The following is a 230686-nucleotide window of genomic DNA, read 5'->3' as shown; positions in this document are numbered from 1 at the left end:
ACAATCAGGCCACGCTGACCACGACCGATCGGCGAGGCCAAATCCAGCACGCGGGCCGTCAGGTCTTCCGTTGAACCGTTGCCTCGCTCCATACGCAAACGTGAATTTGCGTGCAGCGGCGTCAGGTTTTCAAACAGAATTTTGCTGCGGGCATTTTCCGGTTTGTCATAGTTAACTTCGTTAACTTTTAATAGCGCAAAATAACGTTCACCTTCTTTCGGCGGGCGAATCTTACCAGAAATGGTATCGCCAGTGCGGAGGTTAAAACGTCGAATTTGGCTTGGGGAAACGTAGATGTCATCAGGGCCGGCGAGGTAGGAACTGTCTGCGGAGCGGAGGAAACCAAAACCATCCTGCAATATTTCCAGTACGCCATCGCCAAAGATATCTTCACCACTTTTCGCGTGCTGCTTGAGGATAGCGAAAATAATATCCTGTTTACGCATGCGAGCCAGATTCTCCAGCCCCATATTTTCGCCAAGAGTAATCAATTCAGATACTGGCGTATTCTTTAATTCGGTAAGATTCATAATGGTGGGTTCTTAAACTCGGGGTAAATCTCGAACTATTAACGTGAATGGTATGGCAGGAAACCCATGCCGCTTAACAGCCTTCAACCACCAGCAACCCGTGCTGCGCAGGCTAAATAGCACTGACGCTGTATAAACACACGGCAAGAGATCGAAGACACCTTAAAACCAATTAATGTAAAACTGTCAGATTACCGGATCGAAATAATAACTTTATGTAAAGTGATGATTTTTTGATCCTGGTACAGAATAAATCTTTAGATTCTAACTTCAGGCTCAAGCCCAGAGGGGCTCAAACTATAGGTAAGTACGATATGCAGTATCGATGAATCTAGCATGCTTCCCGTTGGGCGTCCAGCGGTCAGAATGAGAAAATCTCACAGTCCGCTGTCGCCCGGGAACAGAATTGCGTAACTAATTACAGATTGGCGTTCAGGAACTCTTTTAACTGACCTTTGGACAGCGCGCCCACTTTGGTTGCCGCCACTTCGCCATTTTTGAACAACAACAGAGTAGGAATACCACGGATGCCGTATTTCGGTGCTGTTGCCGGGTTTTCATCGATGTTGAGCTTGGCAATCTGCAACTTGCCTTCGTACTCATCGGCGATTTCGTCGAGAATCGGAGCAATCATTTTACAGGGACCACACCAGTCTGCCCAGAAATCAACCAGTGTCACGTGCGCTGACTGCAATACGTCTGTCTCGAAACTGTCGTCTGTCAGATGAATAATTTTATCGCTCATGTTTTACTCCGCAGGATTATCGCTATCCAGTTGGTGTAGCATTAACCAACTATAGGTTGACTTTATTTCACTGGATACGCTTTCGTAAAGCAATAGTTAACTGATATTCTACCACGCTATGAGCAAAACACACTTAACCGAACAGAAGTTTTCCGACTTCGCACTGCATCCGCAGGTTATTGAAGCTCTTGAAAATAAAGGCTTTCATAACTGCACACCCATTCAGGCGCTGGCTTTGCCGCTAACGCTGTCTGGTCGTGACGTGGCTGGTCAGGCGCAAACAGGAACGGGCAAGACGCTGGCATTTCTGGCGTCTACTTTTCATCATCTGCTGACTCACCCCGCACCTGCCGACCGCCAGACCAACCAACCCCGTGCCCTGATTATGGCGCCGACGCGCGAATTGGCTGTGCAGATCCACTCCGATGCAGAAGCGTTGGCAAAACTGACCGGGCTGCGCCTGGGGTTGGCTTACGGCGGCGACGGTTACGATAAACAGCTAAAAGTATTGGAAGATGGCGTCGATATCCTGGTTGGGACGACGGGCCGCTTAATCGATTACGCCAAGCAGAATCACATCCATCTGGGTGCCATTCAGGTTGTGGTACTGGATGAAGCCGATCGTATGTACGATCTGGGTTTCATTAAAGATATTCGCTGGCTGTTCCGCCGGATGCCCGCTGCGAATCAACGTTTGAACATGCTGTTTTCCGCCACACTGTCATACCGTGTGCGCGAGCTCGCGTTCGAGCAGATGAACAACGCAGAGTACGTTGAAGTTGAACCGGAACAAAAAACCGGGCACCGCATTAAAGAAGAGCTGTTTTATCCGTCCAACGAAGAAAAGATGCGCCTGCTGCAAACGCTCATCGAAGAAGAGTGGCCGGATCGTTGCATCATATTCGCCAATACCAAACATCGCTGTGAGGATATTTGGGGCCATCTGGCGGCAGACGGCCATCGTGTTGGCCTGCTCACAGGCGATGTGGCACAGAAAAAACGCCTGCGCATTCTGGACGATTTCACCCAGGGCAACCTGGATATTCTGGTTGCAACCGATGTCGCCGCACGCGGTCTGCACATTCCCGCTGTCACCCACGTATTTAACTATGACTTACCGGATGACTGCGAAGATTACGTCCACCGCATCGGTCGTACCGGTCGCGCGGGAGCGAGCGGGTGCTCTATCAGCCTTGCCTGTGAAGAGTACGCGCTGAATCTACCGGCTATCGAAACCTATATTGGTCATCGCATTCCGGTGAGCAAATACAACAGCGACGCCCTGCTGACCGAGTTACCGCAACCGAAACGCCTGAGCCGTCCGCGTTCCGCCAGCGGCCCTCGCCGTCCTGGTGCGCCTCGCCGCAGCGGTGCGCCTCGTAACAATCATAACCGTAAACGACCGGGTTGAGTGGCCGATATGCCAAGCGCTTCTTCTCTCTATGCCGCGATTGATTTAGGGTCTAACAGCTTTCACATGCTGGTCGTGCGTGAAGTGGCAGGCAGCGTACAAACGCTGGCACGCATCAAGCGCAAAGTCCGGCTGGCCGCCGGACTTGATGGCAATAACCGGCTGTCGTCAGAAGCGATGCAGCGCGGCTGGCAGTGTCTCGCGCTGTTTTCTGAACGGTTACAAGACATTCCGCCGCAACAAGTGCGCGTTGTCGCCACGGCGACGCTGAGGCTTGCGATTAATGCCGATGAGTTTTTGGCGCGCGCCAGCCAGATTCTTGGCCTGCCGATTCAGGTTATTAGTGGCGAAGAAGAAGCCCGGTTAATTTATCAGGGTGTTGCGCATACCACCGGAGGCCCGGAGCAGCGTCTGGTCGTCGATATTGGCGGCGGCAGCACCGAGCTTGCAACCGGAACCGGATCTCAGCATACACAACTGTTTAGCCTGCCGATGGGCTGTGTTACCTGGCTTGAGCGCTATTTCACTGACCGTGACCTCACACAGGCGCATTTCGACCGCGCCGAGCAAGCGGCTCGAGACATGCTGCGCCCGATAACAGCGGCACTGCGCCAGCAAGGTTGGCAGATTTGCGTCGGCGCGTCCGGCACGGTGCAAGCGTTGCAGGAGATCATGGTGGCGCAGGGGATGGATGAATACATCACCCTCGGTAAATTACGCCAGCTCCGGCAGCGCGCGATTCAATGCAGTAAGCTTGAAGAATTAGAGATTGAAGGGTTAACGCTGGAGCGCGCGCTGGTGTTCCCAAGCGGTTTATCCATTCTGCTGGCGATTTTCCAGGAACTGGATATCGACTCCATGACCCTTGCAGGCGGTGCGCTGCGCGAAGGTTTGGTTTACAGCATGCTCCGGTTGCCGATAGAGCAGGATATTCGCCATCGCACGTTACATAACCTGCAACGTCGTTACCTGTTAGATAGCGATCAGGCGCAGCGGGTGAAAACGCTGGCCGATAATTTTCTACAGCAGGTTGCGCGTGACTGGCAATTAGACAGCCGATGTCGGGAGCTACTCGCCAGCGCTTGTCTGGTGCATGAAATCGGTCTGGGGGTTGATTTCCGTCAGGCACCGCAGCATGCAGCTTACCTTATCCGCCACAGCGATTTACCCGGTTTTACGCCCGCACAGAAAAAACTGCTGGCGACACTGCTGCAAAACCAGAGCAACACCATCGACCCTATCCCGCTGACTCAGCAAAATGCGCTGCCGGCGCCGATGGCCCAGCGGCTCTGCCGCTTGTTACGGCTAGCGATTATTTTCGCCAGCCGCCGCCGTGACGACACGCTACCTGCAGTGCGTCTGCGGGTTGAAGGCGAAACCCTGCGGGTCATTTTACCGGCAGGGTGGCTGGATAAGCACCCGCTGCGGGCGGAAACCCTGTCGCAAGAAAGCCTGTGGCAAAGTTACGTCCACTGGTCACTCGTTATTGAAGAACACGCCATTTAATGTCATATGGGGTAACAATTCGTTACCCCTTTCTTTTATAAGCCTGCCTGAACTGTGACTCCCCTTACGGGAAAAAAGAAATACAGGATGTATTTTTATAAAACACCGTTTCTGTGTGCATGCAGCGCTTCGTCCGGACCGAAACCTGTACAATCACCCGGTGAATACCCGCACCGGGTTCAAAAGATTATCTGGTTAAAAAACGAAGGAACAAGGATGAAAAACATCATATTTTTACGACGTACTGTACTGGCGTCGATGGTATCGGTATGCCTGCTCAGTACCTCGGCACTGGCAGCAGCAACCAGCGCACAAGCACCGCAGAAATTACAGGTGCCGACCTTATCCAGCGATGACCACAGCGTGGTGCTGGTATGGGATGCGCCGGAAGATACCTCAAATATCAGTGATTACCAGATCTACCAAAATGGTCAGTTGGTCGGGCTCGCCAGCCAGAATAATGACAAGAACTCGCCGGCAAAACCCTACATCAGCGCTTTTTATAAGAGTGACACCAACAGTTTTCATCGCCGCATCGTAGTACAAAACGCCAAAATCGACGGCCTGAAAGCCAGCAGTGAGTATCATTTTACTGTCCGGGCGGTGTATGCCGATGGCACCACCTCCGCTGACAGCAATGCCGTGACCGCAACCACCACCGCAGTACCATCGGTCATTGATATCACCAAATACGGTGCGAAAGGTGACGGTACCACCCTCAATACCAGCGCAATTCAAAAAGCGATTGATGCCTGTCCCGTCGGCTGCCGTATCGATGTGCCTGCCGGGGTGTTCAAAACCGGCGCACTGTGGCTGAAAAGCGACATGACGCTGAACCTGGTGCAGGGAGCAACCTTGCTGGGCTCTGACAACGCCGCCGATTACCCTGACGCTTACAAAATTTATAGCTACGTCTCCCAGGTACGCCCGGCCTCCTTGTTGAATGCCATCGACAAGAACAGCTCTGCCGTTGGCACCTTTAAAAATATCCGTATCGTCGGTAAAGGCGTGATTGACGGCAACGGCTGGAAACGCGCGGCCGATGCAAAAGACGAGCTGGGCAATAGCCTGCCACAGTATGTGAAGAGTGATAACAGCAAAGTCAGCACCGACGGGATTCTGGCGAAAAATCAGGTTGCTGCCTCGGTAGCAACCGGCATGAGCAAAGCTGATGCCTATAGCCAGCGCCGCTCAAGTCTGGTGACGCTGCGCGGCGTGCAAAATGTTTACGTGGCTGACGTCACCATTCGCAACCCGGCGAACCACGGCATTATGTTCCTGGAAAGCAAGAACGTCGTGGAAAACGGTGTGACCCACCAAACCTATAACGCCAACAATGGCGACGGCGTTGAATTCGGCAACAGCCAGAACGTGATGGTCTTCAACAGCGTGTTCGATACCGGTGATGACAGCATCAACTTCGCCGCAGGCGTTGGTCAGGAAGCTCAGAGTCTGGAGCCTGCGCAAACGGCGTGGCTGTTTAACAACTACTTCCGCCACGGCCACGGCGCTGTCGTCCTCGGCAGCCATACTGGTGCGGGTATTGTTGATGTCTTAGCGGAAAATAACGTGGTCAGCCAGAACGATATCGGTTTACGCGCCAAGAGCGCCCCAGCCATCGGCGGCGGTGCTCACGGTATTGTTTTCCGTAATACCGCGATGAAAAGCCTCGCTAAACAGGCTGTTATCGTCACGTTAAGTTATAGCGACAGCAACGGCACCCTTGACTATACCGCTGCCAAAGTGCCTGCTCGCTTCTATGACTTCACCGTGAAAAACGTCACCGTGCAGAACAGCACCGGCAAGAGCCCGGCGATTGAAATCGTCGGTGACAGCACGAAAGGGATCTGGCACAGCCAGTTTATTTTCAACAACATCAAATTCAGCGGCGTTTCGCCCACCTCTATCAGCGACCTGAGCGACAGTCAGTTTAACAACCTGACGTTCAGCAACCTGACCAGCGGCACCTCGCCGTGGAAATTTGGCACGGTGAAAAACGTCTCGGTAGACGGCAAACTGGTGACACAGTAAGGCCTCGGCCCACTGAACACGATACCAACGCCGGGCACTCTGCCCGGCGTTTTCTTTTTATCGTATTTCATGGCGATCGCCGTGCGGTATGAATAGATATCACGCCTACCGTTGACGCGCCGTTACTCCTTGTCTCTGGCCTTCGCCAGTTGCGCGCGCAAATTGGCCAAATGGTTTTGCCCTTTTTGCATGCGCTCTTGCGCGCTCACCACCTTGCGCTCGGTTTCCCACATCACATCATCCTGCGGTAACTCCAGCAAAAATCGGCTGGGTTCCGGGCGAATCAGCTCGCCATACTGACGTCGCTCGCGGCACAGAGTAAACGTCAGCTCTTTTTGCGCCCGCGTAATGCCGACGTAAGCCAGCCGCCGCTCCTCATCAACATTGTCTTCATCGATGCTGGTTTGGTGTGGCAGTAACCCTTCTTCCATGCCCACCAGATAGACATAAGGGAACTCCAGGCCCTTCGAGGCATGTAACGTCATCAGTTGCACCTGATCGCGCTCTTCTTGCGCTTCGTTGCGATCCATCATGTCGCGCAGGGTGAAACGCGTCACCACCTGCGTGAGCGTCATCGGCTCGTCAAGATCGCTACCCGCGAGCATTTCCGTCATCCAGGTAAACAGCAGGTTGACGTTCTTCATGCGCATTTCTGCCGCTTTCGGGCTGGGTGAGGTTTCATATAACCAGCTTTCGTAATCCAGCCCACGGATTAAATCACGCACGGCGTTCACCGGCTCACGCTCTGACAGCCGGGCGATGTCCGCCATCCAGCCGGTGAAACGCTGCAATGATTCGAGCCCGCGCCCGCTAAGGCGCTGGGCCAGCCCGACATCAAAGCTGGCGCTGAACAGGCTGCGATTACGCTGGCTGGCCCACTCCCCGAGCTTTTGCAGCGTCGCCGGGCCAATCTCCCGTTTTGGCGTGTTGACGATGCGCAAGAAGGCGCTGTCATCATCCGGGTTGGTTAATACCCGCAGATACGCCAGCAAATCTTTGATTTCCGGGCGTGAGAAAAATGACGTGCCGCCGGAAATACGATAGGGAATACGGTTTTGCATCAGTACCTTTTCAAATAGCCGGGACTGATGGTTGCCGCGATACAAAATGGCGTAATCGCCGTACTGGGTTTTTTGAATAAAGTGATGAGCGATAAGCTCGCCGACCACCCGCTCGGCTTCGTGATCTTCATTGTTGGCGGTGATGATTTTCAGCACCTCACCGTAACCGAGCTCGGAGTAAAGCCGCTTTTCGAACACATGCGGATTATTGGCAATCAGGATGTTGGCCGCTTTCAGGATGCGCCCGGAAGAACGGTAATTCTGCTCCAGTTTGACCACCTGCAACTGCGGGAAATCTTGCTGCAACAGCGACAGGTTTTGCGGGCGAGCGCCGCGCCAGGAGTAAATCGACTGGTCATCATCACCGACCACGGTAAAGCGCGCCCGGCTGCCAACCAGCAGTTTCACCAGTTCATACTGGCTGGTGTTGGTGTCCTGATATTCGTCTACCAGCAGATAACGCAGGCGGTTTTGCCAACGCTCGCGCACCTCCTCATTGCGTTTTAGCAACAGCGTCGGCAGCAGGATGAGATCGTCAAAATCCAGCACATTACAGGCGCGCAGGTGTTCGTTATACAAACGGTAGCAGTGCGCAAACAACCGGTCGCGTTCAGAGCGCGCGCCAGCCGCCGCCTGTACCGGGTCAATCAGGTCGTTTTTCCAGTTCGACAGCGTTGAAATCAGCTGTTGCAGTTGGTCTTTATCCTGCTGTAGCCACGGTTCAGTCAACTCTTTGAGCAGCGCCAGCTGGTCCTGATCGTCAAACAGCGAAAAGTTGGATTTCATGCCCAGCGCAGCGTATTCGCGCTTGATTATCTCAAGCCCGAGCGTATGAAAAGTGGCGATCAGCAGGCCCCGCGTTTCCTGCCGCCCCAGCGTTTGCGCCACACGCTCTTTCATTTCACGCGCCGCTTTGTTGGTAAAGGTGACGGCAGCAATGTGGCGCGCCTGATAGCCGCAGGCGCGAATTAAGTGGGCAATTTTTTGGGTAATAACGCGGGTTTTTCCCGACCCTGCCCCCGCTAAGACCAGACAGGGCCCGGTCACAAATTCAACGGCGTGTTGTTGGCTGGGGTTCATGCGCATGGTGAGTTACCCGACTATCAAACAGAAAGGGAAGTTAGCAGAGGCTGAGTGTAGCAAAATCCCGCCCTAGGGTGAGCACCATTCGCCAATGCCTGAAGACGCCCCGCATTTCCTTTCAAGGAATGCGGGTGGTAGGCTGTGGCGTCTAACCTTCGCTTTCTCTTAGCTCAAAGGAGCGCAACGATGGCAAATACCGCAGCAGCACTGCACATTCTGGTGGATACCGAGCAACAGGCCACCGATATTCTGGCTCAACTGGAAAAAGGCGCGGATTTTCAGCAATTAGCAAAAAAACACTCCACCTGTCCGTCAAAGCGTAACGGCGGGGATTTGGGGGAATTCCGCAAAGGCGATATGGTGCCGGATTTTGATAAAGCGGTGTTTTCCTGCGAACTGCTCAAGCCTTTTGGCCCGGTGAAAACCCAGTTCGGCTATCACATTATCAAAGTGCTGTACCGCAATTAAAGTGCTCCACCGCGATTAAGGAAAAGGCGGCGATTGCCGCCTTTTCGGTCAACCTAACCCATCGTCATCAGGCTCGCATTGCCGCCCGCCGCCGCCGTGTTAATACTCAGCGAGCGTTCTGTCAGCAACCGCTCCAGCACAATATCCGTTTCGCCGCAGGCAAACCCCTGCACGCTGACCAGCGGCCCGTCGCGCTGCGCCAGTTGCTCACACAGGTGGCGCAGCTTGTCGGCATCGCCATGAAACAGCGCCGCATCAATCGCATCAATCGCATCAATGTAGTCATCATCGGCCAACGGGTCGCGACAAAACGCCAGCCGCGCCTGTACAGGCTCCGGCAGTTGTTGATATAACGCCTGCCGCTCGGGTGTATCGAGCCACAGCGCCCGGCTGCCTGCCGCCAGCACAGCGGCCAGTTGCACCAGCGCGTCATCATCGTTATCGGCCACGCACAGCACCTGCTCACGCGGGTGCAGCGTGTAGGTATTGCGCTCACCGGTCGGCCCCGGCAATTGCCAGCCCCGGCCAGTTTGCGTCAGTTCGCCGTAACGCTGGCAGCAGGCAACCACACCGTCACGCTGTGTCTGGCGCGCCCAGTGTTCCAGCGCGCCCAGCGCTGGCTGCCAGGCGGGATGCAGCCCCGGCGCGACCGGCGCGTACGCTTCATGATGGTCAGCGTGCAACACGCGAGCCGCCGATGGGCAGCGCGACAATAACCGGTAGAGATACAGCGGCCCACCGGCTTTTGGCCCGGTGCCCGAGAGCCCTTCGCCGCCAAAGGGCTGCACCCCGACCACCGCGCCAACCATGTTACGGTTGACATACAGGTTGCCGACCTTCGCCTGCGCGCTCACCTGCGCTATCGTTTCATCAATACGGGTATGCAGCCCCATTGTCAGGCCATACCCGGCGGCATTAATGTGCGCTATCAGCGTATCCAGCTCGTGGCGGGCATAACGCACCACATGCAGTACCGGGCCAAACACCTCATGGCGCAGTTCCTCAACGCTTTCAAGCTCAATCAGCGTTGGCGCAATGAAATGACCGCGCGCCCATTGTGCTTCGTCTGCGGCATCGGGCGAGGCCGCCTGATACACCGTGCGCCCACGGGCACGCAGCGCCTGAATATGGCGCGCTATCTGCTGTTTGGCCTCTGCATCAATCAGTGGCCCGATGTCGGTCGTCAGGCGGTCAGGGTTGCCCATGCGGTATTGCGCCATTGCGCCTTGCAGCATCGAGAGGGTCTTTTGCGCCACTTCCTGTTGCACACACAACAAGCGCAGCGCCGAGCAACGCTGACCGGCGCTGTCAAACGCCGACGTCATGATGTCGGCAACCACCTGCTCGGTGAGCGCAGAAGAATCGACAATCATGGCGTTGATACCGCCGGTTTCGGCAATCAGCGGTATCGGGCGGCCCTGCGGGTCAAGCCGCCCGGCCAGTGCACGCTGCAACTGCGCGGCCACCGCGCCGGAACCGGTAAACATCACGCCGCGCACCCGTTCGTCTGCCACCAACGCCGCGCCAACGCGCGCCCCCTCGCCCGGCAGCAATTGCAGCGCATCCACAGGCACGCCAGCCTCATGCAGAATGCGCACCGCCTGGGCGGCAATCAGCGGCGTTTGCTCGGCGGGCTTGGCCAGCACGCTATTGCCAGCGGCAAGCGCGGCGGCAATCTGGCCGGTAAAGATAGCCAGCGGGAAATTCCACGGGCTGATGCACACCACCGGCCCTAATGGGCGATAATCATGATTATTAAACCGCTCGCTCACCTGTACGGCGTAATAACGTAAGAAATCCACCGCTTCGCGCACTTCGGCAATCGCGTTCGCCAGGGTTTTCCCGGCCTCGCGCACCAGCAAGCCCAATAACTGCTGTTGTTGGTTTTCCATGTCATCGGCTGCACGCAATAAAATCGCCGCGCGCTGGTGGGCAGGTGTGGCGAACCACAGCTCCGCACCACTGACTGACAGCGCCAGCGCAGCGGCAATCTGCGCGGGGCTGGCTTCCTGCACATAACCGACCACATCACCGGTGTTAGCCGGGTTGATGACCGGAGTCGTTTCACCACCGTCATCACCGGTTTGCCCCAATACAGGGGCGGTGCGCCACGGCTGCGACACACTGGAGAGTAAGGCGCTGGAGAGTGACGCCAGCCGATGCTCATTAGATAAATCCAGCCCGGCAGCATTGCGCCGCGCCCGGCCATACAGCGCGCGCGGCAACACAATACGGGGATGCGCCAGCCCTATCTGGCCTTCGTGCTCCGCCAGCGCCTCTACTTCGGCAACCGGGTCTGCCACCAGCGCATCCGGCGTTACCGTTGGGTCAGCAATACGGTGAACAAATGACGTATTCGCACCGTTTTCCAGCAAACGACGCACCAGATAAGCCAGCAGGGTTTCATGGCTGCCGACCGGTGCGTAAATCCGGCATGGACGATTGAGTTTCCCTTCGGCGAGCGGGCCAACCACCTGGTCATACAGCGGTTCCCCCATACCGTGCAGGCACTGAAACTCATACTGCCCCGGATAGTAATTATTGCCCGCCAGATGGTAGATGGCGCTCACCGTGTGAGCATTGTGGGTGGCAAACTGCGGATAAATCAGATTCGGCACCGCCAGCAAGCGGCGGGCACAGGCCAGATACGAGACATCGGTATACACCTTACGGGTATAGACCGGGTAGCCCTCCAGCCCGTCGATTTGCGCGCGCTTGATTTCACTGTCCCAATAGGCCCCTTTCACCAGCCGCACCATTAAGCGGCGCTGACTGCGGCGCGCCATATCAATCAATGCGTCAATCACAAACGGGCAGCGCTTCTGGTAAGCCTGAATCACAAAACCAATGCCGTTCCAGCCCGCCAGTTGCGGCTCAAAGCATAAACGCTCCAGCAGATCGAGCGACAGCTCCAGCCTGTCAGCTTCCTCGGCGTCAATATTAATGCCGATGTCGTACTGGCGCGCCAGCAGCGTTAGCGACAGCAGGCGCGGGTACAACTCGCTCATCACCCGCTGATACTGCGCCCGGCTATAGCGTGGGTGCAGCGCCGAAAGCTTGATGGAAATACCGGGGCCTTCGTAAATACCGCGCCCGCAGGCCGCCCGGCCAATGGCATGAATAGCCTGCTGATACGCAGCCAGATAAGCGCTGGCATCCTCGGCGGTGAGCGCCGCCTCGCCCAGCATGTCGTAAGAGTAGCGAAAGCCGCGCTCTTCACGCTTACGGGCATTGGCCAAGGCTCTGGCAATATTTTCACCGGTGACAAACTGCTCGCCCATTAAACGCATCGCCATATCGACGCCTTTGCGCACCAGGGGTTCGCCGCTTTTGCTAATCATGCGGTTCAGCGCGCCGGAAAGATGCGACTCGTTGTGGGTCGCCACCAGTTTTCCGGTGAGCAGTAATCCCCAGGTGGCGGCATTCACAAACAGCGAGGCGCTGTGGCCAAGATGCGCCTGCCAGTTGCCGTGGCCGATTTTGTCGCGGATTAACGCATCTCGCGTCGGTTTATCGGGAATACGCAGCAAGGCTTCCGCCAGACACATCAACGCCACACCCTCTTGCGAGGACAGCGAAAACTCCTGCAACAGCCGTTGCACCATGCCGCTGCGACCGCCAGCGTTCTGCTCGCGCAGTTTTTCCACCAGCGAGGCGGCTTGCGCACTGACCGCCTGCGACAATGCCACCGGCATGCGCGCCTGTTCGAGTAGCATCGGCACCATTTCGGTTTCCGGCCGCCGGTAAGCTGCCGTAATCGCCGAGCGCAACACCGACTGCGTCAAGACCTGCCCGGCAAAAGCTAAAAACGGCGTATGGGTTTCTTCTTGCGCCGATTGCGGCATAATCTCTGTCACCTCAAGTGGCTCCTGGCCGGGAGCAAGAGGGATTTCAGGGGTGTCAGCACCACTTTCCAGGCGTTCGAGATAGCTGAAAATGGCTTGTTTAATCAGCCAGTGCGGGGTGCGATCAATGCGCTGTGCGGCGGCTTTGAGGCGTTCACGCGTGGCCTCATCGAGTTTAACGCCCATCGTGGTGGTGCCCATACCCACTCCTGTTAGAAGAAAGTCGTGTCAGTAACAACGTCATGTCATTCACAACGCCGTGTTGAAAGGCAACGTTACTATCCGGCATGTTGCAACCTTGTGCAACCTTGTTAACGTTTTATCTTTTTCATCACATTTTCGTACCCAATCCACCGTCATACCCGGCAGGGAAGAAAGGGAACAAGGCTTATAAACGGCGACCTTTCGACGCACGGATGAAAAGGTACAACCCGGTGAAACCTGACGATTTTCGTCATTACACTGGGTACTCACGGACTCGCATCACAATGGAGATAATCATGACCACCCTGAGCACACCGCTGCTGGTCACTTTTCTGGTGTACATTTTCGGCATGGTATTGATAGGCCTGATGGCTTACCGCGCCACCCACAATTTTGGCGACTACATTCTCGGTGGCCGCCGCATGGGTAGCGTCGTCACGGCGTTATCCGCTGGCGCATCCGACATGAGCGGCTGGCTGCTGATGGGGCTGCCGGGCGCAGTGTTCCTGTCCGGTATTTCTGAGAGCTGGATAGCCATTGGGCTGACCATCGGCGCTTATCTGAACTGGACATGGGTGGCTGGCCGCCTGCGCGTACACACCGAAATTAACCACAACGCGCTGACCCTGCCGGATTACTTTAGCCACCGCTTTGAAGACAAAAGCAAGCTGTTGCGGGTTATCTCTGCGCTGGTAATTCTGGTGTTTTTCACTATCTATTGCGCGTCTGGTATCGTCGCGGGCGCACGGCTGTTTGAAAGCACCTTCGGCATGAGCTACGACACCGCGCTGTGGGCCGGGGCCGCCGCCACCATCGCCTATACCTTCATCGGCGGTTATCTGGCCGTCAGTTGGACGGACACCGTCCAGGCCAGCCTGATGATCTTCGCCCTGATCCTAACGCCAATCATCGTTATCCTCTCCGTTGGCGGCGTAGCGCCCTCACTTGCGGTTATCGCCGCTAAAAACCCGGCCAATCTGGACATGTTCAAAGGCCTGGATACCATCGCAATCCTGTCATTACTGGGCTGGGGGCTTGGCTATTTCGGCCAGCCGCATATTCTGGCGCGCTTTATGGCCGCCGACTCGCATCACACCATTCGCAACGCCCGCCGCATCAGCATGACCTGGATGGTGCTGTGCCTGGCCGGGGCCGTCACCGTCGGGTTCTTCGGCATCGCTTATTTCACCGGCAACCCCTCGCAGGCAGGCAATGTCAGCCAGAATGGTGAGCGGGTGTTTATCGAACTGGCACGCCTGTTGTTCAACCCGTGGATAGCCGGTGTGCTGCTGTCCGCGATTCTGGCGGCGGTGATGAGTACACTCAGTTGCCAGTTGTTGGTCTGCTCGAGTGCGATTACCGAAGATTTATACAAGCCATTTTTGCGTAAAAACGCCAGCCAGCGAGAGCTGGTCTGGGTTGGGCGCGCCATGGTGCTGTTAGTCTCAGTCATAGCCATTGCGCTGGCGGTCAACCCGGAAAACCGGGTGCTGGGGCTGGTCAGCTACGCCTGGGCCGGATTTGGTGCCGCATTCGGCCCGGTTATCCTGATTTCCCTGCTGTGGCCACGCATGACGCGCAACGGCGCGCTGGTCGGGATGTTGGTAGGGGCCGCCACCGTGATTATCTGGAAACAGTACGGCTGGCTGAAACTGTATGAAATTATTCCCGGCTTCCTGCTGGCATCATTATCGATAGTGGTCGTCAGCCTGCTGGGCCGCGCACCGTCTGCGGTTGTTACCGCACGTTTTCAGCAAGCCGAGCAGACGTTTAAATCCGCACCAGCAGACGCCTGATGAGAATATATCCATCTAACCCTAAATAATTCGAGTTGCAGGAAGGCAGCAACGCAGCGAATCCCCAGGCGCTTACTCAAGTCAGTGACTGGGGTGAGCGAGGAAAGCTAACGCACCTGCAACCTGAAGTATGACGGGTATATAGCTATATGGCCCGAATCGGCGGGCCATATTATTTTGACCAACGTCATACGCTCTTTCTATATTAAGCTGAAAAATACCTGATGTATTTAACAACACTATTTCCGTATTAATGGAAACTTTTCATATCGTTATACTTCCCTGCCACAATCATAAAAAAATGATATGTTGCATATCTGTTTTTTATCAATACAGAATAGTTGTACTTATGTAAAACCTTTGCTATAAATTCACTCCAGCACAAGGATGTGTAAGTTTTTCAATAAAAGATATCTTATTAATAAAAGACATAAAGCACATTAATAATGTCAGGTCGTATCAGCCCCGAATCAACCGATGAGAATGATGAAATTAATCCGTTACGCGGTTTATTTTTCTACACGACCTTTTTATCAATGCCGAAGACTGGTAATTAACAGAATAATATTCAATACCGCACCCAAAAACCTTATCACTATATTATCTGCCCGTGGTTATATCATTCATCCCATTGCTTTTAGCGAACATAAAAAACAATTTGGCGGAATTCACTGCTCAACCCAAATTCTATCATTCTGAGGACTACCATGAAGATAAATAACCCTGGATTGCTACCCATTCTGGCGTTGATAGTGAGCACTATCGGTATTACGTCTGCGGGCGTATTTGTGATATTCAGCGAAGTTGATGCCACTGCGACATTGATGTTACGTATGTTTCTGGCTGGGGGGATAACGTCGGCGATTGTCACGTGGTCAGCTGAAAAAGGCAATATAACGGAAGGGCCAAACCATAACGCCGGGAAAGGCAAAATGATCGCCTTATTAGTTTTGTCTGGCATCATATCGACAATAGATTTGCTGTCTAATCATTGGGCGTTAAAAATGACCAGTCTGGCAAATGCAGCGATATTAATGAATCTTTCACCTGTTTTTGTTGCACTACTCTCCTTCTTATTTATGAAAGAGAAAATAGGCACATTTAAACTCTTCGCATTGACATTAACTATTGCCGGAGCCTGCCTGTTGGTCTTCGATGGCAATGCATCCATAGCAATGACCCCGAAATCAATGGCGGGTGATCTCTTAGCCATTAACTCGGCGCTATTCTATGCTATCTATCTTATTTTTACGAAATCGCTGCGTGATTATTTCACCTCGAAGAAAATTATCATTTGGAATAGTTTTACTTGTGCCATTTTATTGCTGCCTTTAGCGCTGGCAACCAGTCAAACTATTCTGCCAAGTTCTCCCACGGGTTGGGCCATTATTATTTTATTAGCGCTCATCAGCCAATTATTAGGCCATGGTTTAATGGCCTATGCGCTCAAACATGTAGATATTCTGCTTGCCTCTATCTCGACATTGGCTCGCCCGGTGATTGCGATTCTGTTCGGTTTTTTCATCTTCGACGAAAAACTGGCGCCCTTACAATGGCTGGGAGTGGTAACAGTGTTGATCGGTATCTGGTGGTATAAACGCCCCACGACAGAATCGCGGGTTGTTGCTCAAGCCAAAGCCTAAATAAGCGACAAAAAAACGGGGTGCCAAGGCACCCCGTTAATATTTATCGGCGACAGGTAAAATTAACCCGCGACGGCAATGCGTTTCATATCGGTCATGTAGCCACGCAATTTTTTACCGATCACTTCAATCGGGTGATTGCGGATAGCATCATTCGCATCACGCAGTTGGGCGTTATCCACCGCTGACGCGGCAACCGGTTTACCCAAATCGCCCGGTTGCAGGCTGTCCATAAATGCCCCTTTGAGCAAAGGCACGGCGGCATTGGCGAACAGGTAGTTACCGTATTCAGCGGTATCAGAAATCACCACGTTCATTTCGTACAGGCGCTTACGAGCAATGGTGTTGGCAATCAGCGGCAGTTCGTGCAGTGATTCGTAGTAGGCAGATTCTTCGATGATACCGGAGCTCACCATGGTTTCGAACGCCAGTTCTACACCGGCTTTCACCATCGCAATCATCAGTACGCCGTTGTCGAAGTATTCCTGCTCGTCGATTTTACCTTCGAACTGCGGCGCGTTTTCAAACGCGGTTTTGCCGGTTTCTTCACGCCAGGTCAGCAGTTTCACGTCATCATTGGCCCAGTCAGCCATCATACCGCTGGAGAACTCGCCAGAGATGATGTCGTCCATGTGTTTCTGGAACAGCGGTGCCATGATGCCTTTCAGCTGTTCAGACAACGCGAACGCACGCAGTTTAGCCGGGTTGGAGAGTCTATCCATCATCAGGGTGATACCGCCCTGCTTCAGCGCTTCGGTGATGGTTTCCCAGCCGAATTGGATCAGTTTCTCGGCATAGGCCGGGTCAACACCTTCAGCCACCAGCTTATCGAAGCTCAACAAAGAACCGGCCTGCAACATACCACACAGGATGGTTTGCTCGCCCATCAGGTCAGATTTCACTTCCGCAACAAAAGAGGACTCCAGTACGCCCGCGCGATGGCCACCGGTTGCCGCAGCCCAGGCTTTGGCAATCGCCATGCCTTCGCCTTTCGGGTCATTTTCCGGGTGAACGGCGATAAGGGTCGGCACGCCGAAACCACGTTTGTACTCTTCACGCACTTCAGTACCCGGGCACTTCGGCGCTACCATGACAACGGTCAGGTCTTTACGAATCTGCTCGCCGACTTCAACGATGTTAAAACCGTGGGAATAGCCCAGCGCCGCGCCTTGTTTCATCAACGGCTGAACTGCCTGCACCACTGCGGAGTGCTGTTTGTCCGGCGTCAGGTTAACCACCAGGTCGGCCTGCGGGATCAGCTCTTCATAGGTGCCGACGTTAAAGCCGTTCTCGGTTGCCTTACGCCATGAAGCACGTTTTTCCGCAATCGCCTCAGCACGCAGCGCATAAGAAATATCCAGACCAGAATCACGCATGTTCAGGCCCTGGTTCAGGCCCTGAGCGCCACACCCCACGATCACCACTTTCTTGCCTTTCAGGTAGCTGGCTTCGTCCGCAAACTCATCGCGGCCCATAAAACGGCATTTGCCCAGTTGCGCCAGCTGCTGACGCAAATTCAGTGTGTTGAAGTAATTGGCCATGCGAGGTGCTCCATTTGATATCGTATTGGGTGTTTATCGAAAGCGGCGCTTGCCGCTGTCACAATGTCATTATCATATGACAGGAAATACATTGCTTAAATTGATATATTAACAACGTCATATTGCAAGAATTGCAACATCATAACGAGAGAGCACGCATGGATTTACGCGATCTGAAGCTGTTTTTGCATTTGGCAGAGAGCCGCCACTTTGGTCGCACCGCCAAAGCGATGCATATCAGCCCTTCCACGCTCTCACGCCAGATTCAGCGGCTCGAAGAAGACCTCGGTCAGGCGCTGTTTTTACGTGATAATCGCACCGTGCGCCTGACGGATGCCGGCGAGCACCTCAAGACCTTCGCGCAGCAAACCCTGCTGCAATATCAGCAATTGCGTTTCGTGTTACAACAGCAGGGGCAGTCACTCAGTGGTGAACTGCGGCTGTTCTGCTCTGTTACCGCCGCCTATAGCCATCTGCCGCCGATTCTGGATCGCTTCCGGGCGCGCCATCCGCTGGTGGAAATCAAACTCACCACGGGCGATGCCGCCGACGCGCTCGACAAAGTTCAATCCAATGAAGCGGATTTGGGCATCGCCGGGCACCCGGAAAGCCTGCCTGCCAGCGTCGAATTTATGCCGATTGGCAGCGTTCCGCTGGTATTGATTATTCCGGCGCTGCCTTGCCCGGTGCAAACCCAAGCGTTACAGCCTCAGCCAGACTGGTCGCAAATTCCGTTTATCTTGCCGGAGCACGGCCCGGTGCGAAAACGTATCGACGTGTGGTTTCGTCGCCAACATATTACCAATCCGCCGATTTATGCCACCGTTTCCGGCCACGAGGCGATGGTGTCGATGGTGGCGCTCGGTTGCGGTATCGCTCTCATTCCTGATGTGGTACTTGAAAATAGCCCGGAACCGGTGCGTAATCGGGTGTCGATATTAGAAGCTCAGGCTATGGAACCGTTTGAACTGGGTGTCTGTGTACAAAAAAAACACCTAACCGACCCGTTAATAGCGGCCTTTTGGGAAACCTTACAGGAAAAATAATAATGAAACGAACGCTTGCAACGTGGCTGCTGCCACTGCTGCTGGGAGGCGGTGCGCTTCCGGCATTGGCAGCCAGTTTTCCCTGCCAACAGGCAACATCGGCACAAGAAAAGCTGATCTGCCAGATACCGGCACTCAGTCAGTTAGATGACGAACTGGGAAAGGAATGGCAAAAATCACGCGCGTTGCTCACCGGCAACCCGGAGCGCGACGCACAAGATAAAAGCCTGACGCAATTCCAACGCAGTTGGCTGACCCGCCGCAACAGTTGCCGCGACGAAGCCTGCCTGCAACAAAGCTACCAGCAGCAGCTCAGTCGCTTGCGCTACCTGAACGATGTCACCCAGCACACGCTGCCGGACGCCATTACGCCCGCGCGTCGTAACCGCTGCTTTGATGGCGATTACAGCTACGAATATTACCTGCAACTCTCCGCGCAGGAATACGCCGAGCTCAGTGATTACTTCAAAGAGATGTATGACCAGAAAGCGCCCTATCATCTCGCTAACCTGACGCTCAATAATGAAGACGGCGAACTCACCGCCAGCGGTTCCGTCGCCTTTCGCTATGCCAATAAACTGGACGATTTCACCCTGACGGCACGCCAGATGAGCGACACTCAGGCGATTGGCCTGGCCGAAGGCAGCTTTGGCGGGCAGAAAAAGCTACTGCTCACCTGCGTCGATAACCGCCAGTTGCAAATCACGGTATTTGATGCCGCCGGTGAAGGCTATCTGTTTGATTATTTGATGGTAAAGGGGAAGTAATGCAGCCATAACCGGAAAGAGGCATGTTGCTAAATTGATAAAAAAGGCAACGTTAGCGCAATTCTTTCCAATACCCGCCATGCCGCCAGTGATTAAGTAAGCATCTCGTCATTTCTAATGGAAGGAAATCGAATGTTTACGACATCATTCTGGCCCGCTGCCCGTGCCTACCATATCCATATGGTCGATATCCCCTTGCCCGACTCGCTCTCGCCTGTCGCGCTCAATCTTATTCATCCTGTTCAAATTGGCGGCAACCATGACCCATTCAGTTCTGGCTGGTGATATGGCGCAAGCCATGCAATTTCTGCGGCAATACTCACCTCACCACCAGCGTGCAGAAACTGACTTATTACTTAGTCGTCTTGGTAAAACCGTTGATATGCTCGAATATGATCAGAAAATCAAAGGGTTCACACTATGATTGCGTTCTCGAACGGCTTTTTACTCAGCCTTTCACTGTGCCTTGACATTGGCATCGCCAATATCGCCATGATAACTCTGGCCATGCAGCGGGGATATTTTCATGGTTTCTCGCTGGGTGTCGGCACATGTATCGGTGATTTAACCTATGCGTTACTGGCGCTCGCCGGCATGGCCGTGCTGCTCCAGTATGACGTTGTGCGCTGGGTGTTGTGGATTGGTGGTGGCGCGATGCTTTTGTGGTTCGCGGGGAAAATGCTCATCACTGCGCTTCGAAAAACGGTGGAATTGAACGTGAAAGAAACACACCAGTATCGTTCATTGCTGCGCGAATTCGGGCGGGGAATCCTGCTCGCGATGTCCTCTCCTACGGCTATTCTTTGGTTTGCCACGGTGGGAGGCGCGCTCATTTCCCGGATGGGTCAACACAGCATCACCACCTCTGCCTGGTTTTTAGCGGGGTTCTTTATTGCAGGAGTGTTCTGGACTTGCGTGCTATGCCTCATCGGTAGTTTTGGCGGTAAACTATTGGGACATCGTTTACTGAAGTATTCCTATATTGCATCGGCATTCATTTTCAGCTACTTCGCTATTTATGTCATCGTATCAGGCTATCGGGAATTTATTGTGCGCTGATCCGACTTGCGAAATATAGTAATGGGGCGTCGTCCCCATTACTTTACGAAAAGAATTAATAAAATGACTCTGGTCGTAAAATCCAAGCGCAATGGCTGTATCAATCGGATGAATATTTCGTCGCAACAAATTACGCGCCTGATGCAGACGTAACTGCATATGATATTGCAGCGGAGGCATACCGATACGCTGGGTAAAAAGACGAACAAAATGATATTTACTTAACCCGGCAATATGAGCCAGTTTTTCCAGTTCAGGTTTGACATTAAGGTGCTCGCGTAAATATTCAATAACCAATCCGATTCTCTTTTCATCATTCCCTTGCAACACGGCGTGTGTTTCAAGCAATTCACCACACAGCACCATTAACTCCTGCTCTTGTTCCTGACTCACACTGGAATCTTGACGAGCAGAAGAGGTAAAACGACATAATGAATGAAATAAACGTGGGTTATTGAGAATACCTTCACGTAAAAACGGAGCCTCGTGATCGCTACGCAGATTATCTTCATCCGCCAGGGTTTTGATGACTGACTGAGGCAGGTGAACGCTGACAAAATCCACACTTTGACTGCCAAAACGCGATGCCTGGATCGTTCCAGGATTATATAGCGTCACCTCACCGCTTTTAACGAAAGCCGTTTTCCCTGACAGCCAAATTTCCTCAATACCCGTCAGATTCGCACTGATAACATATTCATCATGTAAATGTCTGGGAAACCCAGAATGACAGGCGATGACCCTGGAGCATTCGATTCCATTTCGACTGAACCATTCGGTTGATTGTAACGCCAATGCCTGATACCTCATCCATGAAGAGTTAATGAATATTAATCACTCTATAAAATCATTTACTGGTCAGAATTTCAACTACATAGAATTTCAGCTACACAGAAATTCAACTATACAGAAATTCAACTACAGGCTTATTTCGCTCGGCGTCTAAATAACATGCGCCCGGCGGCGTAACACCGCCGGGCATATAAGGCGAGGCGCACGGAAACACGCGAATAGAAACGGGCTTGTGTCAAAGAGAGGTATGACCCCAACGCGCCCGGCCATCTCGCTAACCTGATGCTTAATCACCCTGATGTTTAATCACGATGACCGTCAGGGCTATTTATTTGATAGTGACGGATTTGATGGTGCCGGATTTAATGATGAAGGGAAAATAACCTTCAACGACTCAACCAGCGCTCATCCATAAAGGCGGGGCTGATTTTCTCGGGCTCCGCTGCTTTTTTCAGCATTTCAATCTTCATCAGATAGTGGTAGAGCGGTTCCAGTTGCGTAAACCCTGTCGCGAGTATTGAGGCGAGTTCCCCGCTCAACACCGGTTCCAGATCTTGCCGGGTTGCCATCACCGCGAACGATTTACGGTTGTACCAGTGTGCCAGTTCCGCTGGCTGCTCTTTAATCAATGGCCGTTTGTAACTCTCCCCGACCAACTCAAACTCACCACCAAGACATGCCGCTACCGTCAGAAAACCCTGTGGATTATCGCGCACCGTCTGCCGGAACAACTCCATGGTGGCACGGCTGGCGCTGTAATAGCCAAGACCATAGCGCCAGTCCGTTGGGGTCAGCTCGAAAAAATAGACCGGTGAATCCGTCCAGTCTTTCGGCGTGCGTTTGAAGGTAAACCACATTTTGTCGCGGTAGCGGGATTTGTCGTGGGAAAAACGGGTATCGCGGTGAATACGGGACAACGTTTTGCCCACCGCCGGGCGAGTCTCGATGTGATCGTCAATTTGCAGCATGGTGATGGAGAGGGTTTCCACCAGCGCGCGAAACGGCGTCAACAATTGGTTTTCATACGTTTGCCGGTGATCTTCAAACCACTCTTTACTGTCTTGCTGGCGTACCTGCTGTAAAAACGTCAGCGCCTGGGGGGGAAAGCCGTTAAATCCCGTTGCCATGATGTGATGTCCTTGACGAATGAGACATCAAGCCTACCGCAGTGCGGCTCAAAATAACATGCGCCCGGCGGCGTCACACCGTCGGGCGCATGAGGTGAGGCTAACTGACGCTAGCCTTGCAGGAAGAAACGAAACGCCGGGTTTTGCGATTCGTCATGGCACTCGTAACCGAGCGCCTGAAGATGTTGCTCAAACGCCGGGTCGTGCTCGGTGCGCTCAAATCCCGCCAGCACCCGGCCAAAATCGGTGCCGTGGCTGCGGTAATGAAACAGCGTAATATTCCAGTGCGTCCCCAGCGTGTTGAGGAATTTCAACAGCGCGCCCGGTGATTCCGGGAACTCAAAACTGTAGAGACGCTCTTTGAGCGGCTTGGAAGGACGGCCACCGACCATGTAGCGCACATGCAGTTTCGCCATCTCGTCATCAGACAAATCCACCACCTGATAACCGCCCGCCTGCAACTGTGACAGAATTTCATGCCGCTCTGCGCTGCCGCGCGTTAAGCGCACGCCAACAAAAATGCAGGCGTTATCGGCGTGAGCATAGCGGTAGTTAAATTCGGTGACAGATCGCCCGCCCAGCAACTGGCAGAATTTGAGAAAACTGCCTTTCTGCTCGGGAATGGTGACAGCCATCAGCGCTTCGCGCTGCTCGCCCAGCTCACAGCGCTCGGAAACATAACGCAAGCCGTGGAAGTTGACGTTCGCCCCCGAGAGAATATGCGCCAGCCGCTCGCCCTGAATGTTGTGCTGCTGGATGTATTTTTTCATGCCAGCCAGCGCCAGCGCACCGGACGGCTCGGCAATGGCGCGCACATCTTCGAACAGGTCTTTCACCGCCGCGCAAATGGCATCGCTATCGACCGTTATCACATCATCCAGATATTCCCGGCACAGGCGGAAGGTTTCGTCACCAATGCGTTTTACCGCCACCCCTTCGGCAAACAGCCCGACGCGCGGCAAGTCCACCGGCTGGCCGGCATCCAGCGCAGCGCGCAGGCAAGCGGAGTCTTCGGCTTCAACACCGATAACCTGAATCTGTGGCATCAGCTGTTTGATAAGCACCGCGACGCCCGCCGCCAGCCCGCCGCCGCCGACCGGTACAAACACCCGGTCGAGGTGCGCGTCTTGCTGCAACAGCTCCATCGCCAGCGTACCCTGCCCGGCAATCACCGCCGGGTGGTCAAACGGCGGCACAAAGGTCATGTGTTGCTGCTGTGACAGCGCAATGGCTTTGGCTTTGGCTTCATCGAAGTTCGCGCCATGCAGCAACACTTCGCCGCCAAAATCACGCACCGCATCGACTTTAATGTCTGCGGTGGCAACCGGCATCACAATCAACGCCCGAATACCCAGGCGGCTGGCGGATAACGCCACGCCCTGCGCGTGGTTCCCGGCCGATGCCGTCACCACGCCGTGCGCTTTTTGCGTCTCGCTCAGGCTTGCCATCATGGCGTAAGCGCCACGCAGCTTAAAGCTGTGTACCGCCTGGCGGTCTTCACGTTTGACCAAAATGACGTTACCCAGGCGCGATGACAACTTATCCATCGGCTCCAGCGGCGTCACTTGCGCCACTTCGTACACCGGCGCGCGCAGTACCGCGCGCAGGTACTCCGCACCGCCGGGTTCGGCGGGAAGCGGTTGAGAAACTGCCATGATGGTTAGCCTCCGAGTTTGCTCTTATCGCGTACCGCGCCTTTATCTGCGCTGGTGGCGAGACTGGCGTAAGCACGCAGCGCGAACGACACCTGACGATCGCGGTTTTTCGGCGTCCAGGCCGCTTCGCCACGCGCCAGTTCCTGCTCACGACGGCGAGCGAGCGCCTCATCATCCACTTCCAGCGCGATGCTGCGTTTCGGAATGTCGATGGCAATCATGTCGCCATCCTGCACCAGCCCGATGGTGCCGCCATTGGCCGCTTCCGGTGAGGCATGACCAATAGACAAGCCAGAGGTGCCGCCAGAGAAGCGCCCGTCGGTGATAAGCGCACAGGCCTTGCCCAATCCCATCGATTTTAAGAAACTGGTGGGGTACAGCATTTCCTGCATCCCGGGGCCGCCTTTCGGCCCTTCGTAGCGAATCACCACTACGTCGCCAGCCACCACACGGCCACCCAGAATGGCTTCAACCGCATCATCCTGACTTTCATACACTTTTGCCGGGCCACGGAACACCAGACTGCCTTCGTCTACCCCGGCGGTTTTCACAATGCAGCCATCTTCAGCCAGATTGCCGTACAGCACCGCTAACCCGCCATCCTGACTGTAAGCGTGTTCGCGCGAACGGATACACCCTTCCTGGCGATCGGTATCCAGCGAATCCCAGCGGCAGTCCTGCGAGAACGCCTGCGTGGTGCGAATCCCTGCCGGGCCAGCGGCAAACATCGTTTTCACCGCTTCGTCCTGGGTGAGCATCACGTCATAAGTTGAGAGCGTTTCCGGCAGCGTCAGGCCCAGCACGTTTTTCACGTCGCGGTTCAGCAAACCGGCGCGATCCAGCTCACCGAGGATACCCATCACGCCACCGGCGCGGTGTACATCTTCCATGTGGTATTTCTGGGTACTCGGTGCCACCTTGCACAGCTGCGGCACTTTGCGTGACAGACGATCGATGTCATCCATGGTGAAGTCCACTTCCGCTTCCTGCGCCGATGCCAACAGGTGCAGTACGGTGTTGGTGGAGCCGCCCATGGCGATATCCAGCGTCATGGCATTTTCAAACGCCGCTTTGGTGGCAATATTGCGCGGCAGCGCGCTGGCATCGTCTTGCTCGTAGTAACGCTTGGTCAGCTCAACAATGCGTGTTCCCGCATTGAGGAACAGTTGTTTGCGATCGGCGTGGGTGGCCAGCAGCGAGCCGTTACCCGGCTGAGACAGCCCCAGCGCTTCAGTCAGGCAGTTCATCGAGTTGGCGGTGAACATGCCAGAGCAAGAACCGCAGGTCGGGCAGGCAGAGCGTTCAATCTGGTCGCTGTCGGCATCGCTGACATTCGGGTTCGCGCCCTGAATCATGGCATCCACCAGATCCAGCTTGATGAGCTGATTAGAGAGTTTGGTTTTCCCGGCTTCCATCGGGCCACCGGAAACAAAAATCACCGGAATATTCAGGCGCAGCGAGGCCATCAGCATGCCTGGGGTGATTTTGTCGCAGTTAGAAATACACACCATGGCATCCGCGCAGTGTGCGTTAACCATGTACTCTACCGAGTCGGCAATCAGCTCGCGCGAGGGCAGCGAGTACAGCATACCGCCATGGCCCATCGCTATCCCGTCATCCACCGCGATGGTGTTGAACTCTTTGGCAACACCGCCCGCCGCTTCAATCTGCTCGGCGACCAGTTTACCCAGATCGCGCAGATGAACGTGGCCGGGAACAAATTGCGTGAACGAGTTCACGACCGCAATGATAGGTTTGCCAAAATCGGCGTCGGTCATTCCTGTGGCGCGCCACAGGGCTCGCGCTCCAGCCATGTTACGACCATGCGTGGTGGTGGCTGAACGGTACTTAGGCATACTCTGATTACTCCAGTTTAAACGGGTAGCCGGTGGCGAGAGCGCCACCGGAAAAAGTATTCTGTGATAACGAATTAACGATTGACCGGATCCAGCCAGCCCCATTTGTCTTGCGTTTCGCCGCTAAACAGGCCAAAGAACGCCTGCTGCAATTGTTTGGTGACGGGCCCGCATTTGCCGATACCAACCTGAATACCGTCTACGCTGCGCACCGGAGTGATTTCCGCCGCCGTGCCGGACATAAAGACTTCATCCGCCAAATACAGCGATTCACGCGACAGCACCTGCTCACGCACCTCAAAGCCTTTGTCTTTCGCCAGCTTGATGATGGCATCACGGGTGATGCCCGGCAGCGCAGCAGACGTAAACGGCGGGGTGAAAATCACGCCGTCTTTCACTTCAAACAGGTTTTCGCCTGCGCCTTCCGACACATAGCCGTTTACATCCAGCGCAATCCCTTCCTGATAACCGTGACGACGCGCTTCGCTGCCCACCAGCAGAGAAGAGAGGTAGTTACCGCCCGCTTTGGCCGCCGTCGGAATGGTATTGGCAGCCACACGATTCCATGACGACACCATCGCATCAATACCTTGATCCAGCGCTTCTTCGCCCAAATAGGCTCCCCACGGGAAGGCGGCGATAATCACATCGGTGCTATAACCCGCTGGCGGGTTCACGCCCATACCCACATCGCCAACAAACACCAGCGGGCGAATATACGCGCTGGTCAGGTTATTACGGCGCAGCGTTTCGCGGCACGCTTCCATCAGCTCATCGACACTGTAGGAGATCGGCATGCGGTAGATTTTGGCCGAATCATGCAGGCGCTGCATGTGCTCACGGTGGCGGAACACCACCGGCCCTTTGTGAGAGGTATAGCAGCGCACACCTTCAAACACCGAGGTGCCGTAATGCAGCGCATGGGACATCACATGAACTTTGGCGTCAGCCCAGGGAACCATTTCACCGTTGAACCAGATATAGTCTGCTTTTTTCGTCATTGTTAATCTTCCTTACCGGTGCCTTCAGGCACGTATCTGTTGTGATGTGAGCGGCTGGATCTCGACACACGCAATGTCCAGCAGTTTGCTTAATTGGGTTGACAATAAATCGACCGGTCGCTGGCTGGCAACGGTCATTTCTATTTGCACCTGATCGCTACTCAACGCCTGGGTCATATTCATGGCGCAAACCTGAAAACCGCGATGGCGCGCCACACGTAATACGCGCTCCAGCACTTCGGGACGATAGCGGGCCTGAATGGAAAGCTGATGATGTGTCATGGGAAAGTCTCCTGCCATTATTCTGTTTTATCAAGCATGGTTTCGTTGCCAGCACCTGGAGGCACCAGCGGCCAGACATTCTCATTCTCGTCGATGGAAACATGCAGCAGATAAGGGCCGTCGCTGTTTAGCAGCGCATCCAGGGCGGAATCAATCTGGTCTTTACGGGTAATGTGTTGGCCGGGGATACCAAAGGCGCTGGCCAACATCAGGAAATCGGGGTTATCGGAAAGGTTGGTCTCACTGTAGCGCTCATCAAAAAATAACTGCTGCCATTGTCGTACCATCCCTAAGCGCTGATTATCCAGCAACAGGATTTTTACGGGCAGGCGTTTTCGTTTAATGGTGCCAAGCTCCTGTACATTCATCATAAAAGAGCCGTCGCCGGAAACACAGATAACCGTATTCTCCGGGCGGGCAACCTGTGCGCCAACCGCCGCAGGCACGCCAAACCCCATGGTGCCAAGCCCGCTGGAGGTGATGAAGTTTTCAGGCCGGGTAAAGTGCATGTGTTGGGCGGCCCACATCTGGTGCTGGCCAACATCGGTAGTGATAACGGTCTCGGCAGGCATACGATCTGCCAGCGTGCGCAACAGCGCCGGGGCATAAATCGCCTCGCCGGGATGGTCGTAACGCCATGGATATTCGGCTTTCATCATCGCCGCCTGTTGCTGCCATGCGGCGATATCGAGCGATTGCTGTAATGCTGGCAATAATTGATTCAAATCGCCATTAAGCGCGACGTGTGCCTGACGCAATTTATTCAGTTCCGCCGGGTCGATATCCATATGAATAACGCTGGCGTGAGGGGCGAACGCACTGAGCTTGCCCGTTACGCGATCATCAAAACGCGCCCCTATCGCCACCAACAGGTCACACTCTTGCACCAACAAGTTTGCCGCCCGCGTACCGTGCATCCCCAGCATGCCGAGGTAATATGGATAGTCATTGGCGACTGCACCTAACCCCTTGAGTGTCACGACCGCCGGGATCTGCGTGGTGTCGATGAACGCGCGCAGTGCCGGAACCGCCTGCGCCATGCCAACGCCACCGCCGATGTACAACACCGGTTTTTTCGCCTGCGCCAGCATCGCACGGGCTTCTGCTACACGGTGGGCAGAAAACGGCATGCTGTCATCTACCGGCATAAAGCAGGGGGAAAACTCGCCCTGTGCCAACTGAATATCTTTCGGGATATCAATCAGCACCGGCCCCGGGCGGCCGCTGCGGGCAACGGCGAAAGCCTCAGCCATAATTTCCGGTAACGCCTCTATCGACTCCACCAGAAAACTGTGTTTGGTACATGCCAGAGACAATCCCAACACATCAATTTCCTGAAAAGCATCGGTGCCTATCAGCGCGGAACCAACCTGACCGGTAATGGCGACAATCGGTACAGAATCCAGCAGAGCATCGGCCAGCCCGGTTATCAGATTCGTCGCGCCGGGGCCGGATGTGGCAATACAAACGCCAACGTTACCGGTCGCGCGCGCATAACCAATCGCCGCCATAGCGGCTCCCTGCTCATGGCGGCACAGCAGGTGTTCGACACCGCCGTCATACAAGGCATCATAAACCGGCATAATCGCGCCACCTGGATAACCGAAAACGGTCTCCACTCCCTGCGCCCGCAACGCTTGTACCACCCACTGTGCGCCATTCATAGTTATTTCCCCGATTCCATCTGAGGAAAACAGCATTTTATGCTACCGGACATGCTCTGCTCCCTTATTGAGATTATCGGCCCATAAAAAAACCCCCGACCTTTCGGTGCGGGGGTTTTCTTGAATTCGGCCTTGATTTTTAAGCCATTCTTCGTCCAAGTGCAGCCCCGCACGGTGGGTTAATAATCACCACCACGCTAATCACGACTAGGCTAATCACTAGGTTTAGGGCTTTCATTTCAGGTTGTTCATTAATCTATTGTCGAACGAATACCTACAGAGTTATCACAGCGAGCACCTCAATGACAACTCTTTTTTCTGTGCCGTTCGGAAAAGGAAACAGCTCATACATGAAAAAAATCTTACTATTCATAAAGTAACTCTACGCATTAGCCATTGCACTTTTTGTTGTATCACAGACATACCTCTTGCGATTTCCGTGCTCGTACCCGCCCTACAGCGAAAGTGAAATACTGTAACCGTCCCCGCAATATGGTGTCTTACGGCTGAAACAACGATCTTTTCTTCGATAACGGCTCGCATCTCGGTAGTTGCAATGATGCATCAACCTTATCAGCGCGACATGATGCGCCTTGTTGCAAGGAGGGAACGAGAATGACACTGGCCATTACCTATACACGCGCCACTATCGGCATGCAGGCGCCTGAAGTCTCCATCGAGGTACACATCAGTAATGGATTGCCCGCACTTACGCTGGTCGGGCTACCAGAAACCACCGTCAAAGAAGCAAGGGACAGGGTACGCAGCGCACTCATCAACTGCGGCTTTACCTTTCCAGCCAAGCGCATTACCGTCAACCTGGCACCTGCCGACTTACCTAAAGAAGGGGGACGCTATGATCTGCCTATTGCGCTGGCGATTCTGGCCGCCTCTGAGCAGATTGCGGCAGAGAAGCTGGCACAGTTTGAGTTTCTTGGCGAGTTGGGCCTCTCTGGCCATCTTCGGGGTGTGTATGGCGCAATTCCAGCCGCACTGGAGTCGCACAAAGCCAAGCGAAGTCTGATTCTGCCTCACGACAATCAAATGGAAATGGCGCTGGTTCCCCACTGCCATACCTTACTCGCCAGTCATCTATTAGAGGTGTGCGCATTTTTACAAACCGGAGAAGCATTGCCAGCGGGGAAGGATATGGGCAATGTGAATCAGGCCAGCGATTGCCACCCGGATCTCAAAGAGATAATTGGCCAGGAACAAGCGAAAAGAGCATTGGAAATTGCCGCCGCCGGTGGCCACAACTTACTGCTGCTTGGCCCGCCTGGAACAGGAAAAACCATGCTGGCAAGCCGCCTGCCGGGGATATTGCCAGAGCTGGATGACGATGAAGCCCAAGAGAGCGCGGCCATTAATAGCCTCATCAATCTTCAACCCAGTTTATCTCAATGGCGAAGCAGACCGTTTCGGGCCCCGCACCATACCGCCTCGATAACAGCGCTGGTTGGTGGCGGCGCGCTTCCCAAGCCCGGAGAAATCTCACTGGCCCACAATGGCGTCTTATTCTTAGATGAATTACCGGAATTTGAGCGCCGGGTATTGGATTCACTGCGTGAGCCGCTCGAATCAGGGGAAATCGTGATTTCACGTACACGCGCAAAAGTGTGTTATCCCGCCCGTTTTCAGCTTGTGGCGGCAATGAACCCCAGCCCGTCAGGACACTATCAAGGGATGCATAGCCGCATGCCTGCACAACAAATTTTACGCTACCTGAATCGATTATCTGGCCCATTTCTGGACAGATTTGATCTATCGATAGAAGTTCCCCTGCTTGCACCTGGAATATTGCGCCAGCAGACACGCAGCGGCGAAAACAGCGCGGAGGTAAGGGAGAGAGTGATTCAGGCACGCCAGCAGCAACTGACGCGTTCAGGGCGCATTAACGCACATATGAAACCTGATGATATTATTCATTACTGCAAACTAAAAAGCGAAGATGCAGCTTATCTGGAAGAGGTCATGAGCAAATTGGGACTCTCAGTGAGAGCATGGCACCGGATACTGAAAGTATCGCGCACCATCGCCGACCTGAGCGGAGAAGAGCATATCCAGCGAAAACATGTAGCGGAGGCGCTAAGTTACCGCAGCATGGACCGTCTACTCATTCAGTTGCACAAGAGTCTTGCATAGATTTGGCACTATGTTCGGCAATAACGGGCGGGCTAAAACGAAAATGGGGCAAACGCCCCATTAAGATTAATCATCGCTTTCCGTATATTCTTCAACGGTATCCATCTGCGGCTTGCCGCCAGATAACGTATGAAAGCGTTTCGGACGACGAATACGGGCAGTATACTTGGCCCAGATTTTTTCCAACTCAGTCTCAGCAGCACGCTCACCACGGCACACGGCTACAAACTGGTTTTCTTCATCTGTTACCGGCTGACGCTTGCCCGTATCAAGTTCGTTGAATGCTTGTCCATAACGTTCCAGCAGTTGGGCTTCTTTAATCGTAAAGTCACCATGCCGGGAAAAACCACGTGGATAGAATTTGTTATCAAAAAAACGACTGTTTGTTGAGAAGCTTTCCGCCATCTTACACGCTCCTAATTCTCATATGGTCGTGCCGTTTATGGCGCGGAGTATTAGATAGGCTTGACTTCCTGTAAAACAAAACATTTAAATCATGACGATAAAATTTTTTGGAGATAAAAATGGATACCGACTTACTCAAAACCTTTCTGGAAGTCAGCCGGACGAGACACTTTGGCCGGGCAGCCGAATCCCTCTATCTCACACAATCCGCCGTTAGCTTTCGTATCAGACAACTTGAAAATCAACTGGGCGCACATCTGTTTACACGCCACAGAAACAATATCCGTCTGACCCCTGCTGGTGAGCGCTTACTACCCTATGCAGAGAGTCTTATCGGCACATGGCAAGTCGCCAAGAAAGAGGTCGCGCGCTCCCAGCAGCATAGCCAACTGGCTATCGGTGCGACGGCCTCATTGTGGGAAGCCTTTTTAACACCATGGCTAAACGAGCTTTATCAACAGCGCCCATTACTACAATTAGAAGCACGAATAGCCCCTCGCCAGACACTCATAAAAGAGTTGCACGAGCGCCAACTCGATTTACTCATCACGACAGAATCCCCCAAAATGGATGAGCTTTCCTGTCAATTACTCGGCAATTTTTCGCTATCTTTGCTGGGTTATTACACTAATGAATCCGCAGATGAGCTACCTTATATTAAGCTCGAATGGGGTGCTGACTTTCACCAATATGAGAGCCGTTGGCTGGCGGGCGATCAGATACCCTCATTAACGACATCATCTGCACATCTGGCAAGACAACTTATGGTGACGCTTGGTGGCTGCGCATTTCTTCCTAGCGATTGGCTGACGCTTTATCCAGACCTACACCAGATCCCTAAATCAGAAACGATCGTTCGCCCCTGCTACGCTGTGTGGCTCGAAAGCAGCGATCAGCAAGAACTGATAAGGCAATTATTAAAAACTCCCGTCAACACCAAAGTGTGACCCATAGAAAGCCCTGTGGGCTTTCGGAAACTTTTCTCAGAAATGATGAAACCAATGAAGTGACAGGTCGATTTGTTTCCCAATAAGGGAGTTTGTGGGGAATGAGTGAAAACAAAAAACCCTTCACGTAAACGTGAAGGGTTCATGTTTGGCAGGGGCGGAGAGGCTCGAACTCCCAACACCCGGTTTTGGAGACCGGTGCTCTACCAATTGAACTACGCCCCTAAATAGGGTGGCGGTGCGGACGGGACTCGAACCCGCGACCCCCGGCGTGACAGGCCGGTATTCTAACCGACTGAACTACCGCACCACCGATTCTGTATGTTATCGAAGAGGTCATTTCGATAACCGGTGCTATTACACCATAATTTAATGCCTGGCAGTTCCCTACTCTCGCATGGGGAGACCCCACACTACCATCGGCGCTACGGCGTTTCACTTCTGAGTTCGGCATGGGGTCAGGTGGGACCACCGCGCTATCGCCGCCAGGCAAATTCTTTTTATTCCGGCCGTTATACTCCGCTTTCGCTTCCACATAACCACCCGAACCAATCTCTGAACAAGCTGAATCTATTCTCTGCGTCTCTCACCAAAACACCTTCGGTGTTGTAAGGTTAAGCCTCTCGGGTCATTAGTACTGGTTAGCTCAACGCATCGCTGCGCTTACACACCCAGCCTATCAACGTCTTCGTCTTAAACGTCCCTTCAGGGGCCTCAAGGGCCCAGGGAAGACTCATCTCAGGCGAGTTTCCCGCTTAGATGCTTTCAGCGGTTATCCGTTCCGAACGTAGCTAATCAGCGGTGCTCCTGGCGGAACAACTGACACACCAGAGGTTCGTCCATCCCGGTCCTCTCGTACTAGGGATAGATCTTCTCAATCTTCCAACGCCCACGGCAGATAGGGACCGAACTGTCTCACGACGTTCTAAACCCAGCTCGCGTACCACTTTAAATGGCGAACAGCCATACCCTTGGGACCTACTTCAGCCCCAGGATGTGATGAGCCGACATCGAGGTGCCAAACACCGCCGTCGATATGAACTCTTGGGCGGTATCAGCCTGTTATCCCCGGAGTACCTTTTATCCGTTGAGCGATGGCCCTTCCATTCAGAACCACCGGATCACTAAGACCTGCTTTCGCACCTGCTCGAGCCGTCACTCTCGCAGTCAAGCTAGCTTATGCCTTTGCACTAACCTCCTGATGTCCGACCAGGATTAGCTAACCTTCGTGCTCCTCCGTTACTCTTTGGGAGGAGACCGCCCCAGTCAAACTACCCACCAGACACTGTCCGCAACCCCGATTAGGGGCCCCGCGTTAGAACATCAAACATTAAAGGGTGGTATTTCAAGGTTGGCTCCATGCAGACTGGCGTCCACACTTCAAAGCCTCCCACCTATCCTACACATCAAGGCTCAAGGTTCAGTGTCAAGCTATAGTAAAGGTTCACGGGGTCTTTCCGTCTTGCCGCGGGTACACTGCATCTTCACAGCGAGTTCAATTTCACTGAGTCTCGGGTGGAGACAGCCTGGCCATCATTACGCCATTCGTGCAGGTCGGAACTTACCCGACAAGGAATTTCGCTACCTTAGGACCGTTATAGTTACGGCCGCCGTTTACCGGGGCTTCGATCAAGAGCTTCGCCTTGCGGCTGACCCCATCAATTAACCTTCCGGCACCGGGCAGGCGTCACACCGTATACGTCCACTTTCGTGTTTGCACAGTGCTGTGTTTTTATTAAACAGTTGCAGCCAGCTGGTATCTGCGACTCCCGTCAGCTTCGTCCGCAAGGGACTTCACCAACAGGAGCGTGCCTTCTCCCGAAGTTACGGCACCATTTTGCCTAGTTCCTTCACCCGAGTTCTCTCAAGCGCCTGAGTATTCTCTACCTGACCACCTGTGTCGGTTTGGGGTACGATTCAATGTTACCTGATGCTTAGAGGCTTTTCCTGGAAGCAGGGCATCTGTCACTTCAGTACCGTAGTACCTCGTCATTACGCCTCAGTGTTAACAGCAGACCGGATTTGCCTGGTCCACCCACCTGCACGCTTAAACCGGGACAACCGTCGCCCGGATGACATAGCCTTCTCCGTCCCCCCTTCGCAGTAACACCAAGTACAGGAATATTAACCTGTTTCCCATCGACTACGCTTTTCAGCCTCGCCTTAGGGGTCGACTCACCCTGCCCCGATTAACGTTGGACAGGAACCCTTGGTCTTCCGGCGTGCGGGTTTTTCACCCGCATTATCGTTACTTATGTCAGCATTCGCACTTCTGATACCTCCAGCAGCCCTCACAGGCCACCTTCACAGGCTTACAGAACGCTCCCCTACCCAACAACACATAAGTGTCGCTGCCGCAGCTTCGGTGCATGGTTTTAGCCCCGTTACATCTTCCGCGCAGGCCGACTCGACCAGTGAGCTATTACGCTTTCTTTAAATGATGGCTGCTTCTAAGCCAACATCCTGGCTGTCTGGGCCTTCCCACATCGTTTCCCACTTAACCATGACTTTGGGACCTTAGCTGGCGGTCTGGGTTGTTTCCCTCTTCACGACGGACGTTAGCACCCGCCGTGTGTCTCCCGTGATAACATTCTTCGGTATTCGCAGTTTGCATCGGGTTGGTAAGCCGGGATGGCCCCCTAGCCGAAACAGTGCTCTACCCCCGAAGATGAATTCACGAGGCGCTACCTAAATAGCTTTCGGGGAGAACCAGCTATCTCCCGGTTTGATTGGCCTTTCACCCCCAGCCACAAGTCATCCGCTAATTTTTCAACATTAGTCGGTTCGGTCCTCCAGTTAGTGTTACCCAACCTTCAACCTGCCCATGGCTGATCATCACCGGGTTTCGGGTCTATACCCTGCAACTTAACGCCCAGTTAAGACTCGGTTTCCCTGCGGCTCCCCTCTCGGTTAACCTTGCTACAGAATATAAGTCGCTGACCCATTATACAAAAGGTAGCACGCAGTCACCCTGATAAATCAAGGCTCCCACTGCTTGTACGTACACGGTTTCAGGTTCTATTTCACTCCCCTCGCCGGGGTTCTTTTCGCCTTTCCCTCACGGTACTGGTTCACTATCGGTCAGTCAGGAGTATTTAGCCTTGGAGGATGGTCCCCCCCATATTCAGACAGGATACCACGTGTCCCGCCCTACTCATCGAACTCACGACCTGTGCATCTTCGTGTACGGGACTGTCACCCTGTATCGTGCGCCTTTCCAGACGCTTCCACTGACACACAAGCCGATTCAGGTTCTGGGCTCTTCCCCGTTCGCTCGCCGCTACTGGGGGAATCTCGGTTGATTTCTTTTCCTCGGGGTACTGAGATGTTTCAGTTCCCCCGGTTCGCCTCACACACCTATGAATTCAGTGTGTGATAGTGTGTCGAAACACACTGGGTTTCCCCATTCGGGTATCGTCGGGTATAACGGTTCATATCACCTTGCCGACGCTTATCGCAGATTAGCACGCCCTTCATCGCCTCTGACTGCCTAGGCATCCACCGTGTACGCTTAGTCGCTTAACCTCACAACCCGAAAGTGTTTCGGGATGCAAGTTTTTGAGAGACTCGAACAACACATGCATTCGCATACACATGCTGTCGTTTCAATTTTCAGCTTGTTCCAGATTGTTAAAGAGCAGAATACTTCGCAGCATACTGTTTCCAGTACACTCTGAAGTCATTCGTTAATGGTGGAGCTATGCGGGTTCGAACCGCAGACCTCCTGCGTGCAAAGCAGGCGCTCTCCCAGCTGAGCTATAGCCCCATCGTAGTGAGTACAACCTTTTTCAGCCCCGCGCCGTGCTCTCGCACCCTCGCGAAACTGGTAGGCCTGAGTGGACTTGAACCACCGACCTCACCCTTATCAGGGGTGCGCTCTAACCACCTGAGCTACAAGCCTATAAGGTTTTACTGCTCGTTTTCTTCATCAGACAATCTGTGTGGACACCACGCAGACTCTTCACTCGGTAAGGAGGTGATCCAACCGCAGGTTCCCCTACGGTTACCTTGTTACGACTTCACCCCAGTCATGAATCACAAAGTGGTAAGCGCCCTCCCGAAGGTTAAGCTACCTACTTCTTTTGCAACCCACTCCCATGGTGTGACGGGCGGTGTGTACAAGGCCCGGGAACGTATTCACCGTAGCATTCTGATCTACGATTACTAGCGATTCCGACTTCATGGAGTCGAGTTGCAGACTCCAATCCGGACTACGACGTACTTTATGAGGTCCGCTTGCTCTCGCGAGGTCGCTTCTCTTTGTATACGCCATTGTAGCACGTGTGTAGCCCTACTCGTAAGGGCCATGATGACTTGACGTCATCCCCACCTTCCTCCGGTTTATCACCGGCAGTCTCCCCTGAGTTCCCACCCGAAGTGCTGGCAACAGAGGATAAGGGTTGCGCTCGTTGCGGGACTTAACCCAACATTTCACAACACGAGCTGACGACAGCCATGCAGCACCTGTCTCAGAGCTCCCGAAGGCACACCCGCATCTCTGCAGGCTTCTCTGGATGTCAAGAGTAGGTAAGGTTCTTCGCGTTGCATCGAATTAAACCACATGCTCCACCGCTTGTGCGGGCCCCCGTCAATTCATTTGAGTTTTAACCTTGCGGCCGTACTCCCCAGGCGGTCGATTTAACGCGTTAGCTCCGGAAGCCACGCCTCAAGGGCACAACCTCCAAATCGACATCGTTTACAGCGTGGACTACCAGGGTATCTAATCCTGTTTGCTCCCCACGCTTTCGCACCTGAGCGTCAGTCTTCGTCCAGGGGGCCGCCTTCGCCACCGGTATTCCTCCAATCTCTACGCATTTCACCGCTACACCTGGAATTCTACCCCCCTCTACGAGACTCTAGCCTGTCAGTTTTGAATGCAGTTCCCAGGTTAAGCCCGGGGATTTCACATCCAACTTAACAGACCGCCTGCGTGCGCTTTACGCCCAGTCATTCCGATTAACGCTTGCACCCTCCGTATTACCGCGGCTGCTGGCACGGAGTTAGCCGGTGCTTCTTCTGCGGGTAACGTCAATCGACAAGGTTATTAACCTTGTCGCCTTCCTCCCCGCTGAAAGTGCTTTACAACCCGAAGGCCTTCTTCACACACGCGGCATGGCTGCATCAGGCTTGCGCCCATTGTGCAATATTCCCCACTGCTGCCTCCCGTAGGAGTCTGGACCGTGTCTCAGTTCCAGTGTGGCTGGTCATCCTCTCAGACCAGCTAGGGATTGTCGCCTAGGTGAGCCATTACCTCACCTACTAGCTAATCCCATCTGGGCACATCTGATGGCAAGAGGCCCGAAGGTCCCCCTCTTGGTCCGAAGACGTTATGCGGTATTAGCTACCGTTTCCAGTAGTTATCCCCCTCCATCAGGCAGTTTCCCAGACATTACTCACCCGTCCGCCGCTCGTCACCCAAGGAGCAAGCTCCTTTGTGCTACCGCTCGACTTGCATGTGTTAGGCCTGCCGCCAGCGTTCAATCTGAGCCATGATCAAACTCTTCAATTTAAGTTTGATTGTGTTTTCCGAAGAAAACGGTGCTCAAAGAATTTACTGTTTATTCGTAATGAATTAACTGTTGTCACTCTTCAAGACTTTCACAAAAGTTTTTGCGAAGTGTCCTGCGAGTGCCCACACAGATTGTCTGATTAATTGTTAAAGAGCAGTGCGACCGGCCTGAGCCTGCTGTCGCGAGGTGGCGTATACTACGCTTTCCTCATGAAGAGTCAACGTTTATTTTCGTTTTCTCTTTGCTGACACCGCGTTGCGTTGCCGCTGTTGCCGTGTCAGTGGAGGCGCATTATAGGGACTTCCTGCGGCCTGACAAGCCCTAAATTTCAAAAATAATATCGACCGCTCAATATTCACGCAGAAGAGGTGAGCAGGGTCAATTTTTCGAGCGAATTAAAGCCATAACGGCGTAAAACTGGCCAAAGCGTCGCAACTTTAGGTGTAATCGACAAACAATAAGCGAGATTCTTCTCTGTTGAGTATTTGGGGTTATCCAAATGATCTATCAACCACGCGGTTCTGCGTGCGATAGCAGAGCCGGAATCCACCAGTCGGGTTCCATCTGGCAACACATGCTGTAACTCTTCGGTCAGCAGCGGAAAATGGGTACACCCCAGCACAACCGTGTCCGGCGGTTCTAGCAATTTCAGCCACGGACGCAAAATTCTGCGCAGCGCTTCCTCGGAAACAGACTCGCCTTGCAGTTTAGCCTCAGCAAACTCAACCAATTCTGCCGAGCCCAATAGCAAGATCTGGCAGTCATGAGCAAAACGTGAAATCAATTCATGAGTGTAAGAGCGTTGCACCGTTGCGCGGGTAGCAAGTAAACCGACAACCCCGTTGCGGGTCAGTTTCGCCGCAGGCTTCACCGCAGGAACGACACCGACCACCGGGAAATCAAAACGCGCACGCAGTGCGGGCAATGAGATAGTGCTGGCGGTATTGCAGGCAATAATGACTAAGGATAAGGGGTGCTGCTTTTCTACCGCTTCGACGATAGAAAGAACACGTTCGATAATAAACTGCTCAGGCTTTTCCCCGTAGGGAAAAGCCTCATTATCAAATGCGTAGATATAATGTAAGTCCGGCAGTAAATTGCGAACTTCATCATAAACAGACAACCCGCCCACACCAGAATCAAATACCAACACGGTGGGGCGGGGAGGTAAATCAGAAACTATAGCTTCCGGTAAGATAGTATTCTCGCCCTGCGGTTCGGTAGCCATACGCCGTCTCATAATTCTTATCAAACAGGTTGGCTATTCTACCACGAACCGTGAGATGAGAGGTGACGGGATATGATGCTGCGATATCAACCGTACTATAGCTAGGTAACTGGCGCTGTGTAGATACATACTCATTGGTATTGTTATCATAACGCTTACCGAAATATTGATAACTTACATCAACATCGACATCAGCAACCTTCCAACCAAGTTGATATTTAGCCTGTTGTTTAGCACGGCGTGCAATAACTTCGTTATCCTCATCCCGTCTGGCATCAAGATAGCCCAACGTAATTTGATGATTGAAGATTCCTGTATCAAATTGCCCCGTCCATTCCACCCCTTGTAAGGTTGCAGCTTTAACGTTGCTATAAACACCATTAAATGTCACAGGATCAGACGAATAGGTAAGTAAGTTGTTTACTTTGTTGTGATACGCAGACAAGCGCCAGTTCAAATAGCCGGTTATTCCCTCAACTCCTGCTTCCCATTGTTTGGACTCTTCGGGCTTCAAGTCTTTGTTAGGCATAATATTAATGTATTTTTGCCCAAACATCTGTCCTAAAGTCGGCGCCTGAAACCCAGTTCCATAGGAAAGGGTCAGCCTATAATCAGGCAGAAAATCCCAGCCAGCAGCTGTTTGCCAGGTACCGTGCTGACCAAACTGTTCGTTGTCATCGCCACGTACGGAACCCTCAACCGTAAAAGCGTTTATTTGCTGTTGGGCCGTTAGGTAAACACCGGTATTATCTCTTTTATAATCATCAGACTCTCTGGCAGCTGTATTATAATTTACGCCTTCGGAAATTAATTTTTGCTGCTGCCAATCGATCCCCGCACTGAGCATACCTTGACCAATTCGGTATGTATTTCCCCATTGCAGATTGCGTTGCTCCATATTATCCAGAGAGCTAATACCGTCGTACCGCCCTTCTGTATTCAGATAATTGATGAAACGATATTTTTGATAACTCGCTACCAGCTGTGAAGCGAAATCGCCTTGAATAAAGCGCACACCCGTATTGTAAGAGTGGTTATAAATTTGCTGCTCGTTTGTGCTGTTAGAGGATAAAGCATCATAATCGCTGTTCGCGCCGTAACCATATCCACGGATAAATGCAGACCATTGTTCATTAAAACGATGATCTACACCGCCCCAGAACGATTTATTACGCCAGCCATCTCTATCGCTGTCTGGGCCGTATGTTGATGACTCTGGCTGAACATTGAATCCTTTTGTATCTTGATATGCCCCAGCCAATGTTAATGTTGTGTTATCACCAATTGCCTGGCGCAAGCTGCCGTTATATTGCTGGTAATGATTACTACCAATCCCGGTTTCCAGCGTCCCACCCTTTTTATCTGACTGCGTGATGACGTTGATAACGCCACCAATCGCATCCGCACCATAAACGGCAGAACGAGGGCCTCGGATAAATTCAATTCGTTGCACTAACGACATTGGTATTTGATTAAAATCCGCAACACCTGTAATACCGGGTTTCGCCAGCGGAATACCATCAATCAAAACTAACGTATGACGGGCCTCTGAACCGCGAATATAAATAGAAGCACTTTGGCCAAGGCCTCCATTCTGCGCGATATCCACACCGGGTAGACGTTTTATAACCTCTAACACATTTTTCGACTGCCAGCGGTCGATATCGTCCCGCGTCACCACGGTGGTAGGGGCCAGTACGGAGGAAACGGGTTGGGGGAAACGGTTCGCCGTTACTACCATTGCGTCACGGCTCGTTGACTGTGTGCTGTCGTTACTCTGCGCCCACCCTGAAAATGAGGCAGTTATCGCCGCTGCCAGCAGCGTTATTTTTTTATTAAACATAGTTAAAGATGCATCCAAACTAAATTGGCGGGATGCCGCACCCTCATGATAGATAGCACGCGATAATCATGAACATTGCGACGTATACCGGCAGGTCTTCGGGCTTGGGTGCTGCCATGACTGGCAATAAGACGATGACTTCCCATCCTTCAGGACAGTGTCTGCACAAGGCTATCGCCTGCTATACCCCTTACCGCTGCGCGTCAGCTCCAGATTTGCACTGGATTCCCTTTTCACTTGCAATTAAGGCCGGACGCCCATGCTACGATCGCTAAAAGTAGATGTCTAGACTTCCATTTATTGGCGAAGTAACTAAACAACAAGGCTGGACATCATTGCCAGATACCCTACAATCGCGCCCTGACAACATTCCTGTTGTGCTATTTCTGTTGTGCTAATAGTGCAAAGCCAATGTTTTCAGCGCCCACATTCCCTTTATTGACTGCTTTTCGGATGAGACCCGCATGACGCCAGATATCCTGCCCATCGACCAGTATGACGCCCAACTCGAGGAGAAAATCGGACGTCTTGTCACCCTGATGGCCCCTTTTGGCGCGCCTGCACCTCGCGTGTTCCGCTCGCAAGTCAGTCACTACCGGATGCGGGCGGAGTTTCGTATCTGGCATGAGGGGGATGACCTCTACCACATCGTGTTCGATCAGCACACCAAGCAACGGATCCGCGTCGATCAATTCCCTGCCGCCAGTGAACTCATCAACCGCCTGATGCCCGTCCTGCTCGATGCCCTGCGTAGTGACCCGGTGTTGCGCCGTAAGCTGTTCCAGATTGACTACCTCTCGACACTGAGTGGCGAGATTGTGGTGTCACTGCTCTATCACAAAGCACTGAATGAGGAGTGGCAGCAGCAAGCCAGCGCCCTGCGAGACACATTGCGTGAGCAAGGTTTTGCGCTGCAACTGATTGGCCGGGCAACGAAAACCAAAATCTGTCTGGATCGTGATTACGCGGATGAGCGTCTGCCTGTCGCTGGCCGGGAGATGATTTATCGTCAGGTAGAAAACAGCTTCACCCAGCCGAATGCCGGGGTGAATATTCAAATGCTGGAGTGGGCGCTTAACGTTACTGCCGGTTCAAAAGGCGACTTACTGGAGCTGTATTGCGGTAACGGCAATTTTTCGCTGGCGCTGGCACGCAACTTCGAGCGGGTGTTAGCCACCGAAATCGCCAAGCCATCAGTGGCTGCCGCACAGTACAACATCGCCGCCAATCACATTGATAACGTGCAGATTATTCGTATGGCGGCAGAAGAATTTACGCAAGCGATGAACGGTGTACGCCAGTTCAACCGTTTGCAGGGCATCAACCTGAGTGACTACCACTGCGAGACGATTTTTGTTGACCCGCCACGCAGCGGCCTTGATGAAGATACGGTGAAACTGGTGCAGGCTTATCCACGCATTTTGTATGTGTCCTGCAACCCACAAACCCTGTGCGACAACCTGACAACCCTGAGCCAGACTCACCGTATCAGCCAGTTAGCGCTGTTTGATCAGTTCCCCTACACCCACCATATGGAGTGCGGCGTCTTACTGGAACGATGCGTCTAGTGCGTGTCGCTCTCTTGTGCGGGCTTGCGCGCCCGCAACTTCGCCACCAGCCATAGTGCCAGCGCCACACACAAGACAGAAGGCACGAAATTCGAGCCGATTTGCGGATATTCCGCCCGTACAATCGCGCTGTACAGTAACAGGCCGAGTAAGAAGCAGCCCGCCGCCAGCATCGGAGTGCCTTGCGGCATGGCGTGGTGCATGTAGCGCTGGTGCAGGCAATAAACAGACAGCACCAGCGCAATTAACGGAAAAATGGAAAAGGGCACCGGCGAACTGAACACCGCAATAAAAGAACCGTTAGCAGACAAACCCGCCAACAGCGCCAATACCAGCGTGCCTTTTTCTGACTGTTTCTGCTCTGTCATCATGCCTCCTCTGATTATCCTTCAGGATAAGAGCCAAAGCCTTTACCCTGCTCTTTGCGATACCAGTAATAAGCGCCTTTGGCAATCATGCGCAGTTGCAATACCAAACGCTCTTCCAAATGCCGCCGTTGTTCGGCATCCACGTCCAGCGCCTCGGCGCCCGCGCTAAAGACAATCGTCACCATCGCTTCTGACTGTGCTTCGGCGAAGCTGCGCGGAATATGATTTTCGACTTCAAGGTAATCGGCCAGTTCCGCAATAAAATGCTGAATTTCCCGCGCGACAGCCGCACGAAACGCCGCCGATGTACCAGAACGTTCACGCAGCAACAAACGAAACGCGTTTGGATTGTTACCGATAAACTCCATAAACGTCGAGACCGAGGTGCGAATCACGCTGCCGCCGCTTTTGACAATGCGCTGCCGCGCCTGGCGCATCAGTTGCCGTAGCATCAGGCCGCTTTCATCGACCATCGTCAGCCCCAATTCATCCACATCGCGGAAATGGCGATAAAACGAAGTGGGGGCAATGCCTGCTTCGCGGGCTACCTCACGCAAACTCAGGCTGGCGAAGCTACGTTCAGCGCTTAACTGGCTGAATGCCGCTTCGATCAGGGAACGGCGCGTCCGTTCTTTTTGTTGTGCTCTGACACCCATTATCCTGCCCAACTTCATCGCTCTCCTTAAGTGAAGAAAAGCACTATAACAAACTTTAGTTGCCACATACTGCGGCAAAGTTTGCCATAGTAAAAGTGTGATCCGCCTTTCCCCCACAGAGATGAGGGATGATTGGGTTATCCGTCGGACGATGTTACAATCGCGTTAGCAATTTGTATAAAAACAAGGTGGTTACTACCATGTCGATACAACAGCAATACGATTACGATGCCATCGTGATTGGGTCAGGCCCCGGCGGCGAAGGCGCTGCTATGGGGCTGGCGAAACAAGGCGCTAAAGTCGCCGTGATAGAACGGCACTACAATGTCGGCGGAGGATGCACCCACTGGGGCACCATCCCCTCAAAAGCCCTCAGACACGCCGTTAGCCGCATCATCGAATTCAACCAAAACCCACTCTACAGCGATAATGCTCGTGTCATTAGCTCTTCGTTTTCCGATATTCTGCGCCACGCCGATAGCGTTATTGGCCCAACAAACCCGTATGCGACAGGGGTTTTATGAGCGTAATCATTGCGAGTTGTTCTCCGGCGAAGCGCGGTTTATCGACGCCCATACCCTCGCGGTTTACTACCCGGACGGCTCTCACGACGCGCTGACTGCCGCCCATATTATTATCGCCAGCGGATCGCGCCCTTATCACCCGGCGAGCGTCAATTTTGACCATCCCCACATCTACGACAGCGATTCGATTCTCGATCTGGACTACGAGCCTAAACACGTCATCATCTACGGCGCTGGGGTGATTGGTTGCGAATATGCATCGATCTTCCGTGGCTTAAACGTCAAGGTTGATTTAATCAACACCCGCGACAGGCTGCTGGCGTTTCTGGATCAGGAAATGTCGGATGCGCTGTCATACCATTTCTGGAACAACGGTGTGGTTATTCGCCACAACGAAGAGTTTGACCAAATCGAAGGCGTCGATGACGGGGTCATCGTACACCTGAAGTCCGGCAAAAAAATGAAAGCAGATTGCCTGCTGTATGCCAACGGACGAACCGGTAATACCGAAAACCTGGGGCTGGAACAGATCGGGCTGGAAACAGACAGTCGCGGGTTGCTCAAGGTCAACAGCATGTATCAAACCGCGCAGGCTCACATTTACGCCGTCGGCGATGTGATTGGTTATCCAAGCCTGGCGTCAGCCGCTTACGATCAAGGCCGCATCGCCGCACAAGCCATCACCAAAGGAGATGCCACCGCCCATCTGATTGAGGATATCCCAACCGGCATTTACACCATTCCCGAGATAAGCTCTGTCGGCAAAACCGAACAAGAGCTAACGGCGATGAAAGTGCCCTACGAAGTGGGACGTGCGCAGTTCAAGCATCTGGCGCGGGCGCAAATCGTCGGCATGAACGTCGGCAGCCTGAAAATTCTGTTCCACCGCGATACCAAACAAATTCTTGGCATCCATTGTTTTGGCGAGCGTGCGGCCGAAATTATTCACATCGGCCAGGCCATCATGGAACAGAAGGGGGAAGGCAACACCCTCGAGTATTTCGTGAACACCACCTTCAACTACCCGACCATGGCCGAAGCTTATCGGGTAGCGGCGCTAAACGGATTAAACCGGCTGTTTTGATTGCTGCTCCATATAGAGCTGCATGTGTTCACGAACAGACTCGGCCAGTTGCTCATAACGGCCACGTAGCGGCGAGCCCGGACGATACACCAGTGCAATGGTGCGTTTGGGCTCAGGTTTATGGCAAGGCAGGTAGCACACGCCGTCACGGATTTTGTCTTGCGGCACCGCCAGCGACGGCAACAGTGTGATACCGCTACCTGCCGCCACCATGTTGCGCAGCGTTTCAAGACTGGTCGCGCGAAAATGGGTGTCCTCATCTGCTCCGGCCTGAAAACAAAAACCCATCGCCTGATCGCGCAGGCAGTGGCCATCTTCCAGCATCAGCAGTTTTTCCCCAGCCAAATCAGACATGGCCACCCGCTCGCGGTTAGCCCATGGATGCTCTTGATAAATCGCCAGTTTCATTGGTTCATCAAACAACGGTACTTCAATAAAGGCTTCGGTCTCTTTCACCATCGCCAGAATCGCGCAATCCAGCTTACCGCTATCGAGCTGGGCTAACAGTTGATGGGTCTGGGCTTCATGAAGATACATCTCCAGCTTCGGGAAACTGCGATGCAGCATGGGAATAATATGAGGCAACAAATAGGGGCCAACGGTCGGGATTAAACCAATATGCAGCGGGCCTGACATGGTTTCGCCTTGCTGACTCGCCATCTCTTTGAGTACCTTAACTTCACGCAACACCGTTCTGGCTTGTTCAACCAGTAGCAACCCAGCCTGAGTAAACAACACCTTACGACTGGTTCGCTCCAACAGCATTACACCCAACTCATCTTCCAGCTTGCGAATCTGGCCACTCAGCGTGGGTTGGCTGACGTGGCATGAGTCCGCCGCCCGCCGAAAATGGCGGTGCTCTGCCAATGCCACCAGATACTCTAAATCCCGAATATTCATGCCTTCATTCCCCTAAACATGATAGTCCCTAGCGATAAATAGAATAGCAACGAACGATTAGCCCTATCAACTTCTGATAGTGAATAATGATGTCAATACGTCGAGTCCAGATGAATGACGGATTTCGCCAAACAGAATTTTTCGACAAATTAGAGACTGAAATATGTTTGCAAGCCAAGAAGGCAAAAAAATTCCCGCTGTCACCTTTCATACCCGACAAGGCGATCAGTGGGTTGATGTGACGACCGACGAACTGTTCAACCATAAAACCGTGGTCGTCTTTTCTTTACCAGGGGCCTTTACACCAACATGTTCTTCCAGCCATTTGCCACGCTATAACGAGTTGGCTGCCGTATTCAAGCAGTTTGGTGTTGATGCGATTCTGTGCGTTTCCGTCAACGACACCTTTGTGATGAATGCCTGGAAAGCTGACCAAAACGCAGAAAATATTACCTTTATTCCTGACGGCAACGGTGAATTCACCCGTTCAATGAATATGCTGGTCGAAAAAGCGGAAATAGGCTTCGGCCCCCGCTCCTGGCGCTACTCGATGCTGGTTCGTGACGGTATCGTAGAAAAAATGTTTGTTGAGCCGAATAAACCAGGCGACCCGTTTGAGGTTTCCGACGCCGACACCATGCTGAAATACCTGGCTCCACACTATAAGGTACAAGAATCCGTTGCCCTGTTCACCAAGCCCGGTTGCCCGTTTTGCGCCAAGGCCAAACAGTTGCTTCAGGACAACGGCATACAGTATGAGGAAATCATGCTGGGCAAAGATGCCACCACGGTCAGCTTGCGAGCCGTGACCGGGCGCAGCACCGTACCGCAGGTGTTTATCGGTGGCCGACACATTGGCGGAAGTGAAGAACTGGAAACGTTTTTGAGCGCCTGAGCTCAAGCATCGCCACCCTGAATATATGAACTCCGGGCCCTGTCAGGCTCTGAATGTGTAAGCTGTAGCTGTATAACTTTTTCAAGCCAACGAAACTTTGGCGGGCCTCGGCCCGCCCTTTTTTTCACTAACGTGAAAGACGCAAAACATCAACACCCAAACACAGAGAACCTGACGGGCGTTTATGTTATGCGTATGCGGCAAACATCAGGCGGAAACAGCCGGGCGCACACCCAGTGTATGGCAAATGGCATAGCTCAGTTCTGCACGGTTCAGCGTGTAAAAATGAAAATCTTTCACCCCTTCACGGCTAAGAATCTTCACCATATCCATAGCAATTGATGCACCGACCATTTTGCGGGTTTCCGGGTCATTATCCAGCCCTTCAAACATCGCGGTCATCCAGTTTGGCACCCGCACGTTGGTCATGGTGGCAAAACGCTGTAATTGTTTGAAATTCGAGACGGGTAGAATACCCGGCACAATCTCTACATCGATACCGGTCGTCACGCAGCGGTCACGAAAGCGCAGGTAGCTTTCCACGTCGAAAAAGAACTGGGTGATGGCACGATTAGCGCCAGCGTCGATTTTACGTTTCAGGTTAATCAAATCCGCCTGAGCGCTTTTCGCCTCCGGGTGAACTTCAGGGTAGGCGGCGACAGAAATATCAAACTCACCCACGTCTTTAAGCAACGACACCAGATCGGCTGCGTACATTTCTGGCTTGCCGCCGCCCGCCGGTAAGTCGCCGCGCAACGCCACGATATGGCGAATACCGCTGTTCCAATAATCTTGCGCAATGGCTTTTAATTCGTCACGCGTCGCATCAACACAGGTTAAATGCGGCGCGGCCTCAAGACCGGTGCGCTCCTTAATCCCTTTGATAATGCTGTGGGTGCGATCGCGCTCACCCGAATTAGCGCCATACGTTACCGAAACAAACTTAGGCTTCAGGCTACTCAGACGGTCAATAGAGCTCCACAGCGTTTCTTCCATCTCGCTGGTACGCGGCGGGAAAAATTCAAAGGAAACATTAATCCGGCCCTGCAATTCTGCCAGATTCTGGTTCAGCGCTTCCCGATGGTTCGCGTGGAAAAAGCTCATATCCTTACCTCAATTCGCCATGTTTATCGTTATTTTTCACAAACGTCTATACGTTTAGACGTCCATATAGAAAATGACCGAATCCGCTTAAAGAGTCAACGCTTTTCACGCTGACGAATGCTGATGTTTACTCATCGAACATGAATAAAATTCATAATGCCGGAAGATGCGCCAGCCTCGGTCATCACGGGTGAGACGGTGGGTGCAATACCGGGAAGACATTTTTAGTATTGGCGGAAAACACGCCTCACGCCACTGAAGCAGACGGCATCACGCCATTGGTGATCCTGTTTCACAAAGCTATGTCTCACAAAATCAGTCTCACAACGCTATGCCCGACAAAGCGATGCCTCCTAAAACCAGTCTCACAACGCGATACCTGACAAAACCATGTCGCCTAAAGCTTCCTCGTCTAAATCCTCGTCGTTTATCCCGCTCCTGGATGATCGGCTTGCCAAGTTAAAATGGTATGGTACAGTACCACACATTGTTAATGAGACGTGAGTGAATGATAATGGCAATGCCGACTACACCGGCCCACCGCACAGCGAAAGGCGCACAACGGGTTCATGACTTGATCGTTGTCGCCGCTGAACAATTTCTCGAACATGGGTTTGAGGCCGTAGCCGTGGATAACCTGATAGCGCGGGTCGGGGGGTCGCGTCGTAACGTTTATAGCCATTTTGGCGGTAAAGAGGGGTTGTTTAAGGCCGCTATGCTCCATGTCAGTAACGAAATGGCAAAACCACTGGACAAACTTACGATAGCGGGCCGTGAGCCTGAAGAGGTGTTACCGGCATTTGGCCGTGAATTGGTACGTACCGCACTTTCGCCGCGAACGCTGGCAGTGCATCGCCTGCTGACGAATGAAGGTGGCCGTTTTCCTGAGATAGCACAGGAAATGCTGGCTGCAAGCTACCTGAAAATTCTCGATAAACTGGCGGACTGGATCGCCACACACCAGGCAAAACCGGCCAGTAAAATCAGTAACGCGTTCCCGGCCAAGGTATTAGCCGAAAAATTTATGAGCATGACCTCAAGCGACATCAAGCTACGCGCCATTGTCGGCTTGGTTTCCCTCCCGTTGTCCGATGAAGACATCGACAACATCGTCAATCACGCAGTTGATATTTTTCTCCACGGTATAACCGCCCGATAACAGCAACGTCGCGGGCGGCGACCGGGTGAGAAGACGTTGCAGTGCTGTTTACCAAAAGACCCGAGCCTTCAATTTACTGACCTTTGGAGCAACACGATGAAAGCTGTACGCCTGCACCATTTCAATACCACACCTGCGATTGAAGAAGTGCCCGTACCTGAGATTGCAGCCGATCAGGTCTTAATTCGCGTTGAAGCCGCCTCGCTTAACCCGCTGGATACGCTTGTCGCATCCGGTGTCGCCCGGCAGTTCTTTGAGATGAGATTACCCCTCACACTGGGCACCGATCTTGCCGGAACCATAGAGCGCGTCGGCTCCGGCGTCAGATCAGTGGCAAACGGGCGATCGGGTTATCGCCTGGACAGATGCGGGTCTGGGCGGTGCGCTGGCTGAATTCGCCGCCGTCCCCGCCGCATGCTGCGTACCGCTGCCGCCCGCGTTATCAGCCATCGAAGGGGCCGCCCTCCCGACCGCCGGGATCACGGCCTGGCACGCCTTATTTTCCAGCGCTGGCCTGAAGGCAGCAGAAACCGTGCTTATCCACGCAGGCGCAGGCGGCGTCGGTAGCTTTGCCATTCAGTTCGCACGCCACGCAGGCGCGCATGTCATTGCGACGGCTTCCGGTGATGGCGTGGAGCTGGCTCGTCGTCTGGGAGCGGAGACCGTTATCGACTACAAGATGCAAGATTTCACAACTTCGATACCGCCAGTCGATGTGGTGTTAGATCTGGTGGGGGGTGAAACACAAACCCGCTCTTATCAGGTGCTGCGACAATCCGGTCGTTTAGTTTCCACCGCGATGCCGCCGGACGACACTCTCGCCAGAGAGTACGGCGTTACTGCCACCATGTTTTATGCCAAACCCTATAGCAGCGGTTTGCAGGCACTCGCCACGCAGATTGCTCATCAAGGCGTGCGGGTGGTGATTGATAGACATGTACCGCTAGACACCTTTGATGATGCCTGGAACAGGCTTCTTTCCCGACAAGCGCGCGGAAAAATTACCGTCGCACTCGACTAACCGATAACGCAGTCCCAAAGGAACAGAAATCATGACAACCACACACCATCTCGGCGGTTCATTCACCCTGCCGGGCACATCGTTCACCCTCAAACGAATGGGTTACGGCACGATGCAACTGCCCGGGCCACATGTCTGGGGCCCCGCTCGCGATAAAAACGCCGCTATCGCCGTACTGCAAGAAGCGGTCGCACTGGGAGCAAATCACATTGATACTGCGGAGTTTTATGGCCCCGGCGTATCCAACCAGCTGATTCGCGAAGCGCTCCATCCTTATACCGACGACCTGACCATCATCACCAAAATACGGCTTCGTGCGCGGTGAACAGGGGTCATGGCACCCTGACCTGACGCCCGCAGGGCTGACTCGCGCCGTTCATGAGAACCTCACAAGCCTTGGGTTAGAGGCGCTGGATGTGGTGAATCTACGCGTGGGGGGTGCGCACGGGCCGGATGAACACGCTATCGCCGCGCCGCTGGACGTACTCATCGGGTTGCAACGACAGGGGCTCATTCGGCACATCGGCCTGTCAAATGTTTCCCCATCGCAGTATGCCGAAGCGGCATCGATGACGAACATCGTCTGTGTACAAAACCAGTACAATCTGGCACATCGCCATGATGACGCCTTTATTGACGCGCTGGCGGCAAAAGGCGTGGCCTATGTTCCCTTCTTCCCGTTAGGGGGATTTTCACCGCTGCAATCCATGGTGTTAACGGAAGTCGCGCAAGCCCAGGGTATCAGCGCCCGGCAGGTTGCACTGGCGTGGTTGCTACAGCGCTCGCCCAATATTCTGGTTATCGCGGGCACATCATCCGTGCATCACCTGCGGGAAAACTTCGCGGCGACGCAGGTGGTTCTGTCACCCGAACAGATTGCACAGCTAGACGAGATTGCCGCCAAAACGCCAAACCCCGCCTGATGCTGAACGTCTGCCGACAAAAAAGCCCGCCGAAGCGGGCTTTCACTTTCAATAACGCAGTATTACACATCTGACAGTTACACATCTGACAGTTACACACCGGGCAAAGCGTTATAACAGCTGCGCCAGACGGTTGAGATCGGACTGAATCGCCCCGGCGGTAACGTCCCGACCGGCTCCCGGCCCGCGAATGACCAGCGGATTATCACGATACCAGCGGCTTTCGATGGCAAACACGTTATCACAGGGCAGCAGGGCGGCCAGCGGATGATCCGGTCGCACGGCTTCGACGCCAACCCGCGCTTTGCCATTCACATCAAACCGGGCGACATAACGCAGCACTAACCCCAGCTCATTGGCGGCTTCCAGCCGTTGCAGCATCTGTTCATTCAGGGACTCGCCCTCTTCAAAGAACTGATCGACCGAGATATCTGCACAACCAGCGGGCACCAGTGACTCAACGCGCACCTGATTCGGCTCAATCTCATAACCCGCTTCACGCGCCAGAATCACCAGTTTGCGCATCACATCCTGCCCGGAGAGGTCAACGCGCGGATCGGGCTCCGTCAGCCCTTGCTGCCAGGCTTGATCGACCAAATCGGTAAAGGGCACCGTGCCGTCAAACTGCAAAAACAGCCACGACAGCGTGCCGGAAAAAATGCCGCTGATAGCCAGAATACTGTCGCCGCTTTCACGTAAATCGCGCACGGTATAGTTAACCGGCAGGCCTGCACCGACGGTGGCGTTATACAACCAGTGTCGGCCGGTTTTGGCGAACGCATCGCGGATTTGACGATAATTATCGCCCCCCGACGCACCGGCCAGCTTGTTGGCGCTGATCACATGGAAACCGTAACTGGCAAAATCCAGATACAGGTCGGCGACCGACTGGCTGGCGGTCACATCGAGCACCACCAGGTCATCATAGGGATGGGCGCGCATCCACAAAAACAGCTCGTCGTCATCACGCTCCTGCGCTTCATCGCCAAAAAACGCCAGCACCCGGCTGGCATCCAGCCCATCGTAATTCAGCAAACTGCGCGAACTATCGACCACGCCAGCCAGCGTAAACTCAAAACCGGTGCGCGCCGAAATCAGGCTTTGCTCGCGGGCAAACAGCTCCAGCCAGCGCGAGCCGATGTTACCTTTGCCAAACAGCACCAGGCCAATACGCTTTTCTGCACGGAACAGCGAGTGGTGCAGGCCGCGAATCAGATGCTCCGTCGGCCCAACGCGCAACACCGCCACCAGGCTGATGCCATCTTCCGCCTGCCAGACAAACTCAATCGGCTGGTCATGCAGTTGCTGATAAAAACGGTGGCTGTGCAGCGGATTACGGCACACGCCCGCGCCCACCATCGCCACCAGCGACAGCCCCTCGCGCAAATGCAGTGACATCGGCAACGCCGCCTGTTCCAGCACCTGCCAGGCGCTGCGCACCACTTCAGAGGTGTAGCACAGTTGCAGCAGGTTGCGATCCTGATGTACCCCCAGCGCCAGCGGCCTTATCTGGGCTTTTTGCAACAGTTGCTCAACCTCTTTCTGCGCGCGCGCAAAATCGTGAGACGCAGGAATATTGAGTTCAATCAGGCACACATCATCATGACTGGTGACAATTTTCGCGCCGGTGCCCGATGCCAACACGCGCTCGATTCGGGTTGAGCCTTGTTCAGGCTGGTAACTGCAACGCAGTTGCAGGTCGATATCGCTGCCGGAAACCGGCTGTAATGTGCGGGCATGCAAAACCGGGGCCGCCAGTCGCGCCAGTTCACTGGCTTCATCGAGGCGCAGCAACGGCAACAGGCAGGCATCTTTCACTTTACGCGGGTCAGCGCTGTACACCCCGGCAACATCACTCCAGATGGTAACGCGCTCAACTCCCGCCAGCGCACCAATCTGGGTAGCGGAATAGTCACTGCCGTTGCGCCCCAGCAACACCGTTTCACCCGCCTCATTGCGGCTGATAAACCCGGTGATCACCAGCCGCTGACCGGCATGCTGCGCCAGCAGTTGTTGCAGCAGTGGCCAGGAAAGCCCTTCGTCAACCTGCGGCTGTGCGGCGCGTTCGGCGCGTAAAAAAGCTCTGGCGTCCAGCCAGTCGGCAGGCAAATTGCGCAAACTCAGCACGGCCGCCATCAGCCGGGCCGACCAAATTTCGCCATGCCCGACAACTTCGGCGTATACCGCATCGGTGATATTGCCATCCAACAACGCGGCCAGCCGCTCAAGGTCACGGATGAATGCTTGCGTCAACGCGGCTGCCGCTTCCGCTGGCAGCAACCCGGCGATTAAATCGCTCTGATAGCGGCGCAGCGACTGCTGCACCTGATGGGCAGAAAGGCGATCCGTCTGGCTGAGGGTCAACCAACTGATTAACTGATTCGTGGTACTGCCTGCGGCAGACACCACCATCAAATCACCTGGGCGGCTGTAGTCCGCCATGATACCGGCAACACGTTGATAGCACTTCACATCAGCCAGGCTGCTGCCGCCAAATTTATGCAACTGCCGTCCTTTGACCGCAGATCCCCCTAACGCACCCATTATTACCCCTTGACTGCTGACTGAAAGGCCCGGTCGAGATCGGCAACCAGATCGTCACCGTCTTCAATACCCACCGAAATACGCAATAACGTTTCCGAAATCCCCGCAGCGGCCCGCGCTTGCGGCGCCATGCCCGCGTGCGTCATGGTGGCGGCATGCGAAATCAGGCTTTCTACGCCACCGAGTGACTCTGCCAGAGTAAACAACTCCAGCGACGATAGAAAACGGCGCAGGGTATTTTCATCACCGTTCAGCTCAAAACTCAACATCGCGCCGAAACCGGACTGCTGCCGACAGGCAATTTCATGACCGGCGTTCTCTGGCAACGAAGGATGATATAACGCTTTCACCAACGGCTGATGCCGTAAATACTCCACAATTTGCAGCGCGTTTTTCTGCGCCGCCGCCATACGCGGCGACAGCGTGCGTAAACCGCGCAGCAGTAAATAGCTGTCGAATGCCGCACCGGTGACGCCAATATTATTGGCCCACCAGGCAAGCTCCGTCACCACCTCAGCATCGCGGGCGATTACCGTACCAGCCACCACATCCGAGTGCCCATTGAGGTATTTGGTACACGAATGCACCACCAGATCCGCCCCCAGTTTCAACGGGTTTTGCAGCGCAGGGCTCAGGAAGGTGTTATCCACCACGCTTACCGCCCCTACGTCACGCGCCGCCTGGCAGATAGCCGCAATGTCCACCACGCGCAGCAACGGGTTACTCGGGCTTTCTACCAGTACCAGCTTCGGTTTTTCCGCCAGCGCAGCGCGAAGCTCGGCCTCATTACCCTGATCAACAAACTTCACCCGGAACACACCGCGCTTACTCAGGCTATCGAACAGACGATAGCTGCCACCATAACAATCGTGAGGAGCGACCAGCAAATCACCCGGGCGCAGAAATACGGTGCATACCAGCAGAATTGCCGACATACCGGTGTTGGTTAACACCGCACCCGCTCCGCCTTCCAGCTCCGCCAGCGCGCGTTGCACCACATCGCGGGTCGGATTGCCGCGCCGCGAGTAGTCATGGGCTCTGGGTTCATTAAAACCGGTGAAATTATAGGTGCTGGAGAGATGAATAGGGGGAACAACGCAGCCGTACTGCTCGTCATTGTTTAACCCACTGCGAACTGCAATAGTAGCCTGTTTACGCGTCATCGGTGCTTTTCCTGACTGGTGCAGATGTGAAGAAGAGTAGAGTAAACCCGGACAATATAGACGTCAATACATCTGGACTTCTAAACTTCTTTGCGTATAGATTGAGCATCCCTATAATAATCGTTAGAATTATGGTGTTTTATGCCAGTGACTGTTTTCATCACGATCAATATTTAAGGTATCCCATGGCTGAGTGGAATGGCGAATACGTAAGCCCATACGCTGAACACGGCAAGAAAAGTGAACAGGTTAAAAAAATCACCGTATCTATCCCTTTAAAGGTGTTAAAGATACTGACAGACGAACGCACCCGTCGCCAGGTCAATAACCTGCGTCACGCAACCAATAGCGAGTTACTGTGTGAAGCGTTTTTGCACGCTTTTACCGGCCAACCTTTACCGAATGATGATGATCTGCGTAAAGAACGCAGTGATGAAATTCCTGAAGAGGCGAAGGTGATTATGCGTGAGATGGGGATTGACCCGGATACCTGGGAATATTGAGCGGCGTCAGGCTCGCGCGAGTACAGCATGCGGGCCGCATCCAATAAAAACGACAGCGATATAAGCAACAACGACACAAACAACAAAGGCACCCGCAGGTGCCTTTGTTTTGGTGGAACGGTTCGCCTTCGAACCGTTTTGGTTGGACGCCATAACAGCGCCAACCTCGCCACCGCGATAATTACTTCTTGCTGCCCGGAACGCTGAAGCGTTTGTTGAAACGCTCAACACGGCCACCGGTGTCAACAACACGCTGTTTGCCGGTAAAGAACGGGTGGCAAGCACCGCACACGTCCAGGTTCAGGTCATGAGCAGCGGTGGAACGGGTTTTGATGACGTTACCGCAAGAGCAAGTCGCGGTAATTTCAACGTAATTCGGGTGAATACCTTCTTTCATGGGAAACCTCTGTTAAGGCCGTGTCGCTATCCAGCCCTGTTCCGCCAGACACCACACGAAGTTGTCTATAGTGAATGTTCACGCCCTGACAACAAAACCCGCGCGGCTGCGCATGTCATGTGCAATACAGGGTGTGAAGGCGGCGGATCATACAGAAATTAGCCAGCCGATGCAATCTATCGCACGGCAACATCGCACGCGACAACCATTGCACAAGTCGCCACCGCACAGTACCGTGGCAACGATTGTACGCTAAGAAAAACTGTCGCGTGTACTACCACAAAGACGGCTCACGACACGAGACGATAGCCAACCCCGGATGACACCTTTGAACACCCAGACTCTGTCCATCGTTCAGGTTGCCCTGCCAGTGCCGCTGGCGCGCACCTTCGATTACCGACTTCCTGACGGTTGCGCCACGGCTGCACCGGGAATGCGCGTCAGTGTGCCTTTCGGCCACCGTAAAATGACCGGCATTATTACCGCACTGAGTCACCAGAGTGAACGACCTCCAGAGCAACTTAAAGCCATCAATGAGGTGCTGGATGACGCCCCGCTCTACCCTGAAAGCTTATGGCAAATGTTGCAATGGGCGGCGCAGTATTATCACTACCCTTTGGGGGAAGTGTTATTCCATGCGCTGCCGGTGTTACTGCGTCAGGGGAAACCGGCACACAGCGCCCCACTCTGGCAGTGGTTTGCAACAGAACAGGGTCGCGCGACCCCGCTGATGACGTTAAAACGAGCCCCCAAGCAGCAACAGGCGCTGGCTGCGCTATTGCAGGGGCCGCTCTACCGTCACCAAATCGCCCAGAGCGGCCTTACCGAAGCGCCCCTTCAGGCCCTGCGCACCAAAGGGTTATGCGATTTGCGTGCGCAGGTGCAGCCCCGGCAGGATTGGCATGGCGCGTTTAGTCTGGCAACGGAGCGGTTACGGCTCAACACCGAACAAGCCACGGCAGTCGGCGCTATTCGCAGCGAAGACGATCGTTTCGCCGCCTGGTTGCTGGCGGGGATTACCGGCTCGGGCAAAACCGAAGTTTACCTCAGCGTGTTAGAAAATATCCTGGCGCAGGGTAAACAGGCGCTGGTGCTGGTGCCGGAAATCGGCCTCACACCCCAGACCATTGCGCGTTTTCGCGATCGTTTCAATGCGCCGGTCGAGGCGCTGCACTCAGGGCTCAATGACAGCGAAAGGCTCTCAGTCTGGCTGCGAGCCCGTGCAGGGGAGTCAGCGATTGTTATTGGCACCCGTTCTGCGTTGTTTACCCCCTTTGCCCGTCTGGGCGTCATCGTGATTGATGAAGAGCACGACAACTCCTACAAGCAGCAGGAAGGCTGGCGTTACCACGCCCGCGATCTGGCGGTCTTTCGCGCGCGACAGGAAAACATTCCCGTCGTGATGGGCTCCGCCACCCCCGCGCTGGAAACTCTCTACAACGTGCAGGTAGGAAAATATCGCCAGTTGCGTCTTAGCAAGCGCGCCGGTAACGCGCGACTGGCACAACAGCATTTACTGGATTTGAAAGGATTACCGCTTAACTGTGGTTTGTCGCAGCCGTTAATCGAACGTATCCGTCAGCATCTGGCCGCAGACAATCAGGTGATTTTATTCCTCAACCGTCGCGGCTTCGCGCCGGTGGTACTGTGCCATGAGTGCGGCTGGATAGCGGAATGCCAGCGTTGCGACAGTTACTACACATTACATCAGCATCAGAAAATGATGCGCTGCCACCACTGTGACAGCCAACGCCCCATACCGCAGCAGTGCCCGCAACTGCGGCTCAACTCATCTGGTGCCGGTGGGACTCGGGACTGAACAACTGGAGCATGCCTTACCGGCGCTCTTTCCCGACACGCCTATCACCCGTATCGATCGCGATACCACCAGCCGTAAGGGAGCGCTGGAACAACAACTGGCCCATGTACGTCAGGGCGGCGCCCGCATTCTGATAGGCACCCAAATGCTGGCCAAGGGCCACCACTTTCCCGATGTGACGCTGGTTGCGTTGCTGGACGTTGACGGCTCGCTGTTCTGCGCCGATTTTCGCGCCACCGAACGGTTTGCCCAGCTCTATACACAGGTGTCAGGGCGGGCAGGGCGCGCGGGCAAAGCCGGTGAAGTGGTTTTACAAACGCACCACCCTGAACATCCGTTGCTACAGACCCTGCTACACCAGGGCTATGATGCGTTCGCCAGCCAGACCTTAAAAGAGCGCCAGAGCGTTTTTCTGCCGCCATTCACCAGTCATGCGTTATTCAGAGCCGATGACCATGATAACCAGCAAGCCAGTGTGTTTTTGCAACAGTTACGCAATTTGCTCGATGCCAGCCCGCTGCGCGACGAGTCACTGTGGGTCATGGGGCCGACACCGGCGTTACAGCCCAAAAGGGCCGGCCGCTTTCGCTGGCAGTTGCTGTTGCAACATCCATCGCGCACCACACTACAGCGGCTGATTCGTACCACGCTGGTACTGATAGAAACGCTGCCGCAAGCACGCAAAGTAAAATGGGTGCTGGATATCGACCCGACGGATAACTGACAGAGCAAGCCCGCCGATTCTGCACCACGGCTCCGGCACTGCGCCACCGCCAATCGCTGTTTTTGCGGCGCGTACCGAAAAACCATGCATCGGCACGGCAAGGGCGTAAATTATTTGATAAACCTTGCCTTTAACCTGTTAAGCGCGGTGGTGAAAGCAGTATGCTGATTGCAGTGCATAGGCCAATCACATACCTATTTCCAGCATAACGGCTTACCTGGCGGTGTTCGCTCTGTGCGCAGGAAAACTCAGCGCACAGGGAAACGAGCCCCGGTCTGCCCACGCTCGCGCGGTTTCCACGCCAAAAGCGGCATTCCGGCTACGGGTTGTACACTCATCCAGCAGAGCACACGCCCATTGACCACAGCCTGAAGAGCGCGCCAGGTCACACTGACGCAAGGAGAAAATACATTGGAGCAGAAAAAATTTACGCCACCTGCGACCATGAAAGATGTCGCCGACAAAGCAGGCGTCTCTACGGCAACAGTGTCACGCGCGTTAACCAGCCCGGACAAAGTCTCAGCCCTCACGCGTAAAAAAGTCGAGCAGGCGGCACAGGCCGTAGGCTACTCGACGCAAAATTTATCCCGCAACCTAAAACGGCATGAATCACGCACCATTCTGGTACTGGTGCCGGATATCTGCGATCCCTTTTTTAGCCAGATGCTGCGTGGCATTGAAGAAACGGCGGCGCAACGCGGCTATCTGGTCTTGATTGGCGATTGCGCCTACCAGCGTAACGGCGAACGAACGTTTGTTGACTTAATCACCGCCCGTCAAATCGATGGAATTTTGCTGCTGGGCTCGCCGCTGCCGTTTGATGTCAGCAAAGAGGAGCGACGCCACCTGCCACCGATGGTGATGGCGAACGAGTTCGCCCCCGAACTCGATATGCCGACCGTACATATCGACAACCTCACCGCCGCATTTGAGGCCGTCTGCTATCTTCATCAGTTGGGGCATCGACGCATTGCCTGTATCGCAGGCCCTGAGCAGATTCCACTCAGTGAATATCGGCTACAGGGGTATATACAGGCGCTACGGCGCTGCGGGTTAACGGTCGATAACCAATATATTGTTCACGGCGATTTTAGCTATGACGCCGGTGCCAAAGGGTTGGCTCGGCTAATGTCGCACCCTACCCCGCCTTCGGCGCTGTTCTGCCATAGCGATATTATCGCGCTGGGCGCGCTGACTCAGGCGCGAAAAATGGGCCTGGACGTGCCGCGCGATCTGTCATTGATTGGTTTTGACGACATAGAACAGGCCAACCACTGCTTTCCGGCGCTGACGACCGTCTCCCAGCCGCGCTATGAAATCGGGCGAGAAGCGACGCTATTACTGCTGGCGCAATTGCAGCAACACAAGGTGCGCAGAGGGTCGCGCCTGATGAGTAGTCAATTGATTATCCGCGACAGTACCGCTGTACCGGCATCACAGGTTACAGGCTTTAAGAATTCAGGTGCTGGTCAAATATTTTAGGGTTCAGTAACATGGCGACCTGTTACTTATTTTCTTCGCAACGAAACGATTGTGGCACAACGAGACTATGTCAGCCGGGGACGCTCTGCAACGAGCCGGAAAAAAACATCCAACCGCAAACGGGGAGGCTCCTCAGGCGTATCCAAAACCATGATGGCGCTGGCGGTTGCCGTGTTGGTCACATTCGCCGGTGGGCTTTACTTCATCGCACACAATAAATCGGACGACTCGCCGGTTTTGCCGCGTCAGAGCAGCAAAGGCAACGGTTTGCCGCCTAAACCTGAAGAGCGCTGGCGTTATATTAAAGAGCTGGAAAATCGCCAGATTGGTGTTACATCGCCAACAGAGCCATCAGCGGGGGGAGAAATTCAATCGCCAGGGCAACTGACCGATGAGCAGCGGCAATTGCTTGACCAGATGCAGTCAGACATGAAGCGCCAGCCAACGCCGCTCAGTGAGGTGCCGTATAACGACCAGAGTCAGGCACCGGCTCGCACAGCCCCTAAATCACAAATGGTGATCCCCGCCGCACCGGGCGGTAACACCGTGACTCTGCAACCGAGTACGCCACGCGCCGCGACACCGCCGGTACCCAGTGTGCGTCACGCCGCGCCTGCCGCCAGCGTACAATCGCCTGCGGCCAGCGCGCCAAAAGCACCGGTGGCCGAGGTGCGTAAACCGGAACCGCCGGTCAGAGAGAGCGCCAAAGCTGAGAATGCCAAATCAGACAACGTTCGGCCTGAAACGTCAAAAACCGATAAAGCCAACGCCACGAAACCCGAGGTTAAGCCTGAAGCGAAACCAGAGGCTAAACCTGAGGCCAAACCGGAGAAAGAGCAGCGCTGGATGGTGCAATGCGGGTCGTTTAAAACGGCGGAACCGGCTGAATCCGTTCGGGCAGAGCTGGCATTTGCCGGTGTAGAAAGCCGCATCACCAACAGCGGCGGCTGGCACCGGATCATCCTTGGCCCTTATAACAACCGCGCTACAGCCGATAAAATGGCGCAAAAACTCAAAGGAATGGGCCAGTCTAACTGTATCCCGTTAGCCAGCGGGGGTTGAAAACCCTCCCCCCTCACCCCATGTTTACCGTCAATATGCCCCGCGTTCGCGCGGGGGCCTTTCTCTCAGTAACGGGGATACACTCGTGACAACAATTGTAAGCATACGCCGCAATGGTCTGGTGGTAATCGGCGGTGACGGCCAGGCCACATTAGGCAACACCGTAATGAAAGGGAATGTGCGCAAAGTGCGCCGCCTGTATAACGACAAAGTGATTGCCGGATTCGCTGGCGGCACTGCGGATGCCTTTACCCTGTTTGAATTGTTCGAGCGTAAGCTGGAATTACATCAGGGCCATCTGGTGAAAGCGGCGGTGGAGCTGGCGAAAGACTGGCGTACTGACCGCATGCTACGGCGTCTGGAGGCTTTGCTGGCTGTCGCGGATGAAAATGCCTCGCTGATCATTACCGGTAATGGTGATGTGATTCAGCCGGAAAACGACCTGATCGCCATTGGCTCCGGCGGCCCTTATGCACAGGCCGCCGCCCGCGCCCTGCTGGAGAACACCGACTTGAACGCCCGTGAGATTGTCGAGAAATCTCTGGGTATTGCCGGTGATATCTGTATTTATACCAACCAGTTCCACACGATTGAAGAATTAGCCTCCAAGGCGTAAGGACCCCACTATGTCTGAAATGACTCCGCGCGAAATTGTCAGCGAGCTTGATAGCTATATCATCGGCCAACATCAGGCAAAGCGGGCTGTCGCCATCGCCTTGCGTAATCGCTGGCGCCGTATGCAACTCGAAGAGAGCCTGCGCCATGAAGTCACGCCCAAAAACATTCTGATGATAGGGCCGACCGGGGTGGGTAAAACCGAAATCGCCCGCCGTCTCGCCAAGCTGGCTAACGCGCCGTTTATCAAGGTGGAAGCGACAAAATTCACGGAAGTGGGTTATGTGGGTAAAGAAGTTGATTCCATTATTCGTGATTTGACCGATGTTGCGGTCAAAATGGTGCGCCAGCAGGCCATGGAGAAAAACCGCCATCGCGCGGAAGAACTGGCAGAAGAACGCATTCTGGATGTGCTCATTCCGCCAGCCAAGAATAACTGGGGGCAGCCGGAAGAGAGCAACGAGCCTTCCGCCGCGCGCCAGGCTTTTCGCAAGAAATTGCGCGAAGGTCAGTTGGACGATAAAGAGATAGAAATCGAGCTGGCGGCCGCTCCTGTTGGGGTGGAAATCATGGCACCGCCGGGCATGGAAGAGATGACCAATCAGTTACAGTCCATGTTCCAGAATCTGGCGGGTCAGAAACAAAAAAGCCGCAAGGTCAAAATCCGCGAAGCCTTCAAACAGTTAGTGGAAGAAGAAGCCGCCAAGCTGGTGAACCCGGAAGAGCTGAAACAGCAGTCTATCGAGGCCGTAGAGCAGCACGGTATTGTCTTCATCGATGAAATCGACAAAATCTGTAAGCGTGGTGAAAGCTCAGGCCCGGATGTGTCCCGCGAAGGGGTACAGCGTGACCTGCTGCCGCTGGTTGAAGGTTGTACGGTCTCGACCAAACACGGCATGGTGAAAACTGACCATATCCTGTTTATTGCCTCCGGCGCATTCCAGGTCGCCAGCCCGTCAGATTTGATCCCGGAATTGCAGGGTCGCTTGCCGATTCGTGTTGAATTGCAGGCTCTGACGACAGAGGATTTCGAACGCATTCTGACCGAGCCCAGCGCATCGCTCACCCGCCAATATCAGGCACTGATGGCAACAGAAGGCGTCAGCATTGCGTTCACGCCGGACGGTATTAGCCGAATCGCTCAAGCCGCCTGGCAGGTCAATGAGCGCACAGAAAACATTGGGGCGCGCCGTTTGCATACCGTTTTGGAGCGTTTAATCGAAGATGTGTCCTACGGTGCCAGTGAAATGAACGGCCAAACCGTGACCATTGATGCAGATTATGTGAGTCGTCACCTTGACGAGTTGGTAGCAGATGAAGATCTGAGCCGATTTATCTTATAATCCGTGTTCACGGACTGCACTGATGACTCAACAGTGGGAGGCCCATGCCTCCCACTGTTGTTTTTGTCAGCATTATCAGGCCTGCGATTTCAAAACGGTTGCATGTAATCTGTATGAAAAAAGACGCTTTTTGAACGGACGAAGCTTCTCTGAACGGATGAAACTTCTCTGAACAGATGAAGCGTCTCGGAACAGCACATCGCCTGCGCCGTAAGAACGTTGACTGCTGTTGCTGGCAACATACGCTGCCAGCAGCGCCCTGACACTCATTGATACCCTGACCGATTAACGCCATGACCCAACTGACACATAGCAGTAAAACCCAAGCCTGGTTAGACAGCCTGCGGCCTAAAACGCTACCGCTCGCCTTCGCTTCGATTGTAACCGGTACAGCGATTGCTTTCTGGCACGGCAGCTTTAAGCCCGGTGTCGCATTGCTAACGCTGATTACCGCCGGACTGTTGCAAATTTTATCCAATCTGGCTAACGACTATGGCGATGCCGTAAAAGGCAGCGACAAACCCGATCGCCTGGGCCCATTGCGAGGCATTCAAACCGGTGCCATCAGCCTGCCGGAGTTACGCCGGGCGTTATTCATCACCGTAGCGCTCACCGCTGTTGCAGGCAGCGCGCTGGTGGTACTGGCGTGCGAAAAACCCGTGGATATTGTGGTGTTCCTGTCTCTGGGCGTGTTGGCGATTCTGGCGGCGATTACCTATACCGTCGGTAACAAGCCCTATGGCTATATCGGGCTTGGCGATATCTCGGTACTGATTTTCTTTGGCTGGTTAAGCGTTGCCGGTTCCTATTACCTGCAAACCGGCTACTTCGACACCATCGTCATTCTGCCCGCAACCGCCTGCGGCCTGCTGGCGGTTGCTGTATTAAATATCAATAACCTGCGTGATATTGACAGCGACAGAGAGAATGGCAAAAACACGCTGGCCGTGCGCCTCGGCGCGCATAAAGCGCGTCGTTACCATATGCTGCTGTTAATGACCGCACCGGTTTGTCTGGCGCTGTTCGCCACGCTGTACCTGCATACGCTGGCAGGCTGGATGTTTATTCTGGCCCTGCCGCTTTTGGTACATCAGGGGCGCTATGTGATGCGCGAGACAGCCGCATTCAGCATGCGTCCCATGCTGGAGAAAACCGTTAAAGGCGCGTTGCTAACCAACCTGCTGTTCGCCGTCGGCGTGTTATTGAGTTGATGGCCGCCGCCACACGAACTTCTCAACGGTATGTCGGCATCGACAAGACGCCGGTATCAACAAGACGCTGTATCGGCCGGTGCTAAAAAACCGGCCTATCCCTGACGCCGGTCAAACCACTGTTGATGATTTTGCCAACAGTCAACAGAAAGGGATATACTCCCCCCACATTCTCAGCGGCGACAGACGTGGCTCCTATGAAATACGATACTTCCGAACTGTGTGATATCTATCATGAAGAGGTCAATGTCGTTGAACCTCTTTTTTCCAATTTTGGCGGGCGTAGTTCATTCGGCGGCAAAATCACTACGGTGAAATGCTTTGAGGACAACGGTCTGTTGTTCGATGTGCTGGAAGAAAGCGGCGCAGGTCGGGTACTGCTGATTGATGGCGGCGGCTCGGTCAGGCGCGCATTGATTGATGCTGGTCTGGCGCGGCTGGCAACCCAGAATGAATGGGAAGGCATCGTGGTTTACGGCGCGGTGCGCCAGGTTGATGAACTGTCCGAGCTGGATATCGGTATTCAGGCGATGGCGGCAACACCCGCAGGCGCAGCCAGCGAAGGCATCGGCGAGACAGACATCCGGGTGAATTTTGGCGGCGTGACGTTCTTCTCAGGCGATCACTTGTATGCCGATAACACAGGCATCATCCTGTCTGAAGACCCGCTCGATCTGGAATAACATGTCCAGACGTAAGATACGGGTATTACCGCCGCAGCGGCAATACCCGCAGAGATTACACTTCTTCCATCTTACCCAACAGCACACGCAGACGTTCCTGCCATGCCTGTTGTTCCTGCTTTAGTTGGTCGTTCTCGCGCACCAGAGCATCGCGGCTATCGGCTACGCTCTGCACTTCCTGCGACAACGTGTTGTTCTTCTCTTTCAGCTCTTCGATTTCCATCTGCAACAGCGTGATCGTGTCAATCGCCTGCTGAACTTTCGCTTCCAGCTTCTCAAACACTTCAAATGACATAACTTCAAACCCCTTTTGATCGCACGGCCTAGGCCGGTTAACGCAGACGTCATCACGAACAGATGAACCTCAGACGTTTGATCGCCGAATCTGATATTCATTGACCGCACAGCCGTCCCTTGACGGGCATAAACGTCTGACAAGTCAGCACATGATGATTGTATGTAGCCGGTCCAGAGCTGTCCAGCAACACCATAGGCAAAACCATAACTCTGCCTGCTTTTTCGCTGACAAGCTATCGGCATCGCCCCAAAAGATCTTTTGCCATCGTTAACGGGCGGTCATGTTAATGGATTCAACATTTGCGTTAACAGAATCTCGGCCACGAAAAATCCGAATTCTCACAAAATGGCGTTGATGACGCGAACTCGCTCATTTTCTTGACGCGTCACACACATTTTAATTTCGATATTTCTCGTTTTCGAACATTAACGATAAATTCACATCCGAAATACAAAAAGAGCCTGGCCGTTACCGTACTCGGCTCAACGAGACCAGCCTGATACGCAGGGTTCACCGCATGGCCTTGCATCCTCTTTCCCTACTGTAAACCCACAGGTGGAAACAAGCATCATGAGTCAATCTGAACTTTCCTCCCTTAAAGGCCAGTGTATTGCCGAATTTCTCGGCACTGGCTTATTGATCTTTTTTGGCGTTGGCTGTGTTGCGGCACTCAAACTGGCAGGTGCCAGTTTTGGATTATGGGAAATCAGCATTGTCTGGGGGTTGGGCGTCGCGATGGCGATTTACCTGACCGCAGCGGTGTCTGGCGCACATCTTAATCCTGCCGTGACCATTGCATTATGGCTGTTCGCCTGCTTTGACGGGCGCAAAGTGCTGCCTTATATCGTCTCTCAGGTGGCTGGGGCATTTTGCTCGGCGGCGCTTATCTACGGCCTGTACCATAATTTGTTCGATAACATCGAACAAACCCACAACATGGTGCGCGGCAGCGTGGAAAGCCTTGATCTGGCAGGCATTTTCTCCACCTACCCGAACCCGCATATTTCGGTACTTCAGGCGTTTTTAGTGGAGATGGTTATCACCGCTATCCTGATGTGCCTGATTCTGGCGCTCACCGATGACGGCAACGGTATTCCTCGCGGCCCGCTGGCGCCTTTGCTCATCGGCATTCTGATCGCGGTGATTGGCGCATCCATGGGCCCGCTCACAGGGTTTGCCATGAATCCGGCGCGCGATGTCGGCCCTAAACTGTTTGCCTACCTGGCAGGCTGGGGCAAGATAGCGCTCACCGGCGGTCGTGATATTCCTTATATTCTGGTACCGATTTTCGGCCCGATTGTCGGCGCTTGCCTCGGCGCGCTCGGCTACCGCGCCCTGATTGGCCGCAACCTGCCTTGTGACGTCTGTGCGGCTGACAGCGACAGCGCACCTTCAGCTCAAACCCGTAAGGTCTAACCCTCTCCCCGAACAGGATTACGTTTATGAACCAGGAAAAAAAATACATTGTCGCACTCGACCAGGGAACGACCAGTTCACGCGCCGTCGTATTGGATCATGACGCGAATATCGTCAGTGTGTCACAGCGGGAGTTCACCCAAATCTACCCGAAAGCCGGCTGGGTAGAACATGACCCGATGGAAATCTGGGCCTCACAAAGCTCAACGCTGGTAGAAGTATTGGCGAAAGCGGGTATCAGCAGCGATGAAGTCGCTGGTATCGGTATCACCAATCAGCGTGAAACCACGGTTGTTTGGGAAAAAGAGACGGGTAAACCTATCTATAACGCCATTGTCTGGCAGTGCCGCCGCTCTGCCGATATCTGTGAAAAGCTCAAAAAAGACGGGATGGAGGAGTACATCCGCGCCAACACCGGCCTGGTGGTTGACCCCTATTTCTCCGGCACCAAAGTGAAGTGGATTCTCGATAACGTAGCAGGCGCGCGTGAGCAAGCAAAGCGTGGCGAATTGCTGTTCGGCACCATCGACACCTGGCTTATCTGGAAAATGACGCAGGGCCGCGCGCACGTTACTGACTACACCAACGCCTCGCGCACCATGTTGTTCAATATCCACACGCTGGACTGGGATACGCGCATGCTGGAGGCGCTGGACATCCCACGCGCCATGCTACCGCAGGTGCGCCCCTCTTCAGAGATTTATGGCCAGACCAATATTGGCGGTAAAGGCGGCACCCGTATTCCTATCGCTGGTATTGCAGGCGACCAACAGGCGGCATTATACGGCCAATTGTGTGTTCAACCGGGGATGGCGAAAAATACCTATGGCACCGGCTGCTTCTTGCTGATGAATACCGGTAAAGAAGCCGTTCGCTCCAGACACGGCCTGCTGACTACCATCGCCTGCGGCCCGCGCGGTGAAGTGAACTATGCGCTTGAAGGCGCGGTGTTTATCGGCGGCGCGTCCATTCAATGGCTGCGCGATGAGTTAAAACTTATCAATGACGCCATGGACTCCGAATATTTCGCCACCAAAGTGAAAGACACCAACGGCGTTTACGTGGTGCCTGCGTTCACCGGCCTGGGCGCTCCCTACTGGGACCCGTATGCGCGAGGCGCTATCTTCGGGCTCACCCGTGGCGTCAATGCGAATCACATTATTCGCGCGACGCTGGAGTCTATCGCCTATCAAACGCGCGATGTGCTCGACGCCATGCAAGCCGATGCCGATACCCGTCTGCAATCATTGCGGGTCGATGGCGGTGCCGTCGCTAACAATTTCCTGATGCAGTTCCAGTCGGATATTTTAGGTACACGCGTCGAACGCCCGGTTATCCGCGAAGTCACCGCACTGGGTGCTGCGTTCCTGGCGGGCCTGGCCACCGGCTTCTGGAACGATCTGGATGAGGTGAAAAGCAAAACCGCGATTGAACAGGAATTCCGCCCCAGCATTGAAACCGTTGAGCGTAACGTTCGCTATCGTGGCTGGAAAAAAGCGGTAGAGCGCGCGCGCGCCTGGGAAGATCACGACGAGTAAATCACGCCATACTTTGATCGGGCGCGGCTATCGCGCCCGTTTTTCAGCGCCGTCAGCCATCTGCCATTTCCCCGCCTGTGCTACCATTACGCCCCAATCTCGTCTTTTCTTATCCCCCTTTTCAGGACTGCTATCCATGAAACGTGAATTAGCCATCGAATTCTCTCGCGTTACTGAAGCGGCTGCGCTTGCCGGTTACAAATGGCTTGGGCGCGGAGACAAAAACGCCGCCGATAACGCCGCCGTACAAGCGATGCGTATTATGCTCAATCAAGTCGATATCAATGGCCGCATCGTCATTGGCGAGGGGGAAATTGATGACGCGCCGATGTTGTACATCGGTGAACAGGTCGGTACAGGCCATGGCGATGCGGTAGATATCGCCGTTGACCCGATTGAAGGCACGCGTATGACGGCAATGGGCCAGGCGAACGCGCTGGCGGTACTGGCCGTCGGTGAGCAAGGCGCTTTTCTCCATGCACCTGACATGTACATGGAAAAATTGATCGTCGGGCCACAGGCCAAAGGCGTTATCGACCTCGACCTGCCGCTGGAAGAGAACCTAAGACGCATCGCCCAGCGGCTTGAAAAACCCTTGAACGAACTGACGGTGATCACGCTTGCCAAGCCGCGTCACGACACGGTCATCGCCGACATGCAGCAGCTTGGGGTAAAAGTCTTCGCCATTCCTGACGGTGATGTCGCCGCCTCGATTCTGACCTGTATGCCCGAAAGCGAAGTTGATGTGCTCTATGGCATCGGCGGCGCGCCTGAAGGTGTGATTTCAGCGGCGGTCATTCGCGCCCTGGATGGCGATATGCAAGGCCGCCTGCTGGCTCGCCATCAGGTGAAAGAAGACAACGAACACAATCGTCAGCTCGGCGAACAAGAACTGGCGCGCTGCCGCGAAATGGGCATTGAAGCAGGCAAGGTGCTGATGTTGAGTGATATGGCGCGTAACGACAATGTCATCTTCTCCGCTACCGGTATCACCAAAGGCGACCTGCTCAACGGTATCGCCCGGCGCGGCAACATCGCGACGACCGAAACACTCTTGATTCGCGGCAAATCCCGCACTATTCGCCGCATCAGTTCCACCCATTATCTGGATCGTAAGGACGCCGCGCTGCACGAATTTTTGCTGTAATGGTGCCGCAGCCGCACCGATTAAGCGCCGGGCCGCGATTGGCGGGCGCAAAAATCGAAGCGGGCGAAAGGTTTCACAGTTGTTAAAAGATAGCGTATGGTGAGGGTCGGGCAGCAAGCGGCCCTGAACGTCGCGTGATAACAACAGGAGCATGACATCATGGCAGAGTGGGTAACAGGCAAGGTCGTTGCCGTTGAACACTGGACGGAAAATTTATTCAGTCTGCGGCTAAGTGCGCCAGTCGCCCCGTTTAGCGCCGGGCAATTTGCCAAGCTGGCGCTTGAACTGGATGGCGAGCGTATACAGCGGGCGTATTCCTACGTTAATGCCCCCGATGATCCGCTACTGGAGTTTTATCTGGTCAACGTGCCGGAGGGCAAATTGAGCCCGCACCTGCACCGCTGTCAACCGGGTGATGAGGTGCTGGTCACGCAAGACGCCGCTGGCTTTTTCGTGCTGGAAGAAGTACCGGACTGCGACACGCTGTGGATGCTGGCAACCGGCACAGCGATTGGCCCTTATCTGTCTATTTTGCAGCAAGGCCACGACCTGGATCGCTTTCAGCACATTGTGCTGGTTCACGCCGCACGCTTCGCGCGTGACCTCAGCTACCTGCCGCTGATGCAACACTTACAGCAGCGCTACCCGGATAAACTGCGTATCCAGACCGTCATCAGCCGCGAGGAACAACCCGGCTCGCTGACCGGACGCTTGCCGACGCTTATCGAAAATGGTGCGCTCGAAGCCGCCGTCGGCCTGCCGCTTAACGCACAGACCAGTCACGTCATGCTGTGCGGTAATCCGCAGATGGTCAGGGATACCCAGCAATTGCTAAAAGACACGCGCCAGATGGCCAAGCACTTACGCCGTCGTCCCGGCCACATCACTAGCGAGCATTACTGGTAATTTCAGGCAGGTTCTGTCAGCGTTCGCTGTTACGCAACCGCAGCGGCTCACTGTGTGCGCCAAAGCGGTTCGCCCCTGAGGTGCCCGCTAGCAGCCCGCACTCCAGCAGCATCATGACCGCAATCAACACCGGTATAAAACGCTCAACCAACCACTGCACCAGCGCAGGCAGCATTGCCCAGTTACCGCTTCCCAGCATCCAGGCCACTATCAACAGCAGCGCCCAGCTACCTTTGCGATCGCGATCATGTAATCTTTTCACCAGCATTGCCGCCAGAGGCCACATCAGCACCACCAGCGCAAAGGCGGCCTTCTGTGTCTCAAGCCAGCCAATATCTGCCAGTACAAACAGCACCGCCATCAGTACCAGCACGAATACCATCCCCAGCCAGAAATCCCGGCGACCCAATCGGCCGCGAAATGAAAAACACCATTGTTGTATTGTCATCACGTTTATTCCTAAATGCTGTGCTACGGCAGGATTTTACCTTAAATCCATACGGGTTTTTCATCGCGCGTTTTGACAATCGCTCACAGATCCCGTTTTAATCACACAGCATATCCGCAACACCTGACGATGCAGACTGTCTTATGACAAAAATTGATGATGACAACAACATGATGAAAAATACCCTGCTGATACTCTGCTGCCTGTCAGTCAGCCTGCTGTGCCCGCCTTTCGTCAGGGGGGATACGCTCTTTCAACCGCGCGCGGCGGCCACGGCGCCGTATCTGTTACCCAGCGCCCCGACATTTGATATGAATCTGTTGCAGTTCCGCACCCGCTATAACCTGAGCAACCCTTCTCTGCCGCTTGGCGAGTATAAAGTTATCGATACCGGTGATGACTCGCCCGCGCTGATTCGCGCGGCCAGCCGCATCAATGAGCGTCTTTATTCATCCACGGCGCTGGAAAAAGGCACCGGAAAAATTAAAACCCTACAGATAACCTGGCTGCCAAAAGCGCGCGACCCCGACCAAAATGGCCGCCGTAAACAGGCCATCGATTATATGGCAGCCTTGCTACGCACCTTTATGCCGTCACTCACCGGCGAGCAAAGTCTGAAAAAAGTGGAAACGTTGCTGGAGAAAGGCAAAGGACAACGGTTTTACCAACAGACTGAAGGCGCACTGCGTTATGTCGTGGTTGATCACGGCGAAAAAGGGCTAACTTTCGCTGTTGAACCGATTAAGCTAACACTATCTGATTCGTGATCGCCTCGATAATTAGGCACGAAAAACAGAGCCACCACGCTATTTCAACTCTATACTATCGGCAGTTCGATACACTCGTCAGACTGGCTGCCTGACGCAGCCATGAATTGATTAACTGGCAATATGCCTGGAGGAAACAAGATGCGACATCCCTTAGTCATGGGCAACTGGAAGCTAAACGGCAGCACCAGCATGGTTCAAGACCTGATCGCCGGTTTGCGCAGCGAACTGAGCACCGTCACCGGTTGTGGCGTAGCCATTGCGCCGCCAGCCCTTTATCTGGATCAGGCCAAACATCAACTGGCCGGCAGCCGGATGTGCGCTGGGTGCCCAGAATGTGGACGTCAACCTCGCCGGTGCGTTCACTGGCGAAACCTCCGCTACGATGCTCAAAGACCTTGGCGCGAAATACATCATCATCGGCCACTCCGAACGTCGCACCTACCACCATGAAAGCGATGAGTTCATCGCGAAAAAATTCGCCGTATTAAAAGAAGCCAGTTTGATTCCGGTACTGTGTATTGGTGAAACCGAAGCGGAAAATGAAGCGGGCCAGACCGAAGCCGTCTGCGCACGTCAGTTGGACGCAGTGCTGAACACGCTGGGCGCAAAAGCGTTCGACAACGCAGTCATTGCCTACGAACCTGTCTGGGCCATCGGCACCGGTAAATCCGCCACTCCGGCACAGGCACAGGCGGTGCACAAATTTATTCGTGACCATATTGCCAGCCAGGATGCGGCCGTGGCTGAACAAGTGATCATCCAGTACGGCGGTTCCGTCAACGCATCTAACGCGGCAGAGCTGTTCACCCAGCCGGACATTGACGGCGCATTGGTTGGCGGCGCGTCACTGAAAGCAGATGCCTTCGCGGTTATCGTCAAAGCAGCGGCACAAGCCAAAGGGCTGGAATAACTCCCTTGCAGAGGCCGCCGATGCAATGGTGGCCTCGTCAACGGCTCTATATCGGAGCCGTTTTATCACCGCGCGAGTTTCTCCCCATCGTTATTTTTGCAAACGATAAACACCACTAAAACTGACATTCATTCCGCCGCACTCATTATTATCCGCGACAATCAGATGGCCGCTGGTTATGCGCATCACTCCGGCACACTCAAATTCTTTTGCTGGCGTCCCCCATTCCAGCTTATCGCTTGCTGGTCTGGCCGTCTGGGAAAGGCTGCCCATGTGTACAATTTCCTCACCGGAGGAAGACATGCCGCCACGCCAATACGCGCGGCCTTTTATGCGCAGCGTCCCGTTGTTTCCTTGCGCCAGAGTAATAACGTTCTCGCCATTACGCCATGTACCAAGCCAATCGCGGAAAACGGGGGCGGCAGTGGCCTGTTTTTCAACAAGACCTGATTGCAGCCAACCGACAAAGGTACTCTTCTTACCCTGATACCACACGCACGACCAGCCATCACGCTCTTGTGCGACCAGCACGCTATCCCCTTCTATCAGATAGGCTTTTTGCTGACATAACGCCTGATTCGCCGGGCAGCCTTTATCCGTATCATCATCATAGAAATAGGCTTTATTCCCCTCAGAGGCTTTGATTTTGGCACGGGCATACTGCCCGGGGTAATCGGGGAAATAGCCATCACGGCACATCGCCATGTCATAGTCAGACTGAGCCGCCAGACATGGCAATGAGGCCAGCAACACGGCACCCGCTATTATGGTTTTCACGGTATATCCTCCTTCGTCAATACAGGTTTATACCGCGCATGATACCGACGTCTCAGTGCCTGCCCCAATGCCTGGAAGACATAAAAAAACCGGGCAAAGCCCGGTTAAAACATAAGAATCAGACACAACAGACACAAAAGGAGGGCCGTCAATCAAGCCAGGGAGGAGAGGGAGAAGACACCCCGGCCAGGTTTACAACGCATTATTTAAACAGAACCGCATTGCCATGCAGCGTATCGTCGCCCTGAACGGCAGTTATCTGAAAAGATTTAGCACCGGCGGCATCCGCTTTGGCAGCCAGTTTCGCTTGCAGGCTATCCAGCGTGTTGGCAGTAGCAGAAACACTGCCGACTTCCTGGCCCTGTGGGTACTGTACTTCGGTCGCAGCGAAAGAACCTGCAGACAGGGTGCTCAGTACGATGGCAGCAAAAAGAGTTTTCATGTTCATGATAATTTCCTTCATTTTAAATTTTCGTTTGGGTTGTTCGTAAATGACAAGTCAATTATCACATTGGTTACTATTTGCGGTTTCACAAAAAGTGCGATCCATATCACACCCTTATGCAACTAAAATGAAAAATTCATCTTTTCATAGCGTTAGCTAAGGAAATGTTAGTTAAGAAAAGATTAGTTAAGAAAATTTTCGTACCTGACTGAAAACGTCCACCGCAGGCTACTGGCATCTTGGGCTGGCGGCAGAAGGCCTGGCGCAAAGTTTAAGGTGGAGGCTGAGGCTGAGGCTGAGGCGAAGAAGAACAGTCGATGGGGTTTACAGACAAGCGGTATGAAATGCGCCACCGGTCAACACCGGTAACGCAAGGTAACACTGATTGGACGCGATGACACATCATCCCGCCTCAGGGATGGCTCCACATGGAAGGGTAACTTTCTCCCTTATCATTCACCGCCACCACGCGGTAGTAATAGCCGCCGGAAGGGGCAGTCACGTTATCACTGTAGGTATTGGTCGTCACGGTCGCGATAGTCTGATAATTCCCCGCCTCGCTGCCGGAGCGCTGGACAGCGTAACGTGTCGCGCCAGAGGCGGCCGACCACGATAACGTTGTCACCCCTGCGCTGGTTTGTGCTTTGAGGTAGAGCGGGGTCGCCGGTACCGGTGCCGCATCACGGGTACTCTCCAGATACAACACCACACTGCTGCGTGGCGCAACGGTGATGGTGCCGGACTGGGTGCGCTGTGATACCAAATCCTGTGCGGCATTAAAACCAACCGGTGTTTTTAGCGGATAACTGTTGCGGCTACTGACGTTAAGCCCCATCAGGTAGTGGCCAAAGCGTAAGGCATAGAAATCCGCCTTACCCCGGAAGGGATCGCTGACGGAGGCGTCCGATGGCGTCGCACCCAACGGCAGAATCTCTCCGGCATACGCATTGTTGGGCGCATTGGGCGGCACATACTGATTCTGTTCTGGTTTATCTATCATATTGGCGCGGGTATAACTGGTGGTCGCGCGAAAAAGCGGTGTGGTTTCCAGCACGCCGTACTGATCATACCCCGGCGTACTAAAGTGAAAACGCGCCAGAGCATTGATACCCGTCCCCGCTTTAGCCTGCCAGTAAGCGCTTAACCACAGGCGCTCATCACCTTTTTTCAATGCAACGATGGCATTGTCTTCATCCACCCAGGCAAAATCAGGCTGGCCGTCAGTCATCGGCAAACGTGCGCCGCTGTCGCTGGCGGTTTTAATGGTTTGGTAATCAGCAAACACATCCAGCGCTTCAAACGCCGACTCCGCCCCGCTCAGGCTGGCAAAAAACTGCCCATCTTCAAGCATTTGTTTGGCATAACCGATGAGCGTGGCATCGTTACTGGCCGCAGCAACCCGCAACCCTTTTGCCCGTTCATTGGTATTGAGCGAGTCAACATAGGCGATATAACCGGCAAAATTACCGTCACTTTCATGCGCACCGCGCCAGGCCAGTAAGCCTATCGCCTCCATTGCCCGATAATTATTGCCATTCACAACATCGATAGCCGGGCGGCGAAACGGTGCCCGCGCCTTTGCCATTTTCACCATTTGCTGGCGAAAATCATCGCTACCGGTCACGCGAACATATTCCGCCAGATAGGACTGCAATTCGCCATAACCCGCACCGACATATCCCCATTCACGGGTTTGGCCCTTATCCGTCACCTGATAATAGGCACTGCCGTAAGGCGCACGGCCACCGCCATCCGGCAGGTCATTTCCCGTCCAGGGCAGCAGGCCCACCGCCTCTCTGATGTAACGTTGTGCCGTTTTTTCAGCGAATGCCCGGCGGTCGTTTAACACCAGCAGGCCTTTATTGGCAAAGTAGATACTGTTGCTGGCAATCATTGACTGATTGGTTAACGTGCGCCTGTCCTGAAGGCGGCCAAATTCACGGCTGGCAAACAGCATATCAGCCCAGGCGGTGCGTCGGGTTTTTGTGCCGCCGCTGCCATAACTGACTGACGCGTCGAGGATAGCCGGTGTCAGGACATCACGCAGGTAATAGATAGCCTGTCCTTGCACGCCAAAGCTGCCACCCCAGCCTTTTACCGTGGCGTTGTCAGCATAGTATTGCGTTGCGTAAGCATCCAGCCCGGCAACAACCTGGCTTATCACCGCCGGATTCTGTTCACCTTTCAGCCCGGCCACCGAATAGGCACGGGCAAGATAGCGCAGGTCATTCCCTGAAAGATTGGCCGTTGTCGGCGCGCTGGCAAGCAGGCTGGTAATGCGATTATTCATGGCGTTACGAAATGAACCGTTAACACCTAAAATCTCCTCCCCCGGTGAAGTGCGTGCCACAACGGAAGGTTCACGGCCCTGAGGTTCTGCCGAGACATCCAGAAAGGGATCAACGTGTGTATAAGCACGGTAAACCCCGCGACTGGGCGTATTCATGGCGTACTGATAGGGGCTGGCAGCATCAGGCCCTCCGGCTCCGAACGGATAGAGCCGACCGGTAGAAACGATTTTCAGGGTTATCGTACTGCGGCCTTTGGTCATCGTATAAGGCAGCAGCGTGGTGGAGTAAAAGAAGCGGCCCGGCAAGGGTTTATGCCAGTGAGCCACATTCAGTGGCATGTAGTCACCCTCATGTCGGTAGCCCACCTGATACTCCACCCCCTCCTTGACCACATACAGGTAAAGCCGACCGATAGCGGAATTAACATCATCATCACCCCACAGTTTGACAGACACATAGTTGCGCAACTGGGGGTCTACCTTCATGGTAAACGTCAAACTACCGCCATACATTCCGGCCGGGCTCAGAGGCAGTAACTGGCGCGCAGGCTCTGCCAATCCCCCAGTCAGTGTCTGGCTGCTGGCATCAGCAAAACCGTGATTTTTCTCTGATACGCTATCACCAAAGCGTATCTGGTCAATCGTCCCGGCAGGCAACGCGGCGGTCTGGTCGGTTTGTGCCGCCACCGCCGGGCTGGTGAGTATCGAGGCCGATAACAGTGATGCGGCCAGCACGACCGCTTGCCAGTACATACGGAACATCACGCTCTTTTTTTGCATATTTCAGTCCTTTGGTTGTGAGCCATCATCCTTGGGTTATATTCAGTGACAATGACGGCATATAATTACCAATGTAATATTTTTATTTATTATTATCACGAAACTTTATTTCCTACGCTATTTACACACCGGCACCAGCGGTTAACCCGCATGCGAAATCCGCTATCGCCACGTCTTATGCCCCCTGCCTTGCTCATCATGCAGAAAACATCGTGCCATTACTGAAATAATAACGTTATTTATGAGTGCCAGATCACAGAAAATCGGCAGCCCGATTCAATAAAAAATGGATTATATGAGCGACGCTTAAGGTAAAAATGGAAATAATTTGTCAACTAATAAAGCAAAAAGTTTCTTAAATAGATAAAAATAATCACTCTGGAAAAGTAAGTGGTAAAAACGTTACCATATATCCCATCAAACAGACTTCCGTGCTAAAAGACATAAAAGTGATAACAGGGGGACATATGTTAGAAATATTTGATGTGAGTTTTAGTTTAATGTCAAATAACAAGCTAGACGAAGTGTTTACGCTACGTAAAGAGACATTTAAAGATAGGCTAGACTGGCAGGTAAACTGTATTGATGGCATGGAATTTGACGAATATGATAATGAGAATACGACCTATCTTTTAGGCGTTAAAGAGGGAAAAGTCGTTTGCAGTGTCAGGTTTATCGAAATGAAATACCCAAACATGATTACCGGCACGTTTTATTCTTACTTCAACACACTCTCTCTTCCTGAAGGGAACTATATTGAATCCAGCCGCTTTTTTGTTGACCGCGATCGGGTAAGACATCTTATCGGCACACGTAACCCAGCCTGCCTCACGCTCTTTCTTGCCATGATCAATTACGCCAGAAAATATCACTACGACGGTATACTGACGATTGTCAGTCATCCAATGCTCACGTTATTAAAACGATCAGGCTGGCAAATTTCGATAATAGAGCAAGGATTATCCGAAAAGCAGGAGCGCATTTACCTGCTACTGCTGCCCGCCGACGATGAAAGCCGCCTTGCGCTGATTGAGCGCATTACACAAATGACGGCTGTCGAAACCGAGCGGCTTACGACTTTGCCTTTGTTGGTTCCACTGGCTTGATAAGATTCATCTCAACGCCAAGCCTGATTGCATGCTTGGCATTTAACACACCCAGCTTTTTAACGACATTACCAATATGAAATTTTACCGTACTGGTGGTAATGCCAAGAATAAGCGCAATTTCCTGATACGTTTTTCCCATGCTGGCCCAATATAAAATTTCATTTTCCCGCACAGAGAAAATATCCGCTTCCTCTGTTTTTTGATGATGTTTATTACGACTCATCTCTCTATACAGCGAAGTGATTTTTTCATGGGCGGAAATCAGCAACATTTGCAGCTTATCTTTATTATTATGAATGACGTCTTCCATTTCCTGACTACGGTTTTCTTCAATCATAAAAGATAATGTGGCCAGATTATTGCCTGGATCGTGCAAGACAAAGGTATAACCACTAACGATGTCATATTCTCTCGAAAGGTTAAATATTTTCGAGAATTTCAGTTTTGAACTGATCATCAGCTCATCATCCCAGGAGAATGGCGAGATTTTATTGATAGCCGTCAAAATGACAGGATCAATATGCTGATAGTTATTGTCCCGATATATTTCGACCCACTCCGGCGGATAATTAGAGATAATGACCACATCGGTAGGTTTCTTCTTATTCATGATCAGATAGGCGTACTTAAGCTCGCCATAGCGCTTTAACTTTCTGTTAAGATAGCTCTGTATTGTGCTATTGATGAAGTCAACGTTAGAGAATGATATAGACATCTAACTCTCCTAAAACCGAGTACGCAACTCAACCTGACCATAACGGCACGAAAGTATAGTATCAACCTATACCTAAGTCTAACTATCTTTCCCGATTCAAAATCTTTAGAATTTTCAGAAAATAACATAAAGCACCAAATAAAAAAATCTGCTCCCTTTTAAAGAGCAGAAAGCCAAATTGGCATGCACCAGGGAATATCTGTTAGTTTTTTCATTCCGTGATAAATAAATTTGATCGTGCAGGAAGTCGGTTATCAGAGCGCCTCGCGTGCAACGCTAACCAGCACCTTCTATCTGCAACAGGTATAAATGCGGAACGTATTGTTATTAACCCTTCTCTCTCTTACCGCTGCGTTGTCGTGGCTAAGAGAGAGAAAGGTCATTTTCTTCTCTCATCTTCTTCTCTCATCACGCCCGCTATTTTCATCTCCCCCTCATTTCCCGATACACCTATTATTTGCAGCATCACTTTACCCGTCGCCAGCTCTTCGGCAAGGTTTCGCACATCATCGCCATATAGCAAACATTCAGAGTGAAAATACGCAATATTGCGGCCATTAGAAGATACTATGGCCGATCTATCGCATTTCTGTAACCGCCGCCATCGCTCGCAATCTCAAACAAAACGCAGGCCTGCGACGAGTTTTATACTCGCATTCAGAAACACTGAATGAAGGGGAAGGAAATGGAGCACACGCTGGTCAGTCATGATGATGAAACCTTGCACACGCTGCTGCGAGATAAACTGGTTGCGATTGGCGTTGATAATGGGCGAATTAAAGCTATTTTTGAGGGTTGTGCGCTGTTCGGCGCGGAAGGCGTACTGGATTCGATTAATATCGTAAGCCTGATTGCGGTATTAAGTGACCACTGTGAGGCCACTTATCATCTGAAGGGGGATTTGTTCAATCTGGCGGATGAGCGCCTCTTTGATGCCTTCCAGACGCTCGATAGCCTGACCGGTTTTCTGCGTGAGCGACTCCATCATGGCTAATCCGGTTCACACACCGGTTTTAAGCGACCCCATCACCGATGGCTACCTCGAAGAGGTCGCCATTGATGAGATTGCCCGTCGCATCGCAACACCGTTTTATGCCTATAGCGCCCGCCAGTTACGCCAGCAGCTCACACAGCTCTGGCAGTACCTGCCGCACGAAACTGCCATTTATTACTCGCTGAAAGCCAACCCCACGCTCTCCATCGTCAAAACGCTGGTCGAGCAGGGGGCCGGATGCGAGGTATGTTCGCCCGCCGAGCTGGAAACCGCCCTGGCCGCCGGGGTGTTACCTCAGCATATTCTCTATGTCGGCCCAGGGAAGTCGGCGGCGGCGTTGACCCGCGCGATTGATTGCGGCATTCGCGCCATTGTCGTGGAATCCGTCACCGAACTGGACAACATCAACCATCTGGCCGCGCAAGCGCACACCGTACAATCGGTGGCACTACGCATTAACCCCGATTTTAGCAGTGAACATGCCCGGCTGGTGATGAGCGGCAAAGCGACGCAATTCGGCATGACGCTGGCAACCGTGGAGACGGTACTCGAGGCGTTGCACCGTTGGCCACACGTCAACCTTTGCGGTTTTCATATTTATCTGGGCACGCGGATCCTGCACGCTCAGGCGATCGCTGATAATACGCGCAATATTCTGCAACTGGCGCTGACATTGCGCGAACGTTACCGCTTAACGCTGGACTTTGTCGATGTGGGCGGCGGTTTCGGCGTGCCCTATTACCCCAAAGAAACGCCGCTGGATTTGCCTGCGCTGGGCGAGGCCATGACCCCGATTATGGCGGCATTCCGCCAGCAAGCGCCCGGCACTCAAATCGTCATCGAACTGGGGCGCTACCTGGTTGCGCAGGCGGGTGTCTTTGTCACCCGGGTCAACACGCTAAAAACCGCCGGTGGTAAAACCTTCGCCGTCTGCGACGGCGGGGCGAATTGCCACAGTGCCGCCGCCGGGCTAAACAGCCTGCGGCGTAAAAATTTTCCGCTGCTGCGGCTCGGCGATAATCACGGGCGTCCGCTTCAGACTTACCAAATCAGCGGGCCGCTGTGTACCCCTACCGATTTGCTGGGCGATAACGTGCAACTCCCGGCACTGGACGTTAATGACCTAATTGGCATCACCCATTCGGGTGCCTATGGGCTGACGGCATCGCCGGGCGCGTTTTTAAGTTTTGGCGCGCCTGCGGAGGTGATGGTCGATGGTGCGCGCCTGACGCTCATCCGCCAGCCAGAAACCACCGCGCAGTTGTTAGCTCGCCAGCAACCGATCGCGCTTGATGCCCCTCAGCCCGCCCAGGAGCCATCATGACGGTATGTTTTCAGCCCGATGACGTGGTGTGGCGCACGTTTCACGATGAGGCGGCGGACTTGCTGGCTCCGCACGCGAATGCGGAGCTGATGGCCGACTATTTGCAGGCATTTTTCCACTCCCATCATGACCCGCGTCAGCCGCAGGCAGACACGCTCACCCGCTGGCTAAACAGTGAGTCACACAGCTTTAGCGCCATGGCGCTGGCACTCTTGCCCGAACTTCAGGCGCGTCGGCCAGTGATATCCAGCCAGCTTGATATGGTGGTGCTGGCGCACTGGACACCGGATAGCGAGCTCGGATGCGCTGTCACCAATGCGTTGATTCACGCCTGTGACGCGCCGCAGGCATTTGGCTTCTCAGTGTGCGATCGCGCGCTGGCAGCCCCGCTGTTCGCACTCCAGGCCATTAATGACGCGCTGGCAGATGGCCCGCCGACAGAGGCTGGCGATCATCACGCAACGGCTCTGTTGCTGATTGCCGATCAGGCCAACGCGCCCTACGCCAGCGGCGCGCTGGACGCGTTAACGCCACAAAATACCGCTTGCCTGATTCGGCTGGAAGCGCGCCCGCCGCAACAGGCTTGCGGTCTGGTGTTTGAAGGCTATTACCGCCAGCCCTACAACGCAGACGGGCCGACCGCCAGCACATTGGCGTCGCTACTGGCGCAGATAACGCCATCCCCCTTATCCGGCGCGGATAACTGGCCGCTCACGCTGGTTGCAAGCCCTGCCCTGCTGGCGGCGGTGGCGGATGAAAGTATGCCAACGCTTGCGCTGAACGAGACCCTGCTGTGCGCCGCGCCATTTATTCGCCTGAAACAGCAGGCCCGGCCAGGCTGCCGCTATTTGCTGCTGGTGCAGGAAACACGCCACCTGACGGCGTGCGTTTTACGCTATCAACCTGACGGCGACAGGCGCTATACGCCTTCCCCTTTCAGATAAGGATGCATCATGACAAACATTACCCACCTGACCGTCTGGCTTGACCGGGCAGCCAAAGAAGCCGCCAACAAGACGGCGATTATCGACCCGGAACGTGAAATCAGTTGGTTCATGCTGCGCCTGCAAGCCCGCCAGCTGGCTGACTATCTCGGCGCTCAGGGGGTAGAAAAAGGCGACCGGGTGATTGTCTATATGCCCAACTCGCTGACATTTGCGCTCTATTTCTGGGCGTTACAATATCTTGGCGCTATCTTCATCCCACTGAGCCCCGAAACCAAGGCCGATAAATTAAGCTGGCTGGTGGACAATGCAGGTTGCCGATTGCTGATTGCCGATGCCGCCCTTGGCGACGAGATTGCCAAAGCGCAGGCCAGCGAACACTGGCAACACTACAATCGACAGACGCGGGTCTGCGTCAGCCAGGAGATAGCCGATACACTCGTCTGCGAGCCCTACCGCATCTGCGAGCACCAACAGCCCGCTGGCATCGACCTTGATTTAGCCTGCATTATTTATACCTCCGGCTCCACCGGCCAGCCCAAAGGGGTGATGCTCAGTCGCCGTAACATGATAACCGCCGCCAGCGCCGTGTCAGGCTACCTGCAACTGCGTGGCGATGACCGCATCATGCTGATGATCCCCATGAGTTTCGACTACGGCCTGTATCAGATGATCATGGCCGCCGTGGTGCAATGCACCCTGATTATCGAGCCTGATTTCCGTCGCCCGTTGCTGTCGCTGCAACGGATGGTGGCGCTGCGGGCGACGGTGTTGCCGATTGTCCCGACCATGCTGCGCCTGATTACGCCGCTGGCATCACGCTATGACTTCTCTGCCCTGCGTACCGTCACCAATACCGCCGCCGCCCTGCACCCAACAGACATCACGCGGTTACAACAGCACTTTCCACAGGCGCGCATCTATTCGATGTACGGGCTGACCGAGTGCCACCGCTGTACCTATTTACCGCCGGAATACCTCGACAGCCACCCGCAAAGCGTTGGCATTGCCATCCCGAATACCGAACTGTGGGTGGTGGACGACAGCGGCAAGCGCCACACCCGTAACGCCACCGGCGAGCTGGTGATTCGCGGCGCAACCGTGATGTGCGGCTACTGGCGTAATGAAGAAAAGAGCCGTGAGAAGCTGCGCCCCGGCCTGCTGCCGGGCGAGCAGGTGTTATACACCGGCGATATCTGTCGGCTGGATGAAAACGGGCTGCTCTATTTTATTGGCCGACGCGACGACATGCTGAAAAGCTGCGGCGAAAAAGTTTCGCCGAAAGAGGTGGAAACGATACTCAGCCGCCACCCGCAGGTGGCTCAGGTGGCCGTTATCGGCGTACCGCACGCCGTTTACGGTGACGAAATCGTCGCCTGCATCGTGCCACAGGGTGAACTGAATGAAAAAGCACTGCTTGGCTGGTGTAAAAGCCAGATGGAGTCGCACATGGTGCCGCACCGTATCTGCCTGATGGCGCAATTCCCTGTTAACCCTAACGGCAAGGTTCACCGCACCCTGCTGCAAGAACAACTGGTTGCAAGCCGCCCAGCGGCGCAACGCAGCCCGGCCTGATGGAGCCCGAGTTATGTCAGCAAAATCACCTGAAACCGGCGCCAGTGTGCTGCCCGATAACGCCACAAGCTATTACCCCGATATCGTCAAAGCCATCGGCATGGTGCTGGAAACCGATGACCTGTCAGAGCTGCACCCGCATACCGATCTGGAGCGGGATCTGGGGTTTGAGAGCGGCATCTTCATTGAGCTGATGATGTACCTCGAAGAGATGATAACCGGGTTATCGATTGACCCGGTGATGCTGGACACCCAGCACATCACCACCATCGACTCGCTTGACCGCTTCATCCACGCGCAACGGGAGCAGGGGTTATCGTGCACACCGTAGCCGCATGGCAGTATCTGGTCGCCCTGTTTGCGCGTTTTGATGGCGTGCAGAGCATCGCTGCCTATAGCGTGAGCGGCGATATCCGTTACCACCAGCTCTACCACAGCGCCCTGAAACTGGCGGCGCAACTACAGGCCCACCATCAGGCGAGCAGACGCCAGCAGCCTGCGCCAGTGCTGCTGTACGGCCACAAACACCCGGCCAGTCTGGTGGGTTGGTGGGCCTGCCTGCTCACCGGCCACCCGGTCGTGCCGGTAGAAACGGATAACAGCGCCGAACGGCTGCGCTTTATCGCCGACGGTATTCAGGCAAGCCTGCTGTTAAACGCGGGCGAGCACGCTGCCCCGGAGTGTGGTGTGCCGGTTATCCGCGCCACTGTACTGAGTGAAGCGATGATACCGGATACCGGCACCTCGCAGACGCTCACCGCACTCTGCCAGCGCATGGAGCAGGCCTTTGGCCATAACGGGGTGAGCGGCATGGCCTACATCATGTTCTCTTCCGGCACCACCGGCGCGCCCAAAGGCATTCAAGTCAGCTACCTGAATCTGGCCCATTTCGTGCGCTGGGCCACGGCGCACTTTGCCGAGCCTGGCCCGGTCAGCGGCAATATTCGCTACTGCTTTGACGTCAGCCAATACGAGCTATGGCTCGCCTGGTATTACCGCCAGCCGCTGTGTGTGCTGGATTACCGGGATGTCATCAACACCCGCAAAATGATCGCCCGTCACGCCGATGCCGGGACGCAAACCTGGGTCAGCACGCCGTCACTCACACGTAACTACCTGCGTGATAAAGCGTTTTGCCAGCAAAACCTGCCTGCGCTTCGCCAATTTATTTTTTGCGGCGAAGTGTTAAGCAAAGAGCTCGTCATGGCGTTACAACTGGCGTTTCCCGGCTGCCGCCTCGTCAACACCTATGGCCCGACCGAGTGTACCGTGGCGGTCAGCGCCTGCGACATCACGCCAGCAATGCTGAAGTGCGACGCGCCATTACCGCTCGGCACCGCGCGGCCCGGCGTCACGTTGCGTATCGCAGGCGAGCCTTCGGGCACGCGCGGTGAAATCATCATCACCGGTGATGCCGTCAGCGCAGGCTATCTCAATGCCAGCCCGGCACAGCAGGCGCGCTTTTTTACCGATGCCAACGGCGTGCGCGGTTATCGCACCGGTGATATCGGTTCACTGCGTGATGGCCTGCTCTATTTTCATGGCCGGGAAGACAGCGAGCTGAAAATTCAGGGCTATCGCGTTGTTATCAGCGATATTGAGAATGCGCTGCGCGAGCATCCGCTGGTACACGATGCCATCATCACCCCCTGGCTTGTACGCGGCATTGCGCAAGGGTTGCAGGCGTTCGTGCTCGCTGACCAGCCTGATATTTTCCCGCAGTTGGCCGACTACCTGCGCCGGTATTTCCCCGTCTATATGGTGCCGAAATTCTGGTATCCGGTAGAGGAAGCGGCGCTTAACCACAACAGTAAGCTGGATCGCCTGCGCGTCACAGAACAGGCAATCGACAAGGGTAAACGCTATGTTTTCGTCAGTTCTTGACCCGATACAAACGCACATCCGCCTGCAACCACAGCAGTTGGCGCTCATTAACGACAGCGGCAGCTACAGCTTTGCCACTCTGGGGCTGCGCATTGAGGCTATCCGCCAGGCGCTGCGCGCACATAAACCGCGCTGCGTACTGATTTACGGCCACAAACAGCTTGATGCCGCCGCCGCCATGCTCGCCTGTGCGTTTGAGGCAACACCCTTTACCTTTGCCGATATCGCCAACCCCGCCGAACGTATCGGGCGGATAGCGCACGTAACACAGGCTGATTTGATACTACTGACCTGTTTACCACCAGAAGGTTGTGTGTTGCCCTCACTCGCCACGCTGATGACCGACACACTGACCCATGGCGAGCCATTGGGCCCAACGTCAGCAACGACGCTCTCGACACTGCTGTATATCCTGACCACATCAGGCACAACTGGCGAACCCAAAGGGGTGAAAATCAGCCATGGCAACTATGAGGCGCTGGCACGCTGGGCGTTACCATTACTTCACCCCGTACCACAAGGAGCGCATGTTAACCATGCCTGTCTGTCATTCGATTTGGGAATAATGGATGTGTTCCTGACCTTGGCTGCCGGTAAAACCCTCATCATGCTCGACCACCGTAATAACATTCTCCCGCGTAAGAATTTGTCATTACTCACCTCCCCGCGCACTCAGATAGACAGTTGGTTCTCCACTCCTGGTTTTCTTGAATTAATGTGTGCCGATGCACAATTTAACCAGCACGCGCTTCCCAACCTGAGAAAAATTGCCATTGGCGGTGAGGCACTACTTCCCGACCTGGCCGAAACACTCCATAAACGCTTTCCTCTGGCAACGATTCTACATTGCTATGGCCCGACAGAAGCTGCCTGCATGACCCATGCCGCACCGATAGATGTGGAGAATCTCCCCCCATCACCGCCACTCTCTCTGGGGCACACCTGTGGCGATACTCGATTGAGTATTATTGATGGACAACAACGCCTTGTCCCCCATGGTACCGTGGGGGAAATCGTGCTGCATGGCCCGCAAATCAGCCCAGGTTACTTACCAGAATCTGACCCGCGTAATGCGTTATTTGGCGACGGCCCCATCGGGCGCTATTACTGTACCGGCGATCAAGGGTATCTCGACAACCACGGCCAGCTCTTCGTCAAAGGCCGTGACGATGGGCAGATAAAATGGCAGGGACACCGTATAGAAAGCGGTGATATCGAATCGATTACCCGTCAGTTAGACGCGGTACAACAAGCCGTGCTATTAACCGAAAAAAACCACAACGCCGTCAAAGACCTGATTTTGTGTCTGCACCTTGCGCCGGACACCGCCGAGCGGCGGGCCAGCCTGCGCCATGAACTGGCACAGCGTTTACCTGCCTATATGGTGCCGCGCATCCTTCATTTTACCGGCCCGTTCCCGCTCACGTTGCACGGCAAAACCGACCGGGTGGCGTTAATGCGCCAGTATCAGGCCGAGGTCGCGGCCATGGGGTAAAGACCGTGAGTTAAAGGCCGTGTGTCAAAGACCATGAGTTAAAGGTCATGCGATAACAGCAAAAATCACATCATGACCTGCAAGCAGGAATAAAAAAAAATACCGGCTATCGGTAGTCTGTCATAAAGGATATTGACGGGGGAAAAGTCGTGAAATTCAGCCATCTGGGATATATCGTCAGGAATAGCGATACCACCATTGCGGCCATGGCCACCTTTTTTCCCCATATTGCTGTGCATCGTAAAAAAGTCACCGCCCAACAAATTTACGTGACCTTCATGAATACCGCCGATGGCGATATGCAGATAGAACTGGTAGAACCCCTGCCGGAAAACCGGCTGTTAACCGGGCTGCTGGAAAAAGAGAACAAAGCCTGCCTGCCCTACCACATCTGTTTTGAAGTGAACAACTTTGAGCAAAAGTATCAGCAACTGCGCGCAGAAGGCTGGCTGGCGTTAACGCGCCCGTTCCACGCCTACCCGCAGGGCCCGCTGGCCAGCCACTTGTATAAACCCGAGGCCGGTATCATGGAGATTATGTCTGGCAGCACCCAACTGATTGCGTTGGGAGAAACCGCATGAATGACACCGAACGTTTCCTGCTCCCGCTCAAACAGCTGGTTGAAGGCACGCTGCACGAAGGGCGTCACCTCGGTGGGCAAATTGATATCGACCCGGATAAAGCGCGTATTACCGCGCAATACTCGCTCGCGCCAATGCTCAACACGCTTGGCGTGCCCGCTGATTTTCAGCCGGTCAGTTGGCTGACGGAGTCGGGGCTCGCGCTCAAGGCGCTGCCGCTGCCATTACGCTGCGAACTGTATGAATCTTTTGGCTATATTGACCCCAATTTACTGTTTGCCGCACCGGGGCCAGGCATGGCGGCGCTGGTCGTGGAAAGCATGGGCACTCAGGCGCAGCAGGAGGCGTTCTTCGCCACATTTAAACGGGCGCTCACCTGGAGCAGTTTTGCCATGACCGAGCCCGAGGCCGGCAGCGATGCCCAGCATATCCAAACCCAGGCGGTGAAAACCGATGGCGGCTGGCTTATCAACGGTGAGAAATATTTGATAGGTAATGGCGTCGTGGCGGACATCGGCGTGGTTTTTGCGCGTACTGCCCCCGGGCCGCTGGGCATCAACGTGTTTATCTTCTCGTCACGCCACGATGAGGGGGTTCAAGCCGAACGCATCCCGATCCACGGCGTGCCCGGTTGCAATGTGTCGCACCTGCGTTTTCGCAATCTATTCGTGCCAGACAGCGCGCTGCTGGGGCAACACCTGAAACCGACCGAGCGCTTTGCCCGTTCGGCGATGGTGACATTCGATTCGCTGCGCCCGTGCGTCGGGGCGATAGCGCTAGGTATTGCTCGTGCGGCGTTGGATCTGTCACTGCAACAGCGCTGGTCGAGCGCTCGTAGCCAGTGGCGGCAAAAAGCACAGCGTCAGTTGCAGGCGGCCCTGTCTCAGGCCCGGTTGATCTGCGCACGCATCGAGCGAGGCGAGCCCTGCGGGCGCGAAGCGGGGTTGGCCAAAATCACCGCGACTCGCATCGCAGAGCATGTGGTGTTGAATGTCGTACACCACGCGCCACCCGCAGCACTGGCGCAATACCCGCGTCTGGCCAAAGCGTTACGCGATGTCAAAGCGCTTGAATACACCGAAGGCACGACCTTTATTCATCTGCTCAATCACGCTTACCGGGGGGCCTAACGTGGTGCCGCAGGTTATCGACAACGTGCGCAATATCGGGCAGGACGACGTGATACAGGAAAACGGCGTGCTAACCGTCGCGACACAGGCTCGTCGGCTGACGCCGGAACACATCGCCCGGCTCGGCCCTTGGCTGCGGCTAAACCAGCTCGACGAACGCCGCCCCTGGTTTATCCACTCACCTTGCCACAGTGACGCCACCGGATTGCATGCCGCTCAGGTCATCTCGCTCTGTCGCCAGTTCTGTCACACGCACTCTCGCGCAAGCCTGTTGTACGAATATTGCGGCGTGCCCTATCAGTTTCGCACCCCGTTACTGCAAAGCCTGCTCTATGCCGCACCCGGGTTCCAGCACAGCCAGGGCATGAAAGCACGGGGAGAGGCACTGTCTGCACGCGCGCTCGCCAGCGTTTTAGTTGATAACGACAACGCGGTTTTGTATCTCAACGACCCGCTGATACGCATCCGCGCCGACGAGGACGCCACGCCGGTAACATACCGCTACAGTACGCTGCGCCGGAGGCCATGATGTTCCAGCGCGTTTGGCTATCGCCCGCTGCATTTATCGCTCTCTCATGGCCGATGACGACAACCCCCTGTTTCACACCGTCAGGAGCGTGCGCGTGCTAGGACACCTTGAGGCAATAGAGGTCTCGTTTCCCCCTGTCGTCCAGTCACTGAACGAGGTTGCCGGGGAAGTTGGCCTCAACCCGCTGGATATCCGCATGTTTGAGCGTTTTTATGGCCTGCGCCGCTTTCATGGCGGCCCCGGTACGCTCGACGATTTACTCACGCCGGTGATAGTGCAAATGCAAGCCCGTCAGCCACAGGCGTTTGCGGCCATCAGCCACGTTGTGCATTGCCATACCGTACCGGGAGTGCGGGTGTTTGAACACGCCAGCCACTCACCCGCCTGGCTCAACCATTTTCCCGCGCACGTTGAATTCGCCAGCCTGACGATGGGGCACTGTGCCACACCGCTGACGGCAGCCGACTGGCTGCTCAAACAACTGGCGCCCGATCAATTTGGCCTGATGCTCATCGGCGAGAAAGCGTTTCATCCACGCGTAAAACTGATTCGTGACACCACGTTGATGGGAGAGGCAGCCTGCGCGGTGCTGCTCACCCGTCACGGCAACGGCCCGGCGATCCTCAGCCGCTATACCGGGCAGGATGGTCGGTTTAGCGTGCAAACCGGCTTTGATGCCGATGAGACGTCTGACTTCGGCCAACACTACATCGATTTCACCCGCCAGCATCTTTATGCCGCGCTGGATAAAGCGGGACTGAGTATTGATGAGCTGGACTGGATAGCGCCGCACAATGTCAATCGGTCATCCTGGCATCGGCTGGCGCAATTGCTGCCTTTTCCGCGCGAGCGCATTTTTTTGGATAACGTTTCTCGTTACGGCCACTGCTTCGGCGCAGATCCCTTCATCAATTTGCGTGAGTTACAACAGCAACGCCTGTTGCAAACGGGCGATAAAGTGCTGCTGATAAGCGTTGGTCTGGGAGCCACGTACTCGTCATTATTGGTGCAGGTTTAACCCTGACGGCGGCAAGCAACAGAATACGCATCAGGATGCAATATCGGGCAATACAACGGGGCAATTCCCGATAAGGTTATTCCCGGCAGGGAAAATAGTAAGCGAGCGATACAATTAATCATTTTCACGATTAATCATCTATACCCCAAATCATTCGCGTTGCGAGACAGCGGCAAGTGGGCGAAGGGTGAGGCCCATTGATGGGCCGAGTCACGCAGCCAACGCGCCTGCGACTTGACGTATGGCGGGTATATAACACGGTATGACCACCCTTTTATCTGACAGGCAGGACGACATGAAGGCTCTTACGTTCAGTAATGTATTAAAAGAATTAGACGCGCTGGGCGAAAAACTGCGGTGCGCGGCAAGCGAAGCAGAATCAGACCGCGCACGGGCGCTGTCCTGTCTGGAAGATGAGCTGCTTTATACCATCGCTTATATCGGCATCCCGCCGCAGTTTATTCCATTTAAAGGGTGGGATTATCAGGCTTGTCACTACAGTGACCACATCAGTATGCTGGAATATTTAAGCCGTTTTGACGCCAGCGGCCTGATGATGTTGCCTGGCGCATCACTGTCAGCCAGGGCCGTGACCACGCTCGGCACGCCGGAGCAGCAAGCGTTCTTTTTCTCTCGTTTTAATCAGCCGCCATGCTGGGCGTTTTTCGCCGTCACCGAACCGGAATTCGGTTCAGATACGCAGGCTATCGCGTCCTCACTCACGGCGACAGACACCGGGTATCGGCTGAATGCTCATAAGAAATTCATCGGCGGCGCGCAACTGGCCTCGGTAGGTCTGGTATTTGCGCGAGAAGGCAATACGCAGCGTCTGGTGATGGTAGAACCGCAGCAGGCTGCCGATAGGATGACCATCACCCCATTGGAGCAGTTTGGCTTACAAGGCTCCAATCTGACTGAAATCGTCATCCGCGATCTCCCGGTCACGCCAGAGCAGATTTTGGGTTACGAACGTAAAGGGCTGAATCAGGGATTGAATGCGCTGGGGCAGGTGTTTGAGCGTCATCGCCCGATGGTCAGCGCCATGGCGTTAGGCACCGCGTACGGCCTGATGCAGGAATTGGATAATCACGCGCGCAAGCCCGATGACCAGCGTTGGCTCGCCCAGCAATGGCGTACCTATCATCTGTTGCGCCAGCAGCTGGAGAGCATCGCACTACGCTATCAGTCCGGCCAGTCGCAATATCACACCACCAGCCAGTTAAAACGCCGCAGCACGTTATTTGTTGAAACGCTGGCGCATCGCATGCCGCATGTATTAAGCGAATCAGCCTGGCTTGAGAATACCGCCCTGCGACGCCGTTGCCGCGATGCGATGGCCTTTGAATACATGGAAGGCACCGCCCATATCCACCTGATGAACAGCTTCCGCTGCTATACCGCCAGGGGAGGCGTCTGTGCCCACGTATCTTGACCCGCGATTAATATTGCATCGCCAATTTTCGCTGCCAGACACGCCACGCCACCATGAAGTGACACCGGCGCAGGAGTATTATTGGCATGATTACACCACCAGACTGTTCGCCAGCAATGGGCTACGCTGGCAGGAACAGTTGGTCAATCCGCAGCGATATGCCAAGGTGGTTAGCGACTTAACCTCATTTATCAATATGATAGGCCAGCTGCTGCCAGAGTATCAGGCCGGTCACGACACATCCCATATCGATAGCGTCTTAATGGCACACTGGACGCCGGATGTGCATCTCGGCAGCTCTGTGGTGAACTATGTAATTGAAGCGCTTAAGCTACCGGCTTGTCTGGCATTAACCATCAGCGATCGCGGGCCGGATGCCGCCCTGTTTGCCTTTGCCAGTATCGCAAACTGCCAGCAAGACGATAACCATGACGCCTTGCTGTTAGTCGCCGATCAATGTCATCTGTTATACCACTCATCGCTGATGACCGCGCTTAACCCGCAAAGCAATGCCTGCCTGTTCTCTGTCAGCGGTCATGAGCAGCCCTTGCGCTACCAGGGTTTTTGCCGCCATCCGTTGCCTGACGCCGCGCCGTTAACGCCCGCTGTACAGCACCTGTCCCAGCGCTTTTCGCTGCGCGCCGAGCGATTATGCGTCATTGCCGACCCCGTCCTACTGGCTGACCTGCCCGCCACCACGCCCGGCATCGCCACCAATCCACGGCTGGTGTGCGCAGCGCCGTTTGTGGCACTGGCGGAGCACTACCAACCCGGTCAGGATTATTTATTACTGGTACAACATCAGCACAACCTCAGCGCGCTGGCGCTACGAGGGGTGGCATAATGCGCCTGACGCACTTTGTCACCTGGGTGCCGCAAGCGCGTATCACAGCCCAGGACATTATTGGTGCCGCCGGTGCCAGCGCATCGGAAGCGCGGATTTTCTCACAGCTATTCGGGTTTCGGCAGGTTGCCGCACTGCCGCCAGAGCTGACGCTGGCAACCGTATTCTCCCGGCTACTGACACAGTTACAGCAACACTCTCCTCAACCGCAACGCCCCGTCGATGCCCTTATTTACGCACACGGTATGCCCGTGCAGTCTGCGACAGACTCCGACTGGCTCACACAGCTTGGCCGCACACACCCGTTTGTTGATTCACTCGCCCCTTGCTACGAACTGGATCAACAAAATTGCGCCACGCTGTTTTGGGCGCTGGCGCTGGCGCAACGGTTACTGGCGCAAAAAAAAGCGGCCAGAGTCGCGATCATTGCCGGAGATAGTTTCGCCGCCTACCCAATGCAGGAGCGCTATGTGCCCGGGTGCTCGCTTGCGGGTGACGCATTTGCCGCACTCCTGCTTGAAGAACAGGGTGATGGTTTGCAGCTAGGGCCCATCTTTATGAGCCAACGGATGGAGTTTCACGAGGGGCTATATGGTGATGAGCGGTCGCTGAAAGCGTTTTATCTGGCGCATGATGACATGGTAAACACTGCGCTATCAGGCTCTCTCTCCTCAGGTACGGAGATAGAGCGACAGCAACTTCATCTGCTGCCTCATAACGTTAACCGATTAAGCTGGCTCAACTATTCCCGACGCCACCAACACCCGCTGGCAAACATTTCTCTGGGGCTGATGCCAGATATTGGGCACTGCTATACCGTTGACCCGCTCCTGTTGCTCCCAAGCGCACTGCCTGCCATCCGGCAAGGAAAACCCCATGTGATGCTGTCTGTCGGCCTGGGAGCCTGGATAGGCAGTTGCCGGATAAGCGATGCCGGGCCCCGCCATTGACACCGGCTCACCCAAGAGACTTTGTTAAAAATTATTTATCAGAGCAATATTCAATTTCAGACAACAATGAATAATTACGTTATGCATAATAGCAATCAGGGAAGGCTTTGCGGGCTTGCCAACAAAGCGACAAGGATGTAATGAACCTTCTGCCTGAAAACAGGGAAGCACGCTCAGGTAGATTCGGCCAGACAAGGACCCGACTGGCCGCTGGTTCCTCCTGACACGGGATGTCAGGCTGACATGACAAGGATAATGAAAGGAAAAAGGAGAGAGGAATGAGAGCGTTGCTTTGTTCCGCGTTAGCGCTGCTGCCATTGACGGTGGCCTGTTCGCCAACGAATCAGCAAAATGTGGATGTGCCCTCCTTTACGACACTGGATGTCAGCCGAGGCTTAAGCGTCACTCTGGTTTGCGGAAAAGGAAACCGCGTGGAGGCCAGCGCCAGACAGGATGTGCTGGAAAAGCTGGTCATCCGCTCTCAGGGACAAAGCCTGGTTATTGAAAATCGCTCCAGCGATGACAGCATCCTGCGTAGCCACAGCGCCGATGTCACCATCACGCTCAATGCCCCGATTGATACCCTGATTGCGCAAGCAGGGGTAAAAGTCACTGTTCCGGCCTGTGCTGTTTCGCCAGAAAAACTCGCCGTCAAAGGCAGCATGGGCGCCGCCGTGGATGTGGCGGGCAAAACGCAGCAACTTGACCTGTCGCTGGCAATGGGGGCCTCGTTCAATACCGCAGAGAAAGCCTCATCCAGCCAAACCGCTTTCTCGGCACAGAACGCCGTGGTGAATATCGCCATGGGCGTGGATGCCAGGCTGTGCCACGTCGACCAACTGAGCGGCACAGTCACCACCGGTGCCCGTGTGCGCGTTGCGCCACAAACGCATGTTCAAACCAGCAGCGACATTGCCAGCGTGATAGAACGCTCGGGTTGCTAACCCACCCAGCCGGTATCTGTTACCGTTACCAGACGCCAGCGCGCCGATGATGGAACCTGTTGCCCAGACAGGCAACACGTCAGGGCAATCGGCACCCATGACGCTGGTGTATTTTCACTTGCCGCAGACAAATTTGCCGCAGACCGATGCGATAACGCCTCATCAAACGTCTCAGTGACGCCACCGGGGTAAACCCATCGATCGGTCAGCACACAATCGATACGCTCGTCGTTATCCCACACACAGAGCTCGCCGTGAGGGTCACGCAAACAGCGAAACGACGAGAGAGGCTTACGTAACCCCATCCCCAGCGCCTTGAGATAGGCTTCTTTATGGCTCCAGAGTTGAATAAACGCAGGCAAAAAGGCGCGGTCATCCAGCGTGGCCAGCTCATGCTGCTCATCCGGGTGGAAAAAACGCTGGGCAATGGCGCGCTTACGTGCAACCTGCCCCTGACAACGTTCAACATCGACACCGACCGGGATACCCTCAGCGAAGGCAAACGCCACGGCCCCCTGTGTGTGCGACAGGTTAAACTGAATATGCGGGTAGTGGGGTAAGAACGGCTTGCCGTAACGATCGCGGGCGATTTCCAGCGACTGAGGCGACCGTTGGCATAAGGGCGCCAGCAGCCACAATAGCACCCCATGCGCCAACTCTCGCAAGGTCAACGCCGCCTCATCAGAGCGCTGTAGCGCCGCCCGTGCGCGCTGGGCCATCAGCGGCTGTTCCAACTGCGGCTGGGAGAGAATGATACAGTGCGCATCAGGCCATGAGCGCACGGTCAACTCATGCCAGTGGCAAGAAGATATTAACGACGCAACCTTCTGCATCTTTACGATTCTCCAGCGTCAGGTGGCCATCATGCCCCTCAACAATCTGACGACACAGAATCAGTCCGATACCGCTGCCATGTGTCTTGGTGGTATAGAACGGCACAAACAAATTCTCAATGTTTGCCACCCCTTTGCCTTGATCGATAATTTCAAGGTGCAATTGACGGGCCATCACCTTCCAGCGCAGTTGGATTTCACCGTGGCCGGGTTCCATCGCTTCATCCGCATTCTTAAGCAAATTAATCAGCATTTGCTGCATCTGGTTGGCATCTATCGGCACGATCAGCGGTGACTCGCCATGAAAAACCAATGGGCGCTGCGGAAACAGCGAAGCCATTTGCATAATCAGCGCCGTCATATCGCACGGCTGTTTGTTAGCGGGCGGCAACCGGTTTAACTGGCGATAGCTGCCGACAAAGGTGATCAGCTCGCGGGCACGGTTATTGATAATCTCCATGCCATTAATCAAATCCGCTGCTGCCGGATGTTGATTGTCCTTACGGAACATATGTAACAGTGTCTGGCTGAGAGAGGCGATGGGCGTCAGCGAGTTATTGATTTCATGGCTAATCACCCGCAACAGGTTTTGCCAGGTTTTCTGCTCTTCATTGCGTAACAGCTTGCTGACATCGCTAATAAACAACAGATGATTTTGCCGCCCGTCTTCAATAAATGAATCGTGGCGAATCTGGAACATGCCGCGCGTACCGGGGAAACGCCAATCCACCGGTTCCGCACCGGATGATTGCTGCAACAGTCCCTCCAGACCAAACTCCGCCGACGGTTGCCCCACCAACAGCGACAGCGGTTTATTTACCAGCGCTGCCGCCGCCTCGTTGCACCAGATGATATTCCGCTGTGCATCCAGCGCGAACACACTGATATTGATATTGGAAATGACCTTGTGCAGCACATAGTAGGTTTCTTTTTGTTGCTGACGACTGCGCGCCATCGCGCCAGAAAGCTGGTTAATTTGTCGAATCAGGTTATCAAATGCCCCTTTGCCCTTCGTTACCCCACGCAGGCTAAAATTTTCCTGCTCCAGCGCTTCCAACAGGTTAGACACCACATGAATTTTCGCGTTGAGCCGCTCGGAAAAGGTGAAGCTGCTGTAGATAAGGCACAGAAAAATAATAAATACCGTCAATAATTTTAGGTATACCGACTGATCGGGGAACAACCAGAGCAGAAAATACCCCAGCAAGCCTGCGATCGCCGCAACATTGAATGACAACAGGTGAGGTGGCTCAAAAGAGGAGTCGAGTTTACTCATGGTTAATTTTGTATTTTTCCAGTCGTCGGTAAAACGCGCTGCGACTTAGCCCCAGCGAATGGGCGGCTTTGATAGCATTACCATCAAATTTCGCCATACGCTGGCACAATAGCCGCTCTTCAATATCAGCAAGCGTAGCATCAGCCGACAATTCCAGTGCCACCCTCGCCACTTTAGGCGATGCGGCTGGCAGCGAAGGGAAAATATCATCGCTGTTTAAACGAGCAGCGCCGCACAATAATACCGCGCGCTCCAGTAAATGGCTGAGTTCGCGGATATTTCCAGGCCAGTGATAACCATACAAAGCGGACTGCCCTGACGCACCGAGTGCGGGTGCCGGTTTATTGTATTTTTTGGCATAACGCTCAATGAAGTTCAACGCCAGCGGCAGGATGTCATCACGCCGCTCCACCAGCGACGGCACCCGCAGCTCAATGGTATTAAGCCGGTAGTATAAATCTTGCCGGAAAACCCCCTCCGCCACTCTGGCCGCCAAATCCGCATTGGTGGCGGCAATAATACGGCAATGGGTTTTCAGCGTACGCGATGAGCCCACGCGCTCAAAGCTGCGCTCTTCCAGAATCCGCAGCAATTTACTTTGCTGAGTCAACGGCAGGTTGCCAATTTCATCAAGAAACAGCGTGCCTTTATCCGCCAGTTCAAAGCGCCCGACCCGGCTTTCCCGCGCATCGGTAAACGCCCCTTTTACATGGCCGAACATCTCGCTCTCAAACAAATTCTCGTTGATGCACCCCATATTTACCGACACCATGCTCTCTTCACGGCGTGGCGAGAGCTGATGAATGATGCGCGCCAGCAGGCTTTTCCCGGTACCGTTCTCGCCCAAAATAAGAATATTGGTTTCCGTCGCCGCGACTTGCTCAACAATGCGCATCAACTGCTTCATCGGGGCAGACTCCACCACCCATTCGCCGTTAAAGGTATCTTCCAGCTCCAGCTTGAGCAGCGCATTCTCCTCTTGTAGCCGTTTACCGGAACGCTGACTACGGCTAAACGAGATTTGCTGACGAATCACATTCAATAAACGCTCGTTGTCCCAGGGTTTCTGAATGAAATCCACCGCACCTGCCTGCATCGCACTGACGGCAATATCCACACTGCCCCAGCCGGTCATTGCCACCACCGGCAGGTATTCGTCGTAGCGCCTAATCTCTTCAAGCAATACCAATCCTTCCTGACCCGAGGTGGTATCACGCTGGTAATTCATATCCATCAGGATTAAATCAAAATCATGCTGGGATAATTGAACAGGAACCTGATCAACTGAAGAAGAGAGCGTCACCTGATACCCTTCCATGGACAGCAGCATCTGTAAGCTGGCCAGAATGTGTGCGTCATCATCGACAATGAGGATATGTTGCTTATCCGTCATGTGGGTCCTTAATTGCGCTAATTCATACTGACTTTTATGCCAAGAGAGCCTGAGCAGACCACGTCGGCTAACCGGCTCACCTTACAGCATAATCGATTCGTGGTAACAGTTAACGGCCTGGCGGCGGCAAACTGGAGCATCCGGCGGTATCCTGCCATGAGCGCCTGCGCCAACGCTACTGACAGAATACGTTAACGCCCGATTATTCGTAGCGGATCGCATCTCCAGGCTTCATCATGATGACGCGCCGTGAGGGAATCCAGGTGGCCAGTGCGACGATAACAACGATGAACAGCGCAACGCCAACAAACAGTAATATAAAATTACCTCCACCATCGCCATACACCCGGTTAATTTTAGGCGCAGCAAAGATTGCCAGCGGTAGCCCAAGTGCCAATCCCGCAAACAATTGTCTGAGACCTGAAAACATCAACATGCGAAGCAACCGGGTTGGCGTAGCACCTAGCGCCTGACGAATACCAATTTCCTGAGTCCTCTGATTGATTGCATGCTGTGTTACACCATAAATCCCGCTCGCGGCCAGTACCATAGCTGCGGCACCAAAGAGTAAAAAGAGGTTAGTCACAAATTGGACACCCACCGTATTACGGGTGAGCTGATCACTTAAGGTTTGAGGCTGAGAATGATCCATCATCGGCCCTATCTGATTTAACGTATCTGCAAGCGATGATGAAAACCGTAACGGTTGTGATGCTTTAAGCATCACTGTCAGCGGTTGGTTGGCCTGGCGCAATTGCAGCAATGAACGATACACCGTCGGGCGAGTTTTAAACTCACTGAAAGGACGACCATGAATGACATGGGAAACCACCCCAACAACAGTAAACCAGCGGTAGTCATCACCATCACGAAAACGCAGTCGCTTACCAATGACATTTTTCTCTTGTGGCCAATATTTATTGGCAAATGAATCACTGACAACTGCAACCGGTAAGGTGTCATCAGCATCGGTCTGGGCAAATTCACGCCCATTGACTATTTTGACGCCAATCGCTGTCAGGCTACCCGGCATTAACCGCACATCATTAACGAGCGAATAAGCCAATGTTTCCTGACCGGATGCCACTCTATCTTCAGTCACCACTTGATGGGGCAGAGTAAATTGTCCAGGTGCGCTAGAGGTTTAATGCGGCTGCCTGAACTCCTGAGATAGCACCAATCTGACTCATCAGGTTCACGTACAATCTCTGGCGGCTGGGATCGTCGGGATAACTCTCTTTATCAAGCGTTATTTTGGCCACTAAGAAAGGATCTATCGGTACACCATAATCCGCCCGGGTAGCACGCATCACTAATAACAATAACAGCACGCTAATACAGAGTATTGAACAAGACAGCGCCACCTCAACGATAACCAACGTTCGGCTAAAACGTCCCACTCTGCGCCCTTGATCGCTATTCGCACCATCACGTAAAGCATAAGCAAATTTACCGTTAGCAATTTTCCATGCAGGTAATGCGCTGGTCATAAGAGAGGTTGCAATGATCAAAATGACTGCATCTAAAATTACATTGCTATCTAAAGACAAATGCCACCAGACGGGTACTTTATTCGGTACAAACTTAGGGAATATATAATTAGTAATCTCAAGTCCCCATGATGCTAATAACACACCTATCACACCGGCAACTGAGCTAATAATCAAACTCTCCCATAGCATTTGCATTACCAGCCGGAATGTTGGGGAGCCCAGTGCGACACGAATAGCAATTTCTCGCGACCGTTGATTTGAGCGCGCCAATAATAAATTACCGACGTTAAAACAGGCTAATAGCAGAATAAACCCTACAGCAGAAAGCATGACAAAAAACGTCTGTGCAGTTTCTTCCCCGGTAAAATTCTCTTGAAAGGTAAGCGTTTTAGCTGAAATGCCTTTATTAACCGTAGGATATTGATGTGCAATGTCCTGCATCAAGCTATCCAGTTCAATATTAGCAACTTCAGTATTAACGCCTTTTGCCAGATGAGCAAATACAAACACCTCTGGTGCCTGCTCCCTCTCTAATATGGTCACTGGCTCCAGGTGAGAAGGTAGCCAGAGATCATGGTAAAACGGGAAGGCAAATCCTTTAGGCATCACGCCGATAATGCGGGTCGCGGTGCCATTAATTTTAATAATCTGATTAAGAATATCACCCCGACCATTAAAATAACTCTGCCACAATAAATAGCTGATTACGACTACACGCTCTGCATCTGGTTGCATATCCTGCGCAGAAAATGGGCGACCAATAAATGGTGACACACCCGTATAACTGAACATTTCTGGCGTATTATAGACTGCAATATAGCGAGCTGATTTTTCACTATCTTTTATATCAACATATTCGGCATGAAAATAACTGACATCCGTTAATTTGGTCGTTTTCTGCCGAATATACTGATAATCAAGAAAGTTCATTCCCGCATCATTTAACGCCTCACTGTCTATTTTCGGCGTTACCATCACCATCCCCTCACCTTTTGGATAAGGCAGGGTTTTATACATAATGGTGTTAATCACCGAATACATATACAACGCCAGCCCAAGCCCACAGGCCATCACCGTGATGGTCAGTACGCTAAATCCTGGGCTTTTCAGCAGCAGGCGCAGGGCGTAACGAATATCGAACCAGAAATTCATGGGTTATACCGCCTGTCGTAGCTGTCCGTTTTCACCATCGGCCACCACCTGACCGTCAGAGAGCACGATGGTTCGCTGGGCACGCATCGCCGAACGCGGGTCATGCGTCACAATACAGATGGTGGCGCCATCCTGATGTAATTCGTCCAGAATATTCATGACCGCTTCAGCATTGGCGGAATCCAAATTACCGGTCGGTTCATCCGCCAGCAGCAGTGAAGGCCTGCCGACAATCGCACGCGCGACAGCGACGCGCTGTTGCTGGCCGCCAGAGAGCTGTGAGGGGTAATGCCTCACCCGATGGGACATATTGACCTTCTCGAGCGCTTGAATCACTCGCTCTTTTTGCTCGGCGCGGGACAAGTCATTACGGTAGGTCAACGGCAGCGCGACATTTTCAGCAATAGTCAGATCGCTGATAAGGTTAAATGACTGAAAAATGAAACCAATTTCTCTATTACGCAACCGAGCCATTTCCCGGCGGCTAATGCGCTCAACATCCGTGCCATTCAATCGGTACTGACCCTCTGTTGGGGTATCGAGCAGCCCCATTATCGACAACAGCGTCGATTTCCCACAGCCGGACGGCCCCGCGATAGAGACATATTCACCCGTGTGAATAGAAAGGTTTATCTTGCTAAGGGCATGCGTTTCGATTTCATCGGTAAGAAAAATTTTATGCACATTATCAAGTTGCACCAGCACCGTCATGGGAAATCCTCAGTGTATAAATAGAGTCAGCCTTCCTGAGGCCGAGGGTATTTTACAGGTCGCTGCGCACCCACATTTATCTCTGGTTTTAAAAATCGCTCACTAACATTAAAAATATCGCCTGGCCGATGATTTTATCGGGTCTCGGCCCCTATCATGCAGCGAGGGGCGCAGAATCACAGCACAAATCATGCCAGACCGCCGCTTCAGGCCAGATACCGGCAGCATTTCGCAGTAAATGCCCCAAACACCGAGCAAATCACCGATTGCGGCCACATGTTCAGGTGACGCCCAGCCCCGGCGCAGTTATCCCGCCTGCCATTTACGAGACAGAAAATCCCATATCCGATATGCACCCGTCCCAATAATGGGACGAGTTACGTATATCCGTAATCATTTATGTTTAAAAACAACACCATAAAAAATGGCACGTTATTTGCGAAAGAAGGCATGTGTCGATCGTCAATGAAACGGGCGACACATCTGACAAGGGACAATAACTAACCATCGACCTCGCCGCTGTACGGACTGTTGGACTGTGCTGGACCAGACACGGGGAATTTATTTTGGGGATGACACCATGAGCCTGCAAACGACTTACGCCCATACGCTGGATAACGACATATTCAATAATAATCTCATTCAGGATATGTACCGCCGTCACCCTAACTTGCGCAAAACGCTGGCTGCGAACAATAAAGCAACCAGTCTGGCAAGTATTATTGACTACATCATCGACAATATTGGCAATAACATCACACTGGAAGATCTGGAAGCAGTCAGCGGTAAATCAAAGTTCGATATTTGCCGTCTATTCAATCAGGTCTACAACATCACGCCTATGCGCTGGATCTGGCGGGTACGCCTGACGCTGGCAAAAGAAATTATCCACATCTCGCCAAACTGGTCACTGACCGATATTTGCTACGCCTGCGGTTTTTCATCCCTGCCGCATTTTTCACGCTGCTTTACCAAAACCTACAACATCCCACCGCTGAAATACCGCAAAGCCGTCTCTCAGGAAAGAGAAAACGAACTCCCTCGCACCCTGAGCAACATGAGTTTCGATATCATCTTCGGCAAACAGCGTCACCTGTTCTCTCGCCATGTACTGCTGGATAATATCCAGAACCTGTGTAACTGAGCGTTGATAGCGACAATGTCAGCCACACGGTCGCCTGATGTCGCCGTGTGGGGCTAGCAAAGCGCAGCGCTATTGCCTTGATAAATAGGTTGCTTCAATGCGGCGGCAGTTCCATTGTCGCGTGCCAGAAACGCTAAAATACGCTGATGTACTTCGGTACTGCGCAAAATACCGAGATGCCCCAATCCTTCGGTATAGAACACTTCACTATCGGCAAACGCCTGATAAATCACGTGGGCCATATCAGGGTGGACGCGGGCATCTTGCTTGTCATGGCAGATAAGCACCGGGCATCGGAGCGTGCGGTACAGTGCAACGCCGACATTATCGGGATGTACACCAAAGCGCCGTGCATACAGCGCTTTCATCGGTATCGCTAATGCCGACGAGACCGATGCGCCCGCCAAAAAACGGTCAATCATCTTGCCGAAATTATCCGGGCTTGCCAGCAGCACCAGTCGCCTGGCCGCCAGGCCCTGCGCCAGTGCCAGGCTGCATACTAGGCCGCCGCTGGAATGGCCAATAACCGCCTCAAACGGTCCGTAGTGCTGCCCTAACACCGTTAATAACGACGCCAACTCATAATTAGACACCCGCTTTCCTTCGGACAAGCCGTGAGCCAACAGGTCAGGCATCACCACCGCGTATCCCTGCGCTTTTAACGCCTCACAGAGCGGGCGAAACATGATGCCGCGCCCTTCCCAGCCATGAACCAGCAACACGGTTTTTAGCGGTTTATCGACAACGGGAGCCCAGTGAAACACACACACGTTCTTGCGCTGAAAACGCAGCGTGGTTTGCACAAATCCGGCCAGATAATCTCTGTCCATCTGCTTGTAGGAGATATAACGGGTCGTTTCAAACAGGCGCAACAAGTAGCGCGCGGCCAACTGCAATGAGCAACGCTCCAGCAACCACAGGTCGGCCAGCCGTAGCGCGCGGCACAGACGAATATAGTGAGTCTCCGGCGTAATCTTCACTTTCAGTAACAGCGACGGGCGGCGCTTCATTTTTACCAGCAGCCGGTAATAGGTGTAGTGAATGACCGTTGCCAGCCACATCAGCGGATAGCACAGGTTATACAGCAGCATCCCGCTCTCCCAGCGCTTTGGCCAGCAGCCGGTATTCACGCAAAAATACCGTGGCATACAACAGATTAAACAACACGATCAGCACCGCAATCATACGAATATTATCGAAATAACGTGCCGCCGCCAGCGCCACCGCAACCATTAACAGCTCCAGCAACACGGTAAAAAGCAGCACTCGCTTACCGCGCTCTAGCTGTTCTAACAGCGTCTGCAATGCCGCAACCAGCGAGGTGAGAAAAAAGGTCGGTAACAGCAAAACAAGCAGCGTCTGACTTGCCTGGCGAATGGTCGCATCATTGGAAAACCCCGCCACAATGCCGCCGCCGCTCCAGCACAACGCAAGCGTCAGTAAAAAATAAACCAGTGCAATCATCCCGACGCCGCTATTGAGCAGCCGCACCTGCTGCGCCAGTACATGGGTTTTTAGACGCTGGTTAAACAAAATGGCGATCGCAGAGCCGATTGCCACCGCCGGAATGATAAAAAAGGCGCGCAGCTTAATCACAATCAAGAACGCGGGCAGGTAGCCTTCGCCCAATTTGGCCACCAATGGAAACAGCGCCATTGAGCTAAAAAACACCACCAGCATGGAGAAAAACACCGGAATGCCCGCATCTGCCAGTAGCGCTAACAGGCGTGGGATAAAGGCTCCGGGGCGATCATCCGGCACCGGTGTCGTCACCCGACCAAGCGCCATCACCGCCCACGGCAACAGCAGCAATGCCGGTATGCTGTTTGCCAGCAATACCGCATCAAATCCTAACTGATAGACATGAAACCCGAGGTAGCACCCGGCGGCATTGAACAACACATAGCTACACATCAGGCTCATGGCCTGCACTGTCCGCCCCTGGCCGCGTAACGCCGCATTAACGACCTCAAGCGCCAGAAACGGTGCCATAGAGAGAAGATAGCCTGGCGCGGCGCTGCGCATCAGCGAGAGATCGTCACTATTCATCCAGCGCGCCAGCGGTGTCGCCAGCAACCAGCACAGCGCCGCAACCAACAGCGTTGCCACCACCCCGGCGACGGCCAGTAAAAAACTGCTCTGGCGGATACGCTGACGCGGCCAGTCATGGCGCGATCGGGCGCTAAATACCTGATTGGTAATCGCCAGACACTCCATAATGGCGATAAACAGAAAGTTGAAAGGCTGTAAAAAAGAGAGCGTGAGCAGCGTCTGGCTCTGTACGCCATTACCCAGAATGGCAATTTGCAGGTTTTGCGACAATGACACCACCACGGCAGTGATCATCATCGGCCAGGCCAGCGCTAAAATATGCCGGATATCCCCGTTAGCCGTCGGCGCAGCACGGGATACTACGCGAGAAATCAAACTCATCGTTCCCTATCCTTGTGTGATGTTCAGACTGCCGTCAGGCAACTCGCCTTGCCATAGACGCTATAGAGCATCATGGAGAGATAAGACAGGCTGTGGGTGTTGCCGAGCAGGAAACCATGCCCGCCCATCATTTTTTCCGCCTCATTGTTTAGCTGAGTTATCTGGTAGTGATCATCTTCAAGGCCAGCCCAGTCAGCCTGTTGTAAACGCAAATGCTGCTGCTCCAGCAACAGGGCCGCTTTCCCGGCAACATCAGCGAAACTGGCTTTAATCAGTTGATGTCGGGTGGTTTTAGTACCGAAACTGCTGCGCTGGGATAAATGCTGCCAGCTCATTGTCTGCATCCGGGCCAGCAGGCCAAGGCGGGCGGCACACACCAGCACGGGAAAAGCGGCGGGCAGCGTCAGCGTTTCACGACGTTGCACCACCTCAAAACCGAGGTGGTTAAGTACGCGGTCAAACACTGGCTGTTGCTGGCCCTGCGGCGCGGATGCCTCGATAGCCTTAAGGTGATAGTCGAGCGGATGAACATAACCGTCGGCAGACGCAGCCTCAGGCTGTAACAGGCAGGCCAGCGCTTGCGCCAGCGTATTATCTTTAAAGGCCTGCCAAACCTGGGTGAGCTGTTCAGCTGACATGCCGCACCTCCTGCAACACATTGGCGTTAAGCCAACCTATCAAGCTGCCAACGGTGGTAAACGCATCCATGTTGATTTGATCCGGGTCGAACAACAGCCCGTCGATTTTATCCTCGAGCGTGAGTAGAAATTGCACGAACATCACGGAATCCAGGTCGAGATCGTTATCAAAATCCGTATTCTCATTAATCTCCAGCGTGTCGTTTTCCATCACTTCGCGTAACGCCTGTTGAATAGTCGTAAATACCGCAGACATACCTGTCTCCTGTTAACTGTCAATTTGCTGTATCAGTGCGCAGGAGAGCGTGACACCCATCCCCATAGAAAAACAGAAATAGTTTTTTGCGCTACCGGTGGTCTTTTTCATTAGTGAAGAAAAATTAAACAATACGTCCGAACAATACAGATGCCCGTAATCAGAAACCTGCTGGCTGAATAACCGTTCACCCATATTCAGACGCAGCGCCATCTGGTTTAACAACGGCACATTAAGATTGCAGGGAACAAAATAATCGATTGCATCCATGTTAAGGCCGCTTTCGCTTACGGCCTCGGCCACAAAAAGACATAACGCATCGAGCAGGCACGCATTGAGTTGCGCCTTTTCCTGGCGGCTCATCTTGCCTGGATTCTGATAGAACTGGCTCAAATGCCTGACGGCCGTAAACGTCACCCGATAAGAACCAGGGCTCGCATTAAACAGCGCCGCAACCGGTAATTCACCCTGAAGCCCAACCGAGAAGCGGTTAATTTCAGGGTGGAATGCTTTCTCACCGGTTAATAACAGCAATGGCTGCTGTCGGTAACGCCTGCTCTGCCTGAACAAATGCAAGGCCGATAACGCCGATGCACAATGATTCAAACTGAATGTGACCGCCTCCCACTGCGCTAACTGCTGGCGATTGAGCATGTCATCAAGCCAGGTGCTGTCAAACAGCGTGTTATGCGTTTGCGTTTTCGCATACACCAGCAACCCACGCTGTTCGCGCAGCGAAGGCCTGTCGGCAAGCAGCCCGGCAAGCGTCTCTTCCAGCATGCACTGATGGCTGGCCGGGTGCATCGGCACCGTGCGCAACTGGTAGAGCTTCTCCATCACTCGCCGCTGCCCGTCACGCAATTGATGAGATTCGCCAAGCGCCTCTAACGGTATGCGCTGAATTTGATCCGGTGCGGCATGATGAATAGCATTCAGGCAAAACAAATCAGTTTGCGATGAACTTCCCACCATTTATGCCTCAATTACGCCTATATCTGACATTTCACGACACTTTGCCAACACCCAGATTTTGTTTTTATCCGCAATTGCCGAAGCGGTTTTTTCAGCACGCTTTTCGTTTCAAAAATGGGATTATGCTAGCGAAATATGGGATTGGGTGGTAAAAACAGCCAAAAAATCGGCTCAATAGTGGGACGACGGCGCAAAGATAGCGGGAAAGAGCTGAAATGCGGCCCCTCACAACGCGAGGGGCACGGCAGATATGCAATACGTCCTGCATATTCTTCTTTGTCAATTTTTTCTTTGTCGATTTCTTCTTTGTCGATAGGTTCACTGATGCCGTGCAGGATGATGGGTCACAGCATTTAACCGGTGGCTATCGCGTTTTATTTAACTCACGGCCCATTTTTTTATAAAAGATATTTTGAGTGTCGTTTTATTGCTACGAAAAATAGCCTGGCTTTTTCAGCACTGTTTTATTTTTACCCGGTAAACGCACATCCTGAACAATCACAATGCCAAAAAAGATAAATGCCACACCAATCCATTGCGCCGTTGATAACTCCTGATGGAGAAAGAAAAAACCCAGCAAAAGCGCCACCAGCGGGCTAAGAAAAGTCAGCATCGACATGATAACCGGCGCATTGGCCTCAACGCCGGAAAACCACATAAAATAGGCCAGTAACGAGCCTGGAATAGCCAAATAGACATAGCCCGCAATATTGCTCAGGGTAATAATATCCGGCAAAGGCTCGGTCAGCATGTGGATTGGCAAAATGACCAGCCCTCCGCAAAATAGCTGCCAGCCGGTAAAAGTCAGCATCGTCATACCCGCTGGCCGCCCCCACTTTTTCGTCAACACAAGGCCCGATGCCATACTGAAGGTTGCTAAAGCCGCCGCGATTAATCCGGCGTGGTTAAGCGGGGAGCTCGGTAATGAAATCAGCAGCACAATCCCTATCCCTCCCGCTACAGCGGCAAAAATGTGCTTTTTCAACACCGGTTGGGTGAGTAAGAGAAAAGAGAGCAGAATCACAACCAATGGTTGCAATGCACCCACTAACGCCACCACGCCCCCTGGCAGGCGGTAAGCGGCAAAAAACAACATCACAAAGAAAATACCAATATTTAGCGCACCTAAAACGAGCAGCCGCCATAACCAACTGGCCGGTGGAAGCGCTTTGCCGAAAATAAGAATAATACCGGCGGGTAATGCACGCATCAGCGCAGCTAACAGGGGTTTATCTGCGGGAAGAAATTGCGTGGTCACAAAATATGTCGTTCCCCAGACACAGGGAGCGTAGAAAGCAAAATCCTTGATCTTCACGAGACAAACCTTCCTTAAATGTTCCTGTCCACGGCAAGAATCAGCGTGCAAACGGCTGCCCACAGGCAGCCACAGCAACCGACCGGAGGCGCACATCCCTGTGCTATGGGTAAACAACACTGTATATTACGATTTCGTAATATACGCATTCGTAATTAACATGTCAACAACATATCACATTGAATATTTTTTCCTGCAATATTACAGTAGCTACGCCGCAGCCCATCTGCGACCTTTAATAAAAAGGAATATTTTTATTACTATTCAAGGATATAAACACAATGGCTCGTTATCTTGAAGTCTCTGATATTGTTCAACAATGGCGTAATGAACGCCCAGACCTCAATGTAGAACCGATGTTAGTGATTGGCTCACTGTCTCGCGTTAGCCTGCTTATCGATCGCGCTCTGGATAAAGTTTTTAGCAAATACAAACTCAGCGCCAGGGAATTCGACATTCTGGCGACGCTAAGAAGACATGGGGCACCTTATGCCATCAGCCCATCGCAAATTGTTAATGCGCTGATGATTAATAACAGCACCTTAACCAGCAGGTTAGATAGGCTGGAGCAAGCAGGCTGGTTACGCAGAATGCCGATTGAGGGCGACCGCCGCTCCGTTAATATTCAGCTCACCGATGAAGGTTTCGCCCTGATTAACCGCGTGGTTGAAGAGCATGTGGCCAATGAGCGCGAGATTTTATCGCCATTCAGCGAAGAAGAGAAAAACCTGCTGCGCGGCCTGCTAGGACGATTTGAAAAGCATCTGCTCAATCATCACTAAACGCAGACTGCCAATATGCAAAAAAGGGCACCATATTGATGCCCTTATTCCAGAACCTGAGCACGTTACTTCGCTGATTTATCCAGCAACAGCGGGTTGGCTACCTGCGGCAGACCGGCATTGCCGGAAGAAATCAAACCGCTTTCTACGTAGCTGAACAGTTTTTCACGGGTATCGGTAATATCCAGATTACGCATCGTCAACTGGCCGATACGATCGTCCGGCGAGAAGACCGACTCGCCCTTCTCCATCGTCAGACGTTCAGGTTTGTAGGTCAGATTGTCTGATACGGTGTTCAAAATGGAATAATCGTTACCACGGCGCAATTCCAGCGTCACCTCACCGGTAATCTCACTGGCGACCCAACGCTGTAGCGCATCACGCAGCATCAGTGCCTGCGGGTCAAACCAACGCCCCTGATACAGCAGACGCCCCAACTGGCGGCCATGGGCATGATACTGTTCGATAGTATCTTCGTTATGAATGCCCGTCACCAAACGCTCATAGGCAATATGCAGCAATGCCATCCCCGGCGCTTCATAGATACCGCGACTTTTCGCCTCGATAATACGGTTTTCAATCTGGTCACTCATGCCAAGGCCATGACGTCCACCAATACGGTTGGCTTCCATCATCAATTCCACATCGTCAGCAAACGTCTGGCCGTTCAGCGCCACCGGCTGACCACGTTCAAAACGCACCGTCACCTCTTCTGCCACGATGCGCACAGCCTCATCCCAGAATTTTACGCCCATGATCGGGTTGACTATCTTCACGCTGGAATTCAGGAATTCCAAATCTTTCGCTTCGTGCGTGGCACCCAGCATGTTGGAGTCGGTGGAATACGCTTTTTCTGCCGACATTTTGTAGTCAAAGCCCGACTGCGTCATAAACTCGGACATCTCCTGGCGGCCGCCCAGTTCATCGATAAAATCGGTGTCCAGCCAGGGTTTGTAGATTTTCAGTTCGGCGTTGGTGAGCAGGCCATAACGGTAGAAACGCTCAATATCGTTGCCTTTGTAGGTACTGCCGTCACCCCAGATATTGACGCCGTCTTCTTTCATTGCGGCGACCAGCATTGTGCCTGTTACCGCACGGCCTAGTGGGGTGGTGTTGAAATAGGTCATACCGCCGGTGGTGTTGTGGAACGCCCCGCACTGAATCGCGGCAATCCCTTCGGCAACCAGCTGTTTGCGGCAGTCGATCAGGCGGGCATTTTCCGCACCATACTCTTTGGCGCGACGCGGAATCGCCTCATAATCGTCCTCATCCGGTTGCCCCAGATTTGCGGTATAGGCGTAAGGCACCGCGCCTTTCTGACGCATCCACAATAATGCGGCGCTGGTATCCAGACCACCGGAGAAAGCAATCCCAATCCGCTGGCCCACCGGAAGATGTTTCAAAATCGTCGTCATAACTATTAATCCCTGCTTGATTTCGATGGCGTTAAGCTTAACAGCCCTGCCGCCGGTTTACGCAATATCTGGTGATGCACTGAAGCACGCACTACGCCGCACACGTAACATGCTGACGAAAACCCATCGCACACCAATGCATATTTATGCAAAATTTATGATTGATAATTTAAACATCTTTTCCGGCATACCGGAAGAGAGGAGGACATTTTTCAGGAAAAAAATTCGCGCTGTCGGCTTAATGACGACAGAAAAAATGCCAAAAGCAGCTGATGAAGCCGCGCGCACGCCGCAAAAATAACTAGAGTGGCAAGCGAGCCCAGCCATGCAGCAACATATACACGCCAACCAATGCAATCAGCAGGCTGGAAAAATAAGGCGCTCGGCGCGCCAGCGCAGCAAACCCCGGCCAGCGGCGGCTGGCATGGCGAACACTTAATGCGGCCCCCACACCAACGGCAACCAGCGTTAGGGCAAGGCCAATACTAAAGCACACCACCAACGCTGCGCCCAGCGTAAAAGCCTTCACCTGAATACACAACAGCAACACGGTAATCGCTGCCGGACACGGAATCAAACCACCGGTTAAACCAAATAACACAATCTGAAGGTTGCTCGCTTCTTGATTTGCAAAGCGCCGACGTATTTCATTCGCATGCGCTCGTTCATGCGCATCCTGATACTGCGCATCGGCCGGTGTGCGGGGGGAATCATGGTCGTGATGGTCGTGATGGTCGTGATGGTCGTGATGGTCGTGATGGTCGTGATGGTCGTGATGGTCGTGATGATGATCATGCTGATGGTGCCGCCACAACCACTCTTCACGCCAGGTGCGCCACGCCATCCACAACGCCGTGACTAAAATAATAATACCAGACACCAGTTGCAGCCAAGGCTCCGCACTCTGAGCGGTAAAACGCTGACTGAGGTACATACCGCCAAGCGCAATCAACCACACAACGGCGGTATGAGATAAAGTGGCCGCCAGCCCCAGCATCACCGCTTGTCGCACCGTTCCTCGGATAGCCACAATAAACGCCGCCATCATCGTCTTGGAATGCCCGGGCTCCAGGCCGTGTAATGCGCCTAATAACACGGCACTGGGAATAAATAACCAGGCGTTTGCGATACCCTGCTGCAAAAGTAAGGAAAAATCCGTCATAGTTAGCGTCCGAAGCAGTCGGTCACGCGGTGGCCGTCTGAAAGTGAAATGATGAAATATACTATACCCCAGTATAGTGCCAGACAAGATGGGAGACGGTATGCCACATACCATTCATGACAAGAAAAAACTGCTCACGCGCGTCAGACGCATCAAAGGTCAGGCTGAAGCATTGGAAAAAGCGCTGGATAGCGGGGAACGTTCTTGTCTGGACATCCTGCAACAAATCGCGGCTATTCGGGGAGCGGTCAACGGCCTGATGGGTGAAGTTTTAGAAGGGCATATCCGCAGCCATCTGATGAATGAAGAGGCTGATCCAAGCGAGCGCAGCGCCGATTTAGAAGCGATTGTCAGCGTTATTCGCTCTTATATGAAATAAAGAACGCGTTTAATAGAAGCTATCGGAAGTGACGTTTATCGCCTGCGCCCGCAAGGAAACCAGCGGGCGCATCGCGGGCAATAAGGGAGTAAGTATAGCGCTATCTCTCCTTCATGGGGATGAGGAAACTTTGATTACGCGACCCATCGCCCAATATTAAAACAACGTTTCATTTGAAATTCGTTTCTTTGCTATCCTTGGCGGCACAACGCGCCACTTCCTTTTCTTGATGATTGCTGGAGATATTATGGCCAAGAATGTTGCCATTCTGTTGGCTCCTGGGTTTGAAGAAGCAGAAGCGATTATGGTGATTGACGTTTTGCATCGTACCAAGCTGAATGTCACGCTGCTTTCCTGCCACGACCGACTGGAGCTACACAGCTACCACAATATTCGTATGTTCGCAGATGCGCTGCTGGAACGAAAAATGGACCAGTTATTCGATGCTGTCGTGATCCCAGGCGGCCCGCAAGGTACGGTAAATCTCGCCGCCAATCCGATGGTGACAGAATTTATCCGCCGTCACGATGAAGCAGGCAAGCTCATTTGCCCACTGTGTTCGGCCGCAGCCAGAGTGCTCGGCGGCAATCAGTTGCTCAAAGGGCGCAATTACGTCTGCTCCGGTGACTTATGGCAAGATGTCACCGACGGCGTGTATGTTGACCAAAAAGTGGTAGAAGACGGCAACCTGATTAGCGGTAAAGGGCTGGGCGTGGCTTTCGATTTCGCCTTTACCATCGCCAACCGCCTGAGCGACGACAAGGATGACGTCAACTTCCAGGTTGAACACATTTACTACGATTCCTGGCGAGTGCCCGCCTGACAGCACCCCGAATACCAGAGTGCCGGTGCAAGCCACCGTCACTCTGGTGTTTATCGTATCGGCCATCGAAAAAGCGGGCCAACGGCGTAGTCAGTTAGAACAAGCCAAGCGGTTTATCCGAGTAACTCACCAGCAGGCATTTGGTTTGCTGGTAGTGTTCAAGCATCATTTTATGGGTTTCACGCCCGATGCCTGACTGTTTATAACCACCGAAGGCTGCATGTGCCGGATAAGCATGGTAGCAGTTAGTCCAGACGCGGCCCGCCTGAATACCGCGCCCCATGCGATAGGCAATATTGGTATTCCGGCTCCACACCCCGGCCCCCAAACCGTAGGGGGTATCATTGGCGATAGCCAGTGCCTCTTCCGGCGTTTTAAAGGTCGTCACCGCCAGCACCGGGCCAAAAATCTCCTCCTGGAACACCCGCATACTGTTCTGACCAAACAGAATGGTCGGCTCAAGATAGTACCCCTGCGCCAAATCGCCTGGCAGCACTTTACGGTGGCCGCCGGTGAGTACCTCAGCCCCTTCTTTCTTGCCGATATCAATGTAGTTAAGGATGGTATCCAACTGACCTGACGACACTTGCGCGCCCATCATGGTCTGATTATCCAGCGGATTACCGACGCGAATCGCCTCTACCCGTTTGATAGCGCGCTCCATGAAACGCTCATAAATGGACTCCTGAACCAGTGCGCGGCTTGGGCAGGTGCAAACCTCGCCCTGATTAAACGCAAACAGCGTAAAGCCCTCCAGCACCTTATCAAAGAAGCTGTCCTCCCTTTCCATAACATCGGCAAAGAAAATATTTGGCGATTTCCCGCCCAATTCCAACGTAACAGGAATCACATTTTGCGCGGCATAGCCCATGATCTGCTGGCCGACTTCGGTAGACCCGGTAAAGGCCACTTTTGCGATACGCGGCGACGTTGCCAGATATTCGCCAATTTTTCCGCCTGCGCCATTCACCACATTGATGACGCCGGGCGGCAGCACATCCTGAATCAGCTCCATCAACAACAACACTGACAGCGGCGTCAATTTGGCCGGTTTTAGCACCACACAGTTGCCTGCCGCCAGCGCAGGCGCCAGCTTCCAGCACGCCATCAACAGAGGAAAGTTCCAGGGGATAATCTGCCCGACCACCCCCAACGGTTCATGGAAATGGTAGGCAACCGTGTCATGGTCAATCTCGCTGATAGCGCCTTCCTGAGCACGGATACAGGCGGCAAAATAGCGAAAGTGATCGATGCCAAGCGGCACATCGGCATTGCGAGTTTCACGAATCGGCTTACCGTTATCCCAGGTTTCGGCACTGGCCAGTAATTCCAGATTCGCCTCCATGCGATCGGCGATGCGGTTAAGGATTTGCGCGCGTTCACGTGTTGATAATGCCCCCCACTCCGCGCTGGCTTTATGTGCGGCATCTAACGCATGGTCTACATCCCGATTACTGGAGCTGGCCACCTCACATAAAGGCAGACCGGTTACAGGGGTGAGATTGACATAGTATTCGCCGCCGGATGGCGGTACCCAGGCACCGCCAATAAAATTGTCGTAACGCGCTTTGAGCGCCAGTGCGGGCCCGAATTCTCCTGGCTGCACACGATTTCCTGTTGTATCTATGGCCATTTCTGTCTCCTTTTATGAGAGTCATGGCAGGCCGCCGTTCACGATACCGATATGCATGCCCGCCTTGCCGTGGCCTAAGCCCTTAAGCAGGAGCATTCGGCCATATACCTTGAGTAACAGATAAGTCCTGACAGAAAGAGATGATTAAATCGTATACAGCGTTATCACATTGTAAAAGCCCGCCTGCGATGAAAAATGCCACTCTTCGACGCAGCGCACAGTTTGTTATTAACCGATAAATACCCTGACCATGAGTTATGCGTAGCGTTACGCAATCCTGGCAAAACAAGGTGGTAACAGACTCTCCTGCGGGATAAAAGTTCGCATCAGCGCTATGGCGGTGAAATTATGACGGTGAAATAATGTTGGCACAGACTTATAAAGCAGCAGGCACACGCAGTGAACAGTGATGATATTCAAGACGCAGCCGACGTGCAGAGTCCCGTCGGCGCCAGTCAGCGCATCGTCTGGCATCAGGGTACATTGAGCAGGTCGCAACCAGACTGGCTGGCAGAGGAAGTTCCGGTAGCGCTGGTTTACAACGGCATTTCACACGTCGTCATGATGGCATCGCCAAAGGATCTGGAAGCATTTGCGCTGGGGTTTTCCCTGTCAGAAGGCATTATTCAATCACCGCAGGACATTTACGGTATTGATGTCACGTCAGCCTGCAACGGCATTGAAGTGCAAATAGAGCTCTCCAGTCGCCGTTTTGTCGGCCTTAAGGCGCGGCGCAGAGCCATGGATGGGCGCACCGGCTGCGGCGTCTGCGGGGTGGAACAGTTAGCGGAGATAGGCAAGCCCGTCACGCCGCTGCCCTTCACGCAAACATTCTCCCTGTCACGGCTGGAACCGGCGTTACGCGCGCTCAAAAATGTTCAGCAGGCCGGGCAATTAACGGGTTCTACGCACGCTGCGGCCTGGCTGTCACCTGAAGGTGAGTTGCTGGGTGGCTGTGAAGATGTGGGCCGCCATGTCGCCCTGGATAAGCTGCTGGGCGTGCGTGCCCGCCAGCCCTGGCAACAAGGCGCAGCATTGCTATCAAGCCGCGCCAGCTATGAAATGGTACAAAAATCCGCTATGTGTGGCGTTGAGATAGTCTTTGCCGTTTCCGCAGCTACCTCGCTGGCGGTCGATGTTGCCGAGCGCTGTAACCTGACGCTGGTTGGCTTCTGTCGCCCCGGGCGCGCCACGGTGTACACCCACCCAGAACGGCTGACAGAGTAAGCGGCGGCCTGGAAATAACTTAGAACGATTTATTGTTAAGTTGGTTAAATTTGTTATAAGTTTTTGTAATTTAATAACAATCATAAGAAAATGAGCATGCACCGCTACGAATTAATCATTTTCAAGATCATTTAATTAACTATAATGAACTTAACGCTTACGCGGTGCTAACAAAGTGATGTGCCGCACACTGTGCACGATAACGATTTGCGCGCGATGACAATTTGCGCACGACACGACAACAATGGAGATGCTAAACATGAGTTATTCACTGCCATCCCTGCCTTATGCTTATGACGCCCTGGAGCCGCATTTTGACAAGCAGACGATGGAAATCCATCACTCCAAACACCACCAGGCTTATGTCAATAACGCTAACGCAGCGCTGGAGTCTCTGCCGGAATTCGCCGCTCTGTCTGCCGAAGAGCTGATCACCAAGCTGGATCAACTGCCTGCTGACAAGAAAGGCCCGCTGCGTAATAACGCCGGTGGCCATGCCAACCACAGCCTGTTCTGGAAAGGCCTGAAACTCGGCACCACGCTGGAAGGCGAACTGAAAGCCGCGATTGAGCGTGATTTCGGCAGCGTTGACGAGTTCAAAGCAAAATTCGAGCAGGCTGCCGCAACCCGTTTCGGTTCAGGCTGGGCGTGGCTGGTATTAAAAGACGACGGTAAACTGGCTGTGGTTTCTACCGCCAACCAGGACAGCCCTCTGATGGGTGAAGCCGTTTCTGGCGCGAGCGGTTATCCGCTTGTGGCACTGGACGTGTGGGAACATGCTTACTACCTGAAATACCAGAACCGCCGCCCGGACTACATCAAAGCCTTCTGGAGCGTCGTAAACTGGGACGAAGCCGCCAAACGCTTTGCCGAAGCGAAAAAATAAATAACTCGTAACAATCTATTTTTCAATGAAAAATGATTGATGCTCAAAACCCGGAATAACGCTCGTTATGCCGGGTTTTTTCTACTTTGTTTTCCAGATCACAGCGACAACATCAATTATCGCCTAAATAGCTTTCATGACATTACAGTGAAACCATCGTATAGGGCCCAAATATCCGCCAGCGATGAAGGGGGTATTTATAAAAACCATAAAACCCATAAAATTCATAAAAGCTATGACAATGAATATATAAAGTTTCCGTCTGGCTCGCCGATAGACTCTGCGTGCTCTTGTCATTGTCTGTAAGCGACCATCAGCATGGCAATATCTCATCCATACTCTAATTTAATTAGATTTCAAGACGCAGGAAGGCGTCAGTTCGGTATATACCCGTACCGATACCGCTCACCAACGGGGATTTTTAAAGTCTGATGAGCGTCAGGCCTGAGTAGCGCTCACCAGTAGGATATATTACCTCAGGGATTCAACCTGAAACCTTACTTACTCAGCCTATTAATGATGGAAGAAAATCAATGGCTATAAAACTCGAAAATATCAAAGTCGGTAGGAAATTGGGGCTCGGGTTCGCTCTGGTTCTGTTACTGACCGTTATTATTGCTGCCGTTAGCGTCCGGTACATTGAAACATTGAAAGGCCGTTTTGAAAAAGTTATTTTCAGTAATCAGATTAATAGCGAAGTTAGTGAAGCCCGTTATTATCGCGCAGTTTATGCCAGTGGTTATAATGCCGAGAGCCTGAAAGAAAACAGCAAACATATTGATAACATCATTACACTGATATCTTCAACGCAAGATAAATCCTGGCGCGGCGATTATAACGATCGGCTGGATAATATCAGCAAGTTGATTAATCAGTATAAAGAACGCCGTAAAAACTACACCGATGCCGTCGCCAAAAAAGATGACGTGCGTAAAAGCTGGAATCTTTCTGACTCAGAGAAACCACTCAAACAAATAGAGCAACAGGTTGCCGGTAATCTTACGCTACAACTGCAACTGACCGCTCTGCATCAAAAACTGGTTAACGTACGTTACCTGGTGCGCGGCCTGCTGCTGTCGCTTAACAGTGATGCAGAAAAACCGCTCATTACCGCACTGGATGATGCGCAAACGGCATTAAATCAATTTATTCAAGCCCTTAGTCCTGAACAACAGGCCATTATGGCTCCCGTTGTGTCTACGCTCTCTACCTATAAAACGCAGGTGATCGCCTACCTTCCTGCCTATCAGATAGAACTGGAGCAGGGAAAGCTGTTGGGCGACACCGCCAATTTGCTCATCGACACCGCGAATAAAATGGTGAACGATGAAACCCGCGCGACCCAACAAGACATCAGCGACGCGGAATGGCAAATTGCTGCGACGGCATTGATCACACTGGTGCTGGGCATTTTGATAGCCTGGTATATTTCGCGCCAGATTACCCATCCGCTCAATAACACCGTGGCGATTGCGGAGAGCATTGCCACCGGCGATTTAACCGTCAATATTGAAACCACCCGCCGTGACGAACTGGGCATGCTATTTGACGCCATGGCCAAAATGAAAGCGAATCTGCACAACATGATTGATGACATTCGCATGGGGGTCAGCCAGATAACCACCGCCGCCAGCGAGATAGTCACCGGTAATAACGATCTCGCCGCCCGCACGGAATCACAGGCAGCATCCGTCGAGCAGACAGCGGCCAGCATGGAGGAGCTGACCTCTACGGTGAAACAAAACGCCGCCAACGCGCATCAGGCCAATAAACTGGTGCTGGATGCCACCCAAACCGCGCAAGAGGGCGGTAAATTGGTCGCTGACGTCGTACAAACCATGGCCGACATTGAAGGCAGTTCCAAACGCATTGCAGAAATCACGTCTGTTATCAATGGCATCGCTTTCCAGACCAACATTCTGGCGCTTAACGCAGCCGTAGAAGCCGCGCGTGCCGGTGAACAAGGCCGTGGTTTTGCTGTTGTGGCGAACGAAGTGCGCAACCTGGCGCAGCGCAGCTCTCAGGCGGCGAAAGAGATTGAAGGGCTGATCTCCACCTCGGTCAATCAGGTGACAAAAGGTGCTCATCTGGTACATACCGCCGGGAAAACCATGCAGGAAATTGTCACTGCCGTCACACACGTGCATGACATTATGGGCGAAATCACCGTCGCATCCGATGAACAAAGCCGAGGAATTGCACAGGTTAATCAGGCGATTGTCGAGATGGATAGCACCACGCAACAAAATGCGGCGCTGGTTCAGCAATCATCTGCGGCAGCCAACTCGCTGGAAGAACAAGCCGTTATCCTTTCCAACACCGTTTCGGCATTCCGCCTCTCTTCAACGCATGAGCTGCCTTCAGCCAGCCACGGCTTACCGTTTGCCAGCCACCACACCTCATTACCCTACAGAAAGTAATCAGGGCGTAAGCCGATAAGCTAAAAAAACAAGGGCAACCAACAGGTTGCCCTTATTACAGCCGTTAGTGCCGACCACATTGACTCACTCAGTGAGGAAGAAAGTTCTGTGCTTTCAGCGCGGCGTACAATTTTTGCTGCTGGTTAGCAATATCGGTCATCATGCCGTTGTACTGCTCCACCTGCTGCGGCGTGTGGAATTGCACACCGGTGTTGCCAAACACGGCCTGATTGCCTTGAGCCTGAAGGTAATCCCCCACTTGCATCACACTCTGGGCGAAAGCCGTGCTGGCAGGCACCACCGTTACCATGGCGTTGGCTGGCAACGAAACGGCGCGGTTATAAACCTTGTCGTAAACGGCCTGCAATTCCTCGCTTTGTTTCAGCGCATGGCGTGCCGAGTCAGCCTGGGTTTTGGCGCTTTGCACCTGCGGGCTCAACATGTTCAGCGCCCCGAGTGACTGGCGTAAATTATCGCGCTGGGTCATATAATCTTGCGGAACACGAATGCGTGAAACCACCTCCAACACCGGAATCAGGCTGCCAGCCAACGCTTGATCCAACTGCTGATTAAACGACGTCATCACGGCGTAATCCTGAGTAAAACGACCAAAGCTTTGTTTTTGCTGTTCAGACAACACCGGTAATTGACGTCCTTCCTGCTGTGAAATGCCCTGTAAGAAGGTGGTAAACGCCTGACGCGCTTCTTTATCTTTGTCGCCACAGGCTGACAATTGCAACGCCGCTACCAACATAATCACTGGCAGCAGCCAGCGCGAACGGTAATCCGCCAACATCATTACGACTCCTGTTTTATTTCACCACCATAACCCGGCCACACCCCGTGTTAGCAGGTTATCACTGTTATTCAAACCCGAGGCCCTGCACCGCGCACCTTGACGAACGCGGCATCCGGGCGGTTTCTCGCTAAGACCTTGCCAAAGGAGGCGAGCGGGCGCTCTATTCTACGCCGGATCGGTACAGACGACGTACAGAATCCTCCCTTTTGCCGAAATCTGCCGCGCCTGCCCTCAACCACGAGCCTTTGGCAGGCCGCCGACCTTGCCCAACAACATCGCACACCCTTCCGATTTTGCACGTAATTTGCACGTAAAAGGTGCAGCGGCGCTGACTCATACAACCGGCCTGCGTGTTGAGGCCACAGCGGATAAAAAAATAACACGTTGATTAATAAACAACAAACCGGCCTGACTCGCCAGGCACCTCGATAACCAGCGCACGTCGATAGTCAGTTTGCAATGTGGCAGGCTTCTTGCTTAATACATCCTCAGGCAGGAGCGATAGCGGGCAACCGGTGTCGCCAGACAATTTGGAAATGGGTAACTAGGGTTCCGGCTGTGATGGCGCAGGTCCGAGAGTTACCGACCGCCCTCTGGCGGTTACACGGCGGGATAAAAGCCCGGGAGGATACAGCGAGTCGATGCTCGCCGCCCTCCTGCTGTTTTGCTGTTTATGCTTGCGCCCAACGTCAGAGGACATCTCACCATGAAAACCCTTCAACGCGTCTTACTTCTTTGCGCCCTGGCGCTGTGTAGCCTTGGCGTACAGGCCGAAGGCAAACCGGCCTTCAAACTGTGCTGGTCTATTTATGCCGGGTGGATGCCCTGGGACTACGCCCAGCAACAGGGCATCATCAAAAAATGGGCCGATAAATACGGTATCGCCATCCAGTTCGTGCAAGTGAACGACTATATCGAATCCGTTAATCAATACACCGCTGGCGGCTTCGATGGCTGCGCCATGACCAACATGGACGCGCTCACCATCCCGGCGGCAGGCGGCGTAGACAGCACCGCACTGATTGTCGGTGATTACTCAAACGGCAACGACGGTATTCTGATTAAAGGCACCAATAACCTCACCGCCCTGAAAGGCAAGCCGATTAATCTGGTGCAGCTATCGGTCTCTCACTACCTGCTGGCGCGCGCGCTGGAAAAAAACGGCATGAGTGAGAAAGACATCAAAGTGGTGAACACGGCGGATGCCGATTTGGTCGCCGCCTTCGGTACGCCGGATGTACACGCCATCGTCACCTGGAACCCACTGCTGGCAGCCGCCAAACAACAACCGGGTAGCCAGTTGGCCTTCTCATCAGCGCAGATCCCCGGCGAAATCCTCGATTTGCTGGTCGTCAACACCGCCACGCTGCAAAAGCACCCGGAGCTTGGCAAAGCGCTGACCGGTGCCTGGTATGAAACGCTGCAAGCGATGTCCGGCGACAGTGACAGCGCCCGTCAGGCCCGCACCGCGATGGGTCAGGCCGCCGGAACCGACCTGCCCGGCTTTGATGAGCAGCTCGCCGCCACCCACTTGTTTGCTACGCCACCACTGGCCCTGAGCTTTGTCGAAAGCGCCCAGCTCAAAACCACCATGCAGTCAGTGGCCGAGTTCTCGTTTCGTCACGGCTTGCTTGGCGACAACGCGCCGGGCGCAACGGTCGTCGGGGTCAGCACCCCCTCCGGTGTGTGGGGCAACACGGGCAACATCAAGCTGCGCTTTAGCGATGAGTTCCTGAAACTTGCCGCTGACCACAAGCTGTAAACAGAGGGGAATGTCGGATGCGTAAACTGATCAACTACCAGCCGCTCCCGCTGACACGCGGCATGATGGGGTTTCTGCCATTACTGGCGCTGTTGCTGGTCTACCTGATGGCATCCGACGCCAGGCTGTCGCTCAACGCCGCCGACAAACTGCTGCCGGGCTTCAGTGCCATGAGCGATGCCATTCACCGCATGGCGCTGGAGCCCAACGAGCGCACGGGCGAATACCTGCTGTGGAGCGATACCGCCGCCAGCCTGCTGCGCCTGTTAACGAGCGTTGGCTTAAGCGCCCTGCTGGCGCTGGTGTTTGGCCTGCTGTGCGGCGCGCTGCCGGTGGTGCGCGCCACGCTCTCACCGCTGATAACGCTGTTCGCGCTGGTGCCGCCGCTGGCGGTGCTGCCGATTTTGTTTATCTGCTTTGGTTTGGGTGAAGTCGCCAAAGTGGTGCTGATAACCATCGGCATCACGCCATTTATTATCCGCGATTTACAGCTCTACATTCAAACGCTGCCGCGCGAGCAACTGGTGAAAGCGCAAACGCTCGGCGGCCACAGCGGCCAGATCCTCTGGCGGGTGATCCTGCCGCAGCTGATGCCGCGCCTGCTTGATGCCGTGCGTCTGTCACTCAGTTCTGCCTGGCTGTTTTTAATTGCCGCTGAAGCGATTGCCGCCACCGACGGGCTGGGATACCGCATATTCCTGATGCGCCGTTATCTGGCGATGGACGTGATTTTGCCTTACGTCGCCTGGATAACGCTGCTGGCCTTCCTGCTCGATGCGCTGCTCAAACTTATCAGCCGTCGCGGCTGGCCCTGGTATTACTCGAAATAAGCCGCCGACAACAAGAGAGCCAGAGAAGCTATGTCGTTATTAACGCTAAAAAACATTCGCAAAGAGTACGGCAGCCAGGTGGTGCTGGAGCGGCTTAACGTTTCGGTTGACGAAGGGGAGTTCGTGTCGATTGTCGGCGCCTCCGGCTGTGGCAAAACCACCTTTCTCAACATGTTACTGGGCACGGAGCACCCCAGCAGCGGCCAGTTACTGCTGGATGGCAAGCCGATGCCGCAAGAACCGGATGAACACCGGGGTGTGGTGTTTCAGCGCTATTCGGTCTTCCCCCACCTCAGCGTGGTGGAGAACGTGATGCTCGGCGCGGAGTTTGCCAAAGCCCGCTGGTTAGGCCGGGTGTGGGGAGCCAGGCGTCAGGCCATCCGCGATGAAGCGATGGCGATGTTGCATCAGGTCGGTCTGGCGCAAGCCGCCGAAAAATACCCGCACCAGCTATCCGGCGGGATGCAACAGCGGCTGGCGCTGGCACAGGCGCTGCTCAAACGCCCGCGCATTTTGCTGCTCGATGAACCGTTCGGTGCGCTCGACCCGGGCATTCGCGGCGAAATGCACCAGCTCATCAGCCAGTTATGGCAGGAACACCGTCTGACCATTTTTATGATAACCCACGACCTGAAAGAGGGGTTCTCGCTCGGCACCCGGCTGTGGGTGTTCGACAAGCTCCGTCAGGATACGCACGCCCCCGATGCCTGGGGAGCCAGTATTACCTACGACCTGCCGCTCGATCGCGCCCCTGCCGGTGTGCGCGCCTCGGTGGGCGAATTGATGAACGGGCGGCGTCACGTCGCCTGAGAGGAGAACATCATGAACGATTTTGACATGAACGCGTGTTACCAGACCGAGCTGCCCGCCGGGTCGCACTGGTCGCTGATTATGCGCCGGGGCACCGCGCTGACGCTGACCGATACCAGCGGCGGAGCCAACGTCGGCATGCTGTTTTATAACCCGGAAAACCCGCTGGAGCGCTACAACGCGCCAGACAGCCTGAAATGTCAGCACACCTTTAGGCTAACCAGCGGCCATTGCCTTTATTCCGATATGGGGCGCATTTTCTGCGCCATTGAAGCCGACAGCTTCGGCTGGCATGAAACCGTCTGCGGCGCGAGTCACGCACAGCAGGTCGCACACCAGTTCGGCGAGCTGAACTACCAACAGGCGCGTAACGATCGTCATCAGAACGGTTACGACAGTTTTCTGGTCGAGCTGGCGAAATACGGCCTTGGCAAGCGCGACATGGCCGCCTGCGTTAACTTTTTCGCCCAGGTTGCCAGCGATGACGACGGCAACCTGACGCTGGCGCGTCAGGGTCAGGCCGGGGCCAGCGTCACGCTGCGTTTTGCCATGGACACGCTGGTGATTCTGCACACCTGCCCGCACCCACTGAGCGATGCCCGCACCTATCCGCGCCATCCGGTGTCGATAGCCATTGACCACCGGCGCGCACCGCTGCCCGCACACTGCCTGGAGCGCCCGGAAAACCAGCGCGGGCTGCGCAACAACACGCTCTACTATCTGGCTGAACAACCACAAGGAGTCTGATGATGATAACAACCAGTCCCCGCGACCCGGCCACGGCGGTCTATCGCTCCACCATTGAGGCTGGCGACTACTGGCTGCACCGGCTGGACGCTGGCCAGACGCTGCGCATTACCGATCTTGAAGGCAATCAGGCGGCGGATACGCTGTTTTATAACGCCGACGACACCGCCGAGCGCTATAGCGTCACCGATACCCTGCGCGGCCAGCGCAAAGTGTTTCTCACCACCGGCAGCATTCTGCGCTCTAACGAAGACCGGCCAATGCTGGAAATCGTCGCCGATACCTGCGGACGGCATGACACCCTCGGCGGGGCCTGCGCCACCGAGAGCAACACCGTGCGTTATGATCTGGAAAAGCGCCATATGCACGCCTGCCGTGATAGCTGGATGCTGGCTATCGCCCAACATCCGCAATTTAACCTGACCAAGCGCGACATCACCCACAACATCAATTTTTTCATGAACGTACCGGTGACGCGCGACGGCGGGCTGACCTTCGCCGATGGCATTTCCGCCCCGGGCAAATATGTGGAAATGGTGGCGAAAATGAACGTGCTGGTGCTTATCTCCAACTGCCCGCAGTTAAATAACCCGTGCAATGGCTACAACCCAACGCCGGTGGAGATTGCCATTTGGCAGGACGGGGACACCGGCCAACGCACACAATAAGCCCCCACGCCGGACTCCCCCAGAACACCAGACCGGAAACGCCACCCGGCGCAAGCGCGACGCGCGGGACGACCCGCACCATGCGTCCAACACCCCGCAGGACGACCTGCCCGCAAGAGAGCTTGTCATGTTTGAGCGCGTACTGATTGCCAACCGTGGCGCAATTGCGGTGCGTATTATCCGCACCCTGAAGAAAATGGGCGTTAAAGCCATTGCCGTGTATGCCGAAGCCGACCGCCATTCGCTGCATGTGCGTCAGGCCGATGAAGCCTGGTCGCTGGGCGACGGCCCGGTGCGCGACACCTATCTGGATCAGGAGAAATTGCTGCGCATCGCCGCCGCCAGCGGCGCGCAGGCTGTTCATCCCGGCTACGGTTTTCTCAGCGAAAACAGCCAGTTCGTTACCCGCTGCGAACAGGCGGGGCTGGTGTTTCTTGGCCCGACCGTCGCACACATGGCCGCCTTTGGCCTGAAACATCGCGCCCGCGCACTGGCACAGCAGAATGCCGTTCCGCTGTTACCGGGCAGCGGCCTGCTCACCTCGCTGGACGCCGCCTGCGAGCAGGCGCGCCACATCGGTTATCCCGTGATGTTAAAGAGCACCGCCGGGGGCGGCGGCATCGGGATGCAGCGCTGCGATGACGAACCGCAACTGACCGAGGCCTTTACCCGCGTTAAACGGCTGGCGGGCAACAACTTTGCCGATGATGGCGTGTTCGTGGAAAAATTCATCGCCTGCGCCCGCCACATCGAAGTACAGGTTTTCGGCGACGGCCAGGGCAACGTCATCGCCCTTGGCGAGCGCGACTGCTCCGCCCAGCGTCGCAACCAGAAAGTGCTGGAAGAGACGCCCGCCCCCGGCCTGAGCGACGCGGTACGCGCCGAGCTGCACGCCACCGCCATCCGGCTGTGCCAGGCGGTGGGGTATCGCAGCGCAGGCACCGTGGAGTACGTCTATGACGAAAACGCCAAACAGTTCTGGTTTTTAGAGGTCAACACCCGCTTGCAGGTTGAGCATGGCGTCACCGAAATGGTGTACGGCGTGGATATCGTGCAGTGGATGGTGGAGCTGGGCGCAGGCTGCCTGCCGCCGCTGCCACAGCTTGTCACCACCCCGCACGGCCACGCTATTCAGGTGCGCGTTTATGCCGAAGACCCGGCCAAACAGTTCCAGCCCTGCGCAGGCTTGCTCAGTCAGGTCGCGTTTCCAGAGGCGCTGCCTGGTCTGACGCTGCGCATCGACCACTGGCTGGACAGCGGCAGCGAAGTGTCGCCGTTCTATGACCCCATGCTGGCAAAAATTATCGTACACAGCGACAGCCGCGACGCCGCCCTCGACGGTATGACGCGAGCGCTGGACGCCACATCGTTGTACGGCATCGAAACCAATCTTGCCTGGCTGCGCCACCTGCTGACCCTGCCAACGGTCAGACGCGGAGCCATCATCACCGCGACGCTGGGCAGCGTGGCATGGCAACCGGCAACGCTGGATGTCCTTGGCGGCGGCACGCTCACCACCGTGCAGGATGCCCCAGGCCGCACCGGATACTGGCATGTCGGCGTGCCGCCTTCCGGCCCGTTCGATACCCGCTCTTTTCGCCTTGGCAACCAGTTGCTGGGCAACACGCCGGACGCCGCCGGGCTCGAAATTACCCTGCGCGGCCCGACGCTGCGTTTTAACCACGACTGCGCCTTTGTGATTACCGGTGCGGCCATCGCAGCGCAGCTGGATGACACCCCGCTGACCGGCTGGCAGGTGTATGCCGCCCGCTCCGGGCAAACCCTGACCCTCGGCGCCATTGACGGGGCCGGTTGCCGCAGTTACCTGCTGCTGGCAGGCGGGCTGGCTTGCCCGACCTACCTCGGCAGCCGCAGCACCTTTACGCTTGGCAAATTCGGCGGCCATGCCGGTCGCGCGCTGCGCGCAGGCGATGTATTGCATCTGGCCGCCCCTGCGCTCACGCACCTTGATGCAGCGCTGCCGCAACCGGACTGGCACAACCACTGGCAAATCCGCGTTATCTATGGCCCGCACGGCGCGCCGGACTACTTCACCCCGGACGACATCGACACCTTCTTTGCCGCCGACTGGCAGGTACACTACAACTCCAGCCGCACCGGGGTGCGGCTGATTGGCCCGAAACCGCAGTGGGCGCGCACCGACGGCGGGGAAGCGGGGATGCACCCGTCTAACATTCACGACAATGCCTACGCCTTCGGCACGGTGGACTTCACCGGCGATATGCCGGTTATTTTGGGGCCGGACGGCCCATCGCTGGGCGGTTTCGTCTGCCCGGCTACCGTCATCCAGGCCGATTTATGGCAACTCGGCCAACTCAAAGCCGGTGACAGCCTGCGTTTTGTGCCCGTCACCCTGGCGCAGGCGGATGCACTGGCACGGGCCGCCGAAGCCGACCTTGCCGCCTGCCCGAGCACCAGCACCAGCACACCAGCCACGATTACCTCACCGGTGCTGTATCAGCGCCCCGCCAGTGACGATCGCCCCGCCGTTACCTGCCGCGCCGCCGGTGACAGCTTTGTCCTGCTGGAATATGGCGAGCACCGGCTCGATATCGCCCTGCGTTTTCGCGTCCACGCCTTAATGCAGTGGCTGGAGCGCCACCCGCTGCCCGGCATACAGGAGCTCACGCCGGGCATCCGCTCGCTGCAAGTGCACTTTGACAGCCTGCAATGCCCGCGCGAGCCGTTGCTGGCGCACCTGCGGCACGCCGATGATGCGCTCGGCAACCTGCAACACGCCACCGTGCCCTCTCGCACCCTGTGGCTGCCGTTAAGCTGGGATGATGCGGCCTGCCGCGAAGCCATCACCCGCTATACTCAGTCGGTGCGCCCCGGCGCGCCCTGGTGCCCCAGCAATATCGAATTCATCCGCCGTATCAACGGGCTGGATGATGTGGCGCAGGTTAAAGACATCGTCTTTAATGCCCGCTATCTGGTGATGGGACTGGGGGATGTCTATCTGGGCGCACCGGTCGCCACCCCGATTGACCCCCGCCACCGTTTAGTCACCACCAAATACAACCCGGCCCGCACCTGGACGGCGGAGAACTCCGTCGGCATCGGCGGCGCGTATCTGTGTGTATACGGTATGGAAGGGCCGGGCGGCTATCAGTTTGTTGGCCGCACCTTGCAGATGTGGAACCGCGATCGACAAACCGATGCATTCCAGCAACCCTGGCTGCTGCGTTTCTTCGATCAGCTTCGCTTTTACCCGGTCAGCGCAGAGGAACTGCTGACCATTCGTGAGCGTTTTCCGTGGGGAGATTACCCGCTGCGTATTGAGGAGGGCGAGTTTAGTCTGGCGCAGTATCAGCAGATGCTCACCGAACAACATGCGGAGATTGCCGCGTTTGAACGCCAGCGCCAGCACGCGTTTGAAACCGAGCTGGCTCGCTGGCGCGCCGACGGCCAATTCACCTTTGACAGTCGCCTGCAAGACGAACCCGAACCTGATGACGCCGTGCCGGAGGGCGGCCACGCGGTGGAAAGCCAGGTGGCGGGCAGCGTGTGGCAATGGCTGATAGCGCCCGGCGAGCGCGTCAGCGCCGGGCAAGTGGTCGGGATTCTGGAGTCGATGAAAATGGAAATTCCGATCCTCGCCCCTGTCGCGGGCACCCTGCATAGCCAGTTGCGGCATGCCGGGCAACAGGTTCAGGCCGGGCAACGACTGATGGTTATCACCCCCGCTGAAGCGTAATTCCCCTTCACCGGCAGGCACTGGCCTGCCGGTTAACACCCCACAGACGAACGCGGATTGATAGTGACGATACGCAATTGTTTTCTCTTTAATAATTAAAGAATTAAGTTTTTTTAATTTTTTCAGGATACGGTATTCTGCTGTTTTTATACTCAGCCCCGTGCTGGCAATTGGCTTATCCTTTAACACAGCGTGTAATACTATGAATTATATTCACCCATACGATACGGTGTTATTTGCTTTTATTATTTTTGCTTTCTGCGTCATCTTTCATGTCAAATTTACAGAAAAGAATGCGCATGAAGCTCCCGGAATGTTAATTACCATTGGCATATTTGCAACATTCCTGGGTATTACATTAGGGCTGCTGGATTTCAATATGAACGATGTTGAAAATAGCCTGCCAAATCTGATTAATGGTATAAAAACGGCGTTTTTGGCCTCTGCCCTCGGCGTACTTTCCGCTTTGACAATAAAATTCCGCTATACCTTTTGGGGCGCTAAAGCTCCCGCTACCGATACACCGGTGCAAGATGCCACTATTGACGATATCGTCAGGCAACTGCAACTCTCCGGCAAATCGCTGGATAAACTACATTACTCGCTGGTCGGTCATGAAGAAGCCTCATTGTTAACCCAACTTAAATTAATTCGTAGCGACCAAAACGATCAATTAAGCCATTTGCATAAAGCGTTTGTCGAATTTGCCAACACGCAGGCGGAAAATAACTCTAATGCACTGATCGATGCACTAAAAGCAGTGATTCGTGATTTCAATGAAAAAATCAGCGACCAGTTTGGCGAAAACTTTAAACAACTCAACGCCGCCGTGGGGAAAATTAATGACTGGCAAGAGCAGTATCGCCAGCAAATGCAGGAAATGATCGCCCAACAAACCCAGACCACCGCCAATATGCAGCAGGCGGGCGAAAGCTTCTCACAGGTTGTTGAACATGCGCAGTCTTTTAGCCAGACAGCGGCAAATATTGAACGCACCATTGGTGCATTTTCTGCGCTTGAGCAGGCATTAGAAGCGAACCTCAGCGAGCTGGCGGGCGTTATTGATGTGACGAAAAGCGGCATTCCTGAAATCGAAAGCAGGGTTTCGGAGATGATTACCCATATTCAGCACGGCGCGCAGGCGTCAGCAAATATCATAACCGAGCATTTACAGGGTGCCACTCAAACCTTGCAATCTTCCGTCGGCCATTTCACTGCGCAGATGACGCTCAGTGCGGAAAATATGGCGCATAACGTCAATGAGCAGAATATAAAAACCAACGAGACAATACAAAAAGCCAGCACTCAGTTACAGCAATTAATGACCAGCATGTCACAAGAGATGACGCAATATATTCAACGCCATAATGAATCCATTACCACGAATATCACCGACATGACTGAAAATACGAAAAAACAGGTCACGGCACTGGATGCGGCCTTATCCGATGCGCTGAAAAAATCGCTCGATTCGTTAGGGCAGCAATTGGCCTCGCTCTCTAACAAATTCGCGCAGGATTACACCCCGCTTACCGAGCGTTTAAAAGAGGTGGTGCGGTTATCTGAAGCGCTGAGGGCATAAAACGATGGCCAACCCCCTGTTAGCTCGACCAAAACAGACCAAAGAAGATTTCTGGATAAGCCTGAGCGATTTAATGACATCACTGATGATGATTTTCCTGCTCATCTCGCTGATCTACATGATAAAAGTTCAAGACATGGTGAAAATCCCGTCGGTGTATAAAAATACGCTACAGGGGTTAGGGCAAGCGTTGCAGCATGAGTTTAAAGATGATTTAAAACGCTGGCATGCCACCATTGACCAGGATCTCACCGTGCGATTTCAGGAACCGAATATTCTGTTTACCACCAGCTCGGCGGAACTGAAGCCTGAATTTAAAACCATTCTTGATGAATTTATTCCGCGCTACCTGAAAATAATGACCGACCCGAAATACATCGAAAATATCGAAGAGATTCGCATTGAAGGCCATACTTCAACGGTGTGGCGCACCGGCGTAAACGATAAAGACGCCTATTTTCATAATATGGAATTATCCCAGTCCCGTACCCGTTCAACGCTGGAATATATTATGAATATGCCAGTGGTTTCCCAGTCGAAGCCTTCTTTTAGCTGGTTTAAAACCCATGTGCGCGCCATCGGTTTTTCTTCCGCCCGCCCGGTGGATGCCGACGGAAAAGTGATTACCTCCCCCGACCAAACGGAAGATCAGGCCCGTTCCCAGCGGGTGGAATTTCGGGTCAGAACCAATGTTGAGCGCCAGGTTGCTAATATCGTAGAAAAAAACATTGTAGAAAAAAATATCGTGGAAAAAGGCGGGAAATAACGATGAGCCAGTTTCTGATTTCCGGCCTGACCGATTTTTTGCTGGTGGATAATTTTAATCAACTACGCTCTGCTATGCAGGCAGAGCTGGTGCCACCTATCGCTGAGTTGAAAATAAAAAAACTCGATATTGATGAAATTCTTGCCACCGTCGGTATGGATGTCACCATAGACGATATTATTTTTAATAAAAACGGCACCATCGATTATCACAATAAAAAAGTCATTCTGCATATTCGGGACATTGCATCATACGGTGACAGAGTCAGCCTGCCTAAATATCATTTAGCCAATTGCAGTAAGCTGCAAGAAATGTGGCAAAAGAACCACAGTAATCGATATGTTGTCGCCACAAGAAGCGATGGTATTTTTACCATAAAACGCGCGAATTCATCAGGAAAGGAATGGAACGCAGAGGAGGCAAGACTGGATGTTTGTAAACTTTGTCTTAATACACTCAACTGGAAAGGATATGCGTCAAAGTCTTACCAGGAAAAGAATCATATTTTTGAGCATTTTGATTTAAAAGAATTCTTTGAAAAATATCCCAACTCGGCTACTACATACAGACCTCAATATACCGATAAAGACGCACCAACCAATACCTATTCATCAGATTTTCATCTGATATCGAGCCAATTTCGGGAGGCGAAAAACTGGCACTGTGAAGCCTGTCATGCCGACCTCAGCGCAACGCGGCTGCGGCGCTTTTTGCATGTCCACCACCGTAATGGGCAGAAAAACGAGAATCAGCACAGCAACCTGCAAGCGCTCTGCATTGAATGCCATGCCCAACAGCCGAACCATGAACACATGCGCAGCCACCCGGACTTGAGCCTGTTTTTAAAAGAAAAGAGCGTGCTGACAGGCTGGCTGAAGGCAGCAACCTGACGCCGCGCTGTTATTATACCGACAACATCACACCACCAGGATTACACCGCCAGTCACGGGCGGCGGTGCGCCCCACCCACGGAGCCTCCCCATGTCGATAGCCATTTTCTCTCCGCTGCTTTATCTGCTGATAGGGTTTCTTGCCGGGCATACGCCGCTTGATATTAAAGGGCGCGCATCGGCGTTGCTGACAAAAATCGTTATTCCGCTGGTGATCATTTTTAATATTGCCACCCACCGCGCCGGGGTGTTCGTGATTATGCTGGGCATGATAATCATGATGGGGGTGATGTTGCTGGTCAGCCGTCTCCAGACCCGCGACCCGGTGCAAAACCTCTGTTTTTGCTACCTGAATATTGGCTGGCTGGGCTTGCCGGTAGCCGGGTCACTGTTTGGCGACGGCGCGGCGATGGTTATCATTGCCGCGTATGTCGGCAGCTCGCTGTTTGGTAATTCGGTTGGCGTGGGGTTGATGGCGCAAGGCCAACGCTGGCAAACCCGGGTACGCCAGACACTTCAGGCTCCGCCAGTGTGGGCGCTGGCCGTCGGGTTAGCGGCGATGCCACTGGCCCCCCAGCTTGAGGTGTACGGCAAACCGGCCTACGACGTGCTGAAATTTCTGATGAGCTTTCTCGGTATGGCGATTTTGGGCATCTGGCTATCTGCCACCACAATTCGCGCCGCCGATTTTCGCCGGGCGCTGTGGCCTTTTGCCTGCCGGGCCGGTGTGGTTTTCATGCTGGTCAGCGCCTTGATTGCGCTCTGCAAGCCTCTTGGCATCAGCCTGGTGATGGAGAATATGCCGACGCTCTATCTGCTGTGCTTACTGCCACCGGCGGCAAACATCATCGTGCTGGAAACGCATTACTTAAAAAGCGGCCGCTCCGCCAGCCTGATTGCCTGCGGCACGTGCCTGAGTATTGTCGCCATCGGGGTGTATGCGGCAGTGGTGCTGTGGCTGCGCCAGCTTGCATAAAAAACGGGGCCGCAGCCCCGTCAGTGTGATGCTTAACATCGCAATGTCATCATCACCGTTACAGTCACAATCACAGTCACAATCACCGTCATCGGCACCGGGCGGCGCAATACCACCCGGCTGACCGGAGGATTACTGCAACACCGAAATATCCGCCACTTTCAGGAACAGGTTGCGCAGTTCGTTGAGCAGCGTCAGACGGTTGATGCGCACCGGTTCATCATCGGCGTTAACCATCACCTTATCGAAGAAGTTGTCTACCGGCTCGCGCAGTTGCGCCAGTTCACCCAGCGCTTCCTGATAACGGCCTTCGGCAAACCACGGTGCCAGCTTGCTGGTGAGCGCAGTGACGTAGGTCGCCAGTTGGATCTCCTCGTTCTCTTTGAGCAACGCCGCCTGCACGCTGTCGTTCAGCGTTTCGGTGGATTTGGCCAGAATATTGGAGACGCGCTTGTTGGCGGCCGCCAGCGCAGCGGCTTGTTCCAGCGTGCGGAAATGGCTGACTGCTTTCACGCGGGCATCGAAATCCGCCGGGCGGGTCGGACGACGCGCCAGCACCGCCTGAATGGTATCCACGCTGTGACCTTCTTCCTGATACCAGGCGCGGAAGCGGCCCAGCATGAATTCAATCACATCGTCTACCACATTGGCGTTCGTCAGCTTGTCGCCGTACAAACGTACCGCTTCTTCGGTCAGGGTTTGCAAGTCCAGCGGCAGGCGTTTTTCCACGATAATGCGCAGTACGCCGAGCGCGGCACGGCGCAGCGCGAACGGGTCTTTATCGCCTTTCGGGTGCTGGCCGATGCCGAAAATCCCCGCCAGCGTGTCCATCTTGTCGGCGATCGCCAGCGCACAAGCCACCGGTGAAGACGGCAGTTCATCACCGGCAAAACGCGGCTGATACTGCTCGTTTAGCGCAATGGCCACGTCTTCGGCTTCGCCGTCGTGACGGGCGTAGTGCATCCCCATCACACCCTGGGTGTCGGTGAATTCAAACACCATGTTGGTCATCAGGTCACACTTGGAGAGCAGGCCCGCGCGTTTGGCGTGATTGACATCAGCGCCTATCTGCCCGGCGACCCAGCCGGTCAGTGCCGCGATACGGTCGGTTTTATTGCGCAGCGTGCCGAGCTGTTGCTGGAACAGCACGGTTTCCAGACGCGGCAGATGATCTTCCAGGCGTTTTTTGCGGTCGGTATTGAAAAAGAATTCGGCATCCGCCAGACGCGGGCGCACGACCTTTTCGTTGCCGGAGATAATCTGCTGCGGGTCTTTCGACTCGATGTTGGCAACAAAGATGAAGTTCGGCAGCAGCTTGCCGCTGTTGTCGTAAACCGGGAAGTATTTCTGGTCGCCTTTCATGGTGTACACCAGCGCTTGCGCCGGTACAGCCAGGAATTTCTCTTCGAATTTTGCCGTCAGCACCACCGGCCATTCCACCAGCGAGGTGACTTCTTCCAGCAGGCTGTCGCTCAAATCGGCATTGCCGCCAATCTTGCGCGCCGCGTCTTCGGCATCGGCTTTGATTTTGGCTTTACGCGCCTCGTAATCAGCGAGCACCTTGCCGCGCTCCAGCAGAATCTGCGGGTACTGGTCGGCGTTATCGATGGTGAATTCCGGCTCGCCCATAAAGCGGTGGCCACGAATCACGCGGGCGGAATCAATGCCCAGCACGGTGCCGGGGATCAGTTCATCGCCCAGCAGCAGCGTCACGGTGTGTACCGGGCGCACAAACTGGGTCTCTTTGTCGCCCCAGCGCATCAGTTTCGGGATAGGCAGCTTCGCCAGCGCGGTGCTGACCATGCCCGGCAGCAGCGTTTGCGCCGCTTCGCCTTTCACCTGCGCACGGAACAGCAGCCATTCGCCTTTGTCGGTGGTCAGGCGTTCAGCCTGCGCGACGGTGATGCCGCAACCGCGCGCCCAGCCTTCGGCCGCTTTGGTCGCGTTGCCTTCGGCATCAAACGCCTGCGCGATGGCCGGGCCGCGTTTTTCTACTTCTCTGTCCGGCTGGGAGGCACTTAAACCGGCCACTTTCAGCGCCAGACGGCGCGGCGCGGCGAACCAGTTGACCGACTGATAACCGAGCCCGGCGGCGTCCAGTTCAGCGGTAAAGTTGGCGGCAAACGCCTGTGCCAGGGTACGCAAAGCCTTCGGCGGCAGCTCTTCGGTGCCGATTTCCACCAAAAATGTTTTGTCTGTCATCGCGGCCTCTCAGCTCTGTTTACGGTTGCACATCGGGAAGCCCAGCGCCTCGCGGGAGGCATAGTAGGCTTCCGCCACCGCTTTGGTCAGGGTACGTATCCGCAGGATGTAGCGCTGACGTTCGGTTACGGAAATGGCTTTGCGCGCATCCAGCAGGTTAAAGCTGTGGGCGGCTTTCAGAATGCGCTCGTAGGCAGGCAGCGGCAGCGGTTTTTCCAGCGCCAGCAACTGCTGGGCTTCTTTTTCATACTGCTCAAAGCAGGTGAACAGGAAATCCACGTCAGCGTATTCGAAGTTGTAGGTGGACTGCTCCACTTCGTTTTGATGGAACACGTCGCCGTAGGTGGTTTTACCCAGCGGGCCGTCGCTCCATACCAGGTCGTAAACGCTATCCACGCCCTGAATGTACATCGCCAGACGTTCCAGGCCGTAGGTTATCTCGCCCGTCACCGGTTTACATTCCAGACCCCCGACCTGCTGGAAGTAGGTGAACTGGGTGACTTCCATGCCGTTCAGCCACACTTCCCAGCCCAGACCCCAGGCACCCAGCGTCGGGTTTTCCCAGTTATCTTCCACGAAACGAATGTCGTGAATGGTCGGGTCCATGCCCAGTTCTTTTAATGAGCCGAGGTACAGCTCCTGAATGTTGTCCGGCGACGGCTTGATGATCACCTGAAACTGGTAATAGTGTTGCAGGCGGTTGGGGTTTTCACCGTAGCGGCCATCGGTCGGACGGCGTGACGGCTGAACGTAAGCGGCGGCAATCGGCTCCGGGCCGAGCGCGCGCAGGCACGTCATAGGGTGAGAGGTGCCAGCACCGACTTCCATATCCAGCGGTTGGACGATGGTGCAGCCCTGACGCGCCCAGTAATCCTGTAACGTCAGGATCAGTCCCTGAAAGGTCTTGGTATCAAACTTTTGCATGTTGGATTCGCACGCGATACAAGTGGTTTTTACAATGAGGGCGTCAGTATACCCTCTGAGTGCAAGATATACAGCCAGAATGCGGCAACAACTTCAGCCGCCCGGCGGATGATTACTCGGCGAACACGGTTTGCAGCATTTTCAGGCTTAACAGCAACAACAGCCCGGCAAAGGCTTTTTTCAGCGTGGCAACCGGCAGACGATGCGCCAGCCGCGCGCCCACCGGCGCAGTAAAAAAGCTGACGCCGGAAATCAGCACCACCGCAGGCAGCGACACATAACCGAGACTAAACGCAGGCAGCCCGCTCGCCGACCAGCCATTCATCATATAGCCCAGCGCACCAGCGAGTGCGATCGGCAAGCCGACCGCCGCCGAGGTGCCAATCGCCTGCTGAATGCGCACGTTACACCAGCTCAAAAACGGCACGGTGAGCGAGCCGCCGCCAATCGCCACCAGCGCCGAAATACTGCCAATGGTCAACCCGGCCAGCGACAGCCCGGCCACGCCCGGTAACTGGCGGTTCGGCTTCGGTTTAATGTTCAGCACCATTTGCAGCGAGACGTAGGCCATAAAGCAGGAAAAGAAAATCGCCAGCGCCCGGGTCGGCAGCAGGGCGGCAAGCCAGGTGGCGATAAACGTACCGACCAGAATCGCCGGGGTGATACGCCAGACCACCGGCCACAGCACCGCCTGATGTTGATGGTGGGTGCGCAGGCTGGAAACCGCCGTCATCACTATCGCCGCCATCGAGGTGCCGAGCGCCAAATGCACCAGATGCGCCTTTTCCACGCCCTGCGCGGCAAACAGCGCCGTCAGCACCGGCACCATAATGCCACCGCCGCCAATGCCCAATAACCCGGCCATAAACCCCACCACAGCGCCCAACGCCAGATAAGCCAGAACCCACTCCATCCCCATGTGCTAATCCCCTGTCAGTTATCTCTATTTTTTATTTCAATCAGCGTGAACGCGCAGGCTTGTGCCATCGCCAGTTGCATCACAGGCCATCCGGGGGGATGATTTCCCCGCCGATGGCGCTGTCGCAACCACCGCGTGCGTCAATATCGCTTGTCTTCATCAATATCAACATCAATATCAACAATGTTGTTAGATAACAATCATGCTGTCGTCACGGGAGGAACCATGACACGCTGTGGCTGGGTAACGCAGGATGCCCTTTACCTTGACTATCATGACCACGAGTGGGGCAAACCCTGTACCGATGGGCGGGCGCTGTTCGAACTCCTGTGCCTGGAAGGGCAACAGGCCGGATTATCCTGGCTAACGGTGCTGAAAAAACGCCAGCACTACCGTCACTGCTTTCACGACTTTGACCCTCAGCGCGTCGCCGCCATGACCGAAGCGGATATCGACCGTCTGGTGCACGACGCCGGTATCATTCGCCATCGAGGAAAGATAACGGCGATTATTCGTAACGCCCGCGCTCTGCTGGCGATGCAGCAGCAAGGTGAGGATTTTGTCACCTTTATCTGGTCGTTTGTGCAGGGCCAGCCGCAGGTGAACCACCCGGCCACGCTTGCGGAGGTGCCAGCAAAAACCGCCGTGTCTGATGCGATGTCAAAAGCGCTGAAAAAGCGCGGTTTCACCTTCATCGGCTCGACCATCTGTTATGCGTTTATGCAGGCCGCCGGGCTGGTTAACGACCATGTCACCACCTGCTTTTGCCATGCCGAAACCGCATGATCCGCGCCTATCACACCGAAGACCTCGACACGCTGGTGCCACTGTGGCTGGAGAGCACCACGCGCGCGCACCCGTTTATCGCCCCCGGTTACTGGCAAGAGAGCGAGGAACTGGTGCGCAACCACTATTTGCCGCGCGCGCAAACCTGGGTATATGAAACTCAGCAGGGCATCGGCGGGTTTATCAGCGTGATGGATCAACGTTTTATCGGGGCGCTGTTTGTCCACCACTCGCTGTATGGCCACGGTGCCGGGGCAGCGCTGATGGCCCATGTTCAACAGCGTTTTCCGGTACTGAGCCTGGAGGTTTACCAGCAAAACCATCGCGCCTGCGCCTTTTACCGCAAACACGGTTTTATGACGGTACAGGAGAGCCAACAGGCCGACACTCAGGCTTGCTTACTGATGATGCACTGGCAGGATAGCAACCTGCTTTTCCCTGCGCGCTAACGCAACGGCTTGCAGTCTTGGCGCAGGTTGTCTGTTTTCTAACTCAGAAATTAAATATATTGATTGCAAAGTTAAGGTGTTAAATCTGCAAACTTTAAAAAATCATCAATAGATACAGAAGCACCCGAAACTATTACATTACGTGATTCATTACCATCAACAGAGATAATATTATTTCTGACAATTTTCAGATCGTTATTTGACTCCAATAGCGATATATATTTTTCGACATGAGTACCTCCTATCTGAATAGCAGAAAAATTACTTTTTCTATTTTCAAATATATGCCCACCCCATTGATTAGAAGAAATTAAATAAGTAGCCTCAAATGAGTTAACCCCACTTGCAGCAGAACTAAGGCAACTAATACCACTGATACGCGGATTTATCTCTAAAAAGTAAATATCATCCTTAGTAGTAATAAAATCGACACAACAAGCACCTGAAAAATCTAAGCACTCAAGAACATTAACAATTTTTTCTTTAATAGAAGCGCTTAATTGCCTACTGAAAAAATTGGGATGACATATTCTAACAGTATCAAAGTTAGAGCGAACGCCATCCCGGCTCTTTCCTGTGAGACAAGGTGGCTGAAAAAAATAACATCCAGGCACACCTATTATTTCAACACAGCCAAGATCACCATCTATGAACGATTCAGCGAGAATTGTTCTTTTATTATTTAAAGATAGCACTTCAACCAGTTCATTTAAATTATTAATAATTTCAACGCCATGCCCCATACAATCCCAGAGAGGTTTAATGACAATAGGGAAAGGAATGTGATTTAGAAGATTACACTCTATCTTTTCCTTCACCTCATTTCTTAATAATTCTCCCCTTGTAAATTCACGATCAAGAACTTCCCATTTAGGCGTAGGAAGTAAAAATTGCTCAAATAATATCTTAGTGGCTCGTTTATCTGAAAGTTTATATACAGAATTAAGAGGGCCCGGGATAGATTTTATTTTAGGAAATAGCGTTATATCTTCTATCGTACGTTCATTAGGAATAGACCATGACAAGATGCTATGAAAATCAGCATCGTTCTGCTCATTAACTTTAAGAATACTATCAATTGATCTTTTTCCACAGGGGCTTTCGCCCCTTGATTGATCTTGAAGAATAAGGACAGAGTCTGGATGTTCTCTTTTTATTCTATCCCACGCCATTTCAAGAAAAGGAGATGCTTGAGAAATATCAAGAGACCTCAAGCAAAGCTGAGAAAATGAGTTCATTCGATAAAAATCCTTGTACTATTTTCTAATTCTTCCATCGCGCCAACAATCGCATCTGCTGTGTCAGCAGATATAATAGTCCATCCTAAACGTTCAATATTTGTTGTTCCCGGTTGGACATGTGAATTTTCGACCACTGTAATCCGCGAATCAACTATCTTAGCGCTACTTAAAACTGAAGGGATATTAATTGAGACGAATTTCCCATCGATATTTGGCCGAATAAACTGAATAGCGGAAAAACAATACGGTTTAGCCGGAGAGAAATCTGTATGCAATTCACCAACAGCCTGTTTTACATAGATTTCCAAAGGATCCTCACCGGTCGATAATTTAACCAAGCGAGGAATATAATCGCCAGCCGGGCGTGAACAACTCTCAATAACTCGAGGCTCCCCATTTTTGTCTAGCTTAATTTCCGTATGACTAATTCCATTTGTAATACCCAGAGCCAAAGCTGCTTTTTCTGCTATGCCTAATATTTTATCCCGAAGTATATCTGAAATTGGCGCAGGAAAAATATGTCCAGTTTCGGCACGAGCCTTACCTGATGTGGTAAATTTCATTGTCACACCCCAAGGAAAATATCGACCAGAAATAGACAGCGCCTCTACACTAAATTCTTGCCCAGGGATATATTCTTGAACAAGAATTTCATTACTAAAAGGTATCCCATGTGGATATTCATGGGTCCATTGTGATGCATCTTTAAAAGCCTGTGAAAACTCTTCGCAAGAAATTCACAACGGAAACACCAAAAGATGCTGCATTTTCTGCTGGTTTTACAACAAGAGGATAATCTAGTTCCTCATAGGGAATATGAGTAAAATTACTGTCTGTTGTAAGAACAGCCTGTAATTCGGGTAGCGGACAAGTCTCCTTAGCTAATACCCTATACATCGTGTGTTTATTTCTTCTCGCTTTAGAGAGTGATGCATCTGGCCCACAAACATTTAGTTTTTCTGCTATTTCAGCAGCAACATCCGTCAAAAACTCCCAAGCAACAACCACCCCTGAAATACCTAAATCAGCTACTTCCTTAACTAAAAAATCTATCGCTTTTTTAGTGTCAGAAAAATCCGCAAATATTACTTCATCTATAAGATGAGTGTTTTTTATTAACGTTGATTTATATACATTTTCAGTTGTTACGACAATAGAGTGATATCCGAGAGCACAGGTAGCATTTAATAGTAACTCCCCCCCCATCCCAATCGGCTCAATTATTAATACTTTAATTTTTTCATTAAAAAACGAACTATCCATTTATATCTCTCTTAAATACTTTAAAACCGAATAAAAAAATAAACACCATGACTAAAATAAGAGCACTCCATGTAGCGTGCTTATTTATATCCATAAGCCAACCAATAATAGCTGGTGTCACAGTCATTCCTATCGACCACGTCATCTGAAAAGCGGCCATATAACTACCGTTATTAACCTTTGGTGCCAGATCAATACTCAGAAAATTTGCTGAAGGTGAAGAGATCATTTCTGCTATGCTGTAAATAACCATAGCCAAAACCATAATTGAAAACACCAGCACCTGATGCTGATTTATAATAAATCCAGCGCCCCAAAAAATCATGAATGATAAAATATTCAAAACATAAGACCATTTTATATTTAATATTGAATCATGATTTTTTGTCCATGAAGCAACGTGGGCACTTAATATTGAAACCATTGCCGTATTTAGAAAAATCAAAAACCCTGAAAAAAAAGGTGGTAAACCAAGCTGCTGGGTAGAGTAAATAACAATAACAAGAGGTATAACCATTGCCGAAAGAACCAAACCTAAGTTCACAAAAAGCAAACTTCTATATTTTCTATCAAATAAAACACTTTTAATAGTTGTGTTGTTTTTTTCGACATTATTACCATTAAAAACGCTTCCATCAGGCCTCCAGACCAATAATGTAATACATGAAAGAAAATAGAGTGATGCTGAGGCAAAAATAATAAAGAATAAGTTATCTATAGAATCGTTAGAAAATGCAAGAGAACTAATTATCGTTCCTAATCCCAATCCCACATTCCTGATGGATGAGATAAGTCCAAACCATATATGAATACCCTCACCTTTTGATGCAAGGGACACAAGCCCTCTATTACAGGTCCAAAAAATATGAGCACCAGCCTGAGTAAAAAACTGTGTCAACATGATAGTTAAGGGGTCTTTGGCGAAAATACATAATATAAATCCGCATCCACTAATAAAATCTCCTAATATGGATATTTTTTTAGGGCCTATTTTATCCAGTAATCGACCAATAAATACTGGTACAATCGATGACAGTGCTCTCCCCATTGCAATAGAAAATCCAATCGCTGACAAACTAAGATTTGTTGTTCTATTGAAATACACCATCATGAAGGCCATAACCAGTCCGCTACCTGTTGCGTTGAAAATGGTTGACGTAACAAAAAGCTTTGACCGATTAATATTTGGAACGGAGATGTTTAATATTTTTTTCACACAAAGACCCAAGTTAGATTAGCTGATTACATAATTATTAATGCAAGAATTCATGGAATGAAACGCTTGATAAAAGTCTGGTGATATATCTTTCACCCCATCAAAAACCATCGGTGATTTCCATTTTCGGCTAAGATATTCAATTGCAGCTATACGAAAATCAGATTGACCCAACTCATTGAGATAGCTGCTTGTAATATCTTTATCTATATTTAATTTTATAGCATTATATATTTTCATCAATATCGCTGAATTTCTAAAAAATGGATCTGATATTTCTTTGGCAATTATAGAAGCTTTATTAAACTCTCCACTTCTGGATAACTCCTCAGATTTAAAAAACAGTTCGAGAACATTATCCAGTTCATCCACAGTCGTCGTTATAACTGTTGGGTGTACACCACACTCATACATACTAATAGGCTTTTCTATCTGAGATATTTTTTTCGCTGTAGAATAATGACGACTATAGATATGAAATGTCCCTACATACCATGAGATATTACCAACACGCCACCCCATAGTTTTAGCAATAATCTCATGGAGCACACTCCATTCAAAAAAGTTAATGCCACTGAATCCCCAGATGGCATCATTTGCACGAACTGTGACATGTAAATCTAAACAACCGTTGCGTTGAATGAAATGAAGCCAGTTATTACACGGTACATCTTTTGTTTCCCGGTAATCACTTTCAGGGTCAAAAATACTTATGACTGCACGCTTGGTTAGAGGGTCTTCTTGAAACCGTTTAATGACACCTTGTAGCTGATCAACAGTCCCATTCCACTTTCTCAAACGCGGTCCATAGGCCGCGCGCCATGTTTTCAAATCATCAGAAAATTCAATTGCACGAGGAAGATAATTATCTAAAAATTCAAGATCGTTTCTTCCCGCTAAAACCCACATTGTTTCTGCAACTTGGGCAAAAACATTATTATTTCTCCCGGGAATAACAAGAAAACGTTCCGATGGCTTGGTAATTTTAGTTAGCGTTGAAAGAACTTCTATCTGCTCTTGATCGCGAGAGCCAACATGTGACCCATTTTTAAGAATATTATTCAGTGTACTAACTAGTGCTGTAGTAATATTACGATTCATCACTTAAATCAAATCCCATTTTTTTAAATTCATCTTCAATGATATTATAAGCATCTGATACTTCTTCGTATTCAAAATGGCGACAGCCATCACTCCCCGAGATCATCGCAGATACACTATTATTATTTTTCCTGTACAGAGTAATGACCGGTATACGCCAACCGATCGCTGTAGCAATTTCATACCCAACACCAAGGCTTGGTGTTGTAACCTCTGCTACCACCACATGAGAATGTCTAAGCCAATGTAAATCTCTATCGTGAATAAATTTATCACTCAAAAATGATTGCCCATTCACCGATAACTTATAATCACCAACATGCTCAGTAATAACAACTCCGTATTTTTTAAGTTTATCTATCAACTTGGCGTAAATTGGAACATCATCTCGACCGGCCCGAATTGATCCTGCAAAATAAATTATTAATGATTCATCAGAATTATCTGATGAAATCGTATGTATGACTTCGCCCATATAGATATCAACATCTCCTAATATATAACATTGCGATAACTGATTCTTAAAGAATTGGTAAACTCACATGGGATATAATTAATACCCACTGTTAGAAAAAGCCCATAAATCGGGATTTTATAATGTGAACATTTTCATAAAAAACTTTTAAGGTAAAATAAGGCAATAAAAATAGAATACTCAAACGTTTATTTTCTTTAAGATTAAATACTGGATGTAAGATTGTAAATATAAGTGTATGTACTTACACTGAGGAAAATTTGTCTTCAATACGTGGGGGAATATGGAGAGTTTGAGGGCGATAAACATCTTCGTTTACGCCGCTGAACTTCGCAGCTATGCAGCCGCTGGCAGGGTTCTTGGCGTTTCATCATCAGCTATCGCCAAAAGTGTAGCCAGACTCGAAGATGAGCTAGGTGTCAGGCTCTTCCACCGTACAACTCGCAGTATCGGGTTAACGGAGGAGGGAAGCGTTTTCTACGAGCGCTGTAAGCATATACTGGATGAAATTTGCGATGCCAGAGCAGTGATCTCTGAGATCAGATCACATCCAAAAGGAAAGCTCCGGGTTAATGTGCCACAGATTTTCGGTCATAGCCTCCTGATGCCGTTATTACCAAAATTTTTGCAAAAATTTCCTGATATTGAACTTGATATCGATTTTGAAGATCGTGTGGTTGATATTATTGCAGAAGGCATTGATGTCGCAGTGAGGAGTGGCGAACTTGCGGACAGTCGTTTGGTTGGCCGTAAAATCGGTGAGCAGCATTTTGTTGTTTGCGGCGATAAGAATTATTTTAAACACCATGGGCTGCCAAATACACCAATCGACTTATTGAATCACCACTGTATACATTTCAAATATCCATCAAACGGGCGTATTGCGACATGGTCTTTTAAATCACCATATACAAATTTAGAACTCCCCAGAAATCTTATTTTTAATAATACTCATGCTGGGCTAAGAGCTGCTACAGACGGATTAGGTATTGCCCATCTACCTGTCTACGTTGCCAAGCAGGCTATTAACGCCGGTTTACTTCGTCCAATCCTGGAAGAATTCATGGTGCCATTAGGAGCAATGTCCTTAATTTGGCCATCTAATCGACATCTGTCACCAAAAGTCAGAGCTTTTGCTGACTTCATTAGTCAAGAACTTATTTTAAGTGAAAATTATCTTAGCTAACGTAAAAAATTAAATTTATTACTCTATAAAAACATAGCTCAGTATTTAATTAAAAATTAATCAATGTATTACATCGTGATTCATTAATAAAAATATCATTCGTTATTTTCATCAAGAGATAACAGGCTTGCAGTCTTGGCGCAGGTTGCTCATGATGCCATTTCGCCTTTATCCCCCTCAGCCGGAGTGAACGATGAAACCTGACGTCATTCTCTACAAGCACATTCCTGAAGCGCTACAGCGCAAACTTGAACAGCATTTTACCGTTTCCGTATTTGACGGGCTGCCGCCGGTCGGCCACCCGCTACTGGCCCGCGCCGAGGGGCTTATTGGGGCTGGCTATACCGTCAGCCGCGAGTACCTGTCTCACCTGCCGCAATTACGCGCAGTGTCTACCGTGTCGGTCGGTTACGACAATATCGATGTCGAGGCGCTCAATGAAAAGAAAGCGCTACTGATGCACACCCCGACGGTGCTGACCGAAACCGTCGCCGATACCGTGCTGACCCTGATGCTGATGACCGCGCGCCGGGCGCTGGAATCCGCCGAGCGCGTCAAAGCCGGTGAGTGGACGGGTAACATCGGTGAAAGCTGGTTCGGCGTGGATGTCCACCACAAAACCCTCGGTATTTTGGGCATGGGGCGTATCGGGCTTGCGGTGGCGCAGCGCGCACATTTCGGCTTTGGCATGCCGGTGCTTTATCATGCGCGCCGCCACCATGAGGCGGCAGAGACCCGCTTTAACGCCCGTTACTGCGATCTTGATACCCTGCTGGCCGAATCGGATTTTCTGTGTATTACCCTGCCATTGACGCCGCAAACCCGCCACCTGATTGGCAAAGCGCAACTGGCGAAGATGAAGCCTGGCGCGATCCTCATCAACATCGGGCGTGGCCCGGTGGTGGATGAGCAGGCGCTGATTGAAGCCTTGACCGACGGCACGCTGCACGCCGCCGGGCTGGATGTGTTTGAGCAAGAGCCGCTCCCGGTGGACTCACCGCTGCTGGCGCTGCCCAATGTGGTCGCGCTGCCGCACATCGGCTCCGCCACCCACGAAACCCGCTACAACATGGCGGCCTGCGCGGTAGATAACCTGATAGCCGCCCTGACCGGCACGGTGACGGAGAATTGCGTGAATCCCGCTGTGCAGCATTGATACACGATTCTGGATACACGACACGGATAAATCATACCGACATAAAAATCAGGAGCACCGATGAGCTACGTAACTGAGACACCCGCTTTACCCTGCGAAGAAACCGCGCTGTATTTCCAGAACAAACTGGCGCTGGAAACCGACTGCGCCGATGTGCATCACGCCATCACCACGGGGGAAGTGGATTTTGTGTTGCTGCATGTCGTTGGCAGCCGCGACACCTTCAACCACAAACATCTGCCCGGTGCCATCCATCTGCCTCATCGTGAGATAACCCACGAAAAGCTGGCGGCCCTGCATCAAGGTAAACTGTTCGTGGTCTACTGCGCCGGGCCGCATTGCAATGGTGCGGATCAGGCGGCGTATAAAATCGCCCGTCTCGGTTTTCCGGTAAAAGTGATGATAGGCGGGATCACCGGCTGGGCTGACGAAGGCTTCGCCTTCGCGAGCGCCTCTTAAGCTGGCGATGCGTATACAGGCTGGCGCTGAACACCCGCCAGCCTGACGCTCCCGGTGAGGGGTAACTCTTATTCCACCGCGATCGGTTTTTCCGTCAGCGTGGTGGGGCGGTCGCCCTGAATCGATTTCACTTTTTCTTCGGTTTGCTGCACCGCCGCCGGGCTGCTTAACAGGCTGTAGGTCAGCTCAAACGTGGTGCTCTGGCCGGGTTGCAGTTTCTTCACCCGCCCTTGCTGGCGCTCAATCGTGACCGGGTAGGCGTAGCTGGTGCCGGGTTCAATGCCGGTGACATAGCCTTGCTTCTCGGTGTCGGTGTTTTTCCACAGCGTCAGCAACGGCAACTGCTGGGTATCAAACGCGATAGAAACGCCTTTATCACCCGCACGGTTAACCAGCGCAGCCAGCGTTTTACCGGCTTTATCCGCGTACGGCGTCATGTTGAATACCATTTCGTCGAAGCCTTTCGTTGGCCCTTTATAGCTTTGCCAGCTTTTCAGGCCTGCTTTGGCATAGTCGTTAAACGGTGAAATCTCTTTTACCGGTGCCAGGAAGCGCGCGCCCTCTTCCAGAATCGGGGTGCCGAAGTTGCTGTGATAGATAATCTGGTAGTCGCGCGGGTAGTCGGCTTTGTTGGTCAGCACATCATGAACGGTAAACGACTCGCTGCCCGGCACATAGCGCAGTTCCGTCCAGGTTTCGAGGTTGGATTTCTTGAAGCTGTTTTCTTTCAGCAAGCCGCGCACGGTGATGGTGTAGGGCGCTTTGTCGCTCACGTCCACCACCACTTTGGACGCAGGCGTATTCCCGGCGCGGCCATGCAGGGTGTAGATCATGCCGTCGCTGGTCACCGGGTGGCCTGTCCATTCGTAGCCACAGCGCACCATCATTTCATTAAAGCCTTCCAGCCAGCCCAGTCCGTTGCGCCCTTCCAGCGTGATGGTATTCGGGTTTACCACTTCATCGACCGGTGAATCCCACCCCAGGCGAATGTTTTTGCCCGTAACATGCAGCAAATCCATGCCGCGCGTCGGGCTCAGGGCAATTTGCAACCCGTTCGGGCTGGTAATGGTAACGACTTTGCTGCCTTCCTGACGGCCGCCGTGCAATACCTTTTGCTCAATGCTGAAGTGTGCATCTTTTATTTTCAGCGACTCGCTGCTGACCTGCCAGTTACCTTTCTCGGTGCTGCTTTCCACGTCCGTCAGCACGAAGGTCTGCGCCCCCAACTGCCAGGAAGCCAGCGCCAGTGCGATACCTATTGCCAGTTGTTTTTTCATCCGTTGCACCCTTTTAAGCTGAATTGATTAAGCTTGCGAAGACCAAGACTACAAACCCAACAGCAGAGAGACTGTGACTTCCCTCACCAGACGATAGAAATGGGTGTTTTTTGCGCTAAATCTGTCGCTCAAATCACAGAAAGCACAAAAATCATTGACGATTTTCAGCAAAAATAACGGTAAACGGCATCATTAGCTGACGAATTTCAGCTCATGTGGATTCAGGCGACGCCAGCCCTGAGAGAGAAGCTGAAAAACTTCAGCTACAAGAAACAGATAAAAAACGAGAAAAAACAGATTATTGCATCATAGCCCATCGGCACCCCGGCACCGCTGACTTGCCAGCCCCGACGCCCATGCTCTATCATCAGCCCCGGCTATTTACTTTTACATCGTTTGGTTGTTTCGCACGCTGAATCTTCAGCGTCGTTTCCTGTTGTTTGCCGTTTCCTGCACGGTTCGTGCGCCGAGAAAGGCAAACCATGATGTAAAAGGTCTTCGGTATGCACACTTCTCTGATTCGTAACTTCTGTATTATCGCCCACATTGATCACGGCAAATCGACGCTGGCTGACCGGATTATCGAGCTGACCGCGACGGTGGCCAAACGCGACATGCGTGAGCTGCTGCTGGATAGCATGGATATCGAGCGCGAGCGCGGCATCACCATCAAGCTGCAAACCGTGCGCATGAACTATCAGGATGCGCGTGGCCAGCATTATCAGTTCAATTTGGTGGACACCCCCGGGCACGTCGATTTCTCCGCCGAAGTCTCGCGCAGCCTGGCGGCTTGCGAAGGGGCAATACTGCTGGTCGATGCCACCCAAGGGGTACAGGCACAGACGCTGGCGCACCTCAGTCTGGCGCGCCAGCATGGTCTGACTATCCTGCCGGTACTCAATAAAATCGACAGCCCGCAGGCGGATGTCGTCAGCACCACCCGCCAGCTGGCGGCAATCCCTGAACTGGATATCAGCAACCTGCTGGCGGTGTCGGCAAAAACCGGGCAAGGCGTGGCCGAGGTGCTGGCGTTTATCGCCCGCCATTTTCCCGCGCCGCAAGGCCGGAACGACGCCCCGCTACGCGCGCTGGTGTTTGATTCGCACTACGATGTCTATCAGGGTGCCATCATGCATGTGCGTGTAGTCGATGGCGTTATCCGCCCCGGCGACACGCTCTGTTTTATGTCCTCAGGGCAGCGCGTTGACGTCAGTGAAACCGGGGCCTTTTTCCCCCAGCGCCAGCCGCTTACCCGGTTGCGAGACGGCGAAGTCGGCTATCTCACCGCTGGCCTGAAAGAGGCGGCGGCCATTCGGGTCGGCGATACGCTCACCCTGGCCGATGCCCCGGCGACAGCGCCCGTTGCACGCTATCAGGAGATGAAACCGATGGTGTTTTCCGGCCTGTATCCCGACGCCGATGACGACCTCAAGGGCCTGCGCAACGCCATCGGCAAACTCTCGCTTAACGATGCCGCGCTGCACATCACGCCCGAGGTTTCCGCGTCCCTCGGCGCGGGCTTTCGCTGCGGTTTTCTCGGCATGTTGCATCTGGACATTATCCGGGAGCGGTTAAAGCGGGAATACGGCATTTCCGTCATCGTCACCTCACCGAGCGTGGAATACCGGGTCACGCTGCATAACGGGCAGTGCCTGACGATTGATAACCCGGCGCACTTTCCCGGCGAAGAGACGCTGAAATGGGTAGAAGAGCCTTATGTGCGCTGCACGCTGCACACGCCCGATGACTATGTTGGCGCGCTGATGACCTTTTGCGCCGCGCGGCGCGGGGAGTTTATCGACATGCACTATCTCGATAACGGGCAGGTGGCGCTGAACTGGGATGTGCCGCTGTACGACATGGTGTTCGGCTTTTTCGATAAGCTGAAATCCCTGACGCAGGGCTACGCCACGCTCGATTACGCCTTTATTGGCTATCGGCGCGCCGACCTGGTGCGCTGCGACATTTACCTTGATAATCAAATAATTGATGCTTTTTCGTTTATCATCGCCCGGCAAAACGCCTGGGCGCGGGCCACGCAGATCGTCAACACGCTAAAGCAGGTGCTCCCGCGCAAGCTGTACCCCGTCCCGGCGCAAGCCAAAGTGGGCAACCGCGTGATTGCCCGTGAAGATATCCCGCCGCTGCGCAAAAGCGCGCTGGCGCAAGGGTTTCAGGGCAGCCTGTCGCAGAAACAGCGGCTTATTCGCAAGCAGCGCGAGAACAAGAAACATAATATCGGCTTTTCCAAACGGGATATCCCGCGCGAGGCGTTTATGGCGATTCTGGCCATTGAGGTTTAACGCCGAACGCGTGCCAATTGCGGGTAACGCCACTTGAGTTACCCGCTTAACAGCAACAGTTCCGATTGCACCGGATCTGCGCTCGCGTTAAGGTTGCGCCTTACCTGCGACCGACCAATAATTAATGACACCTTATGAATTTCTCTCGTTTCGGCAACAAATTTACCCGCCATTCCGGTATTACCCAGTTAATGGCTGACCTCAACGACGGGCTGCGTACCCCCGGAGCCATCATGCTCGGCGGCGGCAACCCGGCGCACATTCCCGCGATGGATGACTATTTTCAGCAACTGTGCGGCGACCTGCTGGCGCAAGGCACGCTGACAGACGCCTTGTGCAATTACGACGGCCCGCAGGGAAAAGACGCCCTGCTGCACTCGCTGGCAACGCTGTTGCGCGAAGAGTTGGGCTGGGAGATTGGCCCGCAGAATATCGCCCTGACCAACGGCAGCCAGAGCGCCTTTTTCTACCTGTTTAACCTGTTCGCCGGGCGCAATGACGCCGGGCAGCTCAAGCGCGTGCTGTTCCCGCTGGCCCCGGAATACATCGGTTATGCCGATTCGGGGCTCGATGAGGAGATGTTTGTCTCCGTGCGCCCGCAGATTGAACTGCTACCTGAAGGGCAGTTCAAATATCACGTTGATTTTGAAAAGCTGAACATTACCGATGACATCGGCATGATCTGCGTCTCCCGCCCGACCAACCCGACCGGCAACGTGCTGACCGACGACGAGGTGCAGCATCTGGATGCGCTGGCGCGCGAACACCAGATCCCGCTGGTTATCGACAATGCTTACGGCGTGCCCTTTCCCGGCATTATTTTCAGCGATGCCACACCGCTGTGGAACCCGAACACCATTCTGTGCATGAGCCTGTCCAAACTGGGGCTGCCGGGGGCGCGCTGCGGTATTGTGATTGCCGCAGAAAGCGTTATCGACGCCCTTGGCAACATGAACGGCATTGTCAGCCTGGCACCCGGCTCGATTGGCCCGGCGCTGGCCCACGAGATGATCCGGCGCGGCGACCTGCTGCGGCTCTCAAACGACGTGGTGCGCCCGTTCTACCGCCAGCGCGTAGAACACACCATTGCGATAATCCGCCGCTATCTGCCGCCGGAGGTGTGCCTTATCCACAAACCCGAAGGGGCGATTTTCCTGTGGCTGTGGTTAAAAGAGTTGCCCATCACCACCGATGAACTGTACCAGCGCCTGAAAAAACGCGGCGTACTGATGGTGCCCGGCCACTATTTCTTCCCCGGCCTGGAGCAAGAGTGGGAACACGCCCACCAGTGCCTGCGCATGAACTATGTGCCGGAGCCGGAGAAAATCGAGCAGGGCGTCGCTATTCTGGCCGACGAGATAGCCCGGGCGCGGCGTGAAGCCAGCCCGCGCTAAACACAACGGCCCTTTTCCTTGTCGGTTGTCGCTTGTCGCCGCACGCAGAAAAGGGCCGCAGTAGAGACAGCACAGAGAGCCGATCCAGCCAATATGCTCTATTCTTTACCCATTCATGCAACCGCCACGCCCGTTTACCCGGCGTAAATAAGGCATGGCATAAATATTCTGTGGAGTAAGAATGAAAATTCTCAGGCAAGATAAAGTCCGCTTTCTGATATATGCAGGAATCCTTCTTGTCATCATTGGAATAGCTGATGATCTTTATACAAAATCACTCTCTTATTTACATATCACCCTCCTTTTTTGCCTGATATTCGCACTGAGAAATTCAAATCGCTTAAAGAAATAAACCTCAGCATAACTTTTCTATAACCAGCATCGCCGGAATAACGCGTCCGGCGAAAAACACCTTTATCAAAAAACCGCCATAAAAACCGAACAAAAAAATTCATTAAAAACGCTGAGTGCGAGTGTTAAAATCATTTATCAATTACGCCAAAGGCGGCACGTTATGAAAGATTACTTGTCTATTGATGAACTTAATAAAACCTACCCCGTAGACGCATTTTCGCTGCCGAGTCGCGATAAAAAAGCCACTCTTAATGGCCAAATTAACTGGCCGAATACCGATAAACACAGCCCATCCATCGTATTGATGTGCCCTGGTTCCGGGCTTCATAATCGCGATTATCTTGTGGGTGAAAGTCATAGCAACAGTGATTTTGTTTTTTTAACTCTGGCGCAGGAACTGCTGGAGTCAGGGCTCGCCGTTGCCCGCTATGACTGCCGTGGCGTCAGCAGCCACCGGCGCGATGCCAGACTCAATCAACCCGAATTTATTGTAAAAAAAGACCTGGCTTTTCTTGAACATTTTATCGATGCTGATATTCGAGGCACCGTCACCCCACTTAGCCAATACGATGATATTTTCACAATTTATGATTATCTGACGCAATATACAGCCGCTGGTGATACCACAAATATCCTTCTTCTCGGCCACTCGGAAGGGTGCATGAATATTTCCCGGCTGATTAAACATTACCGCATCCGTCCACAGGGCGTGGTGTTAATCTCACCGCCGCTGCTTTCCATGCCAGATATCATGCAATGGCAGTTGTATGAAAGAGAGATAACGTGGCTTAAAAATATCCCCCACTCTAACGGCATCATTACATTCGACGATATAAAAAAAGGCTATGGAAATAGCCCGCACGCATTTATCAGCACTATCAGTAAAATTATTCCATATAAAGGGTTCTGGGATTATCACGACCTGGAGAACGCCCGCGCAGAAGGCATGAAAAATTTTACAGAGCAAAGCGCAGCAGCAATGGCCCAACACGACGATGACCCCTGGCCCGCGCCCGCACCGTTCACCCAATACGCTTATGCATGGTGGAAACAATTATTCGCGCCGGATGCTACCCCGGAACTGTTCAATTTAAAAAACACCACATTTCCCGTATCCATTTTCCTCGGCACCATGGATACGCAATTAGATAATCAAAAGCAGTATGCTTTTTTTATCGAGCACCGCCATGATTTCCCGAATATTGAAATATCTCTGCTGGAAGGGGTTGGCCATACCCTTGGCCTGCACGCGCTGATGGGGCCGATTGCTGATGAATGTATGGAAAAAATGATGCATTCCATTCATCGCATCACCGCCAATGACCGCTAAAGCCACTCACGCGACAACGCATCATCACGGCACAGGGCAGCCGCCGCTGCCCTGTCAGAACTGTGTAGCGCATCAGACGCTTACTGCCCGCGCGCGACCACACCGGCGCGCTCCAGCATCGCATGTAGCAGCACGTTAGCCCCCGCCGCTACCTGTTCGGGCGCGGCGTATTCGATTTCATTGTGGCTGATCCCGTCTTTACAGGGGATGAAGATCATGCCGGTCGGGGCCAGCAGGCTGGTGTAGACAGCATCGTGACCGGCACCGGAGACAATATCGCGGTGCGAGTAGCCAAGCTGTTGCGCCGCGCGCCGCACCGCCGCCTGGCAGTCCGGGTGAAAAGGGGCCGCCGGGTAGTGCGAGACCTGCGTCAGGCTAATACCAAGGCCGGTTTCCTGCTCAAGTTGTTGCAGATACCCCTTCAATGCGGCGTCCATCGCATCAACCTGCGCATCGCTGATGTTGCGAAAATCGACAGAGAATTTCACCGCGCCCGGCACCACGTTGCGGCTGTTCGGGTGTACCTGCACCATGCCCACCGTGCCGCGACCGTGCGGAGCAAAGCGCCCGGCTATCGCCACCACTTCCTGCATGATGCGCGCCGCCACCTGTAGCGCATCTTTACGCAGCGCCATCGGCGTCGGCCCAGCGTGAGACTCCTGCCCGGTCACAACACAGTCATACCAGCGGATGCCCAGCACCGCCTGCACCACACCAATCTCAATGCCTTCGTCTTCCAGAATCGGCCCTTGTTCGATATGGGCTTCAAAATAAGCGCCGATAGGGTGATCGCCCGGTGTCTGTGGCCCGACGTAACCGATGCGCGTCAGCTCTTCGCGCACCGTTTTACCGTCCACATCGGTAGCAGCATAGGCGTGCTCAAGTGAGAAGACCCCGGCAAACACGCCGGAACCCATCATGACCGGCACAAAACGGGAGCCCTCTTCATTGGTCCAAAACACCATCTCCAGCGGGGCCTGCGTCTCTATCTGGCAATCGTTCAGGGTGCGTATCACCTCCAGCGCCGCCAGCACGCCAAAATTACCATCGAACTTGCCGCCGGTGGGCTGGGTATCAATATGGCTGCCAGCGACAATCGGCGGCAGCGCGTTGTTGCGCCCGGCGCGGCGCAGGAAAACATTGCCGATTTGGTCAATCGTTACCGTTAATCCGGCGGCTTTGCCCCAGTCCACCACGCAGTCACGGCCCTGTCGGTCAAGGTCAGTCAGCGTCAGGCGACACACGCCGCCTTTGGGCGTCGCGCCAATTTGCGCCAGTGTCATCAGGGATTGCCACAGGCGTTCGCCGTTTACCCGCACATCGCGGGTGTCGATAACGCCTGATGCCTCGCTCAGTACATCGCTCATCATGTTGTCTTCCTCATCAAGTGAACCCCGGCGTGCATCACGCCGTGCCGACATTATTCGCGCGACCGCGTTGGATTCGCGCCACCGTTTAGGATTAACGCGCGACCGCTTTGGCCACGCGCTGGCGCTCCCACTGTGCCGCCGCATTGAAATCCGGCCCGAATGCCGGGCGCTTGAGATAGCGACCGGCCCCTTCGCGGGCGCGCAAATCGCCATTGGCATACACCACCACCCCCTGACTGAGGGTAAATGCCGCTTTGCCGGTCACGGTGCGGCCTTCAAACGGGTTGAAATCATTACGGGAGTGATGGGTTTTGGCCGACAGCGTCTGGCGACCTGCGGCATCCCACAGCACCAGATCGGCATCAGCGCCCGGCACCACGCAGCCTTTACGCGGATAGAGATTGAACAGGCGCGCGGTGTTAGCCGAGGTAATGGCGACAAACTCGCTTGGTGTCAGGCGGCCACTGTTAACCCCGGCATCCCAGATAACCGCCATGCGCTCTTCCACCCCGCCGCACCCGTTGGGAATTTTGGTGAAATTATCCTGCCCGGCCGCTTTCTGGCTGGCGCAGAAGGTGCAGTGGTCGGTCGCGGTGGTGTGCAACTGGCCGGACTGCAAGCCGCGCCACAGCGCCTCCTGATGCGCTTTGGGTCGAAACGGCGGGCTCATGACATACGCCGCAGCACGGGCGGCATCCGGATCGCGGTATACGCTGTCGTCAATCACCAGATGGCCTGCCAGCACCTCGCCATACACCCGCTGGCCACGGGAGCGGGCGCGGGCAATCGCGTCTGCCGCCTCGCTACAGGAGACATGCACCACGTAAACCGGCACGCCCATCAGACCGGCAATGGTAATCGCCCGGTTGGCCGCCTCGCCCTCCACTTCCGGCGGGCGCGACAGCGGGTGGCCTTCCGGCCCGGTGATGCCCTGCTTGAGCAACTCCTGTTGCAACAGGTAGACCATCTCGCCGTTTTCGGCGTGAACCGTCGGCATTGCGCCCAGCTCCAGCGAGCGGCGAAAGCTGTTCATCAGGGTTTCGTCATCACACATGATGGCGTTTTTATAGGCCATAAAGTGTTTGAAGCTGTTGATGCCTTCTTGCTGCACCAGCGTTGCCATATCGCGGTGTACGCTCTCGCCCCACCAGGTGATCGCCACATGAAAGCTGTAATCGGCAGCGGCTTTCTGCGCCCAGCCGCGCCAGAGGTGGTACGCCTCCATCAGCGACTGCTGCGGATTCGGAATAACAAAATCCAGGATAGTCGTGGTGCCGCCAGCCAGCCCCGCCGCCGTGCCGCTGTAAAAGTCATCCATGGTGGTCGCGCCCATAAACGGCAGGTTCATGTGGGTGTGCGGGTCGATGCCACCTGGCATCACATACAGCCCGGCGGCGTCAATCACCTCGGCCCCCGCCACCTCAGCGGTGGCTATTTCCGCCTCGCTGACGGCGGCAATCACGCCATTCACGCACAGCACATCGGCGCGAAACTGGCGATCGGCATTCACCACGGTGCCGCCTTTAATCAATACCGTACTCATGATGGCTCCTTATTCACACGTGACCGTTCAGGCCGCACCAGCGGCGGTGGCGAGCGGATTATTGGGGTGCGTCGTCCAGTTGGCGTATTCGCCGCTGACGCTGTTTCCGGTGCGTAAATCCACCTCGCCGGGTTGCAGGTGGCGCATGGTGATGCAGTTTGCTACCGGGCAGATGGACGCGCACAGGTTGCACCCCACGCACTCCTCTTCTTTGACTTCAAAGTGGCGCTCCCCCTGTTTTTCATGGCTAATCGCCTGATGGGAGGTATCTTCACAGGCGAGGTAGCAACGCCCGCATTTGATGCACAATTCCTGATCGATAACTGCTTTTTCGACGTGGTTAAGGTTTAGATAGCGCCAGTCGGTCACGCTGGCGACGGCGCGCCCGCGCAACTCCTCTAGGGAACGGTAGCCCTGTTCATCCATAAAATTGGACAGGCCGCTTATCATGTCCCGCACGATAGGGAAGCCGTGTACCATCGCCGCCGTACACACCTGCACGGTGGTGCAGCCCAGCGCGATAAATTCCGCCGCATCGCGCCAGGTAGAAATGCCGCCGATGCCGGACATCGGCAAATCTGCCGTCTGCCTATCACGGGCGATTTCCGACACCATATTGAGCGCAATCGGTTTTACCGCCGGGCCGCAGTAACCGCCGTGAGAGCCTTTGTCGCCGGTATGCGGCGTCATGCGCATGTGGTTTAAATCCACCCCCATCACCGAGTTGATGGTGTTAATCAGCGACACCGCATCCGCGCCGCCGCGCTTTGCCGCCCGCGCCGGGTAGCGAATATCGGTAATGTTCGGCGTCAGTTTGACCATGACCGGCAGGCGAGAATACTGCTTGCACCAGCGCGTCACCCGCTCGATATACTCCGGCACCTGGCCGACGGCTGCGCCCATGCCACGCTCGCTCATACCATGCGGGCAGCCAAAATTCAGCTCAATGCCATCTGCACCTGTCTGCTCGACCAGCGGCAAAATGTACTGCCACGCCGCCTCTTCGCACGGCACCATCAGCGAGACAATCACGGCGCGATCGGGCCAGTTGCGTTTGACGCGCGCAATCTCTTCCAGGTTGACATGCAGTGGCCGGTCAGTGATGAGCTCAATGTTATTTAACCCCAGCACCCGGCGATCGGCCCCCAGCAGCGTGCCGTAGCGCGGCCCGCTGACATTGACGACGTGCGGGTCAAGCCCGAGGGTTTTCCACACCACGCCGCCCCAGCCCGCTTCAAACGCGCGCACCACGTTGTACTCTTTATCCGTCGGCGGCGCAGAGGCCAGCCAGAAAGGGTTAGGGCTTTTGATGCCCAGAAATTCCGTGCGTAAATCAGCCATGAGAACGCTCCTGCCCCGTCAGTGAGAGTGATAAGGTATCGTTGGCCGCGACCCGGCCATCCACGCTTAACGCCAGTTCGATGGATTTCGCCGCCAGCTTGCCCTGACGTACCGCATCAACCGTTAAATCCAGCCCGCCATCGCAGCAATCGCCGCCCGCCCACACGCCCGGCAGTGACGTGCGCCCGGCGTCATCCACCCGCAGGCGGCCATTTTTCAGCGCCAGCAACGGGCCTGCGGGGTGCGGGTCGTAATGCTGGCCGATAGCCATCAGCACCATATCGGCCGGGAGCGTAAAGGTTTCCCCGCTGGCCACGAGCGCACCCTCATGGGGCTGCATCACCGCAAAGGTGACGGCGTTAAGCTTGCCCTCTTCGCCGTGCAACGCCTGCACCACCGCCCAGTGGCGAATCAGTACGCCGTTGTGCTGCGCCCATTGCACCTCTTTGTGCGAGGCGCTCATCTGCGCTTCACCCCGGCGATACACGATGGTGACTTCACGCGCGCCCAGTTTTTTCGCCTGCACAGCGGCATCCACCGCCGTCATGCCGCCGCCTATCACCACCACCTGACGGCCCACTGCCACCTCGCTCATGTCGGCGGCCTGGCGCAGCGCGGCAATAAACGCCACCGCATCCTCGACCCCCGCAAGCGGCGGGCTGGCTATCTCCAGCGCATTGACCCCCGCCAGCCCCATGCCGAGAAACACGGCGTCATACTCGGCACGCAGCCCCTCAAGGGTGATGCTCTGGCCCAGCCGTTGCCCAAGGCGCAGCTCAATCCCGCCGACCGACAGCAGCCAGGCAATCTCTTTTTGGGCAAAATCCCCGGTGGTTTTGTACGCCGCCAGCCCATACTCATTGAGCCCGCCGGGCTTGTCTTGCGCATCAAACACCACCACCTGATGGCCGCATACCGCCAGCCGGTGCGCGACCGTCAGCCCGGCCGGGCCCGCCCCCACCACAGCGACGCGCTTGCCGGTATCCGGCGCGCGCATAAAGAGCGGTTTGCCGGGGTTCGCCAGATAACTGTCGGTGGCGAACCGCTGCAACAGGCCAATCTTCACCGGATTACCGTCCTGCGCGTGACGCACGCAGCGCTGTTCGCACAGGGTTTCCGTCGGGCACACGCGCGCGCACATGCCGCCCAGCACATTCGCCTGCAAAATCACCTCGGCTGCGCCACGCACATTGTCCTGTGCGATGCGGTGGATGAAACTGGGCACATCAATGTCCGCCGGACAAGCGCGCGTGCAGGGCGCATCAAAACAGTAATAACAGCGCTCGGCTTCGATAACCGCTTGAGTGGCACTCAGCGGCGGGTGGCTGTCGCTAAACTGCGCGCGATAGTGCGCCTCGCTCAACCGGCCCGACACAATACCCGGCGCATCGCTACCGACAGGGGTTGGAGTCTTCATCACGCCACCTCAAGAACAAGGAAAATATCGGGATAACAGCGGTTAACGCACGCTATCTGTCGGGAACAGTCGCCAATAGGGGGTTGCAGCCGAATGCGCATGGTACGTCTCCTGAACAGGGGCAGCGGGAGAACCCGACCGCCCGGTTAAAAACCTGACCATTTGGTTAACTTTTCAGGAAAGGTAATGCGATTGTTGTGCCAGCTTTTCAGCACGTAACAACCGAAGAAAAAACAGAGGATTAGCCCATCAGCAACGCAGCAATAAGCGCAACTTTTGACCATATTGAGTGCAAAATCAGCAAAAAGGCCCATGCGTTGCGCTATTTTTGTGCTTTTTAGCAGAATTGATATAACTTATGGCGGGGTTAAAGATAACGGTAAATTAATCTTACCAATTCCTGCCGCCAATCATTGCCTGATGCATCACCAGGTTTCTGCGGCGCGATGCCGTTAATCCCATAAAAAATAACCCTACACCGACCCTGGCTGATTTGAGTCGGTAAAGATGACGGGTAAGAGCCGAACCAAGGCCGAAGAATCAATCCAGTAACCTGCTTATATTCAGCGTGCAGTATTTAGCGTGCATACAACGAAGTATGGCAATGATGGCATCACCATGCGTTATTCGATACCGGTGTGAAGATCACCTGGCGTTTAAGTTAGATGCATAATCTAATTTTAAGCAGGCTAATAAAAACGCAGCGATTTTTACCGGACTGACGAAGTTTGAATACCTTCTTCATAGGAAAGGGATTTAATGGATCTCAATCAGCTTAAAACATTCGTGACCGTAGCAGAAACCTCAAGCCTTACCCGGGCTGCCAGCCTGCTTTTTCTCAGCCAACCCGCTGTCAGCGCACATATTAAGTCTCTTGAAGGTGAGTACAACGTCAAGCTTTTTAACCGCACGCCAAGGGGAATGGAACTGACCGCCGCAGGTATCATCATGCGTGATGAAGCCCGAATAGCGCTGGATGCGGCGAATAATTTTATTACCAAAGCCCGCACCATTAATGATGTAAAAACCTGCTCGCTGGGAACTATTTCCGTCCCTGTCATTTTGAATTTACCGGGGGTGCTATCAAGATTACGCCAACACCAGCAAGACGTTAACCTCACTATTCGACAAAATATTTCCGGGCATATTATTGATGGCGTCATAAATGGTGAATTAGACGCAGGTTTTGTTATCGGCCATGTATCCACTCCCGGCATTGGCGTATTAGAAATATCCCCCATTTCGCTGTGTATTGCTGGCCCCTGGAGCTGGAAAGAGAAAATTGCCGCAGCAAAATGGGGAGATATTCCCTCTTTCCCGTGGATTGCGACTCCCGATAAATGCTCTTTCACGACCATCAGCCGCGATTTCTTTGCCAAAAATAATATCAGCGTTGAGCCGTCAGTCGTCGCTGACCAGGAAAAAACACTCACCGAACTGGTTTGCATGGAGATGGGGTTAACCTTAATGCGTGAAGACCTGGCATTATCCGCACAAGATAATCAGCAAGTCTTTATTTGGCCGGGAGAGAAAACCGTCAGTCAGCTCTGTTTTATCTGGTCACGAAAAAGAGAAACCTCACCGGTCGTTACTGCCTTAATCGACACGGTGAGGGAAATATGGCATGTGGTTGATTAATTAACGGCTGCTCGTCGCCACTTTCATCGGTGCAACAGGCATCTGGGCCAGTTTCCGCTGATTCAGGTTATTTAAAATCAGCGCGGTTGCCGTAATGGTTGCACCGATGAGTTGCAGGTCAGTCGGTACTACCCCATTGAGTGCAGAGACAATAAACGCCGTCACTGGCACAACATCCATGAACAGCACACCATTGGTCGGGGTGATGATTTTATTGCCCACGTTCCAGCACAATACCGCCATCAAACCTGCAACCAACGCCATATACAGCAGATGGGGGACAACGATTGTTACTGCGGCAAGTTGCGGCACAGCAACCGTTCCTGTCGCCATCAGAAAGAGGTCAATAACCAGGACACTGATCATACCCAGCAGCGTTGTCAGCGTGGTGTAACGAACCGGGCTCCAGCCAGGAAAATACGAGCCGCCAATGGTATAAAGCACCCAGCATAAGGCACCGGCAATCAGCAATAAATTTGCAGTCATGTTGATGGATGACGAAAGAACCGCCGCCGGATTGCCATTGGTAATCACCAGTAATACGCCGCTAAAAGAGAGCAGAATAAAGCCGAAGGTGCTGGCATGAGGGCGGTTCTTTTTCAATGCCCAAATGGTCAGTAGCCCCAGCATCGGCATCGTCGCCATCATAATTGATGCAGTCAGTGCGCCAGAAGGCCCGGCAAGGTGCTGACCAAGAAAAACCAGGAAGCCAAATCCGGCAAAACCTAGGGTGTGTCCCGTAACTATTTTTTGTACAATCAGGGACATGATTTCACCACAAAAAGTCCTTTAATTTGGCTCGTTACGATTTTCCCGATGACGCCTGGGCGTTGATTTCTCCCATGCTGCCACCTGAAAGAGGCTCTTCCCGAGGCGGGCGTCCTTATTTTGCGCACAGACATGTCATGAATGGCATATTTTGGGTGCTTTGCTCTGGCGCACCCTGGCGGGACTTACCTGAGCGTTATGGTCAATGGAAAACCATTTACAACCGCTTCAATCGGTGGTCTAAAGCCGGAATAATGAACAGCATTTTCAATAAATTACTCCAGATTCTGGATGAAAAGCGCTGATAGACTGGGATGTTATCGCGCCTGGATGGCAGTAACGTTCGCGCCCTGAAAGCGGCCGCCGGTGCGAAAAAAACATCCCGATGAATGCGAGGACCATGGGCTGGGTCGCTCTCGCGGCGGCTTTGGCACCAAAATCCATCTGGCGACAGATGGCACAGGATTACCACTGAGTTTTTGCCTGAGCGGTGGACAGGCCCACGAAAGCCGATACGCGGAAACGTTGCTCAACCGGGTCGGGATTATCCGAAAAAGCGGGCACCTGAAATCACGTCCGAAAGCGGTGCTGGCGGATAAGGGTTATTCAGGTAAAAACCTTCGCATTCACTTGAAAATGAAAGGAATAAAAGCGGTTATTCCGTTTAAATCGAATGAGAAGGCCAGTCAGGACGGACGTCGCCCCCTCGACACGCGCCTGTACAAAAAACGCAATGTCGTGGAGCGTTGCTTTGCGATACTTAAAGAAAATCGCCGTATTGCCACCCGCTCGGAGAAAACGGCCAGAAACTACCTGAGTATGCTAAAACTGGGAGCGATCAGGTTATTTTTAAAGCGGTTGTTAAGTTAAGGGACACAGCCTAATGTGCCGAACAACCATGCCAGCCCCCAACGCTCGCCTTTTAAATTAAAACTTTGACGACCTTCTTTTAATAGCAGCAACAGCGCAAATGCCAGCCCGGCAATACCATAACGCAGCGTAGTGAAATTAAACGGGTCAATATGTTGCAGTGCATCGGTCATTACCGGAAACATCGCACCCCATGAAACGGTTGCGGCTAAACAACATAAAAGTCCTTTACTGTATACGTTTTTCATCATTTATCCTTTTCGAATTCAATAATTTTTTGCAGGTTAGTCATCATCACGGGTTCATAATTTCATAGTGGGGTGATGATGACTATTCGTAAATTTCTATACAGACCTCAGATATCCTGATACCGATATCAATTATGCTGCTTCAAGTAAGTTAACAACCTCCTGAAAACGTACTTTACCACTGGGGCTATACGGAATTTCGTCAATTTTTTTGGCTTTAAACTTCAAAATATTATGCTGTTGCAATTTTTCTTTTATTTTTTCATTGAGCACATCATCATTAACCGGTCTGTTATTAAATGTGCTGAACAAAAGTTTAATCATATTTTCGCTTTCATTTGCCACTGAAATAATAGCCACATCATGAATACAGGGTAATGAGCGCAGTGTTTCCTCTACACCATAAACATGGTTCTTGTCATAACGATCACCATTTCTGTTCATCAGAAAAAGTCTGCCATGATTATCAAGATAACCATAATCCGCCATGGGGAAATAGACATCATCACCGAGAGTCACGAAGGGTTTTCGTCCATCCCCATATTCATCCATCAACATATAACTGGCGATAGCCACCCGGCCTTTCGTACCAGCAGGAACCAGACGGTTATTTTCATCCAGAATAACCACCTTATTACCATCAAAGGCTCTTCCTACACTATCAGGGTGGCGAATAATATCATCAGGTTCGGCCAGAATATTCACACCTGACTCCGTACAGCCATAATACTAGTGAATTACAGGCCCTAATGCAGACATGGCAGCCATTTTATTATGGGGGGCAAAGTTACTGCCTCCCACCAGTATCCAGCGAAAATGCGTGGTTATATGCTGTTGTTCCACTAATTTCGTCACCCTCGAGACTAGATTCGGCGTCATCACCGTTGCCGTAATGTCATCACGGCTAATGAGCGTACCGATCGCCGCATCATCATTTTGGTCAACAAGGTAGAGCGGCGCGCCAAGCCCCATAAACATCCGCGCCCATCCATTACCCGCTGCGTGATATAAGGGCAAAATCAGCATAAAACCATCACGGTGTGTAAAGCCGTATCGTTCGGTAAACCAGCTAAATCGGCGGGCATCAAACGACTGATAGCGTAGTGCGATTTTAGGCTCGGAAGAGGTTCCTGATGTTAATGACACCGCCCGAAAGGGCACCGGGCGATGCTGTTCGAGTATTTCCGCAACATGCTTACGGTGCAGGCTGCCAATACTGTCCACCATCGCATCTGTAGGCGAATTAACAGAAATGACACTCGCTCCCGTTGAATATAATTGGTTCAACTCATCTGTCGTGTATAAGCTATAAGAGACTAATAGAATCCCAGGGTTGATTTTCTTCACCAGATTTAACAGCGTTGTTATCGGCAGAGAATAATCCAACCCATTAGTTGGAATACCCAGCGTGGTGAATGCTGCCAGCCAGCAAATTAAATCCCCGTTATTCTTAGACAAGAAGCACGCCGAGCGCATCTTTTCAGGCTCGATGAAATTCTTAATAAAAGCCACCCGTGATTCGGTTAAAGACAACACCTCACTCCATGTATATGCTTTATCTTCAGCAATAAGGCATGGTGCATTTCCACGGACAGCAGCAATCTCAGCAATCTTTTTTAAGTTGATCATTTTATTTGGCTCTAAATAGATTAAATTGAATGAGTTTTAAAATTTAATTACGCTATCAGGCAGCGATAATCAGCAAACCGTTGTCACGACATTCATTAATTTTCTGTTGAATGGCGTCACTTATCTCTTCACCGGGGAATAAGATAGGCACGCCCGGCGGATATGGAATAATAAATTTATCAGAGATAACGCAAGGTGCTACCGACTCTTTTTCTTCTTTTCCTTGAGTCATTTCTGATAATTTTACACATTGATGCTGTACCTCTCATTGTGCAAACCCCGTGCTGAAGTAATATCACTTCCCACGAGAGCACGCCGTATTCACGGCGCGCATACTATAGACATTATTCACTACCTCAGGAGTTCTAAGCACACGGCGCGACGATATCTCATTAAGAATGCTGTTTTTACCTGTGTGTCATGAAATATTTAAGCTGAAAGTTATGGTTTATCAGAACGAATTCGCATTCGATTTTGACGATCGATAAAGATATTAGTTTGAGGGTCATAGTAGCGGCTCGGCCATATTTCTTCAGGTTTAACGCCTAATTCGTTAGCGATCAATAGTTCTCCTTTTGGCCAAGGTCGATATAGTGCGTTTGCCAAAGTGCTTGAACTTAACCCGGCCTTTCGTGATACGGCTGAGAGTGATGTTCCTTTCTTCCTTAATGCTGCAATGATATCCGCCGGATGCCAGTCAGCTTTCCTTATATACATGGTGTCCTCTATACTATTTTTAAACTATCGCTTTAAAAAATTAACTCTTTGTAAATATTAAGGTGTAAGTTTTTTATGGCACATTTTATTTATCGCATTGAACAATGGCATTTCTTCTGTAATAAAATCGATAATTTCTGCTGTCACTTTAATTATCCTCTTGGTTAATTCAGTTTCGCTGTGAGTGAAATATGCCAATGAACAAAAGCGATGAATATTTTTATTTTCTGATGTAGCTATAAGTGTTGATGAAGAGGGGGATAACAAAAACAAAAGGCATTGTTTTTATTGAAAAATATTTTCAATGCCGCGCGAGAAAGGGCCGTATCACGGGGTAAAAATTTTACTTTCAGGCGAAAAAAACGGCCAGATGACCAGTGGTGGGAGCGCGTTGGCGAATGGCGATTCATGCGACGGCATCACAGGAAGACGGTCACGGCGTTTGCCAGCAAACCGGTGCAAACGGGGCACATAACCCGTAGCGGCAAAGCCCGGCATTATAGAATGCACAATTATTTATGGCGCATGGCTGTTTATGACGAACGGCTATTATGATGAAAATATGGAGAAACCTGCACATTATCCGGTTTAATCTCCACAATGTTACAGTTTGAAATAACCCCGTCACGGGCAGGAGAATCAAATACACAACTTTACGGGTATCGCTATAGCCTTCTCCAACACCAATACTTATATTTAATAAAACATGATGATTTCTCTATCGCGAATATATTTTTTCGCCGATTTATCCAGAAAATAAAAACATCTTAATATTTTATTAAAAGGCTTTTTATTATGAAGTTTATTGTCCTATCGTTGCTGATTTGCCTTGCTGTCTGGGTGTTAAGTTTACCGGATATTGCCACCCTGCCGACGTTTATTTACTGGCGCAATATGCTGGTGCAATTGACGGGCCTTATCGCCGTACTCTGTATTACCGGGTTGCTTATCATGGCGCTCCATCCTCCCGTGCTGGAAAAGTGGCTGGGCGGTATGGATAAGCTGTACGTCTGCCACAAATATCTCGGCATCGGTGCCGGTATCGCTACCCTGCTGCACTGGCTTTTCGCCAAATTGCCGGGCATCGCCGCCGCACTCGCCTGGATAACGCCGGGCCGCCGCCCGCCACACCCGATTGACCCCTGGCGTGGCGTGATGAATGAGCTGGGGGAAATCGCGTTTTATTGCATGATATTTTTTATTGCCATTAGCCTGATGAAATGGATCTCCTATAAAAATTTCCGCATTATTCACAAGGTCGGCGCAATTATCGCCCTGCTGGGTGTACTCCATTCATTTTATATGATTAATAGCGACATGCGCTGGACGGTATTTGGCATCGCCTGCATGGTGTTATGTATTCTCTCTTCGTTCATTATTATTTATTCTCTGGCAGGGCGAATTGGCAGACGAAATGATTTTTCAGCCCAAATCGCCGCAGCCAGTAAAATAAATGACTCCACGCTGGAATTAACCATCCGCGTGCCAGCTGCATTTGCCCATCGCTATCAGGCAGGCAAATTTGTTTTCCTGACCACTGATGCGAAAGAGGGCAAACACCCGTTTACCGTTAGCCGATACGATGCGGATAACCACCTGCTGACGCTCACCATCAAAGCGCTGGGCGATTACACCACCGCGCTGGTGAACGGGCCAAATCTGGCAGGCACCTCGGTGGTGATTGAAGGCCCTTACGGTGAATTCACCTTGCCGGCGCACTCCGATAAAGAAACCTACTGGGTCGCCGGGGGGATTGGGATCACGCCGTTTTTATCCTGGCTGCATCAGCTGCGCGCCAGCCAGCAACAGCAGCACAACACCACGCTCTTTTACTGCGTCAACAGCGAAAGCGAGCTTATCCACCCCGCGACGCTGGCAACACTGGCGCGCGATGCCGCCATCGACCTGCACATCATCGTGCGCGACCGTGACGGGCTACTCGACCCCGCGCGCCTCAATACCGACAACTGCGCCGGCGTCTGGTTCTGTGGGCCTGTCGGAATGCGGCGCTACCTGCAACAGCAGGTGGGCCAGTCGGTGTTGCATTTCGAGCAGTTCGATTTCCGCTAGCCGTTATAACCGTCAGTCGCGACGATAATCTGTTGCTACGACAATCCGCACAGACGAAACACGCTGTTGAGTACATGGCGAGTGGCGCGCGCTCTGGCCTGCTCGCTGTGAGAATCTTCGCCGAGCACCGCCGCTATCTGAATGTCAAAATCGGCATAGGTTTGCGTCATCGACCAGACGCTGAAAAAGAAGTGCGTGGTGTCCAGCGGGGGTAAGCGGCCTTGCGCTATCCAGCCATCCAGCACGGCGGCTTTCTCCGCCACCAGCCGCCGCAATTCGGTTTGCAGCAAGTGGTGTACCATCGGTGCGCCCTGCAAAATCTCATTGGCGAACAGCCGTGAGGCGTGCGGGCGCTCGAAACTGAAGTGCATTTTCTGGCGCACGTAGGCGTCGATGGCGCTTTTCGGGTCGGCATCGGGCCGAAAGCCATCCAGCGGGGCCAGCCAGTCGTGCAAAATGCCGTCCAGCACCGTGAGATAGAGCGTCTGTTTATTGCCAAAATAGTAATGCAGGTTGGCTTTAGGCAGCGAGGCCGCCTCAGCAATTTGCGCCATCGTCGCCCCGCGAAAGCCAAAGCGGGCAAACACCCGCTCCGCCGCCAGCAGAATAACCGCCTCATTATCCTGCCGGATGCGGCCTTTCTCGCCTTCATCAGCACCGGCTGGCAACAAGCGCCCGCCGCTGGCATCGTCCGTGCTACGCATCTGCATGCTCATGGTGTTCGCGGCCATACTCCTGTTGTGTACCCCGTTGTGTGTTGATCGTTGTGTATTGATAGCGGTGTGCTGATCGTGGTGTTAATTACGCCATCCCTGGCAAATACCGACCGGCCTGGCCGCGCGCCGTTATTGCGTCACGGCTATTTCATCACGGTTATTACGTCACCTGCGATTTCGTCACCGCTATTTTGTCACCGCTATTTTGTCAGCGTTATTTTGCCGCCGCCTGCCACACCACATGACTCATGGCGTCGTCACCGGGATCGTTTTTGATGACCGGATGACTGCCGCCGCTATTTAGCAGCACATCAATCGTGCGGCGGTAGGCAGCCGGTTCCAGATAGCCGACGGCTGGCGTATTGGCGTGGGTAATGAGTTTAGCCACATTTTCCATCTGGCGCTGCTGCACCGCTTCGGTCGCCGCCCCGGAAGCGTCCTCCGCCACCACGATTTTCGCCGCTTCATCCGGGTGGCTGACGGCATAATTCCAGCCCTTGAACGACGCCTTCAGGAATTTCGCCATTTTGGCGACAAATGCCGGGTCTTTCAGGTTCGGCCCCAGTACATACAAGCCATCTTCCAGCGTAGACACCCCCTGGTCTTCATAGGCGAACGTCACCAAATCCTCTTTTTTCAGGCCCGCGTCAATCAGCTGCCAGTATTCGTTGTAGTTCATGGTGGAAATACAGGCGGCCTGCTTTTGCAGCAGCGGATCAACATTAAAGCCCTGCTTGAGCACCTTGATGTCGCTGTCCGGCTTGTAGCCGAGTTTGTTCATCCAGTTAAAAAACGGATACTCGTTGCCGCCAAACCACACGCCCAGCGTTTTGCCTTTCAAATCAGCCGGGGCGTTGACGCCGCTTGCCTTGCGGCAGGTCAGCATCATGCCTGAGCGGTCAAACACCTGTGCGATGTTCACCAGCGGCACCCCGGCCTCACGCGCGGCCAGCGCATCCGGCATCCAGTTGACAATCACATCCGCTGATTTACCGGCAATCACCTGCACCGGCGAAATATCGGTGCCACCGGGTTTGATGGTGACATTCAATCCCTCTTGCTGATAGAAGCCTTTCTGTTGCGCCACGTAATAACCGGCAAACTGCGCCTGCGGCACCCATTTCAGTTGCAGCGTGACGTTCTCGGCAGCCTGCGCGGGCAATGTCACCGTCAAGGCAATGGCCACCAGCAGGCCACTGGGGAAAAGATCGGAACGTTTTATCATCAGATGACTCCTCAGGTTGATGTGAACACGACAGTGATTGCACGTTATGGTTGTGGTTATGGTGTTGTGTGGTGACGGCTCAGGGCGTAGCGCCGCGCACCGAGGGGTGCCAGAAATTGACCTTGCGCTCCAGCCTGACCAGCAGCGCATACACCAGCGAGCCAATCAGCGAGGCCACCACAATCGCCGCCCACACCAGCGGCATGTGCATCCGGGCGGCCTCGGTGGAGATGCGAAAGCCGAGCCCGGCAGTCGGCGAGCCGAAGAACTCCGCGACAATGGCGCTGATTAACGCAAGCGTCGCGTTCACCTTCAGCGCGGCAAAAATAAACGGCAGCGCGGCAGGCAAGCGCAACACCCACAGCGTGCGCTGCGGCGAGGCGGCATAACAGTGCATCAGCTCGCGCTCCAATTTGCCGCTGGCCTGTAGGCCCGCCAGCGTGCTGACCAGCGCCGGAAAAAACGTCACCAGCACGATTACCGCCGCCTTCGAAGGCCAGTCGAAACCGAACCACATCACCGCAATCGGCGCGACGCCAACCAGCGGAACCGTGCTGGTCAGGTTGGCCAACGGCAGCAGGCCGCGCTGCAAAAACGGCTGGCGGTCAATCAGCAGCGCCACGGCGATGCCGCCCGCGCAACCCAGCAGATAACCGGCCAGTACCGATTTGAGCACCGTTTGCACCACATCGCCGAGCAGCAGGCTGGCGCTGTCATACAACGCCTGGGCGATAGCCAGCGGCGTGGGCAGCAGCACCTGCGGCACCGCAAATCCGCTGACCAATAGCTGCCAGAAATAGAGCACCCAGCCGCCAAACAGCAAGGCAACGGCGCTGTCAGGCAGGCGCACGCTGCGCACCCGCGCCAGATGCTGCACGCTCACCATCGCCAGCAGCGCCAGTGCCAGCGCCGTCAGCCCATAGTGGTATCCGCCAGCGGCGGCAGGTAACAACGAAACGGCGGCCAAGAGCAATAACAGCGCCAGTACGCCCGCGCGCCACAGCGGTATGCCCGGTGACAGCAATGCCGCCAGCGCCAGCAGCAGCAGGCCGTCGGTTTGCCACAGCGGTGCGCCGCCATCCAGCAGCGCCAGTACCAGCGCGAGCAGCGCGCCGGTCAGCGGTAGTGCTCCCAACACTGGTGATCGTGCTCCCAGCACCGGTGGTCGTGCTCCCAGCACTGGTGATCGTGCTCCCAGCACCGGTGGTCGTGCCCCTGGCACCGGTTTAGTGTGCGTTATCATCGCGCCCCCTTGCGTGTTGCCATCACCCATCGCTCAATCAGGCTCACCAGCGCGGTTAAGCCCAACCCCAGCAGCGAAGCCATCACCAGTGCCGACCAGATTTGCAGCGTATTGCCGTAATACGAGCCGGTCAGCAGGCGTGCGCCAAGCCCTGCCTGCGCGCCGGTCGGCAGCTCGGCGACCATGGTTCCCACCAGTCCGCTGGCGATAGCCACCCGGCACGCCGGAAATACATAGGGCAGCGCCGACGGCAAGCGCACCAGCCAGAAGGTATCAATTCGGCTGGCGGCATAGGTATGCACCAGTTCCAGCTCCAGTTTTTGCGGCGCGCGCAGCCCCTGCACCACGGCAAGCGTAATCGGGAAAAAACACAGGTACATGGCGATGGTGGCTTTGGGTAACAGCCCGGTGATGCCAAGGCTGCCGAGGATAATCAGCACAATCGGGGCGATCGCCAGTACCGGCACCGTCTGGGACGCGACAATCCACGGCAGCAGGGCTTTATCCAGCGTGCGGGAATGCACAATCGCCACCCCCAGCAAGCCGCCCAGCACCACGCCCATGACAAAACCGGTTAGCGCTGCGCTGGCGGTCACGGCGGTGTGCAGCAGCAAATTACGCGGCGAGCCGGGCGGCCATTGCGTCAGGCTGGCCCAGATATCCAGCACAATTTGATGCGGCGCAGGCAGCACCGGGCGCGACATTGTCAGCGTCGCGGCCAGCACCTCGCGCCAGCGCGCGCCATCCGCCATCCGCTCGATGACGCCCGGCGCATTAAGCGCCATAGCCAGCAGATACCAGACCAGCGTCAGGCAAAGCGCCACCACCGCCACCGGCAGCACCTGCTGGCGGAAATCGCCAAGGTAACGCCCGCGTTCAGTGCTCATGGTGCCCCTCCACCAGCGCGGCGCGCACCTCTTGCGCCAGCTCGAGGAACGCCGGTGAGTCACGCAGCGAAAGCGTGCGCTCGGCAGGCAGCGGCGAGTCAATCACCTTCACGATACGGCCCGGTCGCGGCGACATCACCACTATCTTGGTCGAGAGGTAGACGGCTTCGCTAATCGAGTGGGTAACAAACACCATGGTGCGCTGGCCTGCCACCCACAGCTGTTGCAGTTGCTGATTGAGGTTGTCACGGGTGAGCTCATCAAGCGCGCCAAAGGGTTCATCCATCATCAGGATTTTGGGGTCAAACCCGAGCGCGCGGGCAATCGATACCCGTTGTTGCATGCCGCCGGAGAGCTGCCAGGGGTATTTTTTCTCAAAGCCCTGCAACCCGACCCGCGCCAGCTGCTCACGGGCAATGATTTCGCACACTTGCGGCGCGCGGCCCTGAATGTGCAGCGGCAGCATCACATTGGCCAGCACCGTGCGCCAGGGCAACAATACCGGTGCCTGAAACACGTAACCGTATGCCCCGGCGCAGCGGGCCTCGCCAGGCGTCATGTCATTGACCGTAATCTCACCGCTGGTAATCGGCTCCAGGTCGGCAATGGCGCGCAGCAACGTGGTTTTGCCACAACCGGACGGCCCGATAAACGAGACAAACTCGCCCTCGCGGATAGTCAGGTTAATGTCTTTCAGTGCATGAACCGGCTTGTCTGCCGCCGGGTAAATCACATTGGCATCGCGCACCACAATGGCCGGGCGAGCAGGCGCCTGCGCCGGTTTCAACATGGTCACGACCGAATCCTCGGCATAGCTCTGGCTCATCATCGCTCTCCCTCCGCCATTTTCTGACCGTCTGGTTAGGTTTACGCTCTGACTCATGCCATTTTTGTGCCAATGTTTATTTTTTAATCCACCCCAGTGAGATAGCGGCTGTTGCCCGCAACATAACCCTTTTTTATCGCCAATTTGGTGCAAATATCGACAATATTGCCTTTATTCAGGGCAGTGAATGGAATGGCAGGGTAACAATGAGGATGCGTTGTGCAGAAAAGGCCAGAAAGACGTGAAATCGAGAAAAAACCTGACACGATTAAAAACGTTCGCCGCCAGATAAAGACAAATGGGCCAGCCGGTTTCTCGCCGCCACGGACGGGAAACCGGCAATCGGTCTATACCAGATACCAGCTTGTGCCCGCTTATGCCAGCGCGCCGGTCAGCTCGGCCAGCGCATCATCGATTATCGCCAGCCCCTGATGGACTTGCGAGGCGGAAATCGTGCAGGGCGGCACCACATGCAGGCGGTTTTCGGCGATAAAACCCAGCATACCGCGCGCCAGCAGCGCCGCTTTAAGCCGGGCCATGTGCGCGGCGGCAAGCGGCGTGCGGCTGGTGCGGTCAGCCACCAGTTCCAGTGCATGAAACACCCCTTTTCCCCGCACATCGCCGATGATGTCATACTTTTGACCCAGGCTTTTCAGCCCGTCGGCCAGCAGGCCGTCACCGATGCGGGCGGCATTTTCTACCACGCCTTCCTCTTCCATCGCCTCAATCGTGGCGACAATCGCCGCCATCGCCAGCGGGTGGCCGGAGTAAGTCAGCCCGCCGGGAAACACCCGGTCAGTAAAAAAGTGGGCGATACGCTCGGAAATCATCACGCCACCGGCCGGTACATAACCGGAATTCACCCCTTTGGCGAAGGTGATCAGATCCGGTGTGATGCCATCATGTTCGAAGCTAAACCACCGTCCGGTGCGGCCAAAACCGGCCATCACCTCATCCATAATCAGCAGGATGCCGAACTCTTGCGCCAGTGCCGCCACGCCCGGCAAATAGCCCGGCGGCGGCACCAAAATACCGGCGGTGCCGGGAATGGTTTCCAGCAAGATAGCGGCAATCGTATTCGGGCCTTCGCACTCGATAATGCGCCGCAGGTGGTGCAACGCGGCGGCGCACTCCTGCTGCTCGGTGGCGGCCTGAAATTCGCTGCGATAGAGATAAGGGGTGAAGAAATGCACATGCCCGCGAGAATACGCATTGGGTAAGCGCCGCCAGTCGCCGGTTGCCGCTATCGCCGCGCCGGTATTGCCATGATAAGAGCGATAGCCCGACAGGACTTTTTCGCGCCCGGTAAACAAGCGCGCCATACGGATGGCATTTTCGTTGGCATCGGCCCCGGCGTTGGTGAAAAACACCTTATTAAAGGCGGCGGGCGCATGGGACAAAATGCGCCGGGCCGCTTCACCGCGCACCGCATTGGCGGTCGAGGGCGCAATGGTTGTCAGCACATCGGCCTGCGCTTTAATCGCCGCCACCACCTTCGGGTGCTGGTGGCCGATATTGGTATTCACCAGTTGGCTGCTGAAATCCAGATAGCGCTGGCCGTCATAATCCCACAGCTGGCAGCCCTCGCCCCCCGCGATAACCAGCGGGTTTAACCCTCCCTGCGCAGACCAGGAGTGAAACACGTATTGTGTATCGAGCCTGCGCACATCCTCATTTGACCGTGCCGATTTCAACGTCATCGTTGTGTGCTCCCATGATTTCGCAGCGGCATCCATCAGGCGACTCGCCGCCAGGTGATTAAGACAACAATCACCTGAGACTAGAAACAAACGCGCGCACAGCGATAGAGCCAGTTGCGGCTAATTCCTGGGCCAGATGCGCCGATGTACTCGCGCACCGGGCCGCAGGCGGTGTCCCACGCTTTTCGGCCAACTGGCTCTGTGCGCAGCCGGTCACGCTTCGTAAAGTGGCTCACGCCCGCCCACTGACGGCGGCAGAGAAGGTGATGCCAGAGCAGACGGCTCGGTTGAGTTATCGATCGGTTGCGTGGCGTGATCGATTAAGCGATGAGGAAGCTTTTGATGAGCAAAGACAATATTGTGTTTATTACCGGCGCGACCTCCGGGTTTGGTCATGCCACGGCCTGTCTCTTCGCCCGTTTTGGCTGGTCACTGGTGTTGACCGGTCGGCGCGAAGCACGGCTGAATGCGCTGGCCGATGCGCTCTCGCCACAGGTGCCGGTACACATCGCCGGGCTGGATGTGCGCGATGCCGACGCCGTCAATGCCGTAGTGGGCAACCTGCCAGAGGCGTTTCGCAACGTGAAAACGCTGGTGAATAACGCCGGGCTGGCGCTGTCACCGCAACCGGCGCAGGAGGTGGCGCTCGAGGACTGGCACACCATGATAGATACCAATACCAAAGGGCTGGTGAATGTAACGCATGCGCTATTGCCCACCCTGATTCGCACCGGCGCGGGGGCCAGCATCATCAACATCGGCTCCATCGCCGGTCAATGGCCCTACCCCGGCAGCCACGTTTACGGGGCGACCAAAGCATTCGTCAAACAGTTTAGCTATAACCTGCGTTGCGATTTGCAAGGCACCGGCGTGCGCGTGACCGACCTGGCACCCGGTATTGCCGAAACCGAATTCACGCTGGTGAGAACCAAAGGCGATCAAGCCGCCTCTGACCGGCTCTATCGCGGCACCACGCCGCTGAGTGCCGAAGACATCGCCGGGCAGATTTACTACATCGCCACCCTGCCTGACCACATGAACATCAACCGGCTTGAAGTGATGCCAACCCGTCAGGCCTGGTCGCCGTTTGCCATCGACCGCGACCCGGCATAACGGCGCAAGCGCGACTGGCGGTATCACACGAGAACATGACAAAAAGAGGCCACATTCGGGCCTCTTTTGATAGCGGGGACAAGCTAATGCTGGTGTGGTGTTATTCCCGGTGCTGGCGTGTTGTGATGAACGGGCGGTTACTGATAAATCGCGGCAACGCCACGCAGTTGGTTGTCACTGCCCGTGGCCGCAATAATACGAAATGAACCGGCACCCGCTGCGCTCGCCTTTTCAGACAAGCTCGCCTGTAACCCGTCGAGGGTCATCGCGGTCGCACTGACGCTGCCGATAGCCGGTTTCGCGCTGTGCTGCACTTCAGTGGCGGCCAGAGTGCCGAAAGAAACGGTAGCCAGGGCGATAACTGCAACAAAATTTTTGATAGCGTTCATGGTCAATATCCTTCACATCAAATGGGGTTCAGTGGTTTAACTGGAGGCGGCATCGCCTTCGATGGATGTGATAATAGAGCAGCCAACGCGCAATGAATATCGGGTTTATTTGCTGCTTGGATTCAGTTTTTTTGAACTAAAAACCCACCGCGAAATTTAGGTTTTCGTCCTCACTTTTTGTGCGGTTACAACCCGCCGTTTGCCATAAAACCGGATATGGATTACCGGTTTTGTACTTTGCCGTTTCCGGTTGCCTGTGGAAGTATCCCTTCGTATCTGGCCGCTGTTTTTCAGCGCCAACAACACCTGCACATTCGCTGACATCACACTGATAATTAAAAGGAAAAACCATGTCTGCTTTATTGAACGCTCGACAAAAGCGCGCGCTCGGCCTGTTTGCCGCCTTCGCGGTGCTCGGTTATGGCGCGCCGGGCCAGGCAGCGCAAGCGCCCAAAACCGGCGGCACCTTGATCTATCTCGAACAGCAACCACACACCAACCTGTACCCACCGGCGGGCGGTTTTTACCCTAACGGCGGCATTCTTAATCAGATAACCGACAAACTGACCTACCAGAACCCGCAAACCCTGGCGATTGAGCCGTGGATTGCCGAGTCATGGACCATTAACGCCGACAGCACCGAATACACTTTTAAGCTGCGCCCCGGCGTCACGTTTTCCGACGGTTCACCGCTGGATGCCAATGCGGTCGCGAAAAATTTCGACACCTATGGCCTTGGCAACAAAGAACTGAACCAGCCGGTGTCAGAGGTGATTAACAACTATGCACGCAGCGAAGTTATCGACCCGCTGACGGTGAAGTTCTCCTTCAAAAAACCGTCGCCCGGCTTCCTGCAAGGCACGGCGGCTATCGGCTCCGGGCTGGTATCGCTCAATACGCTGGCGCGCAATTTCAACCAGTTGGGTGACGCCACCCACATCATCGGCTCCGGCCCGTTTGTGGTCAGCAGCGAAAAACCGGGCCGGGAGCTGAAACTGGTGGCCCGGAAAGATTACCAGTGGGCACCGGCTGGCTCGGCGCATCAGGGCCGTGCCTATCTGGATGGCATTACCTATCTGGTGACGCCGGAAGACAGTGTGCGCATCGGCGCGCTGGTCTCCGGCCAGGCCGATTTTATCCGCCAGATTCAGGCCTATGACGAAAAACGGGTGCAAAACGAGGGCATACACATCTATGCCGCGCCCACCCGTGGCGTTAACAACAGCATCAATTTCCGCCCGGATAACCCGCTGGTCGCCGATATTCGCGTGCGTCAGGCGCTGCGTTACGCCACCAACCCGCAAGAGATAATCCAGACGCTCTACTCCGAGAATTATCCGCAGGCCACCTCGGTTCTGGCGAAAACCGCCAGCGGTTACGTCAACCTCGCCGACAAGCTGGTGTTTGACCCGCAGGCGGCCAGCCGTCTGCTCGATGACGCGGGCTGGAAAACCGGGGCGCAAGGGGTGCGTCAGAAAGAGGGGCAGGCGCTGGAGCTGACGGCTTATGAATCACAGCCGCAGCCGCAGAATAAAGAGATGCTGCAACTGCTGGCGCAGCAGTGGGCCAAAGTGGGTGTGAAACTGAACGTGCTGGCGGGTGATGCTGGCAGCAAAACCGTAGACAGCCTCGACCCGCTGAAAACCGGCGTTGCGCCGGGCATGGTGGGCCGCGCCGACCCGGACGTGCTGAAAAGCCAATATTACCCGACGCTGCGTAACGTACTGCTGCAAAAAGGCGGCACCAGCGACAAGGTAAAAACCTTTGCCGATGACCGCCTGAATAGCCTGCTGGACGGCATCGCCTCGGCGACCGATCGCGGGCAGCGGCTGGCGCTGGTCGGCGATGTGCAGCGCTATCTTATCGATCAAGCGTATGTGATCCCGATTTTTGAAGAACCGCAGGTCTACGCCGGGCGCGCCACCACGCAAGGCATCGGCTTTGAAGCCGTTGGCCGCCCGAGCTTCTACAACACCTGGCTTGATAAATAACCGTTCCACCTTAACGGAGGGCAAGGGATGTCAATCACCGCGCTAGCCACCCGCCTCGGCCACGCCCTGTTAGTGTTGTGGGCGGCGTTTACCCTGTCGTTCCTGCTGTTGCAGGCGCTGCCCGGCGATGCCGTGCTGATTAAATTCATGAGCCCGGATCTGGGCCTGAGCGCCAGCCAGATTGCCGAGCTGCGCCAAATTTACGGGGCCGATGTGCCGCTGCTCACGCAGTATCTCGCCGCGCTCTCGCGCCTGTTACGGGACGATTTTGGCCTGTCGCTGCAAGCGGGTTTGCCTGTCAGCACACTGCTGTTAACCAACCTGCCCGCCACGCTGCAACTGGCGGCGCTGGGGTTTGTCGCCGCGCTGATTCTGGCCGTCGCGCTGGCGTTTCTCTGCGCCCTGACGCCGTTCGCCTGGCTGCGCCAGCTGTTGCAGTCGCTGCCCTCGCTTCTGATCTCGATTCCGACGTTCTGGCTCGGCATCGTGCTGATTCAGGTGTTCTCCTTCCGGCTGGGCTGGGTTTCCGTCATTAACCCCGGCGAGCTGGAAGGGCTTGTCTTGCCGGTGCTCACCCTGTGCGTGCCGATTGCCGCGCCGATTGCGCAGGTGCTGATGCGCAGTATCGATCAGGTGCTGGCGCAGCCGTTCGTGGCGGTGGCGCGCGCCAAGGGCCTGCGTCGTAGCGGCGTGTTATGGCGGCATGTGGCGCGCAACGCCATCTTGCCCGCGCTGACGCTGGCCGGGCTGCTGCTGGGCGAGTTGATTGCCGGGGCGCTGGTGACGGAAACCGTGTTTGGCCGCAGCGGATTAGGGCAACTGACGCAAGAGGCGGTCAACACGCAGGATGCCAGCGTCTTACAAGCCATCGTGCTGATTTCTGCGGGTGCCTTTGTGGTCGTTAATTTGCTGGTAGACGGGCTGTATCGCCTGCTCGACCCGCGTCTGAAAACCGTTTCGCAGGTGTGATATGGCCATCATTCAACTGGAAAAAATCCCCTTGCCACGGCGTACCCGCGCGCTGCGCTTACCCCTCTTCGCGCGGCAACCGGGGCTGGCGTTGGCCTGGCTGGTGGTGTTAACCGTGGTGCTGTGGGCGCTGTTCCCGGCGCTGTTTACCACCCATTCACCGCTGGAAGGCATCGCCGGGGCCCAGCGCCAGCCGCCCGGCGGCGCAGCATTGTTAGGCACCGACCAGTTAGGGCGCGATCTCTACGCCCGGCTGGTGTATGGCGCATCGCATTCGCTGTCAGGCGCGGTGACGGCGGTGTCGCTGGGGCTGGTTGCAGGCGGCCTGCTGGGGTTACTGTCCGGCGCTATCGGTGGCCGCCTCGATACGCTGTTGATGCGCGGCGTGGACGTGCTGCTGGCCGTTCCGGGCCTGCTGCTGGCGTTAAGCGTCATTATTTTACTGGGGGTGGGCAACCTGCACGCCGCCATCGCCGTTGGCGTCACCTCGATTGCCCATTTCACCCGTCTGACGCGCGCGGAAGTGCTGCGCGTGCGCCACAGCGATTACGTCGAAGCCGCCTTCGGTAGCGGCGGCACCTTTTTCAGCGTGCTGTGGCGGCACCTGTTACCCAATGCGCTGACCAGCGTACTGGCGTTCGCTGCGTTGCAGTTCGGCAGTGCGATTCTGGCGCTCGCCACGCTCAGTTTTCTCGGTTACGGCGCGCCGCCGCCTACGCCGGAATGGGGGTTACTGATAGCCGAAGGCCGTAACTATCTGGCCAGCGCCTGGTGGCTGACCACCTTCCCCGGCCTGCTGGTGGTCGCCGTGGTGCTGTCGGCCAATCGCATCAGCCAGTCCATCAGGAGGCAACCATGACACACGCGCCCATCCACAGCGCCCCGCCGGTGCTGGAGCTCGAAGATGTCACCATTACATATCGGGGCGACGACGGTGAACGCACGGTGGTCGAAGGGGTGTCGTTTCGCGTGGCACCCGGAGAAGTGGTGGCGCTGGTCGGTGAGTCCGGCTCGGGGAAAACCACCACGGCGCAGGCAGTGATTGGCCTGCTGGCCGACAATGGCCGCCTGACGCGCGGCGCGATTCGCCTCAACGGTACTGACATCAGCCGCTGGTCGCAAAACCGGCTGGCCAGCCTGCGCGGTCGGGTCATCAGCCTGGTGCCGCAAGACCCCGGCAACTCGCTGAACCCGGTAAGAACCATCGGCGATCAGGTCGATGAAATCCTGCGCCTGCACCAGAAAATCGACCGCCGCACCCTGCGCCAGCAAACGCTGACGCTGCTGACGCGCGTCGGGCTGACAGACCCGGCGCTGCGCGCCAGTCAGTATCCGCACGAGCTGTCCGGCGGCATGAAACAACGCGTATTAATCGCCATCGCCATCGCGCTGAAACCGGCGCTGATCATCGCCGATGAGCCGACCAGCGCGCTGGATGTCACGGTGCAACAGCGCATTCTCGACCTGCTTGACGAACTGCGCCGGGAAAGCGGCACCGCGATTTTATTCGTCACCCACGATTTGGCCGTTGCCGCCGAGCGCGCTGACCGCCTGCTGGTGTTTCAGCAAGGCTATATTCAGGAGCAGGGGCCAACCCGACAAGTGTTAAGTGCTCCCCAAAGCGCGTACACCCGCACACTGCTGGCGAACATTCCCGCGCAGGCCGCGCTGCACCGCCCGTTACGCACCAGCGGCGCGCCGCCCATCGTGCAGGTGGAACAACTGGTGCAGGATTTCCCGCCCGGCGGCGGGCGACGTAGCGCGTTTCGGGCGGTGGATGGCGTCTCTTTTCAGGTGCAGCCCGGCACCACCCATGCGATTGTCGGCGAGTCGGGTTCGGGGAAGACCACCACCGCGCGCATGATAATGGGCTTTCAGCGGCCAAGCGCAGGCCGCATTCTGATAGATGGCACCGACATCACCCGGCTGCGCGGCGAGGCGCTGCGTCAGTTTCGCCAGACCATTCAACTGGTGTACCAGAACCCCTACGGCTCGTTAGACCCGTCGCAACGGTTGTTCGATATCGTAGAAGAGCCGCTGCGCAATTTTCAGCGTCACTCGCGCACTGAGCGCGCCCGTTTGGTTCACGCCATGTTCGAGCGCGTCGCGCTGCCCGGCACGCTGTTGCAGCGCCGCCCGCAAGAGCTCTCCGGCGGCCAGCGCCAGCGCGTCGCCATTGCCCGCGCGCTGATTCTGGAGCCCAAAATCCTGGTGCTCGATGAAGCGGTTTCCGCGCTCGATGTCACCGTGCAGGCGCAAATACTGCGCCTGCTCGACGAGCTGCAAGCCTCGCTGGGGCTGACGTATCTGTTTATTTCGCACGATCTGGCCGTGGTACGCCAGATAGCCGACACCGTTTCCGTGCTCTATCACGGGCGGCAGGTGGAATCCGGGCCGGTGGCCGACATCTTCCACCACCCTGCCGCCCCCTATACTCAGGCGCTGCTCCATGCCATTCCCGGCCAGCGCCCCGTCTCGCCGTTAAGAGACTCAGCCTAAATCAAGGAGTTAATCATGACGCAAAAACGTCTGGGCTTTTTCACCCGGCTGCTGGACGACGCCCCCGCCGGGCAGCGTTATCGGCTGGCCTGCGAGCAAATTATCAAGGCAGAACAACTGGGTTTTGACAGCGCCTGGGTTGCCCAGCACCATTTCCACGCCGACGAGGGCGGCCTGCCCTCGCCGCTGGTGTTTCTGGCGCACGTTGCCGCGCAGACTCGCCGCATTCGGCTTGGCACCGGCGTCATCACGCTGCCGATGGAGCAACCGCTGCGGGTGGCGGAAGATACGGCTGTTCTTGACCTTCTCAGCGGCGGGCGGCTGGAGGTCGGCATCGGCTCCGGCGGCACCCCGTCTTCTTTTACCGCATTCGGCCATGACAGCGCCCAGCGCGGCGAGATCCTCGGGCGTTACCTCAGTCAGGTGCGCGCGGCCTGGGCCGGTGAGCCACTGAGCGCCGATGGCAACCGGCTCTACCCGGCGGCGGCGCACCTGAATCGCCGGGTGTGGCAAGCCACCTTTTCGCCAGAGGGCGCGCGCCGCGCGGGTCAGGCTGGCGACGGGCTGATGCTCTCGCGCACGCAGCCGCGCCCGGACGGTTTTCCTGATGCGACGCTGGCCGACCTGCAAAACCCGATGATAGACGCCTATCTGGCGGCGCTGCCGCCCGGCGTGACGCCGCGCATTATGGGGTCACGCAGCGTGTTTGTGGCCGATGACCGGGCGCTGGCGCTGCAACTGGCCGACAGCGGTTTGCGCCGTTCAGCGGCGCGGCTGGCGCAACTGGGCCGCCCGGCGCGCGACGGTTCGGTCGCGGAACTGATCGCCTCGTTTGATAGCCATGTCGGCACACCGGACGAGGTGATTGCCTCGCTCGCCGCCGACAGCGCACTGGCGCGCACCACCGACATCGCCTTTCAGGTGCATTCCATTGACCCTCCGCACGCCCATATTTTGCGCTCGCTGGAGCTTATCGCCAGCCGGGTTGCCCCGGCGCTGGGCTGGTCATCCCCCCAACACTCGCTTGCCGGTAACGCGACACAGGAGCTGGTATGACGCAACCGACTGTAGACATTATTGCGCAACTGGCGCAGATAGCCCCCGACTCCGCGCTGGCGCAGGCCAGAGCGGTGCGCGAGGCCGCCACCCGCCATACCCAGGGCAGTTATGACGTGCTGTTCAGCCACCCGCCGCAGGGCAATTTATCGCTGGCGCTGCGTTTTTTCATTGCCTCGCACGTCAGCGCCTGGCATGACAACCCAACGCTCGCGCAGTTCTATGCCGGTCGGCTGGCCGATTTTCCCACACCGGCCCGCGACGAGGCGTTAACCCAGGCGCTGGCGCACGCCGAGCGCCTGACGCGCCACCCCGTGGCGGCAACGCCAGCCCACCTGCATGAATTACAACAGGCTGGCTGGAGCGATGACGATATCGTCACGCTGTCGCAACTGGTGGCGTTCGTCAGCTTCCAAAGCCGTCTGGTGGTGGGGTTGCAGCAACTCACCACCGCCGCGCCGCTGGTGGCAAACACCGCTGACGTCACCGCCGGCCACTGGCACACCGAGCCATTAACCCACAGCAACAAAACCGCTCCGACGGCGTTTACGCAGGGTGAGCTGGGCTGGGAGCCGTGGATAGCCGCGAAACCGCTGGCGGCATTCAGCGAAGAGGAGCAGGCGGTTCTGGCGCGTTTTGGTCATACCGAATCGGATTATTTCCGCCTGCTGGGGCGCAACCTGCCGCTGCTCGAGCAACGCACCCTGACTGACAAGGGCATTTTTTATACCTCGGGCGGCCTGCCGCGCAGCGAGCGCGAACTGGCGGCCACGGTGGTCAGCAAGGTCAACGGGTGTATTTATTGCGCCTCGGTACATGCGCGTAAGGCAAGCCAGCTGTCAAAACAGGATGACGCGGTGCAGCGCTTATTGAATGTGCCGCCGGGCGGTTCTCTGGCGGCCGGACAAGACCCGCGCTGGCAGGCGATTATCACCTTTGCCGCCCGGCTCTCTGCCACCCCGGCGCAGGTCAGCTCGCACGATGTCGATAGCCTGCGGGCGGCGGGGCTGGATACACCGGCTATCCTCGATTTAATTCAATCGACCGCGTTTTTTGCCTGGGCTAACCGCCTGATGCTGACGCTTGGCGAACCGTTCTGGCCCTCACACTGATCCATACCACACCACACCGGGCAGGGCGCGATGGGCGCGCGCTGACCCGGTACACATCTTGCTTGCCTGTGTTACCCGATTCAACACAGGAGCCAGCCAGCATGAACGACCACTGTTTGCATATTGATTTTGTGGCGCACCGCAGCCTGCAAGAACAGTTGCGTGAAACGCTGATTGCCTCGATTCTGGCCGGGGTATTTCCTGCCGATGAAGCGCTGCCATCATGCCGTAAGCTATCGTGTCAGTTGAATATTTCACGCAATACCGTCGCGCTGGTGTATGAGGGGCTGCAAAGCGATGGCTATCTGGTGAGCCGCCCGCGCAGCGGTTACTACCTGCACCCGGATTACCATCAGCCTGCTGACGTGCCCACCCCCAACGCCGCGCCCGCTGCTGAACACGGCCAGGCACCAGATTGGGGCAAACGCCTGAACGTCAGCCCCAGCAATTTCCTCGCCATCATGAAACCGGCGCAGTGGATGTCGTTTCCCTACCCGTTTATTTATGGCCAGCCCAACACCCAGCTCTTCCCGATTGAGCAATGGCGTGATACCACCCGACGCGTCACCGGCAGCCACCGCGATCACCACTGGCTGTATGACAATATCGATCAGGATGTGCCGTTCCTGATTGAACAGTTGCGCCAGCGTATTTTGCCCAAGCGCGGCATCATCGCCCGCGCCGATGAGATTCTGATTACGCTAGGCTCGCAAAACGCCCTGAGCCTGCTCTCGCAGCTCCTGTTTAACCGCAACACCCGGGTGGCGGTAGAAAATCCGGTGTTCCGCGAGGCCATCAACGCCTTTGCCTTGCAAGGCGCGCACATCGTTCCCCACGCGCTGGATGATGAAGGGCTCGTGCTCGACGCGCACTCGGCGCAGTGTGACTACTTTTACGTCACCCCCAGCCATCAGGCCCCGACCGGCGTCAGAATGAGCAACGCACGGCGCACCGCGCTGCTGGCCCATGCCAGCCGCTATGACCAGATAATCATTGAAGATGATTACGACTCGGAAACCAATTTCGACCCGCACCCTCGGGCGGCGCTGAAAGCCAGCGACGTTAACCGCCGGGTGATTTACGTCAGCAGCCTGTCCAAATCGCTGTCGCCGGGCCTGCGGCTTGGCTACCTGGTCGCCCCCTCAGAGCTGATAGACGAATTGCGGGCGCTCAGGCGGCTGATGTATCGCCACCCGCCCACCAACATCCAGCACCAGATGGCGCATTTTCTGGCGCAAGGCTATTACGAGGCGTACCTGCACCGCTATCGGGAAGATTCCGCCCGGCGCTGGCATCAATTAAATAACGCGCTGGGCCGCGATTTACCCCACTGCCAGCGTCGGGCGGGCAGCGAACATGCCAGCGCATTCTGGCTGCAAGCCCCTGATGGGGTGAACACCCAGCAACTGGCGTGGCGCGCTGCCCATGCCGGGGTATTGATTGAACCCGGTCAGGCGCATTTTCTCGGGCCGCCGATGCCGGGAAATTACTTCCGGCTCGGCTTTCACGCCATCCGGCCGGAACAGATTGATGAGGGGATTCGTCGGTTGGCTCTCGCGCTGGAGCAGGTGGCCCGCTAACGCCAAAAGCGAGAGCCGGCCTGCCAGCACGATTACAGCGTTTGCCCCAGCGCCTGACGCAGGTAGGCTCCCGCGCCCAGGAGCCCCGGATGCGAGTGAGTAATCATGAACACCGGAATATCGGCAAGGTAGTCACGAAAGCGGCCTTTATCTTCGAAGGCGCTGCGAAAACCGGAGTTGCGGAAGAATTCGAGGAAGCGCGGCACAATGCCGCCTGCGATATAGACGCCGCCGAAGGTGCCAAGCGTCAGGGCCAGATTGCCGCCAAAGCGCCCCATCAGCACACAAAACAGCGACAAAGCGCGCAGGCAGTCAACATCGCTGTGCGCCAGCGCGCGCTCGGACACCACCTGCGGCGTCAGCGCTTCCGGCACCCGGTTATCCGCTTTGACGATGGCGCGATAAATGTTGACCAGCCCCGGCCCGGAGAGCACCCGCTCGGCAGAGACATGCCCCAGCTCCTGACGCAGCACCTGTAACAGCAGGTCTTCTTCTTCGCTGTTGGAGGCAAAATCAACGTGCCCGCCTTCGCCCGGCAGACTGAGCCATTTGCCCTCGACCGCTAACAGATGCGCGACGCCAAGCCCGGTGCCCGCACCGTATATCGCGACCGGTTTGCCTTTCTGCGGCTCGCCGCCGCCAAGCTGGATAACGTCATCGCCGCCCAGCACCGGCACCGCCATGCTGACCGCCGTAAAATCGTTGATAACCGCCAGGTGGGCAAAACCGAGGTTTTGCTGCATTTCCGCAATCGAAAATGCCCAGTGATGATTGGTCATCGCCACCCAATCGCCCGTCACCGGGCAGGCGATGGCGATACACCCATGTTTAACCGACGCGTCCTGATGGGCAGCCAAAAACAGCCGGATCACCGTTTCCAGGCTGTCGTGCTCGTTCACGGCATAGTGCTGGCTGTGCGCAATCGCACCGTTTTCCAGCTCGCACAGCGCAAGACGCGCATTTGTCCCGCCGACATCACCTACCAGCGCATACTGAGGCATAAATCATGGTCTCCCGTTGCAATGTCATCTGCCAACATGCGGCAAACGGCACCGGCAGAGCGTTTGCCACCGCACTCAGGCGTCATCGCTCTGCCGCGCGCCTTTTTTCAGCCGCAGCATAAAATCACGAAAATGGGGTGCCAGCTCTGCAAACAGCGGGTCTTTGCGGTGGGCCATCATGACCTCGCTAAACAGCTTCAAACCCGTGCAGAACGCGGCGACTTCGGCATCCGGCAGGATCGCCCTGGCCCGGACTCGTTCAATAATTTCCAGAATATCGTCATGATTGGTGGCGTCAAACGTCAGAGTCTGATTTTGTGGCGTGTCATCGCGATTATCGGCGAGTTTTTCCAGCGTGATACGATAGTGATACGGCATGATTTTATCCTTGCTGTTTGTGCATGGCGCAGAGCGCCACATGGTTGATATTATCAACCATATACCGATAATTGTTGATAAGGTCAACAAATAATGAATAACACAGCCGACACTCAAATGTTCGACCTGCTCGGTGAATTGATCCACGGGTTTAAACAACGTCTGCAAGAAAGCACGGCATTGAGCGAGGCCGGGCTGGCTCCGTTTCAGGCCCGCACGCTGGGAATGATTGCCCGCCACCCGGCACAAAGCCAGCATCATCTGGTGACGCGCTCGGGCCGGGACAAGGCGCAAATCGCGCGCCTGCTTAAAGAGCTGGAGGCGCTGGGGCTGATTCAACGCCAGCCGTCGCCGGATGACCGGCGCGCGCAGGTGGTGTCGCTCACGGAAAAAGGATGGGCTATCCATCAGCAGGTGGTGGCGGCACGCAGCGCGTTATTGCAGCAGGCGTTTAGCAACGTCAGCGAAGAAGAGCGCCGCCAGTTTGCAACGGTGCTGCAAAAAATGCAGCAAAACCTGGCAGCGGCGCAATAATGTCGGTCAGTCAGCCGGGCTGGGGGCGGCGGTGTTGATATCATCCGCACCGCTGTCGCTTGTCGTCTGTTGGCGATAGATATCCCGACGCAGTAACGTCCAGGTGTAATCCGGCTGGTTCACCGCTTCATACCCTAATTTCTGGTATAACCACGGGGCCGTCGAGGTCAGCAGCAACTGTCGGCGCAGGCGCTGCAAACCCGGGTGCGCCAGCGTGCATTGCACCAGAAACCGCCCCAGCCCGTTGCCCTGATGGGCCGGGAGCACAAACACATCGCATAAATAACCGAAGGTGGCGAAATCCGTCACCATGCGCGCCAGCCCGATTTGCTGCGTGCGATGGTAAAGCCCAAAGCACAGGCTATTTTCCAGCGACAGCGCCACCGTTTCTTTATCGATACCCGCCGCCCAGGATGATTCGGTGAGATAACCGTGCACCGTATCCAAATCAAGCTGCCGTGGGTCTGTTGAAACCCAATACTCTCCCTGACGCCATTGCTGTGGCGCACGCGCACCTGTATTTAACAAAGCTCACCCCCGTTGATACATGCCTTTCCCCACCAAACGACCCGCACTCGCGCAACACCCGTGCGTTATCGGTTGCTCTTAGCCATGCGCTTTCACCGGCAGCGCGGTTTTATGAATCAATCGCCGTAGCGAAAAAGATGACTGCACATCACGCAGCCCTTCGATTTTTATCAGTTTTTTTTGCAAAAAGCGCTCAAAATCCGACAGGCTGGCCGCCACCACCCGCAGCATGAAATCATGGCTGCCGGACATCAAATGGCACTCCATCACTTCATCAAAGGTGGCTATCTGCTGTTCAAACTTGCGAAAGGTGGCTTCCGATTTCGGCTCAAGCGTCAGCGAGATATAGGCATTGACCGGGAAACCGGCTTTTTCCTGATCCAGCAACGTGACATAACCCTCGATAACCCCGGCGTCTTCGAGCTGTTTTAGCCGCCGGGTACAGGGTGTGGCTGATAAACACACCCGCTCGGCCAGCGTCGTCGTTTTCAGGCGCGCATCCTGCTGGAGTTCATTCAACAGCTGCGCATCTATACGATCGATCTTCATGAGTGAATTTCCCCAAATCATCACCCCAAACGAGTGACGAGCCCTAAAAATGGCAGAATAAACCCTCTTTTTTAGTTAAATCTCACTCAATGATCAATGTTAATTTGAGCGCTAAAAGTGAATGCAAAATCACATCAAATGCAAACATATGCATTTCTTATGACTAAACACAGGCTACGCGCACCCATGACAGGCAATGAGGGTAACACCGTGATCAAAGAGTCGGCTTTGCCCGCCGCGTCCCCGGCAACTCCGCCCAAAACCGGGCTGTCACACACGCTGAAAGATGATATTTACGGCCTGGCGCTCGGCGTGATGTTCATCGCCTTTGGCCTGAATATGTTGAAATTATCCGGCATGGTGACGGGCGGTATTGCCGGTATCGCGTTACTGCTGTCTTACTACCTGCCGCTGTCGATAGGGGTGCTGTTCATCCTGACCAACATCCCGTTTATGATTTTTTGCTATTTCAGCATGGGGCGCGCGTTTACGCTGAAAACCCTTGTCGTTAATATCACCTTGAGCGCCGCCACCCAGACGGTGCCCTATCTGCTGAAGATTAACTACATTCATCCGCTGTTTTCCGCCCTGGTCGGCGGCACGTTTCTCGGCATGGGGATTTTGTCACTGGCGCGCCATAACGCCTCGGTTGGCGGCACCGGCGTGGTGACGCTCTGGCTGTATCAGCGCTTTGGCATCAACGCGGGGAAAAGCCAGATGCTGTTGGATGTGCTGGTGTTTGCACTCTCGCTCATCAACCTGCCGCTGCCGTTGTTGCTGTGGTCGGCCCTGAGTGCGCTGGCGATGAACGCGATGCTGATGAACTGGCATAAACCGGGGCGCTATCAAGGCAGTTAGTCTGTGCCGACGGGCACAAACGTCATCAGATATCGCCCCGTGTTTATCGGGGTTGCAGGCTACAACGGCTTATTTTGCCGCCTGTAGCAAGGTGGAGAATTGTTGCCAGAGCGCATCGGCACTGCGCTGATAACCCTGCTGGCTGAGGTGGATAAGATCATTGCGCGCATAGCCTTGGGCGTTCCATTTCTCAATGGCGCAATCTCCGCCCATATAATCAAACCAGTTCCAGAATAACGCCTGATTGGTACGGGCAACCTCGCGCTGCACCTCAATGATAGCCTTCAGGTTTTCCGGCTGCCGCTGTAGGCACGACGCGCCATTTTTGTTGCTGATGCTGCTCCCCGGCCCCACCAGCAAAATCACCGTATTCGGCAGTCTCTGGCGAATGGTCTGCACATACTGCTGGTAATTTTGCTGGTAACGCTGCAAATCCAGTTGCTTGTCAAAGGCTTCGTTGGTGCCGTAGGCCAGAATCACCATATCCGGTTGCAACGCCTGAAGTGTCGAGGGCCAGTGGTTACGCCATTTATCCAGCATCGTGACCTGCGCGCCGTTAATGCCAAGCGCACTGAGCATCACGCCGCCTGCGCGCGGCGAGCGCAATAACCAGCCCGCCAGTTGACTGCCCGCGCCCGCAGAGAGCGAATAATTGACCGGCGAGTGTGTCGTGACTGGCGCACTGAGCTGCCAGTGTGCCTGGCTGTCCGGCAGGGTGACGCGCTGGCCTGACAGTTGCAATACGCTATCGGCCTGATTGCGGTACAACGCCTGTACCTGCATGTCATCACCGTTGCGGGTGGCGAATTGGGCGCTATTGCCCGCTTGCATCGGTGTGGCAATGTTCCCGCCCAGCGTAAACGCCGGATCGCTATTGCGGCGGCTGGTAATCAGGCTCCAGCCTCTGGCTTTACCAAACACCACCTGATCATAACGATTTCCCGGCACCGCCACCGGGCTGACAAACCCGGCACCGCCATCGCCATATTGCTGCTGAAAATGCTGGCGCAGCTGGCCGGAGAAAAAGTCAGCGGCGGTATGCGAGTCACCGAGTTGCAGAATATGCACTTTTTCCTGGCTGCTGTTTGCCAGCTTGCGCTTCATTTGCGCCAGCCTGACATCACCATAATCAACCAGTTGCGCTTCACTGCTCCCTGTACCGGGCGTGTTGACAACCAGCGGCGCATTGCCGCTTTCCCGATGGCAGGATGTGAGCAGCATAAGACAAACTGCTGTCAGCATCAGATACCACTTTTTATTTTTCATTTCTATCATCACCTTAATGGCTCACCTCGTTCTCTGAGGGAGATATCGCAATCTTGTCGAAAATACGATCGGCTATCATTTTTTGCCCGGCAGGGGAAAAATGGACGCCATCGCCGCTGCGAACGCGTATTTTCTGCTTCTCTTGCTTAATCTCAGCCGAGTAGTTAGTGTCGCGGTAGCCAAAGATCTCGTTTACCTGAATCAAAATCTGATTCGCTGCCGTCACCTCAGCCTGATACAAGCCATCAAGGTAATGCATGCCATAGTTGAGCTTTTTATTCTCCATATTCGGCGGAGAAACCCATATGACAGGAATCTGTTTTTCTCGGGCTAAACGGATGATCGTTCGGATACGTTCGCGGTAGGCCTCTTCCCATTCCTGCGAGGCGAATTTAAGGAACGGCTTTCCTTTGCCGGCAGGCATGTCCCACGGGTCGTTCGGGCCTAAAAACACCACCAACAACCCGACATTTTGCCGCCGCTTCAGTTCTCGTTCGAGCGTGAGCGGCCAGTTAAAAAAGCCCGGATAAGCAAGGCCGGTGCTGCGTTTACTCAAATCAATCCCAGCCAGATGATAGCGGTCACGCAGCATTTTGATGACGTGCGGCGCAACGCCTTCCATCATCGAATCACCCATAAACATTACGGCCTGGCTGGGTTTTAGCGCAACCGGTGTGGTCAACGGCACAACCGGAACACCGGATAAACCGTTCGGTGAAGGCGGTAACACCAATGGCGATGGCGGCGACAGCACTACCGAGGCAGAAGGCGCTGACAGCGCAGGCACATCGGGATGGCTCCCCAACTCAGGCCCGGCATCGGCTGATGAGGATGACGACACCGACGCCTGAGCCTCGGCGCTCTCCGGCTCATCGCCACCTGATGCAGACTCCTCCCCAGACCAGTTCGCCACAAACGCCTCTTTTGCCGCTTGTGCCGCCTTCATCACCCGATCGCCCAATACCCAGGAGGGATGCGTGTTGCTTTCCCACGGGCTTTTCTCGTGAAAATGCAGTTCCCAGTAACCATTAATCGAATGCTGGTTTAACCAAATTAGCCCAATAATGGCACTCAGCATCACCAAAAAGCTTTTCAGAACGTGTGATAACGTTGCGCGATACTCAGAAATTGGCATAAATAAACCCGGGAACGCCAGCAGGAGAAAGGAAAAAAACCAGTGCGAGGAATGAGAAAATCATCACCGGAACCACATACCACTCACATTGCGCCAGTACCTCTTTCAGGGTTTGGCGCAGCGTCAGCCAGATGGGATAGAACACCAGCAGGCTGAGGAAGAAACCTAACGTTGCCATCTCGCTCACAGAGAGTTCAGCAATGCGCGCCTGCGCGATAACCGACAGCATGGTCAGCGCGCTGCCAAGGCTATCGGCACGAAAGAAAATCCACGCCAGACAGACAAAATGAAACGTCAGTAAACGCGCGATGGCACCAGACAGCAGCGGCAGGCGTATCGCAGGCTGGTATTTTTCCGGCAGGCGCGATAGCCACCCCAGTTTGCTCCAGCCGTTATACGCCACCAGCCCGGCTCCGTGTATCGCCCCCCACACCATATAATTCATGCTGGTGCCATGCCAGATACCGGAAAGCACCATGGCGATAAACAGATTGCGCTGCGTTTTCCACCAACCGTGACGGCTGCCGCCGAGCGGAATATAGACATAATCACGAATAAAGTTCGACAGGCTGATATGCCAGCGGTGCCAAAACACCTTAATATTTTCTGCCAGATAAGGGTGATCGAAGTTTTTTGCCACCTCAAAGCCCAATAACAAGGCAATCCCCGTCACCAGATTGGTATAGCCGGAAAAATTAAAATAAATCTGCCAGGCCCAGGCATAGGTGGCGATGACCGCCTGCCAGCCGGTATAACTGGCCTGATCGCCAAACGCCGGGGCGACGTAATGCTCATCAAGCCAGGTATTGAGGAAAAACAGTTTGGCTATCGCCAATGAAATTAAAAACAGCGCGTGCGGCCATGACTGTAACTGGCGCGGGGTGCTGCGGGCTATTTGCGGCATCAAATGCAGCGCGCGGTTCACCGGGCCAGCTAACAGCGTGGGGAAAAAATTCAGATACAGCAAGGTATCCGGCAGGCTGGGCTGCTTCATTTTCCCTTGCGCCGCTGACATCACTAAGCTCACCGCATTAAACAAGTAAAAAGAGAGCCCGACCGGCAGCAACACATTGAGCACCGGCAAACTGAGCGGAATATGGCAGGCCACCAACAGACTTTGCACACCATCACGTAACCCGGTGTAATACTTAAATAATAAAAAGAAAATGCCAATAAACAGAATTAATAGAAAAGGGATGATTTTTTTGAAATGAAATTGGCAAGAGAGCGTCAGCAAACACCAGACGGATACGCTAAATAACAGTAATACCACCAGTGACTGCCAGCCGGATAAATACACCAGCACATAGCCGGTTATCAACAGCAGGGCGTTTTGTATTTTTACCCAGGGTGACACCAGCCAATACACCAGAAATAACGCCAGAAAGAAAAAACAGAACTCAACAGAAAGAAAATTCATCAACATCATCCCTGCATTTATGAAAAATGCGCGTTAACCCGGTATCCAGCCTGTTCGTCAGGAACACAATACAGCACGGACTATCGCCATTTTTCATCTTGCAGCCTGACGCGGCACTGCTTTCCCGGCGGATATCACGCCATCCATACCTTGGCATTCACAGTGTGAGCACGGTGGTTGGCAAAACATGAATGAGGGAAAAGAAATGGGCAGCAGCCGTGCTGCTTTTTATTGCGAGGGGTATTTTACTTAAAAGACAGCAAAACGAAAGAATTTGACCACAGTTTACCGCAATGGTTCAGCGCTGAAGGCGATAAAAATAAAAACCGCGCGGCGGACGCGCTCATTGCCGCCACACGGTTAATCACCCGCGATTAGCGCATGGTGACAAACTCTTCCGCCGCCGTCGGGTGAATGGCAACCGTGTTATCAAAATCCCGCTTGGTTGCGCCCATTTTTACCGCAACCGCGAAGCCTTGCAGAATTTCATCCATCCCAAAACCGATACCGTGTACGCCAACCACCTTTTCCTCTGGCCCGACACAGACCAGTTTCATGCGGCAAGGCTGACGATGCTGCGTGACCGCCGTATACATGGCGGTAAACGCCGATTTGTACACTTTCACCTGGTCATCGCCATACTGGGCGCGGGCCTGCGGCTCCGTCAGCCCGATGGTGCCTATCGGCGGGTGGCTGAACACCACGGTAGGGATGTTGCTGTAATCCAGATGCTCATCCGGTTTGTTGTTAAACAGCCGTTCAGACAGGCGACGACCGGCGGCAACCGCAACCGGCGTCAGCTCAACCGCACCGGTGTTATCGCCAACGGCATAAATACCCGGCACGCTGGTGTTCTGGAATTTATCCACCACGATGTGGCCTTTTTCGTTGCGCGCAACACCGGCAGCCTCAAGGTTGATGGCATCCGTCGCGGGCTCGCGGCCTATCGCCCAAATCAGGCAATCCACCGTTTGCTGATGACCACTCTCCAGATGCAGTGTCAGGCTGCCATCCGCGTTTTTCACCACGGCGCTGGGGATGGACTCGGTATGCAGCGTCGGCCCTTCGGTGTTCATCACCTCAACCAGCGTTTCGACAATCAGCGGGTCAAACTGGCGCAGCGGCGCATGTTTGCGCACAAACAGATGTACCTCAGCGCCCAGCGTATTCAGTACACCGGCAATCTCCACTGCGATGTAGCCAGCGCCAACCACCGCCACCCGTTTTGGCAGCGCCGTCAGCGCAAAGAAACCATCAGAATCAATGCCGTACTCCGCACCGGGGATGGACGGTCGCGTTGGCCGCCCGCCGGTGGCAATCAAAATATGGTCGGCGGTGATACGTTCGCCGTTCACTTCCACCGTGTGCGCATCGACAAAACGCGCAAACCCTTGAATGACCTCAACCTGATTTTTACCCAGCACCGTATTGTAAGACTGATGGATGCGGTCAATGTAAGCGCTGCGATTTTTCAGCAAAATATCCCAGTTGAACTGATTTACCGTCACATCAAAGCCGTAATCCGGCCCATAGTGGTGAACCGCCTCGGCAATCTGCGCGGCGTGCCACATCACTTTTTTCGGCACACAACCGACGTTCACGCAGGTGCCGCCAAGGTGTTTGGCTTCAATCAACGCGCATTTCTTGCCGTACATCGCCGCACGGTTTACAGAAGCAATACCGCCACTGCCGCCGCCAATGGCGAGATAGTCATAATGTCTGGTCATCCGGGCTCCACACTTACTTTTCAAATGATTAGAATAAGGAAACGGGCGACGCCAGCAGGCAATGTCTCATCCTGCCGGTGAAAAACGCGCCATCACTAAAAACATACTGGCGAAAAGTCTAACGCCTGTCATCGGCATCCGGCAAATCCCTATCGCGCCCCGCTCTATTGCGCTAAACAATTGCGCTAAACAATTGCGTTAAACAACAGCCGGTGATTGTATGAAGAAACGAATAGCGGCTCGCGACGGTTTTGAAAATCGGTGCAATAGGTAAAATGCGCCACCCCATTATCGCCTCAGTGCGGGAGTAAGGCATGGAACTGATTTTTCTCGGCACCAATGCCGGTGTGCCAACCCAAACGCGCAACGTCAGTAGTCTCGCGCTTGATTTGCACGGCATCCGGCCTGCGTTTTGGTTGTTTGATTGCGGCGAAGGCACCCAGCACCAAATTTTGCGCACCCCGGTCAAACCGGGCAAGCTGGAGAAAATCTTCATCACCCACCTGCACGGCGACCACATTTTCGGCTTGCCGGGCCTGTTGTGCTCGCGCGCGATGGGCGGTATCGACACGCCGCTCACGCTCTACGGGCCATGCGGGTTAAAAGCCTTTGTCGAGCAGGCGCTGACCCTCAGCGGTTCCTATCTGACTTATCCGCTCAATATCATCGAGCTGGATGTCAAAGAGGGGGAATCGGCGCGGGTCTGTGAGGATGAACGCTTACAGGTCACGGCCTGTGTTCTCTCCCACACCCTGTATTGCCTGGGCTACCGTATTGAAGAACGCCCCAAACCGGGGCCGCTGAATGTGGCGAAACTGGCAGCCGACGGCGTAAAACCCGGCGTCTGGTTTCAGCATCTCAGGCGCGGCGAAACCGTCACGCTGGATGACGGTCGGGTGCTGAACGGCTGGGATTATGTCGGCCCCGCCACACCGGGTAAGTCATTGGCTATCTTCGGCGACACTCGCCCTACGCCTGCGGCAGGCCTGCTCGCGGCAGGCGTGGATGTGATGGTTCATGAAGCGACGCTGGAAGGAGCCATGGCCGAGCGTGCCAGCGAACGCGGCCACTCCACCACGTTACAAGCCGCCGCCGCCGCACGGGATGCCGGGGCCAAACGGCTCATCATCACCCATTTCAGCGCCCGCTACGGGCAGGCAGACCTGGCGCGGTTACGTCAGGAATGCCAGACGGTGTTTGCCGCCACCGAGGTGGCAAGCGACTTTGCCACCTTCCGGGTGTAATCCCGGCGCGCGGTGATGACGTATTACTCCGGCACCACCCATTCTACACGGGTGTGGCCGGTGCCTGCGGGCACCAGCACCTTGTGCAGCCACGGCAACACGCGCTTCATCTGGGCTTCCAGCATCCAGGGCGGGTTAATCACAATCATGCCGGAGGCGGTCATACCGTGGCGATCGCTGTCTGGCAGCACCGCCAGCTCAATTTGTAAAATACGGCGAATCCCGGTGGCCTCAAGGTCTTTGAGCAACCGCTTAATGTGCTGGCGTAATACCACCGGATACCACAGTGCATACACGCCGGTGGCAAAGCGGCGGTAGCCTTCCTGAATCCCTTTGACCACGTCCTGATAATCCGTTTTCAGCTCATAAGGCGGGTCTATCAGCACCAGTCCACGGCGCGAGAGCGGCGGCAACTGGGCTTTTAACTGCTGGTAGCCATCTTCACGCACCACGCGCGCCCGGCTATCGCGGGCAAACTCCTGACGCAACAGCGGAAAGTCGCTAGGGTGCAGCTCGGTGAGATGAATTTTATCCTGCTCGCGCAACAGTTGGCGGGCAATCAGCGGGGAACCGGGGTAATAGCGCAACCGGTCGCCTGAATTGTAAGAACGCACCACATCCAGGTAAGGTTCCAGCTCGGCGGGAATATCATCCCGCTGCCAGAGCCGCCCGATCCCCTCAAGATACTCGCCGGTGCGCTCGGCATGCTCGCTTTGTAGCTGATAACGGCCTGCGCCGGAGTGCGTATCCAGATACAGGAACGGTTTTTCCTTCTCTTTCAACGCAGTAATAATCAAACTCAGGACGGTGTGTTTCAGCACATCGGCATGATTGCCGGCATGAAAACTGTGGCGGTAACTCAGCATAAGGGTCGGTTTTCCGAAAAGAAAAAGCATCAAGAGAAAAATATCAGACGCCACAGTATAAACGCTTCGACACAAAATCGCCCGCCGCGATCGCGCTGCCTCTGCCATTTCTCATCGACTTGGTTATATAATTAAATACATAACGGTAGACACAGGCAGGGCAACATGAAAAATCACTTTGGCGATGGCATTCTGGCCGGGCTGAATGCACCGGCGCCACTCTCTGATAGCGACATTCGGCATTACTGTGATGATTACCGGCGCGGCTATCTCTGTGGCTATGCCCATCAGCTCGCCACGCAGCACGGCAGACAACAGGCGGCATTTAAAGCCGGGCAGCTGTGCCGCCGCTACGGACTCATGCGTGATATCGTGGCGGAGTTCTTCACTGACATCACCAATCCATCGTTAGTCGGCTGGTTTTATGCCGGCTATGACCAGCGCGGTTAAGCGCCTGACACCGGCTGGCCTTTTCCCGTCGGTTTATCTTTTTTTGCGGCGAGCCTGACCCGGCTGTGCGCCCAGCCATTGATTTTCCGTTTGTTACCCCTCATGTTAAGTCACAATAACGTCCTTTCTTATTATTCAACTTATTCAACCATTCAGGACTGCGCCATGACCAATCCATTACTGTCCTCTTTTACCCTGCCCCCGTTTTCCCAGCTTAAAATCGAGCACATCCTTCCTGCGGTGCAACAGGCGTTGGACGTCTGCCGTCAAACCGTTGAGCAGGTCGTGGCCCAGAGCGGCCCGTTTACCTGGGATAACCTGTGCCAGCCGCTGGCAGAAAGTGATGACAGGTTGGGGCGAATTTTTTCTCCGGTGAGCCATCTGAACTCTGTCCAAAATAGCCCGGAACTGCGCAGCGCCTATGAGCAGTGCCTGCCGCTGCTATCAGAGTACGGCACATGGGTTGGCCAACATGCCGGGTTATACCGCGCGTATCGCAGCCTGCGCGACGGCGAGCACTATGCCGCGCTCAGTCTGGAGCAGAAAAAAGCGGTCGAGAACGCGCTGCGCGATTTCGAGCTGTCAGGCATCGGGTTAGCGCCGGAGCAGCAAAAACGCTACGGTGAAATTGTCGCCCGCCTGTCGGAACTGGGCTCGCAGTTCAGTAACAACGTGCTTGATGCCACCATGGGCTGGAGCAAGCTGGTCACGGACGTGACGGAGCTCGACGGCCTGCCGGAGAGTGCGCTGGCCGCCGCCAGTGCGCTGGCTGAAGCCAAAGAGCTGCAAGGCTGGCTGCTGACGCTGGATATCCCAAGCTATCTGCCGGTGATGACCTATTGCGCGAATCAGGCGCTGCGTGAAGAGCTGTACCGCGCTTACGTCACCCGTGCTTCTGAACAAGGGCCGAATGCCGGTCAATGGGATAACAGCGCCATCATGGAAGAATTGCTGGCGTTGCGTCACGAACTGGCGCAACTGCTGGGTTTTGACAGCTTTGCCGACAAATCGCTGGCGACAAAAATGGCGGAAAACCCGCAGCAGGTGCTGGATTTCCTGACTGACCTGGCCAAACGCGCTCGCCCGCAGGCCGAGCAGGAACTGGAACAACTGCGCGCGTTTGCTAAAGCGAATTTTGGCGTCGAACAGCTCAACCCGTGGGATATCACCTACTACGCCGAGCAGCAGAAACAACATCTGTACTCGATTAGCGATGAACAGTTGCGCCCCTATTTCCCGGAACCGCGCGTGCTGGAAGGGCTGTTCGAGGTGGTGAAACGCATTTACGGTATTCACGCCAAAGAGCGCCAGGACGTTGACGTCTGGCACCCGGAAACACGCTTCTTTGACCTGTTTGATGAAAGCGGCGCGCTGCTGGGCAGTTTCTACCTCGATCTGTACGCCCGTGAGCACAAGCGTGGCGGTGCCTGGATGGATGAATGCGTCAGCCGTCTGCGCAACGCCAACGGCGAGCTGCAAAAACCGGTGGCGTATCTGACCTGTAATTTCAACCGCCCGCTCAATGGCAAACCGGCGCTGTTCACGCACGACGAAGTTATCACGCTGTTCCATGAGTTCGGCCACGGCCTGCACCACATGCTAACGCGCGTTGAAACCGCCGGTGTCGCCGGTGTCAATGGCGTACCCTGGGATGCCGTCGAACTGCCAAGCCAGTTTATGGAGAACTGGTGCTGGGAGCCGGATGCGCTGGCATTTATTTCCGGCCATTACGAAACCGGCGAACCGCTGCCGCAGGACATGCTCGATAAGATGCTGGCAGCGAAAAACTACCAGGCGGCGATGTTTATTTTACGCCAGCTGGAGTTTGGCCTGTTCGATTTCCGCCTGCACGCTGGTTATGACCCGGCCAAAGGCGCACGCGTGCTGGAAACGCTGGCGGACGTCAAAGCGCAAGTCTCGGTGATTAAAAGCCCGGAATGGAACCGCTTCCCGCACTCGTTCAGCCATATTTTTGCCGGTGGTTACGCGGCAGGTTACTACAGTTACCTGTGGGCCGATGTGCTGGCAGCCGATGCGTTTTCACGTTTCGAAGAAGAAGGCATCTTCAACCGTGAGACCGGGCTGTCGTTTTTGGACAACATCCTGTCACGGGGCGGTTCGGAGCAGCCGATGGAACTGTTCAAACGCTTCCGTGGCCGCGAGCCGCAGTTGGATGCGATGCTGAAACACTACGGCATTCAGGGATGAAAATTGGTTTACTGACCGAAGCCGGTGCCGCACCCGAGGCGCTGGCGCAACTGGCGCAGCGCTGGGGGCTGGAAAACGACGACCATGCGGCGCTGGCGCTGGTGCTCACCCCGGAGCGGCTGGAATTACGTAAATGCGATGAACCGAAGCTCGGCGCTATCTGCGTGGATTTTGTTTCTGGCGCGATGGCGCACCGCCGCCGCTTCGGCGGTGGCCGGGGCGAGGCGGTAGCCAAAGCCGTCGGCATCAAAAAAGACTATCTGCCCGACGTGGTGGATGCCACCGCCGGTCTGGGGCGCGATGCGTTCGTGCTGGCCGCACTCGGTTGCCGGGTGCGCATGGTGGAACGCCACCCGGTTGTCGCCGCGTTGCTGGATGACGGCTTAGAGCGCGCCTATCAAGACCCGGAGATCGGCGGCTGGCTGCGCGAGCGCCTGACGCTGCTACACGCCTCCAGCCTCGATGCGCTCAGTGCCATTACGCCGCCGCCGGATGTGGTCTACCTTGACCCGATGTTTCCCCACCGCCAGAAAAGCGCGCTGGTGAAAAAGGAGATGCGGGTGTTTCAGTCGCTGGTGGGTGCCGACGATGACGCCGACGCCCTGCTGGAACCGGCCCGCCGCCTGGCCAAAAAACGGGTGGTGGTCAAACGCCCGGATTACGCGCCGCCGCTCGCTGGCATTCCTGCACAGTCAGCGCTGGCAACCAAAAGCCACCGGTTCGATTTTTACCTGCCGCTCAACCCGTAATCTTGCCCACTGACTGCGGATGCGAGCAGAAGCAGTCAGCGATTTTTTGCTGGCTTTCTGCTGGCTTTTTCCCCTCATCAGCACCATCACCCTCGGCCATGTTGCCGGTATAAAGATAGACGGCTAACCGTTGTGGCGATATGTTAACCTTAATTGCTGACTTCGCCTTGCGCATCCGCGCAGCCAATCGATAAAAATAACCATGACAATAAAAAAGCTACCGCTACTGGCACAAGTCTCCGCTGCCCACTGGGTCAGCCATTTCCACATGATGGTGCTACCGGCGCTGATGCCGCTGATTTCCGCACAGCGTGGCATCAGTTACGTGGAAATCGGGGTGGCACTCGGCGTATTCAACATTGTCTCGGCACTGGTGCAAACGCCGATTGGCTTTGCCGTTGACCGTATCGGCCCACGCCGCACGTTGATAGCCGGGCTGACGCTAGGCAGTCTGAGCTTTTTGTCGCTCGGCTTTTTTACCAGCTACAGCTGGATGCTTGCAGCCATGGCGCTGGCTGGGCTTGCCAACGCGGTCTATCACCCCTCGGATTACGCCTTGCTCTCACGCGGCATTGCTGAAAACCGCATGGGCCGCGCCTTCTCGGTGCATACTTTTTCCGGTTTTCTCGGCACCGCCGTCGCGCCAGCCATTTTGCTGACCGTCGCCGCCCTCACCCGTATTGAGTTCGCGCTGGTTTTATCCGGCCTGCTCGGGCTGCTGACCGTACCGATGTTGCTCGGCGAACACGAGGCCTTGCCTGCCGCCAGCGCGCACGACAAAAAGACCGCTGCGCCAAAGGTCGCGGTATTTACCCTGCCTATCTTGTCGCTGCTGGTGCTGTTTATGCTGCTCAACCTGAGCACTAACTCGATTCAAAACTTCTCGGTGACAGCGCTGGTGAACGGTTACGGCATGCCGCTGACCGAAGCCAACCTGGCGCTGACAGCGTTTTTGTTTACCAGCGCATTCGGCGTACTGGCGGGTGGCTCTCTGGCGGATAAAACCCGGCATCACGGGCTGGTCGCTACCGGTTCGCTGGTGGTGACAGCGGTGCTGGTCGCCATCGTCGCCGCCGTTACCCTGCCGTCACTGATGACCACGCTGATTCTGGGTGTGGCAGGCTTTCTCTCCGGCATAATCGCCCCGTCGCGGGATATGCTGGTTCGCGCGGTATCACCGGCAGGCGCGGAAGGGCGCGTCTTTGGCATCGTCACCACCGGCTTTAACATCGGCGGCGCGGGTGGCCCGGTGGTCTTCGGCTGGCTGCTGGATCAAGGCCATCCGTCTGCCATTTTCTGGTCAGCGGTTATCTTTATGGTGATTACGGCGCTAATGGCGTTGGCGCAGGAGTGGCGTGGAACAAAAACCCTAATTGCACAGCCAAAATAGTGCCTGGCGGTTCAGCTATCTGCCAAAAACCGCATCCAGTTATCTATACAAAGAAATTTTTTCATTAAATAACAAATGGGTAGGTGAAAATGTATCACATCCGTGAGGCAAATATTGATGATGCTGAAACAATAACCAGGCTTCTTGATGGGCTTGGTTATCCTGACACAAGTAGATTCATTATGGACAAGATCTCATTGTTGATTAACCACCCCGATGGAAGACTGCTGGTATTTGTTGAAGAGGGAATAGTAAAGGGTGTTATTTCTTTACATTTTATTCCTCAGCTTGCTCTACCCGGCGATTTTTGTCGCATAAGTTATTTCGCCGTTGACTCTGCGGATAGAGGAAAAGGTGTCGGTAAAACGCTAGAAGAATATGCAATAAAGATCGCTACGGAAAGAGGATGCGATCGCGTAGAAGTTCACTGTCATTCACGCCGAACTGATGCTCACCGTTTTTATTACAGGCAGGGATATTCTGAATCACCCAAATATTTATTTAAGCTAATTAGGAAAAAAGATGACCATTATCAGAAAGGCTAAGGAAAGCGATACCTCTTCTTTGTGTGATCTTTTCTTACAACTTGGTTATAAGACACATCATGAAAAAATAAAAACCATGTTGAGAGAGGAAAATAAAGAAAGGTGCATAGTCATTGCTGAGAGTGAGCAGAAAATATGCGGGGCAATCGTCATTAACTTCATCCATCCTATTCATGAGGAAGGAAAATGGTGTGTCATCTCTGCATTGATTATTGATGAGTATCATCGTGGTAAAGGAATTGGCCATCAATTACTTGCGAAAGCAGAGCGTATTGCAATTAATGCAGGCTGCACACAAATCGAACTCTCCAGTAACGAGCGTAGAATTCAGGCGCATAAATTTTACCAAAATAATGGCTATAGCGAAGTGAGAAAGCGTTTTATGAAACTTATTATTACGCCCTGATGCACTGTAACCTATACATTTCTTACATGTGAAGATATCACCCAAATTAGCGCTATAACGGTAGAGTACAGAATTATCCGTCGCGCAATTCGCTCGCTTGCCGCCTTCCTGCAATTAGCATTATTTGGGGCATATCGTCTGAATCAAATACCATTCACACCGATGACGATGAAGACGTGATTTCACCAAAGGTGAAATCACGTAAACGCATTTATCAAATATCAATATTCGCCGCTTTCAGGGCGTTTTCTTCGATGAAGGCGCGGCGCGGTTCAACGGCGTCACCCATCAGGGTGGTGAACAGCTCGTCGGCAGCGATGGCGTCTTTTACCGTCACACGCAGCATACGGCGGCTTTCCGGGTCCATGGTGGTTTCCCACAGCTGTTCCGGGTTCATCTCACCCAGCCCTTTATAGCGCTGAATCGCCAGACCACGGCGCGACTCTTTCACCAGCCACTCCAGTGCCTGCTCGAAGCTGGCGACCGGTTGTTTGCGCTCGCCGCGTTCAATAAACGCACCCTCTTCGATAAGGCCGCGCAGCTTCTCACCCAACTGATTGATTTTGCGATATTCATTGCCCGCAAAAAAACCAGCACTTAACAGATAATCCGTATCCACACCGTGAGTTCTTACACGTATGACCGGCTCGAGATACTGCTGATTTAGCGGATGGACTTTTCCTGATGCAACTTCAGGGGAGTAACAGGCTTTAGCCATCTGCATCGGCGATGTAGTCAGATTAGAATTTAACTTGTAATTCCATGTACTACCGTGAGCCTCATTCTCGTTCAGAGTATTAACTAAATTAGATACCCAAGAAACGATAAACTCTTTATTACTCAGATTAGGCTCCGTCAGTGACGACTGATAAATCAGCGCATTAAGCAGCGCACGCGGATAGCGACGCTCCATCCGGTCGATCAGTTTCTGCACGCTGTAGTGCTCGGCCACCAGTTTTTCCAGCGGCTCGCCCGCCAGTGCCGGAGCATGCGCATTGGTATGCAGCGTGGCACCATCCAGCGCCAGCGCTATCTGGTACTGATCCATCGCTTCATCATCTTTGATGTACTGCTCCTGCTTGCCTTTTTTCACTTTGTAGAGCGGCGGCTGGGCGATAAATACATGGCCGCGCTCAACAATTTCCGGCATCTGGCGATAGAAGAAGGTCAACAACAGCGTGCGGATGTGCGAACCATCCACGTCGGCATCGGTCATGATGATGATATTGTGATAACGCAGTTTGTCCGGGTTGTACTCATCGCGGCCAATGCCGCAGCCCAGCGCGGTAATCAGCGTCGCCACTTCTTGTGAAGAGAGCATCTTGTCGAAGCGGGCTTTCTCCACGTTCAGAATCTTACCTTTCAGCGGCAGAATCGCCTGGTTCTTACGGTTACGCCCCTGTTTGGCAGAGCCGCCCGCCGAGTCCCCTTCCACCAGGTAGAGTTCAGATAACGCCGGGTCGCGCTCCTGACAATCCGCCAGCTTGCCCGGCAGACCAGCCAGATCCAGCGCACCTTTGCGACGCGTCATCTCGCGCGCTTTACGCGCGGCTTCACGGGCGCGGGCGGCGTCGATGATTTTGCCAACCACGATTTTGGCGTCGCTGGGGTTTTCCATCAGGTAATCCACCAGACGGTCATTCATCAGCGATTCCACCGCCGATTTCACCTCGGAAGAGACCAGCTTATCTTTGGTCTGGGACGAGAATTTCGGGTCTGGCACTTTCACGGAGACAACCGCAATCAGCCCTTCGCGCGCGTCGTCACCAGTGGCGCTGACTTTGGCTTTCTTGCTGTAGCCTTCTTTATCCATGTAGTTATTCAGCGTGCGGGTCATAGCCGCACGGAAACCGGCCAGGTGAGTACCGCCGTCACGCTGCGGGATGTTATTGGTAAAGCAGTAGATATTTTCCTGGAAACCGTCGTTCCACTGCATCGCAATTTCTACGCCAATCTCGTCTTTTTCGGCGCTGAAATAGAACACCTGCGGGTGAATCGGCGTTTTGTTGCGGTTCAGGTATTCCACGAACGCTTTAATACCGCCTTCGTAATGGAAATGGTCGGCCTTGTTCTCTTCACGCTCATCGCGCAGGCGGATAGACACGCCAGAGTTGAGGAACGACAGCTCACGCAGGCGTTTGGCCAGAATGTCATATTCAAACTCGACCACATTGGTGAAGGTTTCCAGACTCGGCCAGAAACGCACCGTAGTGCCGGTGGTGTCAGCATCGCCGGTCACGCTCAACGGTGCCTGCGGCTCGCCATGACGGTAAAGCTGTTGGTGAATTTTACCTTCGCGGCGAATCACCAGCTCCAGCTTCTCAGACAACGCATTCACCACCGACACCCCGACCCCGTGCAGACCGCCGGAGACTTTATAGGAGTTGTCGTCAAACTTACCGCCCGCATGCAGCACCGTCATGATGACTTCGGCAGCAGACACGCCCTCTTCTTCATGAATACCGGTCGGGATACCACGGCCATCATCCTGCACCGACACCGAATTATCGGCATGGATGGTGACGACAATGTCTTTACAGTAGCCAGCGAGCGCTTCGTCGATAGCGTTGTCCACCACCTCGAATACCATGTGATGCAGACCGGTTCCGTCATCCGTGTCACCGATATACATCCCCGGGCGTTTACGAACCGCATCCAGCCCTTTTAATACCTTGATACTTGAGGAGTCATAAGAATTCGACATCAACGTTTCTCGCTCATTTAGTCCTGTGATTGAACGGTTATTTTACCTTGTTCCACGCGGAACAGCTTGCCCTTTTCACCCGCCATGTCAGCAATCTGCCCGGCGGTAATGGCGCTGACAAACACCTGCGCCTGCGTCGCTTTCAGGCGCTCGGCCAGCAGGCGGCGGCGGGTGCTATCCAGCTCGGAGGCAAAATCATCTATCAGATATAAGCACTTCAGCCCATTTTGCCGCGTCAGAAATTCGCCTTGCGCCAGGCGGAGCGCGCACATCAGCAGCTTAAGCTGCCCGCGCGAGAGCATGTCCTCTACCGCCACGCCACCGGCGCGAATGCGAAAATCGGCCTTGTGCGGCCCGAGCGCGGTATAACCAAGCTGCCTGTCGCGCTCAAAATGGCGCACCAGCAGTTCGCCATACTCACTCTCTTTGTCCCAGCCACGCTGAAACGAGAAGTTGAGAGTAAACTCGGGTAAAAACTGCGCGCAGGTGGAGGCAATGTCCGCCGCAATCGCCGCGCTGTACTGCGCCCGCCATTGGCTAATACGCTCGGCCAGCGGCACCAGTTCCAGATCCCAGGCCCGCAGTTGACCATAATGACTGACCTGACGCAGGGCGGCATTACGCTGGCGCAACAACCGTTTTAAGTTGCTCCAGGCGGAAAAAAAACCGGGCTCGTTGTGAAAACAGCCCCAGTCAAGAAAGGCGCGCCGGTACTTCGGGCCGCCATTAAGCAGGGTGAAACCTTCCGGGGTAATCAGTTGAATCGGCAGCAGTTGCGCCAGCTCAGCAATTTTGTGGCCATCGCTGCCATCAATGCGCACCGTGCTGTCGCCATCGCGGTTTTTACTCAATCCCACCGAGCGCTCGCGCACTTCCCCTTCCAGTCTGGCGTGCAAAATAAATTCTGGCTGATCGTGGCGAATCACCCGGGCGGCCTGAATGCTGCGAAACGCGCGGCCATGCCCCAAGGTATAAATCGCCTCCAGCACGCTGGTCTTGCCGCTGCCATTGGCCCCGACCAGAAAATTGAAACCGGGAATAAGCGCCAGATCGGCGGATTCAATATTGCGAAAATTACGAATAAGCAGACGGGTCAACGCCATATCTCACCCCTTTTACCCGATGACCCTTGTGCCAGCATTGTTGCTATACCCGTTTCACGCCTTTGATAACGATAGATTTTATAAAAGCACGCCGCACCCAATGGCGCGGCGTGAGGTGCAGGGCCGTAAGCGCTACAGTCGCATCGGCATCACGACATAGGCCGCAGCCTGACTTGCAGCGTCTTCAATCTGGACGCTGGAAATGGAATCGGTCAGCAGCAGCCGCACGTCCTCGCATTTCAGCGCATTGAGCACATCCAGCACATAGCTAACGTTAAAACCGATCTCCATTTCGCTGCCGCTGTATTCCACATCCAAAATCTCTTCCGCTTCTTCCTGCTCCGGGTTATTCGCCGTAATACGCAGTTGATTCTGGTTTAAGTACAGACGCACGCCGCGAAACTTCTCGTTCGACAGAATCGCCGCGCGGGAGAACGCCTGACGCAACAAATCGCAGCTCGCCTCCAGCGTTTTATCGGGGTTTTTCGGCAGCACGCGGCGATAATCCGGGAAGCGGCCATCCACCAGCTTGGAGGTAAAGATAAAATCGCCGACATGGGCGCGAATATTGTTGCTGCCGATTTGCAGTTGCAGCGGTGTTTCACCGCCATCGAGCAGACGCACCAGTTCCATCACCCCTTTACGCGGCACGATCACCGAATGCGACGGCAGCGACTGCCCAACCGGCATCGCACACACCGCCAGACGGTGGCCGTCGGTGGAAACGGTGCGTAACTCCTCGCCGCCGGTTTCAAACAGCATGCCATTGAGGTAGTAACGCACATCCTGGTGCGCCATCGAAAACTGGGTGGCTTCAATCAGGCGCTTTAGCGTTGCCTGTGCCAGGGTGAATTCCACTTCGCTCTGCCAGTCATCCAGATTCGGGAAATCCGCTGCCGGTAGTGTCGATAACGAAAAACGGCTGCGCCCGGAGCGCACCAGCATCCGGTCGCCCTCCAGCGAAACGCTGATTTCCGCGCCGTCCGGCAAGCCCCGGCAAATGTCGAACAGCTTACGCGCCGGCACCGTCGTCGCGCCCGGCTCATGAGGCTGCGTCAGCGCCAGATGGGCCACCATTTCCATTTCCAGGTCAGTACCGGTCAACGACAAACGCCCTTCGCTCACCTGCAATAACAGGTTGCCGAGGATAGGCAATGTCGGCCGTCCGCCCAGCGGACTACTGACCTGTTGCAACGGTTTTAACAGATGCTCACGCTCAACGATAAATTTCATGATGTTATGACGATAATGTGCGGATTAAATTGGAAAAATCTTCTTTGATGTCGTGACTTTCTTCACGCAACTGCTCGATTTTACGACAAGCATGCAGCACGGTGGTGTGGTCACGGCCACCAAAAGCATCACCTATTTCAGGCAGGCTGTGGTTGGTCAGTTCTTTGGCCAGCGCCATTGCCATCTGGCGTGGGCGAGCCACTGAGCGCGAACGCCGCTTGGAAAGCAGATCAGCCACTTTGATTTTGTAATACTCGGCCACGGTTTTCTGGATATTGTCGATAGTGACCAGCTTTTCCTGAAGCGCCAGCAAATCACGCAGCGCTTCACGCACGAAATCAATGGTAATCGCCCGCCCGGTAAAATTGGCGTTCGCAATCACCCGATTCAGTGCGCCTTCCAGCTCACGCACATTGGAGCGCAGCCGCTTGGCAATAAAAAACGCCACTTCACCCGGCAGGCGAATGTCGTTCTCATCGGCCTTTTTCATCAAAATCGCCACGCGCGTTTCCAGTTCCGGCGGCTCAATGGCGACGGTTAACCCCCAGCCAAAACGGGATTTCAGGCGATCTTCCACGCCGTTTATCTCTTTCGGATAGCGATCGGATGTCAGGATGATTTGCTGATTGCCTTCCAGCAAGGCATTAAAGGTGTGGAAAAATTCTTCCTGCGAGCGCTCTTTGTTGGCAAAAAATTGAATATCATCAATTAATAACGCATCAACCGAACGGTAATAGCGTTTGAATTCTTCAATAGCGTTATTCTGCAACGCCTTGACCATATCCTGCACGAAACGCTCGGAATGCATGTACACCACTTTGGCATTCGGCTTGCGCGCAATAATGCCATTGCCCACCGCGTGCAACAGGTGCGTTTTACCCAGCCCGGTGCCGCCGTATAAAAACAGCGGATTGTAAGCGCCGCCGGGGTTATCGGCGACCTGCCGCGCTGCCGCACGCGCCAACTGGTTGGATTTACCTTCCACAAAGTTATCGAAGGTATGCTTGGGGTTAACATTCGAGCGATAGGTATGCTCGGCTGGCGCTACCGGCGTTTCCCAGCTGGGACGAACCGGCGAAGCCGTTCGGGCCTGCGGCGCAGGCGTTGTCGCACTGTGGTGGCCCGCAGGAGCAACGGCTGGCGTCATCGGTTTGCTGCCGACTTCAAAACGCAGCAATGGCGCATCCATGCCACAAAAGTCATTCAACAATCCATTGATATTATTAATATATTTATCGCGCACCCAATCCAGCACAAAACGGTTGGGGGCGTAAAGCGCCAGAGTGTTGTCACTCAGTTCCGCCTGCAACGGGCGTATCCACATACTGAATTCTGTGGCAGGTAACTCATCCTGCAAACGGGCAAGACACTGCTGCCAAAGCGAAAGTGACACGGCGGACTCCACTCGAACAAGATCAATCAAGAAAAGGAACAGATATTAGTTATGTAACTCATGGTTTTCTCAGGCACCCGGCTGCGCATGGATACGATTGCGCCGGGGTGCGCCGCGCTGAAAACGGCTTTGCCGTGCCGATCCCAACATCGGGATCGCTAGCGGGACGGCGGATCATAACCTAAACCACGCAAGAGATCTTCACTTTCTGCACAGTTTTGATCCTTTTTATCCACAGGCTTTGCTTATTATTATGTTATGCGTTATGGCGCGCACCCTGTGTCTGCCGCAGATTAGGTGCCTGATGAAATTCACAGCAAACAGCCCGGTTACTCACAATCACCGCTGGACAACGCGAAAGATACCAGCATAGACGCAATAATGACGATCGGTGGTGATGAGGATCATGATCCCGGCGACAGGATCACTGCGCGATCCTTGCGCTTTGATACAGAGTCCGTATAATTCCCGGCCTGCGCGTTACGCCTGTTTTCTGTGCTGGGCAGACAGAGAATCCGGTATCACCGGGAAGTTTCAGGCGGGTAAAACGTGGATGTTAATTGACTCGGGACTGTACAATTATTACAATCCCGCCTCTTTATTATGCGATAGAGGCGTCGGTCACTTTTCACGCCGAGTAGCCAAACGCGTTTACTGTGAAGTCTTAATCAAGTTTAGGTAGAAATCGCCATGAAACGCACTTTCCAACCGTCCGTATTGAAGCGTAACCGTAGCCACGGTTTCCGTGCTCGTATGGCCACCAAAAATGGTCGTCAGGTTCTGGCCCGCCGTCGTGCGAAAGGCCGTGCTCGTCTGACTGTTTCCAAGTAATAAAAGCTAACCAACCGAGTGGTTACGCTCGCTTTTCCCAGGGAGTTACGTCTGTTAACTCCCAGCCATTTTTCTTACGTCTTCCAGCAGCCACAACGGGCCGGTACGCCGCAGATAACCATTCTCGGTCGCCCAAATACGCTGGGGCACCCTCGTATTGGTCTTACCGTCGCGAAAAAACACGTCAGACGGGCTCATGAACGCAACCGCATCAAGCGCCTGACGCGTGAAAGTTTTCGTCTGCACCAGCACGAATTGCCCGCGATGGATTTTATTGTCATCGCAAAAAAAGGGGTATCCGAGCTGGATAACCGTACACTCACGGAAGCGTTGGAAAAATTATGGCGTCGTCACCGTCGTTTGGTTCACGCCTGCTGATTGGCCTGATACGCGGGTATCAACGCTTTATCAGCCCACTACTTGGGCAGCACTGCCGCTTTTATCCGTCGTGCTCCCAATATGGCATTGAAGCAATACGGCGGTTTGGCATGATAAAAGGCTGTTGGTTGACGCTCAAACGCGTATTAAAATGCCACCCTTTGAACCCTGGTGGTGATGACCCCGTACCGCCAAAACCTGACAATAACAGAGAACATTAACGATGGATTCGCAACGCAATCTTTTTCTCATCGCTCTGCTATTCGTAACGTTCATGATCTGGCAGCAGTGGGAAACGGACAAAAATCCACCCGCAGCAACCCAGACCACGCAACAGGCGAATGGTGCTGTGAGCGATGCAGCCAACCAGGGCGTACCTGCCAGCGGTCAGGGTAAACTGATCACGGTGAAAACCGATGTGCTGTCGCTGAATATCAACACCCGTGGTGGCGATATTGAAGAAGCTGACCTGCTGGCTTACCCGGCAGAACTTGGCTCAGGCCAGCCGTTCAAGTTGCTGGAAACCACACCGGCATTTATCTATCAGGCACAAAGCGGTCTGACCGGTAAAAATGGCCCGGATAATCCGGCAAACGGTGCGCGCCCGCTGTATACCGCCTCTGCTGAGAGCTTTGCGCTGGCAGCCGGTCAGAACGAATTGCGTATCCCGCTGACCTATACCGATGCCAACGGCGTCACCTTCACCAAAACCTTTGTGCTTAAACGCGGTGAATATGCGCTCAACGTCGAGTACAGCGTCAACAACACCAGCGCGCAACCGCTGGAAGTAACGCTGTTTGGTCAGTTGAAACAGTCTATCGATTTGCCGTCACACCGTGACACCGGCAGCAATAACTTTGCCCTGCACACCTACCGTGGCGCGGCATTCTCTTCAGCGGAAGACAAATATCGCAAATACAGCTTCAGCGATATGAAAGAGAACCTGAACATCAATACTCAGGGTGGCTGGGTGGCAATGTTGCAGCAATACTTTGCGACCGCCTGGGTGCCGTCAACCGCTGGAAACCATACGTTCTACAGCGCCAATTTGGGCAATGGGTTAGCGGCTATCGGCTTTAAATCCGTACCGGTGAATGTACAACCCGGCAGCCAGCAAACGCTGAACGCCACTCTGTGGGTTGGCCCGGAGATTCAGGACAACATGGCTGCCGTGGCGCCGCATCTTGACCTGACCGTCGATTACGGCTGGCTGTGGTTCATCTCTCAGCCGCTGTTTAAGCTGCTGAAATTCCTGCATGGTTTTATCGGTAACTGGGGCTTCTCGATTATCGCCATTACCTTCATCGTGCGCGGCATCATGTACCCGCTGACTAAAGCGCAGTACACCTCGATGGCGAAAATGCGTATGTTGCAGCCCAAACTGCAAGCGATGCGTGAACGTATCGGCGATGACAAGCAGCGCATGAGTCAGGAAATGATGGCGCTGTACAAGGCCGAGAAAGTGAACCCGCTGGGTGGCTGCTTCCCGCTGGTTATCCAGATGCCTATCTTCCTGGCGTTGTACTACATGCTGATGGGTTCGGTGGAACTGCGTCACGCGCCGTTCGCGCTGTGGATTCATGACCTGTCGGCGCAAGACCCGTACTATGTGCTGCCTATCCTGATGGGCTTGACGATGTTCTTCATCCAGAAGATGTCGCCGACCACCGTCACCGACCCGATGCAGCAGAAGATAATGACCTACATGCCGGTCATCTTCACCGTGTTCTTCCTGTGGTTCCCGTCAGGTCTGGTGCTGTACTACATCGTCAGCAACCTGGTGACCATCGCCCAGCAGCAGTTGATTTATCGCGGGCTGGAAAAACGTGGTCTGCATAGCCGCGAGAAGAAATAACCGGTTGATTGCCCAATCAATCTCATTATGAGGCGGTCACTGACCGCCTTACTTTTTTTACCTTAAGACAACCCCGTAACCGCGCCTGAAAACAGGCGGGAATGCAGAGACAATAAATATCATGAATCATACCGATACCATCGTAGCCCAAGCCACTCCGCCGGGACGCGGCGGCGTAGGTATTCTGCGCATCTCCGGTCCACACGCAGCGGCAGTGGCGCAGGCGGTGCTGGGTAAATTGCCTAAACCGCGCTATGCCGACTATCTGCCGTTTCAGGACACCGATGGCAGCGTGCTCGATCAGGGCATTGCGCTGTGGTTTCCCGGCCCAAACTCTTTTACCGGCGAAGACGTGCTGGAACTGCAAGGGCACGGCGGCCCGGTTATTCTCGACTTACTGCTCAAGCGTGTGCTGGCGCTGCCGGGTGTGCGCATCGCTCGCCCCGGCGAGTTCTCTGAACGCGCCTTTTTGAACGACAAGCTCGATCTGGCGCAGGCCGAAGCGATTGCCGACTTGATTGACGCCAGCTCAGAACAGGCGGCGCGATCTGCGGTTAACTCGCTACAAGGGGTCTTTTCCACCCGCATTCATCAGCTAGTGGAAGCACTCACTCACCTGCGCATCTACGTAGAAGCAGCGATTGATTTCCCCGATGAAGAAATCGATTTTCTGAGCGATGGCAAAATCGAAACCATGCTCAATGCGGTGATAGACGACCTGGAAGGCGTACGTGGCGAAGCGCGGCAAGGCAGCCTGTTACGTGAAGGGATGAAAGTGGTGATTGCCGGTCGCCCCAACGCCGGTAAATCCAGCCTGCTCAATGCGCTGGCCGGGCGCGAGGCGGCTATTGTCACTGATATCGCCGGTACTACGCGCGATGTGCTGCGCGAGCACATTCACATTGACGGCATGCCGCTGCACATTATTGATACCGCCGGGCTGCGCGAAGCCAGCGATGAAGTGGAGCGAATCGGTATTGAGCGCGCCTGGCAGGAAATCGAACAGGCTGACCGGGTGCTGTTTATGGTCGATGGCACCACCACCGATGCGATTGCGCCTGCGGCTATCTGGCCGGAATTTATGGCCCGTCTGCCTGGCTCGTTGCCCGTGACCGTGGTGCGAAATAAAGCCGATATCACCGGTGAAACCTTCGGTATTGAAGAGGTGAAGACTTACTCACTTATCCGCCTGTCTGCGCGCACCGGCGAAGGTGTCGATACGCTGCGCCAGCACCTTAAGCAGAGTATGGGATTTATCAGCAACACCGAAGGCGGCTTCCTCGCGCGACGTCGCCACCTGCAAGCGCTGGAGCTGGCCGCCACGCATTTGCAACAAGGTCATGAACAGTTAGTCAGTGCTTACGCAGGCGAATTGCTAGCCGAAGAGTTACGGCTGGCACAACAGGCGTTAAGTGAAATCACCGGTGAATTCACCTCCGATGACCTGCTGGGGCGGATTTTCTCCAGTTTTTGTATTGGAAAGTAATGTAGAAAGACCAACATCCATGGTACTGGCCACATTGGCAAAGGTTTAGTTTTGGTCAAGGGCCAGTTAAGCGGATTCATGTTTAAACTCTGCGCTGATACGCTGAAATTTATCCTTTTCATTGGAGCACCGGTGTTGTTCTGAGGTAGGCATATCAACTCTATTCAGATGGAAAAATTCAATATGCCGCTACAGCCACCAGCACCAAGCTTGGTATTTCAGTCTCTTTTTGGGGCAATGAATCAATGGATTATCGCTACTTATGCCGTTTTATAGCGCACCGCCGCTTCTGACATTTTGATGTGAGAAAGCAATTCCTGTCGCGATTTATCGAGAGTCTCCCAGCTTGTATCATCGTGCAGAGGTGGAATAGTGACAAGCTCCCGGCGATCAAAACCAACCAGTGCAGCGTCGACAAGCTCATTCACTTCCATCATAGGGGAAGAGTTACTGATATCGATGCCAGCACGCTCCCAGATTTCGGTATACGTGCCGGCTGGCAGTAACGCTTGAATATAAACACCTTTTGATGACAACTCCTGATCCATACCTTGTGATAAGAACAGGACGAAAGCTTTGGTGGCACCATAAACTGTCATTTGGTATTCGGGAGCCAAGCCAACAACAGAGGAGACATTGACAATAGCGCCTTTACCTTCTTTAACAAGGCGTGGCGTTACCGCATTAGCCAGTCTGGTTAACGCAGTAATGTTAAGCGCAATCAGTTTGCCGATTGAGTCAGGTGTCTGTTCAACGAATTTACCCGTCTGAGCAATGCCGGCGTTATTAATCAGTGTATCGATACGTGCATCTTCTTGAAGGCGTTTTTCAACACGCTCAAGGTCACGGGATTGAGTCAAATCGGCGGGCAACACATCGACATTAACGCCGTAGTCTTGACGTAAACGGGCGGCAAGGGTTTCAAGCTTTGCTTGATCACGGGCAACGATGACTAAATCGTGACCACGACGGGCAAAGCGATCAGCATAGATAGCGCCAATTCCAGTAGAGGCGCCTGTGATAAGGACTGTAGAAGCGGTCATAATGTTTTTACTCAATAAATAGTGGTATAGAAGGTTGCGAAATACCTTGTGTATTTCGCAAATTAATGTGTTAGGCGTTAACGTCGGCAAGTGTTGGGTAATCGGTATAACCTTTAGCACCACCACCATAAAGCGTCGTTCCATCAAGCTCGTTTAGCGGTGCGCCAGTTTTAAATCTTTCGACGAGATCAGGGTTTGAAATGAAGGGGCGCCCAAACGCAAATAAATCAACCTTGCCTTCAGCTAACTGGGCTGAAGCCAGCTCGGTGTTATAACCATTGTTGCCTATGTAATTATTTTTGAAGCGTTGACGAAGTGAACCGTAATCAAACGGCGCATTATCACGTGGCCCCCCTGTCGCGCCTTCGACAACATGAAGGTACACAATGCCGAGCTTATTCAGTTCATCCGCTACGTAGTCGTATTGTTCCTGTGGATTGCTAATCGAAATAGCATTAACCGTTGAAACAGGAGAAATGCGAACACCGGTGCGTTCTGCACCAATTTCTTTGCTTACAGCCTCAGTCACTTCTAATAGCAAGCGAGCACGGTTTTCAACAGAACCACCATAGGAGTCAGTACGCTGATTTGCCCCGTCTTTTAGGAATTGTTCCAACAGATAGCCATTTGCACCATGGACTTCAACACCATCAAACCCGGCTTTCATTGCATTAGCTGCGGCTAGACGGAAATCTTCGATAATCACAGGGATTTCATCGAGTTCTAATGCACGGGGCTCAGAAACATCGGCGAATCCATTATTTACAAATACTTTGGTTTCAGCTCGGATCGCTGATGGCGCTACGGGTGCCGCACCATGTGGCTGTAAGTCGACATGAGAAATGCGGCCTACGTGCCATAGTTGGACAAAGATTTTTCCGCCTTTGGCATGTACCGCATCGGTGACTTTGCGCCAGCCATCGATTTGCGCTTGAGTGTAGAGTCCTGGGGTGTCCTGGTAGCCTTGTGCTTGCGGGGAGATCTGGGTAGCTTCGGTGATAATCAGGCCAGCTGATGCACGTTTGTGCATAGTAAGTTGCTGCAAGTTCACTTGGCACAAGGCCTACACCAGCACGGTTACGAGTTAGCGGTGCCATGACAAAGCGATTGGCTAGGGTTAACGAGCCAAGTTTATAAGGTTGAAATAGAGCGTTATCTATCATTTTATGTTTTCCATTTGATGACTGGGGAATGCATTTAATGATGTCGATCATAATCTAAAAAGTCAACCCTTTGATTATGATCATCATCAAAGTATACTGTGCCATGATTCTTGCAAGGAGACGTAATCGATATGAAAGTGACAAAAGCACAGGTTCAAGAAAACCGCGAGCGCATTGTTAAAACAGCTTCAGTGTTGTTTCGTGAGCGTGGTTACGACGGAGTGGGTATTACAGAGTTAATGTCTACAGCGGGATTTACTCATGGCGGGTTTTATAAGCATTTTCAGTCGAAAGCTGACTTAATGGTAGAAGCAGCAGCTTATAGCTTTGCACAATCAAGTGCGCAAATGTCCGATTTTGACATTGTGTCTTTTGTACAAAAATACTTGTCGCGAGAACATCGAGATGCACCAGGTAACGGATGCACTATGGCCGCTCTTTGTGCTGATGCTGGACGCCATACGCAATCACTCAAAGAAACATTTTTGGCTGGAATTGAGAACCAGCTGGCCAGTTTATCACATGGAGAAGAATCTACTTTGGAAGAAAGAAAGGTGAAAATTAATACCATTGCTCATGCAGTTGGTGCGCTTGTTTTATCTCGATCTTGCCCTGATGATTCACTTCTTGCTCGAGAGATCCTTGAAGTGTGTCATGAAGAAATATTGGCAAAACTAACCACAAAAAATAGAAAGCGTTGAGTGAGAAAAGTGCTTTATCGAACTAAAAAATACCAAGCTTAAAAACACTTTTCTCATTTGAGACAGCCGCGTTAGAGTCACTCACTTTTGCCCAGCAATGAGTTTCGCCTAGTACGATATTTTAGTACTCAGCTATAGCTCGATACATGCTATGCACAGCGGCTAGACTAAATCTTTATTTTTGAACAAGCCTAAATTGCACAGTCATAATCTTGGCAAAAACCAAACGAACAAGTCTTTGCAAAGAAAAGGGCACATCAACGATGCGATGAATCGTAAACACCCAACATCCATGGCGCTGGCAGCGCCTACAACAGCGTAATTCTGGTCAAAGGCCAGTTGAGCGAATTCGCGTTTAAATTCTGCGCCGAAATCTCTCCTTTTCATGAGACTGGACTGACACCACAACAGTGTATTAAGGCCTTGATGCATCAATACCTATATATCAATGCCTACGCATCCAGACCGGAAATCCTCACCAGATGTACCGTGAGCCACAGCAACTCGTTGCCGCCAAGCGTGATGTCGAGCCGAAGCTTGACGTAATCACGGATGAGCAAGGCACAGCGGTAGGCATCCGGGTACTCCTTAATCACCTGCGCCAGCAAGAAACTGTCGCGCGCGGTGCTCATTTCCCCTTCCTGTAATCGCTGGAGAAAGAACTGCATGTGGGTCATAAACCGCGAGTAGTTAATCGACTCGGTATCGATTTCTTTTTTAAAGTGATACTGCACAAGATTAAAAATATCTTTCAGCATCTTCACTGATTGCATGGCCTGCGCCACGTCATCCCCCTCGCTCTGGCCGTTCACCAGATGAAAAGCGATGTTGCCAGCCTCCTCTTGCGGCAGTTCAATGCCGTACTGCTGGTGAATTATCGCCACCGCTTCACGGGCGACGCGGAACTGCTGCGGGTAAAAACGCCGCACCTCCGGCAGCAGGCGGTTTTGCATCACGATACCTTTGCGGCTGCGTTCTATGGCAAAGGTCAGGTGATCGGCAAGGGTGAAGAAAATCTGCTCGCGAACTTTGCTGGAAAGCTGCGCATTGGCGTGGGAAATAATCATTGCGGCCATTTCAATCACGTCATCTGGAATGGCTGAAAGCCCCTCAATATAGCCGCTATAGCCGCTGCGTTTTTCAAACGACGGAGTAACAAACAGCTTCTCTATTTTCTCTGGCGCAATCTCATCGCCGGGCTTGCTGTTAAAGCCAATGCCTTTGCCCATGACGATAACCTCCCTGTTATCGTCATCCACAGAGAGCACCAGACTATTATTGAGTACCTTCTGAACAATCATCGCTGCCACTCACCGTGATTACCATTTTGTGCAATCACATCCTTATACCACCAGAAGCTGCGTTTACGGCTTCTTTGCAGGCTTTTCAGGTCATCCTCACCGCGATCGACGTAAATAAAACCGTAGCGTTTGGCATAGCCCTGGTGCGTGCTGACCACATCCAGCGCCGCCCACGGGCAGTAGCCCATCAGCTCGACACCATCGGCAATCGCCAGGCGCATCTGTTCGATATGCGCCTGCAAAAAGGCAATGCGGTAATCATCGTTCACCGTACCGTCTTGCTCGGGCTTGTCCGGCGCGCCCATACCGTTTTCACTGATCAGAATCGGCAGGTTATAGCGCTCACACACTTTACGCAGGGTCAGGCGCAGGCCGACCGGGTCAACCACCCAGCCGTAAGGCGTTTTACCCACCCAGGGGTTCTCCGCTGGCCGATACACCCCCGCTTCACCCAGCATAATCTGCTGGTCGCCCGCGCGCGGCGCAACATCTGCGCCATCCCCCCGGCTGGCGGCAATGGTCGCAGTCGAGTAGTAGTTGATAGCGATAAAGTCAGGTCGTCCCTGCTGCAAAATAGACGCGTCCTCCGCCTGAATGTCCGGTGCCAGGCCGCGATCCTGCAAGTAGGCCCATGCCAGCGCGTTATAGCGGCCATGCACCGCGACATCCAGAAAACTCCAGCAGCGCAGAGTTTCCCAGTTGTGGGCGGCAATCGCGTCTTCGGGTTTGCAGCTCTCGGCATACATAGAGGTGGTATTGATAGCCGGGCCGATGCGCAGCCCCGGAAATTCCCGGTGGCAAAGCGCAAAAATCTGCGCCTGAGCCAGCATCATGTGGTGATTCTGCTGATACAGCGCCTTCTTGTCCGGCAACGCGCGGTCAGCCGGTACGCCAATCGCACCGGGGTGGAGGATCATGGTGTTTTGCTCATTAATCGTCAGCCACAGCGGGACGCTATCGGCAAATTCACTAAACAACAGGCGCGCGTAGCGAACGAACGCCGCACTGGTGTTGCGGTTCAGCCAGCCGCCTTTTAATTCCAGCGCCCAGGGCAGGTCGAAATGATACAGGGTGACGATAGGCGTGATGCGGTGGCGCACCAGCGCGTCAATCAGGCGGTGATAAAAAGCCAATCCCGCCGGATTCACCGCGCCGTCGCCATCCGGGATGACCCGTGACCAGGCCACCGAAAAACGATAAGCCTTCAGCCCCATTTCAGCCATCAGCGCCACATCTTCTTCTACGCGGTGATAATGATCGCTGGCGATACGAAAGTCCGCCGTTCCCGGCGGATGGTCGAGCATATCGACAACCGATGGCCCTTTACCGTCTTCATTCCATGCGCCTTCAACCTGATAGGCTGAGGTGGATGCGCCCCACAGAAAACCCTCTGGGAAGCGGGCCTGCTGTTGATAAATCATCCCCGCGCCTCCTTCACCGATTGCCCCATCAACACATCGCCATAATCGACCTGCGCCGCCGCCGTTATGCGCAGGGCCTGCGATTTATCGTCATTCACCACGATCACCGGCGTTATCAAATCGTACCCGGCCTGCTCGATAGCCGCGATATCAAAATGGATAAGCGCTTGCCCGGTCTTAACTTCATCGCCTAACTTCAGCGACGAGCGAAAGTGCTGGCCGTTGAGATTGACGGTATCAATACCGATATGCATCAACAGCTCCAGACCGCTGTCACTTTGCAGCCCAACCGCGTGACATGACGGCAGAAAAATAACGACTTTGCCGTTAAACGGCGCGCGCAATACCCCTTCCTGCGGGCGAATCGCCACGCCTTGCCCCAGCAAGCCACTGGAAAAAACATCATCATTCACTTCGCTCAATGCCACCACCTGACCGCGCAGCGGGCTTAACACGTCAACGTCACCGTTATTTTCACCGTTACTCGCACCGTCGCGTTTCAGGCGAGTGTCCAGCGGTGCGGCCTCACGGGTTTTTGCTTTATCTTCCGGGGTATCTTCAAAGCCGATGAACCAGGTCAGGGCGAACGTTACCCCAATCGAAATCACGCAAGTTACCAGCGCATGGACGATGTTCATCGGGTTTTCGCCGATAAATGCTGGCAGCGCCGCAAGGCCTGGGGAGACAAACGCGTAGCGCACCAGCCCGCTAACACCGGCATACACCCCGGCACAGCCGCCGCCTATCATCGCGGCAATCAGTACGCGGCGATATTTGAGCAACACGCCGTACAGCGCCGGTTCCGTGATACCCAATAGCGCAGTAAAGCCCGACGACGAAGCCAACTGACGCAGGCTGCTGTTTCTGGTTTTCAGCGCCACACACAGCGTGGCCGCGCCCATCGCCACATTGGACGCCAGCATTCCCGGCCCGTTAATCATTTCGTGGCCGCTTTTGCTCAACTGCCCCGTGGCAATAGGCGTCATCGCCCAGGCGGTTCCCGTAATAATCAGGAAGGGTTGCAAGGTGCCCATCAGCATCGGAATCAGCCAGCTGGCATGACGGTCGATAGCGCCTGCACCCGCCGCAACCAGATCGTTGAGCAGAATGCCTAATGGGCCGACCACCACCAGCGCCAGCGGCGCGGTAATCAGCAGAACCAGCATGGGTTTAACGAAGAATTTGATTATCGACGGTGACACTTTCTCGGCAAAACGCTCCACCCACGACATCAGCCATACCGTCAGAATAATCGGCAGCACAGAGCCGGAATAATCAGACAGCAGGACATGGATGCCGACAAAATCCACCGCTTTACCGGCTGCCAGCATCTGGCCGATGCCCGGATGCAATAGCACGCCCGCCAGCGTCATCGCCAGAATCGGGTTGCACTCAAACTTCAGCGAGGCTCCGTAAGCCAGCAGCACCGGCAGGAAGAAGAAAGCGGCATCGGCAACAATATTGAGCAATTGATATGTCGAGCTCGTCGCGCTAATCAGCCCGGTTAACTTAAGGATCGCCAGTAGCGCTTTAATCATCCCCGCGCCGGTGATAGCCGGGATAACCGGGGTGAAGGTGGTTGAAATGACGCTGATGATGCGCGCCACGATGCCATTGGGTTTGGCATGTTTATCGCCGCTGACGCCACTTTTCTTCTCCGGCAGCGCGTTGTTGATCAGACGGAAAACCTGCTGCACCTCATTGCCGATAACAATCTGGAACTGCCCGCCGTTCTCTACCACGCTGATAACGCCGGGAAGCGCGCTGATTTGCGCATCATTCACCTGCCGCCGGTCATTAAATTCCATGCGCAGCCGGGTCGCGCAGTGCGTGATCATGCGGATATTCTCCGCGCCTCCCACTGAGTGGAGGATTTTCGCTGCTATGTCGTTATAGTTCATAGAATTTCCTGGTGTTGGAGCAAAAAAAAGACCAAAACAGAGACGCTCCCCTTAACGGGAGAGCATTTCTATTTTGGTCTTGCCTGCTTTCGCAGTAACACGCCATCATAAAAATGGGTTACTTGGCCGGATTATCTAAGCAGCCAGAGGCTATTCCAATCACAGACTGATGAAAATGTGAGCCTGATTACATAAAATTTACATTTATATTCGGCCACAGCCGCCGGATCGCCGCAAAGCAGGGCTGTAACAACCGCCCTGCGCCATATGCCTGCGATGCTAACAATGTGATACTAACAACAATGAAACCGCGCTAAACGACCGCGCCCTGCTTAAACCGACATGTCGGTTAGCCATTGTTGCAACGTGCGAGGGGTAAGTCCCAGCACATGCTGTGCGCTGGTTTCTGTCGCAATCGCGTTAGCAGAGGCTTGCGCCTGAGCCTGATAACCGGCGACCACCCCTGCGGCAGCGCTCGCGCCAAATAAAGGCGCGATCATCTCGCCAAACGTTTCAGGTGCCAAACTGTGAAACGACACAGAAGCGCCAAGATAACGCGCAAACCCTTCAGCCAGGTCAGCCCCGGTTATCCCAGGCGACTGGCCGACCCCTATCACGCCGGTTATCGACGTGTTGAGCAGCAGATGCTCGGCAACGTCCGCCACATCCAGATGCGAACTCCATGACACCGGATAATCCGCCCGCAGCGGGTAATGCAGCATGCCCTGCGCTTTCACCGGCTCCAGCACCACCGGGTTGAGCAAATTCTCAAAAAACAAGCGCGGCGCGACAACGACCAACGACACGCCGGTTTGCCGAACTTCGCGAATCAACGTTGAAATAGCGCTTTCAGGCGGATTGTGTAAGGGAGAGCGCTGCTCATCAATAACCCATCCGCTAGTGGAAATCACCACCCGCGCGGGCCTGGCTCGCGCTATCGCATGCGCAATATTCAGCGCATACTCCAGACGCTCGGCCTCAGTAACAACCGGCAAGTGGACGAAAACCCCCTCAGCGCCCTGATAAGCAGCCACCAGCGAATCCACCGAGCCGTTATCGACGGCAACGGCAGCCATTCCTCTGGCGGCGGCAATATTGCGTACCGCCGCGACAGCGTGTTTACCTGAGCGAGTCAACCGAGCAAACAGTGGTGCCCCCTGAGCGCCCGTTGCGCCGTGAATAACATATTTCATGATATTTACCCTTAATAGTGCATTTTTTTCACTATTAAGGGTCTACTCTTAATATCAGTTACGTCAAATGCACTATTGGAGAAATTGTGGTCGCTGTGAAAAAAAAGACGCCTTGCTGTGGCGTCGCCCGTTTTTTGACGCTTCTTGACGGCCCATGGGCCACGCTTATCGTGCGTGAACTGTTACACGGGCCACAACGATTTACACAGCTCAGAGAGGCGTTGCCCGGCATTAGCGCCCATACCTTGACACACCGACTAAAAGGCTTCGAACGCCATGGGCTGGTGACGCGCACCGCCTATGCAGAAACGCCGCCCCGGGTTGTTTACGCGCTTACACCGTTAGGCGAGGGGCTGCGCGATGTACTGGAAGCCATGCGCGAATGGGGAGACAGTGTGCCGGAAGAGAACATCGCAGAAGAAACCGTTGAACATGGCGTGGCGAGCGCTGAACGCATGCGGCTGCCAGAATGCCCGCTGAAGCAGCAGGCGCGGCGGCGTAAGGAATAACGCCGCGCGTTAGCGCCCGCCGCCTGAAGAGAGACATCGGGCCTACCGGCATGGCGGAAGACAGCCCTGCAAAACCGGCGCTATCGTCATCATCGGTGGACTATCGTCCCTGGAATGTTTTGCGCCACTCGCCTGGCGTGACATTGAACTGGCGGCGGAAGTATTGACGTAGTGGCGTGGCGCTACTGAAACCGACCTGCTCGGCAATCGCCTCAATCGACAGCGTGGTGGACTCCAGTAACACCTGACTTTGCTGCAAGCGCTCCGCCATTAGCCATTCGCCAACCGACATCCCGGTCGCCTTATGAAACTGCCGGGTAAAGGTGCGGCGGCTCATCAGCGCCTGACGCGCCAGTTCATCAAGGTGATGAGGCTGGCTGAGGCGGCTTCTCAGATAAGCCAGCAATGCGTTAATTCTGCCATCCTGAGTGGAAGTTGGTACGGGCCTTTCAATAAACTGCGCCTGGCCGCCCTCCCGGTGAGGAGGGATCACCATTCTTCTGGCAACCCGGTTGGCAATGACGCTGCCGTGGTATTTTCTGACCAGATGCAGGCAGCAGTCCAGTCCGGCCGCCGTCCCTGCTGAGGTTATCAACCGCCCGTCCTCTACATACAACGCATGCGTATCCAGATGCACATCGGGAAAACGCTGCTGAAAATCCTGCGCGAACTCCCAGTGTGTTGCGGCATTGCGCTGCGTAAGCAGCCCGGCCCACGCCAGCACATAGGTGCCCAGACAGAGCCCAACCAACAGGCTGCCGCGCGCATAGGCCGCAACCAGCGCATCCAACAACGCCTGGTTGGGTTTCTCCTGCGCGGAACGCCAATAAGGCACCACGACAATATCGGCATCGGCCAGCACATCCAACCCGGATGCTGCCTCTATTTGCAAACCCTGCCCGGAACGCAATACGCCCTCTTCAGCGCGGCAAATACGTAACCTGAATAGCGGTTTATCGGGCAACACGTCGCCAAAAATCATGCAAGGTACAGATAAATGAAACGGGCTGAACTGATTACAGGCCACAACTGCAACTAACGGAATATCAGTGCCCACCTTCGCTCCTGCTTCTCTCATCATTACCGATTCGGAATGACTACAGCATACAGGACTCGCCATCCGCCGGGATGACTACCTGATGCGCCACACCGTTTTGCTGCAAAAAATCCGCCAGCGCTGCACGACTCAGCGCCGAATGATTCACCGCTTCCATGTGGCTGGCAATCAGCGTCGCATGGGGGGCATGCTGCGCCACGGCCAATACATCCTGCTGGTTCATGATGATTGACCCCAGCCCGACAATTTGCGCATCGCCGCAATTAAGAATAATGACGTCTGGCGTATAACGGATCAGGTTTTCAGCCACCGCAACATTCCAGACGGTATCTCCGGCCAGATAGAGCGTTTTCTCTTGCGGGTGACGAAACACCACGCCACACACCTCACCCAATCTTTCGCCAAGCTTTGCCATAATCGCATCGCTGCCATGCTGGCCCGGCGTTTTACTTAACGTGATATCGCTAAAAGCACTCTGTTCGCTTAACAGCCGAACATCGCTAAACCCGGCGGCCTGAATGATTTCCCGGTCATGCTCATGTTGCACAAATAGCGGTAATGATTTCGGCAGATGGGTAACAGCCGCATCATCCCAATGGTCAAGATGCGTGTGAGTGACAATCACCGCATCGACACCCGCAAACAGGCTTTCCAGCGTCACCGGCAAGTCCACCAGCGGATTACGCAAATGGCTGTTTAATGTTCCCTCAAACCCCGGATAAGCGCCTTTTTCCGCCAACATCGGATCAATAAGAAACGTTTTACCCGCAAAGTTTATTTTCAGCGTGGCATTCCTGATTTGCGTAATGTTCATCACACTCTTTCCTTCTATGTTGAAAACGACGTGCTCATAGCGGCCAGTGTGCGGGAAAGTCGGTGCCTCCGGCAGTGGCCCGAAGGCCATTTATAAATAAATTTGGGCCAAAACACCGTACCTATCAAGCCAAGCGCAACACCTGAGCATTTGATTAATACATCAAGGAAAATTAACCTGCGAAATTACTTCGATTTAATTTATTTTTTTTACAATAAGAAAAATTTGCTACCCGGCCATCATCGTTCACGTTATTATTTATCGTGAAAATCAGCTCCTGATTTATTCACCTCCTTTATGGACAAAGGAAATAATATGACTAACGCATTTGAAAACCCGCTTGATTTGAATGGATTCGCTTTTATAGAATTTGTTACTGCTGCGCCAGAAACGCTCTCTTCACTCTTCATTTCTCTCGGGTTTACCCGTGTTGCTCACCACCGCCGTCGGGATATTACCTTGTTCCGACAAAATAATATTAACTTTCTCATCAGCCACTCAAGTTCAGGCTTTCCCCATACCTTTTTACAGGAGCATGGCTGTGGCGCTTGTGGGGTTGGCTTTTACGTAAAAGACGCCGCCCGCGCCTATGAACAGGCGATTCAGTCCGGTGCCAGGGCCGCTGTGCAGGGCATCAATCACGGTGAAATCATGATCCCGGCAATAGAAGGCATTGGCGGGTCACGTATTTATTTCATTGAAAAATACACAAACGACCTGGATATTTTTGATATTAATTTTGACTTTATTCCGGGCGTTGAGAGAAAACCCAAAGGGTTTGGTCTGCATACCCTCGATCACTTAACCAATAATGTCTATCAAGGCAGGATGGAATATTGGGCGGAATTCTATAACCGGATATTTAATTTCCAGCAAATTCGTTATTTTGATATCGCAGGTGAATACAGCGGGTTGCATTCCAAAGCGATGATGGCACCTGATGGGAAAATACGTATCCCACTCAATGAAGAAGCTGAAGGAAGCCAGGGGCAAATTCAGGAGTTTCTGCGTCGCTTTAATGGCGAAGGTATTCAGCATATTGCAATGCAGACAGACAATATTCTGGTCACACTGGATAAACTGCGGCAGGCTGGCGTACCGCTAATGTCTGCCCCGTCCGACAGCTATTATCAGATGGTGGAAGAACGGCTGCCCGGCCATGGCAGAAACCTTGCGGCGCTGCAGTCGCGCGGTATTTTGCTTGATGGCAATACCCTGAACGGGCAGAAAAAGTTGTTGCTGCAAATCTTCTCAGAAACGCTGATCGGGCCACTGTTTTTTGAATTCATCGAGCGGGACGGCGATGAGGGTTTCGGTGAAGGTAACTTCAAAGCGCTGTTTGAATCCATGGAGCGTGACCAGCTGGCGCGCGGGGAAATCAACATCACCGGCGCGGCATAACAGGCACGACAAGCACGGTGGGCAGACTACAGGCGGCACACAGCCAGCAAGCCTGTACCGTACCGCTGCATCATCTCTCGCGGGCTGGTAAACCAGACAAGGAACCCACACGCCCCGATCATGCCAGTCGCGTTAGCAAGTAGCGCGACTGGCGGCCAGCGCGCTGCTGGCATCAGGCATTATCCCTTTTTTGCCCGTAGGCTTTGCGCGCCTCGCAAATAGTACGGTGATGCGCATCCGCCCATTGAACCAGCACCCTCATCGGTTGCAGGAAAGAGCGCCCAAGATCGGTAAGCTGGTATTCCACCCGAGGCGGCACCTCGGCATAAATGGTTCGCCTGACAAACCCATCCTGCTCCAGCAGCTTCAACGTCTTTGAGAGCATTTGCCTGGAAATATCACCAATACAACGCATCAGCTCATTAAAACGCAGCGTGCCATCACTCAACGTTTCCAGCACCAGCAAGCTCCACTGATCGCCAATACGATCAAGCACATCGCGTATCGGGCAGGCCTGTTCAAAGACAAACACCTCTTTTTCCGCAACGGATTTTGGCATCGCATACTCCACAATAGTCAGCTCTTGATGACCAGATAACACACGGGTGACTTCTTGCGCAGCGATCCCGCTTTGCGCATAATCCCCACCAATGGTCTACATATTAGACCTTTCCTCTATTCAAGACTATAAGGGACAAAACATGGCTCGTATTGCACTGATCGGCGCGTCTGGCAACGCAGGTTCACAAATTCTAAAAGAGTTATCCGCTCGTGGGCACCAGATAACCGCGATTGCCCGCCACCCGGAGAACATCGCGCCACTGGCTGGCGTTAGCGCTAAAAAAGGGGATGTGTTTGATTTAGCAGGGCTAACGGCGTTGCTGGCAGGCCATGATGCCGTCATCAGCTCTGTCCATTTTACCAGCAGCGATCCGCAGACACTTATCGATGCCGTGCGTGCCGCAGGGGTGAAGCGCTATCTGGTCGTTGGCGGTGCCGGTAGCCTGCTGGTAGCGCCGGGCCAGCGTCTGGTCGATCAACCCGACTTCCCGGATGCTTACAAAGCGGAAGCGACCAAAGGGGCCGATTTTCTTGAACTGCTGAAAACCGTCAACGACCTGGATTGGACGTTCCTGTCGCCGTCGATGATGTTTATCGACGGTGAACGCACCGGCGCTTTCCGTCTTGGTAAAGACGAGCTGTTGGCCAACGAGCAAGGCAGCAGCATCTCTTTTGCCGATTACGCTATCGCATTAGTGGATGAAGTGGAGAAACCACAGCACATCCGTCAGCGTTTTACCGTGGGTTATTGAGTGTCTTTGTGTAAATAACGAGGGGATGACTTTCTGTGTCCGTTTACCCTCTACAGGCTGTGGGCGTTCCACAGCCTGTTTTTTGCCGCTGTCCTGGCAGGCTACGACTGCGCGACCTGTTGCAGGCTGTCGCCTTCAAGCCGGTAACGTATCCACTCATTTTGCGGTGCCGCGCCCAGGCTGTCGTAAAAATCAATGGCGGGCTGATTCCAGTCCAACACGCTCCATTCCAGCCGGCCACAACCGCGCTCAACCGCCAGACGCGCGATGTATTTCAGTAACGCCTTGCCCGCGCCATAACCGCGATAATGCGGCGAGACATACAGGTCTTCCAGATAAATACCGTTGCGACCAAGCCAGGTGGAGTAGCTGGTGAAGAACACCGCAAACCCGATAGGTTCACCGTTCCATTCGCAAATCAGCGCTTCGGCAGAGGCACCGTCGCCAAACAGCGTTTGCTCAATCTCCTGCTGGTTGGTTTTCACCTCGTGCAGCGCTTTCTCATACTCGGCCAGTTCACGAATAAAATTCAGGATGGTGGCGGAATCTTGCTGCGCCGCCCAACGGATACGTAAGGTCATAAGAAGATCCTTGTAATGAATGCGTTAGGTTGCAAGCTTAATCGCTAGGTTATAATGCATGAAGTGCAATATTATCAATTTATAGTGAATATCATGCATCCTCAGTTACGACGCCTCGACCTTAATCTATTACTGGTTTTTGATGCCATTTTCCGACATCAGTCAGTCACTCGCGCGGCTTCTGAATTGGCCATCAGTAACTCAGCGTTAAGCCATGCCCTGAGCAGGTTACGCAAGACGCTGAATGATGAGCTGTTTTACCGATCGGGTCAGGAAATGCGACCAACCGTTTTCGCGCAAAATCTGGCTGCCACCATTGGCGACGGGCTGCGTTTGCTGGAGCAAGGGTTTAGCCAGCGGCCTGATTTCGACCCTGCCAGCAGCCATGAATCCTTTACGTTTTCGGTGACTGACTACACGGCATTTTGCGTTTTTCCGGTATTAACTGCGGCGCTCCAGTCACTGGCACCTCATCTTCAATTCCAGTTAAGGCATAGCGATCAGAAAGTCGCCTTTGAAGAATTACGAGCCGGTCGCATCGATTTCGCCCTTGGCTTTACCGAACTTACGGATCAGCAACATGGAGATATTCATGAGATTGATTGGATGGAAGATGATTACGTCGCACTCACCGCAACCCGATTCAGAGAAAATAGGACACCATTATCATTGGAAGAATACCTGAATGCCCGTCATCTGGTGATTACACCCTGGAATGAAATACGCGGAGCCATCGACTACGAGTTGGATAAACTGGGCCAACAGCGCACCATCGCACTGCGTATGCAATCGCTGCTGGCTGCACCAGCTATCATCGGACAAAGTAACCTGCTAATGACGCTACCGCGCTTTGCTGCCAGTCAGCTTGCCACACTAACCAGTTGTAACATTCATGAGTTGCCCTTCCCAGTGCCGCCTTATCGCATCAAAATCTATTACCATCAGCATCATCAACAGCGAGCGGCCGAACGCTGGCTGGCGGCACAGATTCAGCAGTTAGCACCGCTTTCTCAGCCCACTGCATCACCATAATTACCGGTAATAAGTCACCGACAACACGCGTATACGGGCAAAAAGAGCATCAGGATCTATCGTGCAAACGTGAGGGGTGCCGACCACACACCAGCCACACGCCGCCAATAATCAGCGCGATCGCCAGCAATTTGCCGGTACTAAAAGTATCAGGGAAAATAGGTAACGCCACCGCCAGTCCCCACACCAGCACGTAACTGAGGCTTAACAGCGGATAGGCGCGGCTGAGTGGCAAAAAACGCAGCGCATTAAACCAGCACAGCATTGATAGCGCATACGCCAGCAACCCGGCAAACACCGCAGCGGCAGCCAGCGGCAACGCCAGCGCTGCAAACATGAACGGTAGCGGTTCGGTCAATGCGGGCAGTTGGGACATCCCCCATTTCATTGATAACTGCGCCCCACTCACCAACAGCACACTCAATAATGCCCATCCATAGCCTTTCACACGCTCACTCCCATCAGAATGACTCCGAGCACAATTAGCACAATCCCCACTGACTGATGCACGCTAATCGCTTCCTGCCATAGCCAGCGCGCCGCCAGCGCCACCAGAATAAAATTCAGGCTCAACATCGGATACGCCACACTGACGGCCACACGCTGCAATATCGCCAGCCACAGCAACATCGCCAGCCCTAACAACAACACACTGATGCCCATCCACAGCATAATATGTCTACGTCGGGTGCCGCCGCCCTGCCAGCTTGCCGCCTGTTTTTGACTGAGCTGGCCTGCACAGGTGAGCAAACTGACCAGCAAAATCAACGCATAATCGGTCATTGCTGGCGATACCACAGCAAGGCAACCCGCCCCTGCCGGTAAGTATTATCCGCCGGGGGAACACCGACTATCGGATCATTTTCCGAAGAGAACATCAGCACCAAAGAGACGTTGCCCTCACGCCGATGAACCGCCAGCCAATCGGCAAATGCCGCTTCAGACACCATTCGATGAGCGCTGTCCGGGTATGACAAGCCATACTCCAGCTCACCTGTATTGTCATACATCAGAATATCGCTGCGCTTTTGCTCCCAGGCGATAGCCGACGCCATCCCCACGCTGTCGGCCAGAATATAGCGACTCTGCGAGAGCGGCGAGGCCACATTACGCACAAACCACTGTGGGTTCTTGGTTTCTACCACGCGCTGAGGGATCGCCATGCCTATCAGCAAGGCAATACCCAGCGGGCAGGCCGCCGCCCAATACCAGCGTATTGCGGCACGCCGCAGCGTCCATCCCCCAACCAGCGCCCAAAACAGGAATCCCGCAACGCCCAGCAGCACTTTCGTGGTTTCTTGCGGCTGATAGAGCGGGCGGCCGATTCCCCACGGTGCCAGCACCAGCAGTACAACCAACGCGCACAGCAGGCCGAACACCAGATTGATCCAGCCATTGATGGTTAACAGGCGATGATTGAGTAGCGTGGTGGCGCGCCGCGCCATTAACAGCGCCAGCGGCGCAAAGCACGGCAGAATATAGGTTGGCAGTTTCCCTTTGGCGACGCTAAAGAACAGGAACGGCATCACCGCCCAGCTCAATAAGTAAAACACGCCGCGCTGCTGGTGGCGCTCACGCCAGCCAAAGCCTAACGAGGCAGGCAACAGCGCCAGCCACGGCAGCGCACCGGCGACCAGAACAGGCAGGTAATACCAGAATGGCGCTTTGTGCTGTGCATTTTCCGAATCGGCAAAACGCTGAATATGCTCGACCCAAAAGAAATAATGCCAGAAATCCGGCTCCTGACGCGCAACCGCCAGCGCCCAGGGGAGCGACACCAACACCGCGCTGACAATCGCCAGCGGCCCATACAGCAGCACCTCTTTCCAGCGTTTTTCCAGCGCCACCCACGGCAGCACCGCTATCACCGGCACCGCCAGCGCCAAAAACCCTTTGGTCATGAAGCCCATGGCGCACACGACCCCCAGCAGCAGGTAGCCGCCGACCTTGCTGGCGCGAGTGACAGCCTGCGTCGCCGCCCAAAAGCTGCACATGGCCGCTGCCAGCCACAGCGTCACTATCGGGTCGAGCACCGCATAGGTGCCGATGCCGTAGACCAGAAAACAGCTCAGGTAGATGGCCGCCGCCAGCAATGAGGTTCGCCGGTGTTGCCATAACCGCTCCGCCAGCCAGTAAACCAACAGCGCGGTGAGCAGAATCGAGAACACCGCACCGGCGCGCACCCCGGCATTGTTATCACCCAGCAGCCACTGGCCGATACTGTTCACCCAGTAACCGGCAATCGGTTTTTCAAAATAGCGAATGCCGAAAAAATGCGGCGCAACCCAGTTGCCACCGGCCAGCATTTCCCGGCTGATTTCCGCATAGCGGGTTTCATCCGGCTGCCACAACAGTCGGCCATTGAGAGGAATAAAGTAATAAAGCAGCAACAACGCCGCCCACAGCGTTGTCTGACGTGCGTATTTCATCAGGCCGTCTCCCCGGTCTGTTGGCACCCCAGCCAGCCATCGCGCCCGGCAAGGGAGCCGCGCACTACGCGCCCGACGGGTAATGTTGAGAGGTCATCAGGTAACAGTTCACTGAGCGGGCAAAAGCGAATCCCCTCCTGCTCTGCCAGCGCCAGCAGTTCACTAAACTGTGAACTCATGACAATGCCTTCGACTTCGGCATGAATGGTATAGACCGGCGTACCCTTATCCTGATGAATCTTATCGAGAATATAGCGGTTAAATTCTGCCGCGCTGGTTTCGCGCCCCACCGCTTCATCCCAGGTCGGCAACGTCACCGGAATTTGTACCGTACCGGTGCTGCCGTCGTTAAGCAGCGGGCGAAACGGCGCTGTGCCGCGACAATCACTGTTGTAGCGAAAACCAAATGCCTGCTTGGCCTCAACCGTGGTTTGGTCTGCTCGCCAGCCCGCCACCGCCGAGCATATGACCGGCTCGCCGGTAATCGACTGCAACGACTCATAGGCCAGCCGAGTCTGCTGTTCCATTTTGGCCTGATCCCACACGCCTGCCCAGGTTTGCCAGGCAAAGTGATCCCAGGCGTGCAGCCCTACCTCATGGCGCTTCGCCGCTGCGCGGATAGGCTCCGGCAAGCCACGGCCAATCACCCGGCCCGGCCATGCCGTCCCTGCCAGCAAAATGTCCCAGCCATACAGCGATGCTGCGCGTGAGCGCAGCATTTTCCACAAAAATACAGGGCGAATCAGACGCCAGAGGTGACGCCCCATGTTGTCGGGCCCGACGCTGAAGAAAAAGCTGCCGCGAACGTCATACACATCGAGCAACTCCAGCAAACGCGGCACCCCGACTCGGGTGCCTCGCCAGGTATCGACATCAATCCGTAACCCTACGTTTATCATTCGCAGTCCTGTTTTATTCGCCGTCCTGACTAAATTGCCCGTTCTCAACGGTCTGGAGGAAGAAGTCCAGCGTTTCTGCCACGGTTTTCTCCATCTCAATCGAAGGCTGCCAGTTCAACAGACGTTTGGCATTACGGATGCTCGGTTTGCGGTGCTCCACATCCTGATAGCCTTTGCCGTAGTAGCTGCTGCTTTCCACTTCGCGGAAACCGGCAAACGGCGGGAACTGGTTACGCAGCGGGTGCTTCTCAAAGCTCTCCAGCAGCTGTTCTGCCAGCTGGCGAATGCTCGCTTCGTTGTCCGGGTTGCCGATGTTGATGATTTGCCCGTCGCACACACCATTTTTGTTTTCGATGATGCGGAACAGCGCTTCGATACCGTCTTTGATGTCGGTAAAGCAGCGTTTCTGCCGACCACCGTCCACCAGCTTGATAGGCGAGCCTTCCACCAGGTTGAGGATCAACTGGGTGATGGCGCGAGAGCTGCCGATACGCGCGGCATTCAGGTTATCCAGACGCGGCCCCATCCAGTTGAACGGACGGAACAGGGTGAAACGCAGCCCCTCTTTTTCGCCGTAAGCCCAGATAACGCGATCCAGCAGTTGCTTGGATACCGAGTAAATCCAGCGCTGTTTGTTGATAGGCCCGACGATAAGGTTAGAGTTGTCTTCGTCGAACACCGGGTCGGTAGACATGCCGTACACTTCAGACGTGGACGGG

200 protein-coding genes, 4 tRNA genes, 3 rRNA genes, 8 pseudogenes and 2 riboswitches (2 of these 217 cut by a window edge) are annotated in these 230686 nt (G+C 54.2%); of the genes and pseudogenes, 106 read left to right on the top strand and 109 right to left on the bottom strand.

Annotated elements, in window-relative coordinates:
• Positions 1-530: the 5' portion of a transcription termination factor Rho gene (gene rho, locus O1Q98_RS12810; RefSeq protein ID WP_012886501.1), read on the bottom strand. 730 nt of this gene lie to the left of the window's left edge; the window shows 530 of its 1260 coding nt (coding positions 1-530); it begins with the start codon at positions 528-530; its stop codon lies beyond the left edge, outside the window.
• A gap of 418 nt (positions 531-948) precedes the next feature.
• The gene (gene trxA, locus O1Q98_RS12805) at positions 949-1275 is read right to left on the bottom strand and encodes a thioredoxin TrxA (protein ID WP_125260982.1); all 327 of its coding nucleotides are present in this window, start codon (positions 1273-1275) and stop codon (positions 949-951) included.
• Between the two features lie 118 nt (positions 1276-1393).
• Between trxA and rhlB the strand changes: the two genes are divergently transcribed.
• The 3 genes from rhlB (at position 1394) to O1Q98_RS12790 (ending at position 6223) form a co-directional block, all read left to right on the top strand.
• Positions 1394-2686 (top strand): ATP-dependent RNA helicase RhlB, encoded by a 1293-nt coding sequence (gene rhlB / locus O1Q98_RS12800; protein ID WP_125260983.1) that lies wholly within the window; start codon positions 1394-1396, stop codon positions 2684-2686.
• Between the two features lie 9 nt (positions 2687-2695).
• The gene (gene ppx, locus O1Q98_RS12795; RefSeq protein ID WP_125260984.1) at positions 2696-4192 is read left to right on the top strand and encodes an exopolyphosphatase; all 1497 of its coding nucleotides are present in this window, start codon (positions 2696-2698) and stop codon (positions 4190-4192) included.
• Positions 4193-4408: 216 nt separating this feature from the next.
• Positions 4409-6223, top strand: a complete 1815-nt coding sequence (locus O1Q98_RS12790) for a glycosyl hydrolase family 28 protein (RefSeq protein ID WP_125260985.1) — start codon at positions 4409-4411, stop codon at positions 6221-6223.
• 122 nt (positions 6224-6345) lie between these two features.
• Here O1Q98_RS12790 and rep read toward each other — a convergent pair whose 3' ends face one another.
• Positions 6346-8370, bottom strand: a complete 2025-nt coding sequence (gene rep, locus O1Q98_RS12785; RefSeq protein WP_125260986.1) for a DNA helicase Rep — start codon at positions 8368-8370, stop codon at positions 6346-6348.
• A 183-nt stretch (positions 8371-8553) separates the two neighbouring features.
• On the opposite strand from rep, the gene ppiC reads away from it, so the two are divergent.
• Positions 8554-8835: a peptidylprolyl isomerase PpiC gene (gene ppiC / locus O1Q98_RS12780; protein ID WP_012767933.1), complete on the top strand. Its 282-nt coding sequence runs from the start codon at positions 8554-8556 to the stop codon at positions 8833-8835.
• Positions 8836-8888: 53 nt separating this feature from the next.
• Here the strand turns inward: ppiC and putA are convergent, their stop codons facing one another.
• Positions 8889-12866, bottom strand: coding sequence for a trifunctional transcriptional regulator/proline dehydrogenase/L-glutamate gamma-semialdehyde dehydrogenase (gene putA / locus O1Q98_RS12775; protein ID WP_423201731.1), 3978 nt, complete (start codon positions 12864-12866; stop codon positions 8889-8891).
• A gap of 314 nt (positions 12867-13180) precedes the next feature.
• On the opposite strand from putA, the gene putP reads away from it, so the two are divergent.
• The gene (putP, locus tag O1Q98_RS12770; RefSeq protein WP_125260988.1) at positions 13181-14680 is read left to right on the top strand and encodes a sodium/proline symporter PutP; all 1500 of its coding nucleotides are present in this window, start codon (positions 13181-13183) and stop codon (positions 14678-14680) included.
• 707 nt (positions 14681-15387) lie between these two features.
• Positions 15388-16323, top strand: a complete 936-nt coding sequence (locus O1Q98_RS12765; RefSeq protein ID WP_125260989.1) for a DMT family transporter — start codon at positions 15388-15390, stop codon at positions 16321-16323.
• A 62-nt stretch (positions 16324-16385) separates the two neighbouring features.
• On the opposite strand, the gene ilvC is transcribed toward O1Q98_RS12765, so the two are convergent.
• On the bottom strand, positions 16386-17864 hold the full coding sequence (gene ilvC, locus O1Q98_RS12760; protein ID WP_125260990.1) for a ketol-acid reductoisomerase: 1479 nt from the start codon (positions 17862-17864) through the stop codon (positions 16386-16388).
• Between the two features lie 158 nt (positions 17865-18022).
• On the opposite strand from ilvC, the gene ilvY reads away from it, so the two are divergent.
• From ilvY to O1Q98_RS12735, 5 genes are all read left to right on the top strand, one after another.
• Complete coding sequence (ilvY, locus tag O1Q98_RS12755) at positions 18023-18910, top strand: HTH-type transcriptional activator IlvY (protein WP_035344947.1); 888 nt, start codon at positions 18023-18025, stop codon at positions 18908-18910.
• Positions 18911-18912: 2 nt separating this feature from the next.
• Positions 18913-19677 carry a lysozyme inhibitor LprI family protein gene (locus tag O1Q98_RS12750; protein WP_051124141.1) on the top strand — a complete coding sequence of 255 codons (765 nt, stop codon included), beginning with the start codon at positions 18913-18915 and terminating at the stop codon, positions 19675-19677.
• A 132-nt stretch (positions 19678-19809) separates the two neighbouring features.
• Positions 19810-19962 (top strand): hypothetical protein, encoded by a 153-nt coding sequence (locus tag O1Q98_RS12745; RefSeq protein WP_164513044.1) that lies wholly within the window; start codon positions 19810-19812, stop codon positions 19960-19962.
• Positions 19937-20101 carry a hypothetical protein gene (locus O1Q98_RS12740; protein WP_269975717.1) on the top strand — a complete coding sequence of 55 codons (165 nt, stop codon included), beginning with the start codon at positions 19937-19939 and terminating at the stop codon, positions 20099-20101. The genes O1Q98_RS12745 and O1Q98_RS12740 overlap by 26 nt, the downstream gene beginning before the upstream one ends.
• On the top strand, positions 20098-20736 hold the full coding sequence (locus O1Q98_RS12735; RefSeq protein ID WP_125260991.1) for a LysE family translocator: 639 nt from the start codon (positions 20098-20100) through the stop codon (positions 20734-20736). The genes O1Q98_RS12740 and O1Q98_RS12735 overlap by 4 nt, the downstream gene beginning before the upstream one ends.
• On the opposite strand, the gene O1Q98_RS12730 is transcribed toward O1Q98_RS12735, so the two are convergent.
• The 8 genes from O1Q98_RS12730 to ilvL form a co-directional block, all read right to left on the bottom strand.
• A complete protein-coding gene (locus tag O1Q98_RS12730; protein ID WP_125260992.1) occupies positions 20707-21531 on the bottom strand; it encodes an AraC family transcriptional regulator in 825 nt (274 codons plus the stop codon). The two genes, O1Q98_RS12735 and O1Q98_RS12730, sit on opposite strands and share 30 nt — an antisense overlap.
• Before the next feature lie 383 nt (positions 21532-21914).
• Entirely contained in the window at positions 21915-22655 is a 741-nt protein-coding gene (locus O1Q98_RS12725; protein ID WP_035344948.1) for a DUF2461 domain-containing protein, read from the bottom strand.
• Positions 22656-22765: 110 nt separating this feature from the next.
• Positions 22766-24310, bottom strand: coding sequence for a threonine ammonia-lyase, biosynthetic (gene ilvA, locus O1Q98_RS12720; RefSeq protein ID WP_035344950.1), 1545 nt, complete (start codon positions 24308-24310; stop codon positions 22766-22768).
• Positions 24311-24315: 5 nt separating this feature from the next.
• The gene (ilvD, locus tag O1Q98_RS12715; RefSeq protein WP_035344952.1) at positions 24316-26166 is read right to left on the bottom strand and encodes a dihydroxy-acid dehydratase; all 1851 of its coding nucleotides are present in this window, start codon (positions 26164-26166) and stop codon (positions 24316-24318) included.
• A gap of 74 nt (positions 26167-26240) precedes the next feature.
• Positions 26241-27167 carry a branched-chain-amino-acid transaminase gene (ilvE, locus tag O1Q98_RS12710; protein WP_125260993.1) on the bottom strand — a complete coding sequence of 309 codons (927 nt, stop codon included), beginning with the start codon at positions 27165-27167 and terminating at the stop codon, positions 26241-26243.
• Between the two features lie 24 nt (positions 27168-27191).
• The gene (gene ilvM, locus O1Q98_RS12705; RefSeq protein WP_125260994.1) at positions 27192-27449 is read right to left on the bottom strand and encodes an acetolactate synthase 2 small subunit; all 258 of its coding nucleotides are present in this window, start codon (positions 27447-27449) and stop codon (positions 27192-27194) included.
• Between the two features lie 17 nt (positions 27450-27466).
• Entirely contained in the window at positions 27467-29113 is a 1647-nt protein-coding gene (gene ilvG / locus O1Q98_RS12700; protein WP_125260995.1) for an acetolactate synthase 2 catalytic subunit, read from the bottom strand.
• A 139-nt stretch (positions 29114-29252) separates the two neighbouring features.
• A complete protein-coding gene (gene ilvL / locus O1Q98_RS12695) occupies positions 29253-29351 on the bottom strand; it encodes an ilv operon leader peptide (RefSeq protein WP_071604114.1) in 99 nt (32 codons plus the stop codon).
• 377 nt (positions 29352-29728) lie between these two features.
• Between ilvL and O1Q98_RS12690 the strand changes: the two genes are divergently transcribed.
• Positions 29729-31255, top strand: coding sequence for a YifB family Mg chelatase-like AAA ATPase (locus tag O1Q98_RS12690; RefSeq protein ID WP_125260996.1), 1527 nt, complete (start codon positions 29729-29731; stop codon positions 31253-31255).
• 66 nt (positions 31256-31321) lie between these two features.
• Here the strand turns inward: O1Q98_RS12690 and O1Q98_RS12685 are convergent, their stop codons facing one another.
• Positions 31322-31660: a MaoP family protein gene (locus O1Q98_RS12685; RefSeq protein WP_125260997.1), complete on the bottom strand. Its 339-nt coding sequence runs from the start codon at positions 31658-31660 to the stop codon at positions 31322-31324.
• Positions 31661-31779: 119 nt separating this feature from the next.
• On the opposite strand from O1Q98_RS12685, the gene hdfR reads away from it, so the two are divergent.
• Positions 31780-32607, top strand: coding sequence for an HTH-type transcriptional regulator HdfR (gene hdfR, locus O1Q98_RS12680; RefSeq protein WP_125260998.1), 828 nt, complete (start codon positions 31780-31782; stop codon positions 32605-32607).
• A gap of 149 nt (positions 32608-32756) precedes the next feature.
• Here the strand turns inward: hdfR and O1Q98_RS12675 are convergent.
• The 9 genes from O1Q98_RS12675 to btuB form a co-directional block, all read right to left on the bottom strand.
• A tRNA-Trp gene (locus O1Q98_RS12675) sits at positions 32757-32832 on the bottom strand.
• A gap of 8 nt (positions 32833-32840) precedes the next feature.
• Positions 32841-32917, bottom strand: a tRNA-Asp gene (locus O1Q98_RS12670).
• A 64-nt stretch (positions 32918-32981) separates the two neighbouring features.
• Positions 32982-33097 (bottom strand): 5S ribosomal RNA (rrf, locus tag O1Q98_RS12665).
• Positions 33098-33217: 120 nt separating this feature from the next.
• A 23S ribosomal RNA gene (locus O1Q98_RS12660) occupies positions 33218-36132 on the bottom strand.
• A 165-nt stretch (positions 36133-36297) separates the two neighbouring features.
• Positions 36298-36373: transfer RNA gene (locus O1Q98_RS12655), tRNA-Ala, on the bottom strand.
• Positions 36374-36431: 58 nt separating this feature from the next.
• Positions 36432-36508, bottom strand: a tRNA-Ile gene (locus O1Q98_RS12650).
• 68 nt (positions 36509-36576) lie between these two features.
• A 16S ribosomal RNA gene (locus O1Q98_RS12645) occupies positions 36577-38116 on the bottom strand.
• The 16S, 23S and 5S rRNA genes sit together here with 4 tRNA genes alongside, the layout of an rRNA operon.
• A 356-nt stretch (positions 38117-38472) precedes the next feature.
• Positions 38473-39345: a glutamate racemase gene (gene murI / locus O1Q98_RS12640; protein WP_125257903.1), complete on the bottom strand. Its 873-nt coding sequence runs from the start codon at positions 39343-39345 to the stop codon at positions 38473-38475.
• A complete protein-coding gene (btuB, locus tag O1Q98_RS12635) occupies positions 39290-41188 on the bottom strand; it encodes a TonB-dependent vitamin B12 receptor BtuB (protein ID WP_125257902.1) in 1899 nt (632 codons plus the stop codon). Before btuB ends, murI begins: the two co-directional genes overlap by 56 nt.
• Positions 41189-41260: 72 nt before the next feature.
• A riboswitch (cobalamin riboswitch) is annotated at positions 41261-41454 on the bottom strand.
• 198 nt (positions 41455-41652) lie between these two features.
• Between btuB and trmA the strand changes: the two genes are divergently transcribed.
• On the top strand, positions 41653-42756 hold the full coding sequence (gene trmA / locus O1Q98_RS12630; RefSeq protein WP_125257901.1) for a tRNA (uridine(54)-C5)-methyltransferase TrmA: 1104 nt from the start codon (positions 41653-41655) through the stop codon (positions 42754-42756).
• On the opposite strand, the gene O1Q98_RS12625 is transcribed toward trmA, so the two are convergent.
• A complete protein-coding gene (locus tag O1Q98_RS12625) occupies positions 42753-43124 on the bottom strand; it encodes a YijD family membrane protein (RefSeq protein ID WP_125257900.1) in 372 nt (123 codons plus the stop codon). The two genes, trmA and O1Q98_RS12625, sit on opposite strands and share 4 nt — an antisense overlap.
• A gap of 14 nt (positions 43125-43138) precedes the next feature.
• Positions 43139-43783 (bottom strand): HTH-type transcriptional repressor FabR, encoded by a 645-nt coding sequence (gene fabR / locus O1Q98_RS12620; protein WP_205744229.1) that lies wholly within the window; start codon positions 43781-43783, stop codon positions 43139-43141.
• Between the two features lie 203 nt (positions 43784-43986).
• Here fabR and sthA point away from each other — a divergent pair.
• Positions 43987-45388 (top strand): annotated as a pseudogene (sthA, locus tag O1Q98_RS12615) (Si-specific NAD(P)(+) transhydrogenase).
• Here sthA and oxyR read toward each other — a convergent pair.
• The gene (gene oxyR / locus O1Q98_RS12610) at positions 45371-46288 is read right to left on the bottom strand and encodes a DNA-binding transcriptional regulator OxyR (protein WP_125257899.1); all 918 of its coding nucleotides are present in this window, start codon (positions 46286-46288) and stop codon (positions 45371-45373) included. The pseudogene sthA and the gene oxyR sit on opposite strands and share 18 nt — an antisense overlap.
• 163 nt (positions 46289-46451) lie before the next feature.
• Here oxyR and O1Q98_RS12605 point away from each other — a divergent pair, with 163 nt between their 5' ends.
• The gene (locus O1Q98_RS12605; RefSeq protein WP_125257898.1) at positions 46452-47183 is read left to right on the top strand and encodes a glutathione peroxidase; all 732 of its coding nucleotides are present in this window, start codon (positions 46452-46454) and stop codon (positions 47181-47183) included.
• Positions 47184-47390: 207 nt separating this feature from the next.
• Here O1Q98_RS12605 and metF read toward each other — a convergent pair whose 3' ends face one another.
• Entirely contained in the window at positions 47391-48287 is an 897-nt protein-coding gene (metF, locus tag O1Q98_RS12600; protein WP_125257897.1) for a methylenetetrahydrofolate reductase, read from the bottom strand.
• A 520-nt stretch (positions 48288-48807) separates the two neighbouring features.
• On the opposite strand from metF, the gene O1Q98_RS12595 reads away from it, so the two are divergent.
• From O1Q98_RS12595 to O1Q98_RS12580, 4 genes and pseudogenes are all read left to right on the top strand, one after another.
• Positions 48808-49446, top strand: a complete 639-nt coding sequence (locus O1Q98_RS12595; protein WP_269975599.1) for a TetR/AcrR family transcriptional regulator — start codon at positions 48808-48810, stop codon at positions 49444-49446.
• A 96-nt stretch (positions 49447-49542) separates the two neighbouring features.
• Positions 49543-49839 carry an alcohol dehydrogenase catalytic domain-containing protein gene (locus O1Q98_RS12590; RefSeq protein ID WP_278141775.1) on the top strand — a complete coding sequence of 99 codons (297 nt, stop codon included), beginning with the start codon at positions 49543-49545 and terminating at the stop codon, positions 49837-49839.
• Between the two features lie 139 nt (positions 49840-49978).
• Complete coding sequence (locus O1Q98_RS12585; RefSeq protein WP_278141773.1) at positions 49979-50467, top strand: zinc-binding dehydrogenase; 489 nt, start codon at positions 49979-49981, stop codon at positions 50465-50467.
• A gap of 31 nt (positions 50468-50498) precedes the next feature.
• Positions 50499-51390 (top strand): annotated as a pseudogene (locus O1Q98_RS12580) (oxidoreductase).
• A gap of 111 nt (positions 51391-51501) precedes the next feature.
• On the opposite strand, the gene O1Q98_RS12575 reads toward O1Q98_RS12580, so the two are convergent.
• Positions 51502-53934, bottom strand: coding sequence for a bifunctional aspartate kinase/homoserine dehydrogenase II (locus tag O1Q98_RS12575; RefSeq protein ID WP_125257893.1), 2433 nt, complete (start codon positions 53932-53934; stop codon positions 51502-51504).
• A gap of 2 nt (positions 53935-53936) precedes the next feature.
• Positions 53937-55097, bottom strand: a complete 1161-nt coding sequence (gene metB, locus O1Q98_RS12570; protein ID WP_125257892.1) for a cystathionine gamma-synthase — start codon at positions 55095-55097, stop codon at positions 53937-53939.
• Positions 55098-55282: 185 nt separating this feature from the next.
• On the opposite strand from metB, the gene metJ reads away from it, so the two are divergent.
• Entirely contained in the window at positions 55283-55600 is a 318-nt protein-coding gene (gene metJ / locus O1Q98_RS12565; protein ID WP_125257891.1) for a met regulon transcriptional regulator MetJ, read from the top strand.
• Positions 55601-55781: 181 nt separating this feature from the next.
• Here the strand turns inward: metJ and rpmE are convergent, their stop codons facing one another.
• Positions 55782-55997, bottom strand: coding sequence for a 50S ribosomal protein L31 (gene rpmE, locus O1Q98_RS12560; protein ID WP_125257890.1), 216 nt, complete (start codon positions 55995-55997; stop codon positions 55782-55784).
• 343 nt (positions 55998-56340) lie between these two features.
• Here rpmE and priA point away from each other — a divergent pair.
• The 7 genes and pseudogenes from priA to rraA all read left to right on the top strand — a co-directional run bounded on the left by priA (position 56341) and on the right by rraA (position 64936).
• A pseudogene (priA, locus tag O1Q98_RS12555) lies at positions 56341-58540 on the top strand (primosomal protein N').
• A 411-nt stretch (positions 58541-58951) separates the two neighbouring features.
• The gene (cytR, locus tag O1Q98_RS12550; RefSeq protein WP_125257889.1) at positions 58952-60022 is read left to right on the top strand and encodes a DNA-binding transcriptional regulator CytR; all 1071 of its coding nucleotides are present in this window, start codon (positions 58952-58954) and stop codon (positions 60020-60022) included.
• Between the two features lie 51 nt (positions 60023-60073).
• Positions 60074-61084: a cell division protein FtsN gene (gene ftsN / locus O1Q98_RS12545; protein WP_125257888.1), complete on the top strand. Its 1011-nt coding sequence runs from the start codon at positions 60074-60076 to the stop codon at positions 61082-61084.
• Positions 61085-61169: 85 nt separating this feature from the next.
• Positions 61170-61700 carry an ATP-dependent protease subunit HslV gene (gene hslV, locus O1Q98_RS12540; RefSeq protein WP_125257887.1) on the top strand — a complete coding sequence of 177 codons (531 nt, stop codon included), beginning with the start codon at positions 61170-61172 and terminating at the stop codon, positions 61698-61700.
• A gap of 10 nt (positions 61701-61710) precedes the next feature.
• The gene (gene hslU, locus O1Q98_RS12535) at positions 61711-63042 is read left to right on the top strand and encodes an HslU--HslV peptidase ATPase subunit (protein ID WP_125257886.1); all 1332 of its coding nucleotides are present in this window, start codon (positions 61711-61713) and stop codon (positions 63040-63042) included.
• 293 nt (positions 63043-63335) lie between these two features.
• Positions 63336-64253, top strand: coding sequence for a 1,4-dihydroxy-2-naphthoate polyprenyltransferase (locus O1Q98_RS12530; protein WP_125257885.1), 918 nt, complete (start codon positions 63336-63338; stop codon positions 64251-64253).
• 197 nt (positions 64254-64450) lie between these two features.
• A complete protein-coding gene (rraA, locus tag O1Q98_RS12525; RefSeq protein ID WP_125257884.1) occupies positions 64451-64936 on the top strand; it encodes a ribonuclease E activity regulator RraA in 486 nt (161 codons plus the stop codon).
• Between the two features lie 55 nt (positions 64937-64991).
• Here the strand turns inward: rraA and zapB are convergent, their stop codons facing one another.
• Complete coding sequence (gene zapB, locus O1Q98_RS12520; RefSeq protein ID WP_125257883.1) at positions 64992-65231, bottom strand: septal ring assembly protein ZapB; 240 nt, start codon at positions 65229-65231, stop codon at positions 64992-64994.
• A gap of 573 nt (positions 65232-65804) precedes the next feature.
• On the opposite strand from zapB, the gene O1Q98_RS12515 reads away from it, so the two are divergent.
• The 4 genes from O1Q98_RS12515 (at position 65805) to fpr (ending at position 70241) form a co-directional block, all read left to right on the top strand.
• Entirely contained in the window at positions 65805-66650 is an 846-nt protein-coding gene (locus O1Q98_RS12515; protein ID WP_125257882.1) for an MIP/aquaporin family protein, read from the top strand.
• A gap of 26 nt (positions 66651-66676) precedes the next feature.
• Positions 66677-68188, top strand: coding sequence for a glycerol kinase GlpK (gene glpK / locus O1Q98_RS12510; RefSeq protein WP_125257881.1), 1512 nt, complete (start codon positions 66677-66679; stop codon positions 68186-68188).
• A gap of 136 nt (positions 68189-68324) precedes the next feature.
• Positions 68325-69335, top strand: a complete 1011-nt coding sequence (glpX, locus tag O1Q98_RS12505; protein WP_125257880.1) for a class II fructose-bisphosphatase — start codon at positions 68325-68327, stop codon at positions 69333-69335.
• Between the two features lie 159 nt (positions 69336-69494).
• Complete coding sequence (fpr, locus tag O1Q98_RS12500; RefSeq protein ID WP_125257879.1) at positions 69495-70241, top strand: ferredoxin--NADP(+) reductase; 747 nt, start codon at positions 69495-69497, stop codon at positions 70239-70241.
• A 16-nt stretch (positions 70242-70257) separates the two neighbouring features.
• Here fpr and O1Q98_RS12495 read toward each other — a convergent pair whose 3' ends face one another.
• On the bottom strand, positions 70258-70689 hold the full coding sequence (locus O1Q98_RS12495) for a DUF805 domain-containing protein (protein WP_125257878.1): 432 nt from the start codon (positions 70687-70689) through the stop codon (positions 70258-70260).
• A 170-nt stretch (positions 70690-70859) separates the two neighbouring features.
• Here O1Q98_RS12495 and O1Q98_RS12490 point away from each other — a divergent pair, with 170 nt between their 5' ends.
• The gene (locus O1Q98_RS12490; protein ID WP_164512933.1) at positions 70860-71456 is read left to right on the top strand and encodes a DUF1454 family protein; all 597 of its coding nucleotides are present in this window, start codon (positions 70860-70862) and stop codon (positions 71454-71456) included.
• 141 nt (positions 71457-71597) lie between these two features.
• Positions 71598-72369, top strand: a pseudogene (gene tpiA / locus O1Q98_RS12485) (triose-phosphate isomerase).
• A gap of 90 nt (positions 72370-72459) precedes the next feature.
• On the opposite strand, the gene O1Q98_RS12480 reads toward tpiA, so the two are convergent.
• From O1Q98_RS12480 to O1Q98_RS12470, 3 genes are all read right to left on the bottom strand, one after another.
• Entirely contained in the window at positions 72460-73146 is a 687-nt protein-coding gene (locus O1Q98_RS12480) for a hypothetical protein (RefSeq protein ID WP_125257876.1), read from the bottom strand.
• A 202-nt stretch (positions 73147-73348) separates the two neighbouring features.
• On the bottom strand, positions 73349-73594 hold the full coding sequence (bhsA, locus tag O1Q98_RS12475) for a multiple stress resistance protein BhsA (protein WP_125257875.1): 246 nt from the start codon (positions 73592-73594) through the stop codon (positions 73349-73351).
• 409 nt (positions 73595-74003) lie between these two features.
• On the bottom strand, positions 74004-76661 hold the full coding sequence (locus O1Q98_RS12470; protein ID WP_240632689.1) for a class I SAM-dependent methyltransferase: 2658 nt from the start codon (positions 76659-76661) through the stop codon (positions 74004-74006).
• Positions 76662-77128: 467 nt separating this feature from the next.
• On the opposite strand from O1Q98_RS12470, the gene O1Q98_RS12465 reads away from it, so the two are divergent.
• Complete coding sequence (locus O1Q98_RS12465; protein ID WP_125257874.1) at positions 77129-77767, top strand: acyl-homoserine-lactone synthase; 639 nt, start codon at positions 77129-77131, stop codon at positions 77765-77767.
• Here O1Q98_RS12465 and O1Q98_RS12460 read toward each other — a convergent pair.
• Together O1Q98_RS12460 and O1Q98_RS12455 are read right to left on the bottom strand one after the other, a co-directional pair.
• Positions 77733-78485 (bottom strand): helix-turn-helix transcriptional regulator, encoded by a 753-nt coding sequence (locus tag O1Q98_RS12460; protein ID WP_125257873.1) that lies wholly within the window; start codon positions 78483-78485, stop codon positions 77733-77735. The genes O1Q98_RS12465 and O1Q98_RS12460 overlap by 35 nt on opposite strands.
• Before the next feature lie 379 nt (positions 78486-78864).
• The gene (locus tag O1Q98_RS12455) at positions 78865-78990 is read right to left on the bottom strand and encodes a hypothetical protein (RefSeq protein ID WP_269975596.1); all 126 of its coding nucleotides are present in this window, start codon (positions 78988-78990) and stop codon (positions 78865-78867) included.
• Between the two features lie 180 nt (positions 78991-79170).
• On the opposite strand from O1Q98_RS12455, the gene O1Q98_RS12450 reads away from it, so the two are divergent.
• From O1Q98_RS12450 to O1Q98_RS12380, 15 genes are all read left to right on the top strand, one after another.
• Positions 79171-79479 carry a hypothetical protein gene (locus O1Q98_RS12450; RefSeq protein WP_125257872.1) on the top strand — a complete coding sequence of 103 codons (309 nt, stop codon included), beginning with the start codon at positions 79171-79173 and terminating at the stop codon, positions 79477-79479.
• A complete protein-coding gene (locus tag O1Q98_RS12445; RefSeq protein WP_125257871.1) occupies positions 79472-80803 on the top strand; it encodes a type III PLP-dependent enzyme in 1332 nt (443 codons plus the stop codon). The genes O1Q98_RS12450 and O1Q98_RS12445 overlap by 8 nt, the downstream gene beginning before the upstream one ends.
• Positions 80800-81747 carry a hypothetical protein gene (locus tag O1Q98_RS12440; RefSeq protein WP_125257870.1) on the top strand — a complete coding sequence of 316 codons (948 nt, stop codon included), beginning with the start codon at positions 80800-80802 and terminating at the stop codon, positions 81745-81747. Before O1Q98_RS12445 ends, O1Q98_RS12440 begins: the two co-directional genes overlap by 4 nt.
• Positions 81748-81756: 9 nt before the next feature.
• A complete protein-coding gene (locus O1Q98_RS12435; protein WP_125257869.1) occupies positions 81757-83322 on the top strand; it encodes a class I adenylate-forming enzyme family protein in 1566 nt (521 codons plus the stop codon).
• Positions 83323-83335: 13 nt separating this feature from the next.
• Positions 83336-83653 carry an acyl carrier protein gene (locus O1Q98_RS12430; RefSeq protein ID WP_125257868.1) on the top strand — a complete coding sequence of 106 codons (318 nt, stop codon included), beginning with the start codon at positions 83336-83338 and terminating at the stop codon, positions 83651-83653.
• Positions 83641-85206, top strand: a complete 1566-nt coding sequence (locus O1Q98_RS12425; protein WP_125257867.1) for an AMP-binding protein — start codon at positions 83641-83643, stop codon at positions 85204-85206. The genes O1Q98_RS12430 and O1Q98_RS12425 overlap by 13 nt, the downstream gene beginning before the upstream one ends.
• The gene (locus tag O1Q98_RS12420) at positions 85187-86701 is read left to right on the top strand and encodes an AMP-binding protein (protein WP_125257866.1); all 1515 of its coding nucleotides are present in this window, start codon (positions 85187-85189) and stop codon (positions 86699-86701) included. The genes O1Q98_RS12425 and O1Q98_RS12420 overlap by 20 nt, the downstream gene beginning before the upstream one ends.
• A gap of 149 nt (positions 86702-86850) precedes the next feature.
• Positions 86851-87282 (top strand): VOC family protein, encoded by a 432-nt coding sequence (locus O1Q98_RS12415; protein ID WP_125257865.1) that lies wholly within the window; start codon positions 86851-86853, stop codon positions 87280-87282.
• The gene (locus O1Q98_RS12410; protein ID WP_125257864.1) at positions 87279-88412 is read left to right on the top strand and encodes an acyl-CoA dehydrogenase family protein; all 1134 of its coding nucleotides are present in this window, start codon (positions 87279-87281) and stop codon (positions 88410-88412) included. The genes O1Q98_RS12415 and O1Q98_RS12410 overlap by 4 nt, the downstream gene beginning before the upstream one ends.
• Before the next feature lies 1 nt (position 88413).
• Entirely contained in the window at positions 88414-88941 is a 528-nt protein-coding gene (locus O1Q98_RS12405) for a hypothetical protein (RefSeq protein WP_240632687.1), read from the top strand.
• A gap of 94 nt (positions 88942-89035) precedes the next feature.
• The gene (locus O1Q98_RS12400; RefSeq protein ID WP_125257863.1) at positions 89036-89959 is read left to right on the top strand and encodes a 3-oxoacyl-[acyl-carrier-protein] synthase III C-terminal domain-containing protein; all 924 of its coding nucleotides are present in this window, start codon (positions 89036-89038) and stop codon (positions 89957-89959) included.
• A gap of 295 nt (positions 89960-90254) precedes the next feature.
• Entirely contained in the window at positions 90255-91391 is a 1137-nt protein-coding gene (locus O1Q98_RS12395; protein ID WP_125257862.1) for an acyl-CoA dehydrogenase family protein, read from the top strand.
• Positions 91375-92235 carry a hypothetical protein gene (locus tag O1Q98_RS12390; RefSeq protein ID WP_125257861.1) on the top strand — a complete coding sequence of 287 codons (861 nt, stop codon included), beginning with the start codon at positions 91375-91377 and terminating at the stop codon, positions 92233-92235. Before O1Q98_RS12395 ends, O1Q98_RS12390 begins: the two co-directional genes overlap by 17 nt.
• Positions 92235-93185, top strand: coding sequence for a 3-oxoacyl-ACP synthase (locus tag O1Q98_RS12385; protein WP_125257860.1), 951 nt, complete (start codon positions 92235-92237; stop codon positions 93183-93185). The genes O1Q98_RS12390 and O1Q98_RS12385 overlap by 1 nt, the downstream gene beginning before the upstream one ends.
• A gap of 278 nt (positions 93186-93463) precedes the next feature.
• Positions 93464-94129 carry a GIN domain-containing protein gene (locus O1Q98_RS12380; RefSeq protein WP_125257859.1) on the top strand — a complete coding sequence of 222 codons (666 nt, stop codon included), beginning with the start codon at positions 93464-93466 and terminating at the stop codon, positions 94127-94129.
• On the opposite strand, the gene O1Q98_RS12375 is transcribed toward O1Q98_RS12380, so the two are convergent.
• From O1Q98_RS12375 to O1Q98_RS12350, 6 genes are all read right to left on the bottom strand, one after another.
• Entirely contained in the window at positions 94126-94962 is an 837-nt protein-coding gene (locus tag O1Q98_RS12375) for a 4'-phosphopantetheinyl transferase family protein (protein WP_240632686.1), read from the bottom strand. The genes O1Q98_RS12380 and O1Q98_RS12375 overlap by 4 nt on opposite strands.
• Complete coding sequence (locus tag O1Q98_RS12370) at positions 94919-96238, bottom strand: sensor histidine kinase (RefSeq protein WP_125257858.1); 1320 nt, start codon at positions 96236-96238, stop codon at positions 94919-94921. The genes O1Q98_RS12375 and O1Q98_RS12370 overlap by 44 nt, the downstream gene beginning before the upstream one ends.
• Positions 96231-97631: a sigma-54-dependent transcriptional regulator gene (locus O1Q98_RS12365; protein WP_125257857.1), complete on the bottom strand. Its 1401-nt coding sequence runs from the start codon at positions 97629-97631 to the stop codon at positions 96231-96233. The genes O1Q98_RS12370 and O1Q98_RS12365 overlap by 8 nt, the downstream gene beginning before the upstream one ends.
• A gap of 202 nt (positions 97632-97833) precedes the next feature.
• The gene (locus O1Q98_RS12360) at positions 97834-98718 is read right to left on the bottom strand and encodes an FtsX-like permease family protein (protein ID WP_278141740.1); all 885 of its coding nucleotides are present in this window, start codon (positions 98716-98718) and stop codon (positions 97834-97836) included.
• Between the two features lie 49 nt (positions 98719-98767).
• Positions 98768-100276 carry an ABC transporter permease gene (locus tag O1Q98_RS12355; RefSeq protein WP_278141738.1) on the bottom strand — a complete coding sequence of 503 codons (1509 nt, stop codon included), beginning with the start codon at positions 100274-100276 and terminating at the stop codon, positions 98768-98770.
• A gap of 3 nt (positions 100277-100279) precedes the next feature.
• Entirely contained in the window at positions 100280-100987 is a 708-nt protein-coding gene (locus O1Q98_RS12350; protein ID WP_125257855.1) for an ABC transporter ATP-binding protein, read from the bottom strand.
• A gap of 580 nt (positions 100988-101567) precedes the next feature.
• Between O1Q98_RS12350 and vfmE the strand changes: the two genes are divergently transcribed.
• The gene (gene vfmE / locus O1Q98_RS12345; protein ID WP_125257854.1) at positions 101568-102131 is read left to right on the top strand and encodes an AraC family transcriptional regulator VfmE; all 564 of its coding nucleotides are present in this window, start codon (positions 101568-101570) and stop codon (positions 102129-102131) included.
• A gap of 53 nt (positions 102132-102184) precedes the next feature.
• Here vfmE and O1Q98_RS12340 read toward each other — a convergent pair whose 3' ends face one another.
• The 6 genes from O1Q98_RS12340 to O1Q98_RS12315 form a co-directional block, all read right to left on the bottom strand.
• The gene (locus O1Q98_RS12340) at positions 102185-103222 is read right to left on the bottom strand and encodes an alpha/beta hydrolase (protein WP_125257853.1); all 1038 of its coding nucleotides are present in this window, start codon (positions 103220-103222) and stop codon (positions 102185-102187) included.
• Positions 103209-104564 (bottom strand): MATE family efflux transporter, encoded by a 1356-nt coding sequence (locus tag O1Q98_RS12335; RefSeq protein WP_125257852.1) that lies wholly within the window; start codon positions 104562-104564, stop codon positions 103209-103211. The genes O1Q98_RS12340 and O1Q98_RS12335 overlap by 14 nt, the downstream gene beginning before the upstream one ends.
• Positions 104565-104587: 23 nt before the next feature.
• On the bottom strand, positions 104588-105202 hold the full coding sequence (locus tag O1Q98_RS12330) for a VfmB protein (protein WP_125257851.1): 615 nt from the start codon (positions 105200-105202) through the stop codon (positions 104588-104590).
• Entirely contained in the window at positions 105192-105458 is a 267-nt protein-coding gene (locus O1Q98_RS12325) for an acyl carrier protein (RefSeq protein WP_125257850.1), read from the bottom strand. Before O1Q98_RS12325 ends, O1Q98_RS12330 begins: the two co-directional genes overlap by 11 nt.
• A gap of 12 nt (positions 105459-105470) precedes the next feature.
• Positions 105471-106430 (bottom strand): 3-oxoacyl-[acyl-carrier-protein] synthase III C-terminal domain-containing protein, encoded by a 960-nt coding sequence (locus tag O1Q98_RS12320; protein ID WP_205744227.1) that lies wholly within the window; start codon positions 106428-106430, stop codon positions 105471-105473.
• A 430-nt stretch (positions 106431-106860) separates the two neighbouring features.
• Positions 106861-107745 (bottom strand): carboxylate/amino acid/amine transporter, encoded by an 885-nt coding sequence (locus O1Q98_RS12315; protein WP_125257849.1) that lies wholly within the window; start codon positions 107743-107745, stop codon positions 106861-106863.
• A 281-nt stretch (positions 107746-108026) separates the two neighbouring features.
• Between O1Q98_RS12315 and O1Q98_RS12310 the strand changes: the two genes are divergently transcribed.
• Positions 108027-108527: a MarR family winged helix-turn-helix transcriptional regulator gene (locus tag O1Q98_RS12310; RefSeq protein WP_125257848.1), complete on the top strand. Its 501-nt coding sequence runs from the start codon at positions 108027-108029 to the stop codon at positions 108525-108527.
• Positions 108528-108592: 65 nt separating this feature from the next.
• On the opposite strand, the gene argG is transcribed toward O1Q98_RS12310, so the two are convergent.
• Positions 108593-109942 carry an argininosuccinate synthase gene (argG, locus tag O1Q98_RS12305; protein WP_125257847.1) on the bottom strand — a complete coding sequence of 450 codons (1350 nt, stop codon included), beginning with the start codon at positions 109940-109942 and terminating at the stop codon, positions 108593-108595.
• Between the two features lie 25 nt (positions 109943-109967).
• On the opposite strand from argG, the gene O1Q98_RS12300 reads away from it, so the two are divergent.
• Positions 109968-110243: a hypothetical protein gene (locus O1Q98_RS12300; protein ID WP_125257846.1), complete on the top strand. Its 276-nt coding sequence runs from the start codon at positions 109968-109970 to the stop codon at positions 110241-110243.
• On the opposite strand, the gene O1Q98_RS12295 is transcribed toward O1Q98_RS12300, so the two are convergent.
• Positions 110244-111104, bottom strand: a complete 861-nt coding sequence (locus tag O1Q98_RS12295) for a nickel/cobalt efflux protein RcnA (RefSeq protein ID WP_125257845.1) — start codon at positions 111102-111104, stop codon at positions 110244-110246.
• Between the two features lie 100 nt (positions 111105-111204).
• Between O1Q98_RS12295 and O1Q98_RS12290 the strand changes: the two genes are divergently transcribed.
• Positions 111205-111483 carry a metal/formaldehyde-sensitive transcriptional repressor gene (locus O1Q98_RS12290; RefSeq protein ID WP_125257844.1) on the top strand — a complete coding sequence of 93 codons (279 nt, stop codon included), beginning with the start codon at positions 111205-111207 and terminating at the stop codon, positions 111481-111483.
• Positions 111484-111730: 247 nt separating this feature from the next.
• Complete coding sequence (locus tag O1Q98_RS12285; RefSeq protein WP_125257843.1) at positions 111731-112306, top strand: DJ-1/PfpI family protein; 576 nt, start codon at positions 111731-111733, stop codon at positions 112304-112306.
• A gap of 94 nt (positions 112307-112400) precedes the next feature.
• Here the strand turns inward: O1Q98_RS12285 and exaC are convergent, their stop codons facing one another.
• Entirely contained in the window at positions 112401-113939 is a 1539-nt protein-coding gene (gene exaC / locus O1Q98_RS12280; protein WP_125257842.1) for an acetaldehyde dehydrogenase ExaC, read from the bottom strand.
• A 399-nt stretch (positions 113940-114338) separates the two neighbouring features.
• On the opposite strand from exaC, the gene fdhD reads away from it, so the two are divergent.
• The 3 genes from fdhD to O1Q98_RS12265 all read left to right on the top strand — a co-directional run bounded on the left by fdhD (position 114339) and on the right by O1Q98_RS12265 (position 118472).
• Positions 114339-115166 carry a formate dehydrogenase accessory sulfurtransferase FdhD gene (gene fdhD / locus O1Q98_RS12275; RefSeq protein ID WP_125257841.1) on the top strand — a complete coding sequence of 276 codons (828 nt, stop codon included), beginning with the start codon at positions 114339-114341 and terminating at the stop codon, positions 115164-115166.
• Between the two features lie 259 nt (positions 115167-115425).
• Positions 115426-116052 (top strand): superoxide dismutase [Mn], encoded by a 627-nt coding sequence (gene sodA, locus O1Q98_RS12270; protein ID WP_125257840.1) that lies wholly within the window; start codon positions 115426-115428, stop codon positions 116050-116052.
• Between the two features lie 533 nt (positions 116053-116585).
• Positions 116586-118472, top strand: a complete 1887-nt coding sequence (locus O1Q98_RS12265; RefSeq protein WP_125257839.1) for a methyl-accepting chemotaxis protein — start codon at positions 116586-116588, stop codon at positions 118470-118472.
• 88 nt (positions 118473-118560) lie between these two features.
• Here the strand turns inward: O1Q98_RS12265 and O1Q98_RS12260 are convergent, their stop codons facing one another.
• Entirely contained in the window at positions 118561-119271 is a 711-nt protein-coding gene (locus O1Q98_RS12260) for a DUF3053 domain-containing protein (RefSeq protein ID WP_125257838.1), read from the bottom strand.
• Between the two features lie 533 nt (positions 119272-119804).
• A riboswitch (guanidine-I (ykkC/yxkD leader) is annotated at positions 119805-119900 on the top strand.
• Positions 119901-119977: 77 nt separating this feature from the next.
• Here O1Q98_RS12260 and O1Q98_RS12255 point away from each other — a divergent pair.
• From O1Q98_RS12255 to O1Q98_RS12210, 10 genes are all read left to right on the top strand, one after another.
• A complete protein-coding gene (locus O1Q98_RS12255) occupies positions 119978-121033 on the top strand; it encodes a putative urea ABC transporter substrate-binding protein (RefSeq protein WP_125257837.1) in 1056 nt (351 codons plus the stop codon).
• Positions 121034-121050: 17 nt separating this feature from the next.
• The gene (locus tag O1Q98_RS12250; protein WP_125257836.1) at positions 121051-121863 is read left to right on the top strand and encodes an ABC transporter permease; all 813 of its coding nucleotides are present in this window, start codon (positions 121051-121053) and stop codon (positions 121861-121863) included.
• Between the two features lie 30 nt (positions 121864-121893).
• Positions 121894-122673 carry an ABC transporter ATP-binding protein gene (locus O1Q98_RS12245; protein ID WP_125257835.1) on the top strand — a complete coding sequence of 260 codons (780 nt, stop codon included), beginning with the start codon at positions 121894-121896 and terminating at the stop codon, positions 122671-122673.
• 27 nt (positions 122674-122700) lie between these two features.
• Positions 122701-123420: an urea amidolyase associated protein UAAP1 gene (locus O1Q98_RS12240; RefSeq protein WP_125257904.1), complete on the top strand. Its 720-nt coding sequence runs from the start codon at positions 122701-122703 to the stop codon at positions 123418-123420.
• A 2-nt stretch (positions 123421-123422) separates the two neighbouring features.
• Positions 123423-124088, top strand: a complete 666-nt coding sequence (locus tag O1Q98_RS12235) for an urea amidolyase associated protein UAAP2 (RefSeq protein ID WP_125257834.1) — start codon at positions 123423-123425, stop codon at positions 124086-124088.
• Positions 124089-124215: 127 nt separating this feature from the next.
• A complete protein-coding gene (gene uca / locus O1Q98_RS12230; protein WP_125257833.1) occupies positions 124216-127806 on the top strand; it encodes an urea carboxylase in 3591 nt (1196 codons plus the stop codon).
• Between the two features lie 313 nt (positions 127807-128119).
• Complete coding sequence (locus tag O1Q98_RS12225; protein WP_125257832.1) at positions 128120-129388, top strand: hypothetical protein; 1269 nt, start codon at positions 128120-128122, stop codon at positions 129386-129388.
• A gap of 4 nt (positions 129389-129392) precedes the next feature.
• Positions 129393-130154, top strand: coding sequence for an OmpA/MotB family protein (locus tag O1Q98_RS12220; RefSeq protein ID WP_125257831.1), 762 nt, complete (start codon positions 129393-129395; stop codon positions 130152-130154).
• Positions 130155-130156: 2 nt separating this feature from the next.
• Positions 130157-131044 carry an HNH endonuclease family protein gene (locus tag O1Q98_RS12215; protein WP_125257830.1) on the top strand — a complete coding sequence of 296 codons (888 nt, stop codon included), beginning with the start codon at positions 130157-130159 and terminating at the stop codon, positions 131042-131044.
• A 91-nt stretch (positions 131045-131135) separates the two neighbouring features.
• Positions 131136-132020 (top strand): AEC family transporter, encoded by an 885-nt coding sequence (locus O1Q98_RS12210; protein ID WP_125257829.1) that lies wholly within the window; start codon positions 131136-131138, stop codon positions 132018-132020.
• Between the two features lie 132 nt (positions 132021-132152).
• On the opposite strand, the gene glyS is transcribed toward O1Q98_RS12210, so the two are convergent.
• From glyS to O1Q98_RS12195, 3 genes are all read right to left on the bottom strand, one after another.
• Positions 132153-134222 carry a glycine--tRNA ligase subunit beta gene (gene glyS, locus O1Q98_RS12205; protein ID WP_125257828.1) on the bottom strand — a complete coding sequence of 690 codons (2070 nt, stop codon included), beginning with the start codon at positions 134220-134222 and terminating at the stop codon, positions 132153-132155.
• A 9-nt stretch (positions 134223-134231) separates the two neighbouring features.
• Positions 134232-135146: a glycine--tRNA ligase subunit alpha gene (gene glyQ / locus O1Q98_RS12200; RefSeq protein ID WP_012767825.1), complete on the bottom strand. Its 915-nt coding sequence runs from the start codon at positions 135144-135146 to the stop codon at positions 134232-134234.
• A gap of 112 nt (positions 135147-135258) precedes the next feature.
• On the bottom strand, positions 135259-136065 hold the full coding sequence (locus O1Q98_RS12195; protein WP_125257827.1) for a sulfite exporter TauE/SafE family protein: 807 nt from the start codon (positions 136063-136065) through the stop codon (positions 135259-135261).
• A gap of 225 nt (positions 136066-136290) precedes the next feature.
• Between O1Q98_RS12195 and O1Q98_RS12190 the strand changes: the two genes are divergently transcribed.
• Together O1Q98_RS12190 and O1Q98_RS12185 are read left to right on the top strand one after the other, a co-directional pair.
• Entirely contained in the window at positions 136291-136851 is a 561-nt protein-coding gene (locus O1Q98_RS12190) for a DNA-3-methyladenine glycosylase I (RefSeq protein WP_125257826.1), read from the top strand.
• Positions 136848-137300 (top strand): N-acetyltransferase, encoded by a 453-nt coding sequence (locus tag O1Q98_RS12185; protein WP_035338962.1) that lies wholly within the window; start codon positions 136848-136850, stop codon positions 137298-137300. The genes O1Q98_RS12190 and O1Q98_RS12185 overlap by 4 nt, the downstream gene beginning before the upstream one ends.
• Positions 137301-137371: 71 nt before the next feature.
• Here the strand turns inward: O1Q98_RS12185 and O1Q98_RS12180 are convergent, their stop codons facing one another.
• The 6 genes from O1Q98_RS12180 to O1Q98_RS12155 are packed head-to-tail and all read right to left on the bottom strand — an operon-like array spanning position 137372 to position 142596.
• A complete protein-coding gene (locus O1Q98_RS12180; protein WP_125257825.1) occupies positions 137372-138538 on the bottom strand; it encodes an ATP-binding protein in 1167 nt (388 codons plus the stop codon).
• Positions 138535-139209 (bottom strand): ATP-grasp domain-containing protein, encoded by a 675-nt coding sequence (locus O1Q98_RS12175; RefSeq protein ID WP_278143751.1) that lies wholly within the window; start codon positions 139207-139209, stop codon positions 138535-138537. Before O1Q98_RS12175 ends, O1Q98_RS12180 begins: the two co-directional genes overlap by 4 nt.
• Before the next feature lie 37 nt (positions 139210-139246).
• Positions 139247-139804: an ATP-grasp domain-containing protein gene (locus tag O1Q98_RS12170; protein WP_278141720.1), complete on the bottom strand. Its 558-nt coding sequence runs from the start codon at positions 139802-139804 to the stop codon at positions 139247-139249.
• A complete protein-coding gene (locus O1Q98_RS12165; protein WP_205744225.1) occupies positions 139797-141020 on the bottom strand; it encodes an MFS transporter in 1224 nt (407 codons plus the stop codon). Before O1Q98_RS12165 ends, O1Q98_RS12170 begins: the two co-directional genes overlap by 8 nt.
• 18 nt (positions 141021-141038) lie before the next feature.
• Entirely contained in the window at positions 141039-142121 is a 1083-nt protein-coding gene (locus O1Q98_RS12160; protein WP_240632690.1) for a thymidylate synthase, read from the bottom strand.
• A complete protein-coding gene (locus O1Q98_RS12155; protein ID WP_125257821.1) occupies positions 142111-142596 on the bottom strand; it encodes a nucleoside 2-deoxyribosyltransferase in 486 nt (161 codons plus the stop codon). The genes O1Q98_RS12160 and O1Q98_RS12155 overlap by 11 nt, the downstream gene beginning before the upstream one ends.
• Positions 142597-142879: 283 nt before the next feature.
• Between O1Q98_RS12155 and O1Q98_RS12150 the strand changes: the two genes are divergently transcribed.
• From O1Q98_RS12150 to O1Q98_RS12140, 3 genes are all read left to right on the top strand, one after another.
• Entirely contained in the window at positions 142880-143782 is a 903-nt protein-coding gene (locus tag O1Q98_RS12150) for a LysR family transcriptional regulator (protein ID WP_125257820.1), read from the top strand.
• 193 nt (positions 143783-143975) lie between these two features.
• Complete coding sequence (gene ghrB / locus O1Q98_RS12145; RefSeq protein ID WP_125257819.1) at positions 143976-144938, top strand: glyoxylate/hydroxypyruvate reductase GhrB; 963 nt, start codon at positions 143976-143978, stop codon at positions 144936-144938.
• A gap of 60 nt (positions 144939-144998) precedes the next feature.
• Positions 144999-145397 (top strand): rhodanese-like domain-containing protein, encoded by a 399-nt coding sequence (locus tag O1Q98_RS12140; RefSeq protein ID WP_035338958.1) that lies wholly within the window; start codon positions 144999-145001, stop codon positions 145395-145397.
• Positions 145398-145465: 68 nt separating this feature from the next.
• Here the strand turns inward: O1Q98_RS12140 and O1Q98_RS12135 are convergent, their stop codons facing one another.
• Positions 145466-146674: an aldose 1-epimerase family protein gene (locus O1Q98_RS12135; protein ID WP_125257818.1), complete on the bottom strand. Its 1209-nt coding sequence runs from the start codon at positions 146672-146674 to the stop codon at positions 145466-145468.
• Between the two features lie 503 nt (positions 146675-147177).
• Here O1Q98_RS12135 and lepA point away from each other — a divergent pair.
• From lepA to O1Q98_RS12120, 3 genes are all read left to right on the top strand, one after another.
• Positions 147178-148977, top strand: a complete 1800-nt coding sequence (gene lepA / locus O1Q98_RS12130; protein WP_125257817.1) for a translation elongation factor 4 — start codon at positions 147178-147180, stop codon at positions 148975-148977.
• Positions 148978-149111: 134 nt separating this feature from the next.
• On the top strand, positions 149112-150371 hold the full coding sequence (locus O1Q98_RS12125) for a valine--pyruvate transaminase (RefSeq protein WP_125257816.1): 1260 nt from the start codon (positions 149112-149114) through the stop codon (positions 150369-150371).
• A gap of 514 nt (positions 150372-150885) precedes the next feature.
• The gene (locus O1Q98_RS12120) at positions 150886-152055 is read left to right on the top strand and encodes an alpha/beta hydrolase (RefSeq protein WP_125257815.1); all 1170 of its coding nucleotides are present in this window, start codon (positions 150886-150888) and stop codon (positions 152053-152055) included.
• Between the two features lie 80 nt (positions 152056-152135).
• Here the strand turns inward: O1Q98_RS12120 and O1Q98_RS12115 are convergent, their stop codons facing one another.
• The 4 genes from O1Q98_RS12115 to O1Q98_RS12100 all read right to left on the bottom strand — a co-directional run bounded on the left by O1Q98_RS12115 (position 152136) and on the right by O1Q98_RS12100 (position 157726).
• Complete coding sequence (locus O1Q98_RS12115; protein WP_125257814.1) at positions 152136-153425, bottom strand: Zn-dependent hydrolase; 1290 nt, start codon at positions 153423-153425, stop codon at positions 152136-152138.
• Between the two features lie 91 nt (positions 153426-153516).
• Entirely contained in the window at positions 153517-154968 is a 1452-nt protein-coding gene (gene hydA / locus O1Q98_RS12110) for a dihydropyrimidinase (protein ID WP_205744224.1), read from the bottom strand.
• A 27-nt stretch (positions 154969-154995) separates the two neighbouring features.
• A complete protein-coding gene (preA, locus tag O1Q98_RS12105; protein WP_125257812.1) occupies positions 154996-156309 on the bottom strand; it encodes an NAD-dependent dihydropyrimidine dehydrogenase subunit PreA in 1314 nt (437 codons plus the stop codon).
• Positions 156302-157726: an NAD(P)-dependent oxidoreductase gene (locus O1Q98_RS12100; RefSeq protein WP_125257811.1), complete on the bottom strand. Its 1425-nt coding sequence runs from the start codon at positions 157724-157726 to the stop codon at positions 156302-156304. The genes preA and O1Q98_RS12100 overlap by 8 nt, the downstream gene beginning before the upstream one ends.
• Positions 157727-158485: 759 nt before the next feature.
• Between O1Q98_RS12100 and O1Q98_RS12095 the strand changes: the two genes are divergently transcribed.
• The gene (locus O1Q98_RS12095; protein ID WP_035338941.1) at positions 158486-159364 is read left to right on the top strand and encodes a LysR family transcriptional regulator; all 879 of its coding nucleotides are present in this window, start codon (positions 158486-158488) and stop codon (positions 159362-159364) included.
• Here the strand turns inward: O1Q98_RS12095 and O1Q98_RS12090 are convergent, their stop codons facing one another.
• Positions 159365-160132: a DMT family transporter gene (locus O1Q98_RS12090; protein ID WP_125257810.1), complete on the bottom strand. Its 768-nt coding sequence runs from the start codon at positions 160130-160132 to the stop codon at positions 159365-159367.
• Between the two features lie 26 nt (positions 160133-160158).
• Between O1Q98_RS12090 and O1Q98_RS12085 the strand changes: the two are divergent.
• Positions 160159-161002 (top strand): annotated as a pseudogene (locus O1Q98_RS12085) (IS5 family transposase).
• On the opposite strand, the gene O1Q98_RS12080 reads toward O1Q98_RS12085, so the two are convergent.
• The 4 genes and pseudogenes from O1Q98_RS12080 to O1Q98_RS12065 form a co-directional block, all read right to left on the bottom strand.
• A complete protein-coding gene (locus O1Q98_RS12080) occupies positions 160999-161187 on the bottom strand; it encodes an EamA family transporter (RefSeq protein WP_240632852.1) in 189 nt (62 codons plus the stop codon). The pseudogene O1Q98_RS12085 and the gene O1Q98_RS12080 sit on opposite strands and share 4 nt — an antisense overlap.
• Positions 161188-161382: 195 nt before the next feature.
• Positions 161383-162879, bottom strand: a pseudogene (locus O1Q98_RS12075) (class I adenylate-forming enzyme family protein).
• A gap of 55 nt (positions 162880-162934) precedes the next feature.
• Entirely contained in the window at positions 162935-163111 is a 177-nt protein-coding gene (locus O1Q98_RS12070) for an Orn/Lys/Arg family decarboxylase (RefSeq protein WP_083960959.1), read from the bottom strand.
• 209 nt (positions 163112-163320) lie between these two features.
• Positions 163321-163596, bottom strand: a complete 276-nt coding sequence (locus O1Q98_RS12065) for a helix-turn-helix domain-containing protein (protein WP_125261316.1) — start codon at positions 163594-163596, stop codon at positions 163321-163323.
• Positions 163597-164391: 795 nt separating this feature from the next.
• On the opposite strand from O1Q98_RS12065, the gene O1Q98_RS12060 reads away from it, so the two are divergent.
• Positions 164392-165666: a ferredoxin reductase family protein gene (locus O1Q98_RS12060; RefSeq protein ID WP_125261315.1), complete on the top strand. Its 1275-nt coding sequence runs from the start codon at positions 164392-164394 to the stop codon at positions 165664-165666.
• 35 nt (positions 165667-165701) lie between these two features.
• On the opposite strand, the gene O1Q98_RS12055 is transcribed toward O1Q98_RS12060, so the two are convergent.
• The 6 genes from O1Q98_RS12055 to O1Q98_RS12030 form a co-directional block, all read right to left on the bottom strand.
• Positions 165702-166370 (bottom strand): TetR family transcriptional regulator C-terminal domain-containing protein, encoded by a 669-nt coding sequence (locus tag O1Q98_RS12055; RefSeq protein ID WP_164513050.1) that lies wholly within the window; start codon positions 166368-166370, stop codon positions 165702-165704.
• Positions 166371-166596: 226 nt separating this feature from the next.
• The gene (locus O1Q98_RS12050) at positions 166597-167607 is read right to left on the bottom strand and encodes an ABC transporter substrate-binding protein (protein WP_125261314.1); all 1011 of its coding nucleotides are present in this window, start codon (positions 167605-167607) and stop codon (positions 166597-166599) included.
• A gap of 79 nt (positions 167608-167686) precedes the next feature.
• The gene (locus O1Q98_RS12045) at positions 167687-168745 is read right to left on the bottom strand and encodes an ABC transporter permease (RefSeq protein ID WP_240632851.1); all 1059 of its coding nucleotides are present in this window, start codon (positions 168743-168745) and stop codon (positions 167687-167689) included.
• A 101-nt stretch (positions 168746-168846) separates the two neighbouring features.
• On the bottom strand, positions 168847-169737 hold the full coding sequence (locus tag O1Q98_RS12040) for an ABC transporter permease (RefSeq protein ID WP_125261312.1): 891 nt from the start codon (positions 169735-169737) through the stop codon (positions 168847-168849).
• Positions 169727-170563 (bottom strand): ABC transporter ATP-binding protein, encoded by an 837-nt coding sequence (locus tag O1Q98_RS12035; protein ID WP_125261311.1) that lies wholly within the window; start codon positions 170561-170563, stop codon positions 169727-169729. The genes O1Q98_RS12040 and O1Q98_RS12035 overlap by 11 nt, the downstream gene beginning before the upstream one ends.
• A gap of 374 nt (positions 170564-170937) precedes the next feature.
• Positions 170938-172263 (bottom strand): aspartate aminotransferase family protein, encoded by a 1326-nt coding sequence (locus O1Q98_RS12030; protein WP_125261310.1) that lies wholly within the window; start codon positions 172261-172263, stop codon positions 170938-170940.
• Between the two features lie 342 nt (positions 172264-172605).
• On the opposite strand from O1Q98_RS12030, the gene O1Q98_RS12025 reads away from it, so the two are divergent.
• Positions 172606-173376: an SDR family NAD(P)-dependent oxidoreductase gene (locus tag O1Q98_RS12025; protein ID WP_125261309.1), complete on the top strand. Its 771-nt coding sequence runs from the start codon at positions 172606-172608 to the stop codon at positions 173374-173376.
• Between the two features lie 137 nt (positions 173377-173513).
• Here O1Q98_RS12025 and O1Q98_RS12020 read toward each other — a convergent pair whose 3' ends face one another.
• The gene (locus O1Q98_RS12020) at positions 173514-173765 is read right to left on the bottom strand and encodes a YdgH/BhsA/McbA-like domain containing protein (protein ID WP_125261308.1); all 252 of its coding nucleotides are present in this window, start codon (positions 173763-173765) and stop codon (positions 173514-173516) included.
• 350 nt (positions 173766-174115) lie between these two features.
• On the opposite strand from O1Q98_RS12020, the gene O1Q98_RS12015 reads away from it, so the two are divergent.
• The 7 genes from O1Q98_RS12015 to pdxR all read left to right on the top strand — a co-directional run bounded on the left by O1Q98_RS12015 (position 174116) and on the right by pdxR (position 182972).
• A complete protein-coding gene (locus tag O1Q98_RS12015) occupies positions 174116-175756 on the top strand; it encodes a TIGR04028 family ABC transporter substrate-binding protein (protein ID WP_125261307.1) in 1641 nt (546 codons plus the stop codon).
• Between the two features lie 27 nt (positions 175757-175783).
• Positions 175784-176725 (top strand): ABC transporter permease, encoded by a 942-nt coding sequence (locus O1Q98_RS12010; RefSeq protein ID WP_125261306.1) that lies wholly within the window; start codon positions 175784-175786, stop codon positions 176723-176725.
• Between the two features lies 1 nt (position 176726).
• Positions 176727-177584, top strand: coding sequence for an ABC transporter permease (locus O1Q98_RS12005; protein WP_125261305.1), 858 nt, complete (start codon positions 176727-176729; stop codon positions 177582-177584).
• On the top strand, positions 177581-179224 hold the full coding sequence (locus O1Q98_RS12000) for a dipeptide ABC transporter ATP-binding protein (RefSeq protein ID WP_125261304.1): 1644 nt from the start codon (positions 177581-177583) through the stop codon (positions 179222-179224). Before O1Q98_RS12005 ends, O1Q98_RS12000 begins: the two co-directional genes overlap by 4 nt.
• Before the next feature lie 15 nt (positions 179225-179239).
• A complete protein-coding gene (locus O1Q98_RS11995; protein WP_125261303.1) occupies positions 179240-180280 on the top strand; it encodes a putative FMN-dependent luciferase-like monooxygenase in 1041 nt (346 codons plus the stop codon).
• Complete coding sequence (locus tag O1Q98_RS11990) at positions 180277-181392, top strand: alkylhydroperoxidase domain protein (protein ID WP_125261302.1); 1116 nt, start codon at positions 180277-180279, stop codon at positions 181390-181392. The genes O1Q98_RS11995 and O1Q98_RS11990 overlap by 4 nt, the downstream gene beginning before the upstream one ends.
• A gap of 101 nt (positions 181393-181493) precedes the next feature.
• Positions 181494-182972 carry a MocR-like pyridoxine biosynthesis transcription factor PdxR gene (gene pdxR / locus O1Q98_RS11985; RefSeq protein ID WP_125261301.1) on the top strand — a complete coding sequence of 493 codons (1479 nt, stop codon included), beginning with the start codon at positions 181494-181496 and terminating at the stop codon, positions 182970-182972.
• 32 nt (positions 182973-183004) lie between these two features.
• On the opposite strand, the gene glk is transcribed toward pdxR, so the two are convergent.
• Positions 183005-183973: a glucokinase gene (gene glk / locus O1Q98_RS11980; RefSeq protein ID WP_125261300.1), complete on the bottom strand. Its 969-nt coding sequence runs from the start codon at positions 183971-183973 to the stop codon at positions 183005-183007.
• A gap of 75 nt (positions 183974-184048) precedes the next feature.
• Positions 184049-184351 carry a DUF3861 domain-containing protein gene (locus tag O1Q98_RS11975; RefSeq protein ID WP_125261299.1) on the bottom strand — a complete coding sequence of 101 codons (303 nt, stop codon included), beginning with the start codon at positions 184349-184351 and terminating at the stop codon, positions 184049-184051.
• A 93-nt stretch (positions 184352-184444) separates the two neighbouring features.
• Here O1Q98_RS11975 and O1Q98_RS11970 point away from each other — a divergent pair, with 93 nt between their 5' ends.
• Entirely contained in the window at positions 184445-184885 is a 441-nt protein-coding gene (locus O1Q98_RS11970; protein ID WP_125261298.1) for a MarR family winged helix-turn-helix transcriptional regulator, read from the top strand.
• Positions 184886-184891: 6 nt separating this feature from the next.
• Here the strand turns inward: O1Q98_RS11970 and O1Q98_RS11965 are convergent, their stop codons facing one another.
• Both O1Q98_RS11965 and O1Q98_RS11960 read right to left on the bottom strand, forming a co-directional pair.
• Positions 184892-185413, bottom strand: a complete 522-nt coding sequence (locus O1Q98_RS11965) for a GNAT family N-acetyltransferase (RefSeq protein ID WP_125261297.1) — start codon at positions 185411-185413, stop codon at positions 184892-184894.
• Between the two features lie 78 nt (positions 185414-185491).
• Positions 185492-185962 carry an Lrp/AsnC family transcriptional regulator gene (locus tag O1Q98_RS11960; RefSeq protein ID WP_035338897.1) on the bottom strand — a complete coding sequence of 157 codons (471 nt, stop codon included), beginning with the start codon at positions 185960-185962 and terminating at the stop codon, positions 185492-185494.
• Positions 185963-186148: 186 nt separating this feature from the next.
• Here O1Q98_RS11960 and O1Q98_RS11955 point away from each other — a divergent pair, with 186 nt between their 5' ends.
• Positions 186149-186820 carry a DUF6198 family protein gene (locus O1Q98_RS11955; protein ID WP_125261296.1) on the top strand — a complete coding sequence of 224 codons (672 nt, stop codon included), beginning with the start codon at positions 186149-186151 and terminating at the stop codon, positions 186818-186820.
• Positions 186821-186889: 69 nt separating this feature from the next.
• On the opposite strand, the gene O1Q98_RS11950 is transcribed toward O1Q98_RS11955, so the two are convergent.
• The 4 genes from O1Q98_RS11950 to gorA form a co-directional block, all read right to left on the bottom strand.
• The gene (locus O1Q98_RS11950; protein ID WP_240632849.1) at positions 186890-188086 is read right to left on the bottom strand and encodes a GDSL-type esterase/lipase family protein; all 1197 of its coding nucleotides are present in this window, start codon (positions 188084-188086) and stop codon (positions 186890-186892) included.
• 13 nt (positions 188087-188099) lie between these two features.
• Positions 188100-189221, bottom strand: coding sequence for an SGNH/GDSL hydrolase family protein (locus tag O1Q98_RS11945; protein ID WP_125261295.1), 1122 nt, complete (start codon positions 189219-189221; stop codon positions 188100-188102).
• Positions 189208-190641, bottom strand: a complete 1434-nt coding sequence (locus tag O1Q98_RS11940; protein ID WP_125261294.1) for an MBOAT family O-acyltransferase — start codon at positions 190639-190641, stop codon at positions 189208-189210. The genes O1Q98_RS11945 and O1Q98_RS11940 overlap by 14 nt, the downstream gene beginning before the upstream one ends.
• 374 nt (positions 190642-191015) lie before the next feature.
• Positions 191016-192368, bottom strand: coding sequence for a glutathione-disulfide reductase (gene gorA, locus O1Q98_RS11935; RefSeq protein ID WP_125261293.1), 1353 nt, complete (start codon positions 192366-192368; stop codon positions 191016-191018).
• A gap of 314 nt (positions 192369-192682) precedes the next feature.
• Between gorA and rnz the strand changes: the two genes are divergently transcribed.
• Entirely contained in the window at positions 192683-193612 is a 930-nt protein-coding gene (rnz, locus tag O1Q98_RS11930; protein ID WP_125261292.1) for a ribonuclease Z, read from the top strand.
• A gap of 23 nt (positions 193613-193635) precedes the next feature.
• Here rnz and O1Q98_RS11925 read toward each other — a convergent pair whose 3' ends face one another.
• Positions 193636-194478, bottom strand: coding sequence for a 23S rRNA (adenine(2030)-N(6))-methyltransferase RlmJ (locus tag O1Q98_RS11925; RefSeq protein ID WP_125261291.1), 843 nt, complete (start codon positions 194476-194478; stop codon positions 193636-193638).
• 165 nt (positions 194479-194643) lie between these two features.
• Between O1Q98_RS11925 and O1Q98_RS11920 the strand changes: the two genes are divergently transcribed.
• The 3 genes from O1Q98_RS11920 (at position 194644) to rsmJ (ending at position 197885) form a co-directional block, all read left to right on the top strand.
• Positions 194644-194928, top strand: a complete 285-nt coding sequence (locus O1Q98_RS11920) for a DUF2623 family protein (RefSeq protein ID WP_125261290.1) — start codon at positions 194644-194646, stop codon at positions 194926-194928.
• A gap of 165 nt (positions 194929-195093) precedes the next feature.
• Positions 195094-197136, top strand: a complete 2043-nt coding sequence (prlC, locus tag O1Q98_RS11915; protein WP_125261289.1) for an oligopeptidase A — start codon at positions 195094-195096, stop codon at positions 197134-197136.
• Positions 197133-197885 (top strand): 16S rRNA (guanine(1516)-N(2))-methyltransferase RsmJ, encoded by a 753-nt coding sequence (gene rsmJ, locus O1Q98_RS11910; protein WP_125261288.1) that lies wholly within the window; start codon positions 197133-197135, stop codon positions 197883-197885. The genes prlC and rsmJ overlap by 4 nt, the downstream gene beginning before the upstream one ends.
• Here the strand turns inward: rsmJ and O1Q98_RS11905 are convergent.
• On the bottom strand, positions 197875-198060 hold the full coding sequence (locus tag O1Q98_RS11905) for a hypothetical protein (RefSeq protein WP_278141682.1): 186 nt from the start codon (positions 198058-198060) through the stop codon (positions 197875-197877). The two genes, rsmJ and O1Q98_RS11905, sit on opposite strands and share 11 nt — an antisense overlap.
• Before the next feature lie 27 nt (positions 198061-198087).
• Between O1Q98_RS11905 and O1Q98_RS11900 the strand changes: the two genes are divergently transcribed.
• From O1Q98_RS11900 to O1Q98_RS11890, 3 genes are all read left to right on the top strand, one after another.
• The gene (locus O1Q98_RS11900) at positions 198088-199275 is read left to right on the top strand and encodes an MFS transporter (protein ID WP_125261287.1); all 1188 of its coding nucleotides are present in this window, start codon (positions 198088-198090) and stop codon (positions 199273-199275) included.
• Positions 199276-199364: 89 nt separating this feature from the next.
• Positions 199365-199820 carry a GNAT family N-acetyltransferase gene (locus O1Q98_RS11895; RefSeq protein ID WP_125261286.1) on the top strand — a complete coding sequence of 152 codons (456 nt, stop codon included), beginning with the start codon at positions 199365-199367 and terminating at the stop codon, positions 199818-199820.
• Positions 199798-200226, top strand: a complete 429-nt coding sequence (locus tag O1Q98_RS11890; RefSeq protein WP_125261285.1) for a GNAT family N-acetyltransferase — start codon at positions 199798-199800, stop codon at positions 200224-200226. The genes O1Q98_RS11895 and O1Q98_RS11890 overlap by 23 nt, the downstream gene beginning before the upstream one ends.
• Positions 200227-200440: 214 nt before the next feature.
• On the opposite strand, the gene gyrB is transcribed toward O1Q98_RS11890, so the two are convergent.
• The 4 genes from gyrB to dnaA all read right to left on the bottom strand — a co-directional run bounded on the left by gyrB (position 200441) and on the right by dnaA (position 206659).
• Positions 200441-202930, bottom strand: coding sequence for a DNA topoisomerase (ATP-hydrolyzing) subunit B (gyrB, locus tag O1Q98_RS11885; RefSeq protein ID WP_125261284.1), 2490 nt, complete (start codon positions 202928-202930; stop codon positions 200441-200443).
• 17 nt (positions 202931-202947) lie between these two features.
• Complete coding sequence (recF, locus tag O1Q98_RS11880; protein ID WP_125261283.1) at positions 202948-204033, bottom strand: DNA replication/repair protein RecF; 1086 nt, start codon at positions 204031-204033, stop codon at positions 202948-202950.
• 132 nt (positions 204034-204165) lie between these two features.
• On the bottom strand, positions 204166-205266 hold the full coding sequence (gene dnaN, locus O1Q98_RS11875; RefSeq protein ID WP_125261282.1) for a DNA polymerase III subunit beta: 1101 nt from the start codon (positions 205264-205266) through the stop codon (positions 204166-204168).
• A gap of 4 nt (positions 205267-205270) precedes the next feature.
• A complete protein-coding gene (gene dnaA, locus O1Q98_RS11870; RefSeq protein ID WP_205744296.1) occupies positions 205271-206659 on the bottom strand; it encodes a chromosomal replication initiator protein DnaA in 1389 nt (462 codons plus the stop codon).
• Positions 206660-207349: 690 nt separating this feature from the next.
• On the opposite strand from dnaA, the gene rpmH reads away from it, so the two are divergent.
• From rpmH to mnmE, 5 genes are all read left to right on the top strand, one after another.
• On the top strand, positions 207350-207490 hold the full coding sequence (gene rpmH, locus O1Q98_RS11865; protein ID WP_000831330.1) for a 50S ribosomal protein L34: 141 nt from the start codon (positions 207350-207352) through the stop codon (positions 207488-207490).
• A gap of 18 nt (positions 207491-207508) precedes the next feature.
• The gene (gene rnpA / locus O1Q98_RS11860; RefSeq protein WP_125261281.1) at positions 207509-207868 is read left to right on the top strand and encodes a ribonuclease P protein component; all 360 of its coding nucleotides are present in this window, start codon (positions 207509-207511) and stop codon (positions 207866-207868) included.
• Positions 207832-208089, top strand: coding sequence for a membrane protein insertion efficiency factor YidD (yidD, locus tag O1Q98_RS11855; RefSeq protein ID WP_125261280.1), 258 nt, complete (start codon positions 207832-207834; stop codon positions 208087-208089). The genes rnpA and yidD overlap by 37 nt, the downstream gene beginning before the upstream one ends.
• A gap of 2 nt (positions 208090-208091) precedes the next feature.
• Positions 208092-209723 carry a membrane protein insertase YidC gene (gene yidC / locus O1Q98_RS11850; RefSeq protein ID WP_125261279.1) on the top strand — a complete coding sequence of 544 codons (1632 nt, stop codon included), beginning with the start codon at positions 208092-208094 and terminating at the stop codon, positions 209721-209723.
• A 121-nt stretch (positions 209724-209844) separates the two neighbouring features.
• A complete protein-coding gene (gene mnmE, locus O1Q98_RS11845) occupies positions 209845-211209 on the top strand; it encodes a tRNA uridine-5-carboxymethylaminomethyl(34) synthesis GTPase MnmE (RefSeq protein ID WP_125261278.1) in 1365 nt (454 codons plus the stop codon).
• A 260-nt stretch (positions 211210-211469) separates the two neighbouring features.
• On the opposite strand, the gene O1Q98_RS11840 is transcribed toward mnmE, so the two are convergent.
• Positions 211470-212252 carry an SDR family NAD(P)-dependent oxidoreductase gene (locus O1Q98_RS11840; protein WP_125261277.1) on the bottom strand — a complete coding sequence of 261 codons (783 nt, stop codon included), beginning with the start codon at positions 212250-212252 and terminating at the stop codon, positions 211470-211472.
• 70 nt (positions 212253-212322) lie between these two features.
• Positions 212323-213415 (bottom strand): annotated as a pseudogene (locus O1Q98_RS11835) (alkene reductase).
• A gap of 131 nt (positions 213416-213546) precedes the next feature.
• On the opposite strand from O1Q98_RS11835, the gene O1Q98_RS11830 reads away from it, so the two are divergent.
• On the top strand, positions 213547-214116 hold the full coding sequence (locus O1Q98_RS11830; protein ID WP_125261276.1) for a TetR/AcrR family transcriptional regulator: 570 nt from the start codon (positions 213547-213549) through the stop codon (positions 214114-214116).
• A 282-nt stretch (positions 214117-214398) separates the two neighbouring features.
• Here O1Q98_RS11830 and O1Q98_RS19850 read toward each other — a convergent pair.
• From O1Q98_RS19850 to O1Q98_RS11810, 5 genes and pseudogenes are all read right to left on the bottom strand, one after another.
• Positions 214399-214503 (bottom strand): annotated as a pseudogene (locus tag O1Q98_RS19850) (transposase); the annotation flags it as partial.
• Positions 214504-214568: 65 nt separating this feature from the next.
• Complete coding sequence (gene licT / locus O1Q98_RS11825) at positions 214569-215417, bottom strand: BglG family transcription antiterminator LicT (RefSeq protein WP_125261275.1); 849 nt, start codon at positions 215415-215417, stop codon at positions 214569-214571.
• The gene (locus tag O1Q98_RS11820) at positions 215414-216838 is read right to left on the bottom strand and encodes a glycoside hydrolase family 1 protein (RefSeq protein WP_125261274.1); all 1425 of its coding nucleotides are present in this window, start codon (positions 216836-216838) and stop codon (positions 215414-215416) included. The genes licT and O1Q98_RS11820 overlap by 4 nt, the downstream gene beginning before the upstream one ends.
• Positions 216835-218739, bottom strand: a complete 1905-nt coding sequence (locus O1Q98_RS11815; RefSeq protein ID WP_125261273.1) for a beta-glucoside-specific PTS transporter subunit IIABC — start codon at positions 218737-218739, stop codon at positions 216835-216837. The genes O1Q98_RS11820 and O1Q98_RS11815 overlap by 4 nt, the downstream gene beginning before the upstream one ends.
• A 332-nt stretch (positions 218740-219071) precedes the next feature.
• Complete coding sequence (locus O1Q98_RS11810; protein ID WP_125261272.1) at positions 219072-219932, bottom strand: SDR family oxidoreductase; 861 nt, start codon at positions 219930-219932, stop codon at positions 219072-219074.
• Positions 219933-220018: 86 nt separating this feature from the next.
• Between O1Q98_RS11810 and O1Q98_RS11805 the strand changes: the two genes are divergently transcribed.
• Positions 220019-220441 carry a winged helix-turn-helix transcriptional regulator gene (locus tag O1Q98_RS11805; RefSeq protein WP_269975719.1) on the top strand — a complete coding sequence of 141 codons (423 nt, stop codon included), beginning with the start codon at positions 220019-220021 and terminating at the stop codon, positions 220439-220441.
• A 100-nt stretch (positions 220442-220541) separates the two neighbouring features.
• On the opposite strand, the gene O1Q98_RS11800 is transcribed toward O1Q98_RS11805, so the two are convergent.
• Positions 220542-221498 (bottom strand): GlxA family transcriptional regulator, encoded by a 957-nt coding sequence (locus tag O1Q98_RS11800; protein WP_125261270.1) that lies wholly within the window; start codon positions 221496-221498, stop codon positions 220542-220544.
• Positions 221499-221538: 40 nt separating this feature from the next.
• The gene (locus O1Q98_RS11795) at positions 221539-222312 is read right to left on the bottom strand and encodes an MBL fold metallo-hydrolase (protein ID WP_125261269.1); all 774 of its coding nucleotides are present in this window, start codon (positions 222310-222312) and stop codon (positions 221539-221541) included.
• A gap of 315 nt (positions 222313-222627) precedes the next feature.
• Here O1Q98_RS11795 and hppD point away from each other — a divergent pair, with 315 nt between their 5' ends.
• Positions 222628-223713 carry a 4-hydroxyphenylpyruvate dioxygenase gene (gene hppD / locus O1Q98_RS11790; RefSeq protein ID WP_125261268.1) on the top strand — a complete coding sequence of 362 codons (1086 nt, stop codon included), beginning with the start codon at positions 222628-222630 and terminating at the stop codon, positions 223711-223713.
• A 172-nt stretch (positions 223714-223885) separates the two neighbouring features.
• Here the strand turns inward: hppD and O1Q98_RS11785 are convergent, their stop codons facing one another.
• The gene (locus tag O1Q98_RS11785; RefSeq protein WP_125261267.1) at positions 223886-224272 is read right to left on the bottom strand and encodes a winged helix-turn-helix transcriptional regulator; all 387 of its coding nucleotides are present in this window, start codon (positions 224270-224272) and stop codon (positions 223886-223888) included.
• Positions 224273-224414: 142 nt separating this feature from the next.
• On the opposite strand from O1Q98_RS11785, the gene O1Q98_RS11780 reads away from it, so the two are divergent.
• Positions 224415-225026 carry an NAD(P)-dependent oxidoreductase gene (locus O1Q98_RS11780; RefSeq protein ID WP_125261266.1) on the top strand — a complete coding sequence of 204 codons (612 nt, stop codon included), beginning with the start codon at positions 224415-224417 and terminating at the stop codon, positions 225024-225026.
• A 101-nt stretch (positions 225027-225127) separates the two neighbouring features.
• Here O1Q98_RS11780 and O1Q98_RS11775 read toward each other — a convergent pair whose 3' ends face one another.
• Positions 225128-225607, bottom strand: a complete 480-nt coding sequence (locus tag O1Q98_RS11775; RefSeq protein WP_125261265.1) for a GNAT family N-acetyltransferase — start codon at positions 225605-225607, stop codon at positions 225128-225130.
• Between the two features lie 93 nt (positions 225608-225700).
• Here O1Q98_RS11775 and O1Q98_RS11770 point away from each other — a divergent pair, with 93 nt between their 5' ends.
• Positions 225701-226639 (top strand): LysR family transcriptional regulator, encoded by a 939-nt coding sequence (locus tag O1Q98_RS11770; protein WP_164513049.1) that lies wholly within the window; start codon positions 225701-225703, stop codon positions 226637-226639.
• Between the two features lie 49 nt (positions 226640-226688).
• On the opposite strand, the gene arnF is transcribed toward O1Q98_RS11770, so the two are convergent.
• The 5 genes in view from arnF to arnA are tightly spaced (at most 13 nt apart) and all read right to left on the bottom strand, a layout consistent with a single transcriptional unit that may run on beyond the window.
• Positions 226689-227087 carry a 4-amino-4-deoxy-L-arabinose-phosphoundecaprenol flippase subunit ArnF gene (arnF, locus tag O1Q98_RS11765; protein ID WP_125261263.1) on the bottom strand — a complete coding sequence of 133 codons (399 nt, stop codon included), beginning with the start codon at positions 227085-227087 and terminating at the stop codon, positions 226689-226691.
• Positions 227084-227422, bottom strand: a complete 339-nt coding sequence (gene arnE, locus O1Q98_RS11760; protein ID WP_125261262.1) for a 4-amino-4-deoxy-L-arabinose-phosphoundecaprenol flippase subunit ArnE — start codon at positions 227420-227422, stop codon at positions 227084-227086. Before arnE ends, arnF begins: the two co-directional genes overlap by 4 nt.
• The gene (gene arnT / locus O1Q98_RS11755; protein ID WP_125261261.1) at positions 227419-229068 is read right to left on the bottom strand and encodes a lipid IV(A) 4-amino-4-deoxy-L-arabinosyltransferase; all 1650 of its coding nucleotides are present in this window, start codon (positions 229066-229068) and stop codon (positions 227419-227421) included. The genes arnE and arnT overlap by 4 nt, the downstream gene beginning before the upstream one ends.
• Positions 229068-229967, bottom strand: coding sequence for a 4-deoxy-4-formamido-L-arabinose-phosphoundecaprenol deformylase (arnD, locus tag O1Q98_RS11750; RefSeq protein ID WP_125261260.1), 900 nt, complete (start codon positions 229965-229967; stop codon positions 229068-229070). The genes arnT and arnD overlap by 1 nt, the downstream gene beginning before the upstream one ends.
• 13 nt (positions 229968-229980) lie before the next feature.
• Positions 229981-230686 carry the final stretch of a bifunctional UDP-4-amino-4-deoxy-L-arabinose formyltransferase/UDP-glucuronic acid oxidase ArnA gene (gene arnA, locus O1Q98_RS11745; protein ID WP_035338850.1) on the bottom strand. The gene runs 1286 nt beyond the window's last position, so the window shows 706 of its 1992 coding nt (coding positions 1287-1992); its start codon lies off the right edge, out of view; its stop codon occupies positions 229981-229983.

This window comes from Dickeya lacustris (genome assembly GCF_029635795.1).
GTDB lineage: Bacteria > Pseudomonadota > Gammaproteobacteria > Enterobacterales > Enterobacteriaceae > Dickeya > Dickeya lacustris.
Note: the sequence above shows the minus strand (reverse complement) of the source record. Positions and strands in the feature narration are given on the sequence as shown.

Coding starts and splice junctions, on each gene's coding strand:
- O1Q98_RS12245 (WP_125257835.1), top strand. CDS start 121,894: ATGTCGTTATTAACGCTAAAAAACATTCGCAAAGAGTACGGCAGCCAG.
- O1Q98_RS12170 (WP_278141720.1), bottom strand. CDS start 139,804: ATGGATAGTTCGTTTTTTAATGAAAAAATTAAAGTATTAATAATTGAG.
- hppD (WP_125261268.1), top strand. CDS start 222,628: ATGACTAACGCATTTGAAAACCCGCTTGATTTGAATGGATTCGCTTTT.
- O1Q98_RS12065 (WP_125261316.1), bottom strand. CDS start 163,596: ATGTATATAAGGAAAGCTGACTGGCATCCGGCGGATATCATTGCAGCA.
- O1Q98_RS12150 (WP_125257820.1), top strand. CDS start 142,880: ATGGAGAGTTTGAGGGCGATAAACATCTTCGTTTACGCCGCTGAACTT.
- O1Q98_RS11990 (WP_125261302.1), top strand. CDS start 180,277: ATGACGCAACCGACTGTAGACATTATTGCGCAACTGGCGCAGATAGCC.
- rhlB (WP_125260983.1), top strand. CDS start 1,394: ATGAGCAAAACACACTTAACCGAACAGAAGTTTTCCGACTTCGCACTG.
- putP (WP_125260988.1), top strand. CDS start 13,181: ATGACCACCCTGAGCACACCGCTGCTGGTCACTTTTCTGGTGTACATT.
- O1Q98_RS12385 (WP_125257860.1), top strand. CDS start 92,235: ATGCGCCTGACGCACTTTGTCACCTGGGTGCCGCAAGCGCGTATCACA.
- trmA (WP_125257901.1), top strand. CDS start 41,653: ATGACGCCAGATATCCTGCCCATCGACCAGTATGACGCCCAACTCGAG.
- oxyR (WP_125257899.1), bottom strand. CDS start 46,288: ATGAATATTCGGGATTTAGAGTATCTGGTGGCATTGGCAGAGCACCGC.
- rsmJ (WP_125261288.1), top strand. CDS start 197,133: ATGAAAATTGGTTTACTGACCGAAGCCGGTGCCGCACCCGAGGCGCTG.
- ilvC (WP_125260990.1), bottom strand. CDS start 17,864: ATGGCCAATTACTTCAACACACTGAATTTGCGTCAGCAGCTGGCGCAA.
- putA (WP_423201731.1), bottom strand. CDS start 12,866: ATGGGCGTTAAACTCGATGAGGCCACGCGTGAACGCCTCAAAGCCGCC.
- O1Q98_RS12015 (WP_125261307.1), top strand. CDS start 174,116: ATGTCTGCTTTATTGAACGCTCGACAAAAGCGCGCGCTCGGCCTGTTT.
- O1Q98_RS12435 (WP_125257869.1), top strand. CDS start 81,757: ATGACAAACATTACCCACCTGACCGTCTGGCTTGACCGGGCAGCCAAA.
- O1Q98_RS12080 (WP_240632852.1), bottom strand. CDS start 161,187: ATGTTTCCGGTAATGACCGATGCACTGCAACATATTGACCCGTTTAAT.
- O1Q98_RS12375 (WP_240632686.1), bottom strand. CDS start 94,962: ATGCAGAAGGTTGCGTCGTTAATATCTTCTTGCCACTGGCATGAGTTG.
- O1Q98_RS12195 (WP_125257827.1), bottom strand. CDS start 136,065: ATGGGGATGGAGTGGGTTCTGGCTTATCTGGCGTTGGGCGCTGTGGTG.
- O1Q98_RS12395 (WP_125257862.1), top strand. CDS start 90,255: ATGAAGGCTCTTACGTTCAGTAATGTATTAAAAGAATTAGACGCGCTG.
- O1Q98_RS12095 (WP_035338941.1), top strand. CDS start 158,486: ATGGATCTCAATCAGCTTAAAACATTCGTGACCGTAGCAGAAACCTCA.
- glyQ (WP_012767825.1), bottom strand. CDS start 135,146: ATGCAAAAGTTTGATACCAAGACCTTTCAGGGACTGATCCTGACGTTA.
- O1Q98_RS12690 (WP_125260996.1), top strand. CDS start 29,729: ATGACACTGGCCATTACCTATACACGCGCCACTATCGGCATGCAGGCG.
- O1Q98_RS12340 (WP_125257853.1), bottom strand. CDS start 103,222: ATGCTGCTGTATAACCTGTGCTATCCGCTGATGTGGCTGGCAACGGTC.
- O1Q98_RS12180 (WP_125257825.1), bottom strand. CDS start 138,538: ATGAACTCATTTTCTCAGCTTTGCTTGAGGTCTCTTGATATTTCTCAA.
- ilvY (WP_035344947.1), top strand. CDS start 18,023: ATGGATTTACGCGATCTGAAGCTGTTTTTGCATTTGGCAGAGAGCCGC.
- O1Q98_RS12445 (WP_125257871.1), top strand. CDS start 79,472: ATGGCTAATCCGGTTCACACACCGGTTTTAAGCGACCCCATCACCGAT.
- O1Q98_RS12590 (WP_278141775.1), top strand. CDS start 49,543: ATGAAAGCTGTACGCCTGCACCATTTCAATACCACACCTGCGATTGAA.
- recF (WP_125261283.1), bottom strand. CDS start 204,033: ATGGCGTTGACCCGTCTGCTTATTCGTAATTTTCGCAATATTGAATCC.
- O1Q98_RS12290 (WP_125257844.1), top strand. CDS start 111,205: ATGCCACATACCATTCATGACAAGAAAAAACTGCTCACGCGCGTCAGA.
- O1Q98_RS12365 (WP_125257857.1), bottom strand. CDS start 97,631: ATGACGGATAAGCAACATATCCTCATTGTCGATGATGACGCACACATT.
- ppiC (WP_012767933.1), top strand. CDS start 8,554: ATGGCAAATACCGCAGCAGCACTGCACATTCTGGTGGATACCGAGCAA.
- O1Q98_RS12260 (WP_125257838.1), bottom strand. CDS start 119,271: ATGATGTTGGCGGATTACCGTTCGCGCTGGCTGCTGCCAGTGATTATG.
- O1Q98_RS12070 (WP_083960959.1), bottom strand. CDS start 163,111: ATGACTCAAGGAAAAGAAGAAAAAGAGTCGGTAGCACCTTGCGTTATC.
- ilvM (WP_125260994.1), bottom strand. CDS start 27,449: ATGACACATCATCAGCTTTCCATTCAGGCCCGCTATCGTCCCGAAGTG.
- O1Q98_RS12310 (WP_125257848.1), top strand. CDS start 108,027: ATGGCTCGTTATCTTGAAGTCTCTGATATTGTTCAACAATGGCGTAAT.
- ghrB (WP_125257819.1), top strand. CDS start 143,976: ATGAAACCTGACGTCATTCTCTACAAGCACATTCCTGAAGCGCTACAG.
- O1Q98_RS11775 (WP_125261265.1), bottom strand. CDS start 225,607: ATGACCTTACGTATCCGTTGGGCGGCGCAGCAAGATTCCGCCACCATC.
- O1Q98_RS12370 (WP_125257858.1), bottom strand. CDS start 96,238: ATGAGTAAACTCGACTCCTCTTTTGAGCCACCTCACCTGTTGTCATTC.
- yidD (WP_125261280.1), top strand. CDS start 207,832: ATGGCGTCGTCACCGTCGTTTGGTTCACGCCTGCTGATTGGCCTGATA.
- O1Q98_RS11960 (WP_035338897.1), bottom strand. CDS start 185,962: ATGAAGATCGATCGTATAGATGCGCAGCTGTTGAATGAACTCCAGCAG.
- O1Q98_RS12040 (WP_125261312.1), bottom strand. CDS start 169,737: ATGAGCACTGAACGCGGGCGTTACCTTGGCGATTTCCGCCAGCAGGTG.
- O1Q98_RS12625 (WP_125257900.1), bottom strand. CDS start 43,124: ATGACAGAGCAGAAACAGTCAGAAAAAGGCACGCTGGTATTGGCGCTG.
- yidC (WP_125261279.1), top strand. CDS start 208,092: ATGGATTCGCAACGCAATCTTTTTCTCATCGCTCTGCTATTCGTAACG.
- O1Q98_RS12255 (WP_125257837.1), top strand. CDS start 119,978: ATGAAAACCCTTCAACGCGTCTTACTTCTTTGCGCCCTGGCGCTGTGT.
- pdxR (WP_125261301.1), top strand. CDS start 181,494: ATGAACGACCACTGTTTGCATATTGATTTTGTGGCGCACCGCAGCCTG.
- O1Q98_RS12790 (WP_125260985.1), top strand. CDS start 4,409: ATGAAAAACATCATATTTTTACGACGTACTGTACTGGCGTCGATGGTA.
- sodA (WP_125257840.1), top strand. CDS start 115,426: ATGAGTTATTCACTGCCATCCCTGCCTTATGCTTATGACGCCCTGGAG.
- vfmE (WP_125257854.1), top strand. CDS start 101,568: ATGAGCCTGCAAACGACTTACGCCCATACGCTGGATAACGACATATTC.
- rep (WP_125260986.1), bottom strand. CDS start 8,370: ATGCGCATGAACCCCAGCCAACAACACGCCGTTGAATTTGTGACCGGG.
- glyS (WP_125257828.1), bottom strand. CDS start 134,222: ATGACAGACAAAACATTTTTGGTGGAAATCGGCACCGAAGAGCTGCCG.
- O1Q98_RS12355 (WP_278141738.1), bottom strand. CDS start 100,276: ATGAATTTCTGGTTCGATATTCGTTACGCCCTGCGCCTGCTGCTGAAA.
- ilvG (WP_125260995.1), bottom strand. CDS start 29,113: ATGAATGGCGCACAGTGGGTGGTACAAGCGTTGCGGGCGCAGGGAGTG.
- zapB (WP_125257883.1), bottom strand. CDS start 65,231: ATGTCATTTGAAGTGTTTGAGAAGCTGGAAGCGAAAGTTCAGCAGGCG.
- O1Q98_RS11785 (WP_125261267.1), bottom strand. CDS start 224,272: ATGCCAAAATCCGTTGCGGAAAAAGAGGTGTTTGTCTTTGAACAGGCC.
- ilvE (WP_125260993.1), bottom strand. CDS start 27,167: ATGACGAAAAAAGCAGACTATATCTGGTTCAACGGTGAAATGGTTCCC.
- gorA (WP_125261293.1), bottom strand. CDS start 192,368: ATGACCAGACATTATGACTATCTCGCCATTGGCGGCGGCAGTGGCGGT.
- O1Q98_RS11820 (WP_125261274.1), bottom strand. CDS start 216,838: ATGATTTATCAACAGCAGGCCCGCTTCCCAGAGGGTTTTCTGTGGGGC.
- O1Q98_RS12530 (WP_125257885.1), top strand. CDS start 63,336: ATGACCCAACTGACACATAGCAGTAAAACCCAAGCCTGGTTAGACAGC.
- dnaN (WP_125261282.1), bottom strand. CDS start 205,266: ATGAAATTTATCGTTGAGCGTGAGCATCTGTTAAAACCGTTGCAACAG.
- O1Q98_RS11940 (WP_125261294.1), bottom strand. CDS start 190,641: ATGAATTTTCTTTCTGTTGAGTTCTGTTTTTTCTTTCTGGCGTTATTT.
- O1Q98_RS12025 (WP_125261309.1), top strand. CDS start 172,606: ATGAGCAAAGACAATATTGTGTTTATTACCGGCGCGACCTCCGGGTTT.
- O1Q98_RS12265 (WP_125257839.1), top strand. CDS start 116,586: ATGGCTATAAAACTCGAAAATATCAAAGTCGGTAGGAAATTGGGGCTC.
- O1Q98_RS12440 (WP_125257870.1), top strand. CDS start 80,800: ATGACGGTATGTTTTCAGCCCGATGACGTGGTGTGGCGCACGTTTCAC.
- O1Q98_RS12125 (WP_125257816.1), top strand. CDS start 149,112: ATGAATTTCTCTCGTTTCGGCAACAAATTTACCCGCCATTCCGGTATT.
- O1Q98_RS12020 (WP_125261308.1), bottom strand. CDS start 173,765: ATGAACGCTATCAAAAATTTTGTTGCAGTTATCGCCCTGGCTACCGTT.
- O1Q98_RS11895 (WP_125261286.1), top strand. CDS start 199,365: ATGTATCACATCCGTGAGGCAAATATTGATGATGCTGAAACAATAACC.
- licT (WP_125261275.1), bottom strand. CDS start 215,417: ATGATTGTTCAGAAGGTACTCAATAATAGTCTGGTGCTCTCTGTGGAT.
- hydA (WP_205744224.1), bottom strand. CDS start 154,968: ATGAGTACGGTATTGATTAAAGGCGGCACCGTGGTGAATGCCGATCGC.
- O1Q98_RS12325 (WP_125257850.1), bottom strand. CDS start 105,458: ATGTCTGCGGTATTTACGACTATTCAACAGGCGTTACGCGAAGTGATG.
- O1Q98_RS11795 (WP_125261269.1), bottom strand. CDS start 222,312: ATGAACATTACGCAAATCAGGAATGCCACGCTGAAAATAAACTTTGCG.
- arnE (WP_125261262.1), bottom strand. CDS start 227,422: ATGACCGATTATGCGTTGATTTTGCTGGTCAGTTTGCTCACCTGTGCA.
- hslU (WP_125257886.1), top strand. CDS start 61,711: ATGTCTGAAATGACTCCGCGCGAAATTGTCAGCGAGCTTGATAGCTAT.
- O1Q98_RS12010 (WP_125261306.1), top strand. CDS start 175,784: ATGTCAATCACCGCGCTAGCCACCCGCCTCGGCCACGCCCTGTTAGTG.
- ilvL (WP_071604114.1), bottom strand. CDS start 29,351: ATGAAAGCCCTAAACCTAGTGATTAGCCTAGTCGTGATTAGCGTGGTG.
- O1Q98_RS12735 (WP_125260991.1), top strand. CDS start 20,098: ATGATTGCGTTCTCGAACGGCTTTTTACTCAGCCTTTCACTGTGCCTT.
- bhsA (WP_125257875.1), bottom strand. CDS start 73,594: ATGAACATGAAAACTCTTTTTGCTGCCATCGTACTGAGCACCCTGTCT.
- O1Q98_RS11995 (WP_125261303.1), top strand. CDS start 179,240: ATGACGCAAAAACGTCTGGGCTTTTTCACCCGGCTGCTGGACGACGCC.
- O1Q98_RS12420 (WP_125257866.1), top strand. CDS start 85,187: ATGTTTTCGTCAGTTCTTGACCCGATACAAACGCACATCCGCCTGCAA.
- O1Q98_RS12240 (WP_125257904.1), top strand. CDS start 122,701: ATGAACGCGTGTTACCAGACCGAGCTGCCCGCCGGGTCGCACTGGTCG.
- O1Q98_RS12470 (WP_240632689.1), bottom strand. CDS start 76,661: ATGCAAAAAAAGAGCGTGATGTTCCGTATGTACTGGCAAGCGGTCGTG.
- O1Q98_RS12460 (WP_125257873.1), bottom strand. CDS start 78,485: ATGTCTATATCATTCTCTAACGTTGACTTCATCAATAGCACAATACAG.
- O1Q98_RS12155 (WP_125257821.1), bottom strand. CDS start 142,596: ATGGGCGAAGTCATACATACGATTTCATCAGATAATTCTGATGAATCA.
- O1Q98_RS12050 (WP_125261314.1), bottom strand. CDS start 167,607: ATGATAAAACGTTCCGATCTTTTCCCCAGTGGCCTGCTGGTGGCCATT.
- O1Q98_RS12120 (WP_125257815.1), top strand. CDS start 150,886: ATGAAAGATTACTTGTCTATTGATGAACTTAATAAAACCTACCCCGTA.
- argG (WP_125257847.1), bottom strand. CDS start 109,942: ATGACGACGATTTTGAAACATCTTCCGGTGGGCCAGCGGATTGGGATT.
- O1Q98_RS12225 (WP_125257832.1), top strand. CDS start 128,120: ATGTTAATTACCATTGGCATATTTGCAACATTCCTGGGTATTACATTA.
- O1Q98_RS12135 (WP_125257818.1), bottom strand. CDS start 146,674: ATGAAAAAACAACTGGCAATAGGTATCGCACTGGCGCTGGCTTCCTGG.
- ilvD (WP_035344952.1), bottom strand. CDS start 26,166: ATGCCTAAGTACCGTTCAGCCACCACCACGCATGGTCGTAACATGGCT.
- O1Q98_RS12740 (WP_269975717.1), top strand. CDS start 19,937: ATGACCCATTCAGTTCTGGCTGGTGATATGGCGCAAGCCATGCAATTT.
- O1Q98_RS12140 (WP_035338958.1), top strand. CDS start 144,999: ATGAGCTACGTAACTGAGACACCCGCTTTACCCTGCGAAGAAACCGCG.
- O1Q98_RS12035 (WP_125261311.1), bottom strand. CDS start 170,563: ATGAGCCAGAGCTATGCCGAGGATTCGGTCGTGACCATGTTGAAACCG.
- O1Q98_RS11900 (WP_125261287.1), top strand. CDS start 198,088: ATGACAATAAAAAAGCTACCGCTACTGGCACAAGTCTCCGCTGCCCAC.
- rpmE (WP_125257890.1), bottom strand. CDS start 55,997: ATGAAAGAAGGTATTCACCCGAATTACGTTGAAATTACCGCGACTTGC.
- O1Q98_RS12725 (WP_035344948.1), bottom strand. CDS start 22,655: ATGGCAACGGGATTTAACGGCTTTCCCCCCCAGGCGCTGACGTTTTTA.
- rraA (WP_125257884.1), top strand. CDS start 64,451: ATGAAATACGATACTTCCGAACTGTGTGATATCTATCATGAAGAGGTC.
- O1Q98_RS11770 (WP_164513049.1), top strand. CDS start 225,701: ATGCATCCTCAGTTACGACGCCTCGACCTTAATCTATTACTGGTTTTT.
- O1Q98_RS11890 (WP_125261285.1), top strand. CDS start 199,798: ATGACCATTATCAGAAAGGCTAAGGAAAGCGATACCTCTTCTTTGTGT.
- glpX (WP_125257880.1), top strand. CDS start 68,325: ATGAAACGTGAATTAGCCATCGAATTCTCTCGCGTTACTGAAGCGGCT.
- O1Q98_RS12115 (WP_125257814.1), bottom strand. CDS start 153,425: ATGATGAGCGATGTACTGAGCGAGGCATCAGGCGTTATCGACACCCGC.
- uca (WP_125257833.1), top strand. CDS start 124,216: ATGTTTGAGCGCGTACTGATTGCCAACCGTGGCGCAATTGCGGTGCGT.
- O1Q98_RS12005 (WP_125261305.1), top strand. CDS start 176,727: ATGGCCATCATTCAACTGGAAAAAATCCCCTTGCCACGGCGTACCCGC.
- O1Q98_RS12100 (WP_125257811.1), bottom strand. CDS start 157,726: ATGAAGACTCCAACCCCTGTCGGTAGCGATGCGCCGGGTATTGTGTCG.
- O1Q98_RS11840 (WP_125261277.1), bottom strand. CDS start 212,252: ATGACCGCTTCTACAGTCCTTATCACAGGCGCCTCTACTGGAATTGGC.
- murI (WP_125257903.1), bottom strand. CDS start 39,345: ATGGCTACCGAACCGCAGGGCGAGAATACTATCTTACCGGAAGCTATA.
- O1Q98_RS12090 (WP_125257810.1), bottom strand. CDS start 160,132: ATGTCCCTGATTGTACAAAAAATAGTTACGGGACACACCCTAGGTTTT.
- O1Q98_RS11920 (WP_125261290.1), top strand. CDS start 194,644: ATGAAAAATCACTTTGGCGATGGCATTCTGGCCGGGCTGAATGCACCG.
- O1Q98_RS12000 (WP_125261304.1), top strand. CDS start 177,581: ATGACACACGCGCCCATCCACAGCGCCCCGCCGGTGCTGGAGCTCGAA.
- O1Q98_RS11970 (WP_125261298.1), top strand. CDS start 184,445: ATGAATAACACAGCCGACACTCAAATGTTCGACCTGCTCGGTGAATTG.
- O1Q98_RS11955 (WP_125261296.1), top strand. CDS start 186,149: ATGACAGGCAATGAGGGTAACACCGTGATCAAAGAGTCGGCTTTGCCC.
- arnD (WP_125261260.1), bottom strand. CDS start 229,967: ATGATAAACGTAGGGTTACGGATTGATGTCGATACCTGGCGAGGCACC.
- metB (WP_125257892.1), bottom strand. CDS start 55,097: ATGACGCGTAAACAGGCTACTATTGCAGTTCGCAGTGGGTTAAACAAT.
- O1Q98_RS12605 (WP_125257898.1), top strand. CDS start 46,452: ATGTTTGCAAGCCAAGAAGGCAAAAAAATTCCCGCTGTCACCTTTCAT.
- glk (WP_125261300.1), bottom strand. CDS start 183,973: ATGCCTCAGTATGCGCTGGTAGGTGATGTCGGCGGGACAAATGCGCGT.
- O1Q98_RS11905 (WP_278141682.1), bottom strand. CDS start 198,060: ATGCGCAAGGCGAAGTCAGCAATTAAGGTTAACATATCGCCACAACGG.
- gyrB (WP_125261284.1), bottom strand. CDS start 202,930: ATGTCGAATTCTTATGACTCCTCAAGTATCAAGGTATTAAAAGGGCTG.
- O1Q98_RS12745 (WP_164513044.1), top strand. CDS start 19,810: ATGTTTACGACATCATTCTGGCCCGCTGCCCGTGCCTACCATATCCAT.
- O1Q98_RS11950 (WP_240632849.1), bottom strand. CDS start 188,086: ATGAAAAATAAAAAGTGGTATCTGATGCTGACAGCAGTTTGTCTTATG.
- O1Q98_RS12450 (WP_125257872.1), top strand. CDS start 79,171: ATGGAGCACACGCTGGTCAGTCATGATGATGAAACCTTGCACACGCTG.
- O1Q98_RS12235 (WP_125257834.1), top strand. CDS start 123,423: ATGATAACAACCAGTCCCCGCGACCCGGCCACGGCGGTCTATCGCTCC.
- O1Q98_RS12285 (WP_125257843.1), top strand. CDS start 111,731: ATGGCCAAGAATGTTGCCATTCTGTTGGCTCCTGGGTTTGAAGAAGCA.
- O1Q98_RS12300 (WP_125257846.1), top strand. CDS start 109,968: ATGGCGTTAAGCTTAACAGCCCTGCCGCCGGTTTACGCAATATCTGGT.
- O1Q98_RS12185 (WP_035338962.1), top strand. CDS start 136,848: ATGATCCGCGCCTATCACACCGAAGACCTCGACACGCTGGTGCCACTG.
- O1Q98_RS12220 (WP_125257831.1), top strand. CDS start 129,393: ATGGCCAACCCCCTGTTAGCTCGACCAAAACAGACCAAAGAAGATTTC.
- O1Q98_RS12335 (WP_125257852.1), bottom strand. CDS start 104,564: ATGAGTTTGATTTCTCGCGTAGTATCCCGTGCTGCGCCGACGGCTAAC.
- btuB (WP_125257902.1), bottom strand. CDS start 41,188: ATGTTTAATAAAAAAATAACGCTGCTGGCAGCGGCGATAACTGCCTCA.
- O1Q98_RS12595 (WP_269975599.1), top strand. CDS start 48,808: ATGCCGACTACACCGGCCCACCGCACAGCGAAAGGCGCACAACGGGTT.
- O1Q98_RS12350 (WP_125257855.1), bottom strand. CDS start 100,987: ATGACGGTGCTGGTGCAACTTGATAATGTGCATAAAATTTTTCTTACC.
- O1Q98_RS11815 (WP_125261273.1), bottom strand. CDS start 218,739: ATGAACTATAACGACATAGCAGCGAAAATCCTCCACTCAGTGGGAGGC.
- O1Q98_RS12515 (WP_125257882.1), top strand. CDS start 65,805: ATGAGTCAATCTGAACTTTCCTCCCTTAAAGGCCAGTGTATTGCCGAA.
- O1Q98_RS12320 (WP_205744227.1), bottom strand. CDS start 106,430: ATGGTGGGAAGTTCATCGCAAACTGATTTGTTTTGCCTGAATGCTATT.
- O1Q98_RS11780 (WP_125261266.1), top strand. CDS start 224,415: ATGGCTCGTATTGCACTGATCGGCGCGTCTGGCAACGCAGGTTCACAA.
- O1Q98_RS11975 (WP_125261299.1), bottom strand. CDS start 184,351: ATGCCGTATCACTATCGTATCACGCTGGAAAAACTCGCCGATAATCGC.
- O1Q98_RS12190 (WP_125257826.1), top strand. CDS start 136,291: ATGACACGCTGTGGCTGGGTAACGCAGGATGCCCTTTACCTTGACTAT.
- lepA (WP_125257817.1), top strand. CDS start 147,178: ATGCACACTTCTCTGATTCGTAACTTCTGTATTATCGCCCACATTGAT.
- O1Q98_RS11925 (WP_125261291.1), bottom strand. CDS start 194,478: ATGCTGAGTTACCGCCACAGTTTTCATGCCGGCAATCATGCCGATGTG.
- O1Q98_RS12210 (WP_125257829.1), top strand. CDS start 131,136: ATGTCGATAGCCATTTTCTCTCCGCTGCTTTATCTGCTGATAGGGTTT.
- ppx (WP_125260984.1), top strand. CDS start 2,696: ATGCCAAGCGCTTCTTCTCTCTATGCCGCGATTGATTTAGGGTCTAAC.
- O1Q98_RS12380 (WP_125257859.1), top strand. CDS start 93,464: ATGAGAGCGTTGCTTTGTTCCGCGTTAGCGCTGCTGCCATTGACGGTG.
- mnmE (WP_125261278.1), top strand. CDS start 209,845: ATGAATCATACCGATACCATCGTAGCCCAAGCCACTCCGCCGGGACGC.
- hdfR (WP_125260998.1), top strand. CDS start 31,780: ATGGATACCGACTTACTCAAAACCTTTCTGGAAGTCAGCCGGACGAGA.
- rpmH (WP_000831330.1), top strand. CDS start 207,350: ATGAAACGCACTTTCCAACCGTCCGTATTGAAGCGTAACCGTAGCCAC.
- trxA (WP_125260982.1), bottom strand. CDS start 1,275: ATGAGCGATAAAATTATTCATCTGACAGACGACAGTTTCGAGACAGAC.
- O1Q98_RS12490 (WP_164512933.1), top strand. CDS start 70,860: ATGATGAAAAATACCCTGCTGATACTCTGCTGCCTGTCAGTCAGCCTG.
- O1Q98_RS12750 (WP_051124141.1), top strand. CDS start 18,913: ATGAAACGAACGCTTGCAACGTGGCTGCTGCCACTGCTGCTGGGAGGC.
- O1Q98_RS12430 (WP_125257868.1), top strand. CDS start 83,336: ATGTCAGCAAAATCACCTGAAACCGGCGCCAGTGTGCTGCCCGATAAC.
- rnz (WP_125261292.1), top strand. CDS start 192,683: ATGGAACTGATTTTTCTCGGCACCAATGCCGGTGTGCCAACCCAAACG.
- O1Q98_RS11830 (WP_125261276.1), top strand. CDS start 213,547: ATGAAAGTGACAAAAGCACAGGTTCAAGAAAACCGCGAGCGCATTGTT.
- metJ (WP_125257891.1), top strand. CDS start 55,283: ATGGCTGAGTGGAATGGCGAATACGTAAGCCCATACGCTGAACACGGC.
- prlC (WP_125261289.1), top strand. CDS start 195,094: ATGACCAATCCATTACTGTCCTCTTTTACCCTGCCCCCGTTTTCCCAG.
- O1Q98_RS12160 (WP_240632690.1), bottom strand. CDS start 142,121: ATGAATCGTAATATTACTACAGCACTAGTTAGTACACTGAATAATATT.
- O1Q98_RS12575 (WP_125257893.1), bottom strand. CDS start 53,934: ATGGGTGCGTTAGGGGGATCTGCGGTCAAAGGACGGCAGTTGCATAAA.
- O1Q98_RS12465 (WP_125257874.1), top strand. CDS start 77,129: ATGTTAGAAATATTTGATGTGAGTTTTAGTTTAATGTCAAATAACAAG.
- arnT (WP_125261261.1), bottom strand. CDS start 229,068: ATGAAATACGCACGTCAGACAACGCTGTGGGCGGCGTTGTTGCTGCTT.
- O1Q98_RS12215 (WP_125257830.1), top strand. CDS start 130,157: ATGAGCCAGTTTCTGATTTCCGGCCTGACCGATTTTTTGCTGGTGGAT.
- O1Q98_RS12250 (WP_125257836.1), top strand. CDS start 121,051: ATGCGTAAACTGATCAACTACCAGCCGCTCCCGCTGACACGCGGCATG.
- O1Q98_RS12030 (WP_125261310.1), bottom strand. CDS start 172,263: ATGACGTTGAAATCGGCACGGTCAAATGAGGATGTGCGCAGGCTCGAT.
- O1Q98_RS11945 (WP_125261295.1), bottom strand. CDS start 189,221: ATGCCAATTTCTGAGTATCGCGCAACGTTATCACACGTTCTGAAAAGC.
- O1Q98_RS12060 (WP_125261315.1), top strand. CDS start 164,392: ATGAAGTTTATTGTCCTATCGTTGCTGATTTGCCTTGCTGTCTGGGTG.
- metF (WP_125257897.1), bottom strand. CDS start 48,287: ATGAGCTTTTTCCACGCGAACCATCGGGAAGCGCTGAACCAGAATCTG.
- O1Q98_RS12495 (WP_125257878.1), bottom strand. CDS start 70,689: ATGACAATACAACAATGGTGTTTTTCATTTCGCGGCCGATTGGGTCGC.
- O1Q98_RS12765 (WP_125260989.1), top strand. CDS start 15,388: ATGAAGATAAATAACCCTGGATTGCTACCCATTCTGGCGTTGATAGTG.
- exaC (WP_125257842.1), bottom strand. CDS start 113,939: ATGGCCATAGATACAACAGGAAATCGTGTGCAGCCAGGAGAATTCGGG.
- O1Q98_RS12295 (WP_125257845.1), bottom strand. CDS start 111,104: ATGACGGATTTTTCCTTACTTTTGCAGCAGGGTATCGCAAACGCCTGG.
- O1Q98_RS12685 (WP_125260997.1), bottom strand. CDS start 31,660: ATGGCGGAAAGCTTCTCAACAAACAGTCGTTTTTTTGATAACAAATTC.
- O1Q98_RS12330 (WP_125257851.1), bottom strand. CDS start 105,202: ATGTCAGCTGAACAGCTCACCCAGGTTTGGCAGGCCTTTAAAGATAAT.
- preA (WP_125257812.1), bottom strand. CDS start 156,309: ATGGCTGATTTACGCACGGAATTTCTGGGCATCAAAAGCCCTAACCCT.
- O1Q98_RS11810 (WP_125261272.1), bottom strand. CDS start 219,932: ATGAAATATGTTATTCACGGCGCAACGGGCGCTCAGGGGGCACCACTG.
- O1Q98_RS12410 (WP_125257864.1), top strand. CDS start 87,279: ATGAATGACACCGAACGTTTCCTGCTCCCGCTCAAACAGCTGGTTGAA.
- fpr (WP_125257879.1), top strand. CDS start 69,495: ATGGCAGAGTGGGTAACAGGCAAGGTCGTTGCCGTTGAACACTGGACG.
- ilvA (WP_035344950.1), bottom strand. CDS start 24,310: ATGGCAGTTTCTCAACCGCTTCCCGCCGAACCCGGCGGTGCGGAGTAC.
- O1Q98_RS12055 (WP_164513050.1), bottom strand. CDS start 166,370: ATGCGTAGCACGGACGATGCCAGCGGCGGGCGCTTGTTGCCAGCCGGT.
- glpK (WP_125257881.1), top strand. CDS start 66,677: ATGAACCAGGAAAAAAAATACATTGTCGCACTCGACCAGGGAACGACC.